At 69.0% G+C, this 230,686-nt stretch carries 206 protein-coding genes (2 of these 206 running past the window's edge); 86 read left to right on the top strand and 120 right to left on the bottom strand.

The genetic code is table 11. The features are described 5' to 3' along the window. The 15 genes in view from SD37_RS07360 to SD37_RS07290 are tightly spaced (at most 29 nt apart) and all read right to left on the bottom strand, a layout consistent with a single transcriptional unit that may run on beyond the window. On the bottom strand, positions 1-635 hold the 5' portion of the coding sequence (locus SD37_RS07360) for a cytochrome P450 (RefSeq protein WP_044852411.1). The gene continues 535 nt to the left of window position 1, outside the view; 635 of the gene's 1,170 nt are visible here — the first part of the coding sequence; its start codon is at positions 633-635; its stop codon lies off the left edge, out of view. After that, positions 632-2,215 carry a (2,3-dihydroxybenzoyl)adenylate synthase gene (locus SD37_RS07355; RefSeq protein ID WP_044852410.1) on the bottom strand — a complete coding sequence of 528 codons (1,584 nt, stop codon included), beginning with the start codon at positions 2,213-2,215 and terminating at the stop codon, positions 632-634. The genes SD37_RS07360 and SD37_RS07355 overlap by 4 nt, the downstream gene beginning before the upstream one ends. A 2-nt stretch (positions 2,216-2,217) precedes the next feature. Beyond that, positions 2,218-4,464, bottom strand: a complete 2,247-nt coding sequence (locus SD37_RS07350) for a class I SAM-dependent methyltransferase (protein WP_052675002.1) — start codon at positions 4,462-4,464, stop codon at positions 2,218-2,220. Next, positions 4,461-5,453, bottom strand: a complete 993-nt coding sequence (locus tag SD37_RS07345; RefSeq protein WP_044852409.1) for a saccharopine dehydrogenase family protein — start codon at positions 5,451-5,453, stop codon at positions 4,461-4,463. Before SD37_RS07345 ends, SD37_RS07350 begins: the two co-directional genes overlap by 4 nt. Continuing rightward, positions 5,450-7,186 (bottom strand): ABC transporter ATP-binding protein, encoded by a 1,737-nt coding sequence (locus tag SD37_RS07340; RefSeq protein WP_065912759.1) that lies wholly within the window; start codon positions 7,184-7,186, stop codon positions 5,450-5,452. Before SD37_RS07340 ends, SD37_RS07345 begins: the two co-directional genes overlap by 4 nt. Further along, positions 7,183-8,910: an ABC transporter ATP-binding protein gene (locus tag SD37_RS07335; RefSeq protein WP_044852407.1), complete on the bottom strand. Its 1,728-nt coding sequence runs from the start codon at positions 8,908-8,910 to the stop codon at positions 7,183-7,185. The genes SD37_RS07340 and SD37_RS07335 overlap by 4 nt, the downstream gene beginning before the upstream one ends. Continuing rightward, positions 8,907-14,222, bottom strand: coding sequence for a non-ribosomal peptide synthetase (locus SD37_RS07330; RefSeq protein ID WP_044852406.1), 5,316 nt, complete (start codon positions 14,220-14,222; stop codon positions 8,907-8,909). Before SD37_RS07330 ends, SD37_RS07335 begins: the two co-directional genes overlap by 4 nt. Continuing rightward, positions 14,219-15,688 carry an ABC transporter ATP-binding protein gene (locus tag SD37_RS07325; protein WP_052675001.1) on the bottom strand — a complete coding sequence of 490 codons (1,470 nt, stop codon included), beginning with the start codon at positions 15,686-15,688 and terminating at the stop codon, positions 14,219-14,221. The genes SD37_RS07330 and SD37_RS07325 overlap by 4 nt, the downstream gene beginning before the upstream one ends. Beyond that, complete coding sequence (locus SD37_RS07320) at positions 15,685-16,446, bottom strand: ABC transporter permease (protein WP_044852405.1); 762 nt, start codon at positions 16,444-16,446, stop codon at positions 15,685-15,687. The genes SD37_RS07325 and SD37_RS07320 overlap by 4 nt, the downstream gene beginning before the upstream one ends. Beyond that, positions 16,443-17,390 (bottom strand): ABC transporter permease, encoded by a 948-nt coding sequence (locus tag SD37_RS07315; RefSeq protein WP_236725287.1) that lies wholly within the window; start codon positions 17,388-17,390, stop codon positions 16,443-16,445. The genes SD37_RS07320 and SD37_RS07315 overlap by 4 nt, the downstream gene beginning before the upstream one ends. Continuing rightward, positions 17,387-18,931: an ABC transporter substrate-binding protein gene (locus SD37_RS07310; RefSeq protein ID WP_044852404.1), complete on the bottom strand. Its 1,545-nt coding sequence runs from the start codon at positions 18,929-18,931 to the stop codon at positions 17,387-17,389. Before SD37_RS07310 ends, SD37_RS07315 begins: the two co-directional genes overlap by 4 nt. Before the next feature lie 29 nt (positions 18,932-18,960). Next, entirely contained in the window at positions 18,961-19,638 is a 678-nt protein-coding gene (locus SD37_RS07305; protein WP_201788870.1) for a VOC family protein, read from the bottom strand. 2 nt (positions 19,639-19,640) lie between these two features. Next, positions 19,641-20,726 carry a Gfo/Idh/MocA family oxidoreductase gene (locus SD37_RS07300; protein ID WP_044852402.1) on the bottom strand — a complete coding sequence of 362 codons (1,086 nt, stop codon included), beginning with the start codon at positions 20,724-20,726 and terminating at the stop codon, positions 19,641-19,643. Further along, positions 20,723-22,048, bottom strand: coding sequence for a salicylate synthase (locus SD37_RS07295; RefSeq protein ID WP_236725286.1), 1,326 nt, complete (start codon positions 22,046-22,048; stop codon positions 20,723-20,725). Before SD37_RS07295 ends, SD37_RS07300 begins: the two co-directional genes overlap by 4 nt. Positions 22,049-22,071: 23 nt before the next feature. Further along, on the bottom strand, positions 22,072-22,761 hold the full coding sequence (locus SD37_RS07290; RefSeq protein ID WP_236725285.1) for a thioesterase II family protein: 690 nt from the start codon (positions 22,759-22,761) through the stop codon (positions 22,072-22,074). Positions 22,762-22,994: 233 nt separating this feature from the next. Between SD37_RS07290 and SD37_RS07285 the strand changes: the two genes are divergently transcribed. The 3 genes from SD37_RS07285 (at position 22,995) to SD37_RS07275 (ending at position 26,278) form a co-directional block, all read left to right on the top strand. Next, complete coding sequence (locus tag SD37_RS07285) at positions 22,995-24,218, top strand: MFS transporter (RefSeq protein WP_052675000.1); 1,224 nt, start codon at positions 22,995-22,997, stop codon at positions 24,216-24,218. A gap of 428 nt (positions 24,219-24,646) precedes the next feature. After that, entirely contained in the window at positions 24,647-25,042 is a 396-nt protein-coding gene (locus tag SD37_RS07280; RefSeq protein ID WP_236725443.1) for a YciI family protein, read from the top strand. Next, the gene (locus tag SD37_RS07275) at positions 25,043-26,278 is read left to right on the top strand and encodes an RNA polymerase sigma factor (RefSeq protein ID WP_065912758.1); all 1,236 of its coding nucleotides are present in this window, start codon (positions 25,043-25,045) and stop codon (positions 26,276-26,278) included. 62 nt (positions 26,279-26,340) lie between these two features. Here the strand turns inward: SD37_RS07275 and SD37_RS07270 are convergent, their stop codons facing one another. Together SD37_RS07270 and SD37_RS07265 are read right to left on the bottom strand one after the other, a co-directional pair. Next, complete coding sequence (locus SD37_RS07270; protein WP_236725284.1) at positions 26,341-27,198, bottom strand: hypothetical protein; 858 nt, start codon at positions 27,196-27,198, stop codon at positions 26,341-26,343. 149 nt (positions 27,199-27,347) lie between these two features. Next, on the bottom strand, positions 27,348-28,094 hold the full coding sequence (locus SD37_RS07265; protein WP_236725283.1) for an RNA polymerase subunit sigma-70: 747 nt from the start codon (positions 28,092-28,094) through the stop codon (positions 27,348-27,350). A gap of 25 nt (positions 28,095-28,119) precedes the next feature. On the opposite strand from SD37_RS07265, the gene SD37_RS07260 reads away from it, so the two are divergent. Further along, complete coding sequence (locus SD37_RS07260) at positions 28,120-28,425, top strand: YciI family protein (protein WP_044852398.1); 306 nt, start codon at positions 28,120-28,122, stop codon at positions 28,423-28,425. On the opposite strand, the gene SD37_RS07255 is transcribed toward SD37_RS07260, so the two are convergent. Beyond that, positions 28,422-29,249 (bottom strand): class I SAM-dependent methyltransferase, encoded by an 828-nt coding sequence (locus SD37_RS07255; protein ID WP_044852397.1) that lies wholly within the window; start codon positions 29,247-29,249, stop codon positions 28,422-28,424. The genes SD37_RS07260 and SD37_RS07255 overlap by 4 nt on opposite strands. Positions 29,250-29,388: 139 nt before the next feature. Between SD37_RS07255 and SD37_RS07250 the strand changes: the two genes are divergently transcribed. After that, positions 29,389-30,042 (top strand): NAD(P)-dependent oxidoreductase, encoded by a 654-nt coding sequence (locus SD37_RS07250; RefSeq protein WP_083254891.1) that lies wholly within the window; start codon positions 29,389-29,391, stop codon positions 30,040-30,042. A 75-nt stretch (positions 30,043-30,117) separates the two neighbouring features. On the opposite strand, the gene SD37_RS07245 is transcribed toward SD37_RS07250, so the two are convergent. Next, positions 30,118-31,041, bottom strand: coding sequence for a proteasome assembly chaperone family protein (locus SD37_RS07245; RefSeq protein ID WP_044852396.1), 924 nt, complete (start codon positions 31,039-31,041; stop codon positions 30,118-30,120). Positions 31,042-31,147: 106 nt separating this feature from the next. On the opposite strand from SD37_RS07245, the gene SD37_RS07240 reads away from it, so the two are divergent. Both SD37_RS07240 and SD37_RS07235 read left to right on the top strand, forming a co-directional pair. Then, positions 31,148-31,702: a PH domain-containing protein gene (locus SD37_RS07240; protein ID WP_044852395.1), complete on the top strand. Its 555-nt coding sequence runs from the start codon at positions 31,148-31,150 to the stop codon at positions 31,700-31,702. Then, complete coding sequence (locus SD37_RS07235) at positions 31,699-33,222, top strand: PH domain-containing protein (protein ID WP_044852394.1); 1,524 nt, start codon at positions 31,699-31,701, stop codon at positions 33,220-33,222. The genes SD37_RS07240 and SD37_RS07235 overlap by 4 nt, the downstream gene beginning before the upstream one ends. On the opposite strand, the gene SD37_RS07230 is transcribed toward SD37_RS07235, so the two are convergent. Continuing rightward, positions 33,213-34,121, bottom strand: a complete 909-nt coding sequence (locus SD37_RS07230; RefSeq protein WP_044852393.1) for an SDR family oxidoreductase — start codon at positions 34,119-34,121, stop codon at positions 33,213-33,215. The genes SD37_RS07235 and SD37_RS07230 overlap by 10 nt on opposite strands. Positions 34,122-34,234: 113 nt before the next feature. Here SD37_RS07230 and SD37_RS07225 point away from each other — a divergent pair, with 113 nt between their 5' ends. From SD37_RS07225 to SD37_RS07205, 5 genes are all read left to right on the top strand, one after another. Then, complete coding sequence (locus tag SD37_RS07225; RefSeq protein WP_044852392.1) at positions 34,235-35,014, top strand: IclR family transcriptional regulator; 780 nt, start codon at positions 34,235-34,237, stop codon at positions 35,012-35,014. A 10-nt stretch (positions 35,015-35,024) separates the two neighbouring features. Next, positions 35,025-35,561, top strand: coding sequence for a GNAT family N-acetyltransferase (locus SD37_RS07220; protein ID WP_145926544.1), 537 nt, complete (start codon positions 35,025-35,027; stop codon positions 35,559-35,561). 21 nt (positions 35,562-35,582) lie between these two features. Further along, positions 35,583-36,425: a helix-turn-helix transcriptional regulator gene (locus SD37_RS07215; RefSeq protein WP_044852390.1), complete on the top strand. Its 843-nt coding sequence runs from the start codon at positions 35,583-35,585 to the stop codon at positions 36,423-36,425. Positions 36,426-36,498: 73 nt separating this feature from the next. Next, complete coding sequence (locus SD37_RS07210) at positions 36,499-37,104, top strand: dihydrofolate reductase family protein (RefSeq protein ID WP_044852389.1); 606 nt, start codon at positions 36,499-36,501, stop codon at positions 37,102-37,104. Positions 37,105-37,236: 132 nt separating this feature from the next. Continuing rightward, the gene (locus SD37_RS07205) at positions 37,237-37,431 is read left to right on the top strand and encodes a hypothetical protein (protein WP_037319897.1); all 195 of its coding nucleotides are present in this window, start codon (positions 37,237-37,239) and stop codon (positions 37,429-37,431) included. 141 nt (positions 37,432-37,572) lie between these two features. Here the strand turns inward: SD37_RS07205 and SD37_RS07200 are convergent, their stop codons facing one another. Next, positions 37,573-38,844 (bottom strand): aminotransferase family protein, encoded by a 1,272-nt coding sequence (locus SD37_RS07200; protein ID WP_044852388.1) that lies wholly within the window; start codon positions 38,842-38,844, stop codon positions 37,573-37,575. A gap of 218 nt (positions 38,845-39,062) precedes the next feature. Between SD37_RS07200 and SD37_RS07195 the strand changes: the two genes are divergently transcribed. Further along, on the top strand, positions 39,063-41,015 hold the full coding sequence (locus tag SD37_RS07195; RefSeq protein ID WP_044852387.1) for an NPCBM/NEW2 domain-containing protein: 1,953 nt from the start codon (positions 39,063-39,065) through the stop codon (positions 41,013-41,015). Between the two features lie 41 nt (positions 41,016-41,056). Here SD37_RS07195 and SD37_RS07190 read toward each other — a convergent pair whose 3' ends face one another. The 8 genes from SD37_RS07190 to SD37_RS07155 form a co-directional block, all read right to left on the bottom strand. Then, entirely contained in the window at positions 41,057-41,752 is a 696-nt protein-coding gene (locus SD37_RS07190; protein WP_044852386.1) for a GntR family transcriptional regulator, read from the bottom strand. Positions 41,753-41,756: 4 nt separating this feature from the next. Continuing rightward, positions 41,757-42,542 (bottom strand): SDR family NAD(P)-dependent oxidoreductase, encoded by a 786-nt coding sequence (locus SD37_RS07185; RefSeq protein WP_044852385.1) that lies wholly within the window; start codon positions 42,540-42,542, stop codon positions 41,757-41,759. Between the two features lie 2 nt (positions 42,543-42,544). After that, the gene (locus tag SD37_RS07180; protein ID WP_044852384.1) at positions 42,545-44,257 is read right to left on the bottom strand and encodes a hydantoinase B/oxoprolinase family protein; all 1,713 of its coding nucleotides are present in this window, start codon (positions 44,255-44,257) and stop codon (positions 42,545-42,547) included. Beyond that, entirely contained in the window at positions 44,254-46,314 is a 2,061-nt protein-coding gene (locus SD37_RS07175; protein WP_044852383.1) for a hydantoinase/oxoprolinase family protein, read from the bottom strand. The genes SD37_RS07180 and SD37_RS07175 overlap by 4 nt, the downstream gene beginning before the upstream one ends. Further along, positions 46,311-47,942: a thiamine pyrophosphate-binding protein gene (locus SD37_RS07170; protein WP_044852382.1), complete on the bottom strand. Its 1,632-nt coding sequence runs from the start codon at positions 47,940-47,942 to the stop codon at positions 46,311-46,313. The genes SD37_RS07175 and SD37_RS07170 overlap by 4 nt, the downstream gene beginning before the upstream one ends. A 153-nt stretch (positions 47,943-48,095) precedes the next feature. Beyond that, positions 48,096-48,725, bottom strand: coding sequence for a pyridoxamine 5'-phosphate oxidase family protein (locus SD37_RS07165; RefSeq protein WP_044852381.1), 630 nt, complete (start codon positions 48,723-48,725; stop codon positions 48,096-48,098). Then, positions 48,718-49,875 carry an NAD(P)/FAD-dependent oxidoreductase gene (locus SD37_RS07160; protein ID WP_044852380.1) on the bottom strand — a complete coding sequence of 386 codons (1,158 nt, stop codon included), beginning with the start codon at positions 49,873-49,875 and terminating at the stop codon, positions 48,718-48,720. The genes SD37_RS07165 and SD37_RS07160 overlap by 8 nt, the downstream gene beginning before the upstream one ends. Beyond that, positions 49,859-50,872 carry a glutathione S-transferase family protein gene (locus tag SD37_RS07155; RefSeq protein ID WP_044852379.1) on the bottom strand — a complete coding sequence of 338 codons (1,014 nt, stop codon included), beginning with the start codon at positions 50,870-50,872 and terminating at the stop codon, positions 49,859-49,861. Before SD37_RS07155 ends, SD37_RS07160 begins: the two co-directional genes overlap by 17 nt. A 95-nt stretch (positions 50,873-50,967) precedes the next feature. Here SD37_RS07155 and SD37_RS07150 point away from each other — a divergent pair, with 95 nt between their 5' ends. Continuing rightward, positions 50,968-52,344: a WS/DGAT/MGAT family O-acyltransferase gene (locus SD37_RS07150; protein ID WP_044852378.1), complete on the top strand. Its 1,377-nt coding sequence runs from the start codon at positions 50,968-50,970 to the stop codon at positions 52,342-52,344. Between the two features lie 73 nt (positions 52,345-52,417). Here the strand turns inward: SD37_RS07150 and SD37_RS07145 are convergent, their stop codons facing one another. Then, positions 52,418-53,404, bottom strand: coding sequence for a PQQ-dependent sugar dehydrogenase (locus SD37_RS07145; RefSeq protein ID WP_044852377.1), 987 nt, complete (start codon positions 53,402-53,404; stop codon positions 52,418-52,420). A gap of 314 nt (positions 53,405-53,718) precedes the next feature. Here SD37_RS07145 and pqqA point away from each other — a divergent pair, with 314 nt between their 5' ends. The 5 genes from pqqA (at position 53,719) to pqqB (ending at position 56,795) form a co-directional block, all read left to right on the top strand. Continuing rightward, a complete protein-coding gene (gene pqqA / locus SD37_RS07140; protein WP_007033797.1) occupies positions 53,719-53,814 on the top strand; it encodes a pyrroloquinoline quinone precursor peptide PqqA in 96 nt (31 codons plus the stop codon). Between the two features lie 86 nt (positions 53,815-53,900). Then, positions 53,901-54,581, top strand: a complete 681-nt coding sequence (gene pqqC / locus SD37_RS07135; protein WP_044852376.1) for a pyrroloquinoline-quinone synthase PqqC — start codon at positions 53,901-53,903, stop codon at positions 54,579-54,581. 2 nt (positions 54,582-54,583) lie between these two features. Further along, positions 54,584-54,856: a pyrroloquinoline quinone biosynthesis peptide chaperone PqqD gene (gene pqqD / locus SD37_RS07130; protein WP_044852375.1), complete on the top strand. Its 273-nt coding sequence runs from the start codon at positions 54,584-54,586 to the stop codon at positions 54,854-54,856. Then, positions 54,847-55,935, top strand: coding sequence for a pyrroloquinoline quinone biosynthesis protein PqqE (gene pqqE, locus SD37_RS07125; RefSeq protein ID WP_044852374.1), 1,089 nt, complete (start codon positions 54,847-54,849; stop codon positions 55,933-55,935). The genes pqqD and pqqE overlap by 10 nt, the downstream gene beginning before the upstream one ends. Continuing rightward, on the top strand, positions 55,932-56,795 hold the full coding sequence (pqqB, locus tag SD37_RS07120; protein ID WP_044852373.1) for a pyrroloquinoline quinone biosynthesis protein PqqB: 864 nt from the start codon (positions 55,932-55,934) through the stop codon (positions 56,793-56,795). The genes pqqE and pqqB overlap by 4 nt, the downstream gene beginning before the upstream one ends. On the opposite strand, the gene SD37_RS07115 is transcribed toward pqqB, so the two are convergent. Continuing rightward, positions 56,792-57,766, bottom strand: coding sequence for an aldo/keto reductase (locus SD37_RS07115; protein WP_044852372.1), 975 nt, complete (start codon positions 57,764-57,766; stop codon positions 56,792-56,794). The two genes, pqqB and SD37_RS07115, sit on opposite strands and share 4 nt — an antisense overlap. 108 nt (positions 57,767-57,874) lie before the next feature. Between SD37_RS07115 and SD37_RS07110 the strand changes: the two genes are divergently transcribed. Together SD37_RS07110 and SD37_RS07105 are read left to right on the top strand one after the other, a co-directional pair. Then, on the top strand, positions 57,875-58,393 hold the full coding sequence (locus tag SD37_RS07110) for an ArsR/SmtB family transcription factor (RefSeq protein ID WP_044852795.1): 519 nt from the start codon (positions 57,875-57,877) through the stop codon (positions 58,391-58,393). Beyond that, the gene (locus tag SD37_RS07105; protein WP_145926542.1) at positions 58,390-59,610 is read left to right on the top strand and encodes an MFS transporter; all 1,221 of its coding nucleotides are present in this window, start codon (positions 58,390-58,392) and stop codon (positions 59,608-59,610) included. Before SD37_RS07110 ends, SD37_RS07105 begins: the two co-directional genes overlap by 4 nt. A 43-nt stretch (positions 59,611-59,653) precedes the next feature. Here the strand turns inward: SD37_RS07105 and SD37_RS07100 are convergent, their stop codons facing one another. Beyond that, a complete protein-coding gene (locus SD37_RS07100; RefSeq protein ID WP_044852371.1) occupies positions 59,654-61,030 on the bottom strand; it encodes an amidase in 1,377 nt (458 codons plus the stop codon). Between the two features lie 7 nt (positions 61,031-61,037). After that, on the bottom strand, positions 61,038-61,967 hold the full coding sequence (locus SD37_RS07095) for a D-2-hydroxyacid dehydrogenase (RefSeq protein ID WP_418189820.1): 930 nt from the start codon (positions 61,965-61,967) through the stop codon (positions 61,038-61,040). 160 nt (positions 61,968-62,127) lie between these two features. Here SD37_RS07095 and SD37_RS07090 point away from each other — a divergent pair, with 160 nt between their 5' ends. The 3 genes from SD37_RS07090 to SD37_RS07080 all read left to right on the top strand — a co-directional run bounded on the left by SD37_RS07090 (position 62,128) and on the right by SD37_RS07080 (position 64,378). Beyond that, positions 62,128-62,868 (top strand): maleate cis-trans isomerase family protein, encoded by a 741-nt coding sequence (locus SD37_RS07090; RefSeq protein WP_037306740.1) that lies wholly within the window; start codon positions 62,128-62,130, stop codon positions 62,866-62,868. A gap of 85 nt (positions 62,869-62,953) precedes the next feature. Continuing rightward, entirely contained in the window at positions 62,954-63,682 is a 729-nt protein-coding gene (locus SD37_RS07085) for a maleate cis-trans isomerase family protein (RefSeq protein WP_044852793.1), read from the top strand. Between the two features lie 3 nt (positions 63,683-63,685). Next, complete coding sequence (locus SD37_RS07080; RefSeq protein ID WP_044852369.1) at positions 63,686-64,378, top strand: GntR family transcriptional regulator; 693 nt, start codon at positions 63,686-63,688, stop codon at positions 64,376-64,378. 4 nt (positions 64,379-64,382) lie between these two features. On the opposite strand, the gene SD37_RS07075 is transcribed toward SD37_RS07080, so the two are convergent. The 3 genes from SD37_RS07075 to SD37_RS07065 form a co-directional block, all read right to left on the bottom strand. After that, positions 64,383-64,859 (bottom strand): DUF4262 domain-containing protein, encoded by a 477-nt coding sequence (locus SD37_RS07075; RefSeq protein WP_037306736.1) that lies wholly within the window; start codon positions 64,857-64,859, stop codon positions 64,383-64,385. Between the two features lie 213 nt (positions 64,860-65,072). Then, positions 65,073-66,176 (bottom strand): tartrate dehydrogenase, encoded by a 1,104-nt coding sequence (locus SD37_RS07070; protein WP_044852368.1) that lies wholly within the window; start codon positions 66,174-66,176, stop codon positions 65,073-65,075. Further along, on the bottom strand, positions 66,173-67,636 hold the full coding sequence (locus tag SD37_RS07065; protein ID WP_044852367.1) for an NAD-dependent succinate-semialdehyde dehydrogenase: 1,464 nt from the start codon (positions 67,634-67,636) through the stop codon (positions 66,173-66,175). Before SD37_RS07065 ends, SD37_RS07070 begins: the two co-directional genes overlap by 4 nt. 88 nt (positions 67,637-67,724) lie before the next feature. Here SD37_RS07065 and SD37_RS07060 point away from each other — a divergent pair, with 88 nt between their 5' ends. After that, complete coding sequence (locus SD37_RS07060) at positions 67,725-68,975, top strand: aspartate aminotransferase family protein (RefSeq protein WP_044852366.1); 1,251 nt, start codon at positions 67,725-67,727, stop codon at positions 68,973-68,975. After that, on the top strand, positions 68,975-69,472 hold the full coding sequence (locus tag SD37_RS07055) for a DUF3830 family protein (RefSeq protein WP_007033814.1): 498 nt from the start codon (positions 68,975-68,977) through the stop codon (positions 69,470-69,472). The genes SD37_RS07060 and SD37_RS07055 overlap by 1 nt, the downstream gene beginning before the upstream one ends. Before the next feature lie 60 nt (positions 69,473-69,532). Here SD37_RS07055 and SD37_RS07050 read toward each other — a convergent pair whose 3' ends face one another. Continuing rightward, positions 69,533-70,519 carry a hypothetical protein gene (locus SD37_RS07050; protein WP_044852365.1) on the bottom strand — a complete coding sequence of 329 codons (987 nt, stop codon included), beginning with the start codon at positions 70,517-70,519 and terminating at the stop codon, positions 69,533-69,535. A 149-nt stretch (positions 70,520-70,668) separates the two neighbouring features. On the opposite strand from SD37_RS07050, the gene SD37_RS07045 reads away from it, so the two are divergent. Then, on the top strand, positions 70,669-73,656 hold the full coding sequence (locus SD37_RS07045; RefSeq protein WP_236725281.1) for a BTAD domain-containing putative transcriptional regulator: 2,988 nt from the start codon (positions 70,669-70,671) through the stop codon (positions 73,654-73,656). On the opposite strand, the gene SD37_RS07040 is transcribed toward SD37_RS07045, so the two are convergent. Next, entirely contained in the window at positions 73,640-74,431 is a 792-nt protein-coding gene (locus tag SD37_RS07040; protein WP_044852363.1) for a Calx-beta domain-containing protein, read from the bottom strand. The genes SD37_RS07045 and SD37_RS07040 overlap by 17 nt on opposite strands. Before the next feature lie 189 nt (positions 74,432-74,620). On the opposite strand from SD37_RS07040, the gene SD37_RS07035 reads away from it, so the two are divergent. Then, positions 74,621-76,003 carry an FAD-binding oxidoreductase gene (locus SD37_RS07035; RefSeq protein WP_044852792.1) on the top strand — a complete coding sequence of 461 codons (1,383 nt, stop codon included), beginning with the start codon at positions 74,621-74,623 and terminating at the stop codon, positions 76,001-76,003. Positions 76,004-76,015: 12 nt separating this feature from the next. Then, on the top strand, positions 76,016-77,569 hold the full coding sequence (locus SD37_RS07030; protein ID WP_044852362.1) for an acetolactate synthase large subunit: 1,554 nt from the start codon (positions 76,016-76,018) through the stop codon (positions 77,567-77,569). An 83-nt stretch (positions 77,570-77,652) separates the two neighbouring features. Here SD37_RS07030 and SD37_RS07025 read toward each other — a convergent pair whose 3' ends face one another. From SD37_RS07025 to SD37_RS06995, 7 genes are all read right to left on the bottom strand, one after another. Further along, positions 77,653-79,074, bottom strand: coding sequence for an MFS transporter (locus tag SD37_RS07025; RefSeq protein ID WP_044852361.1), 1,422 nt, complete (start codon positions 79,072-79,074; stop codon positions 77,653-77,655). Positions 79,075-79,137: 63 nt separating this feature from the next. Continuing rightward, positions 79,138-79,599 (bottom strand): DUF3761 domain-containing protein, encoded by a 462-nt coding sequence (locus tag SD37_RS41845; protein ID WP_472239610.1) that lies wholly within the window; start codon positions 79,597-79,599, stop codon positions 79,138-79,140. Positions 79,600-79,671: 72 nt separating this feature from the next. Next, a complete protein-coding gene (locus SD37_RS07015) occupies positions 79,672-80,424 on the bottom strand; it encodes an SDR family NAD(P)-dependent oxidoreductase (protein WP_044852359.1) in 753 nt (250 codons plus the stop codon). Positions 80,425-80,433: 9 nt separating this feature from the next. After that, on the bottom strand, positions 80,434-81,327 hold the full coding sequence (locus SD37_RS07010; protein ID WP_174567825.1) for an SRPBCC family protein: 894 nt from the start codon (positions 81,325-81,327) through the stop codon (positions 80,434-80,436). Further along, positions 81,314-81,871, bottom strand: coding sequence for a helix-turn-helix domain-containing protein (locus SD37_RS07005; protein WP_037306714.1), 558 nt, complete (start codon positions 81,869-81,871; stop codon positions 81,314-81,316). Before SD37_RS07005 ends, SD37_RS07010 begins: the two co-directional genes overlap by 14 nt. Positions 81,872-82,002: 131 nt before the next feature. After that, entirely contained in the window at positions 82,003-84,174 is a 2,172-nt protein-coding gene (locus SD37_RS07000; protein WP_044852357.1) for a 3-hydroxyacyl-CoA dehydrogenase NAD-binding domain-containing protein, read from the bottom strand. Between the two features lie 10 nt (positions 84,175-84,184). After that, a complete protein-coding gene (locus SD37_RS06995; RefSeq protein ID WP_044852356.1) occupies positions 84,185-85,396 on the bottom strand; it encodes an acetyl-CoA C-acetyltransferase in 1,212 nt (403 codons plus the stop codon). A gap of 157 nt (positions 85,397-85,553) precedes the next feature. Between SD37_RS06995 and SD37_RS06990 the strand changes: the two genes are divergently transcribed. The 5 genes from SD37_RS06990 (at position 85,554) to SD37_RS06970 (ending at position 91,934) form a co-directional block, all read left to right on the top strand. After that, positions 85,554-86,738 (top strand): TetR/AcrR family transcriptional regulator, encoded by a 1,185-nt coding sequence (locus SD37_RS06990; protein ID WP_044852355.1) that lies wholly within the window; start codon positions 85,554-85,556, stop codon positions 86,736-86,738. A gap of 52 nt (positions 86,739-86,790) precedes the next feature. Beyond that, positions 86,791-87,996, top strand: a complete 1,206-nt coding sequence (locus tag SD37_RS06985) for a low temperature requirement protein A (RefSeq protein WP_145926540.1) — start codon at positions 86,791-86,793, stop codon at positions 87,994-87,996. 181 nt (positions 87,997-88,177) lie between these two features. Continuing rightward, the gene (locus tag SD37_RS06980) at positions 88,178-89,473 is read left to right on the top strand and encodes an acyl-CoA dehydrogenase family protein (RefSeq protein ID WP_044852354.1); all 1,296 of its coding nucleotides are present in this window, start codon (positions 88,178-88,180) and stop codon (positions 89,471-89,473) included. Between the two features lie 18 nt (positions 89,474-89,491). Further along, positions 89,492-90,700 carry an acyl-CoA dehydrogenase family protein gene (locus tag SD37_RS06975; RefSeq protein WP_044852353.1) on the top strand — a complete coding sequence of 403 codons (1,209 nt, stop codon included), beginning with the start codon at positions 89,492-89,494 and terminating at the stop codon, positions 90,698-90,700. A 229-nt stretch (positions 90,701-90,929) separates the two neighbouring features. Continuing rightward, on the top strand, positions 90,930-91,934 hold the full coding sequence (locus tag SD37_RS06970) for an MASE1 domain-containing protein (protein ID WP_044852352.1): 1,005 nt from the start codon (positions 90,930-90,932) through the stop codon (positions 91,932-91,934). A gap of 173 nt (positions 91,935-92,107) precedes the next feature. Here the strand turns inward: SD37_RS06970 and SD37_RS06965 are convergent, their stop codons facing one another. The 8 genes from SD37_RS06965 to SD37_RS06930 all read right to left on the bottom strand — a co-directional run bounded on the left by SD37_RS06965 (position 92,108) and on the right by SD37_RS06930 (position 101,509). Continuing rightward, on the bottom strand, positions 92,108-93,163 hold the full coding sequence (locus SD37_RS06965) for an alpha/beta fold hydrolase (protein ID WP_044852351.1): 1,056 nt from the start codon (positions 93,161-93,163) through the stop codon (positions 92,108-92,110). 118 nt (positions 93,164-93,281) lie between these two features. Further along, on the bottom strand, positions 93,282-94,145 hold the full coding sequence (locus SD37_RS06960; RefSeq protein WP_044852350.1) for an SDR family oxidoreductase: 864 nt from the start codon (positions 94,143-94,145) through the stop codon (positions 93,282-93,284). 86 nt (positions 94,146-94,231) lie between these two features. Next, on the bottom strand, positions 94,232-94,738 hold the full coding sequence (locus SD37_RS06955) for a GNAT family N-acetyltransferase (protein WP_044852349.1): 507 nt from the start codon (positions 94,736-94,738) through the stop codon (positions 94,232-94,234). A 9-nt stretch (positions 94,739-94,747) separates the two neighbouring features. After that, entirely contained in the window at positions 94,748-95,515 is a 768-nt protein-coding gene (map, locus tag SD37_RS06950; protein ID WP_044852348.1) for a type I methionyl aminopeptidase, read from the bottom strand. An 82-nt stretch (positions 95,516-95,597) separates the two neighbouring features. Next, on the bottom strand, positions 95,598-96,752 hold the full coding sequence (locus tag SD37_RS06945; protein ID WP_044852347.1) for an acyl-CoA dehydrogenase family protein: 1,155 nt from the start codon (positions 96,750-96,752) through the stop codon (positions 95,598-95,600). After that, the gene (locus SD37_RS06940) at positions 96,749-98,734 is read right to left on the bottom strand and encodes an ATP-binding protein (protein ID WP_044852790.1); all 1,986 of its coding nucleotides are present in this window, start codon (positions 98,732-98,734) and stop codon (positions 96,749-96,751) included. Before SD37_RS06940 ends, SD37_RS06945 begins: the two co-directional genes overlap by 4 nt. Positions 98,735-98,909: 175 nt before the next feature. Next, on the bottom strand, positions 98,910-100,523 hold the full coding sequence (locus tag SD37_RS06935) for a carboxyl transferase domain-containing protein (protein WP_044852346.1): 1,614 nt from the start codon (positions 100,521-100,523) through the stop codon (positions 98,910-98,912). Between the two features lie 176 nt (positions 100,524-100,699). Then, positions 100,700-101,509: an SGNH/GDSL hydrolase family protein gene (locus SD37_RS06930; RefSeq protein WP_044852345.1), complete on the bottom strand. Its 810-nt coding sequence runs from the start codon at positions 101,507-101,509 to the stop codon at positions 100,700-100,702. 151 nt (positions 101,510-101,660) lie between these two features. On the opposite strand from SD37_RS06930, the gene SD37_RS06925 reads away from it, so the two are divergent. Together SD37_RS06925 and SD37_RS06920 are read left to right on the top strand one after the other, a co-directional pair. Beyond that, complete coding sequence (locus SD37_RS06925; RefSeq protein WP_044852344.1) at positions 101,661-102,251, top strand: SACE_7040 family transcriptional regulator; 591 nt, start codon at positions 101,661-101,663, stop codon at positions 102,249-102,251. Positions 102,252-102,308: 57 nt separating this feature from the next. Further along, entirely contained in the window at positions 102,309-102,806 is a 498-nt protein-coding gene (locus tag SD37_RS06920) for a hypothetical protein (RefSeq protein WP_037306679.1), read from the top strand. Between the two features lie 300 nt (positions 102,807-103,106). On the opposite strand, the gene metX is transcribed toward SD37_RS06920, so the two are convergent. The 3 genes from metX to SD37_RS06905 all read right to left on the bottom strand — a co-directional run bounded on the left by metX (position 103,107) and on the right by SD37_RS06905 (position 106,015). Further along, entirely contained in the window at positions 103,107-104,240 is a 1,134-nt protein-coding gene (gene metX, locus SD37_RS06915) for a homoserine O-acetyltransferase MetX (RefSeq protein ID WP_044852343.1), read from the bottom strand. Next, entirely contained in the window at positions 104,237-105,538 is a 1,302-nt protein-coding gene (locus SD37_RS06910; RefSeq protein ID WP_044852342.1) for a bifunctional o-acetylhomoserine/o-acetylserine sulfhydrylase, read from the bottom strand. The genes metX and SD37_RS06910 overlap by 4 nt, the downstream gene beginning before the upstream one ends. A 78-nt stretch (positions 105,539-105,616) precedes the next feature. After that, complete coding sequence (locus SD37_RS06905; protein ID WP_044852341.1) at positions 105,617-106,015, bottom strand: glyoxalase superfamily protein; 399 nt, start codon at positions 106,013-106,015, stop codon at positions 105,617-105,619. A 57-nt stretch (positions 106,016-106,072) separates the two neighbouring features. Between SD37_RS06905 and SD37_RS06900 the strand changes: the two genes are divergently transcribed. The 3 genes from SD37_RS06900 to SD37_RS06890 are packed head-to-tail and all read left to right on the top strand — an operon-like array spanning position 106,073 to position 108,321. Then, positions 106,073-106,432: a PadR family transcriptional regulator gene (locus tag SD37_RS06900; protein WP_044852340.1), complete on the top strand. Its 360-nt coding sequence runs from the start codon at positions 106,073-106,075 to the stop codon at positions 106,430-106,432. Next, the gene (locus tag SD37_RS06895; RefSeq protein WP_044852339.1) at positions 106,429-106,731 is read left to right on the top strand and encodes a VOC family protein; all 303 of its coding nucleotides are present in this window, start codon (positions 106,429-106,431) and stop codon (positions 106,729-106,731) included. The genes SD37_RS06900 and SD37_RS06895 overlap by 4 nt, the downstream gene beginning before the upstream one ends. Positions 106,732-106,767: 36 nt before the next feature. Beyond that, on the top strand, positions 106,768-108,321 hold the full coding sequence (locus SD37_RS06890) for a PucR family transcriptional regulator (protein WP_044852338.1): 1,554 nt from the start codon (positions 106,768-106,770) through the stop codon (positions 108,319-108,321). 121 nt (positions 108,322-108,442) lie between these two features. Here SD37_RS06890 and SD37_RS06885 read toward each other — a convergent pair whose 3' ends face one another. The 3 genes from SD37_RS06885 to SD37_RS06875 form a co-directional block, all read right to left on the bottom strand. Then, positions 108,443-108,670, bottom strand: coding sequence for a hypothetical protein (locus SD37_RS06885; protein WP_007033850.1), 228 nt, complete (start codon positions 108,668-108,670; stop codon positions 108,443-108,445). Positions 108,671-108,787: 117 nt separating this feature from the next. Continuing rightward, positions 108,788-109,207, bottom strand: coding sequence for a pyridoxamine 5'-phosphate oxidase family protein (locus SD37_RS06880; RefSeq protein WP_044852337.1), 420 nt, complete (start codon positions 109,205-109,207; stop codon positions 108,788-108,790). Next, positions 109,207-110,148 carry a zinc-binding dehydrogenase gene (locus tag SD37_RS06875; RefSeq protein ID WP_044852336.1) on the bottom strand — a complete coding sequence of 314 codons (942 nt, stop codon included), beginning with the start codon at positions 110,146-110,148 and terminating at the stop codon, positions 109,207-109,209. Before SD37_RS06875 ends, SD37_RS06880 begins: the two co-directional genes overlap by 1 nt. 163 nt (positions 110,149-110,311) lie before the next feature. On the opposite strand from SD37_RS06875, the gene ald reads away from it, so the two are divergent. The 5 genes from ald (at position 110,312) to SD37_RS06850 (ending at position 118,726) form a co-directional block, all read left to right on the top strand. Further along, the gene (gene ald / locus SD37_RS06870; RefSeq protein ID WP_044852335.1) at positions 110,312-111,427 is read left to right on the top strand and encodes an alanine dehydrogenase; all 1,116 of its coding nucleotides are present in this window, start codon (positions 110,312-110,314) and stop codon (positions 111,425-111,427) included. Between the two features lie 690 nt (positions 111,428-112,117). Next, complete coding sequence (locus SD37_RS06865) at positions 112,118-113,317, top strand: ABC transporter ATP-binding protein (RefSeq protein WP_044852334.1); 1,200 nt, start codon at positions 112,118-112,120, stop codon at positions 113,315-113,317. After that, positions 113,317-114,201, top strand: a complete 885-nt coding sequence (locus SD37_RS06860) for an ABC-2 transporter permease (RefSeq protein ID WP_037306660.1) — start codon at positions 113,317-113,319, stop codon at positions 114,199-114,201. Before SD37_RS06865 ends, SD37_RS06860 begins: the two co-directional genes overlap by 1 nt. A 124-nt stretch (positions 114,202-114,325) precedes the next feature. Further along, positions 114,326-118,051, top strand: a complete 3,726-nt coding sequence (locus SD37_RS06855; RefSeq protein WP_145926539.1) for an ABC transporter ATP-binding protein — start codon at positions 114,326-114,328, stop codon at positions 118,049-118,051. Positions 118,052-118,153: 102 nt separating this feature from the next. Further along, entirely contained in the window at positions 118,154-118,726 is a 573-nt protein-coding gene (locus SD37_RS06850) for a DUF4291 domain-containing protein (protein ID WP_044852332.1), read from the top strand. A gap of 19 nt (positions 118,727-118,745) precedes the next feature. On the opposite strand, the gene SD37_RS06845 is transcribed toward SD37_RS06850, so the two are convergent. Next, positions 118,746-119,012 carry a hypothetical protein gene (locus SD37_RS06845; protein WP_044852331.1) on the bottom strand — a complete coding sequence of 89 codons (267 nt, stop codon included), beginning with the start codon at positions 119,010-119,012 and terminating at the stop codon, positions 118,746-118,748. A gap of 373 nt (positions 119,013-119,385) precedes the next feature. Between SD37_RS06845 and SD37_RS06840 the strand changes: the two genes are divergently transcribed. After that, complete coding sequence (locus SD37_RS06840) at positions 119,386-123,114, top strand: multifunctional oxoglutarate decarboxylase/oxoglutarate dehydrogenase thiamine pyrophosphate-binding subunit/dihydrolipoyllysine-residue succinyltransferase subunit (protein ID WP_083254889.1); 3,729 nt, start codon at positions 119,386-119,388, stop codon at positions 123,112-123,114. A 140-nt stretch (positions 123,115-123,254) separates the two neighbouring features. Next, positions 123,255-124,046: an SMP-30/gluconolactonase/LRE family protein gene (locus tag SD37_RS06835; RefSeq protein ID WP_044852329.1), complete on the top strand. Its 792-nt coding sequence runs from the start codon at positions 123,255-123,257 to the stop codon at positions 124,044-124,046. Positions 124,047-124,431: 385 nt separating this feature from the next. Here SD37_RS06835 and SD37_RS06830 read toward each other — a convergent pair whose 3' ends face one another. Beyond that, positions 124,432-125,157, bottom strand: coding sequence for a hypothetical protein (locus SD37_RS06830; RefSeq protein ID WP_044852328.1), 726 nt, complete (start codon positions 125,155-125,157; stop codon positions 124,432-124,434). Between the two features lie 132 nt (positions 125,158-125,289). Continuing rightward, positions 125,290-126,855, bottom strand: a complete 1,566-nt coding sequence (locus SD37_RS06825) for a S8 family peptidase (RefSeq protein WP_044852327.1) — start codon at positions 126,853-126,855, stop codon at positions 125,290-125,292. Between the two features lie 392 nt (positions 126,856-127,247). Between SD37_RS06825 and SD37_RS06820 the strand changes: the two genes are divergently transcribed. Then, positions 127,248-127,763, top strand: coding sequence for a GNAT family N-acetyltransferase (locus tag SD37_RS06820; RefSeq protein ID WP_044852789.1), 516 nt, complete (start codon positions 127,248-127,250; stop codon positions 127,761-127,763). An 82-nt stretch (positions 127,764-127,845) separates the two neighbouring features. Here SD37_RS06820 and SD37_RS06815 read toward each other — a convergent pair whose 3' ends face one another. Genes SD37_RS06815 through SD37_RS06800 form a run of 4 tightly spaced genes read right to left on the bottom strand, consistent with a single transcriptional unit; the run spans position 127,846 to position 131,199 of the window. Then, complete coding sequence (locus SD37_RS06815) at positions 127,846-128,745, bottom strand: ABC transporter substrate-binding protein (RefSeq protein ID WP_044852326.1); 900 nt, start codon at positions 128,743-128,745, stop codon at positions 127,846-127,848. Next, a complete protein-coding gene (locus SD37_RS06810; RefSeq protein ID WP_044852325.1) occupies positions 128,742-129,431 on the bottom strand; it encodes an ABC transporter permease in 690 nt (229 codons plus the stop codon). The genes SD37_RS06815 and SD37_RS06810 overlap by 4 nt, the downstream gene beginning before the upstream one ends. After that, a complete protein-coding gene (locus tag SD37_RS06805; protein ID WP_044852324.1) occupies positions 129,428-130,111 on the bottom strand; it encodes an ABC transporter permease in 684 nt (227 codons plus the stop codon). Before SD37_RS06805 ends, SD37_RS06810 begins: the two co-directional genes overlap by 4 nt. Further along, a complete protein-coding gene (locus tag SD37_RS06800; RefSeq protein ID WP_044852323.1) occupies positions 130,111-131,199 on the bottom strand; it encodes an ABC transporter ATP-binding protein in 1,089 nt (362 codons plus the stop codon). The genes SD37_RS06805 and SD37_RS06800 overlap by 1 nt, the downstream gene beginning before the upstream one ends. Before the next feature lie 91 nt (positions 131,200-131,290). On the opposite strand from SD37_RS06800, the gene SD37_RS06795 reads away from it, so the two are divergent. After that, complete coding sequence (locus SD37_RS06795; RefSeq protein WP_044852322.1) at positions 131,291-132,694, top strand: bis-aminopropyl spermidine synthase family protein; 1,404 nt, start codon at positions 131,291-131,293, stop codon at positions 132,692-132,694. A gap of 110 nt (positions 132,695-132,804) precedes the next feature. Here SD37_RS06795 and SD37_RS06790 read toward each other — a convergent pair whose 3' ends face one another. Further along, the gene (locus SD37_RS06790; protein WP_037306635.1) at positions 132,805-133,980 is read right to left on the bottom strand and encodes an NAD(P)-dependent malic enzyme; all 1,176 of its coding nucleotides are present in this window, start codon (positions 133,978-133,980) and stop codon (positions 132,805-132,807) included. Positions 133,981-134,365: 385 nt separating this feature from the next. Here SD37_RS06790 and SD37_RS06785 point away from each other — a divergent pair, with 385 nt between their 5' ends. Then, a complete protein-coding gene (locus tag SD37_RS06785; RefSeq protein ID WP_044852788.1) occupies positions 134,366-134,971 on the top strand; it encodes a dTDP-4-dehydrorhamnose 3,5-epimerase family protein in 606 nt (201 codons plus the stop codon). On the opposite strand, the gene SD37_RS06780 is transcribed toward SD37_RS06785, so the two are convergent. Next, positions 134,968-136,575, bottom strand: a complete 1,608-nt coding sequence (locus tag SD37_RS06780) for a GMC oxidoreductase (RefSeq protein ID WP_044852321.1) — start codon at positions 136,573-136,575, stop codon at positions 134,968-134,970. The genes SD37_RS06785 and SD37_RS06780 overlap by 4 nt on opposite strands. A gap of 168 nt (positions 136,576-136,743) precedes the next feature. Here SD37_RS06780 and SD37_RS06775 point away from each other — a divergent pair, with 168 nt between their 5' ends. Beyond that, the gene (locus SD37_RS06775; RefSeq protein ID WP_044852320.1) at positions 136,744-137,421 is read left to right on the top strand and encodes a hypothetical protein; all 678 of its coding nucleotides are present in this window, start codon (positions 136,744-136,746) and stop codon (positions 137,419-137,421) included. 197 nt (positions 137,422-137,618) lie between these two features. Here the strand turns inward: SD37_RS06775 and SD37_RS06770 are convergent, their stop codons facing one another. Further along, positions 137,619-138,089 carry a hotdog fold domain-containing protein gene (locus SD37_RS06770; protein WP_044852319.1) on the bottom strand — a complete coding sequence of 157 codons (471 nt, stop codon included), beginning with the start codon at positions 138,087-138,089 and terminating at the stop codon, positions 137,619-137,621. A 62-nt stretch (positions 138,090-138,151) separates the two neighbouring features. Between SD37_RS06770 and SD37_RS06765 the strand changes: the two genes are divergently transcribed. Both SD37_RS06765 and SD37_RS06760 read left to right on the top strand, forming a co-directional pair. Next, complete coding sequence (locus SD37_RS06765) at positions 138,152-138,745, top strand: acid phosphatase (RefSeq protein WP_044852318.1); 594 nt, start codon at positions 138,152-138,154, stop codon at positions 138,743-138,745. Further along, positions 138,745-139,227 (top strand): GNAT family N-acetyltransferase, encoded by a 483-nt coding sequence (locus SD37_RS06760; protein WP_037306622.1) that lies wholly within the window; start codon positions 138,745-138,747, stop codon positions 139,225-139,227. Before SD37_RS06765 ends, SD37_RS06760 begins: the two co-directional genes overlap by 1 nt. Before the next feature lie 449 nt (positions 139,228-139,676). On the opposite strand, the gene SD37_RS06755 is transcribed toward SD37_RS06760, so the two are convergent. Next, on the bottom strand, positions 139,677-140,183 hold the full coding sequence (locus SD37_RS06755) for a hypothetical protein (RefSeq protein WP_235783506.1): 507 nt from the start codon (positions 140,181-140,183) through the stop codon (positions 139,677-139,679). Positions 140,184-140,462: 279 nt separating this feature from the next. Between SD37_RS06755 and SD37_RS06750 the strand changes: the two genes are divergently transcribed. Together SD37_RS06750 and SD37_RS06745 are read left to right on the top strand one after the other, a co-directional pair. Then, the gene (locus SD37_RS06750) at positions 140,463-141,389 is read left to right on the top strand and encodes a diacylglycerol/lipid kinase family protein (protein ID WP_044852317.1); all 927 of its coding nucleotides are present in this window, start codon (positions 140,463-140,465) and stop codon (positions 141,387-141,389) included. Between the two features lie 273 nt (positions 141,390-141,662). Then, positions 141,663-141,917: a WhiB family transcriptional regulator gene (locus SD37_RS06745; protein ID WP_037306843.1), complete on the top strand. Its 255-nt coding sequence runs from the start codon at positions 141,663-141,665 to the stop codon at positions 141,915-141,917. Positions 141,918-142,235: 318 nt separating this feature from the next. Here the strand turns inward: SD37_RS06745 and SD37_RS06740 are convergent, their stop codons facing one another. Next, a complete protein-coding gene (locus SD37_RS06740) occupies positions 142,236-143,759 on the bottom strand; it encodes a sensor histidine kinase (RefSeq protein WP_044852316.1) in 1,524 nt (507 codons plus the stop codon). Positions 143,760-143,865: 106 nt separating this feature from the next. Between SD37_RS06740 and SD37_RS44265 the strand changes: the two genes are divergently transcribed. Beyond that, entirely contained in the window at positions 143,866-143,940 is a 75-nt protein-coding gene (locus SD37_RS44265; protein ID WP_098515123.1) for a 50S ribosomal protein bL37, read from the top strand. 66 nt (positions 143,941-144,006) lie between these two features. Here SD37_RS44265 and rsrA read toward each other — a convergent pair whose 3' ends face one another. Beyond that, a complete protein-coding gene (gene rsrA / locus SD37_RS06735) occupies positions 144,007-144,330 on the bottom strand; it encodes a mycothiol system anti-sigma-R factor (RefSeq protein WP_037306616.1) in 324 nt (107 codons plus the stop codon). After that, complete coding sequence (locus SD37_RS06730; protein WP_037306842.1) at positions 144,327-144,965, bottom strand: sigma-70 family RNA polymerase sigma factor; 639 nt, start codon at positions 144,963-144,965, stop codon at positions 144,327-144,329. The genes rsrA and SD37_RS06730 overlap by 4 nt, the downstream gene beginning before the upstream one ends. A 191-nt stretch (positions 144,966-145,156) precedes the next feature. On the opposite strand from SD37_RS06730, the gene ybaK reads away from it, so the two are divergent. Further along, positions 145,157-145,633: a Cys-tRNA(Pro) deacylase gene (gene ybaK, locus SD37_RS06725; RefSeq protein WP_044852314.1), complete on the top strand. Its 477-nt coding sequence runs from the start codon at positions 145,157-145,159 to the stop codon at positions 145,631-145,633. Positions 145,634-145,739: 106 nt separating this feature from the next. Beyond that, positions 145,740-146,303, top strand: a complete 564-nt coding sequence (locus tag SD37_RS06720) for a hypothetical protein (protein ID WP_044852313.1) — start codon at positions 145,740-145,742, stop codon at positions 146,301-146,303. Here the strand turns inward: SD37_RS06720 and SD37_RS06715 are convergent. Next, positions 146,253-146,861 carry an alpha/beta hydrolase family protein gene (locus SD37_RS06715; RefSeq protein ID WP_037306612.1) on the bottom strand — a complete coding sequence of 203 codons (609 nt, stop codon included), beginning with the start codon at positions 146,859-146,861 and terminating at the stop codon, positions 146,253-146,255. The two genes, SD37_RS06720 and SD37_RS06715, sit on opposite strands and share 51 nt — an antisense overlap. Continuing rightward, entirely contained in the window at positions 146,858-147,616 is a 759-nt protein-coding gene (locus SD37_RS06710) for an SOS response-associated peptidase (protein ID WP_044852312.1), read from the bottom strand. Before SD37_RS06710 ends, SD37_RS06715 begins: the two co-directional genes overlap by 4 nt. Before the next feature lie 101 nt (positions 147,617-147,717). Between SD37_RS06710 and rsgA the strand changes: the two genes are divergently transcribed. The 5 genes from rsgA (at position 147,718) to SD37_RS06685 (ending at position 152,241) form a co-directional block, all read left to right on the top strand. Next, entirely contained in the window at positions 147,718-148,728 is a 1,011-nt protein-coding gene (gene rsgA / locus SD37_RS06705; protein WP_044852311.1) for a ribosome small subunit-dependent GTPase A, read from the top strand. Between the two features lie 60 nt (positions 148,729-148,788). Further along, the gene (locus SD37_RS06700) at positions 148,789-149,682 is read left to right on the top strand and encodes an SCO4651 family lipoprotein (protein ID WP_044852310.1); all 894 of its coding nucleotides are present in this window, start codon (positions 148,789-148,791) and stop codon (positions 149,680-149,682) included. Then, the gene (locus SD37_RS06695) at positions 149,679-150,557 is read left to right on the top strand and encodes an SCO4651 family lipoprotein (protein WP_044852309.1); all 879 of its coding nucleotides are present in this window, start codon (positions 149,679-149,681) and stop codon (positions 150,555-150,557) included. Before SD37_RS06700 ends, SD37_RS06695 begins: the two co-directional genes overlap by 4 nt. 133 nt (positions 150,558-150,690) lie before the next feature. Further along, positions 150,691-151,374 carry an SCO4651 family lipoprotein gene (locus SD37_RS06690; protein WP_044852308.1) on the top strand — a complete coding sequence of 228 codons (684 nt, stop codon included), beginning with the start codon at positions 150,691-150,693 and terminating at the stop codon, positions 151,372-151,374. Between the two features lie 72 nt (positions 151,375-151,446). Beyond that, entirely contained in the window at positions 151,447-152,241 is a 795-nt protein-coding gene (locus SD37_RS06685) for an SCO4651 family lipoprotein (RefSeq protein WP_044852307.1), read from the top strand. 94 nt (positions 152,242-152,335) lie between these two features. Here the strand turns inward: SD37_RS06685 and SD37_RS06680 are convergent, their stop codons facing one another. Together SD37_RS06680 and SD37_RS06675 are read right to left on the bottom strand one after the other, a co-directional pair. After that, positions 152,336-152,827, bottom strand: a complete 492-nt coding sequence (locus SD37_RS06680; protein WP_145926538.1) for a DUF6912 family protein — start codon at positions 152,825-152,827, stop codon at positions 152,336-152,338. Beyond that, positions 152,824-154,230: a WS/DGAT/MGAT family O-acyltransferase gene (locus tag SD37_RS06675; RefSeq protein ID WP_044852306.1), complete on the bottom strand. Its 1,407-nt coding sequence runs from the start codon at positions 154,228-154,230 to the stop codon at positions 152,824-152,826. The genes SD37_RS06680 and SD37_RS06675 overlap by 4 nt, the downstream gene beginning before the upstream one ends. A gap of 34 nt (positions 154,231-154,264) precedes the next feature. Here SD37_RS06675 and SD37_RS06670 point away from each other — a divergent pair, with 34 nt between their 5' ends. Beyond that, positions 154,265-155,062: a TrmH family RNA methyltransferase gene (locus SD37_RS06670; RefSeq protein WP_044852305.1), complete on the top strand. Its 798-nt coding sequence runs from the start codon at positions 154,265-154,267 to the stop codon at positions 155,060-155,062. On the opposite strand, the gene SD37_RS06665 is transcribed toward SD37_RS06670, so the two are convergent. Further along, positions 155,037-155,426: an HAD family hydrolase gene (locus tag SD37_RS06665; protein WP_044852785.1), complete on the bottom strand. Its 390-nt coding sequence runs from the start codon at positions 155,424-155,426 to the stop codon at positions 155,037-155,039. The two genes, SD37_RS06670 and SD37_RS06665, sit on opposite strands and share 26 nt — an antisense overlap. Before the next feature lie 127 nt (positions 155,427-155,553). Between SD37_RS06665 and SD37_RS06660 the strand changes: the two genes are divergently transcribed. Next, on the top strand, positions 155,554-156,069 hold the full coding sequence (locus tag SD37_RS06660; protein ID WP_052674997.1) for an Rv3235 family protein: 516 nt from the start codon (positions 155,554-155,556) through the stop codon (positions 156,067-156,069). Between the two features lie 57 nt (positions 156,070-156,126). Here the strand turns inward: SD37_RS06660 and secA are convergent, their stop codons facing one another. The 8 genes from secA to SD37_RS06620 form a co-directional block, all read right to left on the bottom strand. Beyond that, positions 156,127-158,955 (bottom strand): preprotein translocase subunit SecA, encoded by a 2,829-nt coding sequence (gene secA / locus SD37_RS06655; protein ID WP_044852304.1) that lies wholly within the window; start codon positions 158,953-158,955, stop codon positions 156,127-156,129. 249 nt (positions 158,956-159,204) lie between these two features. Further along, positions 159,205-159,897: a ribosome hibernation-promoting factor, HPF/YfiA family gene (gene hpf, locus SD37_RS06650; protein ID WP_037306587.1), complete on the bottom strand. Its 693-nt coding sequence runs from the start codon at positions 159,895-159,897 to the stop codon at positions 159,205-159,207. Positions 159,898-160,440: 543 nt separating this feature from the next. After that, on the bottom strand, positions 160,441-161,082 hold the full coding sequence (locus tag SD37_RS06645) for a ComF family protein (RefSeq protein WP_044852303.1): 642 nt from the start codon (positions 161,080-161,082) through the stop codon (positions 160,441-160,443). A 638-nt stretch (positions 161,083-161,720) separates the two neighbouring features. Further along, entirely contained in the window at positions 161,721-163,451 is a 1,731-nt protein-coding gene (locus SD37_RS06640; RefSeq protein WP_044852302.1) for an LpqB family beta-propeller domain-containing protein, read from the bottom strand. Next, positions 163,448-165,127, bottom strand: coding sequence for an MtrAB system histidine kinase MtrB (gene mtrB / locus SD37_RS06635; protein ID WP_465498337.1), 1,680 nt, complete (start codon positions 165,125-165,127; stop codon positions 163,448-163,450). The genes SD37_RS06640 and mtrB overlap by 4 nt, the downstream gene beginning before the upstream one ends. A gap of 43 nt (positions 165,128-165,170) precedes the next feature. Next, positions 165,171-165,848, bottom strand: coding sequence for an MtrAB system response regulator MtrA (mtrA, locus tag SD37_RS06630; RefSeq protein WP_005150760.1), 678 nt, complete (start codon positions 165,846-165,848; stop codon positions 165,171-165,173). 111 nt (positions 165,849-165,959) lie between these two features. Continuing rightward, positions 165,960-167,096: an NAD(P)/FAD-dependent oxidoreductase gene (locus SD37_RS06625; RefSeq protein ID WP_044852783.1), complete on the bottom strand. Its 1,137-nt coding sequence runs from the start codon at positions 167,094-167,096 to the stop codon at positions 165,960-165,962. A 173-nt stretch (positions 167,097-167,269) separates the two neighbouring features. Next, positions 167,270-167,587: a bifunctional 3-phenylpropionate/cinnamic acid dioxygenase ferredoxin subunit gene (locus SD37_RS06620; protein WP_044852300.1), complete on the bottom strand. Its 318-nt coding sequence runs from the start codon at positions 167,585-167,587 to the stop codon at positions 167,270-167,272. Positions 167,588-167,740: 153 nt separating this feature from the next. Between SD37_RS06620 and SD37_RS06615 the strand changes: the two genes are divergently transcribed. The 4 genes from SD37_RS06615 (at position 167,741) to SD37_RS06600 (ending at position 173,460) form a co-directional block, all read left to right on the top strand. Then, entirely contained in the window at positions 167,741-168,526 is a 786-nt protein-coding gene (locus tag SD37_RS06615) for an IclR family transcriptional regulator (RefSeq protein WP_044852299.1), read from the top strand. Between the two features lie 253 nt (positions 168,527-168,779). Next, entirely contained in the window at positions 168,780-171,218 is a 2,439-nt protein-coding gene (locus SD37_RS06610) for a GcvT family protein (protein WP_044852298.1), read from the top strand. Continuing rightward, entirely contained in the window at positions 171,215-172,360 is a 1,146-nt protein-coding gene (solA, locus tag SD37_RS06605; protein ID WP_044852297.1) for an N-methyl-L-tryptophan oxidase, read from the top strand. Before SD37_RS06610 ends, solA begins: the two co-directional genes overlap by 4 nt. Continuing rightward, complete coding sequence (locus tag SD37_RS06600) at positions 172,357-173,460, top strand: aromatic ring-hydroxylating oxygenase subunit alpha (protein ID WP_044852296.1); 1,104 nt, start codon at positions 172,357-172,359, stop codon at positions 173,458-173,460. Before solA ends, SD37_RS06600 begins: the two co-directional genes overlap by 4 nt. A gap of 38 nt (positions 173,461-173,498) precedes the next feature. Here the strand turns inward: SD37_RS06600 and SD37_RS06595 are convergent, their stop codons facing one another. The 3 genes from SD37_RS06595 to SD37_RS06585 all read right to left on the bottom strand — a co-directional run bounded on the left by SD37_RS06595 (position 173,499) and on the right by SD37_RS06585 (position 175,560). After that, positions 173,499-174,128, bottom strand: coding sequence for a dTMP kinase (locus SD37_RS06595; RefSeq protein WP_174567904.1), 630 nt, complete (start codon positions 174,126-174,128; stop codon positions 173,499-173,501). A gap of 83 nt (positions 174,129-174,211) precedes the next feature. After that, positions 174,212-174,979 carry a hypothetical protein gene (locus SD37_RS06590; protein WP_044852294.1) on the bottom strand — a complete coding sequence of 256 codons (768 nt, stop codon included), beginning with the start codon at positions 174,977-174,979 and terminating at the stop codon, positions 174,212-174,214. Continuing rightward, complete coding sequence (locus tag SD37_RS06585) at positions 174,976-175,560, bottom strand: papain-like cysteine protease family protein (RefSeq protein WP_044852293.1); 585 nt, start codon at positions 175,558-175,560, stop codon at positions 174,976-174,978. The genes SD37_RS06590 and SD37_RS06585 overlap by 4 nt, the downstream gene beginning before the upstream one ends. Before the next feature lie 355 nt (positions 175,561-175,915). Between SD37_RS06585 and SD37_RS06580 the strand changes: the two genes are divergently transcribed. After that, positions 175,916-176,884 carry a hypothetical protein gene (locus SD37_RS06580; protein WP_044852782.1) on the top strand — a complete coding sequence of 323 codons (969 nt, stop codon included), beginning with the start codon at positions 175,916-175,918 and terminating at the stop codon, positions 176,882-176,884. A 61-nt stretch (positions 176,885-176,945) separates the two neighbouring features. Here SD37_RS06580 and ahcY read toward each other — a convergent pair whose 3' ends face one another. Beyond that, positions 176,946-178,418 carry an adenosylhomocysteinase gene (ahcY, locus tag SD37_RS06575; protein WP_044852292.1) on the bottom strand — a complete coding sequence of 491 codons (1,473 nt, stop codon included), beginning with the start codon at positions 178,416-178,418 and terminating at the stop codon, positions 176,946-176,948. A 92-nt stretch (positions 178,419-178,510) separates the two neighbouring features. On the opposite strand from ahcY, the gene SD37_RS06570 reads away from it, so the two are divergent. After that, positions 178,511-180,805, top strand: coding sequence for a hypothetical protein (locus SD37_RS06570; RefSeq protein WP_044852781.1), 2,295 nt, complete (start codon positions 178,511-178,513; stop codon positions 180,803-180,805). A gap of 44 nt (positions 180,806-180,849) precedes the next feature. On the opposite strand, the gene SD37_RS06565 is transcribed toward SD37_RS06570, so the two are convergent. The 3 genes from SD37_RS06565 to SD37_RS06555 all read right to left on the bottom strand — a co-directional run bounded on the left by SD37_RS06565 (position 180,850) and on the right by SD37_RS06555 (position 184,786). Next, complete coding sequence (locus SD37_RS06565) at positions 180,850-181,554, bottom strand: LPXTG cell wall anchor domain-containing protein (protein ID WP_044852291.1); 705 nt, start codon at positions 181,552-181,554, stop codon at positions 180,850-180,852. Positions 181,555-181,775: 221 nt separating this feature from the next. Continuing rightward, positions 181,776-183,296 carry an amino acid permease gene (locus SD37_RS06560; protein WP_044852290.1) on the bottom strand — a complete coding sequence of 507 codons (1,521 nt, stop codon included), beginning with the start codon at positions 183,294-183,296 and terminating at the stop codon, positions 181,776-181,778. A gap of 575 nt (positions 183,297-183,871) precedes the next feature. Beyond that, complete coding sequence (locus SD37_RS06555) at positions 183,872-184,786, bottom strand: cation diffusion facilitator family transporter (RefSeq protein WP_044852289.1); 915 nt, start codon at positions 184,784-184,786, stop codon at positions 183,872-183,874. Positions 184,787-184,929: 143 nt separating this feature from the next. Between SD37_RS06555 and SD37_RS06550 the strand changes: the two genes are divergently transcribed. Further along, a complete protein-coding gene (locus tag SD37_RS06550) occupies positions 184,930-187,944 on the top strand; it encodes an AfsR/SARP family transcriptional regulator (RefSeq protein WP_065912757.1) in 3,015 nt (1,004 codons plus the stop codon). A 41-nt stretch (positions 187,945-187,985) separates the two neighbouring features. Here SD37_RS06550 and SD37_RS06545 read toward each other — a convergent pair whose 3' ends face one another. From SD37_RS06545 to SD37_RS06520, 6 genes are all read right to left on the bottom strand, one after another. Then, a complete protein-coding gene (locus SD37_RS06545; protein ID WP_044852287.1) occupies positions 187,986-188,495 on the bottom strand; it encodes a hypothetical protein in 510 nt (169 codons plus the stop codon). 200 nt (positions 188,496-188,695) lie between these two features. After that, the gene (gene manA, locus SD37_RS06540) at positions 188,696-189,919 is read right to left on the bottom strand and encodes a mannose-6-phosphate isomerase, class I (RefSeq protein ID WP_044852286.1); all 1,224 of its coding nucleotides are present in this window, start codon (positions 189,917-189,919) and stop codon (positions 188,696-188,698) included. A gap of 67 nt (positions 189,920-189,986) precedes the next feature. Continuing rightward, a complete protein-coding gene (locus SD37_RS06535; protein WP_044852780.1) occupies positions 189,987-191,078 on the bottom strand; it encodes a hypothetical protein in 1,092 nt (363 codons plus the stop codon). After that, positions 191,062-191,283: a Trm112 family protein gene (locus SD37_RS06530; RefSeq protein WP_005150815.1), complete on the bottom strand. Its 222-nt coding sequence runs from the start codon at positions 191,281-191,283 to the stop codon at positions 191,062-191,064. The genes SD37_RS06535 and SD37_RS06530 overlap by 17 nt, the downstream gene beginning before the upstream one ends. A gap of 84 nt (positions 191,284-191,367) precedes the next feature. Further along, on the bottom strand, positions 191,368-192,723 hold the full coding sequence (locus SD37_RS06525) for a phosphomannomutase/phosphoglucomutase (protein WP_044852285.1): 1,356 nt from the start codon (positions 192,721-192,723) through the stop codon (positions 191,368-191,370). A gap of 72 nt (positions 192,724-192,795) precedes the next feature. Beyond that, positions 192,796-193,149, bottom strand: coding sequence for a DUF3499 domain-containing protein (locus tag SD37_RS06520; protein ID WP_083255246.1), 354 nt, complete (start codon positions 193,147-193,149; stop codon positions 192,796-192,798). A 116-nt stretch (positions 193,150-193,265) separates the two neighbouring features. Between SD37_RS06520 and SD37_RS06515 the strand changes: the two genes are divergently transcribed. Further along, entirely contained in the window at positions 193,266-193,697 is a 432-nt protein-coding gene (locus tag SD37_RS06515) for a metallopeptidase family protein (RefSeq protein ID WP_037306554.1), read from the top strand. A gap of 542 nt (positions 193,698-194,239) precedes the next feature. Here the strand turns inward: SD37_RS06515 and SD37_RS06510 are convergent. Both SD37_RS06510 and SD37_RS06505 read right to left on the bottom strand, forming a co-directional pair. Further along, the gene (locus SD37_RS06510; protein ID WP_044852283.1) at positions 194,240-197,536 is read right to left on the bottom strand and encodes a glycosyltransferase family 2 protein; all 3,297 of its coding nucleotides are present in this window, start codon (positions 197,534-197,536) and stop codon (positions 194,240-194,242) included. A 170-nt stretch (positions 197,537-197,706) separates the two neighbouring features. Beyond that, positions 197,707-198,090, bottom strand: a complete 384-nt coding sequence (locus tag SD37_RS06505; RefSeq protein WP_007028952.1) for a WhiB family transcriptional regulator — start codon at positions 198,088-198,090, stop codon at positions 197,707-197,709. Between the two features lie 171 nt (positions 198,091-198,261). Between SD37_RS06505 and SD37_RS06500 the strand changes: the two genes are divergently transcribed. Beyond that, on the top strand, positions 198,262-199,023 hold the full coding sequence (locus SD37_RS06500) for a site-2 protease family protein (RefSeq protein WP_044852282.1): 762 nt from the start codon (positions 198,262-198,264) through the stop codon (positions 199,021-199,023). Between the two features lies 1 nt (position 199,024). Here the strand turns inward: SD37_RS06500 and SD37_RS06495 are convergent, their stop codons facing one another. The 3 genes from SD37_RS06495 to mshB are packed head-to-tail and all read right to left on the bottom strand — an operon-like array spanning position 199,025 to position 201,073. Further along, entirely contained in the window at positions 199,025-199,816 is a 792-nt protein-coding gene (locus SD37_RS06495; protein WP_044852281.1) for a hypothetical protein, read from the bottom strand. Then, entirely contained in the window at positions 199,809-200,234 is a 426-nt protein-coding gene (locus tag SD37_RS06490; RefSeq protein WP_044852280.1) for a hypothetical protein, read from the bottom strand. The genes SD37_RS06495 and SD37_RS06490 overlap by 8 nt, the downstream gene beginning before the upstream one ends. After that, a complete protein-coding gene (mshB, locus tag SD37_RS06485) occupies positions 200,231-201,073 on the bottom strand; it encodes an N-acetyl-1-D-myo-inositol-2-amino-2-deoxy-alpha-D-glucopyranoside deacetylase (RefSeq protein WP_065912756.1) in 843 nt (280 codons plus the stop codon). Before mshB ends, SD37_RS06490 begins: the two co-directional genes overlap by 4 nt. A 157-nt stretch (positions 201,074-201,230) precedes the next feature. On the opposite strand from mshB, the gene SD37_RS06480 reads away from it, so the two are divergent. After that, positions 201,231-203,012, top strand: a complete 1,782-nt coding sequence (locus tag SD37_RS06480) for an ABC transporter ATP-binding protein (RefSeq protein WP_044852278.1) — start codon at positions 201,231-201,233, stop codon at positions 203,010-203,012. Positions 203,013-203,548: 536 nt separating this feature from the next. Here the strand turns inward: SD37_RS06480 and SD37_RS06475 are convergent. From SD37_RS06475 to SD37_RS06460, 4 genes are all read right to left on the bottom strand, one after another. Continuing rightward, positions 203,549-204,475, bottom strand: a complete 927-nt coding sequence (locus tag SD37_RS06475) for an ABC transporter permease (protein ID WP_037306546.1) — start codon at positions 204,473-204,475, stop codon at positions 203,549-203,551. A 1-nt stretch (position 204,476) separates the two neighbouring features. After that, the gene (locus SD37_RS06470; RefSeq protein ID WP_037306827.1) at positions 204,477-205,493 is read right to left on the bottom strand and encodes an ABC transporter permease; all 1,017 of its coding nucleotides are present in this window, start codon (positions 205,491-205,493) and stop codon (positions 204,477-204,479) included. A 183-nt stretch (positions 205,494-205,676) separates the two neighbouring features. Next, on the bottom strand, positions 205,677-207,479 hold the full coding sequence (locus SD37_RS06465; RefSeq protein WP_044852277.1) for an ABC transporter family substrate-binding protein: 1,803 nt from the start codon (positions 207,477-207,479) through the stop codon (positions 205,677-205,679). Positions 207,480-207,764: 285 nt separating this feature from the next. Further along, positions 207,765-209,474 carry an ABC transporter family substrate-binding protein gene (locus SD37_RS06460; protein WP_418189819.1) on the bottom strand — a complete coding sequence of 570 codons (1,710 nt, stop codon included), beginning with the start codon at positions 209,472-209,474 and terminating at the stop codon, positions 207,765-207,767. A gap of 228 nt (positions 209,475-209,702) precedes the next feature. On the opposite strand from SD37_RS06460, the gene SD37_RS06455 reads away from it, so the two are divergent. Further along, a complete protein-coding gene (locus SD37_RS06455) occupies positions 209,703-211,076 on the top strand; it encodes an MFS transporter (protein ID WP_201788869.1) in 1,374 nt (457 codons plus the stop codon). 188 nt (positions 211,077-211,264) lie between these two features. Here the strand turns inward: SD37_RS06455 and typA are convergent, their stop codons facing one another. After that, entirely contained in the window at positions 211,265-213,187 is a 1,923-nt protein-coding gene (gene typA, locus SD37_RS06450; RefSeq protein WP_037306542.1) for a translational GTPase TypA, read from the bottom strand. A 220-nt stretch (positions 213,188-213,407) separates the two neighbouring features. Here typA and SD37_RS43035 point away from each other — a divergent pair, with 220 nt between their 5' ends. Further along, positions 213,408-213,566: a hypothetical protein gene (locus SD37_RS43035; RefSeq protein WP_167369613.1), complete on the top strand. Its 159-nt coding sequence runs from the start codon at positions 213,408-213,410 to the stop codon at positions 213,564-213,566. Between the two features lie 20 nt (positions 213,567-213,586). On the opposite strand, the gene SD37_RS06445 is transcribed toward SD37_RS43035, so the two are convergent. Beyond that, positions 213,587-213,886, bottom strand: a complete 300-nt coding sequence (locus tag SD37_RS06445) for a YciI family protein (protein WP_037306541.1) — start codon at positions 213,884-213,886, stop codon at positions 213,587-213,589. A gap of 346 nt (positions 213,887-214,232) precedes the next feature. Here SD37_RS06445 and trpS point away from each other — a divergent pair, with 346 nt between their 5' ends. Continuing rightward, positions 214,233-215,198 carry a tryptophan--tRNA ligase gene (gene trpS, locus SD37_RS06440; RefSeq protein ID WP_044852275.1) on the top strand — a complete coding sequence of 322 codons (966 nt, stop codon included), beginning with the start codon at positions 214,233-214,235 and terminating at the stop codon, positions 215,196-215,198. 49 nt (positions 215,199-215,247) lie between these two features. Here the strand turns inward: trpS and SD37_RS06435 are convergent, their stop codons facing one another. From SD37_RS06435 to SD37_RS06425, 3 genes are read right to left on the bottom strand one after another with little or no spacing between them, the layout of a single operon-like run. After that, positions 215,248-215,637 (bottom strand): (deoxy)nucleoside triphosphate pyrophosphohydrolase, encoded by a 390-nt coding sequence (locus tag SD37_RS06435; protein WP_044852274.1) that lies wholly within the window; start codon positions 215,635-215,637, stop codon positions 215,248-215,250. Between the two features lie 9 nt (positions 215,638-215,646). Next, positions 215,647-216,984 carry an ATP-binding protein gene (locus tag SD37_RS06430; protein WP_044852273.1) on the bottom strand — a complete coding sequence of 446 codons (1,338 nt, stop codon included), beginning with the start codon at positions 216,982-216,984 and terminating at the stop codon, positions 215,647-215,649. Continuing rightward, positions 216,981-217,709, bottom strand: coding sequence for a response regulator transcription factor (locus SD37_RS06425; protein ID WP_044852272.1), 729 nt, complete (start codon positions 217,707-217,709; stop codon positions 216,981-216,983). Before SD37_RS06425 ends, SD37_RS06430 begins: the two co-directional genes overlap by 4 nt. A gap of 144 nt (positions 217,710-217,853) precedes the next feature. Here SD37_RS06425 and SD37_RS06420 point away from each other — a divergent pair, with 144 nt between their 5' ends. The 3 genes from SD37_RS06420 to SD37_RS06410 are packed head-to-tail and all read left to right on the top strand — an operon-like array spanning position 217,854 to position 220,815. Then, positions 217,854-218,945, top strand: coding sequence for a LolA family protein (locus tag SD37_RS06420; protein WP_044852271.1), 1,092 nt, complete (start codon positions 217,854-217,856; stop codon positions 218,943-218,945). Next, complete coding sequence (locus SD37_RS06415) at positions 218,942-219,937, top strand: ABC transporter ATP-binding protein (RefSeq protein WP_044852270.1); 996 nt, start codon at positions 218,942-218,944, stop codon at positions 219,935-219,937. Before SD37_RS06420 ends, SD37_RS06415 begins: the two co-directional genes overlap by 4 nt. Continuing rightward, positions 219,934-220,815, top strand: coding sequence for an ABC transporter permease (locus tag SD37_RS06410; protein ID WP_044852269.1), 882 nt, complete (start codon positions 219,934-219,936; stop codon positions 220,813-220,815). Before SD37_RS06415 ends, SD37_RS06410 begins: the two co-directional genes overlap by 4 nt. A gap of 57 nt (positions 220,816-220,872) precedes the next feature. Here SD37_RS06410 and SD37_RS06405 read toward each other — a convergent pair whose 3' ends face one another. The 3 genes from SD37_RS06405 to SD37_RS06395 are packed head-to-tail and all read right to left on the bottom strand — an operon-like array spanning position 220,873 to position 224,575. Next, complete coding sequence (locus SD37_RS06405) at positions 220,873-221,898, bottom strand: ABC transporter ATP-binding protein (RefSeq protein WP_044852268.1); 1,026 nt, start codon at positions 221,896-221,898, stop codon at positions 220,873-220,875. Continuing rightward, the gene (locus SD37_RS06400) at positions 221,898-223,511 is read right to left on the bottom strand and encodes an ABC transporter permease (protein ID WP_201788892.1); all 1,614 of its coding nucleotides are present in this window, start codon (positions 223,509-223,511) and stop codon (positions 221,898-221,900) included. The genes SD37_RS06405 and SD37_RS06400 overlap by 1 nt, the downstream gene beginning before the upstream one ends. A gap of 11 nt (positions 223,512-223,522) precedes the next feature. After that, positions 223,523-224,575: a thiamine ABC transporter substrate-binding protein gene (locus SD37_RS06395; RefSeq protein ID WP_044852267.1), complete on the bottom strand. Its 1,053-nt coding sequence runs from the start codon at positions 224,573-224,575 to the stop codon at positions 223,523-223,525. 74 nt (positions 224,576-224,649) lie between these two features. Between SD37_RS06395 and SD37_RS06390 the strand changes: the two genes are divergently transcribed. Beyond that, positions 224,650-224,940, top strand: a complete 291-nt coding sequence (locus tag SD37_RS06390) for a 4a-hydroxytetrahydrobiopterin dehydratase (RefSeq protein ID WP_037306529.1) — start codon at positions 224,650-224,652, stop codon at positions 224,938-224,940. Positions 224,941-225,324: 384 nt separating this feature from the next. Here the strand turns inward: SD37_RS06390 and SD37_RS06385 are convergent, their stop codons facing one another. From SD37_RS06385 to SD37_RS06375, 3 genes are read right to left on the bottom strand one after another with little or no spacing between them, the layout of a single operon-like run. After that, positions 225,325-225,663, bottom strand: a complete 339-nt coding sequence (locus SD37_RS06385; RefSeq protein WP_044852266.1) for a winged helix-turn-helix transcriptional regulator — start codon at positions 225,661-225,663, stop codon at positions 225,325-225,327. 17 nt (positions 225,664-225,680) lie between these two features. Beyond that, a complete protein-coding gene (locus tag SD37_RS06380; protein ID WP_044852265.1) occupies positions 225,681-226,061 on the bottom strand; it encodes a type II toxin-antitoxin system death-on-curing family toxin in 381 nt (126 codons plus the stop codon). Then, the gene (locus tag SD37_RS06375; RefSeq protein WP_037306526.1) at positions 226,058-226,261 is read right to left on the bottom strand and encodes a hypothetical protein; all 204 of its coding nucleotides are present in this window, start codon (positions 226,259-226,261) and stop codon (positions 226,058-226,060) included. The genes SD37_RS06380 and SD37_RS06375 overlap by 4 nt, the downstream gene beginning before the upstream one ends. Before the next feature lie 50 nt (positions 226,262-226,311). On the opposite strand from SD37_RS06375, the gene SD37_RS06370 reads away from it, so the two are divergent. From SD37_RS06370 to SD37_RS06355, 4 genes are all read left to right on the top strand, one after another. Continuing rightward, complete coding sequence (locus tag SD37_RS06370; protein WP_044852264.1) at positions 226,312-226,773, top strand: DUF2716 domain-containing protein; 462 nt, start codon at positions 226,312-226,314, stop codon at positions 226,771-226,773. An 86-nt stretch (positions 226,774-226,859) separates the two neighbouring features. Next, entirely contained in the window at positions 226,860-227,234 is a 375-nt protein-coding gene (locus tag SD37_RS06365) for a hypothetical protein (protein ID WP_044852263.1), read from the top strand. A gap of 92 nt (positions 227,235-227,326) precedes the next feature. Beyond that, positions 227,327-228,688: a M20/M25/M40 family metallo-hydrolase gene (locus SD37_RS06360; RefSeq protein ID WP_044852262.1), complete on the top strand. Its 1,362-nt coding sequence runs from the start codon at positions 227,327-227,329 to the stop codon at positions 228,686-228,688. Between the two features lie 79 nt (positions 228,689-228,767). After that, a complete protein-coding gene (locus SD37_RS06355; RefSeq protein ID WP_065912755.1) occupies positions 228,768-229,235 on the top strand; it encodes a hypothetical protein in 468 nt (155 codons plus the stop codon). Positions 229,236-229,257: 22 nt separating this feature from the next. Here SD37_RS06355 and ychF read toward each other — a convergent pair whose 3' ends face one another. Next, entirely contained in the window at positions 229,258-230,340 is a 1,083-nt protein-coding gene (gene ychF / locus SD37_RS06350; RefSeq protein ID WP_044852261.1) for a redox-regulated ATPase YchF, read from the bottom strand. A gap of 115 nt (positions 230,341-230,455) precedes the next feature. On the opposite strand from ychF, the gene SD37_RS06345 reads away from it, so the two are divergent. After that, a protein-coding gene (locus tag SD37_RS06345; RefSeq protein ID WP_044852260.1) for a DNA-3-methyladenine glycosylase 2 family protein crosses the window boundary here: on the top strand, positions 230,456-230,686 show its start. The gene runs 1,221 nt beyond the window's last position; the window shows 231 of its 1,452 coding nt (coding positions 1-231); it begins with the start codon at positions 230,456-230,458; the stop codon falls past the right edge of the window.

The raw sequence follows: 230,686 nt of genomic DNA, 5'->3' as shown, positions 1-230,686 counted from the left end.
TCGTCGGCGTCACACGCCTCCACCAGCGCCGAGATCAGGTCTTCGGCCGGTTCCTCCCGGCGCTTCACGATCAGCTGTGTGAAGTAGCCTGCCAGCTCACCGAGTTTGCGCTGCACCTCCTCAGGCGGGAGATCGGTGGCGAGCAGGGCGTCGTTCCACAGCCGGAACCGTTCGTGATCCCGTGCCGGCACCCCGAGCAGTTCGCAGATCACCGAAATCGGGATGGGCAGGGAGAAGTCCTTGACCAGATCCGCGGGTGCGCCGACGTCCTCCATCAGGTCGATCAACTCGTTCGCCAGCCGCCGGACGTGCGGCCGCAGCCGTTCGACCCGCTGCGGGGTGAAGGTCTTCACCGCCAGCCCGCGGATCCTCGTAAGTTCCGGCGGGTCCATGGTCACGATCCCGCCGGGGATCCGCGACAGCGCACGCGGCGCGTCCCGCCGGTGCGCCTCCGCGCGGCTGAAGCGACGGTCGGCGAGGACCTGCTTGGCCTCTTCGTACCGCGTCACCAGCCAGGCGGGTTCACCGAACGGCAGCCGCACCCTGGTCAGGCCCGGACGCTCGCGGGCTTCGGCATAGCCGTCCGCGAGTTCGAGCCCGGTGAAGGAATTGAAGGGATAGTCGAACGCCGTCATGAGCGGACCTCCTGTCCGAGTGCGCCGCGATCGACTTTGCCGAGGCCGGTGCGGGGGAAGGACTCCACGACGCGGAGCTTGTCGGGGATCTTGAACGCGGCCACGCCGAGACCGGTCAGATGCGCTACGAGATCGCGCCTGGTCGGCGGTGTGCCCTTGGGGATCACGAAGGCGCAGGTGCGCTCGCCCATCACCTCGTCGGGGAAGCCGACGATCGCGACGTCGTGCACGCCGGGATGGGTCAGCAGCAGGTTCTCGACCTCTTCGACCGGGACCTTGTCGCCACCGCGGTTGATCACGTCCTTGTCGCGTCCTTCGACGACCAGTTCCCCGCCGGGAAGCCGCCGGACGAGATCGCCGGAGCGATAGAAACCGTCCTCGGTGAACGCCTTCTTGTTGTGCTCGGCGGCCCGGTAGTAGCCGCGGATCGTGTACGGGCCCCGGACCAGCAGCTCCCCGACCTCGCCGTCGGCGACGGGTTTCCCGGCCCGGTCGACCACGCGGACCTCGTCGTCCGGGCTGAGCGGACGCCCCTGCGTGCCGGTGACCAGTTCGTCGGGATCGTCGAGACCGGTGTAATTGAGCAGCCCCTCGGCCATCCCGTACACCTGCTGGAGGGCACAGCCCAGACCAGGCCGGACCCGGCGCGCGGCCTCGTCCTTGAGGCGCGCGCCGCCCGCCTGCACCAGTCGCAGGCTGCTCAGATCGGTGCCGGTCTCCTGGGCCGCGTCCAGCCAGACCAGGACCAGCGGCGGGACGAGCGCGGTGGCGGTGATCCGCTCGCGTTCGATCAGGCCGAACGTCGTCTCCGGATCGGCCGACGTGGTGAGCGTGACCGTGCCGCCCGCCCAAAGCGTGCCGAGCACACCGGGGCAGGCGAAGGCGAAGTTGTGCGCGGCGGGCAGTGCGGCGAGATAGCGGGTCTCGCCGTCGAATCCGGCCGCTTCCGCGCTGGCACGCAGGTTGTAGTGATAGTCGTCGTGGGTGCGCGGGATCAGCTTCGGCAGTCCGGTGGTCCCGCCGGACAGCAGGAGGACCGCGACATCACCGGGTTCCGCTTCCGGAATGTCCACAGTGGTCTCCGCGGCCAGGTCCTGGAACCCCGTGAACTCCTGCGGCTCCCCGACGATGACCACGTGCTCGACCCCGGTCAGCTTCCGGGCGAGCGGGCGGTGATCGAAGCCGCCGTGGACGTCCGGCGCGACATAGGCGACGGCCTCGGCGAGTGCGGCCAGGTGGATGATCTCGTTTTCCCGGTGCGGTGGCAGGGCGAGCACGGGGACGGCCCCGACCCGGAACAGACCGAAGACCAGCGCCACGAACTCGGCGAGATTCGGCAGGTGGACCAGGACCCGGTCACCCCGGCCGATCCCCCTGACGTGGAGTCCGGCGGCGACTTGACCAGCCCAGTCGGCCAATTGTCGATAAGTCCACTTACGATCGCCGTCGACGAGCGCGACGCGGTCCGGCCACTTCGCGGCGCCGTCGGTGAGGATCGAGCCGAGCGTGCGCCCCTGCCAGTACCCCTTGGCGCGGTAGCGATCGGCGAACTCGGGCGGCCAGCCGGTGAAACCTTCCATGGTCAGTCTTCCTTCCGGGGCGGTTTGCGTGCGGCGAACACGCGGTGGCCCAGTGGTTCGAGCGGATGTCCGGTGGCGGGCAGGCCGTCCGCGCGGAGGAGTCCGGCGCGGTCGAGGACGGCGTTCCACTGCGGCAGCGTCAGGAAGCTGGCGCGGTCCTCCGCCCGGTCGTCGGCGGCGTCGGCCATGAGGAACGCCTGCGAGGTCAGGATCCAGAACTCTTCGACGGTCGGTTCGGTGAGCAGCAGCCAGCCGCCGGGCACGAGAAGCTCCGTCAACCGGGCGACGGACGCGTCGGTGTCCTGGGCGGCGTTGAGCACTCCACCGCCGATGACGAGGTCGAACGACTCCGGCGAGAAGCCCTGGTCCGCGATCGGGACGTCGATGTCGAACCGTCCGAAGTGGACGCGGCGGTCCTCCTTCAGCCGCTCTCGCGCCTGGTCCAGGAAGTACGCCGAGACGTCGGTGTACAGGTACTCGACGTCGTCCAGCGCCGGGAGCACGTGTTCGGTGGTGGCACCGGTGCCCGCGCCGACCTCGAGGATCCGCGCCCGCCGTCCGGCCGTGATCCCGGCGGCCAGCGCGCTGACCGCGTGGTGCTGATAGCGGCCGGTCACGTTCTCGCGGTAGAGCGCCGCGGCGAGGTCGGTCCGGCCCTGGGGGAACAGCAGGTTGACCGCCTGCTCGCGACCGGCCAGCAGCTCGGGCAGTTTCCGCGCGTTGGCCATGGCGTAGTCGACGGTGCCCGCCGAGCCGACGGTGTCGAGCCACGCCTGCCGAGCCCTACGCCACGCTCCCTCCAGTGCCTCGTCCGAGTACTCGGCCGGATTCGGCACCGGCTGATGATCCTCGGTCAGCAGGCCCTCGGCCTTCAGGACGTCGAGCCAGCGTTTGAGCAACCGCCGATGGCCGGGAGTGATGGCGAGGATCTCTTCCTCCGGCCTGCCCAGAACCGGGCGGAGCACGTTGAGCATCGACAACAGCGCCGTGTGCCCGAAATCTTCGACCGCCCGGACGGCGGCGGCGAGGTCGACCTGCGCCAGAGCCCGGTCCGCGGCGGCACCGGCCGCGGCGACGTCGAGCCGCGTTTCGGGGGCCGTATGCCGCACGACCTCGACCCCGAACGTGTCCCGCACGGCGTCGGCTTCCGCGTCGGTGAGCCATCCGGTGCTCTCGATCCGGCGCAGGCGCGGCAGATCCGCGAGCAGCGCGGCCGGATGATCCGGCAGCTCCCGAAGCGTGGCCGCGGACAAGACGGCGTGCTCGGCGCCGGTCCGTTCGAGATGCGCGAGGACCTTCGCGGAACTCCAGCCGACTGGGATCTCGTCGGTGGCCACGGCGGAGAACAGGCGTTGCCCCGCGACGGCGAGCGGGGAATCCGGTTCGGGCAGGACCGAGTCCAGGGTGAACCCGGCCGCCGCGAGTTCGGCCCGCCAGCCGGGTTCGTCGAGGAACGGCGCGCCCGCGCGGCGATCGGCCGTGCCGGGCCGGGGCTTCCCGGCCGGAGCGGACAGCAGGAAGGCCATGGACGTCAGGAGGGCGTGGTTCTCGTGACTGGACTCGGTGAACACCAGCCTGGCGCCGGGTTCGAGCAGGCCGCGGATCCGGCGCAGTGTCCGGCCGAGATGCGCCGCGTTGTGCAACGCGTTCCCCGCGAACACCGCGGACGCGGCCGTGACCCCCTGATCGCCGAAGTCGCGGTCCATGTCGTGTACCGCCGTGGCGAATCCCGGCCGATGCCGGTACCGCTCGGCCGCGGCGACGGTGAACCCGCGCGACACGTCGGTGAACAGGTACTTCCCTTCCACCGCCGGAAGGATCGTCGCGGTGGCGAGCCCTTCGCCGCCGCCGAGCTCGAGGACGTCACGGGCGCCGCTGAGCACGTGCGCGGCGGCCGCGTTGAGATACCGGGTGAACACGTTGTCCTGGTAGGCGGCCAGCTCCGCGGCGTCGAACAGGTCGAACAACGTCACCCGGTCGGCCAGCAGATCCGCCAGCCTGCTCAGCGTCACCCGGTGGACCGCGGCCATCGCGGGCGGAAAGCCCAGTGCCGCATAGGCTTCCTCGAATTCGGGACCGGGCTCGGCGGCGTCGGGCGACGTGTCTTCGGCCGACAACGCCGCGCGCCAGCGTTCGGCCAGCCACTCGTGCCGGGGCGCCGGAACACCCGCGGACAGGGCCGCGGCCATCGCGCGCAGGCTGATCTCTTCGATCACCCGCAACGCCTTCGGGATGTCTTCGCCGTTCACAGCGCGCCCTCCTCTTCCAGCACGAGACGGCTCAGCGGGTGGTCGAAGACGCCGACGTCGACGGCACCCAGTCCGGCCAAGCCGTCCACAAGGGACTGTGGCCGGAGGACGTCGCCCGCGAAGTAGGAGCCGGGCGGGAGTTCGTCACGTTCGACCGCAGATACGGCCAGCGCGACGACGGCACCGGTCACCACACCGTTCCCCTTCGCGCGGAGCACGGCGGTGCGGCCGTCGGCTTCGGCGATCAGCACCACGCGTGGCGCCCGGTCGGCGAGGTCGAGACGACTCGCCCGGCACAGGTCCGCCACCGCCTCCTCCCGGCCGATCCCGTGGACCCGGTCGAAGGCACGGCCGACGTGGTCGCCGGCCAGCACCGTGTACCAGTCACCCTCGGCGACGCGCAGTGCCCGCGCGAGCCGTTCGGCCTCCGGGGTGAAGTACGGCAACAGGGTCACCGGCTCCGGGAAGAACGGCAGCGTGACCCCGGTTTCGCGGGTCAGCGCCCGCGAGCGCCGTTCGCCGCGCCAGGCCGCCAGCGCCTCGCCGTGACCGGCGGCGGCCGCGTGCAGGTAGTCCTCGGCGGCCGAGCGGCTGAACAGATCCGAGACACCGAGCCAGACCTTGAGGCCGTGGACTTCGGCGTCGCGGGCCAGCCAGCGGGGCAGCACCGCGGTGAGCCCGGGTTGCAGACCGGCCGACAGCAGCGCCGTCCGTCCACTATGGACGTCGACCGGTTCGTCACCGGACGCGTCGACGTAATGCGCCCCGGCCCGGCGGGCCGCCTCGGCGACCCGGTCACCGATGGCGTGCGCGGGTCCGGCGCAGTTCACCAGCACCTCGCAGCCGGAGGCGAACCGGTCCAGCGAGGCCGGGTCCCGGAAGTCCGCGACGGCGGATCCGGCCGCGCGCACCGGGCCGATCCCGAGCCGCTCCAGGAACCCCACCGCGTGGCGGCCGACGTCGCCGGTCGCGCCCAGTACGCCGATCACGCGCCACCCACCAGACGCCAGCCCCGCGCTTCCCGGCGTTCCTGCCAGAAGCTCGTGTACCGGCCGCCCGCGGCGAGGAGGTCTTCGTGTGTCCCCGATTCGGCGATCTCCCCGCCGTCGAGCACGAGGATCTGGTCGGCCGCCATCACCGTGGGCAGCTTGTGCGCGATGACCAGCAACGTCGAGGTGTCCTTCAGAGAGCGCAGCGCGTTCTGGACGTACCGCTCGTTCTCCGGGTCGAGCGCCGCGGTCGCCTCGTCGAGCAGCACGATCGGCGCGTTCTTGAGCAGCGCCCTGGCGATCGAGACGCGCTGGCGCTCACCGCCGGACAACGACGTGCCGCCCTCGCCGACCTTGCTCTGCCAGCCGCCCGGCAACCGGTCGACGATCTCGTCGACCCCGGCCAGCCTCGCCGCCTCCCGTACGTCCTCGTCGGAGGCGTCCGGCCTGCCGAGCCGGATGTTCGCCTCCAGGGTGTCGTCGAAGAGGTAGACGTCCTGCATCACCACGGACAGCTGCGCCATGAGATCCACAGTGGACAGATCGCGGACGTCCGCGCCGCCGACCGAGACCACCCCGTCGTCGACGTCGAAGAACCGCATGACCAGTCGCGTGATCGTGGTCTTGCCCGAACCGGAGGCACCGACGATCGCGGTCATCGTGCCCGGCGGGATCCGCAGTGAGACGTCGCGCAACACCGGTTCGCCCGGCCGGTAGCCGAAGGTCACCCCGTGCAGTGCGACCTCGCCCGGCACCGCGCCCGGCCGGGACTCCGCCGGTTCCACCAGCGGTTTCTCGTCGAAGATCGCGGCAAGCCGCCGCAGATCGTTGGCCGCCATGCGCAGCATCCCGCTCTGCCCGGCGAGTTCGCCGAGCGGGCCGGTGAACCGCGCCGCGAGCGCGAGCAACGCCACCAGCACCACCGGATCGATGGACCCGCCCGCCGCGAGCGACACCCCGACCGCGATCAGCGCGGCGAACGCCAGTTGCGCGGCGAGGCCGCTGGCGAGCAGGCGGGGCGCCGTCGTGCGGAGCATCCCGCCCCACGCCTTGCGCTGCTTTTCGATGGCGTCGTCGAGCGGCGGGTAGCCGTCGGTCGTCCGGCCGAACGCGCGCAACGCCTGCTGGGTGCGGGCGAACTCCACGACCCGGCTGCTGGCCACCGTGCTCGCCGCGTCGGTCCGCTCCTCGGACCGGCCGACCGACGTCGCCGCCCAGCGGTGTACGAGGTACAGCACCGGCGCGCACAGGACGGTGGCCACGGCGAGGCGCCAGTCGAAGAAGAACATCGTGATCGCGACGGTCGCCGGCGTGATGGTCCCGGTGGCGACCGGGGTGAGCAGATGCGCGGTGACGCTGGTGACCATCAGCGTGCCGCCGGTGGCGCTGCGGGAAAGCCTGCCGACCTTCTCCGACGAGAACCAGCCCAGCGGCAGGCTCGCGACATGGTCGCCGAGCCGGGGGTGCAGGCTGGTCAGCGTGACCAGTGACAGCGCGAACCCCTTCATCGCCTGCCGGTAATGCGCGACGCAGGCGAGGACGACGATCACCGCCGTCACCAGCAGCCTGCTCCACGCGTCACCGGGCGAACCGCTCAGCAGTGCTTGCAGTACCGGGACGAGCGAAGCCATCGCGAGTCCCTGCAACACGGCGTACGCGGCCAGCCAGGCGAAATAGCCGCGGATCGCGCGGCGGTGTTCCGGCCCCATGATCGCCAGCAGATCCTTGATCATCGGACGCCCTCCTCGGCACCGGCGTGCGCGTGCCACATCCGGGCGTAGCGGCCGTCGGCGGCCAGTAGTTCTTCGTGGGTCCCGGATTCGGCGACCACCCCGCGGTCGAGGACCGCGATCCGGTCGGCTCCGGCGATGGTGGCCAGCCGATGCGCGATCACCAGTACCGTGCGGCCGCGCGCGAGCGTGGACAGCGCCTGCTGGATCCGCGCCTCGGATTCCGCGTCGGCGTAGGCGGTCGCCTCGTCGAGGACGAGCACCGGGGTGTCGGCGAGCAGCGCCCGGGCGATCGAGATCCGCTGTGCCTCGCCGCCCGAGAACACCGCGTCCTCACCGATCACCGAGTCGTACCCCCGGGGCAGCGCGAGGATCCGATCGTGGATCCGCGCGGCCTCCGCGGCGGCTTCGACCTCGGCGTCCGTCGCTTGTGGACGGCCGAGACGCAGGTTGTCGGCGACGGTGCCGTGCAGCAGTTGGACATCCTGCAGGACGAAGCCGACCTTGCGGTACAGCACTTCCGGCGCGATCCGCCGGACGTCGACTCCGCCGAGCCGGACCGCGCCGCCGGTGACGTCGTAGAACCGCGGTACCAGCTTCGCGAGCGTCGACTTCCCCGCGCCCGAACTGCCGACGAGCGCGGTCACCGTGCCGGGACGGCAGACGAGGCTGACGTCCGCCAGCACGGTCTCGCCTTCGTTGTACCCGAACGAGACCCGGTCGAACTCGACCAGATGTCCCCGGGGTTCTTCGGGTTCGTCCACGATCGGCAGCACCGGCGTGTCCAGCAGCGCGCCGATCCGTTCGGCGGCCGCCACCGCCTTGCGCTGCGCCGTGAAGCCGTTGTTGAGGGTGAGCAGGGTGGACGGGATGATCATCGCGACCAGCACTTCGGCGAGGACGTCGACCGGGCTCACCCAGCCCTGTGCGACGAACCAGGTCCCGCCGGCCAGGCTCACCAAGGCGATCACCGGCGCCGAGAGAGCCAGCGACGTCAGCGCTTCGAGCCTGAGGATCGGTCGAACCCAACCGGCGTACCGCTCGCCGTAGTCGACGACGGCCTGCCGGTAGCCGCGGTGGGCACGCCCCGCCTGACCGAACGCCTTGACCACGGTGATGCCGTGCACGAACTCGACGATCGCCGCGCTCACCTTCGCGAAACCCGAGTCGAGTTCGCGCATCTTGTCGGCGAACCCGCGCATCATCGAGGCGTAGGCGAACAGGTAGACGGGCAACGTGACGATCGCGAGCAGCGCGAGCCGCCAGTCCAGCCAGCACAGGTAGGCGATCCCGCCGAGCGGCAGCACGATCGCGCCGGTCATCTCGACGTCGTGGTGCGCCACCAGATGGTGCAGCTCCTCGACGTCGTCCTGCGCGGCCTTGCGCACCTGCCCGGAGGTGACGTCGGTGTACCAGCCGAGCGGCACCGCGCCGAGCCGGTCCACCATCCGGCGGCGCAGGAGCGCCTGCAACCGCGCGTCGGCGATATGGGTCAGCCACAGGGCGAACCCGTTCAGCAGTGACCCCACGATCAGCGCGGCCACGACGACGAGCGCGACGGTGGTGAGCCGCCCGCCGTCCGGTGGGCCGTCCTCCAGCAGCACGCGCCCGAGTTCGGCGAGCCCGGCGAACGGGACGAGCGTCGTCAGCGACCCGATCGCGCCGACGAACATGCCGAGCCGGGTCAGCCCGGCGACGGGTCGCCGCAGTTCCTTCAACGGGGTCATGCGGTCACTCCCGAGGTGATGGCGGCGCCGAGATGGGCGACGACGACGTCGACGTTCGGCGGTTCGATGACGCTGAAATGGTTGCCGGGGACGTCGATCACGGTGAATTCGCCAAGGCAGGTCTGCTCCCAGAACGGCGCCGCGAGGTGCCCGACCCCGGCGGTGACGCCGAACGACTGCTGTTCGGTCGCCCGCAGGAAGGTCATGTCGCCGACGTACGGCTCGGGGTCGTACCTGGCCGCGCGCATGCTGTGACGGCAGACGCGGAACAGCGCCGGGACCAGTTCGGGGTCGACCGGGATCCCGGCCTGTTTCGAAGCCGCTTCGGCGTATTGCGCCAGCCGGGTCTCCTGGTCCAGTTCGTGCCGCCGCCGGACGGCCGCCGCGACGGCCTCCAGTCCGGGGTCGCCGGTGAGCGCGCCCATCGCCCCGGCGGGGACGTTCCGGTCGTGGTCGGTCATGAGCTTCTCGATCGCCCGGTACACGTCGGCACTGTCCACATCGGACCCGAAGACGGCGGCGACCGGATCGAGGTTGAGGTTCGGGACGAAGATCGCCTCGAACGCCAGCTCTTCCCCGGTTTCGAGGAACATCGGGATGCTGTCGACGAGGGTCAGGTCGTCGACCGGCACCCCGCGTTCCAGCAACCGCCGGGCGACCTCGGTGGCCAGCAGCCCGCCCAGGCAGTAGCCGATCAGCTGGAACCGCGTGCGCCCGGCTGCGAGCAGCCGGTCGGCGTAGTCGTCGGCCACCCGGCCGATCAGCCGTTTCGGGTCGATCTCGCAGTAGGCCTCCTGATCGGCGACGGCCACGCCGATCACCGGCCCGAGTTCCTGTGCCGCCAGCGCCTTCCCGAGCGACTGGAAGTAGTCCAGGGTGCCGAGCGCCGCGTGGAAGAGCACCCGCGCCGGGCCCTCTTCCCCGCCACCGAACGGAATCAGGAGCGCGTTGCCCGACCTGTCGGAGTCATCCACAGGTGTGGACAACGGTTGTGCACGCAGGGCCCTGGCCAGCGCGGACACCGTCGGCTCGTTGAGCATCTGCCGCAGCAGCGTGTCGTAGGTGAAGGGCCCGGCCTCCGGGATCTCCTCGCGCAACCGCCCGGCGACCCTGGCGAGCACGAGGGAATCGGCGCCGCGGTCGTAGAAGTTGTCGTCACGGCCGATCCTCGGCAGGCCGAGCGCCCCCGCCCACAACGCGGTGAGCCTGCCTTCCAGTTCGTCCGGCGGGCCGTCCTCGGCGGCGAGGTCGTCGTCGGGGAGGACCGGCCGCCAGCCCGCGAGGGTTTTGCGGTCGACCTTCCCGTTGCCGGTAAGCGGCAGTTCGTCGACGACCTGGACGTGTGCGGGGACCATATGCGCGGGGAGCCGTTCGGCGAGGAACGCGGTGAGGTCGCCGGCGGTGACGTGGCACCGATCGGTCTTGACGCGAGTCGCGAACAGCCGCATCCCCTGCGCGGCCTGCGGATGTCCGTCGCCGGGGAGGACGACGTCGGCGTCGACCAGACTCAACCAGTCCTCTGTGGACAGAAGCGGGGTCGCGCCGGTGCGGTGATCGCCACCGCCGGGTTCCATCATGAAGCCCTGGGTCAGCAGGATGTGCGGGTGTTCCTCGGTCGGTTCGGTGAACACGAGCCAACCACCGGGTGCCAGGAGTTCGGTCGCCGCGGCGATGGCGGCCGCCGGATCGCGGGTGCTGTTCAGGACGCCCGCGCAGAGGACGACGTCGAACGAGTTCGGCGCGTACCCCTGCGCCCGGAATTCCTGGTCGAGGTCGAACAGGCCGAACCGGGCGCGCGGGAACTCCTCGCGGGCGGGAGTGAGGAAGAACGGCGTGAGGTCGGTGAAGAGGTAGTCGACGTCGAAGCCTTCGAGCATCGGCAGGACCGCCGACGTCGTCGCCCCGGTGCCCGCGCCCGCTTCCAGCACCCGCAGCGGCCGGTCGCTCGCCGCCGCGATCCGGTTCAGCAGCGCGGCGGCGCCGTGGTTGAGATAGCGGGTGATGGTGTCGTCGCGGTAGATCGCCCGCGCGGTGTCCAGCCGTCCCTCGGGGAACAGCAGCTCGAACGGGTTCTGGTCGCCGTCCAGCAGGGCGTGGATGTGCTCGACGTGGAGTTCGTGGTAGCGCACGAACTCGGGCGTCGCCAGTCCCCGTTCGACCCGCCGCCATGCCTCGGCGACCAATTCGGGAGTGGCGTCGGCGAGGCAGGTGTAGTGGCCGTCGAAGCCGAGTTTCCCCGCGGCGGTGAGGAGAACGAGCCAGCGGCGGACCAGCCAGTGGTGCTGTTCGTGGATCCTCGCCGTCTCCAGGACGCCGTCCGCGTCCTGCGGTGTCTCGAACGCGCCGCGCTCGGTCAACGCGGTGAGCATGGACAGCAACGCGGCCTCATGCAGATCGCCGACATGCTCGGCGACCTGGTCTTCACCGATCCCGGCGACCTGGCGGTCGGCGAACTTGCGCACGGTTTCGGCCAGCCGTGGCGGAACTCCATCCTTTTCGGACTTCCGTGCGGGCTCGGCGAAACCGAGCAGCGCGCGTTCACCGTGCCGATCACCGGTCAGCACGACCGCGGCCGCGCCGACGTCCTCATGAGCCAGCAGCGCGGACTCGACCTCGCCGAGTTCGATGCGGTGGCCTCTCAGCTTGACCTGATCGTCTTCGCGGCCCAGGAACTCGATCTCGCCACCGGGCAGGTAGCGGCCGAGGTCACCGGTGCGGTAGAGCCTGGTCCCGTCGTGCGTGACGAACCTCGACGCGGTCAAGTCCTCATCGCCGAAGTACCCGAGGGCGAGACCCGCACCGATGATGTACAGCTCACCGGGAGTCCACACCGGACAGTCGTGATAGGACTCGTCGAGGATACGGAAGCCCTGATTGGTCAGCGGCTTCCCGTACGGGATGCTCACCCACTCCGGATCGACTTCTTCGATGGGATGGAAGATCGACCAGATCGCCGCTTCGGTGGCCCCGCCGAGGCTGACCAGACCGGCGTTCGCCAGCTTCGCGAACTGCGCGGGCAGCGTCACCGGGATCCAGTCCCCCGAGAGCAGCGCCAGGCGCAGACTCGGAATCGCCAGCGGCTCGGATTCGAGGTAGTTCGCCAGCATCTGGAGCTGGGCGGGCACCGAGTTCCACACCGTGACGCCGTGGTCCGCCACCAGCCGCGCCCAATGGGACGGGTCGCCCGGCCGTCCCGCGTCCGGTAGGACGAGGGCCGCCCCGGCCGAGAGCGTGCCGAAGATGTCGTACACCGACAGGTCGAACCCGAGCTGCGCGAGCCCGAGCACGCGGTCCCCGTCGGTGACGCCGAACCGGCGGGTGATGTCCTCGATGGTGTTCCGTGCCGCGCGGTGCGTGATCATCACGCCCTTGGGCTCACCGGTCGAACCGGACGTGTAGATCACGTACGCCAGCGCGTCCGGATCGCCCGGCTTCACACCGGGAATCTCGTCGGCGGGTTCGAGCGTGTCGACGTCGATGACCTCGACGCCGTCCGGCCGCCCGACCCAGGATTGGCTGAGCACCACCCGGACCCCGGCCAGGGCGAGGACTTTTTCCCGGCGCAGCGCGGGTTGTGTGGTGTCCACCGGCAGGTACGCGCCGCCCGCGAGCAGGATGCCGAGTACCGCGGCGACCTGCTCGGGCCCCTTGTCCATCACGACGGCGACGCGGTCCAGTTCCTTGCCACGCAGGGCTTCCGCGACCGCGCCGGCCCGGCGCGCGAGTTCGCCGTAGGTCAGGGTCCCGGCGGGTCCGGTGACCGCGATCGCCTCGGGCTCCCGCGCGGCGCGGGCGAAGAACTCTTCGTGCAGCGACGTTTCCGGCAGCGGCGCGGCCGTGTCGTTCACCGCGGCGCGTTCGGCGGCCTGCCACTCCGGCAGCGGAACCGGGCCGGTGCCTTCCCAGGCGTCACCGGACGCGGCCAGGCCGAGCAGGTGGGTTTCGAACGCGGCGAACATGTCGTCGATCAGGCCGTCCGGGAAGATCCCCCGCCGGACGTCCCAGCTGATCGCGAGACCGCCGGCGTCGTCGGTCACCTGGCAGTCGAGGAACACCTGCGGGGTCTGGGTGATGCCGTACCCGGTGGGCCGGTCACCCGAACCGAGGCCGATCCCGCTGGTGAACACGACCGGCATCAGCGCGGCTTCGCGGCCGCGGCGGCGGGCGATCTCCCGCACCACCTCGACGCCGGAGAACAGCCGGTGGTCCAGATCGGTGAACAACCGCTCGGCGAGCCCGCGGGCGCGTTCGTGGAAGGGTTGCCCTGCCTGGTTTTCGACCGCGAGAAGGGTCACGGAGGTGAAGTCGCCGACGAGCTTGTCGACCTGCGGATGCGTCGGCCGCCGGTTGAGCAGCGTCAGGTTGAGCCCGAACCGGGGCCGCCGGGACCAGCGGCGGAGCACGTCGGCGTAGGCGGCGAGGACGACGTTCGACGGCGTGAGACCGTATTGTTTCGCCCGCTCGCACAACGCCGTCCAAGTCGGGGCGTCGAGCCGGGTGTGCCGTCGTTCGAACCGCACCGGACCGGTGCTCTCCCCCGGTTTCCTCGGGAGTTCGGGCGCGGCCGGCAGCTCGTCGACGCGTGCCTGCCAGTACTCGCGATCGCGGCGGTACCGGTCGGTGTCCCGCAGAGCCCGTTCGGCCAGCAGGTGGTCGCGGAAGGTGATGTCGAGCGGCGGCAGCTCCGCGTGAGGGTCGGCGAGGAGCGTCTCGAGTTCCCCGAGGAGGATCCCGGCGCTCGCCCAGTCCGCGATCAGCGAGTCCATGGAGATGTGCAGCGTGCCGGGGGTGACGTGCAGGTCGAACAGCGGCCAGCGCGTGGTCTCGTGGACGCGGTGCCCCAGTTCCGCGCGAACGGCGGCCGGATCCTCCGACCGGCCGACGCGGAAGCGCGGCACCTCGGGCAGGACATGCTGGTAGCCGTCCGGCTCGACGACCGCCCTGAGCATGTCGTGGCGGGCGACGAGGATGTTCCACGCCTCCTCGACCCGCTCGGGCTCCAGACCGGGGTAGGCGACTTCGAGGTAGCCGTGACACGCGACTCCGCCGTACCCGAAGGGATCCTGCCTGCCCAGGAGGTACGCGGTCTGGACGTCGGTGAGCGGGAACGGCTCGTGGCGGGCCTCCGCGTCGTGGCTGATGGCCTGCTCGTCGGTTCGGAGGAGGGCGAGGATCGTCGCCTTGTTCGCTTTGAGGGTCGCCTTGTGCGCGTCGGTCAGGACGCCGCGGGGAGCGCGGAACCTCAGCTGCCCGGCCTCGGCCCACAACCGGACGCCCAGTGCGCGCAGCTCGTCGATGATCTGCTCGGTCATACCAGCGAAGCTCCTTGTTCGGTTCGGGACGGGTCGCTCAGCAGGCGGGCGATGACGCGGTCCGGGTCGGCGCCCGCCCCGGCCAGTTCGGCGGTCGGCGCGGTGAGGACGGACCGGCCCGCGTGCAGTACCAGCAATCGGTCCGATGTGGACACCGCGACGGCGGCGTCGTGGGTGATCAGGACGACCGCCAGGCCCAGTTCCGCGCGGAGTCCGTTCAGCAGGCTGATGACTTCCGCCTGGGTTTCGGTGTCGAGCGCGGAGGTGACCTCGTCGCAGATGAGGACTTCCGGTTCCGCGGCGAGCGCCCGCGCCAGCGCGACGCGCTGCCTTTGCCCTCCGGACAGTTCTCCCGGCAGCCTTCTGTCCATTGTGGAGTCGAGACCGACCGCTTGGAGCAGTTCGGCGACCCTGGCGTCCTGCTCCGCACGGGACTTGACGCCGCGCAGCAACCGCATCGGGCGGGTGAGCGCGGTGCGGACGGTCTGGCGCGGATGCAGGGCTTCCGCCGGATTCTGGGCCACTAGGGCGATCGCGGCTTTCTGGTGCTTTTCGCGGTCGCGGACGTCGGGTGCGAGCGGGTCGTCGTGGAGCGTGACGGTTCCCGAAGTGGGGCGGTGGAGCCCGGCGAGGCAGCGGGCGAGGGTGCTCTTGCCCGCGCCGGAGACACCGAGGACGGCGAGGCACTCACCCGGGCTGATACTGAGGTCGACTTCGGACAGGACCGGGGTTCCGCGATATCCTGCGGTGAGCTTTTCGGCCCTCATGACCTCGGTTTGGGCGCCCGCGCGCGCCATGAAAGGTCCTTTCCTTGCAAATTTTGCAAGGAAAGGACCTTTCATAGCAGTCTCGGGACCGGAAACCCGGCCCCCGTCGAGCATCACGACCCGGTCCACCTGATCACGGACGGTGGCCAGGTCGTGCGTGATCCACAGCAGCGCGACGCCGTCCTCTCGCAGCCGCCGGATCTCGGCGAGCACCTCCGCCTTGGCCAGGAGATCCAGTGCCGTCGTCGGCTCGTCCAGCACCAGCAGCCGCGGCGAGCGCGCCAGCGCGACGGCGAGCGCGACCCGTTGCTGCTGCCCGCCCGAGAGCTGGTGCGGGTACCGGCGCGCGAGGCTCGCGGGCAGCGCGACCCGGTCCAGCAGGGTGTCGGCGAAGTCGCGCGGCACCCGGCGGCCGGCGGCGGTCCGCAGGATCGAGGCGACCCGGGCGTAGGGGTTCAGCAGCGAACCCGGGTCCTGCCCCAGGTAGCCGACCGGGCCGGTGACCTCGACCGTTCCGGCGGTCTGCCGGACACCGGGCCGCTGGTGCCCGAGCACCGCCAGCGCCAGCGAGGTCTTCCCCGCGCCCGACGGCCCGGCCAGCGCGACGGCCTCGCCCTCGGCGATCGTCAGGTCGACCCCGGCGAGGATTTCGTGGTCCCCGGCCGACAACCGAAGACCGGAGATACGCACCAGGCTCATGTCAGCCGCTCCGCGGTCCGGTTGGCGGCCACTGCGAGGATCGCGATCCCGGCGACCGGGACGAGCAGCGCCCACGGTTGCAGCGCGGCGCCGGGCAAGGCCTCCACGATGAGCAGTCCCCAGTCCGAGTCCGAGGTGCTGAGCCCGAGGAATCCCGCCGCCGCGACCAGGTAGACCGCCGTGACGAACCGGACGCCGAGGTCGGCGGCCAGCGGACCGGCCACCAGCGGCAGGACTTCGCGCCCCAACAGCCAGGTCCAGCGCTCGCCCCTGGCGATCGCGGCTTCGACGTGCGCCCGGCCGCGGACCTGTTCGGCGGCCGCCCGCGCGACCCGGGCGGAGAGCGGGATGCTCGCCACGGCGACCGCGAGGATCAGCCCGGTGCGGTTCGGCACGGCGGTCAGCACGAGCAGCGACACCAGGATCGGCGGGACGGCGGCGAGCGTGTCGAGCGGCCGCATGAGCACCGGTTCCACCCAGCGGCGGCGCGCCAGCGCGGTGACCAGGCCGATCGCGGCGCCGAGACCCGCGCCCGCGAAGGCGGACACGAGACTCGTCAGCAGGAGAGGCCTGCCACCGTGGAGCACGCGGGAGAGGACGTCGCGGCCGAGGTGGTCGGTGCCGAAGATCCCGCCGGTCCCTGGTGGCGAATACGGCGGGGCCACCGGCTCGGTCGCGGAATGCGGCGCCAGCTCGGGTCCTAAAAGGACGATCGCGAGCAGCAGGAGCCCCGCCACGACGAGGGTACGGCGGATCATCGCGCGCCTCCCGTCCGCAGGCGGGGGGTCAGCAGGACGACGGCGAAATCGGCCAGCAGCAGCGCCAGCAGCATCAGCGCGCCCAGGACGAGTACGACGGCCTGCACCACCGGCAGGTCCCCGGTCTGCACCGAGGACACGAGCAGCTCGCCGATCCCCGGATAGCCGAACACCTTCTCCACCAGCACCGCGCCGCCGACGAGCGCGACCCCGGTGACGAGCCAGACCTGGACCGCGACCGGCAGCACGGCCGGGACGACGAGCCGTCGTGCCAGTACCGGCCAACGCACCCCGTTGAGCCGCAAGAACTCCGCTTGCGGTCCCGAAAGTGTTTGCGCCGCCGCGCCGCGGATGACCCGGACCGCGTAGGCGGATCCGGCCAGCACCAGGCTGGCCACCGGCAGGACGAGCACCTCGGGATACGCGAGCGGACTCGCGCCGGCGGGCAGCAGCGACACCGCGGGGAACCATCGCAACGTCACCGCGAACAGCAGCACCAGCCCGCCCGCCACGACGAACTCCGGCACGGACACCAGCAGCAGCGAGCCCGCCGAGATCGTCTTGTCCACGGCCCGGCCGCGGCGCCAGGCCGCCCACAGCCCGAGTCCCAGCGAGAGCGGGGCCAGCAGCAGGACGGCCAGCCCGGCGAGCAACGCCGAGTTGCCGACCCGGTCCGAAAGCAGCTCCGTCACCGGACGCCCGCTCACCGACGTCCCGAGATTTCCGCCGAACAGACCGGAAACCCAGTCGGCGTAGCGCACCGGCAACGGCCGGTCGAGGCCGAGCCGGGCACGCAACGCGGCCGCCTGCTCCGGCGTCGCGGAGATCCCGAGCCTGCTCGTGACCGGGTCGCCGGGCAGCAGGTCGACCCCGGCGAACACCAGGATCGACAACGCCACCAGCATGCCGAGCCGGGTCACGAGTTTGCGGGCCAGACCCGTCACGCCAAACCCGCCTTGCCCAGATACGGGTACTTGGCCTGATCCCGCACGGTGATCCCGGCGACGGATTTGCGCGCGAGGCTCAGGACATCCGCCTGGCCCCAGACGATCGTGTTGCCGCGGTCGAACATCACGTCCTGGACCTCGGCCCACGCCCGGGCGCGGACGCCCTCGTCGGTACTGGCGATCGCGGTGCCGAACGCCGCCTTGAGCCGCTCGTCCGGGAACGCCAGTCCCGGGAACCCGGTGAGCCTGCCGTACATCACCGCGAGCGGGACGGCGCCGCTGGAGAACGACACGCCGTGCGCGGCGGCCACCGCCTCGGGCCGGAAGAACTCGGCCGGGCCGACGATCTGCGGTTTCACCACGAGCCCGATGGCCTTCAGCTGCTCGGCGAGCAGTTGGGTGGAGGCGTTGTAGCCGATCTCGTACTCCGCGGTCCGGATGGTCACTTCCGCGCTTTCGGCCCCGGCCTCGCGGACGAGCCCGCGTGCCTTGTCGAGGTCGCGGGCGAGCGGTTCCTTGGCGGCGAAGTACTTCGCGCCCGCGCAGAGCAGGTCGTTGCCCACCGAGCCGTAGCCGAGCAGGATCGTGTCGACCAGCGCCTGCCGGTCGATCGCCAGCCGGACGGCCTTGCGGACGCGCGGATCGTCGAACGGCCTGAGCGCGGGGTTGAGCACGAAGCCGAACGCGGTGCGGTTGTTCTCGCCCGCGGTCCGGATCTCGAGGTCGGCGTTGGCGACCCCGGTCTTGGCCGTGGTGAAGGGGATGTCCCCGGCGAAGTCGGACTGTCCGGTAAGAACGGTGTTCACCTTGGCCTGCGGGTCGGTGAGGCTGAGCAGGACCAGCTCGTCCGCCGGTGCGGCGCCGCCCCAATAGCCGTCGAACCTGGCGAGCCGGGCTTCCCGGCCGGCTTCGAACGCCGTCACCCGGTAGGCGCCGGTGCCGACGGCGGTGGCCGCGGTGAACGACGTCGCACCGTCCTTGACCATCTTCGCCGGGAAGGCGGCCAGGAACAGCGCCGGATCGCCGAGTGCCTGCTTGGTGGACACCTCCAGGGTCAGCGGATCCCGGACCCGCACCGCCGCCGAGTCCACAAAGGACCCCAGCTGACTCGGGTATGCCCGTTCCGGCGCGTTCATGTAGCGGAAGCTGTAGGCGACGTCCTGCGCGGTGAACGTCGACCCGTCGTGCCAGTGGACGCCCTCGCGCAGGCGCAGCACGAACGAACGGCCGTCCGGCGCGGGTTCCGCGGCCAGCGCGAGCCCGGGCACGACCTCGGCATTGTCCAAAGTGAACAGTGAGTCGAAAAGGACGTCGTGGCGCACGAAGTCGATCGGTGATCCGCCCGCGTACGGGTCGAGGCTCTCCCCGGCGCCGCCACCGGTGAACACGGCCCTCAGCACTCCACCACGCCTGGCGGCCGAAGTTCCGGCACCGGCGACCGGGGCGGACACCGGAGCCGAAGTACCACAGGCGGCCAGCAGGAAACCGGCACCGGCGATTCCGGCGGTCCGGAACAGATCGCGGCGGGTGAAGGACATGGTGCTACTCCAGGGTTCTCGGGGGTGGTTCAGTGGATTTCGGCGCCGTGCAGCAAAGCGGGATCGAGCGGACCGGACAGGCCTTCGAGTTCGATCGCGCGGATCCGGGTGGTGGCCGCCGTGGTGACGGCGAACGCCGGATCGCCGCCGGTGATCCGGTCGAAGGCGGGGCGATCGGTCGCGGCGACGTCGATCACGACGGTGCGCAGGCCCTTCGCGCCGTTCGGATGGTCGACCTCCGGCGGATGCTGCGGCGGGTCGTAGGGGCTCACCAGGAACGGCAATCGATCCTGGCGGGGGTAGGCGAACTGGAACCTTGTCCGCTCGCCGTCCGGTTTGGTCCGGGTCCAGCGCACCACCCGGCCCGTCCGGATCCCCTCCGCCCGCAACGACTTCACCGGACCGGCGAGATCCGGCTCGTCGATCAGCACGGCGACGTCGCAGAATCCTTCGTTCGCCACGGCCCAGCGCGTCATCCGCACCCCGGCGCCGCGGCCGAACGCGAACTCGATCGGCCACTTCAGCCGGTGCGCTCCCGGTGGCGTGGTCAGCAGTTCGATGATCGGACCGTCCTCGAACCAGATGTGCGCGTGTTTGGCCTTGTCCTCCGCGCTGGCGTAGTCGACGACGAACCCCAGCTCACGGAAGTCGCGCACGGCCTGATGCAGGTCGTCGACCTTCAGCAGCACATGACTGCAGCGGGCCATCATCACTCCTTTGTGGACAGAGCGGACCAGGGGATCTCGGCGGGCACACCGGGATGGATCAGTTCGGGCAGCCCGATCGCCGCGGTGAGGTCGCGCCAGGCCGTCGAGACGCCGAGCGCCCACTGCCCGGACGCGGCCCGCCGTGCCGGTTCGTCGATGTCCCGGCACAGCTCCCGCAGGCTCTCGGCGACCGCGTCCGGCCAGAGATCGGCGAAGACGTCGTGGTAGGTGCCGGGTTCCTCGTCGCCCAGCGGCACGGTGGTCGTGACACCGAGGCGTTCGGTCCCCGGCCCGGCCATCACCAGCCGCCCGGTCTCGTCGCGTCCGGCGTGCAGCCTCGGATTCCACAGCACGGGTCCGTGGGTGTCGGCGAGGGTGAGCACGCCGCCTTCGGCACCGAGGGAGATCCGGTGCAGCAGGAAGGAATGGTTGTCGGCGTCGTCCGGATCGACCTGGTTCTGCACGCGCAGGGTCACCGGGATCCCGCCGACGACGGCGTGCAGCTGCCGGAACGGTTGCGGTGTGGCGAGATCGGCGAACGGGAACGCCTGGACCGCACCGAACGCCCAGGGCCGCAGCCCGCCCGCGATCCGGCCGAGGACGTCGAGCAGCGGGTAGGCGACCTGGCTGTTGCAGGCGGTGTCGATGAAGGCGATCTCCTGCCGTTCGCGCAACGCCTTCGCCGCGGCCAGGAACCGCCGGACCGGCCGCAGCCGGGGATACAGCGTGTTGACCGAGTACGCGGTGCCACCGGCGCGGGCCGCCCGCAGGCAGGCGGCGATCTCCTCGGCGTGCACCGGATGTTCCTGCAGCACCGGGATTCCCCGGCGCAGGAAGGTCTGGGCCAGTTCCGATCCGCTTCCTCCCAGCGCCCCGGAACGGACGACCACGCAGACGATATCGATTTCCGGCACCTCGTCCGGCTTGGTGTACAGCGGAACCCCGTACCGGCGGGCGCAGTCGGCGGAGTACGCGCTGCCACCGGCGAGAACGCCCGCCAGCTCGAAGGATTCCGGATCCGACCGGACGGCGTCGAGGTAGATCCGGCCGAACGCGGTGCCCGCCACCACGACCTTGCGCCGGGTCACGGGAGCACGGCCGTGGCCAGTGCGGGCACCAGGAACCGCGAGACACTGCGCAGTTTCTCGCGAGTCTCCTCGAGTTCACGGTCCGGAGTGGACTGTGCGACGATCCCCGCTCCGGCCCGCAACCACGTCCGTCCTTCGTACCGGAATACGCTGCGCAGAAGCAAAGCCGCGTCGAGCGAGCCGTCGGCGTCGGCGGTCAGGACGGCGCCACTGTAGAGCCCGCGCGGTCCGGATTCCAGCCGTCCGATGGCTTCGCACGCCGCCGCCTTCGGGATGCCGGAGGCGGTGACGGCGGGGAACAACGCGGCCAGCGCGTCCCAGGCGGTCTTGCCGTCGGCCAGGTCACCCGCCACGTCCGAGCCGAGATGCTGGACGCTGCCGCGTTCGCGGACCGACATGAATTCGCTGACCCCCACGGAATCCGGGGCGCACACCTCGTCCAGTTCGGCCGCGGCGAGCCGCACCGAGATGGCGTGCTCGAAGACCTCCTTGGCGTCGCGGTAGAGCTCCGCACGGCGGGCGACGTCGAGCGCGTCGCCGTCGAGTGCCCTGGTCCCGGCCAGCGGCTGGGTCCTGGCGCGGCCGTCCGCGGTCACCCGCGCGACGATCTCCGGGCTGAACCCCGCCGCCTCCCAGCCGCCGAGCCGGAGCAGATAGGAACGGGCGGGATCGTTGCCGCGCCGCCCCGCGAGATATGTGGCCGCGAGGTCGAGATCACCCTCGACCGGGACCACCCGGGACAGGATCACCTTGTCGAGCTTGCCCGCGCGGATGTCACCCACCGCGGCGGCGACCATCTCCCGATACGCGGCCGCGTCATGGTCGAGGTCGACCGGGACCCGAGCGTCCTCAGGCGGTTCGGGGGCGATGGCGACGGCGAGGCGATCGGCGAGTTCATCCACTTCGGACTCGGTGGCCGCGCGGACCAGCGCGCTCGCACCGTCGAGCCGGACCTCTGCCCGCGGGATCATCAGGCAGGCCAGCGGACCCGGCGCCGAAGCGGTGTCGTGCAGGACGTGCGCCAGTTCGAAAGCGGCCCATCCGTACGCCCGCCAGTCGGCGATCCCGGCCGCGGCGAGCGCCTTTCCCACGACGTCGAGCGGCTTTCCGGCGAACTCGGTTTCCCGGTCTTCGGTGATCAGCCTCGCCCCGCCGTCGTGGAGTTCGACCGTCGCCCAGGCGTTCTCGGCCCACGAGACCGTTCCCCGGTTCTCGTAGCCGACCTGGACGCCGGGCCGGTCCCTGGCCAGCGCGGCGAGCGTGGTGACGGCGTCGGCGGCGAGCGGGATCCGCCGCTCGGCATAGCGGTATCGCGACAACACGGAACTCCTTGTCAGAAAAGAGGTCAGGCCGCTGCGGGGATGGCGCAGGCCTCGACCAGCAGGGCGAGCACGGTCTTCTCCCGCGGTATCAGGTAGAAGTGGCCGCCGGGCAGGACATGCGTGGTGCACGTCCCGTTCGTCGTGTGCCCGGCCCAAAGTCCGGCGCGGCGGGCGTCGACCTCCGTGTCCTCGTCGCCGACGAGGACGGTGAGCGGGCAGGACGGCTCGCGGCCGGGGAGCCGGCGGTAGTTCTCGGCGAGCCGGAAGTCGGCGCGGATGGCGGGCAGGAACACCGACCGCGCGTCCTCGCTCGCCAGCAGTCCGGGTTCCGTTCCCCCGAGCCGGACCAGTTCACCGACCAGCTCGTCGTCGGACAGCAGGTGTTTCGTGCCGCCGGGCGCGTCACCGGGTGCCCGTCGCCCGGAGACGATCAGCCGCGCGGGCGGCACGTCGCGGCGGGTGAGTTCCCTGGCCACCTCGTAGGCGACGAGCGCGCCGAGACTGTGTCCGAAAAGGACGGTCGGACGGTCGGCCAGTGGTTCGAGCGCGCGGGCGATCTCGTCGACCAGTGTCGACATCGACGTCAGGGGCGGCTCGGCCAGCCTGTCCGCGCGACCCGGATACCGCACGGCGGCGACGTCGATCTCCGCCGGGAGCTTCGTGCTCCACGGTGCGAAGAACGCGGCGGACCCGCCGGCGTGCGGGAAGCACACCAACCGCGTTCCAGCCCGCGGCCTCGGTCTCCACCGGTGCAGCCAGACGTCACCCGTTCTGCCATCCGCTCCCCCAGACATCGCGTTCCTCCCATACCCGCAGTGACCGCTTCCCCTCAACCCCATCCCACGTTAGAGTAATGACAACGGTTTTCATAGTCGAATACGTGAGGTGTATCGGTGATCTGCGACGCGATAGTTAAGGTAGCCTTACCTAACTAGAAGGGAAGCCCGTGCGCAAGACCATGGCGCCACTACTCCTCGCGGTACTGGTGGTTTTCTCCGCCCAGCAACTGATCACCCCGATCCTGGCGCCGCTCTCACGGCGGCTGGATCTCACGGAAAGCCAGCTGGGGCTGGTCATCACCACGGCCGCGATCGCGCTGACCATCGCCAGCACGCTCTGGGGACGGGCGCTCGACCGCGTCGGCGTCCGGAAGGTGCTGCTCGCCGGGCTGGTGCTGGCTACCCTCGGATTGACCGGGTTCGCCGTGGCCTCGGCACTCGGCCTCGCCGAGGTCCTGTCGTCGTCCTCGGTGCTCGCGCTGATGCTCGCGACCCGGAGCCTGTTGTTCGGGGCCGGGATCGCGGCCCTCCCGGTCGCGGCGCTCGCGGCCGCCAGCGCGGCGACGTCCAACGAGGCCGACCGGACCAAGGCCGTCGGCCTGGTCGGCGCGGTCCAAGGCATCTCGCTGGTCCTCGGACCCGCCCTCGGCGGGGCGCTCGCCGTCGTTTCACTGACCCTGCCGCTTTATCTGGCCCCGGCGTTGACCGCGTTGCTCGCGATCTGGGTGTTCGCGACCGCGGGCCGCACCCCGCACGTCCGTCCGGAAGGCCCTCGCGCGGCCGGGGTGAAACCATGGGACGCGCGGCTCTGGCCGTTCTTCGCGATCGGTTTCCTGTTGTACCTGTCACTCGGGCTAGTCCAGGTGATCACCGGCTTCCTCATCGCGGACCGGCTGAACCTCGCGCCGGAGAAGACCGCGGGCTCCGTCGGCGTCGCGCTGTTCGCGGCGGGACTGGTCCTCGTGGCCGTCCAGGGCGCCGTCGTCCCGAAGCTCGCCTGGCCGGCCGTACGGCTGATGCGCGTCGGCGCGCCGATCGCCGTCGCGGGGTTCGTCCTGCTCGCGTTCGCGGGCCAGCTGTGGTCGATCACCGCCGCCTTCGCCGTCCTCGCGCTCGGCCTCGGCCTCGCGCTCCCCGGGTTCACCGCCGCGCCGACGCTGATGGTCGGGCCGGAGCAGCAGGGTTCGGTGGCGGGCCTGGTCAACGCCACGACCGGGGTGACGTTCATCGTGGGGCCGCTGCTGGGCACCGCGCTCTACGAGGCCGAACCGACGGCGCCGATCTTCGCCGCCGCCGGTGCCGCGGCGGGCGCGTTGCTGCTGGCGTTGTTCTCACCGGCGGCGCGGCACCTGGAGTCGAAGGCGAACGAGGCGGTGACAGTCTCCAAGTAACCCTCGTGAGTGGTAATGACGGTCCTATTGAGGGGTAAGTCAAAGGTGGCGTGCCCGGGCCCTGTGCTGCCGCGTGAAGGCCCCCTTCCCTACTCTGAAGGTCAATGCCAAGAACTTAAGCGGCAGTGCCTGAGGTTCCCCTGATCGTCCATAAAGGACGCTTACCGTGGCAAATTGTCCGTTTGAGTATCATTTGCCCGTATTTCCAAGTCCGTGAAGGCCTCCTTGAGGGACTCTGAGTCCCTCAAGGAGGCCTTCACTACCACGTTTGCCCTACCCGTCAATAGCCGTCATTACCACTCACGAGCGACCGGGCACCTGGCTGGGGGAGAATTCCGGCGACCGTGTCCGGTCTGGTCCGGCGGCTCCGACGTCTCCGGCAGAAGGCACCGACACGGTGCCGGCCGAGAGGAGAAATCGTGAAGTACATGATCATGATGTTCGGGTCGCAGAAGGACCTCGACAGCATCGGCGGCACCTGGAGCGCCGAAGACATCACCGCCCTGCACGAGTTCATGGCCAAATGGAACAACGACCTGGTCGAGTCGGGCGAGTTCGTCGACGCGCAGGGGCTCACCCAGCCGGCCCACGCCCGCCGTATCTCCCTCCGTGACGGCGCGCCCGTCGTGACGGACGGGCCGTACGCCGAGACGCAGGAGGTCTTGGTCGGCTACACGACCGTCGACTGCGCGAGCTACGACCGCGCGACCGAGATCGCGGCGAAGCTGGCGGACACCCCGTATCCGGAGGGCACCGACCTCGGCCGCGACTGGTACGTCGACATCCGGCCGTGCGCCGACAGCTTCGAAGAGCTGGAGCTCTAGGTGCCGGAGGGTGGCACCGAGGAGCTGCTGCGTGCGCTGTCACCGCAGGTCCTCGGTGCCCTTGTCCGCCGGTACGGCCACTTCGACCTGGCGGAGGACGCGACGCAGGAAGCGCTGCTCGCCGCCTCGACCCAGTGGCCTGCCGAAGGAACACCGGACAATCCGCGGGCCTGGCTCATCACGGTCGCCTCGCGACGGCTGACCGATCTGCTCCGCGCCGAGCAGGCGCGGCGCCGTCGCGAGGACATCGTCACCCAATGGACGCTGCCGGAGGAGCAGCTCGCCCCGGCGGCGGACCGGCGCGCCGCCGACACCGACGACACGCTCATCCTGCTTTTCCTGTGCTGTCACCCGTCGTTGTCCCCGGCGTCGCAGATCGCGCTGACCCTGCGGGCGGTCGGCGGTCTCACGACGGCGGAAATCGCCCGCGCGTTCCTGGTCCCCGAGTCGACGATGACCCGGCGGATCAGCCGCGCGAAGACCGCCATCAAGACCAGCGGCGTCCCGTTCGGCATGCCGCCGGAGGCCGATCGCGCGGCGCGGCTCGACGCGGCGCTCCACGTGCTGTACCTGATCTTCAACGAGGGTTACGCCAGTACGTCAGGTCCCGATCTGACACGGAGCGAGCTTTCCGCCGAAGCCATCAGGCTGACCAGGATCGTGCACCGGCTCTTGCCGGAAGACAGCGAGGCCACCGGGTTGCTCGCGCTGATGCTGCTCACCGACGCCCGGCGTCCGGCGAGGACAGGGCCGGACGGCGTCCCGGTCCCGATGTCCGAACAGGACCGGAGCCGCTGGAACGGCGAGTACATCGCGGAAGGGGTCGCGCTGCTGTCCGAGGCGTTGCCGCACGGCCCGACCGGGCCGTTCCAGATCCAGGCGGCGATCGCCGCGCTGCACGACGAGGCACCGGACGCCGAACGGACGGATTGGCCGCAGATCGAAGCCCTGTACGGCCTTCTGCTGCGGCTGTCCGACAATCCCGTGGTGACGCTGAACCACGCGGTCGCCGTCGGGATGGCCCAAGGCCCGCGGCAAGGTTTGGCGGCGTTGGAAAAGCTCGGCGACCGGCTCTCCGGCGACCACCGGTTCCACGCCGCCCGTGGCCATCTGCTCGAAATGGCCGGGGACACCGCCACAGCCGTCGAGTCCTATGTGGAGGCCGCTCGCCACGCGGCGAGCCTGCCGCACCAACGGTATCTTCACGCCCGCGCCGCCCGCCTGCGGGACTCGTGAGTGGTAATGACGGTTCTAACCGTCATTACCACTCACGAGTCTTTGCTTGCGGCACCGGGGTTCTAGCAGCTGAGCAGGAGCCCGGTGATCGCGGTGCAGGTGGACGACGCGGTGTTGTTGGCCGCGTTCGGGTCGGTGACGGAACTCTGCGTGATCTTCGCGGTCGTCTTGACCGGGCCGAGCGTCAGCAGTCCGGCGGCCACCGAGAACTTGGCCGTACCACTGGATCCGGTCGCGATCGAGGAGAAGTCGCAGTTGACGATCTTCGTACCGCTCGGGTTCGAGCAGGTGGACGAGCCGGTGAAGCGCAGCCCGTTGCCGAGGGTCGAAGCCACCCGGATCCCGGACGCCGTGGCCGGACCCGCGTTCGTGACCTTGACCGTGTACTCGACCGACGAGGTCAGGATCCCGCGCGGCGACGCGGTCAACGTGACACCGAGGTCGGCCGTGGTCGGGACGTCGGTGATGGTCAGCACCGGACCGTCGAGGATCTCGAAGCTGTAGTTGTCGCCGACGAACTGGTGCTGCAGGGTGACACTGCCCAGGGCGGCGTCGTCCTTGACCCGGAAGGTGAACACCACGGTCTTGCTCTGGCCGGGTGTCACGGTGCCGACCCCGCCGCGGATGCTGCTGCCGAGCATGTCGCAGGCGAAGGCGCCGGGACACGAAACCAGGTCGACAAGCGCCGGCAGCGAGGATTCCTTGCCGTAGAGGGTCGCCTTGCCCCCTTCGATGGTCGAAGTCGGGTCGGCGTTGTAGACGGTCTGCGTGACGGTGAACGTCTGTCCACGTTGGACTGTGGTCGGCGAAACCTCCACCGCGCTGGTCGGCGGCGCCGCGAGCGCGGAAGCCGGTGCCACCAGCATGATCGTGGCCACAGCGGCCACCAGAGACAGAAGTGAGGCTCTTCGAAGCTTCATCGGTTCTCACTATTCCGGTCGGGGGGCGTCGCGCCGATCGGTGCGGACAACGATCAGTCGCCGCAGAACGGACATTCGTTACCGCCGTCTCCCGCCAAGTGGCCCGCCGCGTTCACCCGCTCGGGGTAACCCAGTCGCGTCTTCCCCTCCTACCGCGCCGAGATCCGTTCGGCGAGGCCGAAGGCGGCGTACATGGCCGGGTCCACGAAACCGGAGATCTCGAGAATCCGTCCCGCCGAGAGCGTGAGCACAGTGACGGCTCCGAGGCCCAGCTCCTCCGCACCGTGTTCTCCCTGGTAGGCCACGAAAGCGAGCTGCCCGTTCGCGTGGATCGGGAACAACTTCCACCGCGTTTCGGCGACCCGTTCACGCAGGAAACGGCCGACGGCCTCCCGGCCGGAGAACCAGGCGGGCAACGGCGGCATGGTGAACCGCGCGTCTTCGGTCAGCAGTTCGAGCAGCGCGGGGACGTCGGCCCGTTCCCAAGCTGTGACAAAAGCGTCGACCAGCTCCCGCTGTTTGTCCTCCCCCAGCTCGCGCAGGATCGCCTGCTGACTGGGCCCGCCGACCCGGTCGTCCAGGCTCTTGCGCGCCCGCTGCAGCGCGCTGTTCACCGAGGCCACCGAGGTTTCCAGCAGGTCGGCGACTTCGGCCGCGGAGAAGGCGAGGACGTCACGCAGGATCACCACCGCACGCTGCGTGGCAGGCAGATGCTGCAGCGCGGCGACGAACGCGAGCTCGACGCTTTCCCGCAGTTCGTACCGGGCTTCGGGATCGAGCCCGCCTTCGAGGAGATCGTCCGGGTAGGGCTCGATCCACACCGATTCGGTCACCGGCGATCCCTTGCCACGCGCCGAGAAGCGCGTTCTGCACCGCGTCCTCCGCGTCCTGGACACAGCCGAGCATCCGGTAGCAGTGCGCGTGCAGCTCACGGCGGTACGGCTGGACGAGACGGACATCACCGAGCCCTGCCATGCCTGGGGCGAGGAAATGGCGCGTCGCGGTATCCGCGTCAACGGGATGGGACTGCGCCCGCCCGAGTCGGGGACCACGATCCGCGTCCGCGGCGGCAAAGCGCTGCTCACCGACGGCCCGTTCGCCGAGACCAAGGAACAGATCGGCGGCATCAATATCCTCGACTGCGAGAGCCTCGAACAAGCCGTCGAGGCGGCGAAAAGTCATCCGTGGGCCGCGATCGGCACCATCGAAGTACGCGAAATGCTTTAACCGGTGATGCGCACGGTGACCTGGTTGTCGGCGTAGGTGTAGGCCACGTACTCGAATTCGACGCCCGTGCGTTCGACGTACTCCAGCCACGCCTTGTGTTCGTGCTGCTGCCAGCCGGGGTAATTGAAGAACTCGTCGAAGTGCACGATGCTGCCCGGTCGCAGACGCGGGCCTGCCAGATCCAGCACGGTTTTCGCCGAGCTGTACAGATCTCCGTCCACGTGAAGGAAATCGACGACGCCGTCGTGCTGCTCCAGGAATCCGGGCAGTGTGTCGGCGAAGAGGCCGACGACGAGTTCGGCGCCGGGAACGTCCGGGAGATCGTCGCGGGCGAACGAACCGGCGGGCATCCCGTTGAGCCAGTTCTCCGGCAGACCCTGGAACCAATCGAAGCCATACGTCTCGACACCGCCGCGCGCCTTGGCGATCACGCGCAAGGTGTTCCCGCTCGCGACGCCGAATTCCAGAGCCATTCCGCCCGACGGGGCAAGGGAAAGCGCGTACGCGAGTGTCTCTTGTGGACGAGCGAAGTGGCGTGTGCCGGTCAGCTGCTCGCGAGCGAACCGATTGCTGTCCCGCGCCGCTTCCTGATCGCCGGCGTAGATCATGTCGCGGCGGCTCCGGATCTCGAACTCGATGACGCGATCGAAACAGCGATCCCCTTGCCGGACGATCTCCGCACGCAGTTCCGCGGCGACCCGGTTCAGCTCTTCGGTATAGGGATCGTGGAAGCGCCGGGCGAGCCGGTGCAGGCCGCGGCCGAGGGTGCCACGGGCCGAATGGCGCAAGGTGTTCAGGGCCGAATGGGGTACCAGGTGACGCATTCCGGGACGATACACCAGCACCGTTCGGGTGAACGGCTTCAGAACACCGGGGCCGGTTTCGTTGCGGTAACCGAGGGATCCGCTCCTACCATCGCGTTCGCCGCCGGTGATCGGTCACCGGCGCGGAAAAGGGAGCACGATGAGCAAGATCGTCATTTTCGGGGCAGGCGGCCGTGGCGGACGCCGTGCCGTCACCGAAGCTGTGAGCCGCGGGCACCAGGTGACCGCCGCCGTCCGGGATCCCCGCCGTCACGCGGATCTCGCCGGTGACAACGTCACGGTGATCGCCGCCGACGTCACGGTCGCGGACGACGTCGCGAAGGCCGCCGCCGGGCACGACGCCGCGATCAGTTCCATCTATCGCGCGGATCTCCCGGCACAGGAGTACTACCCGGCCGCCGCGCACGCCCTGATCGACGGCCTCGGCCGGGCCGGTGTCGCGAGGCTCGTCGTCGTCGGCGTCGGATCGGCGCTGGAGATCGCACCGGGTGTCGCGTTCCACGACCAGCCCGGCTGGCCGGCGGAACACCGCGAGTTCTCGCTCGGGCACACGGCGGAACTGGAGGTCCTCCGTGCGTCCGGCGACGCGCTGGACTGGGTGGTCATCGCGCCGCCGCCCGCGATGATCGACGAACACGCCGACCGCACGGGCGAGTACCGCAGCGGGGATCACCGCGTGCTGCCGCGCGCCGAGGACGCCGGACCGTTCTCCTACGCGGATCTCGCGGTCGCGCTGGTCGACGAGATCGAACGGCCGAAGCATTCGAAGGAAATGGTCGCCATCGACCACTGAACCCCTGATGCGCGTGAAGGCCCCCTTCCCTCGGCTGAGCCGAGGGAAGGGGGCCTTCACGCGCTTGAGAAGCGACTAACGCTCCGGGGTGTCGCCACCGTTCTGCTGCTCGGCCAGGAACCGCTCGAACTGGTTGCCCAGCTCCTCCGCGGTCGGCATGTGCTCGACCGACTCCGCGAGCAGGCTCTCCTTGCCGGACGCCTCCATGAACGTGTCGTACTGCCGCTCCAGCGCGCGCACGACGTCGGCGACCTTGTCCGATTCGGCGACCTGCCGGTCGATCTCGGCGTCCGCCTCGCGAGAGGCCTCCCGCAGATCCGCGTCGGGCAGGTTCAGGCCCGTCGCTCTGGCGACCGCTTCGAGCAGGTGCAGCGCCGCGCTCGGGTACGTCGACTCCGCCAGGTAGTGCGGCACGTGCGCGGCGAAACCGGCGGCGTCGTGCCCCCATTCGCCGAAGCGGAACTCCAGGAGGGCCGCGATGCTGCCCGGAACCTGCATCCGGTTCGGCAGCGGCCGGTGCTCGCCGACCAGTTCGTCGCGGGTCGCGTGCGCGGTCACCCCGAGCGGGCGGGTGTGCGGCGCGCCCATCGGGATGCCGTGGAAACCGGTGGTGAGCCGGACGTCCCAGCGTTCGACCAGGCTGCGCACGGCCGCGCAGAACCGCTCCCAGTCGTGATCCGGTTCCGGGCCGGTGAGCAGCAGGAACGGCACACCGTCGGCGTCGTGCAGCAGGTGGACGACCAGTTCGGGGGCGTCGTAGGCCTCCCAGTGGTCGATGGAGTAGGTCATCGTCGGGCGGCGCGAGCGGTAGTCGATGAGGCGGTCGACGTCGAACCGGGCGATCACCCGGTGCTCGGACGAGTTCAGGAGGTGTTCGGCGACGAGCTTGCCCGCCGAACCCGCGTCCATGAACCCGTCGAAGTAGTGCAGGAGCACCGCCCCGCCGAGGTCAGGGACGTCCGAGTCCACCTCGTACAGGTCTTCCGGGTCCAGCGCCACCAGATCCTCCAGCGTTCGTGCTTACAACCGTCTCAGGGTGGCAACGCCCCGACAGGGGGCATCCATTCCGCCGATGGTGGCCGAGATCCTATCCATCCCGTGACAGTTGTCGTGGGCGGTCCACATCGAAGTGGTGCAGGCTGGAGGGGTGACCGAGGAGACAGCACCACCCGTACGGCTCAGTCTGCGCCCTCCCGCCAACCGGGTGAGCCGTCGCGCGATCGGGTACTGGACGGTGTGGGCCGCGGTCGGCTGGGCGGTGCTCATCGGGATCCAGGCGGTGTTCGTGCTCACGAGCGACGACCCGCCGGCGTGGCTCACGGTGACATGGGTGATCTCGTGCGTGCTCGCCCCGCTGCATCTGCTGGTCATGCCGCAGTGGCGGTACCGGATCCACCGCTGGGAGGTCACCGGCGAGGCCGTGTACACCCAGGAAGGCTGGCTCAAACAGGACTGGCGGATCGCGCCGATCTCCCGGATCCAGACCGTCGACATCGAACGCGACCCCGTCGAGCAGCTGTTCCGGCTCGCGAAGATCACCGTGACGACGGCGTCGGCCGCGGGGCCGGTGAAGATCGCCGGTCTCGACCACACCGAGGCGCTCGCGCTGGCCGCGGAACTCACGAAGACCACCCAAGCCACTCCCGGCGACGCGACATGAGCACCGCCGGGGTGACCGCAGACGACACCGAGCTGACCCACTGGCACCGCCTCGACCGCCGGATGCTGCTCATCCGGCCGGTCCTCGACCTCGTCAAGTCACTGCCGGTGCTGATCGGGACGGTGATCCTCGGGCGGGGCAACGGCTGGGAGTGGTTCGGGCTGGGCATCACCGCGCTGACCGTGCTGATCGGGATCTCGCACGTCCTCACGTCGCGATACCGCGTCGCCGACGGTCAGGTGGAATGGACCACGGGCCTGTTGCTGCGCAAGCATCGCGCGATCCCGCTGGACCGGGTCCGCACGGTCGACGTCACCTCGGAGCCGAAGCACCGCCTGTTCTCCCTCAGCGCCGTGCGCATCGGCACCGGACGGCATGCGCAGGGGCCGGGCTCCGACCAGCTGGTGCTCGACGCCGTCAGCGAGACCGAGGCACAGCGGCTGCGCACGGTTCTCTTGCACCGCAAGGAAGTCGTCATCGACGACGAAGCGGCGCCCGCGCCGGAGCAGGTCGTGGCGGAGGTGGACCGGAAATGGCTGCGGTACGCGCCGTTCACGTTGTCCGGGCTCGCCGTGGTGGGCGCGGTGTTCGCCACGGTCTGGCATTTCGCGCATCAGCTGAACATCGCCCCGGAGAATGTCGGCCCGCTGCGGGAGCTCCTGGACGGGCTGGCCGGCACCGCGGTCTGGCTGATCATCGTCGTCGCGGCGGTCGCCCTGCTGGTGGTCGTCTCGCTGCTTTCCGTCGGCGGGTACGTCCTTTCGTTCTGGAACTTCAAGCTCACCCGGGAGACGGAGGGCACCCTGCACATCCGGCGCGGGCTGATCACCACGCGTTCGGTGTCCATCGAAGAGGATCGGCTTCGCGGCGTCGAGGTGAAGGAACCGCTGCCGCTGCGGCTCGCGGGCGGGGCGCGGCTCACCGCGATCGCGGGCGGGCTGCGCGAGGGCAAGGGCGGGGACAAGGGCGGCGGTCTCCTGCTGCCGCCCGCGCCCGTCGGCCGGGTCCACGAGGTCGCCGCCGAGGTGCTGCGGGAGAACTTCGACCCGGCCACCGTGCCGCTGAACCGGCATCCGCGGCGCGCGCTGACCCGGCGGCTCACGCGGGCCGTCGGCGGCGTGCTGATCCTGGCGGCGGTGCTGGCCGGCCTGGCGTGGATCGAGTTCCTGCCGGGATGGATGTGGCAGGTCACGCTGGGCTTCCTGCCGTTCGCCGCGCTCGTGGGCTGGGACCGCTACCGCAATCTCGGCCACGCGATCGTCGGGCGGTACCTGGTCAGCCGCTCCGGTTCGCTGGCCCGGTCGACGGTGGCGATCCGGCGCGAGGGGATCACCGGGATCGTCGTCAGCCGCTCGTTCTTCCAGCGCCGCGCCGGACTGATCACCGTGACCGCGCCGCTCGCGGCGGGCAGGGGCGGCTACCAGGTGGTCGACGTCGGCGAAGCGGCCGGGCTGGCGATGGCGGAGCGGGCCGCGCCCGGCCTGCTCACCCCGTTCCTGCGGCGCACGCCTCAGCGATAGCCGGTGACGTCCGCCGGCTTGCCCGGATCCTGGACCTCGACGAGGTAGCGCCAGCAGTCGGGACGGCTGCCGTCGAGGTCGGTGAATCCGTATTCCCGCGCCAATTCACCGCTGGACACCGATTTCCCGTTCCAGCGGGCGACGTCCGCGTCACCGGCGAGCGCCGCGACCGCCCTGCCGACGAACGCCGGGCTTTCAGAAATGGCGAAATGTGGTTGCACCTTCGTCGCGTCCCGCCAATTCTCTTCGGTGACCTGATAAGCGTCGAGCATCGCTTCGGAACGCAACCAGCCGGGGGTGACCGCCACCGCGGTACCGCCATGCGGTTTCAGTTCGTGGCCCAGCGCGAACGCCATCCGGTTCACCGCGGTCTTGGCGAGATCGTAGAAGAACGAAACCCGGTAGTTCTCCGAGTTGTACGCGGTGGTCCCGTCATTGACCTCGACGACCAGCGCCCCCGGTTTCCTGATCATGAGCGGCAGCGCGAAATGGCTGGTGATGGCATGGGTGTCGATGGCGAGCCGCAGGGTGCGCAATCCGGTGTCCAAAGTGGACTCCCAGACCGTTTTGCCCCATTCGATGGGCGCCCCGTAGATATCGTTGACGAGTACGTCCAGCGCACCCTGTTCGGCGTCGATCCTGGCCACCAGCTCGCGAACCTGCGCTGCCTCCAAATGGTCTACACCGATGGCGATCCCCCGGCCGCCCGCCTCGTCGACGAGCGCCGCGGTCTCCTCGATCGTCTCCGGGCGATTCATTTCCGATCTCCGGGAAGCGGTGCTGCGGCCGGTCACGTAAACGGTCGCGCCCGCCGCCCCCAGCCGCACCGCTATTCCCCGCCCGGCCCCGCGAGTCGCGCCGGCGACCAAGGCGATCTTGCCCGCCAATGGCTTTTCCATGCGTCCGAACCTAGCAAGAAGTCCGCTTGTTCGTGGACCAAAGTCCCTGGTCCGCAATTCACACAATGTGCTACTTTCTTGACTCTTTGTGATTGCCCCGGCGAGAGGTCGAGATGACGCCTGCCGCACGATCCCTGGACACCACCGCTCCCCCGAAACGCACCCCCGGCGCCAGCAGCTCACGCAAGGTCCTGCAGCTCCTGCTTTCGTTTTCCGAACGCCGCTGGGACGCGAGCGTCGCCGAACTCGCCGCGAGGATCGGCACGCCGGTCGCCACGACGTACCGCTATGTCGCACTGCTGAAGGAACTCCAGCTCCTGGAGGAGGGCAAGACCGGGCGCTACCACGTGACGAGTCAGGTGATGCCGCTCGCGCGGGCCGCGCAACTGGCCAACGATCTCGCGCGGCTGGCGCGTCCGGCGATGGAGGAGGCCGCGCGCGATCTCGGCGAGACCGTCCTGCTGTTCCAGCATTTCGGCGACGCCGCGGTCTGCGCGGACCGGGTCGAATGCGAACGCGCGATGCGGTTCACCTTCCAGCCCGGCCATTCCGTCCCGCTCGGCGCGGGCGCGTCGGGCAAGATGCTGCTCGCCATGCTCCCGGAAGAAGAACGCGAGCGGCGGCTTTCGTCGATCGTCCAGCGTCGCGGGCCCAGCGTGCGGGAAGAGGTCAAACGCGCCGGTGCCAACCGGTACGCGGTCAGCTGGGGCGAACTCGACGACGGCGTCTGGTCGTGTTCGGTGCCGATCCCGAGCTCCGGGCACCGGCCCGCGGTGCTGAGCCTCGCCGCCCCGGCCACCCGCATCGGCGACGACGCGAAACGGGCCGCCATCGTCGCGCTCCAGTCGTACGCGAACCGGATCCACCGGGCCGTTTCGTCGTTTTCCCTCTGACGCGCGGGTAATTCGCGCGCGCCGGCATCGGCGGCGGAGTAGAACTCGGTCCGTGATCCGACTCGCCGTCCCCGAAGACCTGCCCGTGCTCCAGGACATCGAACGCGCCGCGGGCGAACCGTTCCGCGCGCTCGGCATGGCCGCGATCGCCGACGACGACCCGCCCTCGCTCGCGGATCTCGCGGCGTACCAGAGCGCGGGCCGGGCCTGGGTCTGCGATGACGGCGAGGGCCCGGTGGCATACCTGATCGCCGAGGTCGTCGACGGCCACGGCCACATCGAGCAGGTGTCCGTGCATCCGGATCACGCGCGGAAGGGCCTCGGGCGGCGGCTGATCGACCACGCCGCGGACTGGTCGGCGCGGGAAGGCCTCGCGGGGCTGACGCTGACGACGTACGCCGAGGTGCCGTGGAACGCGCCGTACTACTCCCGGCTCGGCTTCGTGACGCTTGGCGAAGGGGAACTCACCGACGGTCTGCGAGCCATCCGTGCCCAGGAGATCGCCCGTGGACTGGACGCCTGGCCTCGGGTGACGATGCGGCGATGACGGCTCGGCCACACTGAAGCCATGGAGTACGTCGGTCAGGTGCCCGCCCCGCCGCTCGACCGGTTCATCGACGACATCTACTGTCTGACCGGGGTGCCGCGCCATCGCCGGCTGAACGTCCCGCCCATGCCGTCGGCCCATCTGTTCCTCAATCTGGGCGAGCCGGCGCGCCTGTGGGACTCCGACCCTTCGGTGCCGTCGGCCGTGTTCTCCGACGGATGGTTCATGGGCGTGTGGACCAGGCGTTTCCTCGTCGAATACCCGGCTCGGGTGCGGCTCGTCGGGGTGCATTTCAAACCGTGGGGGATCTCGCCGTTCGTCGCCATGCCGCCCGCCGAACTGCGGAACCGGTGGGTGCCCGTCGACGACGTCTGGCGACGCTCCGTCGACCGGATCCGTAACCGGATCGGCGACCTCGCCTCGGCCACCGCGACCCTGCGGGCGGTGGAAGACGAGCTGCGATCGCGACTCGCCGAAGCACCTTCGCGCGGCCTGGAGCTGGTCCAGCACACCGGAGGATGGCTGGAGACCTCCCACGGCGTCGTCGCGGTCGGCGCACTGACCGAGGCCGCCGGGGTGAGCGGCAATCACCTGGCCGCGCAGTTCAAGGCCCATGTCGGGATCACCCCGAAGCGATTGGCTCGGATCTACCGGTTCGCCCGGTTGATCAATTCCGTGGACACCCTTCGCCCGATCGACTGGTCGGAGTACGCCCACGCGGCGGGGTATTTCGACCAGGCCCACTTCTGCAGGGAGTTCAAGGACTTCACCGGCCACACCCCGACGGAGTACCTGGCCCTGCGGCGCCGGTTCCCCGCCGACCGGGACTTCCCGCCGGACAACGGCCCGATGCCGGCCGAGTGATTTTTTACAAGACCGGGTCGCCGCCGAGCCGGAAAGATCGGAAGGGAACGCGCGAGAGACTCGAGGAGACGCTGTGGGCTCGGTGATCATGCACAACGTGGTGTCGGTGGACGGCTTCATCGCCGACAAGAACGACGACGTCGGCCCGCTCCACGAGTGGTACTTCAACGGGGACACCCCGATCGAGGGTGACGACGAGTTCGACCATTCCGGCTCCGGGAGCCCCTTCAAGGTTTCGAAGGCGTCGGCCGAATACGTCCGGTCGACGTGGACCGCGATCGGCACGATCGTGATGGGCCGCACCTTATTCGACCTGGTGAACGGCTGGGAGGGCCGTCCGCCGACGGGCGACCACGTGGTCGTGGTGTCGCACCGGCCCAAACCCGAGGGCTGGCACCCCGAGGCGTCCTACCATTTCGTCGACGACGTGAAGGCCGCGATCGACAAGGCGCAGGAGCTCTCGGGAGACCGGCTCGTCGCCGTGAACGCCGGTGAAGTGGGTGGCCAGATCCTCGCGGCCGGGCTCGTGGACGAGGTGGCGATGGACGTGGTGCCGGTCGTGTTCGGCTCGGGGAAGCGCTACTTCGGCGGCATCGACGGACAGCATCTGCTGGAGGATCCGCACGTGGTCATCCAGGGCGAGGGGGTCCTCCACCTGCGGTTCAAGGTGCGCCGCTGACCCCGATGGGGTGGACGGCTACCCCGGGCGGGGGACTCGATTGGCCGCACCAGTCGAACGTGTGTTCTACTGTCCGCGCCGGCCCCGGAGGGGGAAGCTCCGCGGGCCGGCACCGGAGCAGAGGAGACACGGATGGCGGTCAAGATCACCCATCTCACCAATGGCCAGCAGGTGCGTTTCGCCAACGCTGACGGCGCCCGCCGCTACGCCGAGATCATCGGCGGCGGGGTCGACAAGTGGCGGTTCACCGTGGTCGGCGGGCCGGAGTTCCCGGAATTGTCGGGGCGGGTCGTCAACGTGCCGGTATGGCGTATGACTTCCAGGTGATACCGGGATCACCGCGTTCCGTCCTCTGATTGCGGTACTTGCACACGCAAGGACCGTGAGCCGGGGCTTGAGGCGGACGTGACATGAAAGGCCCTTTCCTCCTGAATTTCGCGAGGAAAGGGCCTTTCATCGCGTTCCGGCCTAGGCCAGCCGGTCCAGTGCGCGCGGCAAGGCCGTCGCGAGCAGGTCGAGTTCGGCCTCCCCGGCGATCAACGGCGGCGACACCGCGATCCCCTTCGCCAGGTTCCGCACGAGAACACCTTCGTCCCGCGCCAGCCGCTGCAGCCGGTTCGCCGCACCGGGGTTCGCCTCGATGACGTCCGCCTTCAGCTCCACCGCGCCGAGGAAGCCCAGTCCTGCCCGCACTTCCGCGACCAGCGGATGCGACGCCAGCCCGGAAAGCGCGTCCGCCAGCGGTTTCTCCAGTTCCCGTCCGCGCGGGATGAGTCCGTCGCGTTCGTAGATGTCCAGCGTCGCGTTCCCCGCGGCGCACGCGACCGGATGCCCCGCGTACGTCGCGCCGTGCCGCAGCACCGGCGCACCCGGTTCGCCGGTGAAGAACGGCTCGGCCACCCGCGGCGCGACGATCAGCGCGCCCAGCGGGATCGTCCCGCCGGTGATGCCCTTGGCGGTCGTGATCATGTCCGGTTTCACCGCCCAGCGGTCGATTCCGAACCAGGTCCCCAGCCGCCCGAACGCGGCGATCACGCAGTCCGCGACGAACAGCACACCGTGCTCGCGGCAGATCTCGGCGACCCTTTCGATGTACCCGTCCGGCGGCAGCAGGACGCCGCCCGCGCCGATCACCGGTTCGCAGAAGAACGCCGCGACGCGATCCGGCCCGACCCGCTGGATCTCGGCTTCGAGCGCGTCGGCGCTGTCGTACGGGACATGCGAGATGTCGCCCGGCAGCGGCCCGAAACCCGCCGCGTTGGCCGCGATGCCGCCGACGGCTGTGCCGAACCCGTGCGTGCCGTGATACCCCTGCACGCGCCCGATGACGTGCACCTTCTCCGGCCGTCCGGTATGCGCGAAATACGACCGGGCGATCTTGACCGCGGTGTCGATGACATCGCCGCCACCCGAACCGAAGAACACCTTCGAACCCGGTTCCGGCGCCAGCGCGGAGACCCGCTCGGCGAGTTTCAGCGCGGGCTCGTTGGCGTTGTAGCCGAAGAGGTTGTAGGAGTCGAGCGTCCGCAACTGATCCGCGACGGCCACCGCGATCTCCTCGCGCCCGTGCCCGAAATTCGCGTACCAGAGCGACGCCGTCGCGTCGAAGTAGCGCTTCCCCTCGTCGTCCCAGACGTAGGAACCCTCGCCGCGGGTGATGACCAGCCGGTCGCCGTCGACCGCTCCCATGTCCGCGAAGGGGTGCCACAGCGGATTACGCGCGGATGCCGACGACACCATGATCTTCCTCCTCGTGCTCGTGCCCCCATCCTCACCCGGATCAGCCCCCGGCGCGAACACTCCATCGTGCACAGTTCGCGCCGCGGATCTGGCCGGTCTGTCGGCGCACCCTCCGGTGAATTTCCAACACCATCCCAACGGCTCTTGACCTGCCGCGGTCGAGTCCTGTTTGTTGATGAGTGAGTTTGTTCAGAGTTGAGCATTCTGGGAGGAAACTTATGCGTCGTCTCGCTGGCGCGCTCGTCGCCGCCTGCACGCTCACCGCCCTCTGCGCCGTCCCCGCGACGGCCGCCGAAAGCCCGCCACCACCGGCCGCGACCCCGCCGATGGGCTGGAACAGCTGGAACAAGTTCGCCTGCGACATCAACGAAGGACTCATCCGGGAGACGGCGGACGCCATGGTGTCGTCCGGGATGAAGGACGCCGGCTACCAGTACGTCAACATCGACGACTGCTGGGCGGAGAAGAACCGCACCGCCGACGGGAAATACGAACCCCATCGGACCCGGTTCCCCAGTGGCATCAAGGCCTTGGCCGACTACGTGCACGGCAAGGGCCTGAAACTCGGCATCTACACCAGCGCGGGCACGGAAACCTGCGCGCGGACGATGCCCGGTTCGCTCGACCACGAAGAGGTCGACGCACAGACGTTCGCGGACTGGGGTGTCGATTACCTCAAATACGACAACTGCCACAACCAGGGCCGTCCCGCACTGGAGCGGTACACGAAAATGGGCGAGGCGCTGAAGAAGACGGGCCGCCCGATCGTCTACGCCCTGTGCGAGTGGGGCCAGAACAAGCCCTGGGAATGGGGCAAGAACGCGGGCGCGCAGCTGTGGCGCACCACCGGCGACATCAGCGACAGCTGGTCGAGTATGACGAACCTGCTCGATCAGCAGGTCGGTTTGGAGGGCTACGCCGGGCCGGGCGGCTGGAACGATCCGGACATGCTCGAAGTCGGCAACGGCGGCATGACCGACACGGAATACCGCTCCCACTTCGCACTCTGGTCGCTGCTCAACGCGCCGCTGCTGGCGGGCAACGACCTGCGCTCGATGTCCGAAGCGACCAAGAAGATCCTGCTGAACAAGGATCTTCTCGCGGTCGATCAGGACTGGGGCGGCAAGCAGGGCCACAAGATCCGCGACGACGGCGACACCGAGGTCTGGGCGAAGCCGATGTCCGACGGCTCGGACGTCGTCGTGCTGTTCAACCGCGGTGGCGCGCCGGCGACCGTGTCCGCCACCGCCGCCGAGATCGGTGCCCCGGCTTCCTCCGGTTACCGGGTCCGGGATCTGTGGACCGGCGGCGAGACCGACTCCGCCGGGGTCCTGCGGGCGGGACTGCCGAGCCACGGCTCGGCGGTCTTCCGGGTCTGGCCGTCGAACCAGCCTAAGGCCGCGCCGCATACGACACTTTCCCTGGCATCGCCCGAATACGCCGCCGCCGACAAACCGTTCACCACGACGCTGCGGGTGTTCAACGACGGCAGGACACCGGTCACCTCCGGCAAGGTGAAGCTGACGGTCGGCGCGGGCTGGACGCCGGATGGTCAGACCGAGGTACGGATTCCCGCTGTCGCACCGGGAAAGTCGTGGGAGCGGAGCTGGACCGTCCGCCCGTCGTCACCCGGTGGTGACCGGGTCGAGGTCTCCGCGCGGATCGACTACCGGACGTCCTGGGGTGCGCGATCCCTGACCGCGACCGGAAGCGCTCCCCTCGTGAAACCACCGGACGCCGGGACGAGCGCGCTGTCGAAGGCGGTGTTCATGACGGCGGAGAACGGTTACGGGCCGGTCGAACGCGGGACCAGCAACGGCGAATCGGGCGCCGGTGACGGACACCGGATGAGCATCGGCGGGGTGACCTACGACGACGGGCTGGGCGTCCACGCGCCGTCGAAGGTCCGGCTCTACCTGGGCGGCGGGTGCACGTCGTTCGTCTCCTCCGTCGGGGTCGACGACGAGAAGGCCGGGGGCAGCGTGGCGTTCGAGGTCGTCGGCGACGGCAAGCGGCTGGCGAACACCGGCGTGCTCAAGCGCGGCCAGGCCGCTGAGCGGATCTCCGTGCCGTTGAACGGGGTCCAGGAGCTCCATCTGCTCGTGACCGACGGCGGGGACGGGGTCGACTCCGACCACGCGGACTGGGCGGGCGCGACGCTGCGCTGCTGAACCTCGTGAGTGGTAATGACGGTTCTAACCGTCATTACCACTCACGACTCCCGGCGGTCGTAAGCGGTCAGGAGCTGCTTTTCGGCGTCCCGCAGGTACTTCTCCAGCGCCGTCTCGGCCGGGCCGAACCGGCCTCGCTCCAGATCGCGCAGGATCCGCTCGTGCCGCTCCAGGAACGGCTCGAAAAACGCGCGGGTGTTCTCCGCCAGCACGAAGAAAAGCCGCGTCTCCGCCAGCACCTGACGCATCGTCGTACTGACCCGTTCGCTGCCCGCCAGATCGCCCAGCGCCTGATGGAACGCGATGCTCGCGGTCCCGACGGCCTGCCAGTCGCCTTCGTCCGCCGCCGCCCGGCCCCGGCGCACGGCTTGTGCCACAGCCCGGAGATCCACAGTGGACAGTTCGGCCGCACGGCGGAGCGCGCCGCATTCGGTGACCCGTCGCATGACGTAGAGATCCGCGATGTCCCGCGCGGTCAGCTCGCGCACGAAGACGCCGCGGTTGAGTTCGTGCACCGCGAGCCGTTCGTGCGCCAGCAGCTGGAACGACTCGCGCAGGGTGTTGCGGGAGACGCCCAGTGCGGCGCTGATCGAAGGTTCGGAAAGCCTCGACCCTGGCGGGAAGACCCCTTCGGTGATGCGCTGGCGCAGGATCTCGGCGACCCGTTCCGCTGTCCCGCTCCGTTCCAGCAAGGCTCTGTCGCGGGCCAGCGTCTCCTCGGCGGCGGAAGTGGACATGGCGTTACCTGACACCGAGTTCGAAGTCGAGGCTGTACCGGTTCCCCGGCATGGCACCGGCGGCCTTGGCGCCGTCGATCGGCAGCGCGACACCGTTGATGAACCGCGATTCGTCACTCGCCAGGAAGACGACGGCCTTCGCGACCTCCCACGCCTCGCCGACCCGCCCGGCGGGGGTGCTCGCGACCAGTTGATGTTGCCTCGCCTCGAAATCCTCGGGTGAGGCGAGCGTGCCGCGCAGCATGTCGGTGTCGATCGCGCCCGGGTTGACCGTGTTCGCGCGGATCCCCTGATGCGCGTGCGCGACGGCGATCGACTTCGTCATGCCGACCAGCGCGTGCTTGGTGGCGTTGTACACCGGGTCGCCGGGGCGGCCCATCACGCCGCCGTTGGACGACGTCGTGATGATGCTGCCCGCCTTCTGTTCGATCATCCGCGGCAAGACCGCCCGGGTACCGAGGAAGGCGGCGCGGACGTTCAGCGCGAAGATGTTGTCGAACTCCGCCAGTGTGGTGTCGGCCAAGGGCTTCCCGAGATGGATACCGACGTTGTTGAACAGCACGTCGATCCGGCCCGCCTCGGCCAGCACGCCGCGGACGAACTCGTCGACCTGTCCCTCGTCGGTGGCGTCCACAAGGGAGTGAGTGGCGCCTTCGACAGCCTCCGCGGGTTCGCGGATGTCGCTGGTGAACACGGTGGCGCCCTCGGCGACGAATTCCTTCACCGTGGCGAGACCGATCCCCCTGGCGCCACCGAAGACCACCGCGACCTTGCCGGCCAGCCGACCCATGCTCATCTCTTCCCTCTCGACGAAACCGCTGTGTAGTCCTCCGGGAGCCGCACCAGTGCCCCGGGTTCTCCGTGATAGGTGACCTCGACGCCGTAGAGTTCGCGTGCGGCCGCCACGGAAACGTAACCGTCGACGACGTCGGCGAGCACGGCCTCCGGCTCCCGTTCGAACGGGTCGCCGTATCCGCCGCCACCGGGCAGGATCACATCCACGACGTCGTCCGGCCGCAGGTTCACCCGGCTCTTCGACGGCAGGCCGGCTCCACCGGAGAGCCCGAACCGGCCCGCGGCCCCATCATGCCCTGAGTCCACTCCGGACGCCGGTCGAAGGACTCGATCGACGTTCCCGTTGACACTCCAGGAAATCTCGCCGCGGGCGGCCATGGAGGTGCGCTGACCGAGACCGCCGCGCCATCGGCCGGCACCACCGGAATCGACCCACAGGACACGTTCGCGCTGGACGAGCGGCGCCATCGTCTCGATGACCTCTGTCGGCGTGGACCGCAGCCCGCTCGGGAACCCGGTGGTGCTGAGACCGTCCTTTGTGGCCCGTGCGCCGATCCCGCCGGTCTGGAAGACGTTGAGCATGAACTCGGCGCCCTCGGCGTCGGTCCCGCGCCAGATCGTCATCCACAACGCGTCCGCGCTGTGCGCCAAGGCGTTGCCGGGAAGCGCTTCGCGCAACGCGGTGATCAGCAGCGAGGGCAGGAAGTGCCCGATCAGATGCCGCGACGCGACCGGGGCGGGTGGCGTGCAGTTGAGCACCGATCCCGGCGGCGCGGTGACGTGCACCGGCCGGAACGAGCCCGCGTTGTGCGGTACTTCCGGCGCTATGGCCGCCTTGACCGCGAACGAGGCGTACGCCCGCGTGTAGTTGAGGACGACGTTGATCCCGCGCCGGCTCTGCGGTGACGATCCGGCGAAGTCCAGGTGGATCTCGTCGCCGTCGATGGTCACGGCGACCTTGAGGACGACCTCTTCGTCGTCGAACCCGTCGGTCAGCAGCTCGCTGGTGTACGTGCCGTCCGGCAGTTTCGCGAGTGCGTCACGCAAGGCTCGTTCGGAGCGGTTCATGATCTCCGCGGCGACGTCGTCCAGCGTGTCGAGCGCGAATTCCTCCAGCAGCCGCACCAGGCTGGCGGCGCCCACCTCGTTGCCGGTGACCTGCGCGTACAGATCGCCGATGGTCTCTTCCGGGGTGCGGACGTTCGCGCGGATCAGCAGTTCGAGATCCGCGTTGACCTCTCCCGCGCGGAGGAACTTCATGATCGGCAGGCGCAGTCCCTCTTCGAAGACCTCACTGGCCTCGGCCGAGACCAGCCGTCCGCCGATGTCCGGGGCATGGCAACAGGAAGCGAACCAGGCGACCAGCCGCCCCCGAAGGAACACCGGCGTGGCTACGGTGATGTCGTTGATCTGCCCGGCCGTCTGCCACGGATCGTTGGTGAGCAGCACATCGCCCGGCTCCAAGGTTTCCGGCGGATAGGCGGCGACGAAATGCCGCAGCCCGGTCGCCATCGCGTTGATGTGACCGGGTGTCCCGCCGACGGACTGGCCGATCATCTCGCCCCGCGAGTCGAACACCGCGCAGGCGAGGTCGAGCGATTCCCGTACCACGGCGGAGAACGCCGTGTTGACCAGCGCGTTCTGCTGTTCGGCCAGAATCGAGTGCAGCCGGTTTCCCAGCACGCCCACCAAGATCGGGTCGACGCTCACACCGTCACCACCAGACTCGCGTCCTCGCCGACGACACAGTGGGCGCCCGGCGGAATCACCACTGTGGACTCCCGTTCCTCCACGATGGCCGGACCTTCGACGCGATCGCCGGCCCTGAGCCGATACCGGTCGAACACCGCCGTGTCGACAAAACCACCCGAGGCCGGGAAATACGCCGGACGGCTCCCCTTGCGTGCGTCGCCTTCGGCCATCGTGCCCGCTAGTTTCAGCGTGACGTCGGGGGCAGGGCCGCTGGAGACGACCCGCCAGTTGAGCACTTCGATCGCGACGTCCGGACCGGTCCGCCGATACAGCGTCCGATAGGCGTCGGTGAACGCGTCGAGCAGTGAATCCGGCCAGTCCCCCTTCTCGACCGGCACGCGAATTTCGTAGCCCTGTCCGGAATACCGCATCTCGGCGATCCGGCGGTGCGTCACCTTCGCACCGTCCACACCGGACTTCTCCAGCAGTGCCGCGCCCTCGGCCTCCATCTCGGCGAACAGTGTCTCCACCTGTTCCCGGGAAAGATCGAGTACCGCCGCGCGTGCCGACCGCACGAAGTCGAAGGCCAGTGGCGCGGTGAGGAACCCCGCCGCGCTCAGCACCCCGGCCGCCGGCGGGGCGACCACCTCGGGTGCGCCGAGCGCCCGTGCCACCCCGACGCCGTGCACCGGACCGGCCCCGCCGAAGGTGAACATCGGCAGCTTCGCCGGATCCTTGCCCCGTTCGACGGCGTGCACGCGGGCGGCGTTCGCCATGTCCTCGTTGACGCTGGTGTGAATACCCCAGGCGGCCTCTTCGACACCGATGCCGAGCGGTCCGGCGATCTTCGACCGGATGGCCTCGCGCGCGCCCACGGCGTCCAAGGTCATTCCGCCGCCGAGGAAGTACGCGGGATCCAGATAGCCGAGCACGAGGTCGGCGTCGGTCACGGTGGGCTCGGTGCCGCCTCGCCCGTAGCAGACCGGGCCGGGTTCGGAACCGGCCGAATCCGGGCCGACGGTGAGCAGGCCGAGTGCGTCGATGCGGGCGATCGAACCGCCGCCGACGCCGATCTCGATCATGTCGGTGACCGGGACCTTGACCGGCAGCCCGGAGCCCGGCAGCAGCCGGTACTTCCGGTCCACTTCGAACTCGTGGGTCACCAGCGGAGCGCCGCCGGAGATCATGCACAGTTTCGCCGTGGTGCCGCCCATGTCGAAGGCGAGCAGATCCTCGACCCCGGCCGCGGAACCGATGGCGGACGCGGCCAGTGCCCCGCCCGCCGGACCGGATTCCAGGATGCGGATCGGATAGCGGGCGGCGGTGTCGACGGTCGCGATCCCGCCGTTGGACAGCATGATGTGCGGCGACGGCCGCACCCCGGCCTCGTGCAGACGCCGTTCCAGGTCACGCAGATAGCGTTCGGTGAGGTCCTGGACGTAGACGTTGGCGACCGTGGTGGAGGTGCGTTCGAACTCGCGGATCTCGGGGACGACCTCGCTCGACAACGCGATCCGGAGCCTCGGCGCGACGTCCTTGAGCACCTCCGCCGCCCGGCGTTCGTGCGCGGGATTGGTGAAGGCGTGCAGGAAACAGAGCGCCACCGCGTCGATCCCGCGGTCGTCGAGTTCGCGGGCGAGGCGCGCGACGTAATCCTCGTCCAGTCCGGTGTGGATGGTTCCGTCGGCGAGGATCCGCTCGGGGACGTCGAATCTCAGATGCCGCGGGACCAGGGGCGACGGCAGCTCGATGAGCAGGTCGTACAGCTCGTACCGGTGTTCGCGCCGCATCTCCAGCACGTCACGGAACCCGGCGGTGGCCAGCAGCGCGGTACGCGATCCCTTGCGTTCGATGAGCGCGTTCGTGACCAGGGTGGTGCCGTGTACGAACTGCTCGACGTCGCCCGGGTCCAGTCCCGCGTCGGCGAGTGTCCTTTTGAGACCTTCCTCGACCGCGCGGGCGGGTTCGTCGTGCGTCGTCAGCACCTTGCCGACGGCGACGACACCGGTTCCGTCGAGGACGCAGAGATCGGTGAACGTGCCGCCGATGTCGACGCCGACGCGAAGCCCGGTCACGAAGATTCCTTGCGGTACCAGCGCGGGGACGTGTTGAGTGGCGGCGCCATCTTCGCCCGGACGACCAGCACGTTCGGCTCGTCGGACTCGACGAACTCGCCGAGCAGCCGCCGGAACGCGCGGCCGAACCCGGACACCCGGTCCGCGTGGACGCCGAAGGACCGGGCGAGACCGACGAAATCGGGGCTGTCCCAGTCGACACCGCGCCGCGGCAGCCCGGCCCGGTCCTGGTCGTAGCGGAGCATCCCGTAGCCGCCGTCGTCGACGATGATCACCGTGACCGGCAGCTGTTCCTGCGCGAGCGTGGCGAGATCACCGCAGGCGAACAGGAAACCGCCGTCCCCGCTGACGCAGATGGCGCGCCCGGTGCCCGCCGCCCCGGCGCCGAGCGCGGCCGGGAAACCGTAGCCGAGCGTGCCCCAGCCCATCGGATAGGCGAGCTTGCGCGGGGCGCGGACGCGGTGGAACCCGCCGATCCAGTACCCGGCGACGCACATGTCCGCGACCACGACGGCGTCCTGCGGCAGCACCTCGTCCAAAGTGGACAGCATATCCGCGGCCTGCGGTTCCTCTTCCTTGATCCGCTGCCGGACCCGGGCGGAAACCTTGGCGAGCCTGCCGACCAGGGCCGCTATCCCAGGCCGTTCCTCGACTTTCAGCGCCTCGGTGAGCACCCGCGCGTCGCCGACCAGCGTGATGTCCGGCTGGTAGTTCTTGGCCGCGTCGTCGGGATCGACGTTGATCGCGATGAGCTTCTTCGGCTTCGGCATCAGCCAGTTCTGCGTCATCAGCCCGTCGAAATCGGTGCCGATGGCGAGGACGACGTCGGCCTCGTCCCACAGCGCGCCGACTTCGGGCGCGTGGACCGGGTTCGGAGCGAGACAGGGATGATCGACCGACAGGAGCCCGCGCGCGCCGAACGTCGTGAGCACCGGCGCGGCCAGCCGTTCGGCGAGTTTGCCGATCGCCTCACCGGCCTCGGCCCGCAGCGCGCCGCCGCCGGCCCAGATCAGCGGCCGTTCCGCGGTGGCCAGCACCGCCTCGGCCTCGCTGAGGTCCGGGATCTCGGCAGGCCGCGCGTGCGACCGCGGCGGACGACGGGCAGGCGTCCGCTCCGCGAGGAAGTCGGCCGGGATGCCGAGATAGACCGGCCCGCTCTGCGGCTGGAGCGCGAGGCGGGCCGCGCGGTGCAGGGTGGCGGCGACCTGATCGGCGCTCTGGACGGTGAACCCGGCCTTCGTGACCGGCGCGAACATCGCCTGCTGGTCCGAGGTCTCGTGCAGCACGCCGCGGACCACGCCGGGCCGCCGCAGGGTGGACGGGATGTCGGTCGCGATCACCAGCATGGGCGCGGCCGAGGCCATCGCCTCGCCGACGGCGGCCAGCGTGTTCGCCGCACCGGGCCCGGTGGTCACCAGCGCGATGCCGAGTTTCCCGGTCGCGCGGGCGTAGCCGTCGGCCGCGTAGCCTGCCGTCTGCTCGTGGCGGACCCCGACGAGCCGGATGTCCGTATCGGCCAGCGCCTCCCATAACGGCAGGTTGTGCACCCCGGGGAGACCGAAGACGACTTCGGTCCCCAGAGCGGTCAGCGCGTCGGCGAGATGCTGGGCTCCGGTGGGTGCAGGCACCCCGCCGATAGTGCCAGATCGTTCAACGATCCAGCAACCATCGGCGTAGCCGGCACCGTGCGGTGTGTTATGAACGGGACTTTCATTGCAAATTTTGCAATGAAAGTCCCGTTCATAACACCGCCCGGAGGTGTCCGGTACCTCGAACGGGGCCTAGGAGTACAGGCCGGCCGAGTAGTTGGCGGGATCGTAGTACGACTCGATCTCCGCCAGGCTCTCGTCCGGCCGCTCGAAGGTCCTGGCGAGGACCGCCCGCGACGGCATCGCGTCCGGCGTCCAGGTCTCCGGGGCCCAGAGCTTCGACCGCATGAACGCCTTCTGACAGTGGTGGAAGATCTCGTCGATGTCGACGACCAGCGCGAGCTTCGGCCGGTTCCCCTTCACGATCATGTCGTCGAAGAACGGCGCCTCCCGCACGAGCCGCGCCCGTCCGTTGATCCGCAGCGTGTCCCCGCGCCCCGGGATGAGGTAGATCAGCCCGACGTGCGGATTCGACAGCACGTTGTGGAATCCGTCGGCGCGGCGGTTGCCCGGTCGCTCGGGGATCGCGATCCGCTTGTCGTCCAGTACCAGGGTGAACCCGGCCGGGTCGCCCTTCGGCGAGACGTCGCAGGTGCCGTCCGCCGCCGACGTCGCGATCAGCACGAACGGCGACTCCGCCAGCCACCGCCGGTCCATTTCGTGCAGTTCCGCCCGCGCCTTGTTCGCGGTCCGCTCCAGCGGCGGCGGCAGGATCTCGCGCAGCTCCGCCTCGGTCGTGACCTCGATGATCCCGTCAGACAATGTTGTGCTCCCTCGCCACGGCCCGGTCGCCGGCGAACCGGCGGACGTCGAGCTCGGTGATGTCGATACCCGGGGCCCTCCCCAGGTAGAGGTCCCGCACGAGCTCCCCCACGGCCGGGCCCATCTGGAACCCGTGTCCCGAAAACCCGGTCGCGTAGAAGAACCGCGACAGGTGGACGCTTTCCCCCACGATCTGGTTGCGGTCGGGGGTGACCTCGTACAGCCCGGCCCAGCCGCTGCGGATCCCCGCGTCGAGCACCGCGGGCACCCGCCGCGCGGCGATCTCGGCGAGCTTCGGCAGCCAGTCACCCGGCTGGTAGCGGGTGTCGAAGCCGGGGTCGCCGTCCCCGTCGCAGAAGGACATCGCCAGGCCGAGGCCCTCGCGGTGGAAGTAGAACGCCGACGGCATCTCGATGGTCAGCGGGACGGATTCGGGCAGATCCGCGACCGGTCCGGTGAACACGACCTGCCGCCGGAACGGCCGCACCGGCAGTTCGACGCCGGCGAACTCGCCGATCCGGCCCGACCAGGCGCCCGCCGCGCAGACCACGGCGTTCGTCGACACGATGCCGTCGCTGGTCCGGACGCCGGTGATCTCGTCGCCGTCGCGCTCGATCCCGACGACCTCGACGCCGGTCCTCAGCACCGCGCCCTGTGCGCGCGCCGCCCGCGCGTAACCCTGGACGGCGGAGTCCGGGGTGGCCTTCGCGTCGTCCGGCGACCACAGCGCCGCGACCACGCCTTCGATGTCGATCAGCGAGGAGAACCGCCGCGCTTCGGCCGGTTCGACGAGTCTGCTGCGGACGCCGTAGGAGTTCTGCAGGGCGGCACAGCGCTCGAATTCGGGCAGGTCCGCGGGATCGGTGACCAGGTACAGGTAGCCGTCGCGGCGGAAGTCGATCTCGGTCCCGTACGTCTCGGCGAAGGAGGCGTACTCGGCCAGCCCGCGCAGCCCGATCTCGATGTTGACGTTCGTGGTGAACGAGGACCGGATCCCGCCCGCCGCCTTCGCCGTCGAGCCCGCGCCCAGGCCGTCGCGTTCGAGCAGCAGCACCGAGACCCCGGCGGCGGCGAGCCGGTACGCGCAGGCGACCCCGATGATGCCGCCGCCGATCACGACGACGTCGGTGCGTTCAGGAAGTGGCTCCATCCGTGTCCCCGATCCGTTCGTCCTCGGGCGGCGGTCCCGGCGGCGTGCCGTCGCCGAACGGGCGACCGCCCAGCTGCTCCCGGTGATGCGGGGTCGTCCAGCCGGACAGCTCCGGTCCCAAAGGGACGATCCGCGTCGGGTTGACCTGCTCATGCACCGCGTAGTAGTGCCGCTTGATGTGGTCGAAATCGACGGTGTCCCCGAAACCCGGCGTTTGGAAGAGGTCGCGGGCGTAGGCCCACAGCACCGGCATCTCGGTCAGTTTGTTCCGGTTGCACTTGAAATGCCCGTGATAGACCGGATCGAAGCGGACGAGGGTGGTGAACAGCCTGATGTCCGCTTCGGTGATCGTGTCACCGACGAGGTAGCGCTGCCTTTCGAGACGTTCGGAAAGCACGTCCAGCATGACGAAGAGCCGATGATAGGCGTCTTCGTACGCGGCCTGCTTGGTCGCGAAACCGGCCTGGTAGACGGCGGCGTTGACGTCGGCGAACACACCCGCGTTGACGTCGTCGATCTCGTCGCGCGACCGCTCGGGATAGAGGTCCGGCGCGCCGGACCGGTGGAGACTGGTCCATTCGGTGGAAAAGTCCAGGGTGATCCGCGGGTAGTCGTTGGTCACCAGCCGCCCGCTCGGAATGTCCACAATGGCCGGCACGCTGATCCCGCCCAGATAGTGCGGATCGGCCACGTGATACGCCTCGGCCAGGTATTTGATGCCCAGCACCGGGTCCCGGCCATCGGGATCGAGGGTGAACCGCCAGCTCTTGTCGTCCTGGATCGGGTCGGCCACGGCCACACTCAGCGCGGACTCGAGGCCCAGCAGCCGCCGGACGATCAGCCCCCGGCTCGCCCAGGGACAGGCCCGGCTCACCACCAGCCGGTATCTTCCCGCCTCGACCGGCCAGCCGTCGCGGCCGTCGGCGGTGATGCGCGCGTCGAAATGGTTGGCGGACCGACGGAACTCACCCGTCTGCGGATCGGTCGGGATCGTCATGTACGCCACCCTAAAGCGTGAGATGGTGGTTTCGGTGTGCGTAGACTCTCGCACCCGGCGTGCCCACACGCCGCCGCGCGGAAGGTGGTCCGACGATGCCGTTCATGCCCGTGACCGACTCGATGTTCCTTCTCGTGGAGACGCGCGAACATCCGATGCACGTCGGCGGCCTGCAGCTGTTCAAGAAACCCGAGGGCGCGGGGCCGGATTATCTGCGTGACGTCCGCAAGACCATGCTCGAATCCGACAACATGCGCTCGGTGTTCCGCCGCCGTCCCGCCCGGCCGGTCAACACCGCCGGGCATATCGCCTGGGCGACCGACAACGATCTCGAGCTCGACTACCACTTCCGGCATTCGGCGCTGCCCCAGCCGGGCCGGATCCGCGAGCTGCTGGAGCTGACCGGGCGCTGGCACGGAACCCTGCTCGACAGGCACCGTCCCCTGTGGGAGATCCACCTGGTGGAGGGGCTGCAGGACGGCCGGTTCGCGATCTACAGCAAGATCCACCACGCGCTGATGGACGGCGTGTCGGCGCTGCGGCATCTGCAGGGCACGCTGTCGGACGATCCGGCCGATCTCGACTGCCCGCCGCCGTGGGGCTCGCGACCCAAACCGGACGGCGGCCGCAACGGCAAGGCGTCACCGTCGATGCTCCGCACCGTGGGCAAGACGTTCAACCAGCTCGCGGGGATCGCGCCCGCCGCGATGAAGGTGGCGCGGGAGGCGTTCCAGGAGCACACGCTCACGCTGCCGTCGCAGGCGCCGAAGACGATGTTCAACGTTCCGATCGGCGGTGCCCGGCGGTTCGCCGCGCAGTCGTGGTCGCTGGACCGCGTGCGCAAGGTCGCCACCGCGGCCGGGGTCTCCCGCAACGACGTCGTGCTGGCGATGTGCTCGGGCGCGCTGCGCGACTACCTGATCGAACAGAACGCGCTCCCCGACGCGCCGCTGACCGCGATGGTCCCGGTTTCCTTGCGGCGCAAGGACAGCGGCGACGCTTCAGGGAACAACATCGGCGCGCTGCTGTGCAACCTCGCCACCCATCTGACCGATCCGGCCGCCCGGCTCGCGACGATCAACGCGTCCATGCGGAACGGGAAGAAGCTCTTCTCGGAGCTGACCCCGCTGCAGACGCTGCTGCTGTCGGGGATCAACGTCGCCCAGCTCGGCGCGTCACCGATCCCGGGTGTCGTGAACAACACGAAACCGCCGTTCAACCTGGTGATCTCCAACGTGCCGGGGCCGCGCAAGCAGATGTACTGGAACGGCGCGGCGCTCGACGGCATCTACCCGGCGTCGGTGCTGCTCGACGGGCAGGCGCTGAACATCACGCTGACCAGCAACGGGGACAACCTGGACTTCGGCATCACCGGCTGCCGCCGGAGCGTCCCGCACCTGCAGCGCATCCTGACCCACCTCGACACCGCTCTCGCCGAACTGGAACACGCGGTGTCCGTCGGGCGCGGCTGACCTCGCGTTCAGTCCTCTGGCTGCGGTAGTTCGACACTGAACTACCGCATCCAGAGGACGAAATGCGGCTGGGCTAGCTGCCGTCAGAGGCGTAGATGGCGCCCGGGGTGATCGTGTACAGCTGACCATCGGGACCGGCGACCTCGTCACGCGTACGGCCGAGGTTGGTCCACAGCTTGCCGCCGTTGCCGTTGACGTCGAGCTTGTAGGTCCCGCCCTTGAGCGAGGCCATGTACAGCGAGCCCTTGTACGCCGCGAGCCCGCTCGGCGTCGCCGAGGACGTCGGCCAGGCCTTGACCGGGTTGGTCATGCCGGCGGTGTTGCACGGGCCTTCGCAGGTCGGCCAGCCGTAGTTCTTGCCGGGCTCGATCTTGTTCAGCTCGTCGAGCTTGTTCGCGCCGATGTCGGTGTTGTACAGCTGGCCGTTCACCCAGGTCAGCCCCTGGACGTTGCGGTGGCCGTAGGAGTAGACGCGGCTGTTGAACGGGTTGCCCGGCGCGGGCGCGCCGTCCGTGGTGACCCGCAGGACCTTGCCGCCGAGGGAGTTCTTGTTCTGCGCGTTGGCGCCGTTCTGGCCGTCGCCGGTGCCCGCGTAGAGGTAGCCGTCCGGGCCGAATTTGATCCGCCCGCCGTGGTGGTACTGCGAGCCACGCGGGATGCCGGTGACGATCGGGGTCGGGGTCTGGCCCAGTTTCAGTTTGGCGATGCGATTGTCCGAACTGGTCGTGTAGTAGATGAAGACCGTCTGGTCGGTGGCGTACTGGGGCGAGACGGCGATGCCGAGCAGGCCGGCCTCCGCCGTGACGCTCACCCCGGGGATGGTCTGCACCGTGGTGACCTTGCCCGCCTTGTCGATCTTGCTGATCGTCTTGGCGTCCTTCTGCGTGAAGAGGCCGGTGCCGTCGGGCAGGAAGTCGATCGACCAGGCCTGGTTGAGCCCGCTCGCGATCTGCTTGATCGCCTGGACGGACGGCGCTTCGGCCGCGGCGGCCGGTACGGCCACGATCGACGCGGCCGTCACGGCGGCGAACGTGGTGGCGAGAGTACGACTTAAGGGCATGAGACGCCTCCTTCAGCTACACCCCTGGAGCCCGGATGGCGGCGGATGACGGATGGTCGGGGTGCACCCGTCGAGTTGGATACAAACACACCGCCGGACGAAACGGACACCACTGGACGGGCTAAGGCAAGCGCTTACCGTTAACCGTTGCGTGCGCCGAGCGTGACCGGCGGGACGGCTCGATCGACCATAGGTAGGAAACTTTACAAAACTCCACGGGAACTTGGTGCTTACGTCTGGTCAGAATCGGCGGCCCGCTTCTAGGGTGACGGGGCTCGGCCCTGTTCGATCCCATGTGGACGTTAGGAGCGGAAATGATCGAAACCATCGAGGTATGGACCACCCCCGACTTCGTCGAGTACGAAACCCCCATGGAGGTCACCGCTTACGCGGCCCGCATGGAGGACTGATTTCACATCCGGTGGTGGGGGCCGTTCCCCCACCACCGCGCCGCCGTCCCGATCAGCGAGCCGTTGGAGGCAGCACGGTGTCCCTCATGTCGTCGTCGGATTTCATCGCGGCCTTGCGCGGACTTTCCCACCGTTATTGGGGCACACATCCCTTCCACCAGCGGATGCACGGCGGCGAACTCTCCGAGCACGAATTGAAGATCTGGGCGGCGAACCGCTGGTACTACCAGTGCGTTCTCCCGCAGAAGGACGCGGCGATCATCAGCAACTGCCCCTTGCCGGAAATACGCCGGGAATGGCTGGACCGGATCGTCTATCACGACGGCGCCCAAGCCGGGGACGGCGGAATCGAGCGGTGGCTCCGGTTGTGCACCGCGGTCGGGCTCGACCGCGAAGAGGTTCTCGATCAGCGGCACGTCGCCCCCGGTGTGCGCTTCGCCGTCGACGCCTATGTGAATTTCGCCCGTACGAAACCTTGGCTTGAAGCGGTCGCTTCGGGGCTGACCGAAATGTTCGCCGGCCACCTCATGCAACGACGCGTCGCCGACATGCTGGCGAACTACCCGTGGATCGCCCGGGAAGACCTCGCCTACTTCACCAACCGCATCGACAAGGTCTCGGGCGAGGGCAAGGGGACCCTCGACATCGTCGTGCGGCACGCCGTCACCCGCGAGCAGCAGGAGAAGGCGATCGCCGCGTTGTCGTTCAAGACCGACGTGCTCTGGTCCATGCTCGACGCCATCGAGCGCGCCGCGGCGAAGGAGTAGCGATGTCCGCCATCACCACCGGCTCCGTACCGCGATTGCGGCGCGGGGTCCGGCTGAGTTATGACCAGACCAGGGAAACGCATGTCCTGCTGTTCCCCGAAGGTGTGCTCGTCCCGAATCCGACGGCGGCCGCCGTGCTCCGGCTCTGCGACGGCACGGCGGACGTCGCCGCCATCGCGGCCAAGCTGGGCGAGCGCTACACGGGTGTGCGCGAGGAAGAGATCCTGGACGTCCTGTCCCGGCTGGGAGATCGGCGGATCGTCGAATGGAGCTGAACACCTCCACCGCGGCGGCACCGCTGGGGATTCTGGCCGAGCTGACCCATCGTTGCCCGCTCCACTGCCCGTACTGCTCCAATCCGGTCGAGCTGGCCGCCCGCGAAGACGAACTGTCCACAGAGGAATGGAAGTCCGTGCTCTCGCAGGCGCGGGAACTCGGCGTGCTCCAGGTGCACATGTCCGGCGGTGAACCACTCGCCCGGCCGGATCTGCCCATCCTGGTCGAGCACGCCACGAAACTGGGCTGCTACGTCAACCTGGTGACGTCCGGGCTGGGGCTGACGGAGTCCAGATTGGACGATCTCGTCGAACGGGGCATCGCGCATATCCAGCTCTCCGTCCAAGGCGCGACCGCCGAACGCGCGGACCGGCTCGCGGGCGCGCGGGCACACGATCGGAAACTGGTCGTCGCCGGACTGATCAAGAAGGCCGGGCTGCCGCTTTCGGTGAACGTCGTCCTGCACCGGCAGAACCACGACCAGCTGGCCGGGATCATCGAGCTGGCCGAGAAAATGGGCGCGGACCGGCTCGAACTGGCCAATACGCAGTACTACGGCTGGGCGTGGGAGAACCGCGACGCCCTGATGCCGACCAGGCGCCAGCTCGACGAGGCCGAGCCGATCGTGCGCGCCGCCACCGAGCGGCTGCGCGGAAGCATGGAGATCATCTACGTCGTCGCCGACTACTATGAGCAGTACCCGAAGCCGTGCATGTACGGCTGGGGAGCGCGGCAGCTGACCGTGGCGCCCAACGGCAACGTGCTGCCGTGCCCCGCGTCGACCGCGATCGAAACGCTGGAATTCGACAACGTGCGTGACGTACCGCTGGCGCGGATCTGGTACGAATCCAGTTCCTTCAACGCCTACCGCGGCGAGGACTGGATGCCGGACACCTGTGGGACCTGCGAACGGCGTTCGATCGACTTCGGCGGCTGCCGGTGTCAGGCGTTCCAGCTCACGGGTGACGCTTCGGCGACGGATCCGGTCTGCTCGCGTTCGCCGCATCGCGACGTCGTCGACCTCATCCTCGCCACCCCGCCCCGGACGGACGAGCTGGTCATGCGGGCGCCCCGATGAGGGTGATCCTGCTCGGTACCGCGGCGGGTGGCGGTTTCCCGCAATGGAACTGCGCCTGCGCGCTGTGCACTTCGGGCGCGCCACCGCGGACACAGGACTGCGTCGCGGTGAGCGCGGACGGCGAGGGCTGGTACCTGCTCAACGTTTCCCCGGACATCCGCGCGCAGATCCTCGCCACACCACCGCTGCGCGCCGGGCCGGGACCGCGGGAGATCCCGCTGCGCGGGGTGCTGCTCACCGACGCCGAACTCGATCATTCGCTGGGCCTGCTCATGCTGAGGGAGGCGGGCGGGCTCCCGGTGTGGGCACCGGACACGGTGCTTCGCGCGCTGTCCGACCAATTCCCCGCGCGGTCGATCATCGACGGCTACGGTGGCTGGGAATGGCTGTCCACCTCGGAGATCACCATCGACGGCCTCCGGGTGAGCGTGCTCCCGGTGAGCGACAAGCGGCCGAAGTACGCGCGTTCGTCCACTGAGGACGGACCATGGGTGGTGGCGTACCGGATCGAGGACGTGCGGACCGGCGGCGTCCTCGTGTACGCGCCCTGCCTGAAGAGCTGGCCGGACGGCTTCGACGAATTCACCCGCGACGCGGGTCTCGTGCTGCTGGACGGAACCTTCTACGCGCCGGACGAGATGTCGGCGGCCACCGAGGCGAAGGTCGGCGACGGCGCGCAACTGGCGATGGGGCATCTGCCCATCACCGGCAGTCTCGCGAGACTCCGGTCTGGCCCACGGTGGGCCTTCACGCATCTGAACAACACGAACCCGGTCGTCGACCCGGCCTCGCCGGAGCACGCCGCCGTGCTGGACGGCGGCGCTTCACTTCCCTTGGACGGTACCGAATTCAAGCTCTAAGCGACGCCTTCGGGACTCGCGCCCGCGACAGGGACGGCGTCGGCGGTGAGCCGGTCGATCTCCGCGAGGTCGTCCGCGGTCAGGTCGACGTCGGCCGCGGCGAGGCTGGCTTCGATGTTGGCCGCCTTGCGCGCGCCCACGATGGCGACGTGCACGCCAGGCTGGGCGAGGGTCCACGCGATCGCGAGCTGACTGACCGAGATCCCCTTGTCCCCGGCGAACTCCTTGAGCCTGTCGATGACGGCGAGGTTGCGCCGGAAGGTCTCCCCGGTGAAGGCCGATGACCGGGACCGCCAGTCGGTCTTCTCGAACGTCGTCTCCGGCGTGAAGGCTCCGGTGAGCAGGCCACTGCCCAGCGGGCTGTAGACGAGCACACCGATGTCGTTCTCCCGCGCGTACGGCAGCGGATCGGTTTCGATGTCCCGGCGGAACAGGTGATACGGCGGCTGCAAGGTTTCGACCGGACGGGTCTTGTCGAAGTCGGCGAGCTGCGCGGCGTCGTAGTTCGAGACACCGATGTGCCGGATCTTCCCCGCGTCGACGAATTCCTGGAGGATCCCCGCGGTCTCGTCGGCCGGGGCGTCGGAATCGGGCCAGTGGATCTGGTAGAGGTCGATGTGGTCGACGTCGAGGAAGCGGAGGCTGTCCTCGATCCCTTTCGTCAGCCACTCGCGCCGCGAGTCGCGCGGCCGCTCGGAACGCGGCTTGATACCGCCCTTCGTGGCGATGACGAGGTTGTCGCGGTCGCGCTTGAGTTCCTCGCGCAACGCCTTCCCCAGCATCGCCTCGGATTTCCCGAAACCGTAGGCCTGGGCGGTGTCGAAGAAGTCGACCCCCGACTCGCGGGCGTGGTGGATGGCCGCGATCGCCGCGTCCTCGTCGAAGGAACCCCAGTCGCCGCCGAGCTGCCAGGTGCCGAAGGCGATCCTCGACACCTTGAGACCGCTCCTGCCCAATGTCGTCGTACGCATGCCTTCAGCACAGCACAGACATCGGATCACCGCACCGGATCTCCCGGCCAACGAAACCCCCAAATAACTGTTTGACGGTCAGTGTCCCGGCAGTCGATACTCGTCCCCATGCCCGATTCCCCCAGCCTCGAAGGACTTCGCGTCCTCGCCCATCCGGTGCGGCTGCGCATTCTGTCGCTTTTGACCGGCGTGGCGATGAGTGCGGCCGAGGCCGCGCGCGAACTCGGCGAGACACAGGCGAACGTCAGCTATCACGTGCGAAGGCTGCACGAGGCCGGGTTGCTGGACGTCGCCGAGGAGGTCCGGATCCGGGGCGGGCTGGCGAAGCGCTACCGGCACGATCCGGAGTCCGGCAGGCGGTTCGCCTCGACGAATCCGCGGGAGGAGCAGCTGCTCATCACGACGATGGCCGAAGAACTCAGGCGCCGCAGCGAATTCCGCGTCCTCGGCGAACACGGTTCGATGACCGACGCGGAGATGTGGGTCGACCGCGAGACCTGGGAGAAGGCGCTCGGGCACGCGCGCGAGCTGAGCAGGCTTCTGCATTCGGCCGCGCGACCGCCCCGGACCCGCGGCACGATCCCGGTCAGCGCGACGGTCGCGATGTTCGAGATGGCGCGATCGTGACGTCACTGCGCGAGCCGCTGCGCCATCACAACTTCCGCTGGCTGATCGGCGGCCGGACCTTCGGCGAGTTCGGCAACGCCGTCGCCCCGCTCGCCTTGGCGTTCGCGGTGATCGACCTGACGGGATCGGCCGTCGACATCGGCATCGTCGTCGGCGCGCGTTCGGTGGCGAGTGTGCTGTTGCTGCTGTTCGGCGGGGTCCTGGCGGACCGGCTGCCGCGATCGGTGATCCTGCAAGGCACCGAAGTCGCCGCGACGCTGACCCAGGCGACCATCGCGGCGAGTGTCCTTTGTGGATTCGCGTCGATCCCGCTGCTGGTCGCGCTGAGCGTGGTCAACGGCGCGGTGGCCGCGATCTCCGCACCGGCGTCGGCGTCACTCACCCCGTTGACGGTGCCCATCGAACTGCTGGCACCGGCCAACGCACTGGGCAGATTGCTCTCGAACTCCGGCCGGATCGCCGGCGCCGGGATCGGCGGCCTCCTGGTCACCGCGGTCGGCCCGGGCTGGGCGCTCGGCGGGAACGCGCTGCTGTTCCTGGGCTCGGCCCTGTCCTACCGGCGGATCCGGCTCAACCGCCGGGAACGGATCCCCGGCAGCCGTCCGCTGTCGGAACTCGCCGAAGGCTGGCGCGAGTTCCGGTCACGGACCTGGGTGTGGGTCGTGGTCGTCCAGTTCATGGTGGTGAACGCCGTCATCGCCGGCGGGATCGCGGTACTGGGCCCCGTCGTCGCCGACAGCACTTTCGGCCGCTCCGGGTGGGGATTCGCCCTCGCGGCGCAGACGATCGGCTCGCTCGTCGGCGGGATCCTCGTCGCGCGATGGCAGCCGAGGCGCGCGTTGTTCGTCGGGGTCGCGGTGATCCTTTTCGAGGCTCCGCCGTTGATCCTGCTCGGCCAGGCACCCTGGCTGCCCCTGCTGCTGGCGGCCATGTTCGTCTCCGGCCTGGCCATCGAGCAGTTCGTGGTCGCGTGGGACGTCTCTCTGCAGGAGAACGTGCCCGAGGAGAAGCTCGCGCGCGTCTACTCCTACGACATGCTCGGTTCCTTCATCGCCCTGCCGCTGGGACAGATGGCGGCGGGGCCCGCCGCCCAGCACTTCGGGGTCGGCACGACGCTGCTCGCGTGCGCCGCGCTGGTCGTGGCCGCCACCTGCCTCGCGCTGTGCAGCGGGCAGGTGCGGGGCCTGGTCCGCAAGACCCACGCCGCCCACCCTTGACCGCGCGGGCGATAGCAAAGGTCCCTTGCTCCCTTTCCGCTGGTCACGGCCAGGGACGGACCTCCTCGAGCAGTTTCGCGACCGCGAGCACCAGGTCGTCGGAGTGCCGGGGGCCGACGATCTGCAGCCCGACCGGGAGACCGCTGGAGGTGCGCCCCGCCGGAACGCTGATGGCGGGCTGCTGGGTCATGTTGAACGGGTAGGTGAACGGCGTCCAGTCCGGCCAGCCGCTCAGCCCGCTGCCCGGCGGCACCTCGTGCCCGGCCTCGAAGGCGGGGATCGGGACGGTCGGCGTGATCAGCACGTCGTAGCGGGTGTGGAACTCGCCCATCAGGATCCCCAGCGCGGCCCGCTCGGCGTTGGCGCCGAGGTAGTCGCTCGCCGAGAAGGTCTTGCCGAGCTCCCACACCTTCCGCAGCCCGGGGTCGACCCTGGTCTCCGCGCCGGCGGGGAAGGTGTCCAGCCACTTGGCCGCGCCCGTCGACCACAGGATGTCGAAGGCGGGCTTCGGGTCGGCGAAGCCGGGGTCGGCCTCTTCGATGTGCAGGCCCGCGTCGCCCAGCGACTGGACCGCCGATTTGACGATCGCCGCGACCTCCGGGTCGACGTCGACGAAGCCGAGTGTCGGCGAGTAGGCGGCGATCAGCCCGCGCACGTCCCGGCGGACGGCTTCACGGAAGGTCGAGACGGGCGGAGCGAGCGCGGCCGGGTCGCGGTGGTCGGGCATCGCGAGGACGTCGAGCATCAGCGCGGTGTCGTCTACCGAACGCGCCATCGGACCGGCGTGCGACAGCGGGCCGAACGGGCTCGCCGGGAACAACGGGATCCGGCCGTGTGTCGGTTTGAGGCCGACGATTCCGCAGAACGAGGCCGGGATCCGGATCGAGCCACCGCCGTCGGTGCCGACGGAAAGCTCACCCATCCCGGCCGCGACGGCCGCGGCGCTCCCGCCGCTGGACCCGCCCGCCGTCTTCGACGGGTCGTGCGGGTTGCGGGTGATCCCGGTCAGCGTGTTGTCGGTGACGCCCTTCCACGCGAGTTCCGGGGTCGTGGTCTTTCCCAGCAGTACCAAGCCGTTCTCACGAAGACGGGCGGTGACCGGGCTGTCGACGTCCCACGGCTGATCGGGGTCGATGCAGCGTGAACCGCGCAGCGTCGGCCAGCCCTGCGTCAGGAACATGTCCTTGATCGAGGCCGGGACACCGTCGAGCCAGCCGATCGGGTTGCCGTCGCGCCACCGGACCTCGGACGCCTTCGCCTGCTCCAGTGCGCGTTCGGCGTCGACCAGGCAGAAGGCGTTGGTCTCGCCATCGCGTTCTTCGATGACACGCAACGCGTTCTGAGTGGCCTCGACCGGCGACAGCTCTCCGGTGGCATACGCGGCGACCAGCTCGCTCGCGGTCAACTTGGTGTCGTTCATCCGGCCCCTAACCTTGGCGAAGCGTCTCCGACGGCACGTATCCGAGCTGCTTGTCCACGACGTTGCGCAGCGGCTCCCCCGCGCGCCAGCGACGGAAGTTGTCCGCGAACACCTCTACCAGAGTATTCCGCCAGCCGACGAAGTCGCCCGACATATGCGGCGAGATCAGCACGTTCTCCATTGTCCACAAAGGACTTTCAGCGGGCAGCGGTTCGGTGTCGAAGACGTCGAGCGCCGCACCGCCGAGCCGCCCGTCCCGCAGCGCGCCGACAAGGTCGGAGGTGACGACCAGTTCGCCGCGGCCGACGTTGACGAACCGCGCGCCGGACTTCATCGCGGAGAAGGCCTCGGCGTCGAACATCCCCTTGGTCTGTTCGGTCAGAGGCGCGACCGCGACGACGTAGTCCGCCTCGGGAAGGTGACTCTTCAGCTCCGAGGACGCGTAGACGTCCCCGAAGTCGGGATCGTTCACGCACGCCCGGCGCCCGGCGCCGGCCACTGACATCCCGGCGGCCCGCAGCAGCCGCGCGATCGACCGGCCGATCGGCCCGGTGCCGACCACGAGGACCCGGCGGCCGGAGATCCGTTCACTCTCCCGGTGCCGCCATTCCTTCCGCCGCTGCAGCTCCCACGACCGAGTGAAGTCCTTGGCGAACGCGAGGACGACACCGAGGACGTACTCGGCGATCGCCCCGTCGAACACCCCCCGCGAGTTGGTGAGCATGACATCGCTCTCCCGCAGCCCAGGGAAGAGCACGGGATCGACACCCGCGCTGGCGATATGCAGCCAGCGCAGCCTGTCGGCCGCGTGCCAGGCGCCGGGAACCGCCGTCGAGAGGAAGTCGTAGACGAAGAGCGCGTCGGCTCCTGATAACGCATCAGCCAACCCGGCCTCGTCGGTGTAACGAACCACCGCTTCGGCTTCGATAGCGCGCATGTCCGGGGGGCGTGCGCCGCCGCACAGCACCGCCAGCACCGGGGTCTCCGAGCCGATCACGTTGACACCGTAAAAGTGACTCGTATGATTGTCAACAATCCGAGGAACGACCCCCGGAGCACCGGACCTGTGACTGCAGAAGTTCTCCGGAGGCTGAGACTTGGATTTCGACTTGTTGGAGTTCGAAGGGCCCTTGGCGCAACGCGGCATCGGCATCATCGCTCCCTTCGACCTGGCGCTGGAGCGCGAGCTGTGGCGCTGGGTACCGATGGAGGTCTCCCTTCATCTGGCACGGACGCCGTACGAGCCCGTGCCCGTCAGCATGGAGATGGCCCAGCTCGTCAGCGACAGCAGGCACCTCGCCGCCGCCACGAGAGACGTGCTCCACGTGGAGCCCGAAGTCGTCGCCTACCTGTGCACCTCCGGCAGTTTCGTCAACGGCGTGGACTACGAACGCTCCTTGACCAAGGCGATCTGCGACGCGGGCGCTCCGGACGCCGTCACCACCTCCGGAGCGCTGGCCGAGGTCCTGCACCAGCTCGACCTCCACCGGGTCTCCGTACTGACGCCCTACGACGGCGACCTGACCGGGAAGCTGCACGACTTCCTGACCGAACTCGGCGTGCGCACCGTGTCGAGCGACCACCTCGGCCTGGGCGGCGGCATCTGGAAGGTCAGCTACCGGACCATCGCCGAACGCATCCTCGCCGCCGACCACGCGGACGCCGAGGCCATTTTCGTCAGTTGCACCAACCTCCCCACCTACGATCTGATCGAGCCGCTCGAAAGCGCGCTCGGCAAACCCGTCCTCACCGCGAACCAGCTCACGATGTGGGCCTGCCTCCGGCGGATGAACCTGCCGATCGTCGGGCCCGGCAAGTGGCTCCGCGAGGTCGATTGACCTCTTCCCCTACGATTGTCGACAATCTGCCTCCGGAGGTTCCGTGCCCATCACGCCGCTCACCCCACCCGAGCCACCGTCCGAGATCACCACGATCGGGTTCATCTACCCCGATCACGCGGCCGAAGACGACTACCCGCTCGCGGAGCAGCTCCTCGGCGGGGACATGGCCGGGATCAAGCTGCCTGTCGAGCACATCTACGGAACCGATCTGCACGCCGTGCCCGAACTCCTCGACCTCGGCAGCGAAAGCCGTCTCGCCGATGGTGCCGCGCTGCTGGCCAAGCACGAACCGGACGCGGTGGTCTGGGCATGCACCAGCGGCAGCTTCGTCTACGGCTGGGAAGGTGCCCGGGACCAGGCCGACCGGCTGGCCGCCGTCGCGGGCGTCCCGGCGTCGAGCACCTCCTTCGCCTTCGTCCACGCCGCTCAGGCACTCGGCGTCCGGCGGGTCGCTGTCGCCGCCAGCTATCCGGACGACGTCGCCCGGCTGTTCGTCGACTTCCTCGGCGCCGGCGGGATCGAGGTGGTCTCGATGGGCAGCGCGGACATCGACACCGCCGCCGAGGTCGGCGAACTCAGCCCGGAAGCCGTCGTCGAACTCGCGGTGAGCCGCGACCACCCGGCTGCCGACGCGCTGCTCGTCCCCGACACCGCCATGCGGACGCTCGGCGAGATCAACACGCTCGAAACGCGGCTCGGCAAGCCGGTGCTGACAGCCAATCAGGTCACCGTCTGGGAAGGTCTGCGGCTCACCGGGAAGTCCCCGCTCGTCCGCACCCTGGGCGCACTGTTCGGGCAGAGAGGCAACTGAACCATGTCCTTGCCGGATATCGAGCCGGTCAGCCGGGAATCGACCGCCGGGATCATCGCACGCCAGCTGCGGGACGCGATCATGACCGGCGCTCTTCCTCCCGGCACCCAGCTCGGTGAAACCGAATTGGCCTCCCGGTTCCAGGTCTCGCGGGGACCCTTGCGAGAGGCGATGCAGCACCTCGTCTCCGAAGGGCTCCTGCGCAGCGAGCGGCACCGCGGCCTGTTCGTGATCGACCTCGAGCCCGGCGACGTCTACGACATCTACTCGGCGCGTTCGGCCATCGAACGCGCCGCGATGCTGCGAGCGCTGCGCGGTGACCGGAAGAAGGTCGCCGACGAACTCGAACAGGCCGTCGGGGCGATGGCCGTCGCCGCCGGCGACGACGATCCGACCGCGCTCTCCTGGGCGGACCTCCGCTTCCACGAAGCGCTGATCGCGGCCTCCGGCAGCAAACGGCTCATGCGCATGGCGCGGACCCTCCTGATCGAGACCCGGATGTGCCTCACCGCGCTGCAAGGGACCTATCAGCAGGTCGAAGAGCGGGTCACCGAGCACACTCGGATCATCGAGGCCCTGCGCGCCGGCGACGAGGAGACCGCGCTGTCGCTGCTGGAAGCCCATATGGAGGACGCGGTCCAGCGGCTGGCCCCGGGGACCAGCCTGCGAGAGGGCGAAGCTCCCGCAGTGCCTTGAGGACTCAGCCACGGCTCCGCGCTCCCAGCACCGGCTGCCCGCCCGTCCCGCCGCGGAATTCCCTGTCCCACGGCCAGTTCCCGTGCTCGTCCTCGTAGACCAGTTGCAGGGCGCGGAAATCGGAGCCGTACAGGAGGACGGCGGTGAGCAGGTGCGCCGACGGCGTGCCGAGCGGGACGACCTCGAACGCGGGCCATCCCACCGCCGCCGGCAGCACCTCGCCGGGTTCCGGCGGCCCCGACCGGACCACCTCCTGGGCGAAATAGTTCAGCAGCTGTCCGGATCTTCGCTCTCTCAGGCCGGTGACGACCAGTTCCGGCAGCCCGGCGTCGGTGAGCCCGACCGTGTAGGCGAAGCCCGGCTGGGCGGCCGCGCGCTCGACGGTCTGCACCATCCAGCCGTACTTCCGGATCAGGGGACGGACCTCTTCGACGAGGTAGTCGTCGCGGGTCTTCCCGGGGTTGTCGCAATGCCAGCACATCGGCACTCCTCCAGTCGTCGAATTCGATGATCGACACTGTGCACCGGGGCACCGACAAAAACCGACGGCTCGGAAGCCCGAGCTCCACTTCCGACTCGACGGCGACGTGATGAACGGGACTTTCCTTGCAAATTCCGCAAGGAAAGTCCCGTTCATGACATCACCGGCGAGAAAAGTGCCGCGCGGGACTTGACACACCGCTATGCGGATGGTTCAAGATAGAGCGGCGACCACCGCGGAACCGAGTTCGGCGGTGGTGGACTTCCCGCCGAGGTCAGGGGTCCGGACGGCACCCTCCTCGAGCACCTTCTCCACCGCCGCGTGAATATCTTGTGCCGCAACGGTTTCCCCGAGATGGTCAAGCAACATCGCCCCGGCCAGGATCTGCGCCACCGGATTCGCGATGCCCTGTCCGGCGATGTCGGGAGCACTCCCGTGCACCGCCTCGAACATGGAAGGAAATTCACCGGAAGGATTGATATTGCCCGAAGGCGCCATTCCGAGCCCGCCCGTCACGGCCGCCGCCAGGTCGCTCAGGATGTCGCCGAAGAGATTGGAAGCGACCACGACGTCGAGCCGGTCCGGCGCCTGCACCATCCGCGCGGCGAGCGCGTCGACATGGCATTGTTCGGCTCGCACGTCCGGATACTCCGAAGCGATTTCGGAAAAGATCTCGTCCCAGAACGGCATCGAGTGAATGAGCCCATTGGACTTCGTCGCCGAGCAGACCCGTCCCGTCCTCGTCTTCGCCAGCTCGAAGGCGTAGCGGATGATCCGCTCCACCCCGACCCGCGTGAACACGGATTCCTGTAAGACGAACTCGTTTCGCTGACCACGATTGTGCCTGCCGCCGATCTCCGAGTACTCGCCCTCGGAGTTCTCGCGGACGATCACCATCTCCAGCTCTTCGGCGTCGCGGCCGGCCAGTGCCGAGGTCGTCCCCGGCAGCAGCCGGACCGGCCGGAGGTTGACGTACTGGGTGAACGCACGGCGCACCGGAATGAGGAGGCCCCACAACGAGACATGGTCCGGGACGCCGGGGAAGCCGACGGCACCGAGGAAGATCCCGTCGAACCGGGAAAGCTGCTCGATACCGTCCTCGGGCATCATCGAACCGGTCTTGGTGTACCGCTCACAGCTCCAGTCGAATTCCTTCCAAGACAAGGAGAAACCATGTGACGCCGCCGCACGGTCGAGGACCTTGCGAGCCTCGACCGTGACATCGACGCCGATCCCGTCGCCGGGAATGCTGGCGATCCGGTAAGAATTCCCTGCTCGAGAATTCCCTGCTTGAGAAGTCCCTGCTTGAGAAGTCACAGAGCCACCGCGATGTACTTGGTCTCGAGGAACTCGTCGATGCCGACGGTGCCGCCTTCGCGACCGAGCCCGGACTGCTTGATCCCACCGAACGGTGCCGCCGGGTTCGAGACCAGTCCCTGGTTGAGGCCGATCATGCCGGCTTCCAGCCGTTCCGAAACCCGCAGCGCCCGCTTGAGATCGGAGGTGTACACATAGGACACGAGACCGAATTCGGTGTCGTTCGCCGCCGCGATGGCCTCGTCCTCGCTGTCGAACGGAGTGATCGGGGCGACCGGCCCGAAGATCTCTTCCGACGCCAGCTTGGCTTCCTTGGGCACGTCGGTGAGCACCGTGGCCTGATAGAAGTTGCCTGGACCGTCCACAGTAGACCCACCGGTGAGGACGCGCGCGCCTCGATCGACGGCGTCGGAGACGAGGCCGCTCACCTTCTCGACCGCGGCTTCGTCGATGAGCGGGCCGACGACGACACCTTCCTCGGTGCCCCGGCCCATCGGCAGGGCCTCCATGCGCTCGGTGAGGCGGCGGGAGAACTCGCCGACGATGCCTCGCTGGACGTAGAAGCGGTTCGCGGCCGTGCAGGCCTCGCCGATGTTGCGCATCTTGGCGGTCATCGCGCCTTCGATCGCCGCGTCGAGGTCGGCGTCCTCGAAGACCAGGAAGGGCGCGTTGCCGCCGAGTTCCATCGACGTGCGGAGCACCTTGTCCGCGCACTGTTCCAGCAGCTTCCGCCCGACGCCGGTGGAACCGGTGAAGGACAGCTTCCGGGCGCGGCCGTCCCGGATCAGCGGTTCCATCACGCCGCCGGAGTCCGACGTCGTGAGCACGTTCAGCACACCTTCCGGCAGGCCCGCTTCGGCGAGGATCGCCGCGAGGGCCAGCATCGAAAGGGGGGTTTGCGCGGCGGGTTTGATGACCATCGTGCAGCCGGCCGCGACCGCGGGGCCGATCTTGCGGGTGCCCATCGCCATGGGGAAGTTCCATGGCGTGATCAGCAGGGACGGCCCGACGGGCTGCTTCGTCACCAGGAACCGGCCGGTCCCGTTGGGCGCGACGGCGTAACCACCGTCGATCCGGACGGCCTCCTCCGCGAACCAGCGGAAGAACTCGGCCGCGTAGGTGATCTCGCCCTTCGACTCCGCGAGCGGCTTGCCCATCTCGAGGGTCATGAGCAGCGCGAGTTCGTCGGCGCGCTTCACGAGCAGCTCGTAGGCGCGGCGAAGGATCTCACCGCGTTCGCGCGGGGCGACGTTCGCCCAGTCGGCCTGCGCGGCGACGGCGGCGTCGAGCGCGCTGACGCCGTCCGCCGGTGACGCGTCGGCCACCTCGCACAGGGCTTCGCCCGTTGAGGGGTCGAGAACGGGGAAGGTCTTCCCGTTCGCCGCGGGCACCCACTTCCCGCCGATGAACAGTTCCTTGTCGACCGCCGCGACTACGCCGGCCTCACTGATCGAGGTCATCCCAACGCTCCTCCATGTTGTCCCGAACGCCATGCTATGGATATTGTCAACAATCGACAACAGCTCAGCCGACCTAGGAGCGCAGCCCATGGCCCAGCTATCACCGCTGCTCAAGCAGGCAACGCCGGTCGTGGTCGACCACGGTGAAGGGGTGTACCTCTACGACACCGATGGCAAACGTCACCTGGATTTCACCGCCGGTATCGGCGTGACCAGCACCGGCCACTGCCACCCGCATGTGGTGAGCGCCGCGCGGGAACAGATCGGCAAGCTCATCCACGGCCAGTACACGACGGTCATGCACAAGCCGATGCTGGAGCTGACCGAGAAGCTGGGCGGCGTCCTGCCGAAGGGCCTGAATTCCCTCTTCTACGCGAACTCGGGCAGCGAGGCTGTCGAGGCGGCGCTCCGGCTGTCGCGCCAGGCGACGAAGCGTCCCAACGTCATCGTCTTCCAGGGCGGGTTCCACGGCCGGACGGTCGCGGCGGCGACCATGACCACCTCGGGGACCCGGTTCAGCGCCGGGATCTCGCCGCTCATGTCGGGCGTGCACGTCGCCCCCTTCCCCTACGCCTTCCACTACGGCTGGGACGAGGAGACCGCGACGAAGTTCGCCCTGCGGGAGCTCGACTACCTGTTCGCGACGGTCTGCGCGCCGAACGAGACGGCCGCGTTTTTCATCGAGCCGGTGCTCGGCGAGGGCGGGTACGTCCCGGCGAACACCGAGTTCCTGGCCGGTCTTCGGGAACGCGCCGACAAGCACGGCATCCTGCTGGTGATGGACGAGATCCAGACCGGCTTCGGCCGGACGGGCAAGTTCTGGGGTCACGACCACTTCGGGGTGCGCCCGGACATCGTGCTCATCGCGAAGGGACTCGCGAGCGGGTTCCCGATCTCGGGCATCGCCGCGTCGGAGGAGTTGATGGCGAAGGCGCTCCCCGGTTCGCAGGGCGGGACCTACGGCGGCAACGCGGTGGCCTGCGCGGCGGCGATCGCCACGCTCGAGGTGATCCAGCGGGAGGGGCTGGTCGAGAACGCCGCCGAACGCGGACGGCAGCTGCTCGAAGGGGTGCGCGTGATCGCGGACAAGTCGCCGTCGATCGGCGACGTCCGGGGGCTGGGGCTGCTGGTCGGTTCCGAATTCACCACCCCGGACGGCGAGCCGGACACCGCGAAGGCCCAGGCGGCGCAGAAAGCCGCGTCCGCCAACGGGCTGCTGCTGCTGACCTGCGGGGCGTACATGAACGTCGTCCGGATGGTCCCGCCACTGGTCGTCAACGCCGAGCAGGTGGACGACGCCCTGCGGATCTGGGGCGACGTCGTGGCGGGGGTCGAGTGATGGCCCGCTACATCACGATCACCCTCGACAAGCGCGGGGTGTCCTGCCGGGCCCGGCTGCTCGACGCCGAGGCCCCGCGGACCTGCCGCGCGGTCTGGGACGCGTTGCCGCAGAGCGGTTCCGCTTACCACGCGAAGTACGCGCGGAACGAGGTCTACACCCTCGTGCCGCCCTTCGCCGAGCCGAAACCCGGCCGCGAAAACCCCACGGTGACCCCGATCCCGGGCGATGTCGTGTACTTCGGCTTCGAGGCGTGGGAGATCGGCAACCCGGCGTACGGCTACGACGAGGGCAGTGAGGCGCACAGCGACCAGGGCGCGACGGACCTCGCGATCTTCTACGGCCGCAACAATCTGCTGATCAACGGGGACGCGGGCTGGGTGCCCGGCAACGTGTTCGCGACCATCGAAGAGGGGCTGGCCGAAATGGCGGAAGCCGCGCAGGATCTCTGGCTGCGCGGAGTCGAGGGCGAGACGCTTTCGTTCGCACGGGCGTGAAACCCGTGGGCGGTAAGGGATCCTCCCCTCACCGCCCACGGGCCGGCACGCCTCCCTGGCTTACTGTCGTTCGCCTTCGAGCCGGTATTCGACGCCGCCGACCTCTCCGCCGCGCTGGTCGACCTGGGTCACGTGGACGGTGTACTGCCCACCCTCCGCTTCGGCTCCGGCGGTGAAGTTCAGCCTGGCGTCGACCTGTTCGCCCGACTTGAACGTCAGTCCGCCGATCCGGGCCCGCTGCGGGTTCACGATGGCCAGCTCGGTCTCGCCGACACGTTCGATTCCCTCACCCTTCGCGCCGCCCGCCCGCCAGCGTGCGGCGAGATCGGGACCGAGGTCGATGGTGATCCGCCCCGGGCCGGTGAACGGCCTGCCCGGCTGGGTGAAGACGAGGTCGCCGACCGTGGTGGGATCGGGACCGTCCCAGCCGAACACGATCGGCCTGAGCTGCGGAATCTTGATCTTGAACGGGATCACGTTCACGTTGTGCCAGGCGAGGTTGTTGTTGTTCCGCGTGTTCGTGGCCGTGCTCAGGCCCTCGGTCGGCAGATCGGTCGGTGACAGCCACCGGGCCAGCAGGCAGAAGTGCGAGCCGAACGGCACCTTCCACGGGATGACGACCCGTTTGACGCCGTAGGGCACGCTCACGTCGGTGGCCGAACCGATGTAGTTCCACTGGCTCGACCATTGCGCCACGGTGCCTTGTTTCGTGTAGTAGAGCTGCAGCGTGCCCTTCTCGAGCGCGTCCCCGTACGGGCCGGGATTGTTCAGGAAAACGTGGATGTAGGCGGTGCTTCCCTGGACGACCGGCTGGTCGGCGGGGCACGGGGTGCCCGGCGAGTTGCACACCCGGATGTCGGGGCTGGAGTAAAGCGAACCGGTCGAGGGCTCGAACCCGACGTCGGACGTGTTGTCGCGGATGAAGACGTCGGCGCGACCTTCCGGTGCGGCTTGCACGGCCGGTGCGACGCCCGCGAACAGCGTCGCGACCGCCAAGACGGCCGAGGCGAGCAGCGTTCGGCGGCGGCGCTGATTCCTGAGGATCATGGTCCCTCCTTGGGCGGAACATTCGATCCACCGACCGTCGGCCAAGCCGGTTGTGGCGGGGTTGTCGAGATCGTGTGCCCTAATCGGCCGATTTGAGTGGGTCTTGACCCGGATACGCTCACCGGGGTCACCAGCCGGAGGGAGCGGGGGTGCCCGGGCCAGGGGAATTACGGGTGCTGGGCCCGGTCGAAGCGATCGGCCCCACCGGGCGGGCGGAGCTCCACGGCGCCCGCCAACGAGCCGTGCTCGGCGTCCTCGCCCTGCACGCGGGCACGGTCGTGCCGATCCCGCGGCTGGTCGACGTCCTCTGGGGCGAGGACCCGCCCCGCACCGCGGTGAAGACCCTGCACAGCCACGTCGCGAGGATCCGGCAGGCGCTGGAGGACTGCGGATTCCCGCCGGTACTGCTGACCCGTAAACCCGGGTACGTCCTCACCGTCGCGCCGTCCTCGGTCGACGCTCTCCGCTTCGAGGAAACACTTCGTGCCGCCAAGGGGAACGCACCCGGCCAGGCGGTCACGGCGTTGCGCGAGGCGCTGCGGCTCTGGCGTGGCGAAGCGTTCGCGGACGCCGAACTGGACGGCTGGGGGCTCCGGGAGGTCGAACGCCTCCAGGAACTGTGGCTGTCCGCTTGGGAAGAACTCCTGCACGCGGAACTCCGGCTCGGCGACCACGAAGAAGTCGTCCGGGAACTGCCGCGGCTGCGGGCCGGGCACCCGTACCGCGAACGGCTCGCCGCGCTGCACATGCTCGCCCTGCATCGCTGCGGCAGGCACGCCGAAGCACTCGAAACCTTCCAGTCCGTGCGCCGGGGACTGGCCGAGGAGTTCGGCGCCGATCCCGGACCGGAACTGGTCGAACTGCATACGGCGATCCTTCGCCGCGCACCCGAACTCGACGCTCCCGCCCGCGGCACGGCGCCCGCCCAGCTTCCCGCCCGCGTCGGGCATTTCACCGGACGACAGCAGGAACTCGCTTCGCTGGACCGGCTCCTCGACGAACCCGAGCCACCGGTCGTGGTCATCTCCGGCGCGGCCGGGATGGGTAAATCCGCGCTCGCCGTGCAGTGGGCGCACCGTATCGCGGACCGTTTCCCCGACGGCCAGCTCTTCCTCGACCTCGCCGGGCACGACCCGCGCGAGGCCGTCTCACCCGGCGACGCGCTCGCACATCTGTCGCGTGGACTCGGCCTCCCCGACGACCGCCTGCCCGACGCGACGGCCGAACGCGCCGCGCTCTACCGCTCGCTGCTGCACGGCAGGCGGTGCGTGATCGTCGCGGACAACGCGGGCGGCGTCGACCAGATCCTGCCTCTCGTCCCCGGAACGGCGAAGGCGATGCTGATCGTGACCAGCAGGCAGACCCTCGCCGCACTCGGCAGCAGGCACGCCGTCCACGTACTCGCCCTCGACGCGCTGGCCGACCCGGAATCGATGACCCTGCTCACCCGGGTACTGGGTGCCGATCGAGTCGCCCGCGAACCCGGGCAGGCGGCGCGGCTGGCCAGGCTGTGCGACGGGATGCCGCTGGCGCTGCGGATCGCGGCCGCGCGCCTGACCGGTGAGCCGAACCGCCCGATCGCGGACCTCACCCACGAGCTGACCGGCGCCGGCCGCTTGGAAACCCTTGCCGTGCAAGGAGATTCCCGAACTGTCAAAACCGTGCTCGCAAGCGCGTACCTGCCGTTGGACCACGCTTCGGCACGGGTGTTCCGGCTCGCCGGGTCGACTCCGGGGACGTCGTTCGGTTCGGCGCTCGGAGGCGCGCTGTGCGGGGTGTCCGCCGAAGCGGGCCGGACCGCGTGCGCCGCGTTGTCCGCCGCGCATCTGATCACCCCGGACGGACCGGACCGCTATCGCTTCCACGATCTGATCCGCGAATTCGCCGTCGCGTGCGCTCGCGCCGACGAAACGACGTCGAGCCGCGCCGAAGCGGCGGACCGGCTGATCGACTGGTATCTGCACGTCGCCGCCGAGGCGAACCGGATCATCGACCCGAACCGCGACCTGGTCACCCCGGCGCTGCGCCATCCCGCGCCCGAGCGGCCGTTCCCGGCGGAAAGGCGTGCGGCACTGGCGTTCCTGGGTGCCGAACGCGCGAATCTACTGCCCGTGGTGCGCTTCGCGCGCGAACACGGCCGCAACACCGCCGCCTGGCAGCTCACCTACCTGCTCACCAGTTTCTACGACACCACGGGCGGCTGGAACGAGCGCATCGGCCTCTGCCGCGAGGGTGCCGCGGCGGCCGCCGAACTCGCCGATCCCTTGGCGGAAGCGGAAATGCTGCGCGCGCTGGGCGCGGCCTACTTCATGACCCGCCGGCTGACGGACGCGCTCGAAACCAACGCCCGTGCGTTGAAGGCCGCCCGTGCGGCGGGTGATCTCGAAGGCGAAGGGCATATCCACAACAACACCGCGAACGCCTACGCCGCGTTGCGCCGGTTCGACGAGGCCATCAGCGCGTACCGGCTCGCGGTAGAGCGGTGCACCGAGGCGGGCAACCGGCTCGGGCGCGCGCTGTCGCAGCGCAACCTCGGCCATGCCTACATCCGCCGCGGCCAGGCGATCGACGGTCTCGCCCCGCTGGCGGCGGCGCTGGAGACGTTCCGCGAACTCGGCAACGCCCGGCTGGAGGCCGCCACCCTGGACACGCTCGGCGAGGCCTACGGGGAACTCGGCGATCACGAGGTCGCGCTGGAGCATCTCGGCAAGGCGCTGGCCGCGTCCCGGGCGATCGGAGACCGGTGGCAGGAATGGGAATCGCTGCTGCACGCCGGCCAGGTCCACCTTTCCCGCCGCGACTTCCGGGCCGCCCGGGACGATTTCGATCAGGCCCTGGTGATCAGCCGGGACGTCGGTAACCGGCACAGCGAGGCGGCCGCGCTCGACCGGCTCGGCCGCGCCCACCTCGGGCTCGGTGATCTGGCCGCCGCGCGGGAGAACCTCGAACACGGCCTCGCGGTCCGGGCCGGGGTTCCCGATCCGTATGAAGAGGCTCACCTGCGCCGCGACCTCGGTGATCTCGAGGCGCGATGCGGCGACACGGCCGCCGCGGCCACCCACTGGGCCCGAGCGATCGAGCTGTACCGGCGGGCGAACGCGACGGCCGAGGCCGATCTGGTCACCGGCCGGGGCTGATCACCACCGTCGAGGTCGCGTACACGAGCTTGCCGTCCGACGGTTCGAAGAACTCGACCCGCGCCTTTCCCGCCTGATCCGGCAAGACCGTGAACTCGGCGTATCCCCTCGTCTGCCCGGGCTGGAAGACCACGACACCGTCCTTCACCGGCACATGGCCGGAACCTTCGGTGCGATAGCGGATCGTGAGTGGTCCCGCCAGCCACGGCCGGGAGAGCACGACCGGCACCTTGCAGCCGCCGCCCTGGGCGAAGGCGGGCGGAACCGACCAGCAGATCTCGCCTTCCTGCGTGGTGGCCAATGGTGCGGTCTTGACCGCGTCGTCGTCGGCCACCCAGGCGACGCCGACGCTATGGCCGATCCGCAGGCCCTTCGCATCGGACAAGCGGAGGGAGAACATCTCGTCTTCTTCGACGCCGGAATCGGCGCGGACCCGGACCGGCACGGTCTGGGTGACCGTCCTGCCCGACCAGACGAGGGTGCCGGCGCTCGGCAGGTAATCGACGCTTTCCTTGGCGATGAACGCCGGATCGACCGGCGAGCCGTTACCTTCGATCGTCCGGTATTCGACCGAACCTTGCGGCGCGCATCCGCCGTCGGCGATCGAGACGGTGAAGAAGAGGGTGGTGTACCCGGCGCTCGTCCCCTCGGCCTGGCTGACGCCGCTGACGTTCACCACGGGCGCCGTACAGCCCGCCTGCCCGCCCGCGGCCGTCGGTACCGCGAGCCCGAACAGGACCGCGAGCGCCGCTCCCAGCGTCGCGATCCGTCTCATTCTTGGTCCCATCGAGCGTCCACCCCTTCCGGCGGGCCGCCGCGGCCCGCTGCGACATGGGTAACCGAGTGAGGTTGTCGCGAGGTTGTGACCACGGGACAACAAACATGAAAAGGATTCATAGCCGTCGCCGTCCACTACGTACTACGCTTCGGTAACCAGGCAATGAAGCGCGAGGAAGGGCTGCCGATGGGCGATGTTGCGGCACGGTTCGCCGAGATCGTCGGGGACACGAATCTGCTGGCCGGTGAGGCGATCCCCGAGGACTACGCACATGACGAGGCGTTGACGGCCGCCCCGCAGCAGCCCGCTTACCTGGCGAAACCGGGAAGCGCCGAAGAGGTCGCCGAGCTACTCAAGGCGGCGGCTGAGTTCGGCGTGCCCGTCACCGCGAGAGGGTCGGGCACGGGGCTCTCCGGCGCCGCACGGCCGAGCGCGGACGGCATGGTGATCTCCTTCGAGCGGATGAACGCGATTCTGGAGATCGACGCCGAGAACCACGTCGCCGTCGTCCAGCCCGGCGTCACACTCTCCGAATTGGACGAAAAGGCCGCGAAGGCCGGGCTCGGCTACACCGTCTATCCCGGGGAACTGAGCGCGAGTGTCGGCGGCAACGTCGGGACGAACGCGGGCGGGATGCGCGCGGTCAAGTACGGCGTCACGCGGCACAACGTCGTGGGCCTCCAGGCTGTGCTGCCGACTGGCGAGATCATCCGCACCGGCGGCAAGACCTCGAAGGTGTCGACCGGGTACGACCTGACGCAGCTGATCATCGGTTCCGAAGGCACGCTCGCGATCGCGACCGAGGTCATCGTGAAGCTGTACCCGCGCCTGCCGCACGGCGCCACGGTGCTCGCCCCGTTCGAGACCTTCGACGAGGTGATGACCGTCGTACCGAAGATCATCTCCACCGGGCTCGCGCCGCATATTCTCGAATACATCGACAACCTGACCCTCGCCGCGATCAGCTACAACGAGAAGCTCAGCCTCGGCGTGCCGGACTCCATCCGCGACACCGCGCAGGCGTATCTGGTGGTGGCGCTGGAAAACCGAGACAACGACCGGTTGCACGCCGACATCGAGGAACTCGGCGGCATGCTGGGCGAGCTAGGCGCGATGGACGTGTACGTGCTCGAAGGCAACTCGGCGCGCAAGCTCATCGAGGCCCGCGAGAAGGCGTTCTGGACAGCCAAGTCGGTCGGGGCCGACGACGTCATCGACGTGGTGGTCCCGAGGTCCGCGATGCCGGAGTTCCTGCGGAAGACCAGGGAAATGGCGCTGTCCCGCGAGTCGGGCGCGCTCGGCTGCGGGCACGCCGGTGACGGCAACGTCCACCTCGCCATCTTCTGCAAGGACCCGAACAAACGGAAGCAGCTGCTGACCGACATCTTCGCGCTCGGCATGGAACTCGGCGGAGCGATCTCCGGCGAGCACGGTCTCGGGACGACCAAGTCCGGCTATTTCCTCGAACTAGAGGACCCGGCGAAGATCGCGTTGATGCGCCGGATCAAAGAGAGCTTCGACCCGGCCGGGATCCTCAATCCCGGCGTTCTTTTCCGTGAGAGGGCTTGAAAAGTGAGTGAGATGAACGGCGCCCAGTCCCTGATCCGCACGCTCGTCGACGCCGGCGTCGACGTGTGCTTTTCCAATCCCGGCACTTCGGAAATGCACTTCGTCGCCGCACTCGACACCGTGCCCGAGATGCGCGGGGTGCTCGGCCTGTTCGAAGGCGTCGTCACCGGCGCCGCGGACGGGTACGCGCGGATCGCCGGCAAACCGGCGGCCACACTGCTGCACCTCGGCCCGGGTCTCGGGAACGGGCTGGCGAACCTGCACAACGCGCGCCGGGCGCACACCCCGATCGTCAATGTGATCGGCGATCACGCGACCTACCACAAGCAGTACGACGCCCCGCTCGAATCGGACATCGAGGCCGTGGCCGGTTCACTCGACGGCTGGATCCGCCGCTCCGAGCACACGAAGGACGTCGGCGCCGACGCGGCCGCGGCGGTGGCCGCGTCGCAGGACGCCCCCGGACAGGTGGCGACGCTGATCCTCCCGGCCGACGCGTCCTGGGGCGAGGGCGGCGAGATCTGCGCGCCCATCCCGCCGCGGATCCCGCAGGCCGTCGACGCGACGACGGTGAAGAACATCGCCGAGGTGCTGGCCAGTGGCGAACCGGTCGCGCTGCTCGTCGGCGGCAGCGGCTGCCGCGAGGCCGGGCTGCGCGCGACCAGCCGGATCGCCGCCGCGACCGGGGTGAAGGCGTTCGTAGAGACGTTCCCCGCGCGACTGGAGCGCGGCGAAGGACTGCCGACGATCGAGCGGCTGGGCTACCTCGCCGAGCAGGTCGCGTACCAGCTCGACGGGATCAAGCACGTGATCATCGCCGGGACGAAGGCGCCCGTGTCGTTCTTCGCGTACCCGGGCAAGGCGAGCGACCTGGTGCCCGAAGGCGCGAAGGTCCACGTGCTGGCCGAAGTCGGGCAGGACGTCCCTCGTGCCCTGAACGACGTCGCGGAGCTGGTCGCGGCCGAGACGGAGCCGGTGCTTCAGGAGGCATCGCGGCCCGCGCTGCCGTCCGGGCCGCTCACGCCGCAGAACTGGGTCGACGTGATCGGCGCGCTGCTGCCGGAACGCGCGATCATCGCGGACGAGGCGAACACCTCCGGTCTGCTGCTGCCCGCCGCGACCGCGGGTGCGCCGCGGCACGACGTGCTGACCCTGACCGGCGGCGCGATCGGCTACGGAATGCCCGTCGCGACCGGTGCGGCCGTCGCCGCGCCGGACCGGCCGGTGATCAACCTGCAGTCCGACGGCAGCGCGCTGTACACGATTTCCGCGTTGTGGACGCAGGCTCGGGAAAATCTCAACGTCACCACGGTCCTGCTGAACAACCGCGCGTACGCGATCCTGCGGCTGGAGCTGCAGCGCGTCGGCGCGGACGCCAGCGGCCCCAAGGCGAACGAACTGCTCGACCTTTCGCGGCCGGACATGGACTTCGTCAAGATCGCCGAGGGGATGGGCGTTCCGGCGACGCGGGCGACGACAGCGGAGGAACTCGCCGAGCAGTTCCAGCGTGCGCTCGCCGAACCGGGACCGCATCTGATCGACGCGATCATCCCGCCGCTGTTCTGAGCGGAGCGACGGGGTAGCGCGCCAGGAAAGGTCCTTTCCTAGCAAATTTTGCGAGGAAAGGACCTTTCCTAGCGCGCGGGGGGTTAGTGGGCCGAGGCGACCAGGGGTTCGGGGTGGCGCTGTTTCGGGACGAAAGCGGTCAAGACGAGGCCCAGAAGCGCCGCGCCGGCGGCGACCACGAAGCTCAGCCGGAATCCGGTCGCGGACGGGACGGAGACGCCGCCGACGGTGATCGCCAGTGACGAGAGCATGGTGGCCATCACCGCGCTGGACGTCGAAGTGCCGACGGAGCGCATCAGCGAGTTCAGCCCGTTCGCGGACGCGGTTTCGGTGACCGGGACCGAGCCCATGATCAGCGCGGGCATGGCCGCGTAGGCGATGCCGACCCCACCGCCGATGATGATCGACGCCACGATCAGCTCGAAGGCGTTGTCCATCAGCACCGTCGCGAAGAGGTACCCGGCCGCGATGGTGACGGCGCCGCTCATCAGGGTGGTCCGCGGTCCGTACCGCTCGATGAGCCGAGCCGAGACCGGGGACAGCAGGAACATGACCAGCCCGTTCGGTGCCAGGCAGAGCCCGGCCTGCACCATCGTCAGGCCGAGGCCGTACCCGGTCGAGGCCGGAGCCTGCAGCAGCTGCGGGAACGACAACGCCAGCGAGTACAGCGCGAACCCGATCATGATCGACGCGAGGTTGGTGAACAGTACCGGCCGCCGTGCGGAGACGCGCAAGTCCACCAGCGGGTCGCGGCGCCGCAGCTGGTAGAGGCCCCAGACCAGCAGGATCGCCACCGCGACACCGGCGAAGCCGAGCGTGCGGACGCTTCCCCAGCCCCATTCGCTGCCCTTGACGATCGGCAACAGCAGGCAGACCAGCCCGGCCGTCAGCCCGAGTGCGCCGAGGTAGTCGAACGGCGCGGGTGTCTTCAGCGGCGACTCCGGGATCACGAACAGGATCAGCAGGCCGCAGACCAGGCCGAGCCCAGCCGACGCCCAGAAGAGGACGTGCCAGTCGGCGTTCTGCGCGACCAGCGCCGACACGGGGAGCCCGATCGCGCCGCCGACGCCGAGCGTCGAACTCATCACGGAGATCGCGGCGCCGACGCGTTCGGGCGCGAGTTCGTCGCGCATGATGCTGATGCCGAGTGGGATCGCGCCCATCGCGCAGCCCTGCAGGCCGCGGCCGACGACCATCAGCGCGAGCGAACTGGTCAGCGCGGACACCACCGAACCGGCGACCAGGAAACCCAGGCTGATCAACAACAACCGGCGCTTGCCGTAGAGATCGCCGAGCCTGCCGCTCACCGGCATCACCACGGCTCCGGCGATCAGGGTCGCCGTCACCACCCATGACGCGTCGGCCGGGGTCGTGGTGAGCAACCGGGGAAACGCCGGGATGAGCGGGACGACGAGCGTCTGCATGAACGAGGCCACCAGCCCGCAGGTGGCGAGCACGACGACGAAGAGCCGGGGCGAAGGTGCCCGGCCTACCGGATTCACCATGCGCGTCCCATGATCCGACCTTACACAGCGCCTCCCTCCATCGTGAACCTCTGACCGACGGGATCACAGCCAGGTGCGGACCCCGCCATGACCCGAGCAGGTGCCCCGGCGATTCTGGCTGTAGCTATAGGAACCGTCCTTGCAGAGAGCGGTCGCGCCGTCGGCCGCGCCCGGCCCGGCCGACGGCCGGTGGACACAAACGCCGTCGGTATTGCGGTAATAGTCGCTTCCGCAGTCCGTCAGGTCCGGCGCCTTCGCCGTGGGCGTCGTCTTCGGACGCGTTTTCGACGGTGGCGGCTGGACCGGTGTGGGTACCTCGACCGAAGTCGGGGTGGACTGGGCGAGTGGCTCGGGGGTGGGCGCCGACGTGGGTGGCGCCCAGCTGCTGGTCGGCGACGGCGACGTCCGGACGGTGCTGCTCGGCGAGCCCACCTTCCCGGTGGGCGCGGTCTCCACGCCACAGCCACCGGCGACGAGAATGCCTATCGCCAAGGCCATGCCCAGCTTCATCGTTCTCTTCGGCAAGACGACCTCCCCAGCACTTGGTAGTGCCGCGTAGTCGGGAGATCGTCAGCCGGTGTTACGGCCGCCGGAGGGTCAGTCGACCATCGTGCCGCAACTGATGTTCAGCGCCGTCGCCGTCATGCTGCGCGCGTGATCCGACGCGGCGAAGGCGGCGACCCGGGCGACGTCGTCCAGTGATGCCGTTCGCTTGAGCATCGTCGACTCGGTCATGTCGCGGATGGCGTCTTCGAGTCCGGCGTCCGCCGGGATCGTCTCCGGGATCCCGCCGGTGCGCAGGGTCAAGACCCGGATACCGTGCTGGCCGAGTTCGCACGCCAGTCCCCGGCGCAGCGCCTCCATCGCGCTGAACGCGACCTGCAGTCCGCCGAGGTGATACCCCGGCAGCGGATCACCGTCGCCGCCGAACATCAGGATCACCCCGGAGCCCTGCCCGATCATGTGCCGGGCGGCGGCCCGCGCGGTCAGGAAGTTCGTCCGCACCGCGGTCCGGACCGGGCTCTCGAGGTCCGCCAACGACATCTCGACCAGCGGAGTGCCCTGGACGTCGTTGTGCGTGATCACGTTCATCGAGATGTCGACACTGCCCGCCGAAGAGGCCACCGCGGCGGCATGCTCGTCGATGGCCGTTTCGTCGAGCGCGTCGAACTCCGCCGTCTCGGCTTTCCCGCCCGCGGCACGGATTTCGTCCGCCAGTGCGTCGAGCTTCTTGAGCGTGCGGCCGGTGAGATGGACTCTCGCGCCCTCTCTGGCGAACCCGCGGGCCACCGCGCTCCCGATTCCGCCCGCCGCCCCGTAGATGATCGCGTTCCTGCCTTCGAGCAACATCCGGTCCTCCTACTTGCCGTCGAGCGTGATGAGACCTTCGGGCATCCCCTCCAGGTAGACCTCGGTCCACAAAGGAACCCAGTCGTCGATCTCGTGGAACCGGCGCAGTTCGGCCACACCGCTGAGCCAGCCCATCCACGAGCCGTAGGGCGGTTTCTCCTCGGAGAATCCACTTTGGACAAAGGTCAGCTTCGTCCCGCCATCGGAGTCTTCGAGTTCCCACGAGGTGACGACACCGTGCTGATACGCGAGCGACATCCTGGAGCCGGGTACCAGATCGACGATCTTCGCCGGGGCGGGATCCTGCTCCAGCGAACCCATCGCCCACCGGCCGCCGACCTCGACCTCCGCCTCGATCCGCGCGCCGAACCAGCGGGTGAACACACCGGGATCGGCGATCGAGGCGTAGACCTCGCCTCGCGGCGCGTCGATCAGTACTTCTTCGCTCATCAGGGGAGAAGTCAGGTCGCAGCGGGCGGTGAGCGAGCGGCCTTCGACGTGATCGACCAGGTTCGTCACGGACAGCGCCCAGAACGTGTGCATCATGCCGAGCGGCGAATCCGGGTCGGCGAGCAGCGCGTCGAAGTCCGGCAAACCGGTCTGGCTGAACGACAGGGCGGTCGTGTCCCCGTCTTCCGTCAGCGCGATCTCGACGACCGTATCCGTCCCCTCGACCGTCCAGGCGAACCGCAGGACGTTGTCCTCGGCCAGCAACAGTCGTTGTCGCGGACGATCGCCTTCCGGCGTGTAGCGGCCCCAGAACTCGTACCGGGACGGCAGCTCGACTTCCGCGTACTCGGAAAGCCACGTCCGTAAAGCTTCGGCTTCGGTCAGCGCACGCCAGACCTCGTCGATCGGCGCGCGCACGCGCACCCGGAATCTCGTCGGTTCAGTCACGGGCATCTCCCTTCGGGTAACAGGCCACGGCGAGCTTGAAGGCGTCGCCTTCCGCTCCGCCGTAGCGGGTGAACAGGTCCTGCAAAGTCGTCTTCAGTTCGTCGAGGAACTCCTGGCGCCGCTCCGGTTCCACCCGGATCTCGCCGGAGACGCCGATCGACGGCAGTTCCGGCGCGGTCCGGTCGAGCGCGGCGACGTCGGACTGGACCTCCTCCATGAGGTCCACCAAGTAGCCGAGGCTCAGCTCGTCCCGCGCCGCCCTCGGCCCGATCCGGCCGACCAGGGCGGGCGACAACCAGTACGAACGCGCTGTCGCCTGGTACACGCCCTCACTGACGGCACGCACCTTCCGCTCCGACACCTGCTTCACGAGCCCGGCGTCCACCAGGCGTTTCACGTGGTAGTAGACCCGCTGCGGGGTCTGATCCAGCACCGCGGCCACCTCGGTGCAGGACCGCGGCTCCGCCAGTTGCCGCAGGACGTCCACCCGCTGTGGTTTCAGCAACGCCTCCGCCTGGTCCATCCGCTCCAGGTACTCGACGTCCTTCACAGCACCTCACCCTCGATCACAAAAACAAGTTTGAACGTAAAAATCCATTTTGTCAATCGCGCATGTGAAAGCCCCCTACCACTGGAACCCAGCGGCAGGGGGCTTTCAGGCGTTAGAGCAGGCGAAGCGACTTACTCGTAGATCTCGCCCTTCGCGGCCTTCTCGACCAGCGACGCGGGCGGGGTGAAGTGGTCGCCGTAGCGCTCGGCGAGCTGCCGGGCGCGGTCGACGAAGCCCTGCAGGCCACCCTCGTACTGGTTGATGTACTGGATGACACCGCCGGTCCACGCTGGGAAACCGATGCCGAAGATCGAGCCGATGTTGGCGTCGGCGACGGTTTTCAACACGCCCTCGTCGAAGCACTTCACGGTCTCGAGCGCCTCGGCGAACAGCATGCGCTCCTTGAGGTCCTCGAACGGGACCTCGGCGCTGCCCGACTTGAACGCGTCGCGCAGACCCGGCCAGAGCCCGGCCCGCTTGCCGTCCTCGTCGTAGTCGTAGAAGCCCGAACCGGTGGAGCGGCCCTTGCGGTCGAACTCCTCCACCATCCGGTCGATGACACCCTCGGACGCGTGCGCGTTCCAGGTGCCTCCGGCGGCCTCGATCGCTTCGCGCGTCTCCTTGCGGATCTTGCGCGGCAGCGTCAGGGTCAGCTCGTCCATCAGCTGCAGCGGCGGGGCCGGGTAGCCGGCCTGCGCACCGGCCTGCTCGATCGAAGCGGGCTCGACACCCTCGCCCAGCGCGGCGACGGCCTCGTTGAGGAACGTGCCGATGACGCGCGAGGTGAAGAAGCCGCGGCTGTCGTTGACGACGATCGGGGTCTTCTTGATCTGGAGGGTGTAGTCGAAGACCTTCGCCAGCGTGGCGGGCGAGGTCTTCTCCCCGCAGATGATCTCGACCAGCGGCATCTTGTCCACCGGCGAGAAGAAGTGGATCCCGATGAAGTCCTCGGTCCGCTGCACGCCCTCGGCGAGCGCGGTGATCGGGAGGGTCGAGGTGTTCGAGCCCAGCACGGCGTCCGGGTTGACGAAGCCCTCGATCTCCTGGAAGACCTTGTGCTTCAGCTCGACGCTCTCGAAAACGGCCTCGATCACGAAGTCGACGCCGGCGAAGTCCTCCGCCTTATCGGTCGGCTTGATCTTGGCGAGCAGCGCGTCGGACTTCTCCTTCGTGGTCTTGCCACGGGAGAGCGCCTTCTCCTCCAGCTTGACCGCGTAGCCCTTGCCCTTTTCGGCGCCTTCGAGGGTGACGTCCTTGAGCACGACGTCGATACCGGCCTTCGCCGAGACGTACGCGATCGCGGCGCCCATCATGCCCGCGCCGATGACACCGACCTTCTTGGCCGTGTACTTCTCGAAGCCTTCCGGCCGCGAGCCACCGGAGTTGATGCTCTGCAGGTCGAAGAAGAACGCCTTCGTCATGTTCTTCGAGACCTGGCCGGTGGCGAGGTGCACGAAGTAGCGGGTCTCGACGGTGATCGCGGTGTCGAAGTCGACCTGCGAACCCTCGATCGCCGCGGCCAGGATCGCGCGCGGGGCCGGCATGTTCGCGCCCTTGATCTGCTTGCGCAGGTTCGCCGGGAACGCGGGCAGGTTCGCCGCGAAGCTCGGGTTCGACGGAGTGCCGCCCGGGATCTTGTAGCCCTTGACGTCCCACGGCTGTACGCCGGCCTCGGGGTTGGCCTTGATCCACGCCTTCGCCGCCGGGACCAGTTCCTCGACGGTGCCGACGAGCTCGTGCACGAGGCCGAGTTCCTTGGCCTTGGCCGGACGGTGCCGCTGCCCCTGCAGCAGCACGTTCAGCAGCGCGCTCTGGATGCCCAGCAGCCGCACGGTGCGGACGACGCCACCGCCGCCGGGGAGCAGGCCGAGGGTGACCTCGGGGAGGCCGATCTGGCTGCCCTTGACGTCGGCCGCGATGCGGTGGTGCGTCGCGAGCGCGAGTTCGAGCCCGCCGCCGAGCGCGGCGCCGTTGATGGCGGCCACGACCGGCTTGCCCAGCTGCTCGAGCCGGCGCATCTGGCTCTTCATCAGGGCGCTGCCCTCGGTGAGCTCGGCCGCGTTCTCCGGTTTCGCCTTGATCAGGTCGTTGAGGTCGCCACCGGCGAAGAAGGTCTTCTTGGCCGAGGTGAGGACGACACCGGTGATGCTGTCCTTCTCCGCCTCCAGGCGGTCCACGACCACGCCGAGCGACTCGCGGAAGTCGGCGTTCATCGTGTTGGCGGACTGCTTCGGGTCGTCGAGGGTGAGCACGACGATGCCGTCGGCGTCCTGCTCCCAGCGGATGGTCTTCGCTTCAGTCATTGTCTCTTCCTCAGACCCGCTCGATGATGGTCGCGACGCCCATGCCGCCGCCGATGCACAGGGTGACCAGGGCGCGGCGCGCCTGACGGCGCTCCAGCTCGTCGACGACGGTGCCGACCAGCATCGCGCCGGTGGCGCCCAGCGGGTGACCCATCGCGATGGCGCCGCCGTTGACGTTGACCTTCTCCTCGTCGAGGTGCAGGTCCTTGATCCACTTGAGGACGACCGAGGCGAAGGCCTCGTTCAGCTCCCACAGGTCGATGTCGTCCGGGGTGAGACCGGCGAGCTTGAGGACCTTCTCGGTGGCCGGGGTCGGGCCGGTGAGCATGATCGTGGGCTCGGAGCCGACGGTCGCGGTCGCCACGATGCGGGCGCGCGGGGTCAGGCCGAAGTCCTTGCCGATCTGCTCGTTGCCGACCAGGACCACCGCGGCGCCGTCGACGATGCCGGAGGAGTTGCCGCCGGTGTGGACGTGGTTGATCTTCTCGACCGAGTGGTACTTCTGCAGCGCGACGGCGTCGAAGCCGCCCAGCTCGCCGATGCCGGCGAAGGCGGGCTTGAGCTTGCCGAGGCCCTCGATGGTGCTACCCGGGCGACGGTGCTCGTCGTGGTCGAGGATCGTGACGCCGTTGATGTCCTTCACCGGGACGACGGACTTCGCGAAGTAGCCGCCGGACCAGGCCGCTTCGGCCCTTTCCTGCGAACGCACGGCCCACGCGTCGACGTCCTCGCGGGAGAAGCCCTCGATGGTCGCGATCAGGTCGGCGCCGGTGCCCTGCGGGACGATGTAGTTGTCGTACGCGGTGGCCGGGTCCATGAACAGCGCGCCGCCGTCGGAACCCATCGGCACGCGCGACATCGACTCGACGCCGCCCGCGATGATCAGCTGGTCCCAGCCGGAGCGGACCTTCTGCGCGGCGGTGTTGGTGGCTTCGAGGCCGGAGGCGCAGAAGCGGTTCAGCTGGACGCCGGCGACCGACTGCGGCAGGCCCGCGTTCAGCGCGGCGGTGCGCGCGATCACGGCGCCCTGCTCGCCGACCGGGGATACGACGCCGAGGACGATGTCGTCGATCACGGCGGGGTCGAGGTTCGGGTGCCGGACCTTCAGTTCCTCGATGAGGCCGACCACGAGATCGACCGGCTTGGTGCCGTGGAGGGCACCGCCCTTGTTCTTGCCGCGAGGCGTACGGATCGCCTCGTAGATGTAGGCCTCGCTACTCACAGAAAAACTCCTCCGCAGTACGGCGCTGTATCGGGGATGGACACAGCCGGGTCGTACCGGCCGGTAGCCATGCTAATGGGCATTAACATAAACCGCGATAACCCCATGGTGTCAATGGGTTGCGATCCACGCAACCGACGCTATCGTGTGTTCACCTATGGATCACCCGACCGAGCGCCAGGCCCGACCGCGCGACCGCAAGGCCCAGCTGGCAGGCCTCGCCGCGGAGCTGTTCCGCGCCCGCGGGTTCCACGGCGTCGGGATCAACGACATCGCCGCCGCGGCCGGGATCACCGGGCCCGCCCTGTACCGGCATTTCGCGGACAAACAAGCGGTGCTGTCCTACGTCGTGCTCTCGGGTATCGACGAGATGGAGGCGGCGACCACCGAGACGCTCGCCGACGTCGATCGCCCCGTTCCCGCCCAGGTCAAGGCCCTGTTGGACACCCTCGCCGCACAGGCCGTGGAGCGGCGTGAAGTCGCCGCGCTGTGGCGCTGGGAGGGCAGGCATCTGCCCCGGGAGGGCCGCCGGGAGATCCGCCGCCGGTCCGGCGCGGTGCTCGCGGCGTGGTCCAAGGCGCTGCTCGCGCTGCGCCCCGAACTGACCCCCGACGACGCCGAACTGCTGTGCTGGGCGGGCCTGAGCGTCTTCGGCAGCGTGTCGGTCCATCACACGTCCGTGGCGAAGAAACGCTTCGCGCAGATCCTCGTGCAGCTGGCGGAGTCGGTGCTGCATGTCACACTGCCCGAACCCGCCGAACCGCCGGAAGACACACCGTCGATCGCGCTCGGCGAGCCGTCCCGCCGCGAGCAGATCCTCGCGGCCGCGACCGAGTTGTTCGGACAGCGCGGCTTCCGCGCGGTGAGCATGGAGGAGATCGGCGCGGCGGCCGGGATCGCCGGACCGAGCGTGTACCGGCACTTCCCCAGCAAGGCCGCGCTGATGGTGGCGATCGGGCACCGGGCGGCCGACCGGCTCGCGCTCGCCGCGGAACGCGCGTTGCGGACCGACGACGAACGCGACGCGCTGCGCAGGCTGGCGGCGTCCTATGTGCACACCCTGCTGCACACGCCCGAACTGCTGGTGTCCTTCTCCGGCAGTCCCATGGAGCTGCCGGAACGGGACAAGGCGGATCTGATCCGGGTCCAGCGGGACTACGTCGCGCGCTGGATCGCGCTGACGTCGGAAGTCCGGCCGGAGCTGAGCCTGCGTGAAGTGAAGATCACCGTGCACGCGGCGCTGACCATCGCGAACGACCTCGCGCGCACCCGGCGGGTCAACGGCCGTCCGAACATCGAGGCCGAGCTGACGACGCTGATGCACGCGGCGCTGGGTGTCTGAAAGTCAGCTCTCGGCAAACTCGCGTGTGCCGCAAAGGCGCGAAGGGCACGATGTGCGCGTGCCCACGAAACGCGGCCTGCATCTGGTGACCCGGGAAGAAGACCACAAGGTCACCACGCTGGAACTCTTCTTCGACCTGGTCTTCGTCTATGCCATCACCCAGACCACGCAGCTGATGGCCGATCACCTCACCCCGCTCGGCATCGGGCAGGGGGTGGCCATGATCGCCGTGCTGTGGTGGTGCTGGTGCGCCTACGCCTGGCTGGCCAACACCCTGCACGTCGACCGGGGCATCACCCAGCTGGCGATGTTCACCGCGATGGGGACGATGTTCCTGGTCTCGCTGACCATCCCGGAGGCGTTCACCGACCTGCCCGGCGGCCTGTACGCGCCGCTGATGTTCGTCGGCTGCTACTTCGTCGTGCGGCTGCTGCATCTGATCGCCTACCTCGGGGCCGGGCGGAACGATCCGGAGCTGCGCAAGACCGTACTGAAGATGTTCGTCGGCCTGCTCCCGAGCGTCGCGCTCCTGACCGTCGCGGCCTTCTTCTCCGGCTGGGTGCAGCTCGGCATCTGGGCCGCCGCCCTGCTCGCGGACTACGTCAACGTCTTCCGGACGCGCTCTTCGGATTGGCGGCTGCACCAGCCCGGCCACTTCGCCGAGCGCTTCGGGCTGATCGTGATCATCGCGCTCGGCGAGTCGATCGTGGCGATCGGCATCGGGATCAGCTCGTATCCGATGTCCTGGCCGATCACGCTCGCCGCCGTCTTCGGGCTCACCCTGGCTTCGGCGATGTGGTGGATGTATTTCGCCGTCGTCGCGCACATTTCCGAGCGCAACCTCAAACGCGCGGACGGCGTGGAGCGGGTCCAGATCGGGACGGACACCTACACGTTCCTGCACCTCCCGCTCATCGCCGGCATCGTGCTCGTGGCACTGGGGCTGAAGAAGACGCTGCTGTACGTGTCCGACACGGTGCACCACAGCCTCTCCGACGGCCTCCACGGCACGCCGATCTGGGCGCTCACCGGCGGGCTCGCGCTGTACCTGATCGCGTTGAGCGGGCTGCGGCGCCGCAACCTGGGCGCGTGGAACATCCAGCGGCTGGTGCTCGCGGTGGTCCTGCTGGCGGCGACGCCGTTGCTGGAACTGCTGCCCGCGATCGCCCTGATCGGCGTGGTGGCGGTGGCGACGGTGGGACTGGTGACCTTCGAGCGGACACGGCTGAAGAAGCTGCCCGCGCCTCGTGAGTGGTGATGACGTCGCGAAAGCTGGCGCGCCGTGAGTAATCCGGGCCTCCACGGCCACCGAAATCACTCACCGGCGTGACGTTCGCCTCCCCCGTGGTAGCGCTTCCGCCCGAGGAGAGTTAACCTACTCGTGAGTAGGTAGCGAGGCAGGGAGACTCACCGTGGGTGCGCCTAGGAAACGAGACGCGATGGGCCTTGGCCTGTCCGCGCTCACCCGGCTGGCCGGGAGCAAGGTCATTGAACGGGCAGGACTGCGGAAGCCCGTGCAGAACCTGGTCAGCGCCGGGACGCGGAACGGCTTCCGGGTCGCCGGGGCGGCGGGAAGGACGTTCAAGTCCGCCCAGCGGCTCGGCAAGCCCGCGCGGCTCGCGCCGGCGGAGGACACGGGACTGTTCGATCTCACCCCGAGTGAGGATCAGCAGCTCATCGTCGAGACCGTGACGGAGTTCGCGGCCGAGCAGCTGCGGCCCGCCGCGGCCGACGCCGACGCGAAACTCCAGGCGCCCGAAGGCCTGCTGAGCCGCGCCGCCGAACTCGGGATCACGCTCGTCGGCATCCCCGAGGAGCTGGGCGGCGTCGGCACCGAGCGGTCGGTCGTCACGAACGCGCTGGTCGCCGAGGCCCTCGCGCACGGCGACCTCGGCCTGGCGGTCGCGGTGCTCGCGCCGTCCGCGGTCAGCACCGCGCTGGTGTCCTACGGCGACGAGCAGCAGCAGGCGGACTACCTGCCCGCGTTCGTCGGCGAGAACGTCCCGGCCGCGGCGCTGGCGCTGGCGGAGCGCACGGCGCTGTTCGATCCGTTCAAGCCCGCCACCAAGGCCCGGCGCACCCCGAAGGGCTACCAGCTCGACGGCGTGAAGTCGCTCGTCCCGCGGGCCGCGGACGCCGAACTGTTCATCGTGTCGGCCGACCTCGAAGGGCGCGGCCCGGCGCTGTTCCTCGTCGAGTCGTCGAACTCCGGCGTCACCATCGAGTCCGAACCGGCGATGGGCCTGCGGGGCGCGGCGACCGGGAAACTGCACCTGGAGAAGGTCGCCCTGCCCGCCGGAGCGTTGCTCGGCGGCGGCAAGGCCGAGGTCTTCACCGAGGTCGTCCGGCTCTCGCGGCTCGGCTGGGCCGCCCTGGCCGCCGGGACCGCCAAGGCCGTCCTCGACTACGTGGTGCCCTATGTCAACGAGCGCAAGGCGTTCGGCGAACCGGTGAGCCACCGCCAAGCCGTCGCGTTCTCGGTGGCCGACATCGCCATCGAACTGGAGGGGCTGCGGCTGGTCGCGCTGCGCGCCGCCGCCCGCGCCGAACAGGGCAAGCCGTACGCCCGCGAGGTCGCGCTGGCCCGGAAACTGGCCACCGACAAGGGAATGCAGATCGGCAGCGCCGGGGTGCAGCTGCTCGGCGGGCACGGGTTCGTCAAGGAACATCCGGTCGAACGCTGGTACCGCGACCTCCGTGCCGTCGGCGTGATGGAAGGCGCCGTCCTTCTCTAGGACTTGCGAAAGGCAATCATGATCAACCTTGAAGTTCCGAAGAAGGCCGGCACCCTGATCAACCAGGCGTACCAGGCCGCGGCCGAGGTGTTCCGGCCGATCTCGCGCAAGTACGACCGCGCCGAGCACACCTACCCGGCCGAACTCGACATGTTCGCCGCGCTGCTGGACGGGCTGAACTCCTCCGGTGAGGGCGGCGCGGGCGCGGCGGGCGTCCGCCGGTCCGAGAAGAACGAGAAACCGGGCAACCGCAACGGTTCCAACCTCAACATCGTGCTCGGCACGATCGAGATGTGCTGGGGCGACGTCGGTCTGCTGCTGTCGATGCCGCGTCAGGGCCTCGGCAACGCCGCCATCGGCTCGGTCGCCACGGACGAACAGCTCAAGAAGTTCTCCGGGCTGTGGGCCGCGATGGCGATCACCGAACCGGACTGCGGCTCGGACTCGGCCGCGATCACCGCGACCGCGCGCCTCGACGGCGACGAGTACGTGATCAACGGCGAGAAGATCTTCGTGACCGCCGGTGAACGCGCCGACGCCGTCGTCGTCTGGGCCACCCTCGACAAGTCGAAGGGCCGCGCGGCGATCAAGTCGTTCGTCGTCGAGAAGGGCACTCCCGGCTTCGAGGTGGTGCGCGTCGAGCACAAACTCGGCATCCGCGCCTCCGACACCGCCGTACTGCGGTTCGAAAACGTCCGGGTGCCCAAGGAGAACCTCCTCGGCACACCGGAGATCGACACCGCCAAGGGTTTCGCCGGGGTCATGCAGACCTTCGACAACACCCGCCCGCTGGTCGCCGCCATGGCGATCGGCGTCGCCCGCGCGGCCTTGGAGGAGACCCGGAAGATCCTCACCGAAGCCGGGGTGACCATCGACTACGACAAGCCCGTCCACAGCCAGCACGCCGCGGCCGCGACGTTCCTGCAGCTGGAGGCCGACTACGAAGCGGCGTACCTGCTGACCATGGAATCGGCGTGGATGGCCGACAACCGCAAGCCGAACTCGCTGCAGGCCTCGATGGCCAAGGCGAAGGCGGGCCGCTCGGTCGTCGAGATCACGCTGAAATGCGTCGAACTCGCCGGAACCCTGGGCTACACCGAGGAATCACTGCTGGAGAAGTGGAGCCGGGACGCGAAGATCCTGGACATCTTCGAAGGCACGCAACAGATCCAGCAGCTGATCGTGGCGCGCCGGATCCTGGGCAAGACGAGCGCGGAGCTCAAGTAGCCGCGTGAAGTGCCATAAGGGGTCCCCATAGGGCGAGTTCGGTCCTATGGGGACCCCTTATGACACACGTGCGGGGGCCCGTGCAGCTGCACACAGCGTCCGCATCGGCACGGTTTTCGTTTATCACCAACAGAGTCCACGACCACGACAACACCATCCGGCGACCCTCGTGACGGGCCGGGCAGGGGTACCCTCTTAGTTTTCCCTGCCCGCCAAGGCCGGAGTCGCGATGAGACTCTCCGCTCGACAGCTCTCACCCGTCACGCACTGGTGCCTCATCGTCCTCAGCGTCACGGCCTGCTACTTCGCCACCGCCCAGATCGGCATCCAGTGGGCGATCGTGCGGGAGCAGATCTCGCCGCTGTGGCCGGCGGCCGGGGTCGCGCTGGCGGTGCCGATCCTGCTCGGCCCGCGGTTCTGGCCGGGGATCACCTTCGGCGCGCTCCTGACGAACATCACCCTCGGGCCTTCGCTGCTCGCCGTCGTGGTGATCTCCGTGGGGAACACGCTCGGCCCGCTACTGGGCTACTACCTGATGCGACGGCGCGGGTTCCGGCCTCAGCTCGACAGGCTCCCGGACGTCGTACTGCTGGTCGTCGTCGGCGCGATCGGGGGCACGGCGATCAGCGCCTTGATCGGCACCGGCGCGCTGGTCACCGGAGGCGGGCTCGCGGCCGCCGACTTCTGGCCGACCGCGCTGGTCTGGTGGACCGGCGACGCGATGGGCGTCCTCACCATCACCCCTCTCTTGCTGCTCGCGCGGAGATTCCGGCCGCCGAGGCGGATTTCCCTTGCCCGCTGGGCGGAAGCGGCCACGCTCGGCGTCGGCACCCTCGGCGTGTCGATCCTCGCCGGGACCAACCCGCCCAAGCTGTTCGTCGTGTTCCCGGTGCTGATCTGGGCGGCGCTGCGCTTCCGGCAGGCGGGGGCGCTGCTGTGCTCCCTGTGCGTCTGCGTCTTCACGATCTTCGCCGCGGCACGCGGCCTGGGACCGTACGGCGGCTATGAACTCGCGCACAGGATGCTGCTGGCCCAGGCGTTCAACGCGACGGTGGGGCTGACGGCGCTGACGCTGTCCACGATCGTCCTGCAACGCGACCGCGCGACCGCCGAGATCACCGACGCCTGGCGTCAGATCACCGAAATGGTCGACCTGATCGCGCCGCGCCAGTCGTTGCGCAGCGCGATGACGACGCCGCGCGAACCGGGCAAGGGCGACGAACTCGCCGGCTAAGTGGTTGCCATCGGAAGTCCTTCGGGGGTATTCGGCGGATCCAGGTTTCCGCTGGGCGTGCGGCCGCGAGGGCCTCGTACCGGGGTTTGTACTCGGACCTTGCGGCCGTGCGTCCAGCGGGAGGCTGGGCCGTCGAGACCCCCGGAGGACTTCCGATGGTGATCACTAAAGACTCAGGCGACCTGCTCGTCGAGGAAGCGGTCGAGGTAGCGCCACGTGGTCCCGCGCGCCTTCCGGCCGGTGAGGACACCCAGGTGCCCGCCGGGCGCCGTCTCGAAGGTGACCGACGGCGAGTTGTCCAGCAGTCCGGTGAGCCGCTCGACGGCACCGCGCGGCGCGATGGTGTCGTTCTGCCCGGCGATGACCAGTGTCGGCACCTTGACGCCGGACAGCGCGATGATGCGGCCGTTGAGGTCCACTGTGCCCTCGGCGAGGTCGTTGGCGCGGAAGAACCGGTGGTAGATCTGCCCGAAGGTCCGGCCGGGGTAGGCGATCATGTTGTCCATGAAGTGGTCGACGGCCTCGATCTGCGCCAGGTAGTCCCGGTCGTCGAGATTCTTCAGGATCGCCAGCGGTTTGGTGATCTCCTTGCTGATCCCGGTCGCGCGGAAGACGCGGCTGACCAAATAGGACGGTGCGCCGCCGAGCACGCGGTAGATCGGGGTCAGCAGGTGGCCGCCGGTGAGGTCCACCAGCGGGCGGAACGGCGCGATCAGCGGGATCGCGGTGAAGTCGAACGGCGACGCGATGGTCGCGATCGACTCGATCGGCAGCTCGGGCTGGTCGGCGGCGGTCAGCAGGGAGAAGATCCCGCCGAGGCACCAGGCGATGACGTGCACGCCCTGGCCGCCGGAGTCCTCGCTGACCTTCCGGATCGCCCGCGGGAGCACCTCCTCGATCCAGTGCTCGATGCCGAGGCGCCGGTCGGAGAAGGCGACGTTCCCGTAGTCGACCAGGTAGGTGTTGCGGCCGCCGTCGACCAGATGCTCGGCCAGGCTGCATCCGCGGCGCAGGTCGAAGCACAGGGCGGGCGCGGCCAGCGGCGGCACCAGCAGCACCGGCGGGCCGGACGCCGGGGCCTTGCCGTTGGTCAGCCGGTACACCGACCGGTTGGGGCCCTGGTCGATCAGGACGCGCGGCACCGGGCGGAGATCGGCGACACCACCGTGCAGCACCTTCCCGACGACGTTCGACGCGGCGGCGGCGAGCCGTGCCGGGGGTGTTGCCATGAGGTGCCTCCTGGAGGGATGAACGCGGTAAGACGCAATCTTGCCGCCTACGGGCGCACGACTCAACACCGTCGCCGTTCCAGGCCGTCCACTTCGGACGGTCGCTAGGCCGTCCGAGTTAAGAGCCGGACTCCTTCTCCGCCGCCGGGGCGCTGCGCGCGGCCCGCGATTCGTACTCCGCGCGAGCACTGGAATGCGTTGCCGAGGCCAGAATCCGGTCGCCGCCGAGCGCGCGGACCAGCCCTTCGCCGACCCGCCGGGGAAGCAGCCGTGTGATCCTGCCCATGGCGTCCAGCGATCCGGGAACGAAGACGTCGAATTTGGGACGGCGCAACGCATCGGCAATGGCCTGCGCCACATCTTCCGGCCCGACCGACTTGAAGAACTTCGCCTCGCCGAGTCCGCTGGCCAGTTCCGTGCGCACGACGGCGGGCATCACGCACGAGACCAGGACACCCGTCCCGCGCAGCTCCAGATGCACCGATTCCGACAAACCGACGACCGCGTGCTTCGTGGCGCAGTAGGTGGCCGCGCCGGGGAAACCGGCCTTCCCGGCCATCGACGCGATGTTCACGATGTGGCCGGTGCCACGCGGGCGCATTCGTTTGACCGCTTCCCTGGTGCCGTGGATGACCGCGTGCAGATTGATCTCGAGCAGGCGCCGGGTGGCGGCGTCGTCCTCTTCTTCGAGCGGCGCGAGCGGCATGATGCCCGCGTTGTTGATCAGCACGTCGATCGGGCCCACGCGCCGCTCGACCTCGTCGAGGAATTCGGTGAAGCCCTGGGTGTCGGTGACGTCGAGCGGCAGCGCCTCCGCCCCCAGCTCGGCCGCGGTCTTCTCGGCGAGGACCTGGTCCAGGTCGCCGATGACCACCTTGGCACCGAGCCGGGACAGCGCCGTCGCGGTGGCGGCTCCGATGCCCTGCGCCGCTCCGGTGATCACGACGACCTTGCCTGCCAGGGAACGTTCACGCTTGGCCATGCTGGGCTCCTCTGCGACTTCACTGTCCGGGGCACTGTTGGCGATGTGCCAACTATGGTGCACCGGACGCCGCCACGACGCCAGTCCTAGGGCCGCTGCTCGAACACCTGCCCGATCCAGCCGTTGACGTCGAAGCGTTCCGTCGGCTTGAAGCCCTGGCTCTCGTAGTAGCGCTGCAGGTCGCCGTCGCCGCCGGCCCAGCAGTCGACCCGCACCAGCCCGATGCCGCGTTCCCGCGCCTCGGCCAGCGCGAACTCGATGAGCCGCGAGCCGACCCGGTGACCGGTGAACCGGCGCGAGGTCAGCAGCAGGCCGATGTAGATCTCCGGCTCGTCGACCGGCGGGACATGCGGGAAACGGTCACCGAGGATGATCGCCCCGGCCACCTGGCCGTCGATCTCGGCGAGGTACAGCCCCGGCCCGTCGGCCATCCCGCGGACCCGCTCGACCCGCTTCGGGATCGTGGACCACGGCTCGCTCCCCCACTGCCCTTCGCTGCCGCGCGAGGCCAACCACGCGACGACCTCGTCGAACATGTCCAGCAAGGTTCGAAAGTCCCCAGAACCACCCTGGCGGATGATGAAATCGCTCATTTCTCCGTTCTACAACATCGTGAGGACACGCGGGCCTTCTGTCGTGATGGCGACCGTGTGCTCGACATGCGCGGCCCGGCAACCGCTCGCGGTGTGCAGCGTCCAGCCGTCTTCCGCGGTCCGGTACTCGTCGGTGCCGTCCGCGATGTACATCGGCTCGATCGCCAGCACCAGGCCCGGCTTGAGCCGCATGCCGCGGCCCGGCCTGCCCTCGTTCGGCAGATGCGGGTCCTCGTGCATCGCGCGGCCGATGCCATGGCCGCCATGGTTTTCGAGGAGCCCGTACCCGGCCTCGCGGCCGACGGTCCCGACGGCGTGGGAAATGTCGCCCATCCTGCCGCCCGCCAGCGCGGCGGCGATCCCGGCGGCCAGGCCACGCTCGGTGGTCGCGATGAGTTCGAGGTCGGCGGGGTCGGCGGCGCCGACGACGTAGCTGATCGCCGCGTCACCGTGCCAGCCGTCGATGTAGGCGCCGCAGTCGATGCTCACCAGGTCACCGTCGTTCAGCCGGTAACCCGACGGGATGCCGTGGACGACGGCGTCGTTGACGCTCGCGCAGATCACGCCGGGAAACGGCGTCGGCGCGGAGTGCGGCCGGCAGTTCAGGAAGTTCGGCTTCGCGCCGGCGTCCCTGATCACCTGCGCGGCGACCTCGTCCAGCTCCTTCAAGCCGACACCGATCACCGACTCCTTCTTCACCGCTTGCAACGCCTGTGCCACGACCCGGCCGGACTCGCGCATGGCGTCCAGCTCACCAGGGGACTTCAACTCGACCATGCCGATAACTATACCGGTATAGTTATCGGCATGGTCAAGCGCGACCGGCCACCCTGCGCATCCAGAGGACTGAACGCGTGGGTCAGGCGACGCCGAGGTGCCGCGCGATCAGCATCCGCTGCACCTCGGAGGTGCCTTCGCCGATCTCCAGGATCTTCGCGTCCCGGTAGAACCGGCTCACCGGGAACTCGTTCATGAAGCCGTACCCGCCGAAGATCTGCGTCGCGTCGCGCGAGTTGTCCATGGCCGCGTTCGACGCGACCAGCTTCGCGATCGACGCCTCCTTCTTGAACGGCTCGCCGCGCAGCATCTTCGACGCCGCCGCGTAGTACGCCAGCCGCGCGGTGTGCGTGCGCACCTCCATGTCGGCGATCTTGAACTGGATCGCCTGGTACTCGCCGATCTTGTGCCCGAACGCCTCGCGTTCCTTGACGTACCGCAGGCATTCGTCGACACAGCCCTGCGCGAGACCGACGCTCAGCGCGGCGATCGCGACCCGGCCTTCGTCCAAAATGGACAGGAACTGGGCGTAGCCCCGGCCCCGCTCGCCGACCAGGTTCTCCGCCGGGACGCGGACGTCGTCGAACGACAGCTCGTGCGTGTCCGAGCAGTTCCAGCCGACCTTGGAGTACTTCGGCGCCACCGCGAAGCCCGGCGTGCCTGCCGGGACGATGATCGCCGAGATCTCCTTGCGCCCGTTCTCCTTCACGTCGGTGACGGCGGTGACCGTGACCAGTTTCGTGATGTCGGTACCGGAGTTGGTGATGAACGATTTGCTGCCGTTGATCACCCAGGTGTCGCCGTCGAGCTTCGCGCGGGTGCGGGTGGCGCCCGCGTCCGAGCCGCCGCCCGGTTCGGTGAGCCCGAACGCGCCGAGAGCGGTCCCCGCGCACAGCTCGGGAAGCCACTTCTCCTTCTGTTCCTTGGTGCCGAACCGGTAGATCGGCATGGCGCCCAAGGAAACCCCGGCCTCGACGGTGATCGCGACCGAGGAGTCGACCCGCGCCAGTTCCTCCAACGTCAGGCACAGCGCGAAGTAGTCGCCGCCCATGCCGCCGTACTCTTCGGGGAAGGGCAGGCCGAACAGGCCCATCTCGGCCATTTTCGCGACGATCTCGTACGGGAACTCCTCCCGCTCGTACAGGTCGCCGATGACCGGGGCGACCTCGGAGCGCGCGAACTCCTCGACCGTCTTGCGCAGCGCCTCGTACTCGTCATCCAGCCGAAAGTCGATCATTGGTCATCCTTTTGGGGTGTCACAACGGCTACCGTCTCGTCCAGCGCGACCTGTTGGCCCGCCCGGACGGGGAGTTCGCTGACCACGCCGTCGATCGGCGCGGTGATCGTGTGCTCCATCTTCATCGCCTCGACGACCACGAGCGGCGTCCCCGCGCTCACGACGTCGCCGGCGGCGACCTTGACCACGAGCACGGTGCCGGGCATCGGGCTGGTGACCGGTCCGGCGCCGCCCGCGGCACCGGCGGCCGAGCGCAGCCTTTCCCGCTCACCGATCGCGAAGCTGTGCCCGTCCCGCGCGAGCCAGACGGTCTTCCCGCGTCCGGCGGCGTGCCGATAGCGGTGGAAACCGGTGGGATGCCGGACTTCGAGCAGATCGCCGTCGCGCCGCGCGGAAACCCGCGCCGGGGCACGCCCGTCGACACTGACGAGCGCGTCCGCCGGGGTGCCCTGCACCCGCACGACGGCTTCGGAGCCGCCGGATTTCAGGGCGAAGTCGATCCCGCCGGACGCTCCGAGCCGCCAGCCGTCGGGAACGTCCCAGGGATCGACGACCGGCCCCTGGGGCTGCAGGGAAAGCAACCTGTCGAGCGCGGCGGCCACGAAGAACTCCGGCGGCACCTCTTCGGAGACCAAAGTGGACAGTCGCCGGTCGACGAGGCCGGTGTCGAGCTTGCCGTCCCGGACGTCGGCGTCCGCGAGCAGTCCGCGCAGGAACGCGACATTCGTGCCGACGCCGAGCAACGCGGTGTCGGCGAGCGCCAGATCGAGCCGGTGCAACGCGGCCGCGCGGTCCGGCCCCCAGGCGATGACCTTGGCCAGCATCGGGTCGTAGTTCGAACCGATGACCGCGCCCTCGCTCATCCACGAGTCGACGCGCACGCCCTCGCCGGACGGTTCGTGGACCGCGAGCACGGTTCCGCCGGTCGGGATGAAGCCACGGGCGGGATCCTCGGCGTACACGCGGGCTTCGACGGCGTGGCCGTCCAGCCGGACGTCGTCCTGCGACACGGTGAGCACGTCGCCCGCGGCGATCTTGACCTGCCACTCGACGAGGTCGAGCCCGGTCACCAACTCGGTCACCGGATGCTCGACCTGCAGGCGCGTGTTCATCTCCATGAAGAAGAACTCGTCGGGCGCGGTGGCCGAGACGATGAACTCGACCGTGCCCGCGCCGACGTAACCGACCGACCGCGCCGCTTCGACGGCGGACGCGCCCATCCTCGCGCGCGTGGCTTCGTCGAGGAGCACCGACGGCGCCTCTTCGATGATCTTCTGGTGCCGCCGCTGCAGGCTGCACTCGCGCTCACCGAGGTGGATCACGTTGCCGTGTGTGTCGGCGAGCACCTGGATCTCGATATGCCTCGGCGTGGTGACGAACCGCTCCATCAGCAGGGTGTCGTCGCCGAAGGAACCCTTGGCCTCACGGCGCGCGGATTCCACCGCGTCGTCCAGTTCGGACAGTGCGGTCACCAGCCGCATCCCCTTGCCGCCACCACCGGCGGACGGCTTGAGCAGCAGCGGGAACCCGACCTTTTCCGCGGCGGCCGCGAAACCACCCTCGGGAATGTCCACATCGGACGCGCCGGGCACGACCGGGACACCGGCCTTGGACACCGTCGCCTTGGCGCGGATCTTGTCGCCCATGGCGTCGATCGCCTCGACCGGCGGCCCGATGAAGACCAGCCCGGCTTCCGCGCAGGCGCGGGCGAATTCCGCGTTCTCCGCGAGGAAACCGTAGCCGGGGTGGACCGCCTGCGCGCCGGTGTCGAGCGCCGCCTGGACGATCGCCGGGATGGACAAATAGCTTTTCGCCGCTTCGGCCGGGCCGATGCGGACCGCCGTATGCGCCTCGCGGACGTGCTTGGCGTCGGCGTCCGCGTCGCTGTAGACCGCGACCGATCGGATGCCGAGCCCCTGCAGCGAACGGATCACGCGGACGGCGATCTCCCCGCGGTTGGCGACCAGAACCGTGTCGAACATGCTCACATCCTGTGTTTTCCGGCGGCGCGCGATCGCGAACGCGTAGCCAGGCCGCTCGTTGGGAAATCAAACTCAAGGCGCACGACAGCGGCGGCCTGCCTCCACGTTCGCGAGTCCTCCGGACGGGCCGCGCGCCGGCTTCGGTCGATTTGAGCGGTCCTCCGCATCGTCGCGCTCACATCCGGAAAACGCCGTAGTTGACATCGGACAAAGGCGCGTTGGCCGCCGCGGAGAGCGCGAGACCGAGCACCTTGCGGGTGTCCGCCGGGTCGATCACGCCGTCGTCCCACAGCCGCGCCGTCGAGTAGTACGGGCTGCCCTGCGCCTCGTACTGCTCGCGGATCGGATCCTTGAAAGCCTCTTCGTCCTCTGTGGACCATTCGCCGCCGCGGGCCTCGATGGCGTCGCGGCGGACCGTCGAGAGGACCGACGCCGCCTGCTCGCCACCCATCACCGAGATCCGCGCGTTCGGCCACATCCACAGGAACCGGGGCGAATACGCGCGGCCGCACATCGAATAGTTGCCCGCGCCGAACGAACCGCCGATGACGACGGTCAGCTTCGGCACCCGAGCGCAGGCCACCGCGGTGACCATTTTCGCGCCGTGCTTCGCGATGCCGCCTGCCTCATAGGCGCGGCCGACCATGAACCCGGTGATGTTCTGCAGGAACAGCAACGGGATCGAGCGTTTGTCGCACAGTTCGATGAAGTGCGCGCCCTTCATCGCGGACTCGGCGAACAGCACGCCGTTGTTCGCGACGATGCCGACGGGATGGCCGTGGATCCGGGCGAACCCGGTGACCAGCGTCGAGCCGTACTCCTTCTTGAACTCGCCGAACCGGCTGCCGTCGACGATCCGGGCGATCACCTCGCGGACGTCGTAGGGCACCCGCGGGTCGGTCGGGACGACGCCGTACAGCTCGTCCGGGTCGGCGGCAGGCGCCTCGGTCGGGAGGACGTCCCACGGGCGGGGCGTACGCGGTCCCAAAGTTGACACGATCGAGCGAACAATGCGGAGCGCGTCGGCGTCGTCGTCGGCCAGGTGGTCGGTGACGCCGGACTGACGCGAGTGCACGTCCCCGCCGCCGAGTTCCTCGGCCGTGACGACCTCGCCGGTCGCGGCCTTCACGAGCGGCGGGCCGCCCAGGAAGATCGTGCCCTGATTGCGCACGATGACCGCTTCGTCGCTCATCGCCGGGACGTACGCGCCGCCCGCGGTGCAGGAGCCGAGCACGGCGGCGATCTGCGGGATGCCGCGCGCGGACATGGTCGCCTGGTTGTAGAAGATCCGGCCGAAGTGTTCACGATCCGGGAAGACCTCGTCCTGCCTCGGCAGGAACGCGCCGCCGGAGTCCACCAGGTAGACGCACGGCAGGTTGTTGTGCAGCGCGACCTCTTGGGCGCGCAGGTGCTTCTTGACCGTCATCGGGTAGTACGTGCCGCCCTTGACCGTGGCGTCGTTCGCGACGATCACGCATTCGCGGCCGGAGACCCGCCCGATTCCGGTGATGATCCCGGCCGCGGGCGCTTCGTCGTCATACAGTCCGGTGGCGGCCAGCGGGGACAGCTCCAGGAACGGCGAACCCGGGTCGAGGAGGGTGTCGACCCGGTCGCGTGGCAGGAGTTTCCCCCGCTCGACGTGGCGGGCGCGGGACTTCTCCGTGCCCCCGAGCCGGGCCGCGGCGAGCCGCTTGCGCAGGTCCTCGACCAGCTCGGCGTGGGAGGTGACGCTGCGGGCGTACTCGTCGCTGCCCGGGTCGGCGGAAGTGCTCAGTACGGGTGTGTCCATGGCTCCTCGTCGCCAAGTTAGCCGTCGTTAACTTGCCTGCGTAGGTTAACGCCCACTAACCCACTCTGTCCACCAGGCGGGGGCTGAAGGACGCTTTACCCGCATGACATGCGACGAAGGGGCCCTTCACCGCGTGACATGCGGTGAAGGGCCCCTTCAGCCCTCGCTACGGAAAATCAGCCGATCGCGGAGACCAGCGTGTTGTAGTAGCCGCCGCGCTGCCCGGCGACGGTCGGGTGGTACGAGTTGACGATCGGCCAGGTGAGGCTGTGCAGGTAGTCGTCGGCCGACGAGCAGATGTTGTGCCCGGTGAAGGCACCGCGCACGTCGACGAACTTCGCGCCGTTCGCGGACGCGCGGGCCGAGAGCACCGACGCCAGCGCGTCGGAACCCGAGTTGATCGCCGTGCGCTTGGTGTCGCTCAGTCCGACCGAGCACGAACCCGGCACCGTGTAGAAGCGCGGGTACCCGAGGACGACCAGCTTCGCACTGGGCGCCTTCGACTTGATCTTGCTGTAGACGTTGTCCAGCAGGCCGGGAAGCGTGTTGTTCACGTAGGTCTTCGCGGTGTTGACCCGGTTGACGCAGGTCTGGTCACTGCCGGTGGTGCAGGTGGTCATGACGTCGGCGAAACCGGCGTCGTTGCCGCCGACCGAGACCGTCACCAGCGTGGCGCTGGAGGTGACGTTCGCGATCTGATTGAGGACGTCGCCGGTGCGCGCCCCCGAGCACGCGACGAACTTGAAGGTGGTCCCGGCATGGGCGTTGGCCCACAGCTGGGGATAGGCGTTGGCGCTGCGCATGCAGTCACCCGAGTTCCCGTAGCTGCCGGCACCGACGCCGGACGAGTACGAGTCGCCGAGCGCGACGTAGTCGGTGGCGGCTTGCGCGGTGCCGGCAAGACCGAAGGTGGCAAGGACGGCGACCCCCAGGGCCGCACCTAAACGAGTGAAGGAAAGAGCTTTGATCCGAGCAGGGACGGCCATGGTCACTCCTTCGTGACAAGTTAACGAGACACAGCATTACCAGGTGGTAGCCCCACGCAAAAGGGTCATTTCCCCAGGTAACCCGCTTGGCCCAGGCTGGAAGTACGGCCGCGTGTTAGCGCTCGCTAACACGCGGCCTTAATATGGCCAGATGCCGGCGAACCCCACCCCACTCGTGAACGGCGAGAAGGCGAACAGGCGTGAACAGATCATGGCCGCCGCCGCCGAACTCTTCGCCCACCACGGTTTCCACGGCGTCGGCATCGACGACATCGGCGCGGCCGTCGGCATCTCCGGGCCGGCGCTGTACCGGCATTTCCGCAGCAAGGACGCGATTCTCGGGGAGATGCTGAACTCCATCAGCCGCTATCTCCTCGACGGCGGGACGGCGAGGGCGAGCCAGCGGGACGAGCCGGGCGAGGTTCTCGAAGCATTGGTGAATTTTCATGTGGACTTCGCGCTCGCGCATCCCGCGTTGATCACCGTCCAGGAGCGCAACCTCGCCAACCTCACCGACGCCGACCGCAAGCAGGTCCGCGCCATGCAGCGGCAGTACGTCGAGGTGTGGGTGCGCGCGATCAGCGACGCCGTCCCCGGCATCGGCGAGCGGCAGGCGCGGTCGGCGGCGCACGCGGTCTTCGGGTTGATCAACTCGACGCCGTACAACCGCCATCTCGGTGACAGCGAACTCGCCGAAATGCTCTGCCGTCTCGCGCTCGGCGCCCTGCGCTCGGCCAAGTGACCCCGTCCGGGTTTCGGCCTGTCGCCACTTTTCCGTTCTCTGGTGTTTGATAGGCACGTGGAGCCGGACAGGAGCGAATACGAGCGGAGGCTCGTCGAGAAGGCGCAGCGTGCGCTCGTGGCGATCAGCCTCGGGGACGACGCCGAGGCGCTCGACGAGCTCACGCCGACCGCCGTCGAGCCGAAGGCCCGCTCCGAAGAGACCAAAGAACTCGTGATGATGCTGTTCGGCGAATGCAGCGCCATGGTGTCGACGCTGGGTGATGGAGGAAGTGCCCCGGTCAAGGTCCAGGTGTTCGACGAGGACGGCGAAGAGGTCTCCATCGACCAGGCCGACCCTCCCGTCCGGACGGCCGTGCGCACGCTGCTGGCCGAGGTGCACGGCAACAGCGAAGCCGCGCAGGAGCAGGTCGAGATCGCGCTCGCCAACGCCGCCCCGGACGAGGTCGACAGCCTGGTGCTGCAGGCCCTGCGCTGGACGATCCGGCTTTCGGTGGAATGCCTCGACCGGGATCTGCCGGTGGCGCCCTGGATCTCGGACGCCGTCGCCGACTAAGCCACGCCCTGAGCCTCGGGAGTGGTAATGACGGTTCTAACCAACCCTCACTTGGGTACCTACTCGTAGCCTGCGGCTTTGCTCGCGGTGAAGTACGTGATGGTCGAGTTTCCTCGGCTGAGCCGAGGGATGGGGGCCTTCACGCGCTACCGCTGTGACTGGTGGTGCCACTGAGCCTGTGGCGATGGTGCGAGCCGTCCGTGAAGGACTCCTTGAGGGACCCTTGAGTCCCTCAAGGAGTCCTTCACGGCCAGCCGCTAACGAACCTACCCCTGGCAGGTACCTAAAACACCCTTGGTTCTAACCGTCATTACCACTCACGAGCCCCTTCACCAAGTTCGCGATCTGCTCGGTCTCGATCAGGAACGAGTCGTGCCCGTAGGGCGAGCCGATGACGGCGAACTCGGCGCCCGCGACCCCGTCCGCGATCGCCCGCGAGTGGTAGAGCGGGTAGAGCCGGTCACTGTCGACCCCGGCCGCGATCGTGCGCGCGGTGACCCTGGCGAGCGCGGCCTCCACGCCGCCGCGTCCGCGGCCGACGTCGTGGGTGTTCATCGATTCGGTGAGCACCACGTAGCTGCCGGCGTCGAACCGGCGGGACAGCTTCCCGGCGTGATGGTCCAAATAGGACTCGACCGCGAACCGGCCGCCGTGCAGTGGATCCTCTTCCTCCTGGTATCGGCGGCCGAACCGTTGCGACAGTTCACCTTCACTGCGATAGGTGACGTGCGCGATCCGCCGCGCGATACCCAGCCCGGCGTGCGGGCCGCCGCCGGGGAGGTCGTGGTAGTCGCCGCCGTGCCAGCCCGGATCGGCGCGGATGGCGTGCAGTTGCGGTGCGGCCCAGGCGATCTGGTCGGCCGAAGCCTGCGCCGTCGAAGCGAGGACGAGCAGGGCCTCGACCCGGTCCGGGGTGCTCACCGCCCATTCCAGCGCGCGCATCCCGCCCATGGAACCGCCGAGCACCGCGGCCCACCGGCCGATACCCAGCGCGTCGGCGAGGACGACCTCGGCGGCCACCTGATCCCGGACGGTCACGGCGGGAAACCTGCTGCCCCAAGCCTTTCCGTCCGGATGCCGTGACGACGGGCCGGTCGAACCCTGACAGCCACCGAGGACGTTCGGGACCACCACGAAGAATTCGTCCGTGTCGATCGCCTTGCCCGGTCCGATCAGGCCGTCCCACCAGCCGGGGCTGACGTGGCCTTCCTCCGCCGGTCCGACCGCGTGGCTGTCCCCGGTCAGCGCGTGTTCGACGAGAATCGCGTTGGAGGCACGGGAATTCAGTGTTCCCCAAGTTTCATAGGCGAGAGTGAAACGCAGCTCCGGCCCGGTTTCGAGCACCTGGACGCCGGTGACGAACCGGCGCCGTCCAGGCGGATCTCCCTCCCGCCACGCACCGGTGACGGGAGGGAGATCGGGAGCCTGCGTCACAGAGCCGCCTTGGCCGCCCGGAATCCGGCCTCGAGGTCGGCCTTGAGGTCCTCGATCCCTTCGAGTCCGACGGCGAGCCGCACGAGCCCGGGCGTGACCCCGCTCGCCAGCTGCTCCTCCGGGGCGAGCTGGCTGTGCGTCGTCGAGGCCGGATGCACGATCAGGCTGCGGACATCGCCGATGTTGACCAGCTGACTGTGCAGTTCCGTACCGTCCACAAAGGCTCGTCCGGCGTCGGCACCGCCGCGCAGGTCGAAGGACAGGACAGCGCCCGCGCCCTTCGGCAGGTACTTCTTCGCCGCCTCGTGATACGGGCTCGACGGCAGTCCGGCGTAGTACACCTTCTCGACCTCGTCGCGCTGCTCCAGCCATTCGGCCAGCGCCTGCGCGTTGGACACGTGCCGCTCCAGGCGCAGTGACAGCGTCTCGATCCCTTGCAGGATCAGGAAACTGTTCAACGGCGCGATCGCGGCACCGGTGTCACGCAGGATCTGCACCCTGGCCTTGGCCGCGTACGCGCCGGGTCCGAGCGCCTCCCAGTACTTGAGGCCGTGGTAGCTCGGGTCGGCCTCGGTGAAACCGGGGAAACGCGCGGGATCCTTGCCGAAGTCGAAGGTTCCGCCGTCGACCAGCACGCCGGCGACCGTGGTGCCGTGGCCGCCGAGGTACTTGGTCGCCGAGTGGACCACGATGTCGGCGCCGTGCTCGATCGGGCGGACAAGGTACGGCGTCGGCACGGTGTTGTCCACCACCAGCGGGACGCCCGACTCGTGCGCGGCGTCGGCGACCGCGCGGATGTCCAGGACGTTGCTGCCCGGGTTGGCCAGCGTCTCGGCGAAGAACAGCTTGGTGTTGGGCCGGACAGCGGCCTTCCACTGCTCGATGTCGTCCTGGTCCTCGACGAACGAGACCTCGATACCGAGTTTCGGCAGTGTGTAATGGAAGAGGTTGTAGGTACCGCCGTAGAGCGACGGACTGGAGACGAAGTGGTCGCCCGCGTTCGCGAGGTTGAGGATGGCCGCCGTCGTCGCCGCGGACCCGGAGGCGAACGCCAGCGCCGCGACACCGCCTTCGAGCGCGGCGACGCGCTGCTCCAGGACGTCCTGCGTGGGGTTGTTGATCCGGGTGTAGATGTTGCCCGGCTCGGCGAGGCTGAACAGGTCGGCACCGTGCTGGGTATCGCGGAACACGTACGAGGTGGTCTGGTAGATCGGGGTGGCCCGCGCGCCGGTGGCGGTGTCCGGCGCCGCGCCCGCGTGGATCTGCTTGGTATCGAACGACCATCCGTCCGCGCTCATCGCGATTCTCCTAGCGGTTCAAGGGTTTCGGCTGTTGTGACCGAAGCTAGCTCCGCCGGACGGAGCACCCAAGCACTCTCAGGAGGTGGGATTCCGTTCCTGAAGGGCGAACCGGTTGCCCTCGGAGTCGACGAACATCGCCCACCAGCCCCAGGGCTGCTTTTCCGGACGGGCCGTGAACTCAACGCCTTTCGCCGAAAGCTCCTCGTACGTCTTTTCGAGGTCGTCGGCGTAGAAGAAGAAATTGGCCGTCGGCAGTTCGTCGCGGACCTCGAACCGCGCGCGGTCCTCCGGCGCGGTGCTCAGGATGAGCGTCGTCGCGCCATCCGCGGAACCGACTTCGACCCATCGGTTCCCTTTGTCGTCGTACGGCGCGTCGGTGGTGATCTCGAATCCGACGACCTCGGACCAGAACTTCTTCGCCCGCTCCTGATCGGTCACTCCGACGACGATCTTGTGCACGCCTTGAATCGCCACGTCCGGCTCCTTTGTATCCACCATGGATATAACGAGATCGGAGTGTATGCTGCTCGAATGGCCGACGGCAACCCGCAGCTCACCCCCGCGGCGTTCCAGACCCTGCTGGCGCTCGCGAACGGCAAGGGCGGCCGCGCGCACGGGTACGCGATCATGGGTTTCGTCGACGAGGTGAGCGGCGGCACCACCCAGCTCGGGCCGGGGACGCTGTACCGGACGCTGGCCCGGCTCGTCGCCGACGGCCTGGTCGAAGAGGCTCCTGACGCGAGCGAAGACCAGCCTCACGACTCACGCCGCCGCTATTACCGCCTGACCCGCGCGGGCCGCGACGTCGCCGCCCGCGAGGCGGAGTTCCTGAGCAGGCTCGTCGCCGTGGCAGGCCGGGCCGGGCTGCTGAAGCGGGCGGAGTCGGCGTGAACCGGGCGCTCGGCTTGGTGCCGCATCTGTTCGTCAAGGACGTCGACGTGTCGCTTTCCTTCTACAGCAAGGCGTTCGGCGCGGTGGAGCTGTTCCGCAACGTACTGCCGAACGGCGTCGTGCTGTTCGTGGAACTCGCCATCGGAGACGCACGGCTGATCTCCTCGGGCGCGCGGTGTTTCGCGGGGGCGCGGGTGGAGGCGCCGGTCGAGGAGATGTTCTTCCACTGGGCGCTGACGACCAAACGGGAGCAGTACACACCCGAGGACATCGACGCGAGGACCCCACCCGAGGTCTGACGTGTGCGGCGCTCCCACCTGCTGGACAATCGCCCCATGGTTTCCGTGCGGAGCGTGGTCGATCGGGTCGGTCCGACGCTGTTGTACGCCGTCGGAGTCCCCGAAGAGTCCCCCGCCGTCGGCGACGTCGTCATCGCCGAACCCGGCAACACGCTCGCCGCGGGTGACCTCGTACTCGGCGTCGCGATCACCGAGACCGCGGACGCGGCGGAACTCGTCAAGCTCAGCGCGTCGAAAGGCGCCGCCGCGGTGCTGCTGAAACCTCCGCTCGCGGCGAAACCGTCGGTGAAACGGGCGGCGAAAGCGGCGGACATCGCGTTGATCGAAGTACGCTCGGCGGCTTCGTGGGCTCAGCTCGTCTGGCTGCTCAGGACCGTCCTCGACGCGCTCGCCGACGAGTCCGACGCGCTGGAGGACGGCGGCGGTCCCGGTTCCGGCGACCTGTTCCGGCTCGCCGACGCGGTCGCTTCCGTCGTCGACGCGCCCGTCACCATCGAGGACACCAACTCACGGGTTCTCGCCTACTCGGCCCGGCAGGATCTGACCGACTCGGCGCGCGTGTCCACGATCATGGGCCGCCGCATCCCCGACGACGTACTCGCGCGGTTCCGCTCGCGAGGGGTGTTCCGCGAGCTTTCCCGTGGACGGCAAACGATCTTCGTGCCCGCGCAGCGCGACGGCACACTGCCGCGGCTCATCGTGCCGATCCGGATGGGCGGGGAGCTGCTGGGCTCGATGTGGGCGGTCGTCGCGGGCCCGGTCTCCGACGAACGCGCGGCCGCCTTCGCCGACGCGGCACCCGTCGTCGCGCTGCACCTGCTGCGCCGCCGCGCGCACACCGATTCGCAACGCCGGGTCTCGGCCGAACTCCTGCGCGCGGTGCTCGAAGGGAAGGCCAGCCCGCGCAAGGCGATCGCCGAACTCGACCTTTCCGAGGAGCCGCACCGCGTCGTCGTCATCGAGGTCTCCGGCGGCGACGGCCGCGACGACGAGGGGCTGCGGCTCGCCCTCCTCGAACGGATCTCGCAGGGCGTCGGCAGGCGGCCGGTGGCCACCGAACTCGGCGGCGTCCTCTACGCCGTCGTCCCGGACGGCGACGGCTGGGGCGAACTCCGGGCCGCGCTCGAAGCCCTGCCGTCGTCGAGGAGGGGCGGGACACCGCGGGCGGCCGCAGGCTCGGCCTGCGAGATCGGCGACCTCGCGACGTCGCGCGCCCAGGCCGACGAGGCGTTGGGCCTGCTCCGCGCCAAGCTCGTCCCCGGCCGCGTCGTCGCCTTCGACGAGGCGTGGACGGCCCTTTCGCTGCATCGCGGGGCGACGGCGGCGAGTACGGCGAAGGTCGCCGAACTGGGTCCGCTCGGTCTGCTGCGCGCGCACGACGAAGCCCACGACAGCGGCTACGTCGACACGCTCTACCAATGGCTCCGCTACCCCGGCGACCCCCGCGCGGCCGCGAAGGAACTCCGGATCCACCCCAACACCCTGCGATACCGCATGCGACGGCTGCTCGACCTCGTACCGCTGGATCTCGACGATCCCGACGTCCGGCTGGCGTTGCTCACCCAGCTCGTTTCCCTGCGGTGGAGTTGATTCCACTACAAACTGCTCGATAACGAACACTTTGTAGTTCGACAAAAGCGTGTGCAGACGTCAGGAAAGGGTCTTTCAGGACTTATATCGTCGTGAAAGACCCTTTCCTGACATCCGGCGGCTAGTGCGCGCTGGCGCGATATCCGTCCTCGATGGTCTGACGTACCGCGGCGAGCAGATCCGCGCCGGGGTAAAGCGGCAAAAGCACACCGGGTCCGCCGTCGACCCGGAGCGCGGCTTCGTAGCCGTGCCCGGGAGTTTCGACCAGGCCAACGATGACATCGGCCGGATTGCCTTCGGTGTCGACGGTGCGGACACGCCGCTCCCGCCGCCAGTCCTGATTTGTCATGCGCAACAGAATGGCAGCTTACCGGCCAGTAAGATCAACATCTTGACTCGATCGTGCTGCATTTACCGATCCGCAGGTTGCACGGCCGCGTCCACCCCCAGCGAACGCGGCCGTGCGTCAAACCCGATAACCGAGGTCGTCGGCGACGAATCGCTTCGGCACCATCCGGATCCAGACGGTCCCTTTCACCTCGGGATCATCGTGCAGGTAGGAACGGAATCGCGCATCCCATTTGACCTCGTCCGGCCCGAGGTACCGGCTCAGCAGCCGCCGTCCACGGGGGACGTCGAACGGCAGCACCTCCGCCTCGCCTCGCGCGAGCACCTGCCTCACCAGGCCGGTTCCGACGTCACAGACGTCGACCGTCAGCGCGATCGACGGCGACTCGCGGACGAGACCGGCCAGCCGCGCCCAGGGTCCGGTGAGGATCCAGAACGCCCGCTCCTCCCACAGATACCAGGTCGGGCGCACCGTCGGCCCGGCCGTGGCGACCCTCGCCGTCAGCGGACCGGCGAGGAATTCGTCGACGTCGAACATCAGATCTCGAGCAACGTCTTGCCGACCGTGCCCCGCGACTGCATCGCCGCATGCGCGTCCGCCGCCCGTTCGAGCGGGAACCGTTGGCCGATCACGGGTTCCAGCCGTCCCGCGGCGGCTTCGGCGAGGGCGGACTCGGTGAAGGCCCGCATCTCCGACGGCCCGCCGAGCCCGCGGATCACGGTGACGCCGCGCGCGGCGGCGTCCTCTTCGGACACTTCGGTCCACGATCCGCTGGACAGTCCGTGGATCAGCATCCGTCCGCCGGGCTTCACCAGCCCGAACGCGGCCGTCCCGACCTCACCCCCGACCCCGTCGAACACGACGTCGACCTCGCCCGCCTTCGCCGCCCAGTCCGGCTCCCGGTAGTCGATCGCCAGATCGGCTCCGCGTTCGCGGACGTGCTCGACCTTCGCCGGACCGCCCGCCGCGCCGACGACCTCCGCACCCGCCGCCTTGGCGAGCTGGACGACCAGCCCGCCGACACCCCCGGCCGCGGCCTCGACCAGCACGCGCTCCCCCGGCTGGATCCGCGCGGCGGTCACGAGCGCCGTCGCCGTGCGGCCGTCGGCGAGGATCGCCACCGCCGCGTCCAGCGCCAGGCCGTCCGGAACCTCGAAGACGGACTCGGCGGCGACGGCGACGCGCTGCGCGTATCCCCCGGAGCCTCCGGTCGACGTCACGACGCGTTTGCCGACCAGCGCGAGGTCGGCCCCCTCGCCGACGGCGCTGATCACGCCGCCGACGCCGTTGCCGGGGATCATCGGCGGCTCGGCGCGGAACGGCCCGCCACCACCGGCCCGGAACTGCGTCTCGACGAACGTGATGTTGGCGTATGCCACCTCGATCAGCACCTCGCCCGCTGCGGGCACCGGATCGGGGGCATCGCCCGCGACGAGCACTTCGGGCCCGCCGAACTCTTTCAACCACACGGCTCTCATATGACCCAAGGTGCAAGCTCCAGCTGACTAGAGGTCAAGCGACTGTGCCAGGAGAACCACGATCAGGTCTTGAGATTGTCACTCGCGCACGATGACACCGCCGTCCGGGTGCATCACCGTGAGTGGCAGCACCCTCTAGTTAACCCGCCGCAGGAGGCATCCAGTGCGTATCGCCGTCCCCCGTGAAATCAAGAGGCACGAATACCGGGTGGCGCTCACCCCGGCGGGCGTGCACGAACTGACCGGGCGCGGCCACGACGTCTTCGTCGAGACCGGCGCCGGCCTCGGGTCGTCCATCACCGACGAGGAGTACGTCGCCGCGGGCGCGAAGGTCCTCGCCACGGCGGAGGAGACCTGGTCCGAGGGCGAACTCGTGCTCAAGGTCAAGGAGCCGATCGCCGAGGAGTACCCGCGGCTGCGCGGTGACCAGGTGCTGTTCACCTACCTGCACATCGCCGCCGACCGGCCGCTGACCGACGCGCTGCTGGCCGCGGGCACCACCGCGATCGCGTACGAGACGGTGCAGACCCCGAACCGCGCGCTGCCGCTGCTCGCGCCGATGTCCGAGGTCGCCGGGCGGCTGGCGCCACAGGTGGGCGCGTTCTCCCTGATGAAGCCGAGCGGTGGCCGCGGCGTGCTGCCCGGCGGTATCCCCGGCGTCCACCCGGCGCGCGTGGTCGTGATCGGTGGCGGTGTCGCCGGTCTCAACGCGGCACGGGTCGCGCTCGGCCTCGGCTCGGACGTCGAGATCCTCGACACCAACGTCGACCGTCTCCGCCAGATCGACAACGACTTCGGCGGCCGCATCCGCACGGTGACCTCGAACGCGCTGTCGGTCGAGCAGGCCGTCCTGGAGGCCGACATGGTCATCGGCGCGGTGCTCGTGCCGGGCGCGAAGGCGCCGAAGCTCGTCTCTAACGAGCTCGTTTCGCGGATGCGTCCCGGCAGCGTGCTGGTGGACATCGCCATCGACCAGGGCGGCTGCTTCGCCGACTCGCGGCCGACCACGCACGACGAGCCGACCTACAAGGTCCACGAGTCGGTGTTCTACTGCGTCGCGAACATGCCGGGCGCTGTCCCGCGTACGTCGACCTACGGGCTGACCAACGTGACGCTGCCGTACGCCGTCCAGCTGGCGGAGCACGGCTGGAAGAAGGCGCTGCAGGCCGACGCTTCGCTGGCGAAGGGCCTCAACACGCACGCGGGCGCCCTGACCAACGCCCCGGTCGCGGCCGCGCACGATCTGCCCGCCACGGACCTGGCCACCGTCCTGGCCTGATCCCCACCCAAGCCACACTCCCACGCGAGGGGCCTTTGCCACCCCAGTGCAAAGGTCCCTCGCTCCTTTTCTCGTGAGTGGTAATGACGGTTAGAACCGTCATTACCACTCACGAGACCCAGCACCCACGAGCCCTATACGCACTCCGGGCCCACCACTCACTGGCCAGGGCGCTGTGCGCCCGACGCCACCCACTTCCCACCGGCAAGGGCGCCCCGCGCTCGAAGCCACCCACCCGCCAACCGGCGGCGGACGCACCGTCGGGGCTCCGGGGGCTCGGCCCCCGGGAGATACGACGAAGCCCCACCTTTGGGAAGGTGCGCAAGCACCGACCAAGGTGGGGCAAAGGGGCTGAGGGCGGCCCGCTCAACCAGCCTGGGGGTCACTGGGAGCGGGCCGCCTCCTACATCGTAGGTAATAAGTCGCCGCCGCGCTGCATGGGGTTGCCATGTCGTTCGAATTATTTCTTCACAGATTGCCTCGACAGTCGGTGAACTTTCCCTCTCCACGACCTAAAACCGGTAGTCAGCGGCCGTTCGGCCCAGTGACGGCTGCGCTGGGGGACGGAGTCGTCACGGCATCGAACGTGATGAAGGTCGCTTTCGGCGGATTGACCCCTTCCGCGGGTGCGGACTCACCGCGTACGGCAGGATGTCGCGTGATCGGCCTTCGTCAACAAAAGGGGACGGTATGCACGACGGCAGCGGCCGCATCGCGGTGCAGAATCTGAGCAAGCAGTTCGGTGCGGTCAACGCGGTCCAGAATCTGAGCTTCACGGTGGAGCCCGGTTCGGTGACCGGCTTCCTGGGGCCCAACGGGGCCGGGAAGACCACGACGCTCCGGATGCTGCTCGGGCTGGTGACGCCCACGAACGGCACGGCGACCATCAACGGGCGCCCGCACGACCAGCTGGGTAATCCGGCCAGGGTCGTCGGCTCGGTGCTGGAGAACGAGGGCTTCCACCCTGGACGCACCGCGCGGAATCACCTGCGCGTGTACTCCGCGGCGATCGGGATGCCGGATCAGCGGGTGGACGAGGTCCTGGGCCTGGTCGGCCTGTCGTCGGCGGCGGACCGCAAGGCGGGCGGGTTCTCGCTCGGTATGCGGCAGCGGCTGGCGCTGGCGACGGCGTTGCTGGGGAATCCGCAGGTGCTGGTGCTGGACGAGCCCACGAACGGTCTCGACCCCGAAGGCATCCTGTGGCTTCGAAACTTCCTTCGCGCCTACGCGCGTGAAGGGCGCACGGTGCTGGTCTCGAGCCACCTGCTGAACGAGGTGGAGCAGACGATCGACCAGGTCGTGATCATCAGCCAGGGCATGACGCGCTACAACGGCTCGCTGGACCAGTTGCGCAAGAGCAACCAGTCCCGCGTGCTGGTGCAGTCCGCCGACGCGAGCGGGCTGGTCGCGGCGATGCAGGAAGCGGGCATCACGCAGGTCTCGCCGATGCCGGACGGGCGCGTCGCGGTCTCCGGTGCGACGGTGCAGCAGATCGGTGACATCTCCGCCAAGGCGAGCATCGCCGTCTACGGCATGCAGGAGGAGACCGCGGATCTGGAGCGCATGTTCTTCCAGCTGACCCAAGGGCAGTACGCCGCGCCTCAGCCCGGCATGCAGGGCCCGCCGCCGGGCTACCAGGGTCCGCCCCCGGGTTACCAGGGCCCGCCGCCCGGTTACCAGGGTCCGCCCCCGGGTTATGCCCCGCAGAACACCCCGCCGCCCGGGTTCGCGCCGCCGAACACGCCGCCGCCCGGATTCGCGCCGCCGCAGCAACAGCACCAGCAGCAGTTCCAGCAGGGCCAGCAGCCCCAGCAACAGCAGTACCAGCAGGCGCCCCCTCAGCAGGCGCAGCAGCAGGGTCAGAACGAGGGCTGGGGAGGCCAGGGCTGATGGGCAACCTGATCAAGGCGGAGTTCCGCAAGACGCTCACGCTCAAGGCGTGGTGGGCGCTGATGATCCCCGCGGTGGTCTTCGCGTTCGCGTTCGCCCTGTTCTGGGGCATGGTCACCAACGACTTCAGCGACTTCCTCGGCCGCTCCGACACCCGTGAGCTGACCGAAGCGCTCGGGATCTCGACCGGCGAACTGCCCGTCGGGCTGCTCGCGCTCGGGCACGGCATCAACATCGGCACGATGATCCCGATCATTTTCGGGGTCTTCGCGCTCGCCGGTGAGTACACGAAGAAGACGATCACCACGACGTTCCTCACCGCCCCGAACCGGGTTTCGGCGCTGAGCGCGAAGATGATCACCTACGTGGCCTGGGGCGCGATCTACGGCGTCATCATCGTGGCCGCGGCGAGCCTCGGGACCGTGATCACGGTCGACAGCGAGCGTCTCCCGACCGCGGGTCAGTGGCTGGGCGTGCTCGGCGCGGGCGTGCTCGCGACGATCCTGGCGACCCTGTTCGGTATCGGCGTCGGCGCCGTGTGGCGCAGTGTCATCGGGAGCATCATCACGCTGACGATCTGGATGCTCGTCGTCGAGAACGTCCTGGTGTTCGTCTCGTTCGGCGCGTGGGACATCACGTGGCTCGGCGGGGTCCTGCCGAACGGCACGGTCAACGGCATCGTGGGCGCCATCGGCGCGGAAGCCTTCGGCGCCGCCGGCGTGAAGGTGCCGGGTCTGCAGGACGAGACGGCGTGGGCGCTGCAGTACGCGGCGGGCGCCCCCGGCGCGTTCTCGTGGTGGGCGTCCGCGCTCATCTTCTTCGGCTGGACGATGATCTTCTTCCTGGCAGGCTGGGCCGTGAACCAGAAGAAGGACATCACGTAAGTCGCGGCCACACGCGCCATGAAAGGTCCTTTCCTTGCAAATTTTGCAAGGAAAGGACCTTTCATGGCGTTCGGCCCTGCGCGAACCGGACGATCTTGTCGGTACCGCCGCCTAGGCTGACGGGGTGACCACTGCTCCACCTCGCCCGCGTCAAGCCAGCCCGGCACGTGAGACGGCCCCGGTACCCACCGGAGGCTGGATCCGGCGGCTGGCTGCTTCGTGCTGGAAACACCCGTGGCTGGTCGTGTTGTCGCTGGGCGCGGCGATCATCGGCGTCGGCCTCCAGGCCGCCGGTCCCCTGCTGATCCGCGAAGCGCTCGATGACGCCGTCGCGGGCGAGACCTCCCGCCTCGGCCTGCTCGCCGCCGTGATGGCGGTGGTGCAGGTGCTGACCTTCGGCAACGCCTTCGCCCGGCGGTACGTCGGCGGACGGCTGGCCCTCGACGTCCAGCACGATCTGCGCCGCCAGGTGTTCAACGCGGTCTCCCGGCTCGACGGCGGCAAGCAGGACGCGCTGCGCACCGGTCAGGTCGCCTCGCGCGCGATTTCGGATCTGCAGCTGGTCACCTCGGTCTTGATGCAGGTGCCGCTGTCGGCGGGGTCGGTGATCTTCGCGCTGCTGTCGCTGGGCGCGATGCTGTGGATGTCCCCGACGCTGACCCTGATCGCGATGGTGGTCGCTCCCGCGATCGCGATCATCATGGCGGTGAGCCGGAAGCGGCTGTTCCCGGCGACGTGGGCGGCGCAGCAACGCGCGGCCGATGTCGCGCAGCAGGTCGAGGAGACCGTCACCGGCGTACGCGTCGTGAAGGGCTTCGGTCAGGAAGCGCGCGAAGTCGCGAAGCTGGAGAACACGGCGAAGAAGCTCTTCGCCGAACGCATGCGCGCGGCTCGGCTGTCCTCCCTGCCGACGGCCACGACGGCCGCGCTGCCCGCGGCGGGTCAGGTCGCGGTACTGGCGGTCGGCGGCGTACTCGCGCTGAAGGGCGAGGTCAGCCTCGGCACCTTCCTGGCGTTCGCGACCTACCTCTCCATCCTGATCGGCCCGGCCAGGATGATCTCCAGCCTCGTCGTCCAGGCCCAGCTGACCAGGGCCGGAGCGGAACGGGTCAACGAACTGATCGACGCGCAGCCGGACGTCGTCGACAGCCCGGACGCACGGCCCTTGCCCGACGGCCCGCTCGGCGTCCGGCTGGAGGATGTCTCCTTCGGCTACACGCGGTCGGATCCCGTGCTCGACGGCCTTACGCTGGAAGCCCGGCCGGGCGAGACGCTGGCGCTGGTCGGCACCGCCGGTTCGGGCAAGTCGACGATCTCCCTGCTGCTGCCCCGGTTCTACGACGTGCACAGCGGTTCGGTCCAGGTCGGCGACCTCGACGTCCGCGACGTTCGCCAACACGACCTGCGCAGCGCCATCGGCGTGGTCTTCGAGGAGGCGTTCCTGTTCTCCTCGTCCGTGCGCGACAACATCGCCTACGGCAGGCCGGACGCGAGCGACGAAGAGATCCGGGCGGCCGCGCGGGCGGCGGAAGCGGACGAGTTCATCCAGCGGCTCCCCGACGGCTACGACACCCTCGTCGGCGAGCGCGGCCTGACGTTGTCCGGCGGTCAGCGGCAGCGGCTCGGCCTGGCTCGGGCGCTGATGACCGATCCGCGCGTGCTGGTCCTCGACGACGCGACCTCGGCCATCGACACGGTCACCGAAGCGGCGATCTACGACACGCTGCGGTCGGTCACCCAGAGCCGGACGACCCTGCTGATCGCGCACCGCCGGTCCACCCTCGCCCTCGCCGACCGGATCGCCGTCCTGGACAAGGGCCGCGTCGTCGACGTCGGCACGGAGGAGGAGCTGCTGGCGCGGTGCCCGCTGTTCCGCGAACTCGTCGCGGGCCCGGGCGACGACGTCGAGGAACCGCATCGCTGCGAGGGTCTCGACTGCGGCCCCGCCGGGATCACCCCCGCCCTCTGGCCGCGCCAGGAAGACGCGGATGAGCTGGCAGGGGAGCGGCGGAAGGGCTCCGGCGGTGAATGGGACGTCGACCTGCCGCCGAGCGGCGAGCTTCTCGAAGGCGTCCGGAAGCTGCCGCCCGCCACGGACACCCCGCGGTTGCCGGGCACGGACGTCACCGCACCCGAGCCGAAGTTCCGCCTCGCCCGCCTGCTGAAACCGGTGCGCGGCCCGCTCGCCGTGGTGATCGGGCTGGTCGCCGCCGACGCGCTGGCCACCATCGCGATGCCCGCGCTGTACCAGCACGGCATCGACAACGGCGTGCGCGCCGGCGCGGAGGCGGTGATCTGGCTGGCCGCCGGCATCGGCGCGCTGGTGATCCTCGCGGACTGGCTGGTGGTCTACCTCCAGACCAAGATGACGGCGCGGGTCGGCGAGACGGTGCTGTATTCGCTGCGGGTACGCAGTTATGCCCATCTACAACGGCTCGGGCTCGACTTCTACGAACGCGAGCTGTCCGGGAAGATCATGACCCGGATGACGACCGACGTCGACGCGCTCTCGACGTTCCTCCAGACCGGTGTCGCACAGGCCGTGGTCAGCGCGCTGACCCTGGTCGGCATCGCGGCGGCGCTGATGATCACCGACATCGGGCTCGCGGCGTACGCGCTCGCGGTGCTCCCGATCCTCATCGTGGCGACGGTGATCTTCCGGCGCGCTTCCTCGAAGGCGTACACCGAAGCCCGGGAACGCGTCAGCGTGGTCAACGCGGACATGCAGGAGAACGTGAGCGGGCTGCGGGTCGCGCAGGCGTACACACGCGAGGAGCGGACGGCGGAGAAGTTCGCTTCCCGCAGTGACGAGTACCGGCGTTCCCGGCTGCGCGCGCAGCGCTATGTCGCGACGTATTTCCCTTTCGCGGCAATGCTTTCTGGACTGGCCGAGGTCGTGGTGCTGATCGTCGGCGCGAACCGGGTCGCGGCGGGCACCCTGTCGGCCGGTGTGCTGGTGGCGTTCCTGCTGTACCTGGGCCAGTTCTTCTCGCCGATCCAGCAGCTGTCTTCGGTTTTCGACGGCTATCAGCAGGCGCGGGTCGGCCTGACGCGCATCGGGGATCTGTTGCGCACGCCGACTTCCGTCCCCGAAGCGGAAAACCCGGTCGCGGTCCCGGAGCGACTGCGGGGCGAGGTCTCCTTCAAGGACGTCGACTTCGCGTACACCGCGACGGACGAGCCCGCCTTGACCGGGCTTTCGCTGGAGGTTTCGGCCGGGGAGACGGTCGCCTTGGTCGGGGCGACGGGCGCCGGGAAGTCGACGGCGGTGAAGCTCGTCGCGCGGTTCTATGACGCGACGGGCGGCGTGGTCCGGATCGACGGGACCGACATCCGCGAGTACGACCTGGCCGCGCTGCGCGCGCGGATGGGCGTGGTGCCACAGGAAGCGCATCTGTTCTCGGGGACCGTCGCGGACAACGTGCGCTACGGCAGGCCCACCGCGACGGACGCGGAGGTCGAGGAGGCGGTCCGGTCGGTCGGCGCGCTCGACGGGGTCGCCGCCCTCCCGGCCGGTTTCCACCAGCCCGTCGGTGAGCGCGGACGGTCGCTTTCGGCCGGACAGCGGCAACTCGTCGCCCTCGCCCGCGCCGAACTCGTGGACCCGGACGTCCTCCTGCTCGACGAGGCGACCGCGGCCCTCGACCCGTCCACCGAAGCCGCCGTCCTGCGTGCCACGGAACAACTCGCGCGCCGCCGCACGACGTTCGTCGTCGCGCACCGCCTCGCCACCGCCGCCAAGGCCGACCGGATCGTGGTCCTGGACCACGGCCGGATCATCGAACAGGGCACGCACGCCGAACTCCTGGCCGCGGACGGTCACTACGCGCGCCTATGGTCCCTGGGCTGACAACGATGCTCCGCGTTTAGTCCTCTGAATGCGGGGCATCGCCCGGCGGGCAAGGGAATTTCGGTCGCGCGCGAACACCCACGCGTGTCAGCATCACGGCAAATGAACGACGAGATCCCGGCGCGGCAGATCCGCGCCGTCCACACCGAAACCACGATCCGTGTCTACCAAGCGTATTCACCGGCCATCGCCGACGCCGCCCTCGAAGCGGGCACGTTCGCGCCGCCGTTCAAACGCGAACGGATGACCTGGATCAAGCCGTCCTTCCTGTGGATGGCGTACCGCTGCGGCTGGGCGGCCAAGCCCGGCCAGGAGCGCGTACTCGCCCTCGACATCACTCGCGAGGGTTTCGCCTGGGCGCTCGACCACGCGGCGCTCAGCCACTACGACCCGGACGTCCATCCCGACCGGGAGACGTGGCGCCGCCAGGTCAAGACCAGCCCGGTCCGCGTCCAGTGGGACCCGGAACGCGGCATCCGGCTCGGTCCGCTGAAGCACCGCTCGCTCCAGATGGGGCTGAGCGGCGAAGCCGTCGATCGCTATGTCGACAAATGGATCGCCGCGGTCACCGACGTCACCGCGACCATGCGCGACATCGGCGCGCTCGTCGCCGCGAACCGCATCGACGAGGCCGAAGCGCTGCTGCCCGCGGAGCATCCTTACCCCCGCGTTTAGTCCTCTGAACGCAGAGGGCTCAGGACCGCCAGGCGAGGCCGCTCATCCCGGCGACCTCCAGGTCCCGCTCCGACGCCCACCGGAAGGTCCCCGGCCGGACGTGGACCCCGGCCGCCACCGCCCAGTCCGGCTCGTCGGGCTCGACGTGCTCCATCTCCTTGAAGTCGGAGAGCGTCGGCCACACCGCGCAGCACGAGTCGCACATCAGCACGACCTTGCCGGATTCGGTGACCAACGGGCGCACGCGCCCCTCGTCCCAGAACGACGGACACTCGTCCAGCCACATCGGCTGCCACCACCTCGCGGGCGACCGGCGACCGGCACGACACCGGCCGCATCCTCCAGCCAGCAAAGCCCGCCGACGTGAACTCCAGGCTGTCCTGGCACGACCACTTCGCCAAGCTTACCCGACAAAACAGTGACCTGACCTGCACAGACACCGACAGCGACAGCAAAGGTCCCCCGCTCCCCCGAGTGGCCGCGACCCCTTCACCCGCGTGGCCTGTTTTCGATCTCTTGATCGAGTCAGTGACCCATCACCTAGTGCGCCACGCCTCACACAGGCCAGTTCCATCACACGGCCGCCACCGAGGGGGTTAGCCTGGTAGGCGCATCAGCGGTGTTCAAGATCTCGAGACGGATAGAGGCGAGTCCAAGCCGTGTCCAGCAGCAGCCCTGCGTCACAATTCGGCCCCAACGAGTGGGTCGTCGAGGAAATGTACGACCAGTTCCTCGCCGACCCCACCTCAGTCGATGCCGCCTGGCACGACTTCTTCGCGGACTTCAAGCCAACGCAGGCCGCGCAGACGAAGGCTGACGACGCACGTCAGACCGTCAAGGATGGCCCGGGCACCAACGGCCAGGCCTCCACGCCGTCGCCGCAGACGGTCCGCAACGCCGAGTCCACCGCGAAGCAGACCGCTCCGAAGACGGAGGCGAAGGCGCCCGCGAAGCCGGCCCCGAAGACCGAAGCGAAGGCGGCCGCGCCCAAGGCGGCCCCCGCGAAGGCCCCGGCGAAGGCTCCCGCCAAGCCGGCCGAGAAGGACGCCGAGCCGGAGTCGAAGCAGCTCCGTGGCGCCGCGGCCGCGATCGCGAAGAACATGGACGCCTCGCTGTCGGTGCCGACAGCGACGAGTGTGCGCGCCGTCCCGGCGAAGTTGATGGCCGACAACCGCATCGTCATCAACAACCACCTCAAGCGCACGCGCGGCGGAAAGATCTCCTTCACGCACCTCATCGGTTACGCGATGGTCCGTGCGCTGAAGGACTTCCCGAACATGAACCGGCACTACCAGCTGATCGACGGGAAGCCGTTCGCGATCACGCCGGAGCACGTGAACTTCGGTCTCGCGATCGACATGAAGGGCAAGGAAGGCTCCCGCACGCTCGTCGTGGCCTCCATCAAGGCCACCGAGAACATGACCTTCATGCAGTTCTGGCAGGCCTACGAAGACATCGTCAAGAAGGCCCGCACCGGCAAGCTGACCGCCGACGACTTCGCCGGCACCACGATCTCGCTGACCAACCCCGGCGGGATCGGCACCAACCACTCGGTGCCGCGGCTGCAGGCCGGTCAGGGCGCGATCATCGGCGTCGGCGCCATGCAGTACCCGGCGCACTTCGAGGGCACCAGCGAGAAGGCCCTGGTCGACCTCGGCGTCTCGAAGATCATGACGCTGACCTCGACCTATGACCACCGCATCATCCAGGGTGCGGAGTCGGGCGAGTTCCTCAAGCGAATCCACGAGCTGCTGCTGGGCGAGGACGGCTTCTACGACGACGTCTTCACCAGCCTGCGCCTGCCGTACGAGCCGATCCGCTGGGTCGCCGACATCCCGGACGGCCCGGTCGACAAGACCGCGCGCGTGATCGAGCTGATCGACGCCTTCCGCATGCGCGGTCACCTGATGGCCGACACCGACCCGCTGAACTACCGGCAGCGCAGCCACGCCGACCTCGACGTCCTCTCCCACGGCCTGACCCTGTGGGACCTGGACCGCGAGTTCCCGGTCGGCGGCTTCGCCGGCCAGGAGCGGATGAAGCTGCGTGACATCCTCGGGGTGCTGCGCAACTCCTACTGCCGCACCGTGGGCATCGAGTACACGCACATCCTCGACCCCGAAGAGCGCCGCTGGATCCAGGACCGCGTCGAGATCCCGCACGAGAAGCCGGACCCCGCCGTCCAGAAGTACGTGCTCTCGAAGCTCAACGCCGCCGAGGCGTTCGAGACCTTCCTGCAGACCAAGTACGTCGGCCAGAAGCGGTTCTCCCTCGAAGGCGGCGAGACCGCGATCCCGCTGCTGGACACCATCCTGGACAAGGCCGCCGAGCACGAACTCGACGAGGTCGTCATCGGCATGCCGCACCGCGGCCGCCTGAACGTGCTCGCGAACATCGTCGGCAAGCCGATCGCGCAGATCTTCCAGGAGTTCGAGGGCAACCTCGACCCGGGCCAGGCGCACGGCTCCGGTGACGTGAAGTACCACCTCGGTGCCGAGGGCAAGTACTTCCGCATGTTCGGCGACGGCGAGACCAAGGTGTCGCTGACCGCGAACCCGTCGCACCTGGAGACCGTCGACCCGGTCCTCGAGGGCATCGTCCGCGCGAAGCAGGACATCCTCGACAAGGGTGGCGAGGGCTTCACCGTCCTCCCCGTCCTCATGCACGGCGACGCGGCCTTCGCGGGCCAGGGTGTCGTGGCCGAGACCCTGAACCTGGCGCTGCTGCGCGGTTACCGCACCGGCGGCACCGTGCACGTCATCGTCAACAACCAGGTCGGCTTCACCACCGCGCCCGAGCACTCGCGGTCGAGCCAGTACGCCACCGACGTCGCGAAGATGATCGGCTCGCCGATCTTCCACGTGAACGGTGACGACCCCGAGGCCGCGCACTGGGTGGCCAAGCTGGCCGTCGACTACCGCCAGGCGTTCCACAAGGACGTCGTGATCGACCTGATCTGCTACCGCCGCCGCGGCCACAACGAGGGCGACGACCCTTCGATGACGCAGCCGGCGATGTACGACATCATCGACACGAAGCGTTCGGTCCGGAAGACCTACACCGAATCGCTGATCGGCCGCGGCGACATCTCCGTCGAAGAGGCCGAAGCCGCGTTGCGTGACTTCTCCAGCCAGCTGGAGCACGTCTTCAACGAGGTCCGCGAGCTGGAGAAGCACCCGGCGAAGGCCAGCCCCTCGGTCGAAGAGGAGCAGCAGGTCCCGGCCAAGGTGCCCACCGCCACCACCACCGAGGTCATCGAGCACATCGGGGACGCGTTCCTCAACGTGCCCGAGGGCTTCACCCCGCACCCGCGGGTCAAGCCGGTCATGGAGCGCCGCCACAAGATGTCCCGCGAAGGCGGCATCGACTGGGCGTTCGGCGAGCTGCTCGCGTTCGGCTCGCTGGCCATGGAAGGCCGCCTGGTGCGGCTGTCCGGCCAGGACTCCCGCCGCGGCACCTTCACCCAGCGCCACTCGGTGCTGATCGACCGCAAGAACGGCCAGGAGTACTCGCCGCTGGCGAGCCTGGCCGAGGGCCAGGGCCGCGTGATGATCTACGACTCGGCGCTGTCCGAGTACGCGGCGGTCGGCTTCGAATACGGCTACTCCGTGGCCAACTCCGAAGCGCTGGTCATGTGGGAAGCGCAGTTCGGTGACTTCGTCAACGGCGCGCAGACCGTCATCGACGAGTACATCTCCTCCGGCGAGGCCAAGTGGGGCCAGCTGTCGGACGTCGTGCTGCTGCTGCCGCACGGCCACGAAGGCCAGGGCCCGGACCACACCTCCGGCCGCATCGAGCGCTTCCTCTCGCTGTGCGCGGAAGGCTCGATGACCGTCGCGGTGCCGTCGACCCCGGCGAACTACTTCCACCTCCTCCGCCGTCACGCGCTCGACGGAGTCAACCGCCCGCTGGTGGTCTTCACCCCCAAGTCGATGCTGCGCAACAAGGCGGCGACTTCGGCGGTCGAGGACTTCACCGGCCAGTCGAAGTTCATGTCGGTCATCGACGACGCCGTCGTCGACCCGTCGAAGGTGCGCAAGGTCCTGCTGACGTCGGGCAAGCTGTACTGGGAACTGGTGGCCGAGCGGACGAAGCGCGAGGCGAACGACATCGCGATCGTGCGCGTCGAGCAGTACTACCCGCTGCCGAAGAAGAAGCTGGTGGCGGCGCTCGAGCGCTACAACGGCGCGCCCGCGGTCTGGGTCCAGGAGGAGCCGGAGAACCAGGGTGCGTGGCCGTTCTTCGGCCTGAACCTGCCGCGGAAGCTCCCGGAGGTGTTCTCCAGCCTGGACGTCGTGTCGCGGCGCCCGATGGCCGCGCCGTCGGCCGGTTCGTCCAAGGTGCACGAGGTCGAGCAGAAGGCGCTGATCGCTCGGGCCTTCGACTGAGCCACTGATCGCGCGTGAAGGCCCCCTTCCCTCGGCCACGGTTTGAATGACCAGCCGAGGGAAGGGGGCCTTCACGCGCTTCAGGTGTCGAAAACGGTGGGTCCCGTTCGTGTAGGGGTAAACGAACCGAAGGAGACACCATGAAGACGCTGCTCGACGGCCTCAAGCTCCCCGAATCCGCCCGCTGGCACGACGGCCGCCTGTGGCTCGCGAACTGGGGAACCGGCCAGATCCTCGCCGTCACGCCCGACGGCGAAAGCGAAGTGATCGCGACCGTGCCGACCATGATGCCGATCACGTTCGACTGGCTCCCCCACGGCCGCCTTCTCATCGTCGACGGCCCGAACGCCCGGCTGCTCAACGCGGATTTGAGCACCTACGCCGATCTCTCGCCCGTCGCCTCCCTCTGGAACGAACTCGTCGTCGACAGCCGCGGCAACGCCTACGTCAACGGCTCCAGCGACCTGCAGCAGCCCGGCGTCATCGCCGTCGTCACTCCGGACGGCGAAGTACGCCAAGTCGCCGACGGCATCCTGTTCGGCAACGGGATGGCCATCACACCCGACGAAAAGACGCTGATCGTCGCCGAGTCGTACGGCAACCGGCTCACCGCGTTCGACGTCGCCGAGGACGGTTCGCTGTCCGGCAGGCGCGTGTGGGCGGAACTGGGCGGCGATCACCCCGACGGCATCTGCCTCGATGCCGAGGGCGCCGTCTGGTACGCCGACGTGGCGAAGAAGCACTGCGTCCGCGTCCGCGAGGGGGGCGAAGTGCTTCAGAAGGTCGAGTCCGACCGAGGCTGCTTCTCTTGCACACTCGGTGGCGAGGACGGGCGTTCGCTCTACGTCCTCGCCGCCGAATGGCATGGCTGGGACAACCCGTTCGGCGATGGGCCGTCTGGACAGGTCCAGGTCACGGGGGTCGGCCATTGAGAGGTAGGGCGAATATGGCGTTAACCGGTGGGGTCCGGACTGACTGATGGAAGCCGGGCCGCGACCCCGGATGTCCACAGGACATTTTCCTGGTGGCAGATGTCCGACTTGAGCAGTTTGCGTAGTCTCGCGAAGTGGTCGTGAGTGGCAAAGAGCGTTCTAACCCTCTTTGCCACTCACGACCCCGCTCAGGACCGTACAAATAGAAATAATCGGACATCGATTCGTCGCAAACTGTCCTTTATGGACAATCATGGGGTGCGTCCTGCCTCATCGGGAGCCCCATGCCTGTCGCCTGGTGACGAAGGCCTCCTTCACTACCGTGAGGGTAGGTAAGGAGGCCTTCACGGCAGTGAAGCCGGACATGGCCCGTTCGCCTCACCTGTCATTGACCGATCGCCTCGGAGGTCGCCTTGGCGACCTTCAAGGCGTTCTCCTTGCACACGGTCTGGTTGACCGTCCCGGACGGGTCGGGGCCGGTCACGACGACCTCCGCCTCGACGTTGCCCTGGTAGAACTTGATCTGGCACTGGCTCGACGAGTCGAGCTTGGCGTAGACGGCTTTGGTCGCCTTCGCCATGGTGGGGATGAGGACGCCGCCGTCGTTCACGGCGTTCTCGATCGAAGCCTTCGCCCAGCCTTCACCGGCGCCCGAACCCGGCTCCTTCGACTTCGACAGGTACATCCCGACCATCGCCGAAGGCGCGTTCGGTTCGCGCCAGGTGCAGAACGAGCGGGTGTAGGTGATGTCGTTGTTCGAGGTGCTCGCCGGTTCCTCGCCCTTCGGCGGTTCGAGCGGCGGCAGGTTCCGCACGCCGCTCCCGATCTTCTGGCAGGCGGGCATCGTGGAGTACTTGTCCGGCGGCCCGGTCTTCTTGGACGACGTCGGCGCCCCGGCGGAAGAAGACGGGCCGGAGTCACCGGACAGCAGCAGGAAGGCCCCGACCCCGCCACCACCGAGCACCACCACCGCGCCGATCACGAGCCCCACGATGAGTCCGGTGTTCGACTTCTTGGGCGGCGGTCCATAGCCGGGAGGCGGATACCCCGGGTATCCCTGCGGCGGGTACGGCTGTTGAGGTCCCTGCTGATAGGGCGGTCCGGGCTGCATGCGCAGAGATTAAGGCCTCGTCACCGTCCAGATAGGACGAACGGGGCAACTGGGGGCCGAATCACCCTCCGGAGACGGGAAGGCCCCCTTCCCAGCAGGAGGAAGGGGGCCTTCACGTACTCCAGGGATGGATCAGACGGTCAGCGACCAGCTGTTGATGTAGCCGGTGTCGACCCGGTACACGTCCTGCACCTTCAGCTTCCAGGCTCCGTTCGCGGCCTCGGCCGAGGCGTTGACGGTGTACGTGGTGTTGATGTTGTCGGACGAGTCGTTGCTCGAACCCTTCAGGCGGTACGAGGTGCCGTCCGGCGCGACCAGGTCGATGACCAGGTCACCGACGTAGGTGTGGACGATGTTCACCGCGACCTTGGTGGTGCCCGAAGCGTTGCGGGCGCAGTTGGCGACGTTCACCGTGCTGGTGACCGCGGCACCGGCGTCGGGAATGGAGACATCGGTGTCGTTGGTCTGCGTGCCGCAGGGCGTCGGCTCGGGGCCGGGGCCACCACCGGTGCCGGTGTAGAGCAGCACGTTCGGCGAACCGGTGCCCGCGTCGGTCACCTTGCCCTTGGTGCCGTTGTTGACCAGTGCGTCGCGGACCTGCTGCGGCGTGGCCGACGGGTTGGCGGAGGCGTACAGGGCCGCCGCGCCGACGACGTGCGGGGTCGCCATCGAGGTACCGCTGATGGTGTTGGTGCCGTTGTTCAGCCAGTCCGACGTGATGCCGCTGCCCGGCGCGAAGATGTCGAGGCAGCTGCCGATGTTGGAGAAGCTCGACCGGGCGTCGGTGCTGGTCGTCGAGCCGACCGTGATCGCTTCCGGCGTACGGGCGGGCGAGGTGTTGCAGGCGTTGGCGCCGTTGTCGTTACCGGCGGCGACACCGTAGGTGATACCCGCCGCGATCGACCGCTGGACGGCCTGGTCGAGGGTCGCCGAAGCGCCGCCACCGAGGCTCATGTTCGCGACGGCCGGCTTGACGGCGTTCGCGGTCACCCAGTCGATACCGGCGACGACACCCGCGGTGGTCCCGGAACCGGAGCAGTTCAGCACGCGGACGGCGACGAGCTTGACGCCCTTGGCCAGACCGTGCGCGGTGCCGCCGATGGTGCCGGCGACGTGGGTGCCGTGGCCCTGGCAGTCCGTGGCGTCGTTGTCGTTGTCGACGGTGTCACGGCCGTGGGTCGCGCGCCCGCCGAAGTCGGGGTGCGTGGTGAGGATGCCGGTGTCGATGACGTACGCGGTGACGTTCGACGCCGTGGTGCTGTAGCTGTACTTCTGGTCCAGCGGAAGGCTTTGCTGGTCGACCCGGTCCTGGCCCCACGACGGCGGGTTCAGCTGATCCGTCGAAAGCGAGACGACCTGGTTCTGCTCCACGTAGGCCACCGCGGGATCGGCTGCGACCCGCTTCGCCTGTTTCTCGGTCAAGGTGCCGGAGAAGCCGCGAACCGACGAGGCGAAGGTCTTCTCGACCGTGCCGCCGTGGCGGTTCGTGACGCTCTTCGCGGTGGCTTCGACCGACGAGCCGTCCTTCAGCACGACGATGTAGCTGTCCTTGATCGCCTTGTCGCTGCCGGCGTTGACGATCGAACCCTCCGCCGCCGAGGCGACGGTGGTGCTGCCGAGCGCCGTCAGCACGGCGACCGCCGCCGCCACACCGAAGGCGGGCAGGCGTCTCTTCAGGGTTCCCAGGGAATTGTTCAAGATATTCCTCCCAGGCAGGGTCGACCCACGGACGTGGAAAGGCCCGTCGGATCTTGGGGTGACTCAGAGGTGGAGCGCGTTCCACTTAGGAGCGCAGGCTGAGACTAAGTCGCGGTTTCACCCCAAGGAAGACCTTGCATTACCGACATGCCGGGGGTAAAGGACGCGCTTCAAGCGCAGGTGGGACACCGTTCAGCCCCCGCCTTTAGTCGCGTTTTGCGCCCGTACGGCCCACGAAGAATTGGGGATCCGCACACCTGGTGGTCGCTTTCCCGCCCACCGGTCGTTTCACCGGCGTGGAAGTACACACGGATGGCCGCCTACGAAAGTCGCGACCTCGCCGCGCGGAAATCGATTTCCATCCTACCTTCGGATGGAGCATGCTCGTGCCCATGTTGCTCAGACAGGAAATCCCGGCCGACCGCGAGGCGATCCACGCCGTCCACCTGGCCGCGTTCGCGAAACTCAGTGTCCCGGTGGTCGAGGCGAAACTCGTCGACGAGCTGCGTGACGACGGCGACTTGATCGCCGCACTGTCCATCGTGGCCGAACGCGACGGCGAAGTCGTCGGACATGTCTGTTGCAGCCCGGGGTGGATCGGCGAGGACGGGAAGTCGGCCGTCGGTCTCGGCCCGCTCGGTGTGCTGCCCGAGTACCACGCCTCCGGTATCGGGTCGGCGCTCGTGCACGCGGTCCTCGGCGCGGCCGACGCGCTCGGATACGGTGCCGTGGTCCTGCTCGGCGATCCGCGCTACTACTCCCGTTTCGGCTTCGTCCTCGCCGAACAGCACGGGATCACGCCGCCGGTCGCGGAATGGGCGCAGCATTTCCAGGTCCGCACCCTTCGCGCGCACGATCCCGGTCTCCAGGGCACGTTCCGCTACTCGCCCGCTTTCGACCGCCTCTGACCCTCCGCCCCCTCGCGTTTCGTCCTCTGGATGCGGTGGTTGCACGCGCAAGTACCGCATCCAGAGGACGAAACGCGAGGGGTCAGGAGGGCGCGAGGAGGTTGTTCCGCCGCAGGAAGTCCTCGGCGACGTCGAGCGGGTTGCGTTTCTCCTGGCTGAACTGGACGTTCAGTTCAGTCAGCTGATCGGTCGTGAGCACCGCCGAAACCCGGTTCAGTGCGTCGACCTCCTTCGGTGACAACGTCCCCTTCGCGACGAGAGGCACGATGTTCTGCGCGGGGAACATGTTCTTGTCGTCCACCAGCGGCACGAAGCCGTTCGCGGCGATCGTCGACGACGTGCTGAACAGGTCGGCGACCTGGATGTCCCCGGACTTCAGCGCGGCGACCGTGACCGGACCGCCGGTGTCGGTCGTGCGGATCTCGGCGAACTCGCAGCCGTAGAGGGCCTTGATCTTTTCCTTCCACCGGCTGCTCCACTGGCCGGGGCCACCGAACACGAGGTCCCGGCAGCGCGGGCCGAGGTCGGAGAACGTCCTCACCCCGGAATCGGCGAGTTCCTTGCGCACCACCAGAAGATCCTTGTCCTCGGCGGGCGCCTGGTCGAGTATCTCGAATCCGGACGGCAGTTTCCGCTTCAACTGGGCGTAGACGTCCTGCGGTGTGGTCGCCTGCGTCTCCTTGTCGAAGTACCGCAGCAGGTTCCCGCTGTAGTCCGGAACCACCGAAAGCGACTTGTCCTGCAATGCCTTGACGACGACCTCGCGGCTGCCGACCGGCGGGCGCACGGTCACGTTCTCCGCACCCGCGTTCCGCAGCGCGCCGGCGTAGATCTGGGCCAGCAGAAGACTTTCCCCGACGTCGGACGCGCCGATGATGATGTCGCCGGTCGCGCCGCCCTCGGCACCCCCGGCGAGCGGGTTACCACAACCCGTTGCCAGCAAAGCGATCCCGGCGAACAGCGCCGCCACCGTCCGCCTCATACCTTCGCCTTCTTCCCGCTCGCGGCCTGCGCCAGCCGTACTCCCCTGGGTACCAGCGCGCGCTGGACGCCCGCCAGGACGAGATCCAGCGCGACGGCGAGCAACGTCGTCAGCACCGCGCCCGCGACCACCTGCGGATAGTCCAAAATGGCCAGTCCGTCCAGCAGGAACCGGCCGAGTCCACCGAGTCCGACATAGGCGGCGACGGCGGCCGTCGCCACCAGTTGCAGCATGGAGTTCCGCACACCGCCGAGCACCAGCGGCAGCGAGATGGGCACCTCGACCTTCCACAACCGTTGCCAGCCGGTCATCCCGATGCCCTGCGCCGCGTCGACCACGCCGTGATCGGTCGCCTGCAGGCCCGCGTAGGTACCGGCGAGGATCGGCGGGATGGCGAGCACCACGAGCCCGATGATCGTCGAGATCTCGCTTTCGGTGAAGAGCAGGAACAAGAAGGTCACCAGGCCGAGCGTCGGCAGCGCGCGGATCGCGTTGCCCCCGCTCACCAGGAGTACCGCGCCGCGGCCGGTGTGCCCGACGTACAGCCCGAGCGGGATCGCGATCAGCAGCGCGAAGCACAAGGCCAGCACCGTGTAGCCGAGATGCTGCAGCAGCCGGGTGAGGACACCGTCCGTGCCCTGCCAATGGGCCGGATCGCCGAACCAGTTCAGCACGTCGCCGATCATTTCGCCCCCGCCGTGGTCGCCACCCGGTCCCAGGGTGTGAGGAGATCGCGCAGCCGCACCAGCACCAGATCGACGATCAGCGCGAGCAGCAGCGTCGCGACGATGCCGACGACGATCGGCGAGAAGTACTCGCGCTGGAAGCCGTCGGTGAACAGCACGCCGAGACCGCCGGTGCCGATCAGCGCGCCGACGCTGACCAGGCTGATGTTGCTGACCGAGGCCACCCGGATCCCGGCGGCGAGCACCGGCACGGAAAGCGGCAGTTCCACCGTGAGGAACCGGCGCGCGGGTTTGTAGCCGACCGCGGTCGCCGCCGCGACCACATGCGGCGGGACGGCGTCGAGCGCGTCCAGCACCGGGCGTACCAGCAGGGCGGCGGTGTAGACGGTGAGCGCGACGATGACGTTGACGCTGTCGAGGATCTTCGAACCGATGATGCCCGGGATCACCACGAACAACGCCAGCGACGGGATCGTGTACAGCAGGTTCGACACCACCAGCAGCACGGACCGCACCGCGGGGAACCGATGGCCGAGCCAGCCGCCCAGTACCGCGATCAGCAGGCCGAGTACCAGCGGCACCAGCGAAAGATAGACATGGTCGAGCAGATCGCCGAAGAACTGCGCCCGATTGTTGGCGCTGCCGAGATAGCGCCCGAGTTCCCCGAAGAAGTCGCCCATCAGGAACCCAGCGGCAGCGCTTCGATCACCTCGAGGACCTGCTTGGCTCTGACCACACCGAGGACCTTGTTGCCGGAATCGACGACGACGCCGAGACTCGCGGGCGACGACAGCGCCGCGTCGAGCGCGCCGCGGACCGGGGTCCCCTGCACGTACAGCGATCCGCCCGCGACGAGGTCACTCTCGGTCAACTCACCGTCCACAGAGGACTGAGGGCGGAGCCAGCCGCGCGGCTGGCCCTCGGCGTTCACCGCGAGCAGCCACTCGTCGGACGGCCCCGGCGCCGGCTTGCCGACCTCGACCCGCTCGACCTCCTCGACGACGATGCCGTCCGCCGAGAGGAAGGAGAGCCCGCGGTAGCCGCGGTCCTTGCCCACGAACGACGCGACGAAGTCGTCGACGGGATGGCGCAGCACGTCCGACGGCGTGCCGTACTGGGCGAGCACACCGCCCACGCGGAGTACGGCGATCTTGTCGCCGAGCCGCACGGCCTCGTCGATGTCGTGGGTGACGAACACGATCGTCTTCCCCAGCTGTGACTGCAGGCGCAGCAGCTCGTCCTGCAGTTCCTCCCGCACGATCGGGTCGACGGCGGAGAACGGCTCGTCCATCAGCAGCACCGGGGAATCCGCCGCGAGCGCCCTGGCGACACCGACGCGCTGCTGCTGGCCGCCGGACAGCTGCGCGGGGTAGCGCTTGCCGAGTTCCGTGGGCAGGCCGACGGTTTCGAGCAGTTCGGCCGCGCGTTTGCGGGCCTTGCCCTTGTCCCAGCCGGACAACAGCGGCACGGTGGCGATGTTGTCCAGGACGGTCCTATGTGGAAAGAGACCCGCGTGCTGGATGACGTAGCCGATGCCGCGGCGCAGCAGGGCCGGGTCGCCGTCGCTGACGTCCTTGCCGTCGAGCAGTACCGTGCCCGAGGTCGGCTCGACCATGCGGTTGATCATCCGGAGCGACGTCGTCTTACCGCAGCCGGACGGCCCGACGAAGACGGTGATGGTGCCGTCGTCGGCGGTCAGGTTCAGGTCGTCGACCGCGACCGTCCCGTCCGGATACCGCTTGGTCACGCCACGGAACTCGATAGTCACGTGTCTCTCCCCATGTCTGGTCGAAAAACCGTAGCCCAGATCTTGCCTGTTGGCACGGTGTCTCAAGCAGCGGGTCACTAGGCTGAGGCCCGTGAGTTCTCCCGTCGATGACGTCCTGGCTGCGCACGGTGTCCACGTGCGACCGCTCCATCAGGTGATTTCCCTGCTCCGGGCGGATTGGCGTGATCTCGGCGAGCTGATCCGGATCAGCACCGCGCCACGCCGGAGTGTCGAAGACGTCCTGAACGCGCTCGGCGACGACCTCGAACGGGTCGAGTCCCGCTTCCGGCTGGCCCCCGCTGCCCGCGAGAAGTACGCACGCTTCGAGGTACGGGACCGGAAAACCGACCCCGACCTGCTGAAGACCATCACCAGCTACGTCGAGAACGTGCCCGCTCCGATGGCCGCGCTCGACCACGTCCAGGCAACGCCGGAGACCGTGCTGAACCGCGCGCTGTGGCTGGACGAGCGGTATGACCTCGGCACGGCGAAGCTGCTGTTCCTCGGCGACCACGACCTCACCTCCTTGGCCGTGCGCACGCTGCGGCCCGACGCGGACCTCACCGTCGTCGACCTCGACGATCGCGTTCTGGCCTACATCGACGAACTCAGCGAGCGATCGATCCGCACCCTCCACACGGATCTGCGGGTCGGCCTGCCACCCACCGTGGCCGGGCGGATGGATCTCGTGTTCAGTGATCCGCCTTACACCCCCGAAGGAATGGGCCTGTTCGCCGCCCGCGGGGTCCAGGCGCTCGCCGAACCCTCGGACGGACGACTGCTGCTCGCTTACGGTTACAGCCCGCGACATCCCGCTCTGGGTGCACAGGTGCAGCGGGCGCTCGCGACACTCGGGCTGACCTTCGAAGCGATCCTGCCGGACTTCAACCGGTACTTCGGGGCGCAGGCGATCGGGAGCGCGGCGGACCTCTACGTCTGCCAGCCGACCGCGAAGTCGAAGAAGAACCGCGGCGGCAAGGGGAAGGCCGCGATCTACACGCACGGGCCGCAGTCGGTGGAGTCCGCCGGGGCGGCCAAGCCGTCGCTGCTCGACAAACTGCACGAGATCGCCGCCGAAGGCGGGCTGGCGCTGGAATCACGGCCGGTCGACTGGTCCGTCTCCGGGCCGGAGGGCGACGCGGTCGCGATGGACCTCTCGGCCGACCCCGGCCCGTGGCTCCTGCGGACCCTGCTGGGCACCAACGCGCGACGGCTGGCGCTGCTGGTCCCGAACTCGCATCCGGACCTGACCAACGCCGAGGCGCAGGGCGCGCTGCACCGGCTGGTCGGGGCGAAGTACCGGCTGCGGCTGCTGCGCAGCACCCCGGACAACCGGCACGCCGTCGTCGTCGCGGACGCCGTCGAGCATCCGTCGGAGCTGCTGACCCGGGCACACGCGCGGCTGGCGAACGTCTCGCTGGACGTCCCGTCGGACCTGACGGACGCGCGGCTGATCGACCTGCCGCGGCACCGGCTGACCGAACTGCTCAACTGAGTTCTGCTCGGCTGGGGAGCGCAACCCCGGATGTTATGAACGGGACTTTCATTGCAAATTTTGCAATGAAAGTCCCGTTCATAACACGCTGAAAGCCGCGAAAGTGCCGGTCACACCACGCCGTCGGCCTCGGCGGCCTTCGCGACCGCAGCGGCCACCTCGGGCGCGACCCGCGGGTCCAGCGGGCTCGGGACGATGCGGTCCGGGCCGAGATCGTCCTGCGCGACGGAGAAGATCGCCTCGGCCGCGGCCAGCTTCATGTTCTCGGTGATCGCCCGCGCGCCGGAGTCGAGCGCGCCGCGGAAGACGCCGGGGAACGCCAGCACGTTGTTGATCTGGTTCGGGAAGTCGCTGCGCCCGGTCGCCACGATCTTGGCGTACCGCGATGCCACGGCCGGGTGAACCTCGGGATCCGGATTGGACAGTGCGAACACGATCGCGTCGTCGGACATCCCGGCCAGGAGCGTCTCGTCGATGGTCGCCCCGGACAGGCCGAGGAAGACGTCGGCGCCCTTCAGCGCCTCACCGAGTCCGCCGCGCAGACCGGCCGTGTTCGTGGTCTCGGCCAGCTTCCGCTTGATCGGGTTCAGGCCTTCGCGGCCCTCGTGGATGATCCCGCGCGAGTCGAGCACGGTGACGTCCGCAACGCCGGCGTTCTGCAGGATCCTGGCGCAGGCCACACCCGCCGCGCCCGCTCCCGAGACGACCACGCGCTGACCGGAGATGTCCTTGCCGAGGACCTGGTTCGCCCCGCGCAGCGCGGCCAGCGTGACGATCGCCGTACCGTGCTGGTCGTCGTGCATGACCGGGCAGTCGAGGGCCTCCTTGAGCCGGTCTTCCAGCTCGAAGCAGCGCGGCGCCGAGATGTCCTCCAGGTTCACCGCGCCGTACGACGGGCGCAGCCGGACCAGGGTTTCGATGATCTCGTCGACGTCGGTGGTGTCGAGCACCAGCGGGATCGAGTCGAGCCCGCCGAAGGTCTTGAACAGGACCGACTTGCCTTCCATGACCGGCAGCGAGGCGCTCGCGCCGATGTCACCGAGACCGAGCACCGCCGTACCGTCGCTGACCACCACGACCAGCCTGTCCGCCCACGTGTACCGCTTCGCCTTGGCCGCGTCCTCGGCGATCGCCCGGCTCACCTTCGCCACCCCAGGCGTGTACGCGACCGAAAGGTCACGGGGCGAGGAGATCGGGCGTGTCGCGGCCACGGAGAGCTTGCCGCCCTCGTGTCCTTCGAAGATCTCGGTGTCGGTCACTGGCGTGGTCATCGTGGTTCCCGTCATTGCTTCCGCCGTGTCTAAGGACGGCGGAGTCTCGATTCGAGCGTAAGTCACTGCATTCTCCTGGGACTGCGAGCGGGGGAACTGGTAGATGGGCAGGCCGAAGGGCATGGCCCGGCCCACCTGGGGTAACTCGTCCTCCGACACGGCAGCCCAGCGCGGTAGCGCCGGCCTGTCGGCGAAGCGTCCAATCGGCCATCGGTGCCGTGGGTGTGGCGACGGCCGCGGACGCAGCGGTCCGATCATTGTGACAGGACCACGGACCAGTGTGCCCCTCTGGTGCGGTTGATGTCACAAACGGGCCCGGCTTTCCGCAGCTCAGGAGTGGTTTCCCAAGACGTCCGTCCGGCTTGGGAAGGCGGCGCCTGCCCTCGTTAGCATGGACGTCATGCAAGCCAGGCGCCTCAGCATCCCCGAGTGCTTCGAATTCACCCCTCGGGTTTTCCCCGATCACCGCGGCCGGTTCGTGGCGCCGTTCCAGGAGGAGGCGTTCATCAAGACGGTCGGGCATCGGCTTCGCCTGGCGCAGACCAACACCAGCGTTTCCCGGCGTGGCGCCATCCGCGGCGTGCACTTCGCGGACACGCCTCCCGGGCAGGCGAAATACATTTACTGCGCCCGCGGTTCGCTGCTCGATGTCGTCGTCGACCTCCGTGCCGGCTCGCCCACCTTCGGCGAATGGACGTCCGTGCTGCTCGACAGCACCGAGTACAAATCCGTCTACCTCGCCGAAGGCCTCGGCCACGCCTTCATGGCGCTGGAAGACGACACGGTGATGGTCTATCTCTGCTCCGAGCCGTACAACCCGGCGGCCGAGCACGGCATCAACCCGATGGACGCCGACCTCGCGCTGCCGTGGCCGCACGACATCGAACCCCTGCTGTCCGAAAAGGACACTGACGCGCCCAGCCTCAAAGAGGCCTTGGAGCAGGGAATGCTCCCCCGTTACGACGAGTGCGTCGCGTACTACGAGAAGCTGCGGGCCGAAGGCTAGGGCAGCACGTCCTCCCGCAGCACCCGGTCCACGTTCCGTTCCGCCAGCGCGGTGATCGTCACGAACGGGTTCACCCCGGTACTGCCCGGGATCAGCGATCCGTCGGTCACGTAGAGATTCCGGTAGCCCTTCACCCGGCCGTACAGGTCGGTGGCCTTGCCGAGCACCAGCCCGCCCAACGGGTGATACGTGAACCGGTTCTCGAACGACCGCGTATCCCCGAACAGATCACTCCGGTAGATCGTGCCGTTCGCCCGGTTGACCTTGTCGAACAACGACTTCGCCGCGTCGATCGACGGTGTGCCCTGCGCGGCGCTCCACCGCAGTCGCGCGGAATCACTGGCGGCGTCGTAGGTGAAGTGGCCGCGTTCGGGGTTCTTCGTGATCGCGAGGTACAGGCTCAGCCACGTCTCGATCCCGGCGGGCACCGGCGCGACCTCCGCGAAGACGGGGTTGACCGGGTCGTCCCACGCGTCGATGCCGAGCGCGGGCATCCCCGACTGCAGTGAGCCGCCGAGGTCCCACGCGTGGTTGGCGCGGCCCAGCATCACGTTGCCGTTGGTCCCCCAGCCGCGGCCGACCTCGTCGTTCAGTTCGGGCAGCGTCCCGGTTTCCCGCGCCCGGACGAGCAATTCCGTCGAACCGAGACTGCCGGCGCCGAGGAAGAGGTACTTCGCGCCGAGCTGTTTCCTCGCCACGACCGTGCCGTTCTCCGCGGTTTCGTGCACTGTCAGCACGTAGGTGCCGTCGGTCTGCCGCGTGATCCCGCGGACCTGGTGCAGCGTCTTGATGGTCACGTTTCCGGTGCCGAGCGCGGCCGCGAGATAGCTCTTGTCGAGGGAACGCTTGCCGTGGTTGTTGCCGTAGATGACCTCGGACGCGAGCGCCGACCGCGGCACCGTGCCCGCTTCTTCCTGTTTCAGGTACTCGAAGTCGTAGACACTGGGCACGAACACCGTCTTGAGTCCCGCTCGCCCCGCGGCCTTCCGGGAAACCCTCGCGTAGCGGTAGGAACGGCAGGTCTCGAACCACCGCGGGTCGATGTCGTTCACCCCGAGGGCCCGGTTGGCCCGGGGAAAGTACGTCCCGTACATCTCGTCCGCGTCGACGGCGGGCAGGATCTCCTCGAAGTACGACCGCCTCGGCGTCACGGCCATCGCGCCGTTGACCAGCGAACCGCCGCCGACCCCGCGGCCCACGTAGACGGACATGTCGCCGTAGTTCACCCTGTCGAGGACACCGGGGTACCGATCGATGTTCCGGTTGGCCAGGTCGAGCCAGAGAAAGGACGCGAGCGGGGCCTGCGTCCGGTTCTTGAACCACATGGCCCGCCGGTCGGGCTGGAGCATGTCGCAGAAGACCTTGCCGTCGGGGCCGGGTTTCGCCCACAGCTTGCCCATTTCGAGCATGACGGTGGGGATCCCGGCCTCGCCGAGGCGGAGCGCGGTGACGGCGGCGCCGTATCCGGTGCCGATGACGACGGCGGGAGCGAAACCCTGCGCCGGCTGCGCGGCACGCGCGGTGGAAATCGTGGTGAGCCCGAGAGCGGCGGCGGAGTTGAGTGCGGTGAACCCAAGGAACGTGCGGCGCGACAGTGGGGACATGGGCCGATGATCACCCGCCGCTTCCGGCCCCTTCAAGACCGAATCCGAAGACAATTCGCGTCAGCTGGGTAAACACCGTTAATGTTCACTCGAACGTGGCGATTTCCGGGATCCCCTGGGGGCTTTCCCCGATGTGGCCACAAGCGGCGCAGACCACTCTTTTCGGTCATGAGACGTCTTCTCGCAGCGGCCACGGCCGCACTGTCCGCCGCCGCCCTCTTCGCTTTCCCCGGCCTCGCCTCCGCGACGCCGTCACCCTTGCCCGACTTCGACTTCTCCGCGTGCCCCGCCCCGCCGGCCAACGCCGATCCGGGCACCTGGCGCTGTGAAGCCTTTGTCTCCCAAGGAGTCCTGACCGTCGGCGACCGGGAGATCACGCTCGGGGAGATGCGGCTGACGTTCTCCGAGGGTGAAGTGGACGGGAAGTACGCGCAGGTGTTCGGCGAACTGCGCCACGCTCCCGCCAGGATCGATGGCGCTTTCGGCGCGAGCATGCAGCTGAAGTACGGCGGCTACTCGGACTTCCAGTCGAACGACGAACGCCGCGGCGAACTCGACTTGTACGCCGTTCTGCGGCATCCCTTGCTGCCCAAGGGATGCACGCTCGGGACGTTCGACACCCCACTCCACTCGGTCGTCAAGGACGATCCCGCGGTGCCCTTCGAGGTGCTCTCGCAGAACCCGAAGACGGTGAAGTTCGGCGTCGTGGACACACAACTCGCCCTGCCCCGCACGACCGGTTGCGGACGGCTGGCGCCGGTGGCCGACCGCCTGCTCGGCCTGCCGTCACCAAGCGGGGCGAACACCCTCAAGCAGACGACCTACGTGCGGTTCAAGGCCCTCTGACCACCGCGTTTCGTCCTCTGAATGCGGCGCTGGGGTCGTGAGTGGCAAGTGTCGTTAGAACGACACTTACCACTCACGACGCAAGTCGGCGAGGTGTTCGGTGACGCGATCGAGGAACCTCCTCAGCGAGTTCGTCACCGTCCTCGAACACCTCGATCGCCATTCCGGAATCCTGGCATGCCGATCCGCGAAGGTGCTCACTTCTTCTTGGTCACCCAGATGGTGATGGTCGCGGTCACGACGACCTTCCCGTTCGTGTCCGTGATCGTCACCGGTACGGGAAGCTCGAAACCCTCGTCGCCGAATTCCGGCAACCCCGGCAGTTCGGCGACGGCACGGAGGCCCGTCTCCGCCTTCGCGACGTAGGCGACCGTCATCCCCTTGGGCAGCCAGCGATGCGTCGTCGGGACGGTCGCCTCGGCGAGCATGCCCATGGCGATCTCGGCGAGGTTGCACGCCGCGATCGCGTGAAAGGTCTTGATGTGGTTGTAAACACCCCACCACTTCGGGGACGTCACCTCGCACCGGCCGGGACGCAGTTCGCGCACCGACGGGAGCACCGTCCGGAAGTACGGCACACGCAGGCACATCGCCGCCGAGAACAGCTGTTTGCCGACCGGCTTGCCCGCCAGCCGGTTCCACATCGCGTAGGTCGGGTTCTGCGCCATCACGGTCTCCTCACCATGTTACTCGTCGGTAGCATAACCGGACCGCAGGCTATATTCGCAACGTGGCACATCGGCTCTTCCTCCTCCGGCACGGTCAGACCGAGTGGTCCGTCAACGGGCGGCACACCGGACGCACCGACATCCCGCTCACGACGGCGGGCGAAGGGCAGGCCCGCGCGGCGGGTGGTTCCCTGCGCACGGTGCTCGGCGGCGCCCCCGCGCTCGTCCTGTCCAGCCCCCGCACCCGCGCGCTCCGGACGGCCGAGCTGGCCGGGCTGCGCGTCGACGAGGTCACCGAAGAGCTGGCCGAATGGGATTACGGCGACTACGAAGGCATCACCACACCGGTGATCCGCGAGACCGTTCCCGGGTGGACGGTCTGGTCGCATCCGATCCCCGGCGGTGAAAGCGCGGAGGACGTCAACACCCGCGCGGACAAGCTGATCGACCGCGTCCGCGAACCCCTCGGCAAGGGCGACGTGATCCTGGTCGGGCACGGGCACTTCAGCCGTGTCCTGGTCGCGCGCTGGATCGGGCTGCCGTCGACGGCGGGCGTCCACTTCGGACTCGACCCGGCCGGCATCGCGGTACTCGGCGACGAACGCGGCGAGCCGCAGATCGAACACCTCAACCTGCTCCCCACCACGGAGGATTAGTGTCCGACGAGCGCATCCGGCGCATCAAGGAAGAAGACGTCGACGCCGTCGTCCGGCTCGTCTACGACCTCGCCGAGTTCGAACGCGCCCCCGACGAATGCCACCTCACCCCCGAGCAGCTGCGCACCGCGCTGTTCGGCGAGGCCCCGGCACTGTTCGGCCACGTCGCCGAAGTCGACGGCGAAATCGTGGGCTACGCGCTCTGGTTCCTCAACTTCTCCACCTGGCGCGGGGTGCACGGCATCTACCTGGAGGACCTCTACGTCCGCCCCGAACAGCGCGGCTCCGGCCTCGGCAAGGCACTGCTGGCCACCCTCGCGGCGGTCTGCGTGGAGCGCGGTTACGCCCGTCTCGAATGGTCGGTGCTGAACTGGAACCCGGCGCAGGGGTTCTACAAGTCCCTCGGCGCGGTGCCGATGGACGAGTGGACCGTGGACAGGCTCACCGACGAGCCCTTGAAGGCACTCGCCGCCCAGGTCTAGCCGTTTGAGCGCGGTCGCCGGATTCCGGCAAAGTCGCATAGCTGCTGGTCCGTGCCGCTCCCAAGACGGCGACCGACGTGAGGGGTGTGTGGATATAGGGACGTTCAACGTCCCTATATCCACACACCCCTCACTAGCGGTAATGCTCACGCGCCGCCAGCCACAGCGAGTGACCACATGGGGCGAAGGCGCGGTCACGTGACGAAACCGTGCGCCTTACCCAAAACGGGCGCCTGACCTTGACTCACCTTCCCCGCTCCCGGGTGTGCCGGGGCTCTGGGGTGTGACCCGCGTCCATGAAGGAATTGGGACACTCACCGTCCCAATTCCTTCATCGTCGGCCTGCCGTGATGAATAGTCGCCAAGGCGAGCGTGCCGGAACCACATCCATACCGCCGACCTCGAGTCCCACGCAATGACCCGCAGGTCCACTGCCCGGCGGCACAGGTCTAGCGGCCGTCCTGCTCCTCGCGCTCACGCCGTGCCGCACGACCTGCGGCGCCGTCGCGTTCGGCGGCTTCTTCCTCGGTCTCGCCTTCGCGCAGCCCGAGCGCCCAGGCACGCGACGGGCGGCGGAACAGCAGCACGATGACGCCGACGCCGATCAGGCCCAGCGGCACGCCCCACAGCGGTTGCCCGGAGGGGCCGGCGCCGTACCAGCCGACGCCGACCAGGATCAGCGCAACGACCACCCCTGGCGACCTCGCCCAGGTCTTCCCCAGCACCAGGCCGGCCGCGCAGGCCAGCGTCCCGGCGGCGAGAACGAGGTAGTAGGCGACCTCGGCCACCAGGTTCTCCGGTCCGGCCTGGCCGTTGACCAGGAGCAGGACCGCGAACACGATCAGGGCGAGCCCCGGCAGCGCGGTGATGATCCCGGCGAGGCGGACTTCGCGGGGCGCGGGCGAGAGCTTGTCGGCGATGGACACGGCGAAACAGCCTTCCAGGCTTCCGGACACGGAGCTCCACCAGGGCGGGTCACCGTACGTGAGCACATTCGATCGTATGCCACCCGGACGGCCGGTTTCCCCTGACCGCCGGGTGGGAAGAATTGGAGGCGTCGTCGATGAGCGGGCGGTCGGCCCGGGTGCACTTGTCACGACGCGCTGTCATCCCCGGCAGTGAGGAGGGACGCCCGCCACAGGGTCACCAGGTGCAGCTTCGAGGACGCACGTGCCGTTGAGCTTCGCGTCACCTGACGCTCCCCTCTTCGGGCCGAAGAGGCTTACCCTGCGGTAGTGCGTGCCATCCTCGTCGTGAACCCCCAGGCCACCTCGACCACCGCAGGTGGCCGTGACGTGCTGGCGCACGCGCTGGCCAGCCAGGTGAAGCTCGACGTCGTGGAGACCGACTACCGCGGCCACGCGATGGCCGTGGCGCGCTCCGCCGCCCGCGACGGGATCGATCTGGTGGTCGCCCACGGCGGCGACGGCACGGTCAACGAGGTCGTCAACGGTCTGCTCGCGGACTCCGACGGCGATCCGGCCGAAATCGGCGATGTCCCCATGCTCGGGGTCGTGCCGGGAGGCTCGGCGAACGTCTTCGCCCGCGCACTGGGGATCGCACACGATCCTGTGGAAGCGACCCATCAGCTCCTCAACGCCATCGAGAACGACCGGAACCGCGCGGTCGGCCTCGGACTCGCCGACGGCCATTGGTTCACCTTCAACGCCGGCCTGGGCTGGGACGCCGACGTCGTCGGCCGCGTGGCCAAGCGACGCGGCAAGCAGACCACCGCGGGGCTCTATCTCCGGGCCGCCGTGGCGTCGCATCTGCGGCCCCCGCTCGGCAGGCCACCCCTCACCGTGCGGATCCCGGGTGAAGAGCCCACCGAAGTGCTGACCGCTTTCGTGTCCAATACCGATCCGTGGAGTTACCTGGGTGACCGTCCCGTTCACCTGAACCCGGGCAGCTCGTTCGACACCGGATTGGGCCTTTTCGCGTTGAGCGGTCTGGGATTGCCCACCGTGTTCAAGCATGTACGGCAGGCATTGCTCACGAAGAGCAACCAACGCGGACGACGTCTCCTTCGTCACGATGACCTGCCGATGATCCGCATCGACGCTGCTGAACCGGTAAACTTCCAGGTGGACGGCGACCTCGTCGGCCAGCGGACGAGGGTGGAGTTCTTCAGCGTCCCGGGAGCACTGACAGTAACCGTCTGACGACCGGACCGCTGATCGCCTGCGGCAAAGTACGACCTGCCGCTCATCGACGCAGAACCTCCGCTCACCGCATCGGCCTTCCCTTGGGGAGACCGTTTCGGAACGAAACCGCAGGTCAGGAGCGTCGCTCGGCCGGGTGAGCTGACTCACCGATCTTCAGAAAACCCTTGTCGAAACGGGTGCTTCGTGAAAGCATTCACAAGCACCCAAAAAAACGACCGCCATGACGACTATGGCGCGGAGTACCGCGCCGTTATGAAGGAGCTCAGAAACATGGACTGGCGCCATGACGCGGCCTGCCGAGACGAGGACCCCGAGCTGTTCTTCCCCGTGGGAACCAGTGGTCCGGCTCTGTCGCAGGTAACGCAGGCGAAGGCCGTGTGCCACCGCTGCACCGTCGCATCCGACTGCTTGGCCTGGGCATTGGCCAGCGGGCAGGACGCAGGCGTCTGGGGCGGGATGAGCGAGGACGAGCGACGGGCCCTGAAGCGCCGTCGTACGCACATCGGCACGCGTACCTCCGCCTGAGTCTTCAAGACTCAGCACTCTTCATCTCAGCATCACAGCGCAGAACTTAAAGTAGCGACAACACCCCAAGCTTCGGGAAATCCCGCGGCGTAGTGGCTGTATGGCCCTGCGTTGCGAGGTGACACGTACCCGACTTGAGCTTAACAAGCGAGGCCGACACGCCCCCACGGGGGTATGGCTTCACTGGACTTTCACCAAGTCCTCCCGCGGAACCGTTGCAGGGCCGGCGCCACTTCTCTTCGGGCGCCGGCCCTTAAACGTGTCCGGGTGGGACAGTCCACTGAGGATGATCAAAGAGGACTGTCCACTACGGCCGGTTCAGAGCCTGCGCGAAAGCGGGATCCGCAAGGCCGCCTCGGTGCCCACCCGGCGGCCGCCCGATTCCTCGGATTCCCCGCGCAATCCGCGCAGGGACAGCGAACCGCGCAGTTCCGACTCCACCAGCGTCCGCACGATCTGCAGTCCGAGACCGTCGCTGCGTTCGAGGGAAAACCCCGAAGGCAGTCCGCGCCCGTTGTCCCGGATGACGACGTCGAGCCAGCGGGCCGACCGTTCCACCACGAGTTCGACCTTGCCGGGCCGTCCGCCGGGGAACGCGTGCTCGATGGCGTTCTGGACGAGTTCGGCCAGCACCATCACCAAGGGCGTCGCGATCTCGGCGACGACGACGCCGAACGAACCGGTGCGTGAAAGCCCCACCTGGGATTCGGCCGTCGCGACCTCGCCGACCATCGGCAGGACGTTGTCGAGCAGTTTGTCGAGATCGACCCGCTCGTCCACGGAGATGGACAGCGCCTCGTGCACCATCGCGATCGACGAGACCCGGCGCACGGACTCGCCGAGCGCCAGCCGCGCCTCCTCGCTGGAGGTCCGGCGCGATTGGAGCCGCAGCAGCGCGGCCACGGTCTGCAGGTTGTTCTTCACCCGGTGGTGGATCTCGCGGATGGTCGCGTCCTTCGACAGGAGCGCGCGGTCGCGGCGCTTCACCTCGGTGACGTCGCGCACCAGCACCAGCGCGCCGGCGGCCTGCCCGGCCGGGCGCAGCGGCAGCGCACGGAACAGCACGACGGCGCCGCGGCGTGAATCCGCCTCCGTACGGCTGCTGGGCTTGCCGTCGAGCGCCTCGATGATCCGGTGCGAGACCTCGGTGGCGTCGAAGGGGTCGCGGATGAGCGACCTGGTCAACGGCGCCAGCCGCTGCCCGACGAGGTCGGATTCGTGCCCCATCCGGTGATAGGCCGACAACCCGTTCGGGCTGGCGAAGACCACGGTGCCGGTCGGGTCGAGGCGGATCAGGCCGTCGCCGACCCGCGGGCTCGTGTGCGTGTCCGTCTGGTTCCCCGGACTGGGGAAGGTGCCGTCGACGATCATCTGGCACAGGTCGCCCGCACTGCCGAGGTAGGCGATTTCGAGCGGGCTCGGCACCCGGGAGGCCGCCAGGTTGGTCTCGCGGCTGAGGACGGCGATCACCGTGCCGCCGAACACCACCGGGATGGCCTCGCGGCGCATCGGCAGGTCGCGGTACCAGTGCGGATCCTCTTCACGGCAGATCCGCACCTCGCGGCTCGCCTTGGCCAGCTGCGGATGCTCGTCCACGGTGAACCGGGAGCCGACGACGTCCTCCGGATGGGCCGTGGGCGCCGTCGTCGGGCGTGCGTGCGCGACACAGACGTAGTCGCCGCCGTCGGGCTGGAGTTCTTCGGAGACGGCGACCCAGAGTAGGAAGTCGGCGAAGGAAAGGTCGGCCAGCAGCTGCCATTCGGCGACCACGGTCTGGAGATGATCCGCGGCTTCGCCGGACAGACCGGTGTTCTCGGCGAGCAGATCGGAAAGGGTGGACACGTCCCCATCCAAGCAGGGTGAGGGCCGCATGACACACTGAAGAGGTTGACCCTGGCCCCGTGGTGTCGTATCACCCCGCGAGGGCCACTTGGACAAGGAGTGGAACATGTCGAAGCGCGCCCGCAAGCGTCGCGACCGTAAGAAGAACGGCGCGAACCACGGCAAGAAGCCCAACGCCTGATCATCGATCAGACGGCGAAGGCCCCCGCACCGATCCGGTACGGGGGCCTTCGCGTGTCCGAAGCGCTTATTCGAAGGTCTGCTCGATCTTGAGCTCGGTGCGCTCGATGGTGATCGCGCCCTTGCTCTGCACGGTCTGGCGGATCGAGGCCCGCAGCCGGGACTTCAGGTCGTCCGGCGCGTGGTCACCGCCGCACTTCCTGGCGAGCAGCTGCTTGATGTGCTCGTCGATGCCGTATTCCTCGAGGCACGGCGGGCAGTCCTCGATGTGCTTGCGCAGGGCCGCGTCGCGCTCGGCACTGCACTCCTTGTCGAGCAGCAGGTAGATGTCGGCGAGGGCTTCCTCGCATTTGACCTTGTCGTCCGCGCCGCTGCAGTAGTCGTCGGTCATCGCCCCGCCACCTCCTGCTGTTTGCCGGCGCGGATGAAGCCCCGCTCACGGGCGACGTCGGCGAGCAGGTCACGGAGCTGGGCGCGGCCGCGGTGCAGCCGGGACATCACGGTGCCGATGGGCGTGTCCATGATCTCGGCGATCTCCTTGTACGCGAAACCTTCGACATCGGCGAGGTAGACCGCGAGGCGGAACTCCTCTGGCAGCTTCTGCAGCGCTTCCTTGACGTCGGCGTCGGGCAGGTTGTCCATCGCCTCGACCTCGGCCGAGCGCAGCCCGCTGGAGGTGTGGCTCTCCGCCTTGGCGATCTGCCAGTCGGTGATCTCCTCGGTGGGCTGCTGCACCGGCTGGCGCTGACGCTTGCGATAGCCGTTGATGTAGGTGTTCGTGAGGATGCGGTACATCCACGCTTTGAGGTTCGTACCCGCCTTGAAGGAGGCGAAGGCCGCGTACGCCTTCAGGTACGTCTCCTGGACGAGATCCTCGGCGTCGGCGGGATTCCGGGTCATCCGCATGGCGGCCGAGTACAACTGATCGAGCAGGGGCATCGCGTCCCGCTCGAAGCGCTCGGCCCGCGCGGCCACCTCTTCGGCGTCCGTGCCCGTTTCCGGCGCGGGATTCTGCGTGCTCGGCAAACCGTTCCCTTCCCGATCGGCGTCGATGCGCTTGTGCGCATGAGACGTCGCCGAGTTTACGCGCGGGCGGATCACCTGGCCGCCCGGCGTGCGCGGGATCAGGATTCGGGGAGCTTCGAGTGTGGTGGACACGTGCCTTTCAACAGTGCGGCCCGGCCGGGCATTCCCGGGCACGCTCGTAGACTCCGCCCATGGCAGGCAAGGGAACCCCGGCGACGGCGCTGCTGGCGAAGCAGAAGGTGCCGCATGTGCTGCACGCTTACGAGCACGATCCGCGAGCCGAGTCGTACGGCCTCGAAGCGGTCGAGGCGCTGGGGCTGGATCCCGCGCGGGTGTTCAAGACACTGGTCGCCGAGGTCGACGGGAAACTGACCGTCGGCGTGGTCCCGGTCACCGGTCAGCTGGATCTGAAGGCGCTGGCGGCGGCCGCGGGCGGGAAGAAGGCGAAGATGGCCGACCCCGCGGCCGCGCAGCGCGCGACGGGGTACGTGCTCGGCGGGATCTCCCCGCTCGGGCACCGGAGCCGGCTCCCGGTGGTGATCGACGCCTCGGCGGAGAAGTTCGAGACCGTGCACTGCTCGGCCGGGCGCCGCGGCCTGGAGGTCGAACTCGCGCCCGCCGACCTGGTGCGGCTCACCGGTGCCGTGCTGGCCCCGATCGCCGCCTGATCTCCCCCTCGCGAGGGAGGGAGGTCGGTCCGCGGCGGGAAGATCACCAGGCCGGACTCGGGAATCGTCATCGGCAAGCGAACGACGACTCCTGGGGAGCCACGAAATGACCGACACCGTGCCCGGCGTACCGAAGTGGGCGAACCTCGCCGCACACGCGACGCTGCTGGCAACCCTGCCGTCCGGGTTGTGGCGGATCGCGATGGGGCTGGGCATCCCGGTCGGGTTCACCGCGCAAGGACTGGTGGAGTTCGGCATCCCCGGCTGGGGCACGGCCTACGTCTTCGGGCTGAGCATCCTCGCCGAGGCGCTCGCGTTCCTCACCCTCGGTCTCGTCCGGCCGTGGGGCGAGGTGTGGCCACGGTGGATCCCGGGATTGCGCGGCCGCCCGATCCCGCCGCTCGCGGCGATCCTCCCGGCCGCGGCGGGGGCGACCGCCCTGACCGCGCTGGGGGTCCAGGGGCTGTTCGGCTGGGCCGAGGCCGGTTCCTCGATGGCGCCGGGGAGCTGGGAGACCTCGCCGGTCTACGGCGTCGTCATGGCCGCCTGCTACGCCCCGCTCCTGCTCTGGGGTCCGCTGCTGGCTGCCGTCACCGTGCACTACGCCCGGCGACGGCTCTCAGGTGAGCGGCCGCAGCACTCGCTCGAGCCACTCGGCGGCCGCGCGTGACACGCCTTCGAGGTCGGCGCTGAGGTTGTGGTCGCCCTTGAGCACCACGATCTCGTGATGCGGGCCGCCTTTGGGCAGGCCGAAGGGGTCGCGTTCCCCCTGGACCACCAGGGTCGGGACCTCGACGGCGTCTAGTTCGGCCTGCCGGGTCTTCTCCGGCTTCCCCGGCGGATGCTCGGGGAAGGCCAGGCAGAGCACCGCCACCGCCTGGCCCGCCGCGGCCGTCCGGCAGGCGACTCGGGCGCCGGAGGACCGGCCGCCGAACACGATCGGGAGATCGTCGAACCGCGCGGAGATCTCGTCGGCCACGGTGAGCCACGCGGTGTCGAGCTGTGTGGCCGGAGCGGGCGCGCGGCGGCCCGCGACCCGGTACGGCTGCTCGACGAGCGCGACGTGCACCCCGGCCGCCTGCGCCGCCCGCGTGACCGCGACCAGGTCCTTCGCGCCGATGCCGCCGCCCGCGCCGTGGCCGAGCATCAGCACGGCGATGCCCTCCTCGGCGCAATGCAGCTCGGCCCGCGCGGGGCCGTAAGCGGTGTCGATCTCCAGCTTCGTCATGGGCTCGGCAGCTCGAAGAGCGCGCTGTCGCCGGCGGGTTCGACGCGCTCCAGCAGCTCCGGGCCGTTGTTGCGGACGTTGTTGACCAGGCTGGACACCGGCCGCAGCTCGATCGTGTCGACCAGCTCCACCGGGGGCGGGACGAGCAGGTCGGTGACGTCGGGCAGGTCGGGGTCGAGCCAGGTGTCCCACTTCTCGCGCGGCATCAGCAGCGGCATGCGGTGGTGGATGTCGGTGAGCCTGCCGACCGAGTCGGTGGTGATCACCGAGAAGGTGATCAGCGGGTCGGCGTCCTTGTCGTCCTTCGGCCGCCAGCTTTCCCAGATGCCGGCGAAGGCGAGCGAAGCGTCGTCGGGGCCTGTCATGAAGAAGGGCTGCTTCTCCTTGCCGTCACGGCGCCACTCGTACCAGCCGTCGGCCGGGACGAGGCAGCGCCGGGCGGACACCGCCTTCTTGAAGGACGGCTTCTCCTTCGCGGTCTCGGCGCGCGTGTTGATCATCTTCGAGCCGATTCCCGGGTCCTTCGCCCAGAACGGGACCAGGCCCCACCGCATCATCCGCAGCGACCGGACGGCCGGTTCGTCTTCGAGCACCGCGCCGTCGGCGTCCCGCGGATGCCGCTGCACCACGGTGACGACGTCCTTGGTCGGCGCCACGTTGTGATCGGTCCGGATCCGGCCTTCGGTCAGGTCAACCGCGGCGAACTCGTCGATCAGCGCGGCGGGGTCCTTCGTGGCGGCATAGCGCCCGCACATGCGAAAACCTCCTCGTCGAAGAGCCATCGTTACACGCTCGCCGGACGTTGGCGAGCGGCATGGGATCATTCTTCCGCGGTGTTCGAAGAGCAGGAGGCGGTTTGTCGGGCAAGGACTGGCGCAGACTGGACGAATCCGATGTGCGGATCCGTCCCGGCAAGGGCACCAGACCGCGCAGCAAACGCCGTCCCGAGCACGCCGACGCCTCCACCGCGATGGTCATCGGGAAGGACCGGGGGCGCTGGACCTGCGCCATCGACGCGGATCCGAACCGGGTCGTCACCGCGATGCGGGCCCGCGAGATGGGCCGGGTCTCGGTCGTCGTCGGCGACACGGTCGGCATCGTCGGCGACGTGAGCGGCAAACCGGACACCCTCGCCCGCATCATCCGGGTGGACGAACGCTCCAGCGTGCTCCGCCGGACGGCGGACGACACCGACCCCTTCGAGCGGGTGGTCGTCGCCAACGCCGCGCAGCTGCTGATCGTGACCGCGCTGGCCGATCCCCCGCCGCGCACCGGGTTCATCGACCGCTGTCTCGTCGCCTGCTACGCGGGCGGACTCGACCCGATCCTGTGCCTGACGAAGGCCGACCTCGCCAGCCCGGACGAACTCCTCGCCGGGTACGCGGGCCTCGACATCCCGGCCGTGGTCACCCGGCACGACGAGCATCCGGACGAGCTGACCGAGCGGCTCAAGGGCCGGGTCACCGCGCTGGTCGGGCATTCCGGGGTCGGGAAGTCCACTTTGGTCAACCGGCTGGTGCCGGACGCCGGACTGGCGACCGGTGTGGTCAGCGCGGTCGGCAAGGGCAGGCACACGTCCGTCGCCGCGGTCGCGCTCGCCCTGCCCGGCGGGGGCTGGGTGGTCGACACCCCCGGCGTCCGCTCGTTCGGGCTGGCGCACGTGACCGCCGACGACATCGTGCTCGCGTTCGAGGAATTCGCCGAGGCCGCCGAGGAGTGCCCCTCCGGCTGCGGTCACCTCGGGCCGCCGTCGGATCCGGACTGCGCCCTCGACGACGTGGTCACGGAGGGTCACGCTAGCTCGGAGCGACTGGTCTCTCTGCGCCGCCTTTTGGGCTCCCGAGCAGGTCACGAAGACGATCGGTAACTAATTTCGGCGAGCCGCGATAACCCGTTCGGATTAGATCAACTTTTCTGAGGGGTCCTTTTGAAGCGCGTAACCATCCTCGCCGCCATCACGACGGCCGCCGCACTGGTGCTGTCCGCTTGCGGCGGCGAGACGCAGCCCGGCGCGGCTGCCCCCGCTTCTTCCGAAGCGAAGAGCTCACTGTCGTCGCCGCTCGGCGACTCGATCCAGCTCGCGGCGCTGACCCGCGAGAGCACCAAGAAGGCCAAATCGTCGAAGATGACGATGGAGATCGTCGCGGGCGCCGAGAAGAGCACCGCGTCCGGACAGGGCCTGTACGACGGCGAAAACAGCAAGCTCGCGATGATCATGGACAGCGACGGCAAGAAGCTCGACATGCTGTTCGTCGACAACGCGCTGTACTTCAAGCTCGACGCCGAGGACAAGGCCGAGCTGAAGACCGACAAGGCGTACGTGAAGATCTCGCCCGAGGGCAAGGATCCGATCTCGCAGCTGCTCGGCAAGATGATGTCGAAGGCCGTCAAGGACAGTGACCCGGCCCGTACCCTCGAGCAGATCTCGAAGGCGGGCAAGATCACGAAGTCGGACCAGGTCGAGCTGAACGGTGAGCTGACCAACCACTACGTCATCGACGTCGACGCCCGGAAGGCCCTCGCCCTCGTCATGGGCGAGATCGGCATCCCGGTGCCCGCCGAAACCCTCAAGCAGCTCGACGCGAAGCTCGAGGGCAAGAACGTCGCCATCCTCACCGAACTGTGGCTCAACGCCGACCAGCTGCCGGTGCAGGTCATCTCGGACCAGACCGCGTTCGTGAAGGCCATGGGCGCCCCCGGCGACGGTGTCGCCAAGACCACGGTCAAGTACACCGACTGGGGTGGCCCGGTCACCGTCGCCGCCCCGCCCGCGGACCAGGTCGGCGACATGGCGGAGATCATGAAAAAGGGCGGCCGGTGACGGGCACCACGGTCAAACTCGTCGCGGCGGCCGCGGCACTGAGCCTCCTGCTCACCGGCTGCGGCACCCGCCCGGACGCCCAGGTGGAGAACAAGGGCGGCGAGCTCGCGCTGGCCACCCCGTTCACCGACGCGCTCGGCCTCGTCGAAGCCGCGAAGCAGGGGACGCGCAAGTCCAAGTCCTCCAAGGCGACCATCGACGCCGTACAAGGAGACTCCAAGGTCACGGGCACTTTGCTGGCGTACTACGACGGTGTCGCCACGAAGGTCGACGCGAACCTGACCGCCGACGGCGAATCCGGCATCCTGCGCCTGGTCGACCAGACCCTGTTCGTCAAGCTCCCCCCGGCCGAGAAGGCCGAGCTCAAGACGGACAAGAACTGGGGGAAGATCGACCTGAACAGCGAGGACCCCAGGACGAAGGCCATGGGGAAGGCCATGCTGAAGTCGTTCGAGATGGGCGACCCGGCGAAGCTGCTGGAACTGGTCGAAAAGACCGGCAGCATCATCAGGTCGGAGCAGACCCAGCTGACCGGCGTCCCGGTGAACCACTACTTCGTGGAATTCGACGCCAAGAAGCAGTTCGACCTGTTCCTCGGTGACGAAATCCCCGCCGACCAGCGGGCGAAGATCGAGAAGCGGTTCGAAGGCAAGGATCTGCGGATCCCGGCGGAGCTGTGGCTCAACGCCGAGCAGCTGCCGCTGAAGATCACCATGGACATGACCTCGTTCATGAAGTCGATGGGCGGTCGCGAGACCGGCGAGGCCAAGTCGACCTACCTCTACAGCGACTGGGGCACGCCGGTGGACGTCACCGCGCCGCCCGCCGCCGAAGTCGGCGACTACCTCGAAATGGCGAAGAAGGCAGGCCGCTAAAACCAGGCCTCGCGCGTGAAGGCCCCCTTCCCTCGGTCACGGTTTCGAATGACCAGCCGAGGGAAGGGGGCCTTCACGTTCCGCGGTTCACTGGCTACGGTAGTGGTACAGACCATTCACCCGAGGGAGTCCTATGCGTGCCACCGGATTCGCCGCCGTCTGTACCGCTCTCCTGCTGCTGGGCGGCTGTTCCTCCGACCAGGAACCGGCGGCGCCCCCGGCGGCCGCCGACGCGGCGCAGCTGGCCTCGGCGGCCGGTGCGGGCACGCAGAAGGCCCGGTCGTCCAAGATCGCGCTGGAGACCACCGCCGAGGACGGCCGCAAGGTCGTGGTGACCAGTTCCGGGCTCTACGAAGGGCCGAACAGCAAGTTCTCCATGGTCGCCGAGGTCGCGGGCGAGAAACGGGACCTGATCTTCGCCGACGGCGTCCTCTACTACCACCTGTCCGACGCCCAGGTCCAGGAACTGAAGACCGGCAAGGAATGGGTCAAGATCACCGCCGGTGGCAAGGACGCGATCTCCGCGGCCAACGGCGAGCTGATGACGCAGGTCGTCGAGACGATGGATCCGACGCGCACGATCGACCGGATCTCGAAGTCCGGCAAGGTCGTCAAGTCCGACCAGGCCGACGTGAACGGCACGGTCACCACGCATTACGCCCTCGACCTCGGCGGGGCGCCCGCCGAAATGTGGCTCGACGGCGAACAACGCCCGGTACAGGTCAAACTCGGCAAGGCCACGGTCAAGTACGACAGCTGGGCCTCGGACGTGGTGATCATCGCGCCGCCGCCCGAGGCGATCGCCGACAGCCGCTGAGCCATTCCCCCGATCGGGGGGCGAGCCGCGGCTGTGTTTCGCTTGGGTACCCGCTCTTGAAAGCAGGTCCTCATGCGGAAAACGGCACTGCCAGCCGTCGTGCTCGCCCTCGGCGCGCTGCTCGGCGCGTGCGACGGCGAAACCGTCTCGTTCGCCGACGCCCGCGCGCTCGCCGACGGGACCACGTCCGCCATCGACGGCAAGGCCGCGAAGTTCGCCACCGACGTCACGGCGGGCGCGATGCGCTCGAAGAGCCAAGGGCAGGCCCGGGTCGCGCGAGCGGGTACCGCGCTGACCATGACCACGGACTTCCTCGGCGAACCGCTCGAACTGAGGCTGATCGACAAGGTCGTCTTCGCGAAGGTCCCCGAGAGTGCCCGCGAGGACGTTCCCGGCGGCAAGCCGTGGGTCAAGGTGTCCGCCGACGGCGCGGACCCGTTCTCCCAGGTCGCCGGCGGCAGCATCGACCAGCTGGCGAAGCAGAACGACCCCGGCCGCGCCCTCGACCAGATCCGGCGGGCGGGGACGCTCGTCGAGTCCGGGCACGCCGAACTCGACGGCGTGTCCGCCGAGCACTACCGGCTCGATCTCGACGTGGCCGCGCTGGGCGGCGACCTGCCTGCCGGGCTGTCGGCGGAGGCCGTCGGGGAGCTGGGCGGCAAGCTCGGGAAGCTCCCCATGGAACTCTGGCTCGACGGCGCGCATCAGCCGCTGCGGGTGGTGCTCGATCTCGCGCCGGTCCTCGCCGCGTCGGGCGTACCGGACAGCGCGCAGGCCAGGATCACCACGCGCTACACCGACTGGGGGACGCAGGCCGAGATCCAGGCGCCGCCGCCGGACCAGATCGGGGAAATCCCGGCGGGCTGACCCTGTCACGTTCCGTCCAGCTCGCGTTTCGTCCTCTGGATGCGTTCCTTGCGCGCGCAATTACCGCGTCCAGAGGACGAAACGCGGGCGTGGGTTACAGGAGTTCCAGGAGGAAAGGGAGTTCTTGGGGCGCGTACCAGGCGAGTTCGTGGTCTTCGGCGTCGCCGAGGGTGAACTCCGCGTCCGGGTCGCCGAGGTCGGCCTGGTCGATCACCGCGGCGGCGGCCCGCACGGACTCCGCGGCCTCGGCCGCGTCGACGTGGATCGCGGCGACGTCGGACATCTTCACCGGTCCGGACAGCCGGACGACGGCGGCGTCGAGATCCGGGCGCAGCGTGACGTCGTCGATGTCGGCCGAGATCACCACCCGCCGCGGCTCCGGCTTCTCCTCGGCCGCGATCAGCCGGAGCGACGCCCTCGCCGCGTCGAGCAGCGCGGCGTACTCGAGTTCTTCGTCGGATCCGCTCGCGTAGGACTCCCGCAGCGCCGGCGTCAGCGCGAACCCGGTGCCACTGCGCGCCCGGAGCTCACCGGCGGTCTCGAGATCACGGAGCATCGCGATCGTCCCGGGAAGATAGACCCTCACCAGTGCGCACCCTTCAGTTCTTCCAACGATTCCTCGATCATCCCGGCGAGCAGGTCCACATCGGACACGGCCTTGCGATCGCCGTTCAGTCCGAAGTAGACACCGCCGTGATAGGAGGTGACCCCGATCGCCAGCGCCTGATTGCGCACCAGCGGCATGACCGGGTACATCTCCACCATCTTCGCCTGTCCCGCGTAGAGCGGCACCTGCGGGCCCGGCGAATTCGTGATCAGCACGTTGAAGATGCGGCCCGACATCGACCCGGCGGCCCGCGCACCCAGCGAATGCAGTGTCGCGGGCGCGAAACCGCCGACCGTCAGCAGGCCGCGCGCGGCGACCGAGCGGCCCGAGTCGAGGTGATCCGCCATCGCGTGGCCGATGTGCTGCAGCCGCAGGACCGCGTTCGGCTCACCGACCGGCAGATCGACCAGATAGGCGTCGACCTGGTTTCCCACCAGCGCGGGCGTCGAGTACTCGGCCGTCTCGGCGTCGCGGACGGCCATCGGCACCAGTGCGCGGACCGTGGTCGTCGCGGTGAGGCTCGACCCACGGGAGAGCAGCCATTCCCGCAGCGCGCCGGTGATCGCGGCCAGCACGACGTCGTTGACCGTGCCGCCGTGCGCGGCGCGGACCTTGCGGTAGTCCTCCAGCCGCGTGCGGACCACGGCGAACATCCGGCCGCCGGAGGTGCGGACGTTGAGCGGCCCGGACGGCGCCGGATGCACCATGGTCTTCAGCGCCGACGCGACATCGCCGACCGTCTCGGACACCTTGCCTGCCATCGCGGCGGCGTCGTGGGTGATGGACCGGACGTTCTCGACCAGCTCCGTCGGCCGCTGCACCGTCTCGGCGACCGCGTCGAGGATCAGCTGTGTACGGCTCGGTTCGCGGCGCGGATGCCAGGTGTCGTCGAACGGTTCCGGCTCCTGCGGGGTGGCGTCGAGGATCAGCTGCCCGATCTCGATCGTGCCGAGCCCGTCCACAACGGACTGATGCGTCTTGGTCACCAGCGCGATGCGGTCCCCCGCGAGGCCCTCGACGAAGTACGCCTCCCACAGCGGCCTTCCGGGGTCGAGCCGCCTCGACATCAGCCGCGCCACGAGATCGAACAGCTGCCCGTCGGAGCCCGGTTGCGGCAGCGCGGACCGGCGGACGTGGTAGTTGAGGTCGAAGTCGACGTCGTCGACCCACACCGGCCGGGCGAGGTGCCCCGGCACCTCCAGCACCCGCTGGCGGTAGCGCGGCAGGAACGACAGGCGCTGCCCGATGAGGTCCAGCAGCTGCTCGTAGGTGAAGCCGTCGCGCGGCCGTTCGAAGATCGCCACGCCACCGACGTGCATCGGGGTCGAGTGGTCTTCCACGTACAGGAACGAGGCGTCCAGCGCGGAGAGGCGGTCGGGCATGAGCCGATCCTTACACAGTGGGACACTCGCCGGTGTGGGTGATGACTCGGTGATCTCGCCGAAGGACCGGTTCCTGACGGTGTACGGCCGGAAACCGGTGCTGGAGGCATTGGACGACGCGGCGCTCGAGGTGGACAAGGTGATTCTCGCCGACACCGTGCGCGGGCCGAACGCCGCCGAGATCCAGCGCGCCGCCAAGGCCGCCGGGGTGCCGGTGCAGCGGGCGAGCGCGCACCGCGTCAAGGTGCTGGCCGGCAACGGCAAGCAGGACCAGGGCGTACTCGCCGACGTCGTCGCGCCGCGGATGCGGTCGCTGCACGCGGCCCTGTCCGAGAGCAGGCCGCCTTCCCGGGTACTGCTGCTCGACGGGATCACCACCCCGGCGAACGTCGGGATGATCCTGCGCACGGCGACCGCCGCCGGGCTGGAGGGTGTCGTCGTGCCGCGGCGCGGGGTCGCCGCCCTCGACCCGATGGTGGTCAAGGCCTCGGCCGGGGTCGCGTTCCGCGCGCCGGTGCTGCGGTGCGGCAGCGCGCGCGAGGCCGCCGAAATGCTCACCGAGGCCGGGTACGGGATCTACGCGCTGGGCGCTTCGGCCCGCGATTCGGTGTTCGACGTCGAACTGCCGCAGCGCGCGGCGTTCGTGCTGGGCGGGGAAACGAACGGCGTCGGCGCCGAGGTCGGCGAACTCGTGACGGAATGGGTGTCGATCCCGATGCCGGGCGAGGTCGAGTCGCTGAACGTCTCGGCCGCCGCCGCGGTGCTGTCCTTCGAGCTGGTGCGCCGCGCTAGGGCTTCAGGAACCGCTAGGGCTTCGGGAACAGGGCGCTGAGCTCGGTCAAGGTCTCCTCGACCGACGTGTGGTGCACCCCCGCCATCCCGGCGGCCACCGCCGCGCGGACGTTGTGCGAAGCGTCGTCGACGAACGCGCACCTTTCGGCGGGCAGGTCGAGCAGCCCCGCGGTGAGCAGGTAGACCTCACGCTCGGGTTTCGCGACGCCGACCTCGCCGGAGAAGACGAGCGCGTCGAAGAACGGGTCCAGCGTGCGCTTGGCCTCGTCCGACGCCCCGGGGGCGTTGGAAAGCAAGGCCGTCTTGATGCCGCGTTCCCTGGCCGCCAGCAGGAAGGCGTACAGCTCGTCCGCGCCGGCGTCTGTCAGCACCCCGACGTAGTCGATGACCAGCCCTTTCAGCATCGGCTCACGGTACACAAGCGATCACCACCCGGTTCATCCTCTCGGGCGGTTCCTGTCGCCACCTCGCCCACCGCCGGGCCCTGAGTTGCTGGGCGTGGCCGAGGGGGCCGCGGAGGGGGACGACCTGATGACTTCGTACACATTGAGACGGCTGAAACCGTGTGAACCGGCCTACCGGACCACGAACCGCCCGGACGGGCCGACGCACCGGGCGCCGACGCCGGACAACCAGCTCGTCCTGGACCTGCGGCTCCCCGGCAAGGAGTTCGCCGAGATACCCCGTACCGAACCCGGGCCGGACACGCTGGACGGGCGGCAGGTGGGCAGGCTGCTGACCACCATCCTCGAAGCCTGCGACGGGCGCCGTCCGGCGGCCCAGATCGAGCCGATCCTCGACCCCGCCCTCCACCCCGTGCTGATCGCCCGCAGCCGTCAGCGTCCGCCGGGCGGCTACCGGCCGAAGTCGATCCACCTGTGCCATCCGGCGGACGGCGTCATCGAGGCCTGCGCGACCGTCGAGCAGAACGGCCGCTGCCTCGCGCTGGCCGCGCGATTCGAGCGGACCCCGGCGGGCTGGGTGTGCACCCGCTTCCACCTGCTGAAGCCGCCGCGACGCGTCTCCGCGCTCCGGCTGGCGGCATGAGAAAGGGGCCTTCACCGCGCCGGTCGCGTGCGGTGAAGGCCCCTTTCCCTGTCTGTCTTAGCGGCGCGGGCCCTTCTTGCCCTTCTTCTGGGAGGCGCGCTGCGCGGCACGGCGCTCCCGGCGGGTCCCGCTCTGGTCGCCGCCGTCGCTGCCGGCACTGTCCGAATGCGACTCGACGCCGCCGTCCTCGGACGGGCCCGACATGGTCAGCCCGGATCGCGAACCACCGCCGAGTCCCTTGCCGCGCAAGGCGGACGGCACGGATTCGGTGTCGGTCGCCGGACCCTGCGGAGGCGTCGGACGGGCGTGGCGCCCGTCGCCGTTGGCCTGACCGTTCCCGGAGGCGACCCCGGCGGGCAGCGCCGCCGCGGACTCCGGCGCCGGGGCGGCGGGCTCGGCCTGCTCGACCTGGAGGTTGAACAGGAAGCCGACGGCCTCCTCCTTCAGCGACTCCAGCATCGCGCGGAACATGTCGTAGCCCTCGCGCTGGTACTCGATGACCGGGTCGCGCTGCGCCAGGGCCCGCATGCCGATGCCCTCCTTGAGATAGTCCATCTCGTAGAGGTGCTCACGCCACTTGCGGTCGAGCACGGTGAGCATGACCTGGCGCTCCAGGCTGCGCATCGCGCCTTCGCCGACCTTGGCGTCGATCTCGGCCTCACGCTCGTCGTACGCGCGGTGAGCGTCCTTGAGCAGCGCCTCGCGCAGCCCGTCGGCGTCCAGGTCGTCGTCCGCGGTGAGCTCTTCCCAGGTGACCTTGACCGGGTACAGCGTCTTGAGCGCCGTCCACAGCTTCTCGTGGTCCCAGTCCTCGGCGTAACCCGAGGAGGTCTCCTCGGTGACGTACGCGTTGATGACGTCGACCAGCATGTGCTCGATCTGCTCGCGCAGATCCTCGCCCTCGAGGACGCGCAGACGCTCGGCGTAGATCACCTTGCGCTGCTCGTTCATCACCTCGTCGTACTTGAGGACGTTCTTGCGGATCTCCATGTTCTGCTGCTCGACCTGCGTCTGCGCGCTCTTGATCGCCTTGGAGACCATCTTGTGCTCGATCGGCACGTCGTCCGGCAGCCGCATGGTGGTCATGACCCGCTCGACCATCGTCGCGTTGAACCGGCGCATGAGCTCGTCACCGAGCGACAGGTAGAACCGGGACTCGCCCGGGTCGCCCTGACGACCGGAACGACCGCGGAGCTGGTTGTCGATCCGGCGGGACTCGTGCCGCTCGGTGCCGAGCACGTACAGCCCGCCCGCCGCGCGGACCTCCTCGGCCTCGGCCTTGGTCTCCGCCTGGATCTCTTCGAGCACCTTCGGCCAGGCGGCCTCGTACTCCTCGGAGTGCTCGACCGGGTCGAGGCCGCGCTGGCGCAGCACCTCGTCGGCGATCAGGTCCGGGTTGCCACCGAGCACGATGTCGGTACCGCGGCCCGCCATGTTGGTGGCGACCGTGACCGCGCCCTTGCGCCCCGCCCTGGCGACGATCAGCGCCTCCCGGTCGTGGTGCTTGGCGTTGAGGACCTCGTGCGGGACCCCCAGCTTGAGCAGCAGCTTCGACAGGTGCTCGGACTTCTCGACACTCGTGGTGCCGACCAGCACCGGCTGGCCCTTCTCGTGCCGCTCGGCGATGTCCTCGGCGACGGCCTCGAACTTGGCCTGCTCGGTCTTGTAGATCAGGTCGGCCTGGTCGGCGCGGATCATCGGCTTGTTGGTCGGGATCGGCACCACACCCAGCTTGTAGGTCTGGTGGAACTCGGCCGCCTCGGTCTCGGCGGTACCGGTCATCCCCGACAGCTTGTCGTAGAGCCGGAAGTAGTTCTGCAGCGTGATCGTGGCGAGCGTCTGGTTCTCGGCCTTGATCTCGACGCCTTCCTTGGCCTCGATCGCCTGGTGCATGCCCTCGTTGTAGCGGCGGCCGTGCAGGATGCGGCCGGTGAACTCGTCGACGATCAGGACCTCGCCGTCGCGGACGATGTAGTCCTTGTCGCGCTTGTAGAGCTCCTTGACCTTCAGCGCGTTGTTCAGGTAGCCGACCAGCGGCGTGTTCGCGGCCTCGTAGAGGTTCTCGATACCGAGCTGGTCCTCGACGAAGGCGACACCCTTCTCGGTGACACCGACGGTGCGCTTGCGGATGTCCACCTCGTAGTGGACGTCCGGCTTCATCAGCGGGGTCATCCGCGCGAACTCGATGTACCAGCGCGAGGACTGGTCCGCCGGGCCGGAGATGATCAGCGGCGTCCGGGCCTCGTCGATGAGGATGGAGTCCACCTCGTCGACGATCGCGAAGTTGTGGCCGCGCTGGACGCAGTCTTCGAGGCTCCACGCCATGTTGTCGCGGAGGTAGTCGAAGCCGAACTCGTTGTTCGTGCCGTGCGTGATGTCGGCGGCGTACTGCTGGCGGCGGACCTCCGGCGTCTGGTCGGCCAGGATGACCCCGACCTCGAGACCGAGGAAACGGTGGATCCGGCCCATCCATTCGGCGTCACGTTTGGCGAGGTAGTCGTTCACCGTGATGACGTGCACGCCCTTGCCGGAGATGGCGTTCAGGTACGCGGGGAGGACCTGGGTCAGGGTCTTGCCCTCACCGGTCTTCATCTCGGAGACCTGGCCGAGGTGCAGCGCGGCACCGCCCATCAGCTGGACGTCGTAGGGCCGCTGGCCGAGCACGCGCCAGGCCGCCTCCCTCGCCACCGCGAACGCCTCCGGCAGGAGGTCGTCGAGTGACTCGCCGTCCGCGTGCCGCTTACGGAACTCGTCGGTCTTCGCCCGCAGCGCCGTGTCCGAAAGTTCCTTGACGTCGTCTTCGAGGGTGTTGATGTGATCGGCGATGTTGCGCAGCCGCTTCACCATCTTGCCCTCGCCCGCGCGGAGCAGGCGGTTCAGCACCATCCGGTCGACCTCACTAGCTGAATTGTGATCGCACCCGAGCCGATCCCGGGCAGTCTCGTATGCGGCGGCGCCGGGTTACGCACCGCCATCCGACCCCCATCGTAGGGAACACCTCGGTGTTCGCGCACGCACCGTCGGTCGGTACCTGACCGGAGAGGGACATATCGCGCCTGATCCGGACATGACGGCGGCCCACACGCGAACACGTGCGGGCCGCCGTTCGTGGACGTTGCGGGCGTGGGAGGCCGGCTAACTCAGCCGGATGACGCCGTAGTCGAAGCCTCGCCTCCGGTAGACGACGCTCGGGCATCCGGCGTCGGAGTCGTTGAAGAGGTAGAAGTCGTGGCCGACCAGTTCCATCTCGTAGAGGGCCTGGTCCACCGTCATCGGTACCGCGTCGTGTTTCTTCTCGCGGACGACGCGACCGGGCTGATGTTCGGTCACCCCGTCATCCCAGCGCTGTTGCTGGGGCATCTCGAAGTCGTCACCGCTCTCGACAGCGAAACCGTTGGCCATGGGTTCGGCCTCTGGCGCTTCGAGGACAGCGGTGCCTGCCAGATGTCGGGTGTCGGTGGTCATCCCACCGGCGACCGCGATCGAAGTCGCCTCGGCGACGGATTCCGGGCGGCTGCGGCCGTAGTGCACGCGCCGTCGGTCGTGTGTCTTCCGCAACCTGTTCTCGAGCTTGTTCAGTGCGGAATCCAGCGCTGCGTAGAAGTCGCCGGCACACGCTTCGGCGCGTACGGCGGGGCCTCGGCCCTTCCCGGTGATTTCGACGCGCTGGCAGTTCTTCGACTGCCGGCGATTGGGCTCGTGGAAGAGCTCCACGTCGTAACGGATGACCTTCTTGTCGTAGCGCTCTAGCCGGGCCAGCTTTTCGCTGACGAGTGCCCGATAGTGGTCGGGCACCTCCACGTTGCGGCCCTTAACGACGATGTCCATACACGACCTCCCTCGCTGAAATGACTGCGAGCTGTAGATGTGTTCACTAGGGCGCCGGTAAAGCGGGGACGAAGCCCGGATCGCGGGCGATGAGGGAACTCGGCATGCGGCAACGACGTCTCGTGTCGGATGTCCGAGCGCGGACTCAGCGCGGCTCCGGCGCCAGGGACATGGGCTGGTCACCTCCCTGCCTGCCGGGATTGCTGATAGCGCTGCACGTTAGCCGCATCACGCCGCGAGCAACAGCCCCCGAGCCGGGGGATATCAGGACGTGAGACCTCGTCACCGCACGCGACGACGACCGCTTGGACAGCGGGACAATCCGGCCTGTCGGGCGTCGTCCCCGTGAGTTGTTTTCACGCGGACGGCGCAAGTCTTCGGACAGGAAAAAGCCGAGGGTGACGCTGCCCGGGCAATCCGCCGCCACCCCGGTGGAGTGGCGGGCAGTTGGAGTGTTCCCCGGTAGCTGCCTCATATCCCGTCAACGCCCTTGTACCCATTCTCGTTCCCGATCATTCATCACTCTTGTAGGTGACCTTCCGATCACCCGGCGGCGGCCAGCGCGATCACCGCGGAAACGTGAATTCCGCTTGCGTCCAAAAGGCGCGTACAAGCGGCGGCCGTCGCTCCGGTTGTGATCACGTCGTCAAGAAGAATGACCGGCGTCCCCCTCGGCGGGGCGGTTCCGGCGGCGATCCGGATACGCCCGTCGAGATTCGCCACCCGCTCGGTTTTGGACAGTCCCGCGGCATCACGGACGCCGGCCTTGAGCCTGAGCACGGGCGCCACCGTCGCGTGTTTTCCGTGCCATGCCAGGTGTTTCGCGCATTCTTCGGCCATGCGCTGGACATGCGGTCCACCCCGGACTCGCGAGGCGTGGCGTCTCGACGGGACCGGGACGAGACAGCGATCCGGCTCAGGGAGCTGGAGCAGGGCTTCGGCGATGGCCATGCCGAGGGACGGCGCCAGATCGCGCCGCCCGCGTTCCTTGTAGGCGAGGATCAGGCGGCGGGCTTCGTCGGCGTAGCGGGCCAGGGCGTAGACGGGGACGAGGCCGATCGTCGGGGCGCGAGTGATCTCGCTGAGCGAACCCCAAGCGGTCTGACAGGTGGGGCAGCACGGGGCGCCGGGGGCGCCGCAGGCGGCGCAGCGGGCGGGGATGAGGAGATCCAGGAGTGCGGACATGGAGCGAGTGTCGGGCGGGGCTCCGACAGTTCTGGGGTCCGGTGTGTCATGAGGGGTCCCCTTTGGACACTTCTGGGCGTCAAGGGGCCGGTGACGCGTCCTCGGGGTGCCGCTGGGGTGCCGTGGGGACGGGAGAAGGGCAGTCGAGGAGAAGGTGCTGGTGCCGCTAGAGTTGGTAGTGACGCTAGGAAAGCTGGCGATACTAAAGGTCCCTTGCTCCCCTTTTCGGTGGGGCAGGCGGGGGTCGTGGACGGAACACCGCGCGTCGATGAAGGAATTGGGACGTTGAGTGTCCCAATTCCTTCATCGCCGAGCCCGGTACCCCGCAAGACCGTCACCTTCGCGCAGGTCAGCAGTGGGTACGCGAAGAGCAGCCCTTGTGGACAGTCACCAGGTGCGAGGTCTCCTCGGCGAGTTCGCGCCGCGCCCACAAGCAGGCGAAGCCACCCTCCCGAGCACCGTGAAGTCCGCGAAGGACTTCTTCCCTACCCTCAAGGTCAGGGCCCCGGCAAAGTCGCAGAGTCGCTGGTCGGCGCTTCTCCGGATGTGGCTTCGCTGGTGCCTGCGGGATTCGAGCGTGGAGGATTTGGGACGTTCAACGTCCCAAATCCTCCACACTCGAGCTGCCGGAGGTGCGCTCAGCCGGGGTAGAACGGATCCGCGTCGGTCACCGTATGCGCCTGCGGCCGCCAGACCTCGCCCAGTTCCGAAGCGACCCACAGCCCACCCGCGTCCGCGACCAGGTTCGGCCTGCTCGGCGCCGCGGTGACGCCGTGGACCGGCGGGGTCAGGTTCGAGCCGCTGAAGGGGTCCATCCGCTGCCCGTCCAACGGCACCTTGACCACCGGCAGGGAGCTGGACGACGTCGCGACGATCAGGTGGTCCTGCGTCGCCCAGTCGACGTCGACGACGTCCTTGAGCTGACGCTCCTGCAGCGAGCGCGGCGCCCGCAGCGCCACCGAGTCCGCCGTCCGCACGATCGAGGCGATCACCAGCTGCCCGTTGACCACCGCGGCCAGCCGCGATCCGTCGCGCGAAAGCCGCAGTTCGGTGATCTGGCCGAGCCCGGTGAGCATGGTCGCGTCGACGCCGGCCTTCACCCAGCGCCCGTCCGCGGCCAGCGTGACCCTGGCGACGGTGTTGTGGTCGACGACCGTCCAGACCTCGCCCGAAACCCCGCCGCTGCCGCGTGCGATCGGCCGCCAGGTCGGACGGCTCAGGCTGCCGCCGAACAGGTCCACCGAGTCGAGGTCGCGGTTGAGGTCGCCGACCCGGAGCCACTGCCTGCCGTCGCGCTCTTCGACGACGGCGAGCCGGTTCCCGTCGACGGACTGCGCCGCGCTGACGACCTTGTAGCCGCCGTTGCCCGCCGGTCCCCCGACCGGGGCCCCGTCGCCAAGCGACCGGACCCGGCCGTTCACCGTCATCAGCCCGCGCAGGCCCGAATTGGGCGCGATGTCCGCGTTGTACTCGGGAAGTTCGCTGGCACGCCAGTATTCGTGGTCCGGCACCAGCGCGGTGCCGTCGGCCAGCAGCCGGATCCGGCTCAGCGTCACCGTCTGCAGCGAGAGGACGATCTGCGCGGCGATCAGGCTCCGGTCCGCGGAGCTGGCCCCGCCGACGCCGGTCAGCGCGACGTCCAGGGTCCCGTCGTCCGTGCTGCGCACGTTGGTCTCGGTGGTGACCTGGTCGCCGAGCAGGTCCTTGACCGCGCCCTTCAACCCTTCCGACGGTCCCTGCAGCACCAGGTCCATCACCCGCCCCGGCAATCCGGACTGCGGTTTCGCCGCGACGTACCGGAGGTCGGGGACGAAGGCGCCCGAGTCGGGCGAGTAGAAGCTGATCGGCACCCGGAAGTAGTTGACCGAGAAGTCCTCGTCGGTGATGACGAGCTCCTGCGGCGGATCCACGATCCGCCATTGGCCGTTCTGCTGCTTCCGCACCTTGAACTGCTGCGAGTACTCGGCCTTCAGCGGGATGAACGCGCTGTCGGGGCTCAGGGTGCCGAGTTTGAACCCGCGGACGTTCACCAGCTGCTCGTCCGGGTTCCCCTGCGGTGACGAGGTGTCGTAGACCGTGCCGAAGGTGTCGTCGATGATCGTCCGTCCGGGCGACGGCTTCCAGGTGCGCCGGGCTTCGTCGTCGAGGTAGACCCGCGCGTTGTCGTTCCCCGTCCCCGGGATCGCGGAGCTGCGGATGAACTGGCGGGTGACGGTCAGCGAGTCGATCCCGGCCTGCGGTTCGGGGACGTCCACCGGCGCCTGCGGGGGTTTGTCCCCGGAGACGACGACGGGCTGGGATTCGAGCGGGATGTTCGCGCAGCCTGCGACCAGCAGGAACACCGCCAGCAGGGTCAGCAGCCGCTTCACCGGCCGACCTCCTCGGGCTCGGCGAGGATCGCGTCGGGCGCCGGGCGGACTTCGAGCAGTCCGGACGACGAACCGTGCGGGTCGCTCGCCTTGTGATCGGGCGGCGGCAGGATCAGCGGGCTCTCCCCCATCGGGGTGTCCTGCCGCCTCGGCAGCACGAGCCGGAAACAGGCGCCGTGGCCGGGCTCGCCCCACGCGTCGAGCACGCCGCCGTGCAGGCGCGCGTCCTCCTGGCTGATCGCGAGGCCGAGTCCGGTGCCGCCGGTCCGGCGGTTGCGGGACGGGTCGGCGCGCCAGAACCGGTTGAACACCAGCTCCGCCTCGCCGGGGCGGAGACCGACGCCGTGGTCGCGCACGGTGATGGCGACCGCGGTCTCGTTGACCGCCAGTGTCAGCACCACCGGGTTTCCTTCGCTGTGGTCCACCGCGTTGGCCAGCAGGTTGCGCAGGATCCGCTCGACGCGGCGCGCGTCGACCTCGGCCGGCGCCTCTTCCTCCGGCAGCACCAGCTCGACCGCGCTGCCGGCGTTGCCCGCGATCACCCGGACCTGTTCGACGGCCCTGGTCGCGATCGGCCGGACGTCGATCAGCTCGGCGGACAGCTCTTCGACACCCGCGTCGAGCCTGCTGATCTCCAGCAGGTCGCCGAGGAGCGCTTCGAACCGGTCGAGTTCGTCGACCAGCAGCTCGGTGGAGCGGGCGAGCCCGGCCGGGAACTGCTCGCGGGACGCGTGCAGCACGTCGGCGGCCATCCGGACGGTGGTCAGCGGGGTGCGCAGTTCGTGCGAGACGTCGGAGGTGAACCGGCGCTGCAGCCCGCCGAAGTCCTCCAGCTGCCGGATCTGCCGCTGGATGCTCGCGGCCATCTCGTTGTAGGAGACGGCGAGTTTGGCCAGATCGTCCTCGCCGAGCACGGCGAGCCGCTGGTCCAGCGCACCGCCCGCGAACTGCTCGGCCGCCGCGGCGGCCTGCCGGACCGGCCGGACCACCTGCCGGGTGACCAGGTTCGTGATCCCGGCCAGCAGGAGCAGCAGCACGAGACAGCCGACCAGCAGCGTGTTCTGGACGGTCGAGACGGTGTTCTGCTCGCTGGTGAGCGGGTAGAGCAGGTAGAGCTGGAGCGGGTTGATCATCGTGGTCACCGGGGCGCCGACGATCAGATACGTCGTCTTGCCGCCGTCGGCCTCGGTGACCGTGTGCATCAGGTAGCTGACCTGTTCGGTCTCCACGAACTGACGCAGCCGCACCGGCACCCGGTCATAGGGACCGGCGGCCACCGGCCGGATCGACTGATCGCGGCCACCGGCGGCCAGCACCGGTTCGAAGGTGCCCGCGGCACCCGCGCCGTCCTGCGACGTCGTCGTGCTGGAGATCTTCTTCAGCGCGTTGTTCAGCCGCGCGACCATCGCTTCGGTCGATTCCGCGCCGACGCCGACCAGTTCGCTGGCCGCGGTCTCGACGACCGCCCTCGTCTGCGCGATCGCCGCGTTCTGCTTGGTCTCGAGCAGCCGTTCGGTGATCTGGTTCTGCAGCACCATGCCCAGCACGAACACCACGGCGGCCGACAGGGCCAGCGTGGACACCGTGACCCGGAACTGCAGCGAATGCCGCCACAGCTCGTTGGAGGCGACGGCCTTGCCGCGCACGAAAACCACGATGCGCCGGAGACGGCGCATCGTGGTTTGGGCGAGCTTGGCCGAACGTCCACTCATGGGGTGATCACGGCGGGCCGGCCTTGTAGCCGACGCCGCGAACGGTCAACACCACCTCGGGGTGTTCCGGGTCCTTCTCGACCTTCGAGCGCAGCCGCTGGACGTGCACGTTCACCAGGCGGGTGTCGGCGGCGTGGCGGTAACCCCACACCTGCTCCAGCAGCACCTCGCGGGTGAACACCTGACGCGGCTTGCGGGCGAGCGCGACCAGGAGGTCGAACTCCAGCGGGGTCAGCGGGATGGCCTTGCCCTCCCTGGTCACCTCGTGGCCGGGGACGTCGATCGCGAGATCGCCGATCGTCAGCGACTCGGCGGGCTCGGCCTCGGTACGGCGCATCCGGGCACGGACGCGCGCCACGAGTTCCTTCGGCTTGAACGGCTTGACCACGTAGTCGTCGGCACCCGACTCGAGCCCGAGGACGATGTCCACGGTGTCGCTCTTGGCGGTGAGCATCACGATCGGCACCCCGGACTCGGCCCGGATCGCCTTGCAGACGTCGATGCCGTTCATCCCGGGCAGCATGAGGTCGAGGAGGACCAAGTCCGGTTTCAGCTCACGAAGCGCGGGCAGCGCTCGTGAGCCGTCGGCCACGACGGCTGTGTCGAACCCCTCCCCACGCAGCACGATGGTGAGCATCTCCGCGAGAGCAGGGTCGTCGTCGACGACCAGAACACGTGCCTTCATAAAGCTATGTTCGCACTAGTTTCCCCGCGCGAGCGCGCGACCCGGCGATGTGACCACCAGAAAGATCATGGAATCGGGCAAATTGCTCCATCCGAGTAGGGTCTTCGTGCCCTAGAGGGAACGCCGCAGCCTGGTGAAGGGGCGCGGTGAATCGATCGCGAACACGCCGGTCAGGACGTCATCCCGGTGGAAGGCGGCCACGAAACGCTTCGACGTGACATCGCCCTCGACGATCCGGACGTCTTCAGTGGCCACTCCGGCGAACTGGATCCGGTGTCCGTACTGATCGGACCAAAAGTAACCGTGCCGGGCGAAATGCGTGACGGTCGAACCGGCGAGCAGATTGGCGACCGCGACAGCAGGCTGGTCGTTCGCGGCCGTCCAGTGTTCGGCGCGGATCCGCCTGCCGCGCAGGGGGCAGCGGTACCGCGCGACGTCACCCACCGCGATCACCCGGGGATTCGCTGTGACACAGCCGGAATCGACCAGCACCCCGTCGTCGACGGCGAGCCCGGAACCGGTCAGCCATTCAGTGACCGGCCGCGCGCCCACTCCGGCGACGACTAGGTCCGCCGGGATCATCCGGCCGTCCGCGAGCCGCACGCCGGTCACGCGATCGGTCCCGGTGAGACCGGCGACGGGAACCCCCGCGAGCAGCCGGACATCGTTCTCGGCGTGCAGCGCCCCGCACACCGCGCCCATTTCCGGGCCGACGACCGGCGCGAGCGGCACGGCCATCGCCTCGATCACGGTGACGTCGTTGCCGAGCGAGCGGCACGCGGACGCGACCTCCGCGCCGATGAATCCCGCTCCGATGACGACCACCGAAGAGGGTCCGGCCGCTAGGTCGCGTTTCAGCGAGGTGGCGTCCGCGAGCGTCCGCAAGGTGTGAACGCCTTTCAGATTCCTTGCCGCGCCAAGGGTTCTGGCCACCGCTCCGGTCGCGATGACATAACCGTCCGCGGCGATCGTGGTGCCGTCGTCGAGCACCACACCGTCGCCGCCGAGCTTTTCGGCGCGCACGCCGAGGTGCCATTCGGCTTCGAGCGCGTCGAGACCGGCTTGCCCGGCGAGGGCGAGATCGTCGGCGGAAACCTTACCCAGCAGGAAATCCTTCGACAGCGGCGGCCGATCATAGGGCGGTTCCGCGCCGATCATCACCAGCCGCCCGCCGAAACCCCGTGCGCGCAGTTCCTGCGCCGACCGGAGTCCAGCCAGTGACGTCCCGACTACGGCGACGGTTCTCAGAGCCTGTTGGCGGAGCTGAAGTCTCACCTCGAAAAGGGACCGAACGCGTGAACCCGCCCCGGCCGAAGGCCCCGCTATCGCGGTGGCAGGACGCCCTGATCCGCCATCGAGAGACGGAAGACCAGGCAGCGTGCTGCCGACGTCGATCGCGGACGCGGGTTCACCACAGACACTCAAGCCACTTCCTGGCGCGCCTCGGTGTCCACGTAGATCACGCCGTCGGCGACGACGACCGGGTAGGCGCGAACGGCGTCTTTCGCGGGAAGGCAGGCCGGGACGCCGGTCCGCAGGTCGAACCGCGCGGCGTGCAGCGGGCATTCGACGAAGCAGCCCTCGATCCAGCCGTCGGCGAGCGACGCGTCCTGGTGGGTGCAGGTGTCGTCCAGGGCGTAATACCCGCCTTCGGCATGGAAGACCGAGACGGGAACCGGGCCCTCCACGCGGAGAGCCTCACCCTCGGGAAGTTCGGAGACGGAGCAGGCACGGATCATCGGGGCCTCCGGGGAAAGGACCGACGGTTTGTTGATGTTGCGTATTACGAGACAAGACGTGCTCTGCGCAACAATCGCCCCCGAGGGGCCGGTGCGTCAAGGGATTCGCCCACTCAGCCGAACGGATGCGGGCGAAACGGCTACTGTTGCGTCATGCGGAACCAGGACACGGGGAACGCAACACCCAGTCAGGTGCAGTCCGTCGACCGCGCGATCAGCGTGCTGGAACTACTGGCACGCAACGGGGAAACGGGGATCACCGAGATCGCGGGCGAACTCGGCGTGCACAAGTCGACGGCTTCCCGCCTGCTGAGCGTCCTGGAATCCCGAGGCCTCGTCGAGCAGCTCGGCGAGCGCGGCAAGTACGCGATCGGCTTCGGCGTCGTCCGGCTCGCCGGCGCCGCCACCGGCCGGATGGACCTGGCGAAACTGGGCAGGCAGACCTGCCAGGGACTGGCGGAGACCCTGGGCGAGACGGTCAACATCGCGATCGCCGACGACGGCGTCGCGATCAACATCAGCCAGGCCCGCGGCTCGGCCGCGATCACCACGCAGAACTGGACCGGCCAGCGCACCCCGCTGCACGCGACGTCCAGCGGGAAGGTCTTGCTCGCGTACATGGGAGACGTCGAGCGCAAACGTTTGCTCCGGCGGAAACTCGAACAGTTCACGCCGCGGACCACGGTCGATCCGGACGAGCTGACCGTGGAACTGGAGCGCGTGGCCGAGGACGGGTACGCGGCCTGTTTCGAGGAGCTGGAGCTGGGGATGCACGCGGTCGCGGTGCCGGTGCGCGGGCCGGGCGGCGACGTCGTCGCGGCGATGAGCGCGTCCGGCCCCTCGTACCGGCTTTCGAAGCAGCGGGTGCGGCAGATCGTCCGGCCGCTGACCGAGGCTTCGGCGGACCTCTCGGCTCAGCTGGGGTACTTCAGCGACTGAGGTGACCGGTCCTGTCACGCCCCTCCAGCGCGCCATGAAAGGTCCTTTCCTTGCGAAATTTGCAAGGAAAGGACCTTTCATGGCGCGCGCGGGTTGAAGCAGCCGACTGTTTCGGCTCTTGACAGCGTGCCCGCACGTGCCGCACTTTGTTGCTGAAGACGGAACACCGCGCCTCATCCGCAACAACGCCTGTCACCCCGATGCCCGTATGTCCACTGTGGACGCCCATGGGCAGGCAGGAGGTTCCCTCACCATGTCCCCCGGACCCCGTGTGGTCGTGATCGGCGCCGGTATCGTCGGCTGCGCGATCGCCGACGAACTGACCGAACGAGGCTGGACCGAGCTCACCGTGCTGGAGCAGGGCGACCTGTTCACCACCGGCGGGTCCAGTTCGCATGCGCCCGGCCTGGTCTTCCAGACCACCGCCTGCCGCGCGATGACCGGGTTCGCCCGGTACACCGTCGCCAAGTACGGCGCGCTCGACCTCGACGGGAAGCCGTGCTTCCGGCCGGTCAGCGGGCTGGAGGTGGCCACGACACCGGAACGGCTCGCCGATCTCGAACGACGGCACGGCTGGGCGACGGCGTCGGGGGTCGAAACCAGGCTTATAGATCCGGCCGAGTGCGCCGCACTGCATCCGCTGCTCGATCCGGCCAAGGTGCTCGGCGGGTTCCACATCCCGTCCGACGGCCTGGCCCACCCACTGAGGGCGGCCGAGGCGCAGGCCCGCCGCGCGATCGGGCGCGGCGCGAAGTTCCTCGCGCGCCAGAAGGTCGTCGGCATCGAAAGCGCGGGCGGCCGGGTCACCGGCGTCACCACCGGGACCGGGAGCTTCCGCGCGGACATCGTGCTCTCCTGCGCCGGGATGTGGGGCCCGCTGCTCGGCGAACTGGTGGACCTCGCGATCCCGCTGGTCCCGATGGCGCATCAATACGCGCGCACCAGTCCCCTGCCGTCCCTCGCCGGCGTGACCGAGGAGGCCACCCGGCCGATCCTGCGGCACCAGGACGCCGATCTCTACTTCCGTGAGCACGTCGACAGGATCGGTATCGGCGCCTACGGACACCGGCCGATGCCGGTGCCCGCCAAGGAGATCGGTACCGGAGAGGGGATGCCGTCGGAACTGGCGTTCACCCCGGCGGACTTCGAGACGTCCTGGGCCGCCGCCGTCGGCCTGCTGCCCGCGCTCGGCGAGACCAAGGTCGAAGAGGGCATCAACGGCCTGTTCTCGTTCACCCCGGACGGGATGCCGCTCCTGGGCGAACATCCCGATCTCGACGGGTTCTGGGTCGCCGAAGCCGTCTGGATCACGCATTCGGCCGGGGTCGCGCGGGCGATGGCGCGGTGGCTGGTCGACGGCCAGCCCGGCACGGATCTGCACGGCTGCGACCTCGCCAGGTTCGAGAAGGTGCAACTGGCCCCGGACTATGTCATGGCACGCAGCTGCCAGAGCTTCGTCGAGGTCTACGACGTCATCCATCCCTTGCAGCCCATGGAAGAACCGCGGCCGCTGCGCACCAGCCCGTTCTACGAGCGGCAGGTGGCACTCGGCGCGTTCTTCCTCGAAGCGAGCGGCTGGGAACGGCCGCACTGGTACGAGGCGAACGCGAACCTGCCCGAGGTCGACCTCGTCCCGGCCCGCAACGACTGGGCCGCGCGGTACTGGTCACCGATCGGCGGCGCCGAAGCACTGGTCGCGCGGCAGCGGGCCGCGATGTTCGACATGACATCGCTGAAACGCGTGGAGGTCACCGGCCCCGGCGCGCTGCCGTTCCTGCAGACCATGACCACGAACCAGCTCGACAAGAAGCCCGGTTCGGTCACCTACACCCTGCTGCTCGACGAGGACGGCGGCGTGCGCGGCGACCTGACCGTGGCCAGGCTCGGCGCCGAGCGGTTCCAGGTCGGGGTCAACAGCGCCATCGACATCGACTGGCTGCGGCGGCATCTGCCCGGTGACGGCGCCGCGCAGATCCACGAGACCACCCCGGGAACCTGCTGTATCGGCCTGTGGGGACCGCTCGCGAGGGCGGTGCTGCAACCACTGTCCACAACGGACTTCTCACACCAGGCCATGGGCTACTTCAAGGCGAAACAGGCCTACATCGGCCAGGTCCCGGTGACCGCGATGCGACTGTCCTATGTGGGCGAACTGGGCTGGGAGCTGTACACGAGCGCCGATCTCGGACGCGAACTGTGGGACACACTCTGGGAAGCCGGCCGAGAGCACGGCGTCATCGCCGCCGGACGCGACGCCTTCTCCAGCATGCGGCTGGAAAAGGGCTACCGCCTGTGGGGCACCGACGTCACCACGGAACACGACCCGTTCGAGGCCGGACTCGGCTTCGCCGTGCGGATGGACAAGGGCTACTTCATCGGCCGGGACGCGCTGGCGGGCCGCTCGGAAGACACTGCCACGAGGAAGCTGACCTGTCTCACCGTCGACGATCCGTACTCCGTCGTACTCGGCAAGGAACCGGTGTACGCCGAAGGCCGTCCCATCGGCTACGTCACCAGTGCGGCGTACGGCTACAGCGTCGGGAAGAACATCGCGTACGCCTGGCTTCCGGTGGAGTTCACCCAGCCGGGCAGGCCACTGGAGATCGAGTACTTCGGCGAGCGGATTCCCGCCGTCGTGGCACGGGAACCGCTGTTCGACGCCGGCATGACCCGGCTCAGGAGTGCCGCATGAGCGCTTACGACGTCATCGTCATCGGCCTCGGCGGGATGGGCAGCGCGGCCGCGTATCGGCTCGCCCGGCGCGGGCAGCGGGTGCTGGGTATCGACCGGTTCGCGCCGGTGCACAACCTCGGATCCAGCCACGGCGGCTCGCGGGTCACCCGGCAGGCGTACTTCGAGGATCCGGCGTACGTCCCGCTGCTGGTGCGCGCGCACGAACTCTGGGACGGGATCGAAAGCGACTCCGGCCGCGAGATCTTCACCCGCTGTGGCGGGATCATGCTCGGCGGCCCGGATTCCCGGACGGTGTCGGGAAGCCTGCTGAGCGCGCGGAAATGGGGGCTGCCGCACGAGATCCTGGACGCCACGGAGGTCCGGCGCCGGTTCCCGACGATGAACCCGGCCGAGGACGAAATCGCGCTGTACGAAGAGAACGCCGGGTTCGTGGTGCCGGAAGCCAGTGTGGCGGCGCATTTACAGCTGGCCGCGCGGGCCGGAGCCGAGCTGCACCACGAGGAGAAGGTCCTTTCTTGGCACCAGACGGTCACCGGTGTCCGCGTCGGGACGTCGCAGAACTTCTACACCGCCGGGCAACTGGTGATCTGCCCCGGCGCCTGGGCCCCGGAACTGCTCACCGAACTCGGTGTCGAATTCACCATCGAACGCCAGGTCCAGTACTGGTTCGCGCCCTCGGGCGGGGCGGAGCCGTTCCGCGCCGAACGGCATCCGATCTACGTCTGGGAAGGCGAGAACGGTCGTCAGTTCTACGGCTTCCCGTCACACGACGACGCCGGGAGCGTGAAGGTCGCGTTCTTCCGCGGCGGCGGGACGTGTACGCCGGAGACCATCGACCGGACGGTGCACCCCGAAGAGGTCGCCGAGATCTCCGCGTTCGTCGGCCGGAAGATGCCGTCGCTGCCCGGCTCCTTCCTGCGCGCGGCGACCTGTATGTACACGAACACCCCGGACGAGCATTTCGTCATCTCCCGTCATCCCACCCACGATCGCGTGGTGATCGCCTGCGGGTTTTCCGGGCACGGGTTCAAATTCGTGCCCGTGGTGGGCGAGGTGCTCGCCGATCTGGTGGTGGACGGCACCACCGCGCATCCGATCGCCCTGTTCGACCCCGCCCGATTCGCCGGAGTCCCGAGATGACGAGTCTCATCCCCACACTGGCGGGCGGCTACTACACGGATCCCGGGATCTTCGCGGCCGAGCAGGAAAAGCTCTTCGAGCGGAAGTGGTTCTGCGCCGTGCGTTCGGCGGATCTGCCCTCGGCGGGAAATTTCCGGACCGTCCAAATCGGACGCGAAAGCGTCATCGTCAGCCGGGGCCGGGACGGCGGGCTGCGGGCGTTCTTGAATGTCTGCCGTCATCGCGGGGCGCGGCTGTGCACCGAGGAGTCGGGCACGGTGAAACGGGCGTTCCAGTGCTCCTACCACGCCTGGACGTACGAGCTCGACGGGAAGCTGATCGCGGCGCCGAACCTGGCGAGCCTGCCGGACATCGACCGCACCGGCTACGGACTGCACTCCGTGCGCTTGCGGGAATGGCTGGGCTACGCGTGGGTCTGCCTCGCCGCGGACCCGCCGTCGTTCGAGGCCGACGTCGTCGGCGCGGTCCGCGAGCGGCTGGGTGACGTCGAGTCGATCGAGCGCTACGGCCTGGACGGGCTTTCGGTCGGGCGCCGGATCACCTACGACGTCAAGGCGAACTGGAAGCTGATCGTCGAGAACTTCATGGAGTGCTACCACTGCGCGACGATCCACCCCGAGCTGACCGAGGTGCTGCCGGAGTTCGCCGATGGATACGCGGCGCAGTACTTCGTCGGGCACGGCGCCGAATTCGGCGAGGACGTCGACGGGTTCACCATCGACGGCGGTGCGGGCTTCGCGCGGCTCGACGGCGTCGCGAGTGAGCAGGACAGGCGGTACTACGCGATCACCATCCGGCCGCAGGTGTTCGTGAACCTGGTGCCGGACCACGTGATCTTCCACCGGATGTACCCGCTCGCGCCGGACCGGACGGTGGTGGAATGCGACTGGCTGTACTCGAAGGAGGTCGTCGAGTCCGGCCGGGACGTGTCGAGGTCGGTGGAGTTGTTCCACCGCGTCAACGAGCAGGACTTCGACGCTTGCGAACGCTGCCAGCCCGCGATGGCGTCCCGCGCCTACGCCGGAGGCGGGGTCCTGATGCCCTCGGAGCACCACATCGGTGAGTTCCACACCTGGCTACTCACGCATCTAGAGGACTGAACGCGGTAGTTGCGCGCGCAAGTACCGCATCCAGAGGACTAAACGCGGAGGGTGGCGGCCAGGGCGGCGGCGTCGACACCGGCGACGCCGTCGAGGACGTGCCAAGGCGCGAGCCAGCCCGCCGCGGCGAGTTCGTCGTAGACCACCGAGCACCGCTTCTGGAGCGCGTCGTCGGTCTCGAAGGAATCCCGGGCACGGGCGGCGTCACCCTCCGCGCGGCGCTGCGCGCGTTCGGCGGCGACGTCGGCGGTGACCCGCAGCAGCAGATGCGCGGCGGGCACCGGCAGCCCGAACCGGTCGATCTCCAGGCCGCGGAGCCACCGGACGAACTCACCGTCCGCGCCCTGGTGGAGCCGGGCGGCGCCGTACGCCGCGTTCGACGCGACGTACCGGTCGAGCAGCACGACGTCGTGGTCGCCGAGCCGGGCGCGGATCTCGTCCGCCGCGCCCCGGCGGTCGAGCGCGTAGAGCATCGCCATGCCGTACACGGAGTCGGCGAGGTCGCCGTGCCCGCGGTGCAGCGCCTCGTGCACGAGGTCGGCGTGCACGCTTTCGCCGTAGCGCGGGAACGCGATCGACGTGACGCTCGCTCCGGCGGCGTTCAGCGCACCGGTCAGCGCGTCGGCGAGCGTCCGTTTCCCCGCGCCGTCCAAACCTTCGATCACCACGAGTCGTCCCACACCGGACACCCTATGACGCCGTGGTCGACCGGCGGGCCAGACGGGTCGCTCACGCCCGGCCCACCGGTCCGCTAGGGGACGCGCCGCTTCGAGTGCAGGAAGAAGCCGGCGATACCAATGAGGAGCAAGCCGCCGAAGATCAGCAGCGGGACGAAGCCGGTGTCCTGCGCGTCGGGCGCGGGACCGCCGTCGCCGCGAGGCATCACCTGGGCGTTGTAACCGCCGGCCTTGCCTTCTTGGGCGTAGGGCGAGCCCGCGAGCATCGCGCCGTACCGGCCGGAGACCGTCTTCTGGTACTCCGCGAGCGTGGCCGACGTACCGGCCGTGTAGCCGCCGGCGCCCGCGTCGAGCAGCGTCACCCGGCCGTCGCGCAGCGCGTACCAGGCGTCGACCTGGGGTTCGTGGAGCAGCGTCGCGCCTTCGGGCAGCCGCCGGGCCAGCGCGCTCTCCCGGTCGCCCGACGCGATGTTGCCGACCCGCCAGGCGCCGTCGTCACCGCGGACCGACCAGAGGGTGGCGGTCTGCCCGTCGGACGCCGTCACCGGGACGGCGACGTACGCCAGTTGCCCGGCGACCGCGCCGTCACCGGCGACGAAATCCCTCGAAAGCTCGTAAACCGGGAAGGTCTCATCGACGACGCTGACCGACGGCGCCTGACCCGACCCACTCGTCTGGGTGAAGAAGCGACCGATTTCGGCACGCAGCGTGGGATCGTCGGCAGCCGCCTTCGCGGCGGCGAGATCTTCACTAGACAGTTGGTCCGCGCGCGCTCCGGGCGCCGACATCAGCAGGACCATCGCGACCAGGCCGGCGAGCCCGAGGATCCGCCGCGCGCTCATCGCCGGATCCCGGTGAGGGTGTGGGTCCAGGTGAAGGACCGGTTGCCGGCGTAGAAGTCGTAGGTCGACCAGTTGTAGCGGTTACCGGTGGGCAGTGGATCCCCCCACGAGACCCACTTCCGGCCGGTGTCGTAGCCGTAGAGGACGTGCATGTGGCCGCCGCCCGCGGCCCAGCCGACCCGGGTCTGCACCGGCTGACCGGCACCGGTCTGGGCCTGCACGGCGGAGTACGCGATGCGGCCCTTGACGTAGTTCCCCGGGGCCGAGAAGCCGAGCTTGCCGAACGCGTGCCGGACGTCGCCCAGCGTGCCGGGGCGATCCGCGCAGTCCGGGCGCCGCTCGTCGTGGGCGATCCGGCAGAATTCGTTCTGGGCGACGGTCACGCCGTGGTGCGCGGCGATGGTGTTCCCGGAAGCCGCCCAGCACCACTGCGACTTTTCCTGTACCTGCATGACGATGGGGTTCTGGAAGGCGGGGAGTTGACGGACCGGCGGCGAGGGCAGCGCGCTCGCCGGGGTCTGGACCGCGAGCCACGCCGCGAGAGTCACGGCGCCCGCGGCGCAAACCCTGCTCGAGAACACAGGCACGACGGGCCTCCTGGTCACCATGGCGAACCAATGTGGTCACAACGGTGAACAGAAGGTTCACGGAGAGCAAGATGGGCACTCGGCGGAACGGACCGTTCCGGGGCGTTTCCACACCCCGGAACGGTCACTCTTCCGGGGTCAACCACCCCGAACGGGGGACGTAGTGTTCACAGTGCGCTGCTAACGTGAACGTTCCGCAGTGTTCACGCTCAGCGCACACACTGGTCTGGTGAAAGGACGAGCGGTGACACGAGAGAGTGCTGATGCGTTCTCAGCGGGAAAGCACGCCTCGAACGGGGCAGACGCGCTCTCGGCGGGGAAGCGTGCTTCGACCGTGGACACCTCGACGATGATCGACGGAACACGGCGCCAACCACTCGAAACCCTGCCCAAGGAGCTGGTCGAAGCCCTGCGCAGCGGCGAGTTCCACCATGCGCTGCGGCAGGCGATCGCCTACCGCGGCCTCTCGCTCGCCCGGCTCCGCGCCCACCTCGGGCTCCGCGGCGTCCAAATCGGACAGTCGACGTTGAGCTACTGGCAACGCGGATTGCGCCAGCCGGAGGTACCCAAGGCGCTCCCGGCGGTCCGCGCCCTCGAATCGGTGCTGCAACTGCCCCCCGACGCGCTCGTCGTGCTGATCGGGCCGAGGACGGGGCGGGCGCGCGGGCATCAGATGGCCGCGTCGTTCCACGACATCCGGTCCGGCGACATGGGCTCGATCGTCGACCAGCTGCTGGCCGAGCTGGGCGCGTATCCGTCGTCCAACCGCTACAACGCCGATCTGGAGATGCTCGCGGTCCACGACACGATCACCTTCGACGCCGCGCACCGGCAGGTCTCCCTACACACCCGGCTGGTGTGCCGGGCGCGCCGCCACGGCCCGGACCGGTACGTCACCGTCTACAACGGCGATCCCGGCTGCCATATCGGCGACGTCGAGCTGATCACCGCGGAGGGCTGCCGCGTCGGGCGGATCCGGCGCAACGCCGAGGCCGAGACCATGGCGACCGAACTGCTCTTCGACCGGAAGCTCGCCGAGGGCGAGATCCACGTCTTCTGCTTCGAGGTCCGCGACGACTCCGGCACCGCGTCGCCCGGGTACTTCCGGATGCTGCGGGACCAGTGCTCCAGCTACCTCGTGCAGCTGAAGTTCGCGCTCGGCGCGCTGCCCGCCCGCTGCACCCGGCAGTTCCGGACGCGCGACGACGCCGTGCCCGTCGAATCCGAGGAGCTGCCGTGCGACATGGGCGGCGTGACCAGCGGCTACTTCAGCGACGCCGGGCCGGGGCTGGCCGGCATCGAGGTCGAGTGGCGCTAGCGCGCCATGAAAGGTCCTTTCCTTGCAAATTTTGCCAGGAAAGGACCTTTCATAGCAGCTGTCAGTACCGGTAGTGGTCCGTCTTGAACGGGCCTTCGACGTCCACGTCGATGTACTCGGCCTGCTCCTTGGTCAGCTTCGTGAGCTCGCCGCCGAGCGCGTCGAGGTGGATCTTCGCGACCTTCTCGTCGAGCTTCTTCGGGAGGCGGAAGACCTCCTTGTCGTACTCCTCGTACTTGGTGAACAGCTCGATCTGCGCGATCACCTGGTTGGAGAAGCTGTTCGACATCACGAACGAGGGGTGCCCGGTCGCGTTGCCCAGGTTCAGCAGACGCCCCTCCGACAGCACGATGATGCTCTTGCCGTCCGGGAAGACCCACTCGTCGACCTGCGGCTTGATGTTGATGCGCCGGATGCCCGGGTAGCGCTGGAGGCCCGCCATGTCGAGCTCGTTGTCGAAGTGGCCGATGTTGCCCAGGATCGCCTGGTGCTTCATCTTCGCCATGTGCTCGACGAGCACGACGTCCTTGTTGCCGGTGGTCGTGATGATGATGTCGGCCTCGCCGAGGACGTTCTCCAGCCGCTTGACCTGGTAGCCGTCCATCGCCGCCTGCAGGGCGCAGATCGGGTCGATCTCGGTGACGATCACCCGAGCACCCTGGCCGCGCAGCGATTCCGCGGCGCCCTTGCCGACGTCGCCGTACCCGCAGACGACCGCGACCTTGCCGCCGATCAGGACGTCGGTGCCGCGGTTGATGCCGTCGATCAGCGAGTGCCGGATGCCGTAGCGGTTGTCGAACTTCGACTTGGTCACCGCGTCGTTCACGTTGATCGCCGGGAACAGCAGCTCACCGGCCGCGGCGAGCTGGTAGAGCCGCAGCACGCCGGTGGTGGTCTCCTCGGTGACGCCGCGGATGCCTTCGCCGATCTTGGTCCACTTGCCGGTGTCGGCCGCGACCGAGGCGCTCAGCAGCTGGAGGAACACGCGGAACTCGTCCGAGGTGTTCTCGTCCGGCGAGGGGACGACGCCCGCCTTCTCGAACTCGGTTCCCTTGTGCACCAGCATGGTGGCGTCGCCGCCGTCGTCGAGGATCATGTTGGGACCTTCGCCGTCCCAGGTCAGCATCCGCTCGGTGCACCACCAGTACTCCTCCAGCGACTCGCCCTTCCAGGCGAACACCGGGACACCCTTCGGCTCCTCGGTGGTGCCGTGCGGGCCGACGACGACCGCGGCGGCGGCGTGGTCCTGGGTGGAGAAGATGTTGCAGGAGGCCCAGCGCACTTCCGCACCCAGGGCGACGAGGGTCTCGATCAGCACCGCGGTCTGTACCGTCATGTGCAGCGAGCCCGAGACCCGGGCTCCCCGCAGGGGGTACACCTCGGCGTACTCGCGGCGCAGCGCCATCAGGCCGGGCATCTCGTGCTCGGCGAGGCGGATCTCCTTGCGGCCGAACTCGGCGGCCTCGAGATCGGCGACGGCGAACTCGATGCCGTTGCGGGTGTCGTGCCGCTTCGCAACGCTTTCGGGGGTCATATGTGCGCTTCCTCCAAGGATGGATGACATCGGAACAGTACCGTTGTCGGCTCAACGCCCACTGGAACGGTTTGGAGGCCTTCACCGTGGTCATGCCGGGTCCCGACACCCGCGTCGTCGAAATACGCGTACCCGGGCTAGTGGGCACGAGCGGTGAAAGCCTGCTGGATTCGACGTCGGTGGTCGACGTCGCGGGCGACGGGATCGGCAGGCTGATCCGGCCGTCGGACCGGCTGCGCCGACCCGCTCCCGGTCCGGTGCTGCCCGCGCTCGGCCGTTCGATCCCGCGCATCCTCGAAGGCTACCTGTGGAGCGGGATGACGTCGGGGGGCGCGGCCAAGGCGACCTGGGCGCTGCTGTTCCCCTTCTCGCTGGCGAACGTCGCGCACTGGATGCTGCCGCCGGTCCCGGAGGGCAAGCGGTTCGCCGCGGCGCTCGGCACCATCTGCCGCGCCGTGCTGCGGGTGGCCTCGCTGCTGCTGACCATGTTGCTGATCAGCCAGCTCGCGGTGGTCTCGCTCGACCTGTTCGCCGCGCAATGCCTCGCGCCCGGCTCGGCCTGCCTGCCGGGCGCGCCGTCGTTCCTGCGGGATTTCGCGCCGCTGCGGACCGCGATCGGCGTGCTGCCGCTGCTGGTGCTGATCTTCGTCCTCGACCGGATCCCGTCGTCGGACTGGCGTTCACGGAACAGGCTGCACCGCGAACACAGTTCTAGCCCGCTGCAACCGCAGGATCTGCCGCGGACACCCGGCCTGCGCACGCTGCACACCGTCGCCGCCTTGACCTGTGTCGCGCTTCCGTTGCTCGGCGGGCCGTTCCGGCTGCCGACGGCGACGTTCGACCTGGTCGTCTGGATCTGCGCGCTGGCGCTCGTCCTCGCCGCGCTCGTGGCCTCGACGGTCGGCTTCTCGGCCGGGCCGGTGGTCCGCGGCGGGCTGATCGCGTTCGCCGTCGCGCTGGTCGGGATCGCCGTCGTCCGCCGGACACCGCTGCCCGCCGGGCTGACGGGTGGCGGCCTCGGCGGAGCGGACGGGACGGTCGAAGCGCTCGGCGCGGCGATGGTCGCGGTGACCATCCTGTTCGCGCTGCTGCTCATCCCGGCGGCGTTGCTGGGCCGTCCCACCTGGAAGCATCTGCCGCACCGGTTGCGGCCGTGGCTCGGCGGCTGGGCCGCGGCCCCGGTCATCGCGCTCGCCGGTCTGCTCGGCGGCGGTTTCGGCGCGGGACTCGCGGTCGCGCTGCGGCAGCTGGTCGGCGCGAACGATCTACGGCTGCCCGACACCTACGTCCTGGTGACCGTGCTGTGGGGCGCCGGACTCGCCCTCGCCGTCGTGCTCGGTGTGCTCGGCTTCGCGGTGGCCGTTCCGCTGCGGCGGCTGCGGCGCGGCATCCCGAAGATCGTCGAGCTGATGGAGATCGGCAAAGCTCAGGAAGAGGAGGCCGCGCGCGTCTGGGCCCGCGCCTCCTGGGAGCGCAAGCATCTGCACCATCTCGCGCTCACCGTCGCGCTGGCGATGGCGGCGGGCGGCGGCGCGCTTTTGGTGGTGCGGTTCGGTTTCGGGCATCTGCCGGGCTGGTTCACCCCGCTCTCGACGATCGGCGTGTTCGCCCTCGGCGCGCTGGCGGCGGGTCTGCTGCGAGTCGTGTTCGCCGCCGCGACGACGCCCAAGCGCAGCCGTCACCTCGGCGCGCTCGCGGACTTGGTGTGCTTCTGGCCGCGCGCCGCGCATCCGACCGTTCCGCCGAGTTACGCGCTCAAGGTCGTCCCGGAACTCGCGGACCGGGTCAAGGAACATCTGGCCGATCCCGGCACCCGGGTCGTGCTGTCCGGGTACAACCTCGGCAGCCTGCTGACCGTGCTCGCCGCGGCGCGCGTGATCGCCGATCTCCCGCCGGAGGACCGCGAACGCGTCGGGCTGCTGACCGCGGGCTCCCCGCTGCAATGGGGCTATCAGCGGGCCTTCCCCGCGATGCTGCCGCAGGCACAGCTCGCCGGGCTGTACGAAGATCTCGACGGCCGCTGGCGGGCGCTGTGCCGCGGCACGGACATCTTCGGCGGCGGCGTCACGACGTGGCGGCATCGCGTGGTGGGCGGGAAACTGCTGGGCGACGGCTATCTGCCCGGCGGCGGTACGGGGCCGCTGGCCGCCGAAGCCGACGAGCAGGGTGTCCTCGTACTCGGCGGCGATCACTGGTTGCCCGACCCGATGCGCGGGCCGACCGGACGGCACCGCTGGGCGCCCGGCGTCCTCAAGCACACCGACTACGTCGTCGACGCCGAATGGGACAACGCCGTCGCGATGGCCGCCGGACTCGGCCGTCCCCGCCCGACTAACCCTTGGGGCGAACAGGGATCGCTCTTCGGCGACTTCCCGCAGATGCGCTGAAGGCCCCCTTCACAAGGAAGAGGGCCTTCAGACATTAGCTAGCTTCAGTTGGCCTTGCGGCGCACGCGCAGCAGGACCAGGACGCCGGCACCGGCCAGTACCAGCAGGCCACCGGCCCACAGCAGCCAGGCGTTGTCGAAACCGGTGTCCGCGAGGCCGCCGCCGTTGCCACCGTTACCGCCGACCGCGGGGGCCGGGGCGGTGGTGCTGCTCGGGGCTTCCGACGTCTGGGTCGGCTTGCCCGAGGTGGTCGGAGCGGACGTCGGCGGCTTGGCCGTGGTGGTCTTCGTCGGCTCGGTCGGCTTCGGCTGCTCGGTCGGCTTGGTCTTCTTTTCACCGCAGGCGAACCAGTGGCTGATGTCGGCCTGCTGGCCGCCGCCGTTCATCGGCGAGCGCAGCTTCTCCCACGGCGGGGTCGCGGCGAGGCCACGCTTGCCGGGCTCGTAGATGTTGTAGCCGTCGCCGCCCTTGACCACGATCGCGGTGACGGTGACACCTTCACCGACCGCGGTGATGTTGAGGTACTTGTCCTTCTCGGTGCCACCGGTGAAGGTCAGGTCCTTCGTGGAGATCTCGGTGCCCGGGAGCTTGGCCTTCTCACAGGTGCTGACGTTCTTCGGGGTAGGGATGGCCCGGCCGTCGTCGGTGTGGCACGCCAGCGCGGTGCCCGTGACACCGAGCAGGGCGGCGGTCGCCAGCGCGACGACGGTGGCGGCGGAGCGGACACGCCGTCCGGTGATGATCTGCATTCAGAGCTCTCCTGTACCGATCGGGGGACAAACGAGCAAAGCGAGGTGCCTCTTTAGGGGTGAAGGTCAACTCGCGGTGCTTCTACACGAGCCCCGTTCACCCACCAGGGGGAAGTAAGAGCCCGGACGCTATCGCACACCGATTTCACACCGAAACCGGGGCCCCGAACGGCGCGGCCCACCATCCACAAAGGAATGGTGGGCCGCCGAAACGAGAATGATCAGTCCGATACGGACGTCGTGACCTCGCCCTTGTTCTGCTTGCCGAGAAGCGAATGACGACGGCCGTAGGCGAAGTAGATGACGACACCCAGCGCCATCCACGCCAGGAAGCGCAGCCAGGTCAGCACGGTCAGGTTCAGCATCAGCCAGACACAGGCGATGATCGCCAGGATCGGGATCACCGGGACCCACGGCACCCGGAACGCGCGGGGCAGATCGGGCCGGGTCTTGCGCAGCACCAGTACGCCCGCGGAGACCAGAACGAAAGCGAAAAGCGTCCCTACGTTGACCATTTCCTCGAGTTTGTCCGCCGGGAAGAACGTGGCCGCGACCGCGACCAGCCCGCCGACGACGATGGTCGCCCGCTTCGGCGTGCCGTGCTCCCCCGTCTTCGCCAGCCCGCGAGGCATCAGGCCGTCACGCGACATCGCGAAGATGATCCGGATCTGGCCGAGCATCAGCACCATCACGACGGTCGTCAGACCGGCGAGGGCACCGACGGAAATGATGTTGGCCGCCCAGTCGACGCCGTTGGCCGCGAACGCGGAGGCGAGCGTCTTCTTGCCGCCGTCACCCGCCGAGGTCGCGAGATCCTTGTAGTTCACCATGCCGACGACCACGAGCGACACGGCGACGTACAGCACCGTGACGATGGCGAGCGAGCCGAAGATGCCCCGGGGCACGGCCTTCTGCGGGTTGCGGGTCTCCTCGGCGGTGGTCGCGACGATGTCGAACCCGATGAACGCGAAGAACACCAGCGACGCCGCGGCCAGCAGGCCGAACACGCCGAACGCGCTGCTGCCGCCACCGGCGACCAGCGAGAACAGCGACTGGTCGACCCCGGTGGACGCCGATTCCGCGGCGGGCTGCGCGTCCGGGATGAACGGGGTGTAGTTCGACCCCTTGATGTAGAAGATGCCGAGCACGATCACGAACAGCACCACCGCGACCTTGATCCCGGTGATCACCATCGAGAACCGCGACGACAGCTTGGTGCCGACGGCGAGCAGCGTCGCCAGCACGAGCACCACGAGCAGGGCGCCCCAGTCGACCGGGACCGGACCGATCTCGAAGGTCGTCTTCGTGCCCTTGCCGAAGATGTAGGAGAGCACGGTTTCGAGGTACGCGGACCAGCCCTTCGACACCGCGGCCGCGCCGACCGCGAGTTCGAGGATGAGGTCCCAGCCGATGATCCACGCCATGAACTCGCCGAACGTGGCGTAGGAGAACGTGTACGCGCTCCCGGCCACCGGGACGGTCGACGCGAATTCCGCGTAACAGAGGGCGGCCAGCGCGCAGGCGATGGCCGCGAACACGAACGCGAGCGAGACCGACGGCCCCGCGAAGTCACCGGCCGTCCGCGCGGTGAGGGTGAAGATCCCGGCGCCGATGACGACGGCGACGCCGAAGACGGTCAGGTCCCACGCACCCAGGTTCCGCCTGAGCTTGGTCCCCGGCTCGTCGGTGTCAGCGATCGACTGCTCGATGGATTTCGTACGCCACAGACCGTTCCCGGGCACCCTTGACCTCCTACACCTCACTGCGGTTCCACGGACCCTATCTCCCGGCCGACACGCGAGCGCGGTGGGAGAGCAACGAAGTAGGCAAAGGTCGCGACGGTAACCGGCGCGACACGGACAGTTGCTCCGAACGGCCGTCACGGTGCGGTGGTTCGGGCGGCTTCTCGTGAGTGGTAATGACGGTTCTAACCCTCATTACCACTCACGACCGACGTGACCGGGCGATTGCTTGCGGTGGTGTCCTGAAGGCTCCCTTTGGGACGGTGAACGTCGGTGCGACCGACCTCGTCGATGAGGGAATTGGGACGTTGAGTGTCCCAATTCCCTCATCGACGAGCCACCGCCACACAGCGTGCGGCCCTCGGGGCGCGAGCCGGAGCAGTGGGTAAGCAAATGCGGGCCCCCGAAGGGCCCCTTTGGGACATCTTTCGGCAACCGGGCCCAGGCCGCCTGGGCGGTCCGGGTCGCTGGAACGACAGCTGGGCAACCTGCGGTGGTTCGGGCGGCTTCTCGTGAGTGGTAATGACGGTTCTAACCCTCATTACCACTCACGACCGACGTGACCCCAGGCCGGCTCAGGCCAGCGCGCGGTCCAGGTCCGGCTCGAGGTAGATCAGTTTCGCCGTCGGCACCTTCGCGCGCACGCGCGCTTCGGCGTCGTCGATGGCTTGCGCGATCTCGGCGGTCTCCAAGCCGGGCACCAGCGCGAGCTTCGCGGCCACCAGCATCTCGTCCGGGCCGATGTACAGCGTGCGGATGTGGATGACCCGCTCGACCTTGCCCGCGGCGAGTTCGTCGACGATCGTGTCGAGGTCGGGCCCGGAGGCGCCCTCGCCGATCAGCAGGCTCTTCATCTCGATGATCAGGATGATCGCGATGACCCCGAGCAGCAGGCCGATCATCAAGGTGCCGATGCCGTCCCACACCGGGTCGCCGGTGATGACCGAAAGGCCGACGCCCGCGAGCGCGAACACGAGGCCGAGCAGCGCGCCCGCGTCCTCCAGCAGCACCACCGGCAGCTCCGGCGTCTTGGCCTGGCGGATGAACGCCCACCAGCCCACGTCGCCCTTGATCTTCTTCGATTCCTGGATCGCGGTGTAGAAGGAGTACGACTCCAGCCCGATCGCGACCACCAGGATGCCGACGGCGACCAGCGGGGACTTCAGCGCCTCCGGCTTGCTGATCTTGTGGATGCCCTCCCACAGCGCGAACACCGAGCCGAGGGTGAAGAGCATCAACGCGACGATGAACGAGTAGAAGTACCGGTCCCGTCCGAAGCCGAACGGATGCGTGCGGGTCGCCTTGCGCTGCGAGGTCTTCTGTCCCAGCAGCAGCAGGCCCTGGTTCGAGGTGTCCGCGAGCGAGTGCACGGACTCGGCGAGCATCGAGGACGACCCCGTGATGAGGAAGCCGGTGAACTTCGCGGCCGCGATTCCGGCGTTCGCCACGAGCGCGGCGATGATCGCCTTGGTTCCGCCACCTGCAGACACGTGCAACTCCCCGATAGTGTCCCGATATGCCGGGTTCGAAGGCTAGCAGTGCAGATGAGCCCCGGTGCGCCGGGCGGGACAGGTCACAGAATTGTCGGCACCCCTCGCTAGTCTCGCCCCTCTCATGACCTGGGGAGGTGCCCGTGCCGCGATTCGGCGTGCTCGGACCGTTGACGATCGAGGGCCCGTCCGGGCGGCGCACGACGCCGCGCGGCGATCGTCAGCGCACCCTGCTGGCCGTCCTCCTGCTGAACGCGAACTCGTCCGTACCGGTCGACGTCCTGGTCGAAGCGCTCTGGCCGGAGACGCCGCCCAAGTCCTACGCCTCGAATCTGCACACCTACGTCTCCCGCCTGCGGGCCCGGATCGAAGGGCTGGAGATCGAGCGCGATCCCCTCGGCTACCGGCTGACGGTCGAGCCAGGCGAACTCGATCTGCTGTCCTTCCGCGAGGCCGCCGCGGCGGGGAAGGCGGCGGCCAGGGCGGGCGATCCGGCGGCGGCCGCCGGGCACTATCGCCGCGCGCTCGCGGAATGGCGCGGGCCGGTCCTGTCGGGACTGCACGTCCCCCACCTCGACGCGGACGTCGCCCGGCTCGAATCGGAACGTCTCGCCGCCTTCGAGGACTGTGTCGACGCCGAACTGTCCGACGGCAGGCACGGCGAACTCACCGGCGAACTCCAGGCGATGATCACCGAACACCCGCTGCGCGAGCGGCTGGCCGCGCAGCTGATGATCGCGTTGCACCGCGCCGGGCGGCAGGCCGATTCGCTGGCCGTCTACCGCGGCCTGCGCGCCACCCTCGTCGAGGAACTCGGCGTGGAGCCCGGCGCCGAGGTCCGTCGCGTGCACGCCGCCGTGCTGCGCGGGGAGGATCCGGTGCCCGCCGTCACCACGGCGCCGGTCTTCCCGATCTGCCAGCTCCCGCCGGACATCGCGGATTTCGCCGGCCGCGAAGGCGAGATCGCGCGGCTCTCCGGACTGCTCGGCGACGGCGCGGGCGTCCCGGTCGCGGTGATCACCGGCGAACCCGGCGCGGGCAAATCGACCCTCGCGGTCAGCACCGCGCACCGGCTGCGCCGGTCCTTTCCGGACGGCCAGCTGTTCGTCCCGCTGGCGGGCGCCTCCTCCCCGCGCGACCTCGCCGACGTCCTCGGTGATCTCCTGCGCGCGCTGGGGGTCACCGGCCCCGCCATCCCGGACGACGTCGAAGCGCGGGCGGCGGTCTACCGCGGTCGCCTCGCCGACAGGCGGGTCCTCGTGGTGCTCGACGACGCCGCGGGCCCGGATCAGATCCGCGCGCTGCTGCCGGGAACACCGGGCTGCGCCGTGCTGATCACCAGCAGGCAGCGGCTTTCCGGGCTCGCCGGGGCGGATCGCCTCCACCTCGCCCCGCTGTCCGGCGCTGAGGCGATGACCCTGCTGGAGCGGCTGGCCGGGCCGGACAGGGGCGGCGCCGAACGCGCGGACGCGGAGCGGATCGCCAAGGCCTGCGGCAATCTCCCGCTGGCACTGCGGATCGCGGGCAGCAGGCTCGCCATGCGGCCGGGGCTGCCGCTGGGGAAACTCGCCGCCAAACTGGAGGACGAGGTCTCCCGCCTCGACGAACTGCGGGTCAGCGATCTCCAGGTCCGGGGCAGTATCGCGTTGAGCTACCAGGCGCTGAGCCCGGCCGCGCGGCGCGCGTTCCGGCTGATCGGCCGGTGCCGCACCCTCGACCTTCCCGCGTGGGCGGTGTCGACCCTCATCGACGACACCGCCGACGAAAACGCCGACGAGGCCATCGACGAACTGGTCGAAGCCAGCCTGCTCGATCCCACCGGTCTCGATCCGACCGGTGAGCAACGGTTCCGCGTGCACGACCTCGTGCGCGTGTTCGCCACCGAACTCGGCAGGGAACAGGAAACCCGCGCCGAACGGGTGGCCACCGTCGCGAAGGTGTCGGACGCGGCGCTGTGCCTCGCCGACACGGCGGCCCGCCGTCTGCCGAGGACGGTGCCGATGCCGCTGTCGGATCAGGACGTGCCCGCGCAACCGCTGGCACCCGAACTGGTCGAACGGCTGTTGCGCGATCCCGGGGCGTGGTTTTCGGTGGAGCGGGCCAATCTGGTCACCGCCGTCTCGTCGCTGTGCGCCGTCGGCTGGCGGCGGAAAGCCTTGCGGATACTGGAAAGGCTGAGTGCGTATCTGTATCTGCACAGCCATTTCACCGATATGCGGACGGCGTACGAGACCTTGCGCGACGCCGCCCGTGAGGCGGACGACGGGCATATCGCGGTCATCGCCGAGGCGAATCTGGCGGTGTTGCTGCACGCCCGCGGCGAGTACGAACGCGCCGCCGAAGGTTACCGCGAATGCTCGAAGGAACTGGCGGCGCTCGGCGACAGTTCCGCGCAGGCGTGGGTCGAGACGAATTTGGCGCATTGCCTCGTCGGCCTCGGCCGGGCCGGGGAATCGCTGCACGCCGCGACCCAGGCACGCGCACTGTCCACTGTGGAGGAAACCGGCCCGGGGGCGTACGCGCGACACGCGGAATCCGCCGCGCTGCACCGGCTCGGCAAGGTCGCCGAGGCGCTGGAGATCGACCGCAGGATCCTCGTGCACGCCCGCGAACACGGCGACGAACGTCAGCTCGGCGTCGCGCTGCAAGGGCTTTCGTGGTCCCTGATGCTCGACGGACGTCCGGAGGAGGCACTGGAGACGATCGAGGAGTCGGTCCGGATATTGCGCCGGACGACGGCGAAATCGGCGCTGGCGAAGTCGTTGCGCACGCAGGGCGCGATCCTCGCGGGAGCCGGGCGGCGCGTCGGCGCGGTGAAGGCCTACGAGAACGCGCGGCGGCTGGCAGGCGCCCTCGAAGAGCGGCCGCGGGAGCTTTCGTGCACCCGCGCCATCGCGGCGAGCTGGATCGGCGACGGCCGGGCCGATCGCGCGATTCCCGTGCTGCGCCAGTGCCTCGACGAATTCCGTGCCATGGGCGGGAAACCCGCGACGGGCCTCACCCTGCACGTGCTGCGCAGGGCGTACGAGGCCGTCGGGGAGACGAAGGCGGCCGAGGCGGCGGGTGAAGAGGCGAAGCGATTGGAAGTCCCCCACGACGCCAACGCTTCGACCCTCGTCCGGTTGCTGTTGTCGCTCACCGAACCCGCCCCGGCCTGACCGGGTGGTGCCCGACCCCTCAGACGAGCACCACCCGGAAATCACTGTGCGGCGAACCGCGGCTCACGCCGGTCCGCGGAGAACCAGGCCAGCACGATCACCAGCGCGCCGTTGGCGGCGGCGTCCCACGCCGACGGCGAGGCGGGTTCGAGCCGTGCGACCGCGAACGCGTTGAGCAGGCCGGCGACGGTCAGCATCACGCGGGTGGACTGCGCTCCGGTGACCACGAGCGCGGCGGTCAGCAGCACCTGCGCGCCGAGCGTGACCAGCACCACCAGCGGGAGGTTCAGCCGGTTCTCCGCCTCGGCGGCGAGGCCGTGCAGGCCGGAACCGGCGGCTTTGACGGACTCGATCACCTCACCGGCGATCCCGGCCATCGCCCGCGCCGAGAGGACCAGGTCCTGGCCGTCCGGCAGCAGGCGCACCCTGTCGACGACGGGGACGAGCGCGGTCACCACGGCGAAGCCGAGCGCGGCGAGAAGGACGCCGGGGCGCGCGGGAACCCGCACCCGGTAAGCGCGTCCGCTCGCCGCGTCGGAAGGGGAAGTCACTGCTGGTCACTCCTTGGCTATCGACATCCGGGATGAGCCGACGCCAAGCGCCGGGTCACCCCTTCGGGCGATAGTCGCGGAACCCACCACACGGAACGCACACACTTCGGCCCAGCACCCCCTGCGTTTAGTCCTCTGGATGCGGTACTTGCGCGCGCAAGTACCGCATCCAGAGGACTAAACGCAGGGGTGGAGGGAGGTCAGCAGGTGCCGGCGGTGGCGCGGAAGACCTGGGTGCGTTCACCGGAAAGCGGCTGGACGCGCACGGCGGGATCGGCGGCCGGGAGCCACACCGACTGGCCGCGCCGGAGTTCGACCTGCTCGCCGTCGTCGGCGGTCACCCGCAGGCTGCCCGCGGTGCACAGCAGGATCTGCGGCCCGACATCGTGGACGGCGACCTCGCCGTCGTCCCCGGCTTCCCATTCGATCCGCGACAGCTCGAATTCGGGCGCGTCGGTGCGGTACACCGACATCCGCGCCTCCTGCTCGCCGCTCTGGACCGGCATCTCACCGCACGCGAAGTCGACGACGCGCAGCAACTCCGGCACGTCGACGTGCTTCGGGGTCAGCCCGCAGCGCAGGATGTTGTCCGAGTTCGCGAGGATCTCGACGGCGGTGCCGTGCAGGTACAGGTGCAGGTTCCCGGCGGGCAGGTAGATCGCCTCGCCCGCGCTGAGGGTGAGCCGGTTGAGCAGCAGCGCGGCGAGCACACCCGCGTCCCGCGGATGCGATTCGCCGAGTTCCAGGATGGTCCGGCACTCGACGTCGAACTCGCCGCGTTCCTGGACGTGTCTGACGCACGAATCGAGGACCTCGGGCAGCAGCTCGTCGAGCGCCGCCTGCGGCAGCGTGATCCAGGTGGTGAACAGGGCGCGCAGCCCGGCGGGATCCGGCTGGGCCTCCAGCAGCACCGCGTACTTCGCCAAACCGGGCGTTTCGATCGCCTTCAGCAGCGAGATCGTGCGCTCCGGGTCACGGAAGCCCGCCAGCGCGTGGAACTCCGTCAGCGCGCAGACGAGTTCCGGCTTCGCCGTCGGATCCGGGTAGTTGCGGTTCGAGGCGTCGCGCGGGATCCCGGCCGACTCCTCGCGCGCGTACCCCTCCGCCGCCTGCGCGGCCGACGGGTGCGCCTGCATCGAAAGCGGCTCCTCGGCGGCGAGGATCTTCAGCAGGAACGGCAGCCTGCCGCCCCAGCGATCGGCGCAGCTCGTGCCGAGCTGGCCGACGGGATCGGCTTCGACGAGCTCCAGCAGGCTCCGCTCGGTGCCATCCGGGCCGATGACGTGGGACGGGTCGCCCGGGTGGGCGCCCATCCACAGTTCCGCCTCCGGATGCGGCGCCGGCACCGGACGCCCCAGCAGCTCGGGGATCGTCGTTCTCGATCCCCACGCGTAGGGCCGCACGGCATTGCGCAGCAGCTCCACTGTCACCTCAACTCCTCGCCGGGCACGGGTGGTGCCGGCCCTCATTCCTTCACGTCGCGCGCGGGGCTCACGCCGTTGCGGGCGTGTACCTCCCGGCGCCGCCGATGCTGCCGACGGCCAGCCCCAGATAGACCGCGGCCAGCTCGAAACGCAGCGCGAGAACGGCCGCACGCACGATCTCGTCCGTTTCGATCTCTTCGGCCGGGGCGAGCACTTCCGAACCGGGCAGCAGATCTTCCGCCTGGTAGCGGGCCGCCTCCGTGGCGGGCCCCGTCCGAACCGAGAGGAGCAACACCCTCGGCGGCAAGCCGACCCCCTCCTCCGGGTCCGCGAAGATATCGCGCTCCGCTCCCCCGGACAACGCCGCACGCCGCAAAGCGGGCCTGGCCAGCGCCTGGCGGTAGTCCTCCACGTCACAGACGAGTGCCGCGTGGGCGGCGAAAGCGTGGGCCGCGTGCTCGCCGACGGCGACCGCGACCGGGTCCAGCCCCCACAGGAGCGGTTGCCGATCGGCCAGCTTCAGCGCCATCGCCTTGGCCGGATTCGCGAACGAATCCCTCGCCAGGTAGTCCTTTTCGGCTTCCGCGTCGAGGTGATCGGCCAGCTGCTCCAGATCGGCCACCAGCAGGCCGAGGGCGTTCGCGGTGAGCAGCGCCGCGGCGAGCCCGCGGGGGAAGGCCATCTCCGGCGGCACCGGGAGCCTCGGTGCGAGCAGCAGTCCCTTGCCCGCGATGGCGGCCGCGACCGGCCCTTCGGCGGGCGCGGACAGCACGACGCGCGCGCCGAACCGGGCGGCGCGTTCCAGCGAGGCGGCCAGTTCGCGGTCACCGGCGTCGTCGGTATGCGCGAAGACGACGTCGAGCGCGCCGATCCAGCTGGGCACGACCTCGGCGACCACCACCGGCACCGGGCACGACGGGGCCAGCAGCGCGGCGACCAGCCTGGTCAGCGTCCGGCTGACGCCGGGCCGGTCGATCAGGACGAGCGAGCGCGGGCGCCCGACGTCGAGACGATCGCTCAACTCGATCTCGGCCGCCGCTTCGGCGGTCGCCCTGACCTGGGCGCCGGCCATCGCGGCGGCACGGAGAAGCCCCGCGCTGTCGGCCTCGGCCAGCCTCGCGGGGTCGTCGAGCAGGGAATCGTCAGGGACCGTCGGCATGAGCGCCATCCGGGGTCGTCGGCTCGGTGGCTTCGTCCAGCAACAGTACCGGGATTCCATCACGGACCGGATACACGCGACCACATTCCGTGCAGGTCAGCGCATCGGCCTCCGGGTCCGCCGTCGTCCCCGTCCGCAGCGGTGCGTGGTCGGGGGACGGGCAGGCCAGGATCTCCAGCAGCTGTGCGTCAAGCGTGACGGCCATGATTACTCCCTACCTGTGGGTACGTCGTGGATGCCACCTTCGAGACCAAGTGATGTCCCTATGTGTGTTTTCACGACACATTCGTTACCCACGGACTATCGCCAGTACGTCTTCGGTCAGCGCCCGGACGGCCTCGGCGTCGGCGGCCTCGACGTTCAGGCGGAGCAGCGGCTCGGTGTTGGACGGGCGGAGGTTGAACCAGCCGCCGCCCCGCAGCTGCACGGTGAGCCCGTCCAGCTCGTCGATCTCGACGCCGTCACGCGCACCGAAGGCGTCCTTGACCGCGATCATGCGCGCGACCTGGTCGTCGACGGTCGAGTTGATCTCGCCGGAGGCCGCGTAGCGCGAGTACTCCGCGGTCAGCTCGGACAGCGGGCCCGTCTGCTCGCCGAGGGCGGCGAGGACGTGCAGCGCGGCCAGCATGCCGGTGTCGGCGCGCCAGAAGTCGCGGAAGTAGTAGTGCGCGGAGTGCTCGCCGCCGAAGATCGCGCCGGTCTTGGCCATCTCGGCCTTGATGAACGAGTGCCCGACCCGGGTGCGCACCGGTTTGCCGCCGTGCTCGGCGACGATCTCCGGGACGCCCTTCGAGGTGATGAGGTTGTGGATGATGGTGCCGCCCGGCTCCTTCTCCAGCTCACGGATGGCGACCAGCGCGGTGATGGCGCTCGGCGACACCGGCTCGCCGCGCTCGTCGACGACGAAGCAGCGGTCCGCGTCGCCGTCGAAGGCCAGGCCGGCGTCGGCGCCTTCTTCGCGCACCTTCGCCTGGAGGTCGACGAGGTTCTTCGGGTCGAGCGGGTTGGCCTCGTGGTTCGGGAAGGAGCCGTCGAGTTCGAAGTACATCGGCACGATCTCGATGGGCAGGCCCGCGAAGACGGTCGGCACGGTGTGGCCGCCCATGCCGTTGCCCGCGTCGACGACGACCTTCAGCGGACGGCTGCCCGAGAGGTCGACGAGCTTGCGCAGGTATGCCGCGTAGTCGGCGAGGACGTCCTTCTCGGTGACCGAACCGCGCTGGCCCGCGAAGGCGGGGACGCCCTGCTCGACGGTGTCGCGGATCTCCGCGAGACCGGAGTCCTGGCCGACCGGCGCCGCACCCGAGCGGCACAGCTTGATGCCGTTGTACTTCGCCGGGTTGTGGCTGGCGGTGAACATGGCGCCCGGCAGGTTCAGCGACCCGGACGCGAAGTAGAGCTGGTCGGTGCTGGCGAGGCCGATCGTCACGACGTCGAGGCCCTGCGAGGTCACGCCGTCGGCGAACGCGGCGGACAGCTCCGGCGAGGAGTCGCGCATGTCGTGGCCGATGACGATCGCGTCCGACTCGGCCTTGATCAACAGGGCGAACGCCGAACCGAGGTCGCGGACGAGTGCCACGTCCAGCTGTTCACCGACCACGCCGCGAATGTCGTAGGCCTTCACGATGCCCGAAAGGTCTGGCACGCCTGCTCCCCGCCAATAGTCTCGTTACAACGCCCTCTGGCGCGCTCGAAAGCCTACCGGCGAGCCCTCGCGTCAGGCGCGGCCGGGCAGGACGCGCAGGTGGCCGCGCCTGCCCGAGGGGCCCTCGGGTTCGGGGCCCGGCGCGGGCTTGTCCGAGCGGCCCGCTTCGCGGACGGCCTCGGCCAGCGCGGTCAGCTCGTCGGCGGACGGGTCCGGGGCGGCGAAGGCCCCCTCGTGCCGGACGACTTCCCAGCCCTTGGGCACGGTCAGCCGGAGGGCGTGGGCTTCGCAGAGGTCATAGGAGTGCGGCTCGCTCGCGGTGGCCAGTGGCCCCACGACGGCTGTCGAATCGCTGTAGGCATACGTGAGCGTGGCGACAGCGGGTTCGAGACAACCCGTTCGCGAACACTTTCGTACGCTCCGCACGATCGAGAACGATAGCGCGTCGCGGGCCCGGCGTACCGGCGACACGCGCTTCGACTCGCCGAGCGCGTACCCTACGGATCGTGGCGACGGCTCGTGATTCCCGACAGCGACGGCGGATGCGCCGGGACCGGCACGGCCGGGGCCTGCGCGGAGCGTTGTATCCGTCGACCCTTCCCGCGGCCGCCAGCAGGGCGGAAAGGTTCGACGCGCTGGTTTTGGACGCGCTCGAACCGATCGAAGCACGCTGGCGGCACGAGCTGACGAAGCTCGACGTCGCCGTCGACGACGTCCCCGAAGTTCGCTCGGATGGAGCACCGAGCGGAGTGGACGGCGTGCTGCACGACGGCGCCGTCCCGCTCTCGCGCCTCGTCCCCGCCGGCGTCGACCGCGCGGGCCTGCCGACGCGCGCCCGCATCGTCCTCTACCGCCGCCCCCTCGAAGCGCGCGCGAAGGACCCGGGCGAACTCGCGGAACTCGTGCACGACGTCCTCGTGGAACAGGTCGCGGGCTACCTCGGCGTCGAACCCGACGTCATCGAAGGCGAATAGCCCCTCCGCCCCTACCCCAGCGCCAGTACCCCAGCCCCCGCCCTTCCCCGGGGGCGTCCCCAGCCCAGCGTACCGCGAGGGACCGACGGGACCTGCGAAAACGGCGCTGAGGCGCCGGGTTGTCCACAACCGGAGTGGCCTGTGGATAACTCGGCCGCGCAGGCGCTCACACCAGCTCCAATGTCCCCAATGTGGCATTGGTGACCTTGAGCGTCCCCAATGCCACATTGGGGACATTGGAGCCCAACGCGCAGGGAAGGACCGAGGGCCAGAAGGACGCTCAACGTCACTGCCGGACACTTGAGGCTGGCGGCATGGAGAGGTTCCGGCACGTTCGCCCTGGTACGAAGGTTGCGGTCCGGCGGTTGGTGAAGCGCGTGAAGGCCCCCTTCCCTCGGCTGGGCCGAGGGAAGGGGGCCTTCACGCGCGGGAGCCCAACGGGCAGCGTCAGGAGCGAGCGAGACAGCCGGCGTCGCAAGGGCCTCCTTTGGGACGTTCAACGTCCCGAAGGAGGCCCTTGCGACTTCCGCAGGAAGCCCAGCTCACGAAAGCGAAGGTCGCCGCCGCGTGGGCACAGCGGTCAGCAGCGTGAACAGCACCGCGGCCACCTGCGCCAGCAGCAGCAGGTTCCGCGTGGTGCCCTGGTGCTCCACCACCACCTCCGAAGGCTGCGGAGGCACCGAGACGGCGACCTGGTGGCCCCAAGCCCGCACGATCGGCACCGTCTTCCCGTCCACACTCGCCTGCCAGCCCGCCTCGAACTCCGCGGCCAGCACGAGCAGCCGCCCGGTCGGCCCCTCCGACACGCGCACCCGCACGTCCGGCAGCCCGGCCTGCACCGGCGCCACCCCGGGCGCCGCCCCCGGCGCGCCCTTCCCGGTCACGGCCGCCTGCGCCAGTTCCGGCGAGATGAGCGCGACCTGCCCGGCGGCGGGCAGCAACCTCAGCACCGGACGTCCGTCCGAGGTCGGCGCGGCGGGCGCGACCAAGTCCGGCGCGAGCGCGGTCAGGCCGTTCACCCCGGCGGGCAGCACGACGTACTGCACTCCGGAGGCCGCGGCCGCCGCGAAAGCCTGCTTGACCGCGTCCGGCGAGCCCTGCAGCAGGTCCCGGCGCCACGCGGCCAGCCGGTCGGCGCCGCCGGGCGTCGGGGCGAGTTCGTCGTCGCCGTAATTCGGCAACCGCCCGCCGGTCTGCCGGACGGGTTCCCCGATCACCAGCACCGAGCGCCCGTTCGCGGCCAGTTCCGCCGAGATCTCCGGCGCCAGCGCGGGCCGGGCGCCCGACCGCAGCGGACCCTCCCGGCCGGCGACGACGGCGCCGGTCGCCAGCGCCAGCAGCACGAGCACCCCGGCCACGGCCGTGACCTTCGCCAGCCACGGCGCCGGTTCGACACTCACCCCGCCACGCCGCCAGGTCGCCAGCACCGTCCACAACAGTCCCGCGGAGATCACCAGCAGCGGCACCCCGGCGTACCCGGTCGCGTGCGCGCCGCCTGACATCGGCGTCACCGCCACGAACCGCACGGCCACGAGCCCGAGCACGCCCAGCGCGACGACCGCGACACCGGCGCCCGCGCCCTTCGACGGCCGGATCACCAGCGCGACGATCGCGGCCGCGACCAGCACCACCCCGATCGGCCAGGCACCGGGACCGCCGGGATCCAGCCCGGCGAGATCGGCCCCCGAGGCGGCCGTGGCGGCGCCGCCGAGTCCGTGCAGCAGCAGTTCCGGATTCCTCAGCAGCACACTCGGCCACGGCAGCAACAGCGCCAGCGGCAGGAAGACCACGATGCCGACCGACGCGATCCGCCGCGCGAGCCCGGTCGGCGAAGGCAGCACCACGAACCCGATCACCAGGCCGACCAGCGCCAGCGCGTGCGCCAGCGGCGAGAACGCGCCGATCAGCGCCAGTCCGATCGCGCTCAGCGCGGAAACGTGCAGCCACCGCGAATCCGCGCGGACGAGCAGCCCCACGATGCCCGCGATCACCAACGGCAGCAGCAGATGCACGACGACGACGTCGAGCCGTCCCTGAGCCACCGAAGCCGTGGCGGCGGGAAGCACGCCGTACGCCGCCGCGACGACGGCACGCACCCATCGGCGCACGCGAAGGTGCCGAGTGGCCACGTACGCGCCCAGCGCGGCGAGCGGGATGTCACCGATGAGCAGGATCGCGACCAGCGCCGCGGGTCCGCCGATCGGCGTGAAGAGCGCGCCGAGGGTGCCCAGCACCGGCAGCGTCGCCGGCGCGGGACTCGCCGTGCCGCCCGCGATCGCGTGCCACGGTGCGAGATACGACGACCAGATCTCGCCGAGCCCGCCGACCGGCAGCAGTTTCCCGCCGAAGAGGTCCAGTCCGAGCCGCGAACCGTTGACCACGAAGGCGAGCGCCGTCAGCACGACGAGCATCAGCACCGGCGGGGCGAACACGGTCGCGCCGAGGACCCGCTTCCGGTCGACCTCGACGAAGACGAGCTCCGGTTCCGGACGGCGCCCGCCGTCGCGTGGCACCGGCGACGGTTTCGGCCTGCCCGCGACGGGTTCTTCGGTGGCCTCGGGGACCGCGACCGCGACGACCGCGCTGGGCCGTCGCAGCCCCGTGCCCCGTGAGCCGACACCCCGCATCGCCCCGGCGGGCAGCGCGCCCGGGCCGACAGGGCGATCCTTCCCCGCCTTCAAGGCTTCCGGCGGGATCCAGGCACCTTCCTGATCCGCGGTCTCCGGCACCGTCCCGAGCGCGAAATCCCGTTCGACGCCACGCCGGACGAGACCGACGACACCCGCGCGGACCGCGTTGCGGACCCGCGTCATCCGTCCGGTGAAGAGACCTCGGACCGCTCCCGGCCCGCCGCTCTTCCGGCGTTCGGCGCGGGCCGCCCGCAACCCGCCGCGACCACGCAGCAGGTACCACGTCGCCGCGAGTTCCGCGCCCGCCTCACCGGTCCGGCGCAGCAGCAGGAACGCGAGCGCGCGCAGCACCGCGAAGAACGGGATTCGAAGAAGGCCGAACCAAAACGACGGCGCGGAACAATTGACCAGGAACACCCGGAGGCCGTGCACGCGGTTGGCCGTGGCGAGCGAGATCCCGAGCGCGTCCGGTTTCCGCTGACCGGTACTGAGCGCACGGGCGTGCCGGAGCCGGGCCGACGGCACGGAAAGCACGCGGCCGCCCGCGGCGTTCGCCCGCCAGCCGAAGTCGAGATCCTCGCGCAGCAAGGGAAATCCCGGATCGTAGCCACCCAGGTCGTGCCAGGTTTCCCGGCGCACCAGCGATCCCGCGCTCGGCACGGCGAGCACCGCGGTGGCGGTCTCTTCCGGCGAGATCTGCTGCCGGTGGCCGATGGCGTCGGTCGACAACCCGGCTTCGACGATCAGCCGCGGGTCGCTCCAGTCCACCGCGAGCGGACCGAGCACCGTCGCCGCGGGCTCGTTTTCGGCCGCTGCCAACAGGTTTTCGAGACAGTCGGGTTCCGGCGCGCAGTCGTCATGCAGCAGCCAGACCCAGCCGCCGGGGTCACCCCAGCGTTCGACGGCGTGCTCGACGGCCTCGCCGACGGCGGCACCGAAGCCCACGTCATCCGAAAGTGTGAGAATCCCGTCCAGGACCGGAGCCTCGTCCGGACCTCCGACGACGCCTTCGGGCGCGGCCGCTTCGGCGAGGATCTCGGCCGTCCGGTCGGTGGATCCGGTGTCGACGGCCAGCACGTGCCGTGGCCGCACCCCGCTGCGCCGCAGCGCGGAAAGCGCCAGTGGCAACCAGTTCTCGCCGTTGTGACAGACCACAATGGCCAGAACGGGGACCGTGCGCAGTGCGGGTGAGACGGCAGTGCGGGACAACGGGCACTCCAGAGGTGGCGGCGAAGTCGAGTGCCGCCACCCTACGACGCGACCCTGTCACCCGTTGGTGGCCCCACTGTGTGGAACAAGGACCGTGGAACAAGGAGTGAGTGGAACAAGGACCGGGCAGGAAGCGATCTCCGGCGCACTGGGGGTGCCGGAGATCGCTGTCACACAGCTCGTTTCTTCAGTTTCCTACGCTCGCGTTCGGAGAGCCCGCCCCAAATACCGAACCGCTCGTCATGCGCGAGGGCGTACTCGAGGCACTCGTCCTTGACCTCGCAACCGAGGCAGATCCGCTTGGCTTCGCGGGTGGAGCCGCCCTTCTCCGGGAAGAACGCCTCCGGGTCCGTCTGCGCGCAGAGGGCCCGTTCCTGCCAGTCCTGCTCTTCCGCGGAGGCATCGTCGAAAAGTTCGGTGAGATCTCCCAGTTGCTGCTCCGGGACCTCGCCCCAACCCACGACTTGCCCCCATTCCCTTCCATCTGCTTCCAACCGCACGTCCGCCTCCTCGCTGTCCACGCACTCCCCAGGCTGGCGGTGTTGAAACACCATCCGCCGCCCCCTTCCAGCGACGAATGACATCACTGTGATTACACCCGTGTAGTGCGGTCAGGTCAAGCGGAGTAGCGAGTTCGGGGGATACCTCGGCCTCATCGCGCAAGGGGACACGCCGAGAACTTCACATCGGGCATACGGAAGACTGGAGGGGTGCAGAGATCAGCAGTGCGGCCAAGCCCGATCTTCCTCGGCATCCTCGCGGTCACCGTCCTGGGCGGTGTACTGGCGGCTTTCGGTGACGCGACCACGCTTTCCGGCCAGAAGTACGACCCGTTGCTCGTCACCGGGGTGGTGCTGCTCGTCGCCGGCGGCTGGGTGGCGTCACTGACGCTGCACGAATTCGGGCACGCGATCGTGGCCTTCCGCGGCGGCGACCACAGCGTCGCCCACAAGGGTTACCTCTCCATGGACGTCCGGAAATACACGGATCCGGCGCTGTCCATCATCCTGCCGTTGGTATTCCTCATCATCGGCGGCATCCCGCTGCCGGGTGGCGCGGTCTGGATCGAACACGGGCGCCTGCGGTCACGCGGCGTCCAGTCGTGGGTGTCGCTCGCCGGGCCGCTGAGCAACCTCGCCGTCGGCGTGGCACTGACGCTCGTCGTCGCGCTGGTACCGATGTCGGCCGGGCTGGTGATCGGGCTCTCGTTCCTGGCACTGCTTCAGATCGTCACGTTCCTCTTGAACATCCTGCCGATCCCCGGCCTCGACGGCTGGGGTGCGATCGAGCCGTACCTTTCGCCCGGCGCGCGCGAGTTCGGCGCGAAGGCCCGGCCGTGGGCGCCGCTCGTGCTGTTCGGCGTGCTGTTCCTCGTGGACGAAGCGAGCCGCCTGTTGTGGCGAGCGTCCTTCGCGATCTTCGACGCCGTCGGCGGCTACACGCTCGCGGCGCAGTACGGACAGGTCGCGTTCATGTTCTGGAAGTAGTTCAGGCGCCGTCGGGGTGCTCGGTGAACCACTGGTGCGCCCGCTTCCAGACGCGTTTGAGGCCGGACCGCTCGCCGAGGTAGTCGCCCGCCATGCCGACCACCGGGAGTTTTCCGAGCACCCGGTGGAAAAGACGGCCGTGCGGACGCTTCTCCAGTTCGTCGACGATGGCCAGCAGCCCGCGGCCGAGTCGCCACAGCGTGCCCGCGGCCGCCTTGAAGGTGATCTTGCCGTGCTTCTTCTTCGCGTCGTCGAGTTCTTCGGTGAGCTTCGCCGCTTCGTCGTCTTCGGCGGCCTTGTCGTGTTCGGCGTGCTTACCCGCGGCGATCACCGGATCGATGTCGCGTTCGAAGAGCACCCACGCGATCAGCCGGACACGGGCGCCGACGTCGGTCACGCCGTACTCCCCCGCGATCGCGCACAGCAGGACTCCTTGGGACGCCGAGCCGAGCGCGTCCTGAACGGGCAACCGGTCGGCGAGCGCGCCGCCGAGACCGGGGATCGCGGTGATCAGCGCGGTGACCCGGCCGACCCGGTTGACCCACCAGCTGGTCCGCTGGTAGTTCGACATCTCGGCCCAGGCCGCGGTGCCGGGCACCTTCACCGAGGTGATCCCGTCGAGCAGCTTGTCCTTGAGTTTGGGCTCGACGCCTTCCAGCGCGTCCTCGCGCCGTCCCCTGGCCTGCAGGCCGAACGGATCCGCGTCGCGCAGCGCGTCGACCATCGGACCGCAGGCGCGGACGAACGGCCGCAGCACCGCCACGACCTGGCGATCCGAAATCGCTTCACCCATCTTTGACTCCCTTGCCCGCCTTCGCCGCCGTGCCCAGGCCTCCGCCCAGTACCAGCGCACCCGGCAGGGCACCGCCGCCGATCAGCAGCAGCGCCCGCCAGTCCTGTACCAGCACCAGATCACCACCCGGACCCGTCATGCCCATCCCGAGTACGACTAGTACCCAGACGAGTAGCGGAATCACCGAAAAGGACGGACGGATCACTTTCGCGGTCGTCCGCACCAGCAGTGGTGTGGTGAGCACGGCGAGCACCACGGTCACCGGCATCGGCGCGTCCCCGAGCTTCGGCAGCACGATGCCGTCGAGCCGGAGCGGCAGGAAGAACAGTTCGAGCAGCCCGAGCAGGAGCGCGTCGAAGCACAGCAGGACCAGCAGCCCACGCTGGCCCGCCGTGAGCGGCTGGGGCGTGACCGTCACTTCGCGAGTCCTCCGAACAGGTCGGCCGCGGCACCTTCGGCCGGTCCGTGGGCGAGCACGAAGTACTCGTTCGGGGTGATCGGCTGCGCGACGTCGTTGCTCAGCGCGAAGTGGTCGGCGAGCCGCGGCGGCGCGGGCACGCTGACCTGGGTCTCGTGCGCCCGCAGCGCGGCGACCTTCGCCGGGAGATACGCGGAGACGTCGAGGACGGTGGTGATCGACTCGTCCGGCGTCACCGGCAGTTCGCCGTCTTCGGGGACCTTGAACGGCGACTGCCCGCGCAACGCGGCGAGCCCGGCCGCGACGGCGTCGCGTGAAGAAACCGTGTGGAACACCCGCTCGACCGACGCGGCCTTCGGCGCGGCGGCCATCGTGATCTCGTGCGCGCGGATGTGGTCGGGATGCCCATAACCCCCGAAAGCGTCATAAGTGACCACGACCTGAGGACGGACGTCGTCGAGGATCTCGGCGAGCTGAGCCACCTGCTCCTCGATGTCGCCGCCGGAGAACGCGCGCGGATGGGCCGCGGACGGTGTCCCGGCCATCCCGGAGTCGCGCCAGCGGCCGATGCCGCCGAGATACCGGTGCCGGGAGACGCCGAGCGCGGCGCACGCCGACTCCAGTTCGCCCGCGCGGTCCCCGCCGAGCTGGTCGGAAGCCCACGAACCGAGGCCGCTGAGAAGCGGCGGGATGATTTCGCCTTCCTCACCGAGCGTGCAGGTGACGACGGTCACGTCGGCGCCTTCGGCCGCGTAACGCGCGATGGTGCCACCGGTGGTGAGGCTTTCGTCGTCCGGATGGGCGTGCACCAGCAGCACTTTGGCCTGAGCGGAGATCACGGCTTGAAGACTAATTCGAACACGGCGGGCTTTCCTTTATAGGGTGTCGGGAACGGAAGCCCCGAGCACCGACCTTAGTCGGGCGACTCTCGGTTATCCTCGCGCGAGTCATGGCCCTTGCGCCGTGACCATATGTACCCCCACGAAGGGCATCTTGGTGAGCACTGAAGCAGCATCGTCGGACCTCGGCGGCGTGTCGGGTTCGGTTCTGTCCATCTCCGACCTGAGCGTCTCGTTCCCGACCGACGAAGGCGTGGTCGACGCCGTCAAGGGCATCGGTTTCGACGTCAAGCCGGGTGAGATCGTCGCGGTGGTCGGCGAATCCGGCTCCGGCAAGTCGGTGACCTCGATGTCGGTGCTCGGGTTGCTCCCGAAGACGAGCCGGATCGCGGGTGAGCTGCGCCTCGGTGAGCGCAACCTGGCCGACCTCAAGGAGAAGGAACTCCAGAAGATCCGCGGCAACCAGGTCGCGATGATCTTCCAGGAGCCGATGACGGCACTGAACCCCGTCTACACGGTCGGCTGGCAGCTGCGCGAGGCGCTCCGCTCGCACCAGGACATCTCGAAGGAAGCCGCCGACAAGCGCGCCATCGAGCTGCTGGAGATGGTCGGCATCCCGAACCCGCCGCTGCGCTTCAAGCAGTACCCGCACCAGCTCTCCGGCGGTCTGCGCCAGCGCGTCGTCATCGCGATGGCGATCTCGTGCGACCCGAAGGTGATCATCGCCGACGAGCCGACCACGGCGCTCGACGTCACCGTGCAGGCGGAGATCCTCGGCCTGCTGCGCAAGCTGCGTGACACCCTCAACACCGCCATCGTGCTGATCACGCACGACATGGGCGTCGTCGCCGACCTCGCCGACCGCGTGGTCGTGATGTACCAGGGCAACATCGTCGAACAGGCGCCAGTGCGCGACCTGTTCGCGTCGCCGCAGGTGGAATACACCCGCAAGCTGCTCGCCGCGGTGCCGGTGCTGGGCCAGCGCCCCGAAGGACGCCGTCTGCTCGACGACTCCGGCATCGACGCCGACAGCGACGAGGCCTCGAAGATCGCCGAGGACATCCGCCTCAAGGACGCCGAACTCGAGGCCGTGATCGAAGCGGACGCGCCGGCGCTCGAGATCAAGAACCTCGTGCTGGAGTACCCCGGCCGCCGCGGCCAGGCGAAGAACCGCGCGGTGGACGACGTCTCGCTGAGCATCGCCAAGGGCGAGATCGTCGGCCTGGTCGGGGAATCCGGTTCCGGCAAGTCGACCGTCGGCCGCTGCGCGATCCGCCTGCTGACCCCGACCGAGGGCACCGTGTCGATCGCGGGCAAGGACATCACGAACATGTCGAACAAGGAGCTGCGCCCGCTGCGCCGCTACTTCTCGATCGTGTTCCAGGACCCGGCGTCCACACTGGACCCGAAGATGACCATCGGCGAGTCGATCGCCGAGCCGATGGTGCTGCACAAGTTCCTGCAGGGCAAGGCCCTGAACGAGCGGGTGGCGTCCCTTTTGGACAAGGTCGAGCTCGGCGGCCACTACCGCAACCGGTACCCGCACGAACTCTCCGGCGGCCAGCGCCAGCGCGTCGCCATCGCGCGGGCGCTCTCGCTGGACCCGGCGCTGCTGATCGCGGACGAGCCGACCTCGGCGCTGGACGTGTCGGTGCAGGCACGCGTGCTGGACCTGTTCCTGGACCTGCAGCGCTCGCTGCAGTTCGCCTGCCTGTTCATCAGCCACGACCTCGCCGTCGTCGACCTGCTGGCCGACCGCGTCGCGGTGATGCAGCACGGCAAGCTGGTCGAGGTCGGCACGCGGGACCAGGTGCTGCACTCGCCGCGCGAGGAATACACCCGCCGTCTGCTCTCGGCCGCCCCGGTCGCGGACCCGGTGCTGCAGGCCGAGCGCCGCGCGGCCTGGGAGGCGGGCAAGCTGGCCCCGGTGGCCGACTGACGCTCCGTAGTACGTGAAGGCCCCCTTCGCTGCGCTAGACGCGGTGAAGGGGGCCTTTCACGTCGCGAGAGTGCTGGTTCGGGATGCGGCGTGCCGGTGACCAGTCTCGATGTCGGACGGTGTCGCTCACTGTGTGGATTTTGTTGCGTTAGATGAAGCAAATCCACACAGTGCCGCACGACAGTCCCTGTGACGACCAGATCCGAAGAGGGTGTGTGGAAATAGAGACGTTGAGTGTCCCTATTTCCACACACCTCTCACTCACAGTACCCCTCACGCGCCACCAGCCACAACAGGTGACTGTATGGGATGCAGGCACGGTCTCCACGGAGACGCTGAAGCCCACCGCCAGGAATCGGGTGGCGCACTCCGCAGCGAAGTGTCATGAGGGGTCCCCATAGGACGAATTTCGTCCTATGGGGACCCCTCATGACACCCCCCGGGTGCCCAGCCGCCAGTTCCACCCCGAAGCGCGTGAAGGCCCCCTTCCCTCGGCTGAGCCGAGGGAAGGGGGCCTTCACGCGCTAAAGAGGGCCTTACGCCTTCATCCGGCGCTGCCGCGGGTCGAAAGCGTCCCGCAGGCCGTCACCGATGAAGTTGATCGTCAGCGAGATCAGCACCAGCACGATGAACGGACCGAAGAACAACGCAGGCCGGTTCTGCAGCTGCGAGTAGTTCTCGAGGATGACGCGGCCGAGCGAGGTGTCCGGCAGCTGCACCCCCAGCCCGATGAAGGACAGCGCCGCCTCGATCAGCACGGCCTGCGCGATCGCGAGGGTCGCGTTGACCGTGATGAGACCGACCATGTTCGGCACCAGGTGCTTGAACACGATGTGGAACGTCCCGGCACCGGACGCGCGGGCGGCGTCCACGAATTCACGCTGGGACAACGACATCGACTCGGCCCTGGCGATCCGCGCGATCGGCATCCAGCCGAAGGCGGCCAGCACGATCGCGACGATGTACCAGGTACCGCCGCCGAACACCTTCGCCAGGATGGCGGCGGCGGCGATCTGCGGAACGATCAGGAACAGGTCCGTCACCCGGGAGATCGCCGAGTCGGTGAAGCCGCGCAGATATCCCGCCATGGCACCGAAAATGGTGCCGATGGTGGTGGCGACGATCGACACGATGAGCGCGATCAGGAGCGAGTACTGGGTGCCGCGCAGGATCTGCGACACCATCTCCTTGCCGACCTGCGTGGTGCCGAGCGGGTAGTCCCCGCTGGGCTTGGCGAAGGACGGGAAGGAGCTGTCCTCGTAGTCGTACGGCCAGAAGATCGGCATGATGATCACGGTCAGCACGAGCAGCAGCAGGATCGCCGTGCAGACCATCGCCAGCTTGTGCCGCAGGAACTTGCGCAGGACCAGCTTGCCCTGGCTCCGGGGCTCGGGCAGCGCCTCCGCGGGAAGCTTGCCTTCGGCGGCGGCCGCGGAGTCGTCCGCCGCGATGAGGGAGTTCAAGTCAGCCAACGCGAATCCTCGGGTCCAGGATGCCGTACATCAGGTCGGCGATCAGGTTGGCGACGATGATGCTGCTGGCGATGAGCACCAGCCACCCCATCATCACCTGAGTGTCGTTCTTGACCACGGCTTCGACGAGCAGCTTGCCCATGCCATTCCAGTTGAACACCGACTCGGTGATGATCGCGCCCGAAAGCACGGCACCGAAGTTGACGGAGAACAGCGTGGTGACCGGGATGAGCGCGTTCCGGAAGGCGTGCCGGAAGATGACCCGGCCGTTGCCGAGGCCCTTGGCACGCGCTGTCCGCACGTAGTCCGCGTTCAGCGTCTCCAGCATCGAAGCGCGCTGGAACCGGCTGTACGCGGCGAAGCTGATCGCCATGATGGACAGGGTGGGCAGCAGATACGCGCCGACATAACTGGCCAGGAAACCGCCAGGTCCGTCGAAGTTCAGCGATTCCGGACTCGTGGTGCGGATCCAGGGATTACCGAGCACATCGGACAGTCCCAGATCCCGTACCCAGCCGTTGAACTGGATCGCGTAGCCCTTCAGCACGATGGCGACACAGAAGATCGGCATCGAGAACAGCAGGAAGGCCAGCGTGGTGGCGACGTAGTCGATGATCGAGTACTGCTTGACCGCCGCGACCACACCGACGAGGACGCCGAGGATGAGCGCGAGGATCTCGGCTCCGACGACGAGCTTCAAGGTGACCTCGAACGCGGCCATGACCTTCGGGAACACCGGGGCCTGCGCGTTGCCCTGGGCGATGGAAACGCCCCAGTCGCCGGTGATGAAGTTGCCCAGCCACGAGAAATACCGCGGGATGATGCCCTGGTCGAGCCCGAGCCGCGCCGCCGTCTCCGCGAGTACCTGCGGGTTCATGGCCGGGTTGCTCTTCAGCTCGGCGAGCGGGTCGCCGGTGCCGGCGACCATGATGAAACACAGAAAAGTCCCGACCAGCAGGACGGGAATCGATATCGCCAGACGGCGAAGAATGTAGATCACCAGGTTCAACGAACTGCTCCTCATCCGGGCCTGGTCGCCGAAGTGCTGGACCGTCGCCCGGTTGTCCACCGTAGTGGCGGTAACCCTACGGTCAACAGCTACTTCCGGCGGGTAGGGGGGCCCGGCTTGTGGCCGGACCCCCTTACCACCTCCGATTGCCTCGGCGAGAGGTGAAAAAGCGGGGCCTAGACCCTACTTCTTCTCCCACTCACCGGCGTTCCACAGGACACCGTTGTACGACTGCATGTAAGTGCGGTCGATGCCCTTGAACGCCCACATGGACGGGGTCTGGAACAGCGGCAGGGTCGCGTACTCGTCCGCGATCGCCTGGTCGGCCTTCTGGTAGCTCTCCAGCTGGACGGCCTCGTCGGTGGCCTTGACGGCCGCCTCGAACGCGGAGTCGATCGTCGGGTTGGACAGGCCCTGGTAGTTCTGGCTGCTGTCGTCGACCCGGGTGATGTAGATCGACTTCTGCTCGGCCTTGAACGGAGCGGCGGACCAGCCGAAGAGCGCGGCGTCGTAGTCGCTGGCCGCGAGACGGCCACCCTTCAGGAAGTTCGCGTCCTGGTCGTCCGTGATCTCGATACCGGCGAGCTTGGCCTGCGAGATGATGATCTCGACGGTCTGCTGACGGCGGGCGTTCTGGTTGTGCGAGATCTTGAACGACGCGCGCTGGCCGTCCTTGGCGAAGATGCCGTCGCCACCCTTGACCCAGCCGGCGTCGGACAGGGTCTTGGCGGCGGCTTCGGCGCCCAGACCGGCCTTGCTGCTGTACAGGTCCTTGAAGCCCTGCTCGCCCGGCATGAACACGATGCTGTTCAGCGGGGTCGCGTCGGCCTGGACCTCCTTGAGGAGCTTGTCGGTGATCTCCTGGCGGTTCACGACCTCGAAGAACGCCTTGCGCAGGTTCTTGTCCTTGAACATGCGCTTGTAGTTGAGGTCGATGTGCTCGAAGGTCAGCTGCGAGGCCGAACCGTAGGTGACGCCCTGAGCGGAAAGGCTCTTCAGGGTGCCGGCGGCGGTGGCGTCGGGCTGGGTCGAAGCGGCGACGTCGATCTCACCGTTCTGCAGCGCGGTCGCCATGGCCTTGGTGTCCTCCATCGCCTTCACGACGATCTTGGAGGGGCCACCCTTGCCACCGATCCAGTTCGGGTTCTTCTCGAGCGTGACGGCCTTCTGGTTGGCGTCGAACGCGGTGATCTTGTACGGACCCGAAGCCGGCATGTCCTCGGCCTTGAACTGCTTGAAGCCGTTCGTCCAGAAGTCACCGGCGGCCTTGAGCTGGGCCGCGTCGCTGGTCGGGGTCAGCTTCGTGATGTCCGGGACGTTCGCCTTCTTCTCGACGATGTGCGCGGGCATGATCGCCGTCGAGTTGAAGAGACCCTTGTAGTCCAGGTACGGCTCGGTGTACTTGGTCTCGAAGGTCAGGTCGTCCTTGCAGGTCGCCTGGTTGATCAGCTGGTAGCCGGTCGTCGAAGCGGCGAGGAAGGCCTGCTTGCCGTCGGAGGTCTTGGCGGCACCCGAGTGCGACAGCCACGACAGGTACATGTCGTCGCAGTCGAACGCTTCGCCGTCGGACCACTTGACGTTCGGCTTGATCTTGTAAACGACGGTCTGCGGCGACTTGGAGGTGACCTCCCAGGAGTCGAACACGTCGTTGTTCAGCAGCACCTTGTTGTTGCCGTCGAGCACATCGGCGCCGGCGAGCACGGCGGTCAGGATGTAGGTGTTGTACGACGTGTTGGTGTCGGGCGTGTCGTTGTTGTAGCCCGAGTACCCGTCGTCGATACCCACGGTGACGGTGCCCTCGTACCCCTTGAGGTCCGCGAGCTTGAAGTTTTCGCCGTTTTGCGCCTTGCCGATCGCCATGCTCTTGATGTCGGTCGACGACCCGTTCTGGTCGGAACTACCGCTGTCGCCACCGCTGCATGCGCTCAGCACAAGCGCGGAGGCCGCGACCAGCGACCAGGCGGAGACTGCCTTGGACTTCCTCATGAAGTGTGCCCTCCTAGCACTGGGTTCCTGAGATCGGAACAGGACCCCACACCGCTCCGGTGAGATGGCCCGGAGCCTATGACACGCCAAGCAACCTCATTTGGCGCACTGCGGGTGCACGCTAGAAAGGAAATGCACTAACAGTCACCAGTTGCGGGGCGATCGTGACCAAAGGGTAACTTCCGGCTGACTTCGAGAAATATATTGGTTACCAGGAGGAATCAGTCCGCCACTCGAACGTGCCGGGAAAGGTCACCCTCCGGCGCGAACTTGACCGCGATTCGGCTACTTCGGACCGCGCGTCCAGTTCACCGCCGACCCGAAAGGGCCCACCATAGGAGGACCAGCGGTTACTCCGGAAATACCAGAGCCGATGGCGAGGGTATCGGCCAGCTGGAACAACGGAATGGCAACATTCCGGCGCCACAATTCCGGTTCGAGGGTCGAAAGCGCGTCGGCGGCGGGCGTGGTGCCGGTCAGGGCCGCGTCGATCGACGGCTGCAGGGCCGGATCGCAGAAGCCCAGCGGGTTCCCCGGCACGACCGCCTTGGTCTTGTCGACGAGCTGATCAGGCCTGCAGCCGAAGGCCGACGCCAGCACCGACGCGGCGTCCGCACCACCGGTGGCCTGGCCGATCACGGCGATGTCGATGCCGACGTTGCCCGCGCCCTCCGCCGTCGTCTGCTGGATCCCGTTGAGCACCGGCATGGCCAGCAGCGTCGAGAACAGCTCCCTCGGCTGCGGCGCGATCACGTTGACCTCGATCCCCGCCGCCACCAGTTGCGCCGTCAGCTCCTTGGCGATCGTCGCGTACGGCTCCTGTTTGGCGGGCGAGGCGACGACCAGCGAAAGGTTCTTCCCGTTCTTGCGCCAGGTCCCGGCTTCCTTGGTGTACCCGGCGGCCTTGAGCAGTTCCTCGCCCTTGACGGGGTCGGCCGTCGACGGCGGACCGGGCGCCGGGATCGTCGGCTGGAAGCCGGTGCCCGACGGGACGCGGACCTGGGCGTCGGCGCGGAGCTTGTCCGACGGGCCGCCCTCCGCCGCCTCGGTGATCAGCTTGCCGCGGTCGATCAGCGCGGTGACGCCTTCGCGCACCCGGGGATCCGACAGCGTCTGGCTCACCGGCCGCAGGAGGATCTGCGCGACCGTGGGCCGGGCGACCGTGTGGAGCTGGACGGCGGACCCCAGTTCGCCGAGCCGTTTGAGGCCGGTGCCGCCGGTCCTGGTCATCACGAACTGGTCGTTGCCGCTGCGCAGCGCGGCCAAGGTGCCGTCCTCGTCGGCCGCGCGCAGCACGATCCGGTCCAGCGCGGAGGGTTTCTCCCAGTAGCGCTCGTTGCGCTCCAGGATCACCTCTCCACGCGCGGTGTCGATGCTCTTGATCGAGTAGGGGCCGGCCACGGCCGGGAAGGTGGTCGCCAGCGCGCCCTGCCAGCCGTTCGGGGCGTCCTTGAGCAGATGGGCGGGCAGGAGGTTCGCGAACAGCGTCTGCCAGCCGGGGTACGGCTTGCTGAAGCTGACCTCGACCCGCTTGCCGCCCTCTCGCGACTGGATGTCGGAGATCAGGCGGTAGCCCGCGGCGCCGATGACGCCGGGCTGGTCGCGCATGGCCTCGCGGAGGTACGCGAAGTCCTCGGCGGCGATCGGCGCGCTGTCGGACCAGGAGGCGTCCGGCCGGATCGTGTACGCCACCGTGAACGGCTGCTGCGAGACGACTTCGGCGGACTTCATCAGGTTCTTGTCCAGCTCGACGCTGCCGTCGTCCTTCGGGCGGAACACCGACGGGAGCAGGAGCTGCGAAAGCGCCGACGTCACCTGGGAGGCGTCGGCGAGGTTGTGGGGGTTGTAGCCGCCGAGGACGTCGTCGACACCCACGACGACCTGCGAAGGCGTCTTCGTGGTCGAGGAGCTCACCGGGGAGGCCGAGGAGCTGACCACGGGTGGGGGCGGGGTGTTGCTGCAGGCGGCGAGGAGCACGGTCGCGCACGCCAGTATGGGCGCCGCTGTGTTCACTAACCGCACGCGTGAATCCTCCTGGTTTGTCCCTCGCCATGCTGCCACGATGATCCGTACCGCCGCTGCGAGATTCCCATATCGGCCCGGCCGTCGCCCGACCGCCTGCCGTCCCTCTTCCGGTGGACGTGCGGGAGGCCCGGGAGGTTCCTGCTCAGGTCATGGGAAAACGTTTAGCTTCGCGAACTAGCCGCCCGCTAGCTTGCCGGGGTGACCAAACGCGCGCTCGTCCTCGTGGTCGTGCTCATGTCCACGTTCACCTTCCCGCTGACCATCACGGGCGCGTCGGTCGCCCTGACCGACATCGCGGACGATCTGGACGCCGGTCTCGCGGCCACCCAGTGGGTCGTCAACGGGTACAACGCCTGCTTCGCGAGCTTCCTGGTCTTCGCGGGTTCCCTGGCCGACGTCCTGGGCAGACGCCGGATCTACGTCGCGGGTCTCGCGCTGTTCGTCGGCGGCGGGATCGCCTGCACCGTGGCCGGGAACATCGTGGTGCTCGACGTCGTCCGCCTGATCGCCGGGACCGGGGCGGCCGCGGCGGTGACCGGCGGGCTGGCGATCCTCACCGAGACTTTCCAGGGCGCGGCGAGGACGAGGGCGTTCGGTCTGGTCGGGACGGTGCTCGGCATCGGGCTCGCGTTCGGGCCGTCGATCGGCGGCCTGCTGGTCGATCTGCTGGGCTGGCGGGCCGTCTTCGGCGCCCCGGCCGCCGTGGCCGCCCTCGTGCTGGCGCTGACGCCGCTTCTCCCGGCCGTTCCCGGGACGGCCGGGCGCCGGATCGACTGGGCGGGCGCCGGGCTCTTCACGGGCGCGATCATGCTGCTGATCTTCGCGCTGGTCGAAGCGGGCGAACTCGGCTTCGGGCATCCGCTCGTCGTCGGCGGACTGCTGCTGGCCGCCGTGCTCGCGGTGGTCTTCCCGTTCGTGGAGCGGCGGCGCGCGGATCCGCTGTTCGACCTCGCCCTGCTGGCCAACCGCGGTTTCACCTCGCTCGCCGTCGCGGCGGGCGCGCTGGTGACCATCCTGGTGCCGCTGCTGGTCTACCTGCCGTCCTACCTGATCGAGGTCGTGCGGCTCGGGGCCGGGGAGGCCGGGCTGTGGCTGCTGATGCTCACCGCGCCGACCGTGCTGTTCCCGGCCGTGGGTGCCGCGCTGGCACGACGGCTGCCGCCGTCGTGGTTCGTCGCGGGCGCGGTCGCCGTGAGCGGGGCGGGCGCCTTTCTGCTGATGACCATGAACTCCTCGTCCGGGGTGCTCTCGTTGCTCGCCCCGCTCGTTCTGGTCGGGGCGGGCACCGGATTGACGATGGGATTACTGGACGGTTTGGCAATCGGTTCCGTCGGCCCGGAACATTCCGGAACGGCGACCGGAATGTTCACCACCGCACGATTGGCGACGGAAACGATCGCGATCGCGGTTGTCGGTGCCGTTCTCGCGTCGATTACCGGAGGGAAGCTGTCCGGCGAGTCCTATACGGACGCATTTCGGATCGTTTGTTTCGCGCTGGGTTGTGTCGGCGTTCTCGGCGCGGTCTCCGCGGCCGTCCTCTCACCGCGCCGGGAAGGCGTTCCGGTGTTGTGAACGGGGGGTCCAAAAAGGAACGCGGAAAAACGCGGGAAATCGAATTTCTCACCGCCGGAGCCCGATCAACTACGGAGAGTAATACTGCGGGCCTTCTGGCCCGACTCGGTACTGACCGCGCGTGAAGGCCCCCTTCCCTCGGCTGAGTCGAGGGAAGGGGGCCTTCATGTACTACGAGCTACGGGAGACTAGCCCCGGTTCTTGTTGCGGTTGCGCTCCTTGGCGCGCTGGTTGACGTCCAGCGTGACCTTGCGGATCCGGACGACGTCCGGCGCGACCTCGACGCACTCGTCGACGGAGCAGAACTCCAGCGCCTCTTCCAGGCCCATCTTGCGCGGGCGGGCCAGCGTCTCCATCACGTCGGCGGAGGACTGACGCATGTTGGTCAGCTTCTTCTCCTTGGTGATGTTGATGTCGAGGTCCTCGGCGCGCGGGTTCTCGCCGACGACCATGCCCTCGTACACCTCGGCGCCCGGCTCGACGAAGAAGGTGCCGCGGTCGGCCAGCTGGATCATCGCGTAGGCGGTGATCGGGCCGGAGCGGTCGGCGACCAGCGAACCGGAGTGGCGGGTGCGGATCTCGCCCGCCCACGGGAAGTAGCCCTCGAACACGTGGTTCGCGATGCCGGTGCCGCGGGTCTCGGTGAGGAAGTCGGTGCGGAAACCGATCAGGCCACGCGCCGGGAGGACGTAGTCGAGCTTGATGCGGCCCGAACCGTGCCCGCCCATGTGCTCCATGCGGCCCTTGCGGGCGGCGAGGAGCTGCGTGATGCCACCGAGGTGCTCTTCCGGGGCGTCGATCGAGAGGCGCTCGAACGGCTCGTGCAGCTTGCCGTCGATCATCTTGGTGACCACCTGCGGCTTGCCGACGGTCAGCTCGAAGCCCTCACGGCGCATCTGCTCGACGAGGATCGCCAGCGCCAGCTCGCCACGGCCCTGGACCTCCCAGGTGTCGGGACGCTCGGTCGGCAGCACCTTGATGCTGACGTTACCGATCAGCTCCTGGTCCAGCCGGGCCTTGACCAGTCGCGCGGTGACCTTGTCGCCACCGCTGCGGCCGGCCAGCGGCGAGGTGTTGACACCGATGGTCATCGAGATCGCGGGCTCGTCGACGGCGATCCGGGGCAGCGCCTCGGGGTTCTCGACGTCGGCCAGCGTGTCACCGATGGTGATCTCGGGGATACCGGCGATGGCGACCAGCTCGCCCGCGCTGGCCTCGGTCGCCGGGACGCGGGTGAGCGCCTCGGTGACCAGCAGTTCGGAGATCCGGACGTTCTGGATGGTGCCGTCCTCGCGCATCCAGGCCACGGTCTGGCCCTTGCGCAGGTTGCCGGAGTGGATGCGGATCAGCGCGATCCGGCCGAGGAAGTTCGACGCGTCGAGGTTGGTGACCAGTGCGCGCAGCGGGCCTTCCTTGTCCGCGAAGGGCGGCGGCACGTGGCGCAGCAAGGTCTCGAACAGCGGGTCGAGGTTCTCGCTCTCGGGCACCGCGCCGTCGGCGGGCTGCTCGAGGCTCGCCTTGCCGGCACGCGCGGAGGCGAACACGACCGGCAGGTCGAGGATCGCGTCGAGGTCGGCGTCCTCGATGTCACCCGCCAGGTCGAGAAGCAGGTCGTGGGTCTCCTCGACGACCTCGGAGATCCGGGCGTCGGGGCGGTCGGTCTTGTTGACCACGAGGATCACCGGCAGACCGGCTTCGAGGGTCTTGCGCAGCACGAACCGCGTCTGCGGAAGCGGGCCCTCGCTGGCGTCCACCAGCAGGACGACGCCGTCGACCATGGCGAGGCCGCGTTCGACCTCACCGCCGAAGTCGGCGTGGCCGGGGGTGTCGATGACGTTGATGGTCACCGGGCCGTTCTCGGTCTCGCGGTGGATGGAGGTGTTCTTCGCGAGAATGGTGATGCCCTTTTCCCGCTCGAGCTCCCCGGAGTCCATCACGCGGTCGACGAGTTCGGCGCGCTCCTCGAAGGCGCCGGACTGCCGGAGCATGGCGTCGACGAGGGTCGTCTTGCCGTGGTCGACGTGTGCGACGATGGCGACGTTGCGCAGGTCGGGCCGTGTCTTGCCGGAAAGGCGGCCGGCATCGACTGCGGTGGCGCTGGCTGCGGGCACGCGAAGGCTCCAAAGGTTTCAAGTTCGGGTGTGGTGCCCGCGCCGCCTCGAATGCTCACTCACGCGATCGAGTAACGTCGGCCGACTTTGGCCATACGCGGACCACACCAGGGTACCTGTAGCCGAACTGTGAGCACCCCCACGCCCCAAGATCGGTTAGCCTCACCTAACGTGAGAGGGCGTGGCGGGCGCCGCCGACGGAGTCCGACGAGGAGCGCGAGTGGGCAAGAAACAACCCGACGACCCGCACAAGCTCGTGCGCAAGTGGATGAAGTCCGGCAAGGTCAAGAAGAAATGCTGCCGGTCCAAATCGCGCTGCGGCAAATGCCCCGTTCTCGCCCTCAAAAAGGCGAAAACGAAGATCACGAAAGCGGCCTGACGAGGACGTCGGAAAGATCGTCAGCGCACCACCGCCTCGTTGACCGCCCGCAGTTCCGGCGCGGTCCGGGTCGGCGAGAACTCGATCACCTCGTAGGCGGCCATGTGCTTGACCGAGAAGGGGTCGGTCGCGAGGATCGCGTCCAGCTTTCCCCTGGCCATGGGCCTGGTGATGATGACGCCGCCGATGCGCGGGTTGCGTCTGCCGGAGGCGAGGAAATGCCCGTGCTCGTACTGCTTGGTCAGCCACTCGGCGTGATCAGGGAGCACATAGTCGATTTCTTCGATGGGTGCCGTGTAAGTCAGCAGGACGACATACATGAGATGAAGGTAGACCCGGATCCGCAATGTGACGGGCGTACTGCCCCGGCTGATATGAAGTGTTGACGCGACATGCCCGGAATGAGTGACTCACCCCTTATTCCACGTCGCGTTCAGTCCTCTGGATGCGGTGCTTCGGCGTCGAACTACCGCATGCAGAGGACTGAACGCGGAGGCTGCGGTACCCTCCCCGGTATGCGCGCGCAGAACGCCCAGTGGTGGCCGCCCTCCGGCGGCCCCGAAGTCCTGCGCTGAACCAGACGAGCGCACCACCAGGCCGCCCCACCGGGCGGCCTTTTTCGTGCCCGGACCCTGGGGCGGCCCGAATCCGGAAGGAAGAAGGCAGATGATCAGGTTGTCCGGGATCACCCCGTCCGGCCACGTCCACGTCGGGAACCACCTGGGGGCCATCTCCCGCTGGGCGGACGAGGGCGGGCCGGACGACCTGTACTTCGTCTCCGACCTGCACGCCATGACGAATTCGCACAATCCGGCCAAACTGCGCTCGATGGCCTCCGAACAGCTGGCCGTGCTGATCGCGGCCGGGATCGAGCCGGACCGCGTGTTCGTGCAATCCGACATCGCCCGCGAGCTGGGCGCGCTCAACTGGGTCCTCGAATGCACCTGCAACTACGGCGAGGCCGCCAGGATGATCCAGTTCAAGGAGAAGTCGAAGGGCCGCGCCGGGGTCCGGCTGTCCCTGCTGACCTATCCGGTACTGATGGCGGCCGACATCCTCCTGCAGGGCGCGGACGAGGTGCCGGTCGGCGAGGACCAGCGGCAGCACGTCGAGCTGGCGAGAACGCTGGCCAAGCGGTTCAACTCCACCTACGGCGACGTGTTCACCATGCCGAAGGCGGTGCTGCCGCCCGCCGGCGCGCGGGTCATGGACCTCGCCGAGCCGACGCGGAAGATGTCGAAGTCCACGAAGGAAGAGGCCGGGGTGATCTTCGTCCTCGACGAGCCGGACCAGGTCCGGCGGAAGGTCAAACGCGCGAAGACCGACGGCGGCTCGAAACCGGCCTACGCGCCGGAAACGCGGCCGGGGATGGCGAACCTGCTGGACATCCTCGCGGCCTGCGTCAAGGAGAAGCCCGAAGTCCTCGCCGACCGGTTCGACTCGTATGGCCAGGTGAAGGAGGCCGTCGCCGACGCCCTCATCGAGGAACTGCGGCCGGTCCGGGAACGGGCGCTGGCACTGCTGGCCGACCCCGGTGAGCTGGAGCGGGTCCGCAAGGCGGGCGCGGTCCGGGCGGCGGAACGGGGTGCGCACCGGCTGCAGTCCGCGCTGCGGCTCATCGGTGCCGGCTGAAGTTCCGTGAAGGCCTCCTTGAGGGACTCTGGGTCCCTCAAGGAGGCCTTCACGGACGTCCGAGCAGGGCGTGCAGCGCGGGCAGGAGGACGCGGTCCGCGGGCAGCCAGTCCAGGTCGTCGAGGTCGCGCGCGGAGACCCACCGGACGTCCTTGTGCTCCACCGCCCGCGGCTCGTCCCCCGTCGAGACCAGCGAAGCCGCGTAGATCCGCAGCACCTTCCCGCCCGGCAACGGGACGTCGTCGCCGACCCGGCCCCCGACCGTCACCGCGACGTCGAGTTCCTCCAGGCATTCACGCGCCAGAGCGGCCTCGTCGCCTTCGCCGTCCTCGACCCGTCCGCCCGGCAATTCCCACTGCCCGGCGTGGTCGGCGGGCCAAGCCCGCTGCTGCGCCAGCAACTGTCCGTCCCGCACGATGGCGGCGCCCACGATCACCACGGGCACACCCTACTGAGGCCGCGCCGCCTGCCAGACGACCTGGAAGCGCGCCCCGCCATCGGGTGACTCGCCGACGCGCACCCGGCCACCGCGCCGCCGGACGGCCTCCGCGACCATCGCCAGCCCCAGCCCGGTGCCACCGGACGACCGCGCCCGCGAATCGGACACGCGGTAGAACCGGTCGAAGACCCGTTCCCGGTGTTCCGGCGCGATCCCCGGCCCGTCGTCGTCGACCACCACCCGCACGGTGGAGCGCGCCGCGAGCACCGACACCACGATCTGCCCGCGCGCGTAGCGGCAGGCGTTGCGCAACAGGTTGCTCAGCACCAGTTCGACCTCGGCGTGCGTGGCCAGCGCCCAGGCGGTGCCGACGGTGCCGCTCACCCGGACCTCCGGCGCGTCCGAAGACACCCGGGTCATCCGCGCGACCGCCGCCCGCACCTCGCTCACCAGCTCGACCGGTTCCGCGGGCGGGGCCTCGCCCGCGTCCGACCTCGCCAGCGCCAGCAGTCCGTCGAGCAGCGCGGAAAGCCGTTCCGCCTCCTCGAGGACGTCCGACAGCGTCTCCTGGGCGAGGTCGGGATCGGGATTGGTGACGGCGACCTCGGCCTGCACGCGGATCGACGCGACCGGCGAACGCAGTTCGTGCGCGGCGTCCCCGGTGAACCGCCGCAGCCGCTCGGCGCCCTCCTCCTGCCGCGCCAGCAGCGCGTTGAACTCCTCGGCCAGCGCGCGGAGTTCGTCGTGCGAATCCGGCAGCGGCAGCCGCGCGCCCGGCGGGAGCGCCCGCACCGAACCGCGCATCCTGGCCACCGGCCGTAGCGCGAACCGCACCAGCAGCCACGTCGCGATCCCCGCGCCCACCGCGCCGACGGACGCCACCATGTACAGCCATAAGCCGCCTGAGTGCACCGCCGTCGCGAAGCCGACAAGCCCCGCCCCCGCGACGACGAGCCGCTGCTGGCCATCGGGCGCGGTGACGACGGTCCCGGCCCATCGCCAGCTGTGCTCACCGCCGGTCGTGATCGATTCCCCCGCCTTCAGCGCGCGGATCTCGGCGGGCCCGAGGTTCGCGGGCGGCAGACCGTCCACCGGCCCGCCCCCGGTGTCGAGCACGCGGACGGTGACCGCCGATCCCGACGGCGTCCGCCCGGCGGCGACATCGGCCGTCGCGGTAGCCAGCTGAGCGCCGAGTTCGTCGTCGACCGAGCCGATGAGCAGCGGCTGGAGGTTGTCGCCGGCGACCGCCGCGAGCCCGAGCAGGAAACCGAGCGTGACGGCCGCCGCGAGCAGGGTGATCCGGACCTGGAGCGAGCGGCGGCGCCACCAAGACGGTGAGCCGATCACCCCTGTCCCGCCGGCGCGATGACCTCGTCGAGCTGCGGATCCGAGGCCAGGTAGCCGTGCCCGCGCACGGTCCGGACCAGGGCACCGGCGCCGACGGCGTCGAGTTTGCGGCGCACGTAACCGACGTAGACCTCGACGACGTTGCGGGTCGCGGCCTGTTCGTCACCCCAGACCGCGCGGAGCAGTTCGTCTTTGGTGACGACTGTCCCCGCCCGGCCGGCCAGCACCTCCAGCAGCGCGAACTCGCGCGGGCTGAACGCGACCTCGACGCCGTCGTAGCGGACCTGCCTCAGGCTCCGGTCGACTTCGAGCGCGCCGATCCGCAGTGGCCCGCGGGTCGCGTCCGGCGACGTCCGCCGCAGCACCGCGCGCACCTGCGCGACCAGGACGACGAACGAGAACGGCTTCACGAGATAGCCGTCGGCGCCGAGGTCGAGGCCGTCGGCCTGGTCGACCTCGCCGTCCTTCGCGGAGATCATCAGCACCGGTGTGGTGACACCGAGCGCCCGCAGCCGTTCGAGCACGCGGTAGCCGGAAAGGCCAGGAAGCATGATGTCGAGCAGGACGACGTCGAAGGACCCTGTCTGCGCGAGCCGCAGCCCGCTGGGCCCGTCCGCCGCCGTGACCACGTCCATGTCCTCGGCGCGCAGCCCGCGCAGCAGCGCCTTGCGCACGCCGGGCTCGTCGTCGACCACCAGTACTCGAGGTTTCACGTCACTCATCATTCACGGTTTCACCAGCTCACGCGCGACCTCTCAGCGCCATCTCAGCTCGGGCGGCGGAGTCTGAGTGGTGTCTCAGCGTTTCCGGGGAAGCGTTGTCGCCAAGACCCGAGCACACTGGGGTTCGGGGAAACAGGGAGAGACAGCATGGATCCGAAGAGGAAGGCCCTCACCGCGGCGGTGGTGGGGACGGCACTGGGTGTCGGTGGGCTCGCCGTCGTCGCGATGCCGGCCACCGCGGGTGACGCGCCCGTCTTGCCGCAGATCAGCGCCGAGGAGCTGGTGCAGTCCACGCTCAACGCCAAGCCGCCGTCGTTCGACGGGAAGGTCAAGGTCAGCAACGACCTCGGCCTGCCGCAGATCGGCAGCACGCTGCCCGGTGTGTCGGCGCTCAGCATCGACTCGGCGCAGGTCTCGACCGACGGCGCGGGCAAGAGCAAGGTTTCGCTGACCGAAGGCTCCTCCCAGCAGACCATCGTCAAGAACGGCGAGACCGTCTGGGAGTACAACTCCAAGGACAACTCCGCCACCAAGATCACCATCCCGCCGGAACTGGCCAAGGAGCACAAGGACGCCGTCGAGGGTCAGGCCGTCGACCCGGCCACCGCGGCCGCCGAACTGCTCGGCAAGGTGCGCGAGAGCAGCACGATCGCCGTCGACGGGACGTCGGCGGTGGCCAACCGCTCAGCCTACGAGCTGGTGCTGACGCCGAAGCCGACCGAGCGGACGCTCCTGCGCGAAATCCGCGTCGCGGTCGACTCGCAGACGCGGCTGCCGCTGCGGCTGACGGTGCTGGCCAACGGCACCGCGTCGCCGGCGTTCGAGGTCTCGTTCAGCGAGATCAACTTCGCGAACCAGCCCGCGTCGAACTTCGAGTTCACCCCGCCGAAGGGCGCGAAGGTGACCGAGAAGACCGCCGAGGTCGACCCGAAGAGCCGTGAGCTCGCCGAGCAGGCGAAGAACGACGCCAAGGTCGTCGGCGACGGCTGGGACACCGCGATCACCGGCAAGATCCCGGCCGACGCGCTGGCGAAGGCCGGTAGCGCCAAGGACGGGGAAGGCCGCCAGGTCGACCCGAAGGCGCTGCTTTCGCGGTTCGCCAAGCCGGTCAGCGGCGCATGGGGCAGCGGCTGGCTGGTGACCACCAAGGTCGGCAGCGGTGTGCTGACCGACGACGGCCGGTACGCCGTCGGCGCGGTGCCGGAGCAGGTCCTCTTCGAGGCATTGGCCGCGAAGTGACCACCACGTTCGAAGCCGGGGCGGACGTCTCCCAGGAGGCGTCCGCTCCGGCGGTACCCATGGCGGCCCGCACCAGGGGCCTGCGCAAGGTCTACGGCCGCACGGTGGCCGTGGACCACGTCGACCTCGACGTTCCCGAAGGCGCCGTGCTGGGGATGCTCGGCCCCAATGGTTCGGGCAAGACGACGACCATCCGGATGCTGCTCGGCCTCGTGCGCCCCACCGAGGGCGAGGTCGAACTCTTCGGCAAGCGGATGCCCGACGAGGCGGCGCACGCACTGCCCGACGTCGGCGCACTGGTCGAAGGACCGGGTTTCCACCCTTTTCTTTCCGGGCGGGAGAACCTGCTGCGCGCGGCCGCGGCCGAACCGAGGCTGGCTTCGGCCGGGATCCCCGGAGCGGTCGACGCGGCGCTTGAGCGGGTCGGCCTGAGCGGCGCCGCGAACCGGCGCTACAAGGGGTATTCGCTGGGGATGAAGCAGCGGATGGGACTGGCGAGCGCGTTGCTCGTGCCACGGCGGATGGTCGTGCTCGACGAGCCGACCAACGGCCTCGACCCGGCCGGGACACGGGAGATCCGGCGCATCATCGGTGAACTGCACGCCGACGGCGTCACCGTGCTGGTGTCGTCGCATCTGCTGGCCGAGGTCGAGGCGACCTGCACGCATGTCGCGGTGCTCCAGTCGGGGAACGTGATCGCCCAGGGCGAGCTCGCGGAACTGCTGGAGTCGGGGAACGCGGCACTGCTGGTGCGGACGCCGGACGCCGAACTCGCGGTGGAGACGTTGCGGGAGCACAGGATCGGCAGCAGGCTCACCCCGGACGGCGTCCGCGTGGACCTCACCGCCACCGAAGCTCCCGATGTGCTGCGGCATCTGGTCACGGCCGGGGTGGCCGTGCACGAGGCCGCCAGGGCACGGACCGGACTGGAAGACCTGTTCGCCCGGCTGACCCAGCCGGAGTCCACTGTAGACGGTGAGGGGGAGTCGTGACCCACGCTCTGGCCGCGGCACCCGCGGCGAGGACGGGCCAGGACAGCGTCGGCCTGCTCCGGCTGTACCGCGCCGAACTCCGCTGGATCTTCCGGCGGCCCCGCACGCTGGCCGTACTGGGCCTGCTCGCGCTGATCCCGGTGATCATCGGCGTCGCGCTGACGCTCGTCGACCCGGCGGAGACGAGCGGCGGCGGTGGCGGCGACAGGGACGGCGCACTGCTCGCCTCCGCGGTCAGCAACGGGTTCATCCTCCCCGTGGCGGCACTGACCATGACGCTGGGGCTGCTGCTTCCGCTCGCTTCGGCGATGGCCGGGGCGGACGCGATCGCCGGCGAGGCCGCGCACGGGACGCTGCGGGGCTGGCTGATCGCCCCGGTCGGCCGGGGCAGGCTGCTCGCGATCAAGGCGTTCGGCGTCGCGACGGTTTCGACGATCGCCGTACTGGCCATGACCTTCACCGGTTTCGTCACCGGGCTCGTCATCAGCGGCACCGATTCGATGTTCACCCTGACCGGCTCGACGCTGAGCGTCTGGGACGCGCTGGGCCGCATCCTGCTCGTGGCCGCGTGGGTGATCCTGCAGCTGTGGGCGGTCGGCGCGGTCGCGCTCGCGATCTCGGCGTTCACCGAACACCCGATGCTGGTCGTCGCCTCGGTGCTGGCCGGGACGATCGTGTTCACCATCCTCGGCTTCCTGGACGCGGTTTCGTGGCTGCATCCGTTCCTGCTCAACGAGAACTGGGCGCAGGCGCCGGCCTCGGTGCTGATGGACCCCCTCGACACGGCGATGCTCGGCGAGGGCGCGCTGCGCGCCGCCTGCTACATCGCCATCGGGCTCTCGATCGCCTACGCGAGGCTCACCACGCGGGACGGGTGACGCCACTCCCGCGTTTCGTCCTCTGGATGCGGTAGTTCGTGTACCCAACTACCGCGTTCAGAGGACGAAACGCGGGAGGTGGGCGACGCCGTCCGGGTCCAGAGCGAGCCGGACGGTGTCACCGGGGCGCAGATCGGCGGTCACCGGCGCGACGGCGTCCACAGTGGACAGATCCCCGCCGGGTGCGACGACGAGCCGCACGTGTTCCCGCCGGTGCACCACCGCCGTCACCTCACCCTCGACCCCGTTCTCCGCGACCCGCAGACCGTGCGGCCGCAGTCCCAGCCGGACCGGGCCGTCCTTGACGTCGGGAAGCGTGACGTCGCCGAGCACGGTCCGCACCGTGCCGCCGGACGCCTCGCCGTCGACGAAGGTCGTCACGCCGAGGAACCGCGCCACTCCCTCGTCCACCGGCTGCCGCCAGACGCGGCGCACCGCGCCCTCCTGGCGGATCTCACCGTCGTCGAGGACGGCGACCCGGTCGGCCAGCGTGAACGCCTCTTCCTGATCGTGCGTGACCAGCAGCGCGGTGATCTTGCTGCGCCGCAACAACGCCGCGAGGTCGATCGCCAGCTGTTCCCGCAGTCCGGCGTCCAAACCGGACAGTGGCTCGTCCAGCAGCAGCAACCGCGGTTCCGGCGCCAGCGCGCGGGCCAGCGCCACTCGCTGCGCCTGCCCGCCGGAAAGCTCGGTCACCCGCCGCCGCTCGTAACCGCTCAGCCCGACCAGGTCCAGCAGCGCGCGGACCCGCCCGGTGTGCTCGGCGCGCGGGACGTCGTGCATCCGCAGACCGAACGCGATGTTCGAGGCGACGTCCTTGTGCGGGAACAGCTGCCCGTCCTGGAACACCAGCCCGAACCCCCGCCGGTGCACCGGCACGCCGGAAAGGTCATCGCCGTCCCAGCGTACCGTGCCCGAGGTCAGCGGCTCCAGCCCGGTGATGGCCCGCAGCAGCGTCGACTTCCCCGAACCGGACGGACCGAGCAGGGCCAGCACCTCGCCGTCGGCGATGTCCAGCCGGGCGTCCTTCACCGCGGCGAAAGATCCATAGTGGACAGTCAGATCCCGTACCGACAGCGACACTAGAACTCCCCTACCGAATTCTGCCCGCGGACCGCGCCGAACCGGTCGATCAGCACCACCGCCGCCACGGTCACGATCATGAGCAGCGCGCAGGCCGCGTAGGCCATCTGGTTGTTCAGCTCGCCCGGCCGCGAGATCAGCGTCGCGACGGCGACCGGCAACGTCGGCGCGTCCGGCCTGGCCAGGAAACTCGTCGCGCCGAACTCGCCGAGCGCGACCACATAACCGAAACCGGCCGCCGCGACCAGCGATCGCGCCGTCAGCGGGAGGTCGATCTCCCGCCACACCCGTGCGGGGCTCGCACCGAGCGTCGAGGCGGCCTGCCGCAGCCGGACGTCGACCGAACGCAGCACCGGCAGCACCATCCGCACGATCAGCGGGATGATCACCAGCGCCTGGGCGAGCGGGACCAGCAGCGGCGACGTCCGCAGGTCACCGGGAAGCGCGTCGAGCGTGATGAGATAGCCGAACCCCACAGTCACCGCGGACACGCCCAGCGGCAGCATCAGGGCGGCGTCCATCGTCTCGCCCATCCCCCGCGCCAGCCTGCCCGGGGTGCGCCGCAACGCCACCAGCACCACCGAGGCCAGCACCCCGACGATCATCGCGAGCAGCGTGGCGTCGAACGCCGTCCGCAGCGACATCGAAGCCGCGTCCCAGCCGGAAACCTGGAGCGCACCACGGGTTCCCCGGCTGCCGAGGGCTTCGTACCCCGCCAGGCTCCAACCGTCCGAAGTGGACACGGACTCGACGAGCAGTGTCACGATCGGCGTCATCAGCAGCGCGATCACCGCCAGCCCCGCTCCGGCGGCCCACCACTCGCCCCCGCGAGGACGGCGGGCTGTCTCACTCCGCGCCCGCAGCCGCACCGCGTTCTCGCGGCGGCGCCTGGCGAGCGCGCCCACGACGAGCGCGGCGACCACGGCCGCGAACTGCACGAGCGACAGCGCGGCCGCGCCGGAGAGGTCGAGCAGTTCGACCGTGCGCAGGTAGATCTCCGTCTCCAGCGTCCGGTACTTCGCCCCGCCGAGGATGAGCACGACCCCGAAGCTGGTGGCGCAGAACAGGAACACAACAGCCGCGGCCGACGCGATGGCGGGCGCGAGCGCGGGCAGCGTCACCGTGCGGAAGGCACGCCACGGCGACGCGCCGAGCGCCCGTGCAGCGTCCACGGTGCGCGGGTCGAGATGGCTCCACAACCCGGAAACCGTGCGCGCGACGACGGCGACGTTGAAGAAAGCGTTGGCCAGCACCAAGGGCAGCAGCCCGCCGTCGGGCCAGAGCGCGCGGAAGGCGAGGCCGACCACGACGGTCGGCAGCACGAACGGCACCAGCACGAGCGTCCGGACCAGCGCCACCCCCGGCAGCCGCACCCGTGCGAGAAGGAACGCCACCGGCAGGCCGGCGAGCACCGCGACGACCGTCGAAGCCCCGGCACTGGCGAGGGTGAACCCGGCGAGCTTCCAGGTCAGCGGTTCACCGATGGCCGCGGCGACCCCGCCGGAGCCGAAACCCCGGCCGATGATCGCCGCGACCGGCCAGGCGAAGAACACCACGAGGAAACCGAGCGGCAGCACGGCGAGTGCGGCCAGCCCGGCGCCACGGGAAGTCAGCCTGGCGGTGTTCAGCCTTCGAACAGCGTGCGCCACTGGGCGATCCACTGCTCGCGCCCGGCCTGGATCTTGGCCGGTTCGAGCGTCTTCGGCTGTTGCGGCAACGGCGCGGCCTGCGCCCAGCCCTGCGGGAGTTCGACACCCTGGCGGGCCGGGTAGACGTACATGTTGCTCGCCACGGTCACCTGGAACTGCTGGGACAGCAGGAAGTCCACCACCTTGCGGGCCTTCTCGACCTGCTTGCCGCCCGCCAGCACGCCCGCGTACTCGACCTGGCGGTAACAGGTGTCCAGCAGCGCCTTCGTGCGCGGCTTGCCGTCTTCGCCGATCTCGGCGGCGGGCGACGACGCGTAGGAGACGGCGATCGGCCGCGGGCCCTTACCGGAGGAACCGGAGAATTCCTTGGTGTAGGCCTCTTCCCAGCCGCTGACCGTCTTGAGGCCGTTGGCCTTCAGCTGCGACCAGTAGCCCTGCCAGCCCTGCTCGCCGAACTGCGCGATGGTGCCGAGCAGGAACGCCAGTCCCGGCGACGAGGTCGCGGGGCTCTCGGCGACCATCAGGTCCTTGTACTTGGCGTCGGCCAGGTCCGCGAACGACTTCGGCTCCGGGATCCCCTTGTCCGCGAAGTACCGGGTGTCGATGTTCACGCAGACGTCGCCGAGGTCGACGGCGGAGAGCCGGTGCTCGGGGTCGATCGAGTAGCGCTGGGGGCCGCGATCGGCCTCCGGGCTGGTGTACTGCTCGAACACACCCTCGGTGAGCGCGCGGGAGGCGAACGTCGAGTCGATGCCGTAGGCGACATCACCGATCGGATTCGCCTTGGTCAGCACCAATTTGTTGGTCAGCGCGCCCGCGTCACCCTGCTTGAGCACGGCGATCTTGATCCCGGACTGCCGCTCGAACGCGTCGAGGACGTCCTGCGGGGCGAGCCACGAATCGTGCGTCACCAGGGTGACGGTCGTCGGCCCCTGCGGGCCCTCTCCCGAGTTCCCGGAGAGCGAGCAGCCCGCGACGAGGGCGGCCACCGTGCCAGCCGCAACGAGCGTGCGGAGGGCGCGTTTCATCTAGCCTCCTACGTTTTCAAGGGGGGACCCGTGGCAAACGTGCAGCGTAGCCGACGGCGTACCACCATGGAGTCATGGCGGAAATCTTGAACGACACACAGGCCGACGAAGCCGTGACGAAGCTCTCCGGCTGGACGCGCGACGGCGTCACGATCGAGCGGACGGCGAAGCTGCCGAGCTTCCCGAAGGCCATCGAAGCGGTGGACAAGGTGGCCGAACTGGCGGAGGCGGCCGACCACCATCCCGACATCGACATCCGCTGGCGGACGGTGACGTTCCGGCTCAGCACCCACTCCGCCGGAGGGCTGACGGAGAAGGACTTCGCGCTTGCCTCGCAGATCGACGGGGTACTCGACGGCATGTGACGTCCGCGACGATCGCGCCACGTCGCCGCTTCTCGGACGTCCTTCCAGTAAGGAACAACGAGAAAGGACGAGTGATGACGCAGGCGATCGTGGTGGGGTTCTCGGCATTCGGCGCGATGGTGGCCGCTGCGGCCGGGGTGCTCTGGTACACGGCGCGCGAGCGGCATCACCAGCACGATCAGTGATCTTGATCACACCGACCCCGCGAAAGTAACGCGGAGGCTGATCAACGCGCTGTTCCCGGCGGACCTGTCGCTTCTCTCCCCCGGGGAACCGCCGTGAACAACGCCTCCATCACCGCCGCGCAGCGTGCTTGGGTGACCGTCTTCGCCACCGCCATCACGCTGCTGGCGATCGTCGTACTGGGCCTCCTCGGCTAGCTTTTCATCCCGAATACGCCTCACGGGCGGCGACAAGCTCCGGAAGGTGCTTAGCCGCCCACTCGCGGCATGCCTCCATCGCCGGGAACAGCGTCCGGCCGAGTGCGGTGAGTTCGTATTCCACCCGCGGCGGCGTCTCGTCGTACGCCGTCCGCGTGATCATGCCGTCGCGCTCCAGGGCCCTGAGGGTCTCCGTGAGGACCTTCGACGTGACTCCCTTCAAGGGCACCCGTAGTTCGGAGAACCGGCGCGGCCCCTCTTCCAGGCACAGCACGACCAGGCCCGCCCACTTGTCGCCGATCCGGAACGGCGACAGATTCGACGGGCAGCCGGGCGCGAACATGTCGGGGCTCAAAGGCTTCACCCGTCCGAAGTTACCCTCGTCCACGCCGCCAGTTCGGGCGCGGCTTCCCGGTAGCCGCGCGAGCCGACGGACATCGCGATCACCAAGTCGTACGCGTCGTCTTCCGGTGCGTCGAGGTCGTGCCCGTTGAGCCCGTAGAAGACGAACGTCGACATCCAGGCCAGGCGCTTGTTGCCGTCGATGAGCGGATGGTTGCGTACGACCGACTCCAGCAGGACCGCGGCTTTCTCGTGCAGCGTCGGATACGCGTCCCGGCCCATCACCGAAGCCTGCGGCCGGTGCGCGGCGGAGTCGAGCAGCCCTAGGTCACGAACCTTGGGCACGCGGAGATCTTCCGCGAGCGTCAGGAGGTCTTCGACGGTGAGATACTCGATCACTGGGCGAGACGGTCGAGCAGAGCGGCATAGCGCTCTCGGCCGTCCTTCGACAGCGCCCGGACACGATCGTCGCGAACGCGGCGCCCGGCGGCCTCGGTGATGGCACGGACCGTGGCTTCGTGCTTGCTCACGCCGTCGGCCTCGGCCAGCAAGGCGAGAGCGCGCTCCTGCTCGTCGTTCAACCTCAGGGTCATGGCCATACCGTCGATGATACCACTCTGGTAGCACGCTCGACGCGTATTTTGCCTGGGTGAGCGTCGAGACCCTCGGATACTCCGAACACCGCCAGGTGTGGCACCGCTTCTACGCGGACTTCGCCTTCCGGCCCAGCACGGACCGGTTCCAGTGGCCAGGGATCAGCGAGCCGTCGGGTTCGGTGACCTGGAGCCTGACCGCCCTCGACGACGACCCGGAGTACCGGCTGGACCGGCTGGTTTCCGTGGTCCGACGGGGCCTGACCGCCTGCGCCGACGAGCTGTACGCGCTCGATTGGCACCACGACGCGTACCGGTTCCCGACCGCCGCGAAGGACTGGCCGCTCAGCCCGTTCCCGGACGGCGACTACTACATCTACCTCACGCCGGACTTCCGGCTCGGCACGTTCGGGCATCCGTGGGAGTACACGCTCTGCGTGTTCGGAGAAGCGCTGGTGACGGCGATTTCGGCGGAGCTCACCGAAGTCCTCGGCGAGCCCCTACGCAGGTCCGCGTAGACCGGATTGCCGCTTCCGGGCCGACGCGCCGCACGGCCGGCGGACGGGACTCTTCAGTGGCATCCGAACCAGTGAGGAGATCCACCATGAACCGTTCCACCGCGGCCGTCGCCAACGCCTTCTTCCTTTTCCTCGGCGTCGCCGGCCTGATTGTCCAGATCGTCTCCGGCGTCCCCGGATTTCCCGACGTCCCGCCCGGCCCGTTCATCCTCGGCGTGACCGGGATCCTCGTCCTGACGTTGTCCGCCCGGTTCCGCTGGATCCTCTTCCTCGGCGTCGCCGCACCGGTGTTCATCCTGGTCGGCGCCCTGCTCGAAGGCTCGTTCTGGGGACGGCTCGCCGACGTGGGCGACTTCGGCCCGTTCGCCGGGACCGCGCTGCTGATCGGCGGGGTGATCGCGGCCGCGGCCTGCGGCGTCGCCGCCGTCTCCCATGCCTACCGCCGGGTGGCCGTGCGCTGAACCGGAAAAAGGGGACGATCGGAGGTTGCTCTCCGGGCCCCGCGTCTCTTAGCTACTCGAACGAAGGTTCTTCGAGAAGTGAGGGGTGTTCCATGGCAGGTCTGCGCAGGCGTGAGGTGCTCGCGGGCGCGGTGGCATTGGCGGGCGCGGCGACGATCGGGCTGAACCCCGGCACCGCCGCCGCGGCGACGCAGCAGCGTCCGGGCGCGCAGTTCCCGCCGTCGCTGGACTTCGGCGACTATCCCGTGGTCGCGCGGGTCCGGTCGCGGCGGGCGCTGGAGCATCTGCGGGTGCTCAGCGACAGGATCGGCCCCCGGATCGCCGGCACCGAGGGCGAACTGCGCGCCAAGGACTACATCGTGAAGGTCCTGCGTGACCTGCGCTATCAGGTCACCGTGCAGCCGTTCCCGATCGCCGACAAGTTCCTGGGCGGCCTGTCGGTCGGGAGCGACAGCTGGCAGACCGGTTCGTCGCCGCAGGGCGCGCAGGACGTCACGCGCGAGGCGGTCGTCGTCGACGCCGGTGACGGAACCACCCTGCCCGACGATCTGACCGGCAAGATCGTGCTGATCGCGGCGGTGGCGAACAAGGCGGACGCCTACCTGACGGCCGCGCAGCGCGGTGCGGTCGCCGTCCTGCTCGGCCGGATCGGCGCCGACCCGGCGCGGAAGCTGTCCGCGTTCTCCCCCACGCTGGCCACCCCGGTGACCATCCCGGTGCTGGGCCTGGCCCAGGTCCAGGTGGAACGCTTGCGGGAGCGGCTCGCCAAGGGCCCGGTGACGGTCAAGGCGTCGGCCGTCCACCACAAGAACCTGACGTCGCACAACATCATCGCCGAGCGGCCCGCCACCTTCCCCGGCAAGGACGACGGCGTGGTCATGGTGACCGCGCACTACGACAGCGTCCCCGGCTCCCCGGGAGCGAACGACGACGGCAGCGGCACCGTGCTGTGCCTGGAACTCGCGCGCGTGCTGCGGTACCTGCCGACGAACAAGACGCTGCGGTTCGCGCTGTGGGGCTCGGAGGAGTACGGGCTGATCGGTTCGCGGCACTACGTCTCGCAGCTGTCCGACCCGGAGGCGAAGCGGATCGCGGGCTGCTTCCAGAACGACATGGTCGCCACCAGCTGGGACCCGGCGATCACCTACTGGCTGCTTTCGGTCGACGGTGCCGACAACGCCACGACCGCGGCCGTCAACGCCGCCGCCAAACGGCTCGGCTACGACCCGCGGGTCAAGGGCCCGGTCGCGCGCGGTTCGAGCGACCACGTGCCGTTCTTCGAACGCGGGATCGCGTCAGGCAACTTCAGCTGGCGCGGTGAGACAGGCCCGGCGCTGTTGGAGCCGACCTATCACACGCCGGAAGACACCATCAAGGACAACGTTTCGCTTGAGCGGCTTCAGGTTTCGCTGGAGCTGATCGGGTCGGCGGCGTACAACCTGCTGCGGAAGTAGCGCGGGCTCGTGAGTGGTAATGACGGTTAGAACCGTCATTACCACTCACGAGATTCACCTGAGCTGTCATTCTGATTCGGTGACGCCTTCGCCCGACAGACAGGACCCGCCGCCCGCAGCCTCACCGACGACCATCACCCAGTACCAGATCCTCGCCACGCGGCGTCAGGCCTTCGACACGCTGATGTGGCAGGTACCGGCTCTGTCCCTGACGGCGCAGTCCTTTCTCTTGTCGCTCGCCTACGGATCGCAGTCGACATCCTTCGCGGCCGCTGTAGCCGGTCTGCTCTCCGTGGCTGTGTCGGCGATGTCGATCCAGTTGCTGCTCCGCCAGCGACAGAACGAGGTAACCGACTCGCTGCTGCTGCACCGCATCGAACAGGAGCATGGCTGGCAGGAGATCTTCGCGACGGGCGAAGTCAGGGCACGGAACGCAGGCCGGAGCCGTCGCCGGGTGATCCAGATCCGGTCATACCGGATCTGGACTGGCGGGTTGGCGCTCTTCGGGATCGCCGGCTTCGTGGCGTTCCTGCGGGCCGTTCTCTAGCGCTGGGTCCGGTATCGCAGTACTAGACGTTGAAGCGGAACTCCACCACGTCGCCGTCCGACATGATGTAGTCCTTGCCCTCCATGCGCACCTTGCCCGCGGACCGGGCGGCGGCCATGGAGCCGTGCTCGATCAGATCGGCGTACGAGACGACCTCCGCCTTGATGAAGCCGCGCTCGAAGTCGGTGTGGATGACGCCGGCGGCCTGCGGGGCGGTCGCGCCCTGCGGGATCGTCCAGGCGCGGGACTCCTTGGGACCGGCGGTCAGGTAGGTCTGCAGGCCGAGGGTGTGGAAGCCGGCCCGCGCGAGCGAGTAGAGGCCCGGCTCGTGCTGGCCGACGGACTCCAGCAGCTCGCGCACGGACTCCTCGTCGTCCAGCTCCAGCAGCTCGGCTTCGACCTTGGCGTCGAGGAAGACCGCGTCCGCGGGGGCGACCATCTTGGCCAGCTCTTCGCGACGGGACTCGTCGGTGAGGATGCCCTCGTCGGCGTTGAAGACGTAGAGGAACGGCTTCGTGGTGAGCAGGCTGAGCTCGCGCAGCGCCTCGAAGTCGACCTCGTTCCTGGCCTGGAACAGGGTCCGGCCCGCGTCGAGGATCTCCTTGGCCTTGACCGCGTTGTCGAGGGCGGGCTTGGCTTCCTTCTTGGTCCGCGCCTCCTTCTCGAGCCGGTGCAGTGCCTTGTCGAGCGTCTGCAGGTCGGCGAGGATCAGCTCGGTGTTGATCGTCTCGATGTCGCTCGCCGGATCGACCCGGTCGTCGACGTGGATCACGTCCGGATCGTCGAAGACGCGGACGACCTGGCAGATCGCGTTGGCCTCGCGGATGTTCGCGAGGAACTTGTTGCCGAGCCCCGCACCCTCGGACGCGCCCTTCACGATGCCCGCGATGTCCACAAAGGACACGACAGCGGGCACGGTGCGCTCGGAGCCGAAGACCTTGGCGAGCTCGTCCAGCCGCGGATCCGGGAGCGGGACGACGCCGACGTTGGGCTCGATCGTCGCGAACGGGTAGTTCGCCGCGAGCACGTCGTTGCGGGTCAGCGCGTTGAACAGGGTGGACTTGCCGACGTTGGGCAGGCCGACGATACCGAGGGTGAGACTCACGGGCCAGAAGTCTACGTGCCACCCGCTCCCGCGTCCGGCGGCGGGCGCCGAGGGCTTGATCGCGGTGTCGGATTTCCGCCAGCCGAGCCCTCGACCTGGTGGCACGATCGAAGACATGACCGAGCAGACCCTGGCCGAACGGGCCGTATGGCGCGACACCGAACGGTGTTACCGCGCCGTCGCCGCCCGTGATCCCCGGTTCGACGGACAGTTCATCATGGCCGTCCGCACCACCGGGATCTACTGCCGCCCGTCCTGCCCCGCGTCGACGCCGAAGCAGCAGAACGTCCGCTTCTACCCGACGTCCGCCGCGGCACAGGCCAACGGCTTCCGCGCCTGCCGCCGC

The organism is Amycolatopsis orientalis, from assembly GCF_000943515.2.
Lineage (GTDB): Bacteria > Actinomycetota > Actinomycetes > Mycobacteriales > Pseudonocardiaceae > Amycolatopsis > Amycolatopsis orientalis.
This window is presented reverse-complemented; position numbering and strand designations above follow the sequence as displayed.

Excerpts from the sequence above, each read along its gene's own strand:
- SD37_RS07355 (WP_044852410.1), bottom strand. The coding sequence starts at position 2,215 with ATGGAAGGTTTCACCGGCTGGCCGCCCGAGTTCGCCGATCGCTACCGC.
- SD37_RS07340 (WP_065912759.1), bottom strand. The coding sequence starts at position 7,186 with ATGATCAAGGATCTGCTGGCGATCATGGGGCCGGAACACCGCCGCGCG.
- SD37_RS07335 (WP_044852407.1), bottom strand. The coding sequence starts at position 8,910 with ATGACCCCGTTGAAGGAACTGCGGCGACCCGTCGCCGGGCTGACCCGG.
- SD37_RS07330 (WP_044852406.1), bottom strand. The coding sequence starts at position 14,222 with ATGACCGAGCAGATCATCGACGAGCTGCGCGCACTGGGCGTCCGGTTG.
- SD37_RS07325 (WP_052675001.1), bottom strand. The coding sequence starts at position 15,688 with ATGAGCCTGGTGCGTATCTCCGGTCTTCGGTTGTCGGCCGGGGACCAC.
- SD37_RS07320 (WP_044852405.1), bottom strand. The coding sequence starts at position 16,446 with ATGATCCGCCGTACCCTCGTCGTGGCGGGGCTCCTGCTGCTCGCGATC.
- SD37_RS07310 (WP_044852404.1), bottom strand. The coding sequence starts at position 18,931 with ATGTCCTTCACCCGCCGCGATCTGTTCCGGACCGCCGGAATCGCCGGT.
- SD37_RS07305 (WP_201788870.1), bottom strand. The coding sequence starts at position 19,638 with ATGGCCCGCTGCAGTCATGTGCTGCTGAAGGTCGACGACCTGCATCAG.
- SD37_RS07280 (WP_236725443.1), top strand. The coding sequence starts at position 24,647 with ATGATCATGATGTTCGGGTCGCAGAAGGACCTCGACAGCATCGGCGGC.
- SD37_RS07270 (WP_236725284.1), bottom strand. The coding sequence starts at position 27,198 with ATGAAGCTTCGAAGAGCCTCACTTCTGTCTCTGGTGGCCGCTGTGGCC.
- SD37_RS07255 (WP_044852397.1), bottom strand. The coding sequence starts at position 29,249 with ATGCGTCACCTGGTACCCCATTCGGCCCTGAACACCTTGCGCCATTCG.
- SD37_RS07250 (WP_083254891.1), top strand. The coding sequence starts at position 29,389 with ATGAGCAAGATCGTCATTTTCGGGGCAGGCGGCCGTGGCGGACGCCGT.
- SD37_RS07235 (WP_044852394.1), top strand. The coding sequence starts at position 31,699 with ATGAGCACCGCCGGGGTGACCGCAGACGACACCGAGCTGACCCACTGG.
- SD37_RS07230 (WP_044852393.1), bottom strand. The coding sequence starts at position 34,121 with ATGGAAAAGCCATTGGCGGGCAAGATCGCCTTGGTCGCCGGCGCGACT.
- SD37_RS07225 (WP_044852392.1), top strand. The coding sequence starts at position 34,235 with ATGACGCCTGCCGCACGATCCCTGGACACCACCGCTCCCCCGAAACGC.
- SD37_RS07215 (WP_044852390.1), top strand. The coding sequence starts at position 35,583 with ATGGAGTACGTCGGTCAGGTGCCCGCCCCGCCGCTCGACCGGTTCATC.
- SD37_RS07205 (WP_037319897.1), top strand. The coding sequence starts at position 37,237 with ATGGCGGTCAAGATCACCCATCTCACCAATGGCCAGCAGGTGCGTTTC.
- SD37_RS07200 (WP_044852388.1), bottom strand. The coding sequence starts at position 38,844 with ATGGTGTCGTCGGCATCCGCGCGTAATCCGCTGTGGCACCCCTTCGCG.
- SD37_RS07195 (WP_044852387.1), top strand. The coding sequence starts at position 39,063 with ATGCGTCGTCTCGCTGGCGCGCTCGTCGCCGCCTGCACGCTCACCGCC.
- SD37_RS07190 (WP_044852386.1), bottom strand. The coding sequence starts at position 41,752 with ATGTCCACTTCCGCCGCCGAGGAGACGCTGGCCCGCGACAGAGCCTTG.
- SD37_RS07185 (WP_044852385.1), bottom strand. The coding sequence starts at position 42,542 with ATGGGTCGGCTGGCCGGCAAGGTCGCGGTGGTCTTCGGTGGCGCCAGG.
- SD37_RS07160 (WP_044852380.1), bottom strand. The coding sequence starts at position 49,875 with ATGGAGCCACTTCCTGAACGCACCGACGTCGTCGTGATCGGCGGCGGC.
- SD37_RS07155 (WP_044852379.1), bottom strand. The coding sequence starts at position 50,872 with ATGACGATCCCGACCGATCCGCAGACGGGTGAGTTCCGTCGGTCCGCC.
- SD37_RS07150 (WP_044852378.1), top strand. The coding sequence starts at position 50,968 with ATGCCGTTCATGCCCGTGACCGACTCGATGTTCCTTCTCGTGGAGACG.
- SD37_RS07145 (WP_044852377.1), bottom strand. The coding sequence starts at position 53,404 with ATGCCCTTAAGTCGTACTCTCGCCACCACGTTCGCCGCCGTGACGGCC.
- pqqA (WP_007033797.1), top strand. The coding sequence starts at position 53,719 with ATGATCGAAACCATCGAGGTATGGACCACCCCCGACTTCGTCGAGTAC.
- pqqC (WP_044852376.1), top strand. The coding sequence starts at position 53,901 with ATGTCGTCGTCGGATTTCATCGCGGCCTTGCGCGGACTTTCCCACCGT.
- pqqD (WP_044852375.1), top strand. The coding sequence starts at position 54,584 with ATGTCCGCCATCACCACCGGCTCCGTACCGCGATTGCGGCGCGGGGTC.
- pqqE (WP_044852374.1), top strand. The coding sequence starts at position 54,847 with ATGGAGCTGAACACCTCCACCGCGGCGGCACCGCTGGGGATTCTGGCC.
- pqqB (WP_044852373.1), top strand. The coding sequence starts at position 55,932 with ATGAGGGTGATCCTGCTCGGTACCGCGGCGGGTGGCGGTTTCCCGCAA.
- SD37_RS07115 (WP_044852372.1), bottom strand. The coding sequence starts at position 57,766 with ATGCGTACGACGACATTGGGCAGGAGCGGTCTCAAGGTGTCGAGGATC.
- SD37_RS07110 (WP_044852795.1), top strand. The coding sequence starts at position 57,875 with ATGCCCGATTCCCCCAGCCTCGAAGGACTTCGCGTCCTCGCCCATCCG.
- SD37_RS07100 (WP_044852371.1), bottom strand. The coding sequence starts at position 61,030 with ATGAACGACACCAAGTTGACCGCGAGCGAGCTGGTCGCCGCGTATGCC.
- SD37_RS07095 (WP_418189820.1), bottom strand. The coding sequence starts at position 61,967 with ATGCGCGCTATCGAAGCCGAAGCGGTGGTTCGTTACACCGACGAGGCC.
- SD37_RS07080 (WP_044852369.1), top strand. The coding sequence starts at position 63,686 with ATGTCCTTGCCGGATATCGAGCCGGTCAGCCGGGAATCGACCGCCGGG.
- SD37_RS07075 (WP_037306736.1), bottom strand. The coding sequence starts at position 64,859 with ATGTGCTGGCATTGCGACAACCCCGGGAAGACCCGCGACGACTACCTC.
- SD37_RS07065 (WP_044852367.1), bottom strand. The coding sequence starts at position 67,636 with ATGACCTCGATCAGTGAGGCCGGCGTAGTCGCGGCGGTCGACAAGGAA.
- SD37_RS07060 (WP_044852366.1), top strand. The coding sequence starts at position 67,725 with ATGGCCCAGCTATCACCGCTGCTCAAGCAGGCAACGCCGGTCGTGGTC.
- SD37_RS07055 (WP_007033814.1), top strand. The coding sequence starts at position 68,975 with ATGGCCCGCTACATCACGATCACCCTCGACAAGCGCGGGGTGTCCTGC.
- SD37_RS07050 (WP_044852365.1), bottom strand. The coding sequence starts at position 70,519 with ATGATCCTCAGGAATCAGCGCCGCCGCCGAACGCTGCTCGCCTCGGCC.
- SD37_RS07040 (WP_044852363.1), bottom strand. The coding sequence starts at position 74,431 with ATGAGACGGATCGCGACGCTGGGAGCGGCGCTCGCGGTCCTGTTCGGG.
- SD37_RS07035 (WP_044852792.1), top strand. The coding sequence starts at position 74,621 with ATGGGCGATGTTGCGGCACGGTTCGCCGAGATCGTCGGGGACACGAAT.
- SD37_RS07030 (WP_044852362.1), top strand. The coding sequence starts at position 76,016 with ATGAACGGCGCCCAGTCCCTGATCCGCACGCTCGTCGACGCCGGCGTC.
- SD37_RS07025 (WP_044852361.1), bottom strand. The coding sequence starts at position 79,074 with ATGGTGAATCCGGTAGGCCGGGCACCTTCGCCCCGGCTCTTCGTCGTC.
- SD37_RS07015 (WP_044852359.1), bottom strand. The coding sequence starts at position 80,424 with ATGTTGCTCGAAGGCAGGAACGCGATCATCTACGGGGCGGCGGGCGGA.
- SD37_RS07010 (WP_174567825.1), bottom strand. The coding sequence starts at position 81,327 with ATGCCCGTGACTGAACCGACGAGATTCCGGGTGCGCGTGCGCGCGCCG.
- SD37_RS07000 (WP_044852357.1), bottom strand. The coding sequence starts at position 84,174 with ATGACTGAAGCGAAGACCATCCGCTGGGAGCAGGACGCCGACGGCATC.
- SD37_RS06990 (WP_044852355.1), top strand. The coding sequence starts at position 85,554 with ATGGATCACCCGACCGAGCGCCAGGCCCGACCGCGCGACCGCAAGGCC.
- SD37_RS06980 (WP_044852354.1), top strand. The coding sequence starts at position 88,178 with ATGGGCCTTGGCCTGTCCGCGCTCACCCGGCTGGCCGGGAGCAAGGTC.
- SD37_RS06975 (WP_044852353.1), top strand. The coding sequence starts at position 89,492 with ATGATCAACCTTGAAGTTCCGAAGAAGGCCGGCACCCTGATCAACCAG.
- SD37_RS06970 (WP_044852352.1), top strand. The coding sequence starts at position 90,930 with ATGAGACTCTCCGCTCGACAGCTCTCACCCGTCACGCACTGGTGCCTC.
- SD37_RS06965 (WP_044852351.1), bottom strand. The coding sequence starts at position 93,163 with ATGGCAACACCCCCGGCACGGCTCGCCGCCGCCGCGTCGAACGTCGTC.
- SD37_RS06960 (WP_044852350.1), bottom strand. The coding sequence starts at position 94,145 with ATGGCCAAGCGTGAACGTTCCCTGGCAGGCAAGGTCGTCGTGATCACC.
- SD37_RS06955 (WP_044852349.1), bottom strand. The coding sequence starts at position 94,738 with ATGAGCGATTTCATCATCCGCCAGGGTGGTTCTGGGGACTTTCGAACC.
- map (WP_044852348.1), bottom strand. The coding sequence starts at position 95,515 with ATGGTCGAGTTGAAGTCCCCTGGTGAGCTGGACGCCATGCGCGAGTCC.
- SD37_RS06945 (WP_044852347.1), bottom strand. The coding sequence starts at position 96,752 with ATGATCGACTTTCGGCTGGATGACGAGTACGAGGCGCTGCGCAAGACG.
- SD37_RS06940 (WP_044852790.1), bottom strand. The coding sequence starts at position 98,734 with ATGTTCGACACGGTTCTGGTCGCCAACCGCGGGGAGATCGCCGTCCGC.
- SD37_RS06935 (WP_044852346.1), bottom strand. The coding sequence starts at position 100,523 with ATGGACACACCCGTACTGAGCACTTCCGCCGACCCGGGCAGCGACGAG.
- SD37_RS06930 (WP_044852345.1), bottom strand. The coding sequence starts at position 101,509 with ATGGCCGTCCCTGCTCGGATCAAAGCTCTTTCCTTCACTCGTTTAGGT.
- SD37_RS06925 (WP_044852344.1), top strand. The coding sequence starts at position 101,661 with ATGCCGGCGAACCCCACCCCACTCGTGAACGGCGAGAAGGCGAACAGG.
- SD37_RS06910 (WP_044852342.1), bottom strand. The coding sequence starts at position 105,538 with ATGAGCGCGGACGGATGGTCGTTCGATACCAAGCAGATCCACGCGGGC.
- SD37_RS06900 (WP_044852340.1), top strand. The coding sequence starts at position 106,073 with ATGGCCGACGGCAACCCGCAGCTCACCCCCGCGGCGTTCCAGACCCTG.
- SD37_RS06890 (WP_044852338.1), top strand. The coding sequence starts at position 106,768 with ATGGTTTCCGTGCGGAGCGTGGTCGATCGGGTCGGTCCGACGCTGTTG.
- SD37_RS06885 (WP_007033850.1), bottom strand. The coding sequence starts at position 108,670 with ATGACAAATCAGGACTGGCGGCGGGAGCGGCGTGTCCGCACCGTCGAC.
- SD37_RS06880 (WP_044852337.1), bottom strand. The coding sequence starts at position 109,207 with ATGTTCGACGTCGACGAATTCCTCGCCGGTCCGCTGACGGCGAGGGTC.
- SD37_RS06875 (WP_044852336.1), bottom strand. The coding sequence starts at position 110,148 with ATGAGAGCCGTGTGGTTGAAAGAGTTCGGCGGGCCCGAAGTGCTCGTC.
- SD37_RS06865 (WP_044852334.1), top strand. The coding sequence starts at position 112,118 with ATGCACGACGGCAGCGGCCGCATCGCGGTGCAGAATCTGAGCAAGCAG.
- SD37_RS06860 (WP_037306660.1), top strand. The coding sequence starts at position 113,317 with ATGGGCAACCTGATCAAGGCGGAGTTCCGCAAGACGCTCACGCTCAAG.
- SD37_RS06850 (WP_044852332.1), top strand. The coding sequence starts at position 118,154 with ATGAACGACGAGATCCCGGCGCGGCAGATCCGCGCCGTCCACACCGAA.
- SD37_RS06845 (WP_044852331.1), bottom strand. The coding sequence starts at position 119,012 with ATGTGGCTGGACGAGTGTCCGTCGTTCTGGGACGAGGGGCGCGTGCGC.
- SD37_RS06835 (WP_044852329.1), top strand. The coding sequence starts at position 123,255 with ATGAAGACGCTGCTCGACGGCCTCAAGCTCCCCGAATCCGCCCGCTGG.
- SD37_RS06830 (WP_044852328.1), bottom strand. The coding sequence starts at position 125,157 with ATGCAGCCCGGACCGCCCTATCAGCAGGGACCTCAACAGCCGTACCCG.
- SD37_RS06820 (WP_044852789.1), top strand. The coding sequence starts at position 127,248 with ATGTTGCTCAGACAGGAAATCCCGGCCGACCGCGAGGCGATCCACGCC.
- SD37_RS06815 (WP_044852326.1), bottom strand. The coding sequence starts at position 128,745 with ATGAGGCGGACGGTGGCGGCGCTGTTCGCCGGGATCGCTTTGCTGGCA.
- SD37_RS06810 (WP_044852325.1), bottom strand. The coding sequence starts at position 129,431 with ATGATCGGCGACGTGCTGAACTGGTTCGGCGATCCGGCCCATTGGCAG.
- SD37_RS06805 (WP_044852324.1), bottom strand. The coding sequence starts at position 130,111 with ATGGGCGACTTCTTCGGGGAACTCGGGCGCTATCTCGGCAGCGCCAAC.
- SD37_RS06790 (WP_037306635.1), bottom strand. The coding sequence starts at position 133,980 with ATGACGGGAACCACGATGACCACGCCAGTGACCGACACCGAGATCTTC.
- SD37_RS06785 (WP_044852788.1), top strand. The coding sequence starts at position 134,366 with ATGCAAGCCAGGCGCCTCAGCATCCCCGAGTGCTTCGAATTCACCCCT.
- SD37_RS06780 (WP_044852321.1), bottom strand. The coding sequence starts at position 136,575 with ATGTCCCCACTGTCGCGCCGCACGTTCCTTGGGTTCACCGCACTCAAC.
- SD37_RS06775 (WP_044852320.1), top strand. The coding sequence starts at position 136,744 with ATGAGACGTCTTCTCGCAGCGGCCACGGCCGCACTGTCCGCCGCCGCC.
- SD37_RS06770 (WP_044852319.1), bottom strand. The coding sequence starts at position 138,089 with ATGGCGCAGAACCCGACCTACGCGATGTGGAACCGGCTGGCGGGCAAG.
- SD37_RS06745 (WP_037306843.1), top strand. The coding sequence starts at position 141,663 with ATGGACTGGCGCCATGACGCGGCCTGCCGAGACGAGGACCCCGAGCTG.
- rsrA (WP_037306616.1), bottom strand. The coding sequence starts at position 144,330 with ATGACCGACGACTACTGCAGCGGCGCGGACGACAAGGTCAAATGCGAG.
- ybaK (WP_044852314.1), top strand. The coding sequence starts at position 145,157 with ATGGCAGGCAAGGGAACCCCGGCGACGGCGCTGCTGGCGAAGCAGAAG.
- SD37_RS06720 (WP_044852313.1), top strand. The coding sequence starts at position 145,740 with ATGACCGACACCGTGCCCGGCGTACCGAAGTGGGCGAACCTCGCCGCA.
- SD37_RS06715 (WP_037306612.1), bottom strand. The coding sequence starts at position 146,861 with ATGACGAAGCTGGAGATCGACACCGCTTACGGCCCCGCGCGGGCCGAG.
- SD37_RS06710 (WP_044852312.1), bottom strand. The coding sequence starts at position 147,616 with ATGTGCGGGCGCTATGCCGCCACGAAGGACCCCGCCGCGCTGATCGAC.
- SD37_RS06690 (WP_044852308.1), top strand. The coding sequence starts at position 150,691 with ATGCGTGCCACCGGATTCGCCGCCGTCTGTACCGCTCTCCTGCTGCTG.
- SD37_RS06685 (WP_044852307.1), top strand. The coding sequence starts at position 151,447 with ATGCGGAAAACGGCACTGCCAGCCGTCGTGCTCGCCCTCGGCGCGCTG.
- SD37_RS06675 (WP_044852306.1), bottom strand. The coding sequence starts at position 154,230 with ATGCCCGACCGCCTCTCCGCGCTGGACGCCTCGTTCCTGTACGTGGAA.
- SD37_RS06665 (WP_044852785.1), bottom strand. The coding sequence starts at position 155,426 with ATGCTGAAAGGGCTGGTCATCGACTACGTCGGGGTGCTGACAGACGCC.
- SD37_RS06660 (WP_052674997.1), top strand. The coding sequence starts at position 155,554 with ATGACTTCGTACACATTGAGACGGCTGAAACCGTGTGAACCGGCCTAC.
- secA (WP_044852304.1), bottom strand. The coding sequence starts at position 158,955 with ATGGTGCTGAACCGCCTGCTCCGCGCGGGCGAGGGCAAGATGGTGAAG.
- hpf (WP_037306587.1), bottom strand. The coding sequence starts at position 159,897 with ATGGACATCGTCGTTAAGGGCCGCAACGTGGAGGTGCCCGACCACTAT.
- SD37_RS06645 (WP_044852303.1), bottom strand. The coding sequence starts at position 161,082 with ATGTCCGCACTCCTGGATCTCCTCATCCCCGCCCGCTGCGCCGCCTGC.
- mtrB (WP_465498337.1), bottom strand. The coding sequence starts at position 165,127 with ATGCGCCGTCTCCGGCGCATCGTGGTTTTCGTGCGCGGCAAGGCCGTC.
- mtrA (WP_005150760.1), bottom strand. The coding sequence starts at position 165,848 with ATGAAGGCACGTGTTCTGGTCGTCGACGACGACCCTGCTCTCGCGGAG.
- SD37_RS06620 (WP_044852300.1), bottom strand. The coding sequence starts at position 167,587 with ATGATCCGTGCCTGCTCCGTCTCCGAACTTCCCGAGGGTGAGGCTCTC.
- SD37_RS06615 (WP_044852299.1), top strand. The coding sequence starts at position 167,741 with ATGCGGAACCAGGACACGGGGAACGCAACACCCAGTCAGGTGCAGTCC.
- SD37_RS06610 (WP_044852298.1), top strand. The coding sequence starts at position 168,780 with ATGTCCCCCGGACCCCGTGTGGTCGTGATCGGCGCCGGTATCGTCGGC.
- solA (WP_044852297.1), top strand. The coding sequence starts at position 171,215 with ATGAGCGCTTACGACGTCATCGTCATCGGCCTCGGCGGGATGGGCAGC.
- SD37_RS06600 (WP_044852296.1), top strand. The coding sequence starts at position 172,357 with ATGACGAGTCTCATCCCCACACTGGCGGGCGGCTACTACACGGATCCC.
- SD37_RS06590 (WP_044852294.1), bottom strand. The coding sequence starts at position 174,979 with ATGAGCGCGCGGCGGATCCTCGGGCTCGCCGGCCTGGTCGCGATGGTC.
- SD37_RS06580 (WP_044852782.1), top strand. The coding sequence starts at position 175,916 with ATGATCGACGGAACACGGCGCCAACCACTCGAAACCCTGCCCAAGGAG.
- ahcY (WP_044852292.1), bottom strand. The coding sequence starts at position 178,418 with ATGACCCCCGAAAGCGTTGCGAAGCGGCACGACACCCGCAACGGCATC.
- SD37_RS06570 (WP_044852781.1), top strand. The coding sequence starts at position 178,511 with ATGCCGGGTCCCGACACCCGCGTCGTCGAAATACGCGTACCCGGGCTA.
- SD37_RS06565 (WP_044852291.1), bottom strand. The coding sequence starts at position 181,554 with ATGCAGATCATCACCGGACGGCGTGTCCGCTCCGCCGCCACCGTCGTC.
- SD37_RS06535 (WP_044852780.1), bottom strand. The coding sequence starts at position 191,078 with ATGCCGACGGTCCCTGACGATTCCCTGCTCGACGACCCCGCGAGGCTG.
- SD37_RS06530 (WP_005150815.1), bottom strand. The coding sequence starts at position 191,283 with ATGGCCGTCACGCTTGACGCACAGCTGCTGGAGATCCTGGCCTGCCCG.
- SD37_RS06515 (WP_037306554.1), top strand. The coding sequence starts at position 193,266 with ATGCGCCGGGACCGGCACGGCCGGGGCCTGCGCGGAGCGTTGTATCCG.
- SD37_RS06505 (WP_007028952.1), bottom strand. The coding sequence starts at position 198,090 with ATGGTGTTTCAACACCGCCAGCCTGGGGAGTGCGTGGACAGCGAGGAG.
- SD37_RS06495 (WP_044852281.1), bottom strand. The coding sequence starts at position 199,816 with ATGGGTGAAGCGATTTCGGATCGCCAGGTCGTGGCGGTGCTGCGGCCG.
- SD37_RS06465 (WP_044852277.1), bottom strand. The coding sequence starts at position 207,479 with ATGAGGAAGTCCAAGGCAGTCTCCGCCTGGTCGCTGGTCGCGGCCTCC.
- SD37_RS06445 (WP_037306541.1), bottom strand. The coding sequence starts at position 213,886 with ATGTATGTCGTCCTGCTGACTTACACGGCACCCATCGAAGAAATCGAC.
- trpS (WP_044852275.1), top strand. The coding sequence starts at position 214,233 with ATGATCAGGTTGTCCGGGATCACCCCGTCCGGCCACGTCCACGTCGGG.
- SD37_RS06425 (WP_044852272.1), bottom strand. The coding sequence starts at position 217,709 with ATGATGAGTGACGTGAAACCTCGAGTACTGGTGGTCGACGACGAGCCC.
- SD37_RS06420 (WP_044852271.1), top strand. The coding sequence starts at position 217,854 with ATGGATCCGAAGAGGAAGGCCCTCACCGCGGCGGTGGTGGGGACGGCA.
- SD37_RS06395 (WP_044852267.1), bottom strand. The coding sequence starts at position 224,575 with ATGAAACGCGCCCTCCGCACGCTCGTTGCGGCTGGCACGGTGGCCGCC.
- SD37_RS06390 (WP_037306529.1), top strand. The coding sequence starts at position 224,650 with ATGGCGGAAATCTTGAACGACACACAGGCCGACGAAGCCGTGACGAAG.
- SD37_RS06385 (WP_044852266.1), bottom strand. The coding sequence starts at position 225,663 with ATGTTCGCGCCCGGCTGCCCGTCGAATCTGTCGCCGTTCCGGATCGGC.
- SD37_RS06375 (WP_037306526.1), bottom strand. The coding sequence starts at position 226,261 with ATGGCCATGACCCTGAGGTTGAACGACGAGCAGGAGCGCGCTCTCGCC.
- SD37_RS06365 (WP_044852263.1), top strand. The coding sequence starts at position 226,860 with ATGAACCGTTCCACCGCGGCCGTCGCCAACGCCTTCTTCCTTTTCCTC.
- SD37_RS06360 (WP_044852262.1), top strand. The coding sequence starts at position 227,327 with ATGGCAGGTCTGCGCAGGCGTGAGGTGCTCGCGGGCGCGGTGGCATTG.